167 protein-coding genes, 1 pseudogene and 1 riboswitch are annotated in these 190227 nt (G+C 70.8%); of the genes and pseudogenes, 92 read left to right on the top strand and 76 right to left on the bottom strand.

Translation table 11 applies throughout. From position 1 onward, the window contains the following. The first annotated feature begins 87 nt into the window (after positions 1-87). Positions 88-1247 (top strand): IS3 family transposase gene (locus tag MNZ39_RS00820; protein WP_242333172.1). Its coding sequence is split into 2 segments (ribosomal slippage): positions 88-346 and positions 346-1247, totalling 1161 coding nucleotides; the frame shifts between segments, so codons are not numbered across the junction. A 158-nt stretch (positions 1248-1405) separates the two neighbouring features. Further along, the gene (locus tag MNZ39_RS00815; protein WP_242333164.1) at positions 1406-2020 is read left to right on the top strand and encodes a RadC family protein; all 615 of its coding nucleotides are present in this window, start codon (positions 1406-1408) and stop codon (positions 2018-2020) included. 57 nt (positions 2021-2077) lie between these two features. On the opposite strand, the gene MNZ39_RS00810 is transcribed toward MNZ39_RS00815, so the two are convergent. Next, entirely contained in the window at positions 2078-2989 is a 912-nt protein-coding gene (locus MNZ39_RS00810) for a hypothetical protein (RefSeq protein WP_242333161.1), read from the bottom strand. Further along, positions 2986-3495, bottom strand: coding sequence for a hypothetical protein (locus MNZ39_RS00805; RefSeq protein ID WP_242333159.1), 510 nt, complete (start codon positions 3493-3495; stop codon positions 2986-2988). The genes MNZ39_RS00810 and MNZ39_RS00805 overlap by 4 nt, the downstream gene beginning before the upstream one ends. A 243-nt stretch (positions 3496-3738) precedes the next feature. Between MNZ39_RS00805 and MNZ39_RS00800 the strand changes: the two genes are divergently transcribed. Continuing rightward, positions 3739-4077 carry a hypothetical protein gene (locus MNZ39_RS00800; RefSeq protein ID WP_242333157.1) on the top strand — a complete coding sequence of 113 codons (339 nt, stop codon included), beginning with the start codon at positions 3739-3741 and terminating at the stop codon, positions 4075-4077. Positions 4078-4236: 159 nt separating this feature from the next. Here MNZ39_RS00800 and MNZ39_RS00795 read toward each other — a convergent pair whose 3' ends face one another. After that, positions 4237-4440 (bottom strand): hypothetical protein, encoded by a 204-nt coding sequence (locus MNZ39_RS00795; protein ID WP_242333155.1) that lies wholly within the window; start codon positions 4438-4440, stop codon positions 4237-4239. Between the two features lie 221 nt (positions 4441-4661). On the opposite strand from MNZ39_RS00795, the gene MNZ39_RS00790 reads away from it, so the two are divergent. The 28 genes from MNZ39_RS00790 to MNZ39_RS00655 all read left to right on the top strand — a co-directional run bounded on the left by MNZ39_RS00790 (position 4662) and on the right by MNZ39_RS00655 (position 46088). Then, positions 4662-5042 carry a hypothetical protein gene (locus tag MNZ39_RS00790; protein ID WP_242333153.1) on the top strand — a complete coding sequence of 127 codons (381 nt, stop codon included), beginning with the start codon at positions 4662-4664 and terminating at the stop codon, positions 5040-5042. Beyond that, positions 5014-5334 carry a hypothetical protein gene (locus tag MNZ39_RS00785; protein WP_242333151.1) on the top strand — a complete coding sequence of 107 codons (321 nt, stop codon included), beginning with the start codon at positions 5014-5016 and terminating at the stop codon, positions 5332-5334. The genes MNZ39_RS00790 and MNZ39_RS00785 overlap by 29 nt, the downstream gene beginning before the upstream one ends. Before the next feature lie 31 nt (positions 5335-5365). Then, the gene (locus tag MNZ39_RS00780; RefSeq protein WP_242333149.1) at positions 5366-5701 is read left to right on the top strand and encodes a hypothetical protein; all 336 of its coding nucleotides are present in this window, start codon (positions 5366-5368) and stop codon (positions 5699-5701) included. After that, positions 5698-8283 carry a VirB4 family type IV secretion system protein gene (locus MNZ39_RS24765; protein ID WP_242333147.1) on the top strand — a complete coding sequence of 862 codons (2586 nt, stop codon included), beginning with the start codon at positions 5698-5700 and terminating at the stop codon, positions 8281-8283. Before MNZ39_RS00780 ends, MNZ39_RS24765 begins: the two co-directional genes overlap by 4 nt. Positions 8284-8293: 10 nt before the next feature. Beyond that, positions 8294-9217 carry a hypothetical protein gene (locus tag MNZ39_RS00770; RefSeq protein ID WP_242333145.1) on the top strand — a complete coding sequence of 308 codons (924 nt, stop codon included), beginning with the start codon at positions 8294-8296 and terminating at the stop codon, positions 9215-9217. Beyond that, complete coding sequence (locus MNZ39_RS00765) at positions 9214-10539, top strand: hypothetical protein (protein WP_242333143.1); 1326 nt, start codon at positions 9214-9216, stop codon at positions 10537-10539. Before MNZ39_RS00770 ends, MNZ39_RS00765 begins: the two co-directional genes overlap by 4 nt. 32 nt (positions 10540-10571) lie before the next feature. After that, on the top strand, positions 10572-11300 hold the full coding sequence (locus MNZ39_RS00760; protein WP_242333141.1) for a hypothetical protein: 729 nt from the start codon (positions 10572-10574) through the stop codon (positions 11298-11300). Next, entirely contained in the window at positions 11287-12198 is a 912-nt protein-coding gene (locus MNZ39_RS00755) for a DUF2381 family protein (protein ID WP_242333139.1), read from the top strand. The genes MNZ39_RS00760 and MNZ39_RS00755 overlap by 14 nt, the downstream gene beginning before the upstream one ends. After that, positions 12195-14468 carry a protein kinase gene (locus MNZ39_RS00750; RefSeq protein WP_242333137.1) on the top strand — a complete coding sequence of 758 codons (2274 nt, stop codon included), beginning with the start codon at positions 12195-12197 and terminating at the stop codon, positions 14466-14468. The genes MNZ39_RS00755 and MNZ39_RS00750 overlap by 4 nt, the downstream gene beginning before the upstream one ends. Positions 14469-14481: 13 nt before the next feature. Beyond that, positions 14482-15126, top strand: a complete 645-nt coding sequence (locus MNZ39_RS00745; RefSeq protein ID WP_242333136.1) for an outer membrane beta-barrel protein — start codon at positions 14482-14484, stop codon at positions 15124-15126. 229 nt (positions 15127-15355) lie between these two features. Then, on the top strand, positions 15356-16480 hold the full coding sequence (locus MNZ39_RS00740; protein ID WP_242333134.1) for a nucleotidyltransferase: 1125 nt from the start codon (positions 15356-15358) through the stop codon (positions 16478-16480). Positions 16481-16933: 453 nt separating this feature from the next. Continuing rightward, a complete protein-coding gene (locus MNZ39_RS00735; protein ID WP_242333132.1) occupies positions 16934-17680 on the top strand; it encodes a hypothetical protein in 747 nt (248 codons plus the stop codon). Positions 17681-17962: 282 nt separating this feature from the next. Beyond that, positions 17963-19801 (top strand): type IV secretory system conjugative DNA transfer family protein, encoded by a 1839-nt coding sequence (locus MNZ39_RS00730; protein ID WP_242333130.1) that lies wholly within the window; start codon positions 17963-17965, stop codon positions 19799-19801. Beyond that, entirely contained in the window at positions 19798-20052 is a 255-nt protein-coding gene (locus tag MNZ39_RS00725) for a hypothetical protein (RefSeq protein WP_242333127.1), read from the top strand. Before MNZ39_RS00730 ends, MNZ39_RS00725 begins: the two co-directional genes overlap by 4 nt. Next, entirely contained in the window at positions 20049-21407 is a 1359-nt protein-coding gene (gene dnaG / locus MNZ39_RS00720; RefSeq protein ID WP_242333126.1) for a DNA primase, read from the top strand. Before MNZ39_RS00725 ends, dnaG begins: the two co-directional genes overlap by 4 nt. Further along, complete coding sequence (locus MNZ39_RS00715) at positions 21395-22528, top strand: replication-relaxation family protein (protein WP_242333124.1); 1134 nt, start codon at positions 21395-21397, stop codon at positions 22526-22528. The genes dnaG and MNZ39_RS00715 overlap by 13 nt, the downstream gene beginning before the upstream one ends. A gap of 59 nt (positions 22529-22587) precedes the next feature. Then, on the top strand, positions 22588-25527 hold the full coding sequence (locus MNZ39_RS00710; RefSeq protein WP_242333123.1) for a hypothetical protein: 2940 nt from the start codon (positions 22588-22590) through the stop codon (positions 25525-25527). Between the two features lie 14 nt (positions 25528-25541). Further along, entirely contained in the window at positions 25542-26159 is a 618-nt protein-coding gene (locus MNZ39_RS24650) for a hypothetical protein (RefSeq protein ID WP_305037309.1), read from the top strand. A 336-nt stretch (positions 26160-26495) separates the two neighbouring features. Then, complete coding sequence (locus MNZ39_RS00700) at positions 26496-27656, top strand: DNA cytosine methyltransferase (RefSeq protein ID WP_242333121.1); 1161 nt, start codon at positions 26496-26498, stop codon at positions 27654-27656. Then, positions 27619-28059, top strand: coding sequence for a very short patch repair endonuclease (locus MNZ39_RS00695; RefSeq protein ID WP_255840658.1), 441 nt, complete (start codon positions 27619-27621; stop codon positions 28057-28059). Before MNZ39_RS00700 ends, MNZ39_RS00695 begins: the two co-directional genes overlap by 38 nt. Continuing rightward, positions 28056-31166 (top strand): DISARM system SNF2-like helicase DrmD, encoded by a 3111-nt coding sequence (drmD, locus tag MNZ39_RS00690; protein WP_242333117.1) that lies wholly within the window; start codon positions 28056-28058, stop codon positions 31164-31166. The genes MNZ39_RS00695 and drmD overlap by 4 nt, the downstream gene beginning before the upstream one ends. Further along, positions 31163-35323, top strand: a complete 4161-nt coding sequence (locus MNZ39_RS00685; RefSeq protein ID WP_242333115.1) for a BREX-1 system adenine-specific DNA-methyltransferase PglX — start codon at positions 31163-31165, stop codon at positions 35321-35323. Before drmD ends, MNZ39_RS00685 begins: the two co-directional genes overlap by 4 nt. Beyond that, a complete protein-coding gene (locus MNZ39_RS00680; protein WP_242333113.1) occupies positions 35320-36546 on the top strand; it encodes a PIN-like domain-containing protein in 1227 nt (408 codons plus the stop codon). The genes MNZ39_RS00685 and MNZ39_RS00680 overlap by 4 nt, the downstream gene beginning before the upstream one ends. 50 nt (positions 36547-36596) lie before the next feature. After that, a complete protein-coding gene (locus MNZ39_RS00675; RefSeq protein WP_242333111.1) occupies positions 36597-38537 on the top strand; it encodes an ATP-binding protein in 1941 nt (646 codons plus the stop codon). Between the two features lie 20 nt (positions 38538-38557). Next, positions 38558-42553, top strand: a complete 3996-nt coding sequence (gene drmA / locus MNZ39_RS00670; RefSeq protein WP_242333109.1) for a DISARM system helicase DrmA — start codon at positions 38558-38560, stop codon at positions 42551-42553. Then, positions 42550-44391, top strand: a complete 1842-nt coding sequence (gene drmB, locus MNZ39_RS00665) for a DUF1998 domain-containing protein (RefSeq protein ID WP_242333107.1) — start codon at positions 42550-42552, stop codon at positions 44389-44391. The genes drmA and drmB overlap by 4 nt, the downstream gene beginning before the upstream one ends. Beyond that, positions 44391-45152: a DISARM system phospholipase D-like protein DrmC gene (gene drmC, locus MNZ39_RS00660; protein ID WP_242333105.1), complete on the top strand. Its 762-nt coding sequence runs from the start codon at positions 44391-44393 to the stop codon at positions 45150-45152. The genes drmB and drmC overlap by 1 nt, the downstream gene beginning before the upstream one ends. A 138-nt stretch (positions 45153-45290) precedes the next feature. Continuing rightward, on the top strand, positions 45291-46088 hold the full coding sequence (locus tag MNZ39_RS00655) for a DUF5677 domain-containing protein (protein WP_242333103.1): 798 nt from the start codon (positions 45291-45293) through the stop codon (positions 46086-46088). A 103-nt stretch (positions 46089-46191) separates the two neighbouring features. Here MNZ39_RS00655 and MNZ39_RS25080 read toward each other — a convergent pair whose 3' ends face one another. From MNZ39_RS25080 to MNZ39_RS00630, 5 genes are all read right to left on the bottom strand, one after another. Further along, positions 46192-46470, bottom strand: coding sequence for a helix-turn-helix domain-containing protein (locus tag MNZ39_RS25080; protein ID WP_242333174.1), 279 nt, complete (start codon positions 46468-46470; stop codon positions 46192-46194). A 127-nt stretch (positions 46471-46597) separates the two neighbouring features. Further along, on the bottom strand, positions 46598-47164 hold the full coding sequence (locus MNZ39_RS00645; protein WP_242333101.1) for a site-specific integrase: 567 nt from the start codon (positions 47162-47164) through the stop codon (positions 46598-46600). A gap of 102 nt (positions 47165-47266) precedes the next feature. Beyond that, positions 47267-47554, bottom strand: a complete 288-nt coding sequence (locus MNZ39_RS24760) for an N-terminal phage integrase SAM-like domain-containing protein (protein ID WP_242333099.1) — start codon at positions 47552-47554, stop codon at positions 47267-47269. 194 nt (positions 47555-47748) lie between these two features. Further along, complete coding sequence (locus tag MNZ39_RS25075) at positions 47749-47994, bottom strand: helix-turn-helix domain-containing protein (RefSeq protein WP_242333097.1); 246 nt, start codon at positions 47992-47994, stop codon at positions 47749-47751. A 181-nt stretch (positions 47995-48175) separates the two neighbouring features. Further along, the gene (locus tag MNZ39_RS00630) at positions 48176-48442 is read right to left on the bottom strand and encodes a phage Gp37/Gp68 family protein (protein ID WP_242333095.1); all 267 of its coding nucleotides are present in this window, start codon (positions 48440-48442) and stop codon (positions 48176-48178) included. Positions 48443-48470: 28 nt separating this feature from the next. On the opposite strand from MNZ39_RS00630, the gene MNZ39_RS00625 reads away from it, so the two are divergent. Then, a protein-coding gene (locus tag MNZ39_RS00625) for an IS3 family transposase (protein ID WP_242333172.1) occupies positions 48471-49630 on the top strand; the annotation gives its coding sequence in 2 pieces (ribosomal slippage) (positions 48471-48729 and positions 48729-49630; 1161 coding nt in all). 264 nt (positions 49631-49894) lie between these two features. On the opposite strand, the gene MNZ39_RS00620 is transcribed toward MNZ39_RS00625, so the two are convergent. The 5 genes from MNZ39_RS00620 to MNZ39_RS00605 form a co-directional block, all read right to left on the bottom strand. Further along, positions 49895-50632 carry a site-specific DNA-methyltransferase gene (locus tag MNZ39_RS00620; RefSeq protein WP_242333093.1) on the bottom strand — a complete coding sequence of 246 codons (738 nt, stop codon included), beginning with the start codon at positions 50630-50632 and terminating at the stop codon, positions 49895-49897. Positions 50633-51396: 764 nt separating this feature from the next. Further along, on the bottom strand, positions 51397-51678 hold the full coding sequence (locus tag MNZ39_RS25070) for a tyrosine-type recombinase/integrase (RefSeq protein ID WP_374202545.1): 282 nt from the start codon (positions 51676-51678) through the stop codon (positions 51397-51399). Positions 51679-52249: 571 nt separating this feature from the next. Beyond that, positions 52250-52918 (bottom strand): hypothetical protein, encoded by a 669-nt coding sequence (locus MNZ39_RS00615; RefSeq protein ID WP_242333091.1) that lies wholly within the window; start codon positions 52916-52918, stop codon positions 52250-52252. Positions 52919-52925: 7 nt separating this feature from the next. After that, positions 52926-53498: a hypothetical protein gene (locus MNZ39_RS00610; RefSeq protein ID WP_242333089.1), complete on the bottom strand. Its 573-nt coding sequence runs from the start codon at positions 53496-53498 to the stop codon at positions 52926-52928. Beyond that, the gene (locus MNZ39_RS00605; RefSeq protein ID WP_242333087.1) at positions 53495-54364 is read right to left on the bottom strand and encodes an exonuclease domain-containing protein; all 870 of its coding nucleotides are present in this window, start codon (positions 54362-54364) and stop codon (positions 53495-53497) included. The genes MNZ39_RS00610 and MNZ39_RS00605 overlap by 4 nt, the downstream gene beginning before the upstream one ends. Positions 54365-54513: 149 nt before the next feature. On the opposite strand from MNZ39_RS00605, the gene MNZ39_RS00600 reads away from it, so the two are divergent. From MNZ39_RS00600 to MNZ39_RS00590, 3 genes are all read left to right on the top strand, one after another. Continuing rightward, a complete protein-coding gene (locus MNZ39_RS00600) occupies positions 54514-55047 on the top strand; it encodes an HNH endonuclease (protein ID WP_242333085.1) in 534 nt (177 codons plus the stop codon). A gap of 135 nt (positions 55048-55182) precedes the next feature. After that, positions 55183-55404, top strand: coding sequence for a hypothetical protein (locus MNZ39_RS00595; protein ID WP_242333083.1), 222 nt, complete (start codon positions 55183-55185; stop codon positions 55402-55404). Beyond that, on the top strand, positions 55397-57904 hold the full coding sequence (locus MNZ39_RS00590; protein WP_242333081.1) for an ATP-binding protein: 2508 nt from the start codon (positions 55397-55399) through the stop codon (positions 57902-57904). The genes MNZ39_RS00595 and MNZ39_RS00590 overlap by 8 nt, the downstream gene beginning before the upstream one ends. Before the next feature lie 240 nt (positions 57905-58144). Here MNZ39_RS00590 and MNZ39_RS24155 read toward each other — a convergent pair whose 3' ends face one another. From MNZ39_RS24155 to MNZ39_RS00575, 5 genes are all read right to left on the bottom strand, one after another. After that, entirely contained in the window at positions 58145-58276 is a 132-nt protein-coding gene (locus MNZ39_RS24155) for a hypothetical protein (RefSeq protein WP_255840654.1), read from the bottom strand. A gap of 291 nt (positions 58277-58567) precedes the next feature. Then, positions 58568-58693, bottom strand: coding sequence for a hypothetical protein (locus tag MNZ39_RS24150; protein ID WP_255840653.1), 126 nt, complete (start codon positions 58691-58693; stop codon positions 58568-58570). 80 nt (positions 58694-58773) lie between these two features. Continuing rightward, positions 58774-59094, bottom strand: a complete 321-nt coding sequence (locus MNZ39_RS00585; protein WP_308197183.1) for a cupin domain-containing protein — start codon at positions 59092-59094, stop codon at positions 58774-58776. A 3-nt stretch (positions 59095-59097) separates the two neighbouring features. Next, a complete protein-coding gene (locus MNZ39_RS00580; protein WP_242333077.1) occupies positions 59098-59664 on the bottom strand; it encodes a dihydrofolate reductase family protein in 567 nt (188 codons plus the stop codon). 77 nt (positions 59665-59741) lie between these two features. After that, positions 59742-60647 carry a LysR family transcriptional regulator gene (locus MNZ39_RS00575; RefSeq protein ID WP_242333075.1) on the bottom strand — a complete coding sequence of 302 codons (906 nt, stop codon included), beginning with the start codon at positions 60645-60647 and terminating at the stop codon, positions 59742-59744. A 210-nt stretch (positions 60648-60857) separates the two neighbouring features. On the opposite strand from MNZ39_RS00575, the gene MNZ39_RS00570 reads away from it, so the two are divergent. The 3 genes from MNZ39_RS00570 to MNZ39_RS00560 are packed head-to-tail and all read left to right on the top strand — an operon-like array spanning position 60858 to position 63700. Beyond that, positions 60858-61745, top strand: coding sequence for an aldo/keto reductase (locus tag MNZ39_RS00570; RefSeq protein ID WP_242333073.1), 888 nt, complete (start codon positions 60858-60860; stop codon positions 61743-61745). Between the two features lie 33 nt (positions 61746-61778). Next, positions 61779-62540: an SDR family oxidoreductase gene (locus MNZ39_RS00565; protein WP_242333071.1), complete on the top strand. Its 762-nt coding sequence runs from the start codon at positions 61779-61781 to the stop codon at positions 62538-62540. A gap of 44 nt (positions 62541-62584) precedes the next feature. Beyond that, positions 62585-63700 (top strand): aldo/keto reductase, encoded by a 1116-nt coding sequence (locus tag MNZ39_RS00560; protein ID WP_374202544.1) that lies wholly within the window; start codon positions 62585-62587, stop codon positions 63698-63700. Between the two features lie 19 nt (positions 63701-63719). Here the strand turns inward: MNZ39_RS00560 and MNZ39_RS00555 are convergent, their stop codons facing one another. Together MNZ39_RS00555 and MNZ39_RS00550 are read right to left on the bottom strand one after the other, a co-directional pair. Further along, positions 63720-64235, bottom strand: a complete 516-nt coding sequence (locus MNZ39_RS00555) for an SRPBCC domain-containing protein (RefSeq protein ID WP_242333067.1) — start codon at positions 64233-64235, stop codon at positions 63720-63722. Next, positions 64232-64576: a helix-turn-helix transcriptional regulator gene (locus tag MNZ39_RS00550; RefSeq protein ID WP_242333065.1), complete on the bottom strand. Its 345-nt coding sequence runs from the start codon at positions 64574-64576 to the stop codon at positions 64232-64234. The genes MNZ39_RS00555 and MNZ39_RS00550 overlap by 4 nt, the downstream gene beginning before the upstream one ends. Before the next feature lie 298 nt (positions 64577-64874). Between MNZ39_RS00550 and MNZ39_RS00545 the strand changes: the two genes are divergently transcribed. Both MNZ39_RS00545 and MNZ39_RS00540 read left to right on the top strand, forming a co-directional pair. After that, a complete protein-coding gene (locus MNZ39_RS00545; protein ID WP_242333063.1) occupies positions 64875-65903 on the top strand; it encodes a hypothetical protein in 1029 nt (342 codons plus the stop codon). Positions 65904-66333: 430 nt separating this feature from the next. Then, positions 66334-67308, top strand: a complete 975-nt coding sequence (locus MNZ39_RS00540; RefSeq protein ID WP_242333061.1) for a hypothetical protein — start codon at positions 66334-66336, stop codon at positions 67306-67308. An 8-nt stretch (positions 67309-67316) separates the two neighbouring features. Here MNZ39_RS00540 and MNZ39_RS00535 read toward each other — a convergent pair whose 3' ends face one another. Further along, a complete protein-coding gene (locus MNZ39_RS00535) occupies positions 67317-68156 on the bottom strand; it encodes an SUMF1/EgtB/PvdO family nonheme iron enzyme (protein ID WP_242333059.1) in 840 nt (279 codons plus the stop codon). 770 nt (positions 68157-68926) lie between these two features. On the opposite strand from MNZ39_RS00535, the gene MNZ39_RS00530 reads away from it, so the two are divergent. The 3 genes from MNZ39_RS00530 to MNZ39_RS00520 are packed head-to-tail and all read left to right on the top strand — an operon-like array spanning position 68927 to position 71943. After that, on the top strand, positions 68927-69541 hold the full coding sequence (locus tag MNZ39_RS00530; protein ID WP_242333057.1) for a dihydrofolate reductase family protein: 615 nt from the start codon (positions 68927-68929) through the stop codon (positions 69539-69541). Positions 69542-69590: 49 nt separating this feature from the next. Further along, complete coding sequence (gene ligD, locus MNZ39_RS00525) at positions 69591-70589, top strand: non-homologous end-joining DNA ligase (RefSeq protein WP_242333055.1); 999 nt, start codon at positions 69591-69593, stop codon at positions 70587-70589. Between the two features lie 43 nt (positions 70590-70632). Then, positions 70633-71943 carry a DNA polymerase IV gene (locus tag MNZ39_RS00520; RefSeq protein WP_242333053.1) on the top strand — a complete coding sequence of 437 codons (1311 nt, stop codon included), beginning with the start codon at positions 70633-70635 and terminating at the stop codon, positions 71941-71943. 71 nt (positions 71944-72014) lie between these two features. On the opposite strand, the gene MNZ39_RS00515 is transcribed toward MNZ39_RS00520, so the two are convergent. Next, complete coding sequence (locus MNZ39_RS00515; protein WP_242333051.1) at positions 72015-72488, bottom strand: VOC family protein; 474 nt, start codon at positions 72486-72488, stop codon at positions 72015-72017. A gap of 273 nt (positions 72489-72761) precedes the next feature. Here MNZ39_RS00515 and MNZ39_RS00510 point away from each other — a divergent pair. Then, positions 72762-73076: pseudogene (locus MNZ39_RS00510) on the top strand (cupin domain-containing protein); the annotation flags it as partial. 100 nt (positions 73077-73176) lie between these two features. After that, entirely contained in the window at positions 73177-73332 is a 156-nt protein-coding gene (locus tag MNZ39_RS00505; RefSeq protein ID WP_242333175.1) for a hypothetical protein, read from the top strand. A 518-nt stretch (positions 73333-73850) separates the two neighbouring features. On the opposite strand, the gene MNZ39_RS00500 is transcribed toward MNZ39_RS00505, so the two are convergent. The 7 genes from MNZ39_RS00500 to MNZ39_RS00470 form a co-directional block, all read right to left on the bottom strand. After that, positions 73851-74375: a membrane dipeptidase gene (locus MNZ39_RS00500; protein WP_242333049.1), complete on the bottom strand. Its 525-nt coding sequence runs from the start codon at positions 74373-74375 to the stop codon at positions 73851-73853. A gap of 90 nt (positions 74376-74465) precedes the next feature. Continuing rightward, entirely contained in the window at positions 74466-75200 is a 735-nt protein-coding gene (locus MNZ39_RS00495; RefSeq protein WP_242333047.1) for an ABC transporter ATP-binding protein, read from the bottom strand. Beyond that, entirely contained in the window at positions 75197-76783 is a 1587-nt protein-coding gene (locus tag MNZ39_RS00490; RefSeq protein ID WP_242333045.1) for an iron ABC transporter permease, read from the bottom strand. Before MNZ39_RS00490 ends, MNZ39_RS00495 begins: the two co-directional genes overlap by 4 nt. After that, a complete protein-coding gene (locus tag MNZ39_RS00485; RefSeq protein ID WP_242333043.1) occupies positions 76756-77760 on the bottom strand; it encodes an extracellular solute-binding protein in 1005 nt (334 codons plus the stop codon). Before MNZ39_RS00485 ends, MNZ39_RS00490 begins: the two co-directional genes overlap by 28 nt. Beyond that, positions 77757-78389, bottom strand: coding sequence for a hypothetical protein (locus MNZ39_RS00480; RefSeq protein ID WP_242333041.1), 633 nt, complete (start codon positions 78387-78389; stop codon positions 77757-77759). Before MNZ39_RS00480 ends, MNZ39_RS00485 begins: the two co-directional genes overlap by 4 nt. A gap of 144 nt (positions 78390-78533) precedes the next feature. Continuing rightward, positions 78534-79826, bottom strand: a complete 1293-nt coding sequence (locus MNZ39_RS00475; RefSeq protein WP_242333039.1) for a NapC/NirT family cytochrome c — start codon at positions 79824-79826, stop codon at positions 78534-78536. A 56-nt stretch (positions 79827-79882) separates the two neighbouring features. Beyond that, the gene (locus tag MNZ39_RS00470) at positions 79883-80536 is read right to left on the bottom strand and encodes a hypothetical protein (protein WP_242333037.1); all 654 of its coding nucleotides are present in this window, start codon (positions 80534-80536) and stop codon (positions 79883-79885) included. A gap of 139 nt (positions 80537-80675) precedes the next feature. Between MNZ39_RS00470 and MNZ39_RS00465 the strand changes: the two genes are divergently transcribed. Beyond that, positions 80676-81377: a response regulator gene (locus tag MNZ39_RS00465; protein WP_242333035.1), complete on the top strand. Its 702-nt coding sequence runs from the start codon at positions 80676-80678 to the stop codon at positions 81375-81377. Beyond that, positions 81374-82717 carry a cell wall metabolism sensor histidine kinase WalK gene (locus MNZ39_RS00460; protein WP_242333033.1) on the top strand — a complete coding sequence of 448 codons (1344 nt, stop codon included), beginning with the start codon at positions 81374-81376 and terminating at the stop codon, positions 82715-82717. Before MNZ39_RS00465 ends, MNZ39_RS00460 begins: the two co-directional genes overlap by 4 nt. 154 nt (positions 82718-82871) lie before the next feature. Here MNZ39_RS00460 and MNZ39_RS00455 read toward each other — a convergent pair whose 3' ends face one another. From MNZ39_RS00455 to MNZ39_RS00445, 3 genes are all read right to left on the bottom strand, one after another. Continuing rightward, complete coding sequence (locus tag MNZ39_RS00455) at positions 82872-83822, bottom strand: chromate resistance protein ChrB domain-containing protein (protein WP_242333031.1); 951 nt, start codon at positions 83820-83822, stop codon at positions 82872-82874. A gap of 201 nt (positions 83823-84023) precedes the next feature. Beyond that, the gene (locus tag MNZ39_RS00450; RefSeq protein WP_242333029.1) at positions 84024-84722 is read right to left on the bottom strand and encodes a RibD family protein; all 699 of its coding nucleotides are present in this window, start codon (positions 84720-84722) and stop codon (positions 84024-84026) included. Between the two features lie 94 nt (positions 84723-84816). Then, a complete protein-coding gene (locus tag MNZ39_RS00445; protein ID WP_242333027.1) occupies positions 84817-85875 on the bottom strand; it encodes an NAD(P)-dependent alcohol dehydrogenase in 1059 nt (352 codons plus the stop codon). A 300-nt stretch (positions 85876-86175) separates the two neighbouring features. Between MNZ39_RS00445 and MNZ39_RS00440 the strand changes: the two genes are divergently transcribed. Further along, positions 86176-87795 carry a sodium:proton antiporter gene (locus tag MNZ39_RS00440; RefSeq protein WP_242333025.1) on the top strand — a complete coding sequence of 540 codons (1620 nt, stop codon included), beginning with the start codon at positions 86176-86178 and terminating at the stop codon, positions 87793-87795. A gap of 250 nt (positions 87796-88045) precedes the next feature. On the opposite strand, the gene MNZ39_RS00435 is transcribed toward MNZ39_RS00440, so the two are convergent. The 7 genes from MNZ39_RS00435 to MNZ39_RS00405 form a co-directional block, all read right to left on the bottom strand. Next, a complete protein-coding gene (locus tag MNZ39_RS00435; RefSeq protein WP_242333023.1) occupies positions 88046-88717 on the bottom strand; it encodes a TetR/AcrR family transcriptional regulator in 672 nt (223 codons plus the stop codon). After that, positions 88717-90135, bottom strand: a complete 1419-nt coding sequence (locus MNZ39_RS00430; RefSeq protein WP_242333022.1) for an amidase family protein — start codon at positions 90133-90135, stop codon at positions 88717-88719. Before MNZ39_RS00430 ends, MNZ39_RS00435 begins: the two co-directional genes overlap by 1 nt. A gap of 213 nt (positions 90136-90348) precedes the next feature. Continuing rightward, complete coding sequence (locus tag MNZ39_RS00425) at positions 90349-91533, bottom strand: FAD-dependent oxidoreductase (RefSeq protein ID WP_242333020.1); 1185 nt, start codon at positions 91531-91533, stop codon at positions 90349-90351. Positions 91534-91635: 102 nt separating this feature from the next. Next, on the bottom strand, positions 91636-92553 hold the full coding sequence (locus MNZ39_RS00420) for a LysR family transcriptional regulator (protein WP_242333018.1): 918 nt from the start codon (positions 92551-92553) through the stop codon (positions 91636-91638). 7 nt (positions 92554-92560) lie between these two features. Then, the gene (locus MNZ39_RS00415) at positions 92561-93424 is read right to left on the bottom strand and encodes a carboxymuconolactone decarboxylase family protein (RefSeq protein WP_242333017.1); all 864 of its coding nucleotides are present in this window, start codon (positions 93422-93424) and stop codon (positions 92561-92563) included. 19 nt (positions 93425-93443) lie between these two features. Next, on the bottom strand, positions 93444-94679 hold the full coding sequence (locus tag MNZ39_RS00410; RefSeq protein ID WP_242333015.1) for an NAD(P)-dependent alcohol dehydrogenase: 1236 nt from the start codon (positions 94677-94679) through the stop codon (positions 93444-93446). A gap of 26 nt (positions 94680-94705) precedes the next feature. Next, entirely contained in the window at positions 94706-95683 is a 978-nt protein-coding gene (locus MNZ39_RS00405) for an aldo/keto reductase (protein ID WP_242333013.1), read from the bottom strand. A 323-nt stretch (positions 95684-96006) separates the two neighbouring features. Here MNZ39_RS00405 and MNZ39_RS00400 point away from each other — a divergent pair, with 323 nt between their 5' ends. Continuing rightward, complete coding sequence (locus MNZ39_RS00400; RefSeq protein ID WP_242333011.1) at positions 96007-97176, top strand: NAD(P)/FAD-dependent oxidoreductase; 1170 nt, start codon at positions 96007-96009, stop codon at positions 97174-97176. Here the strand turns inward: MNZ39_RS00400 and MNZ39_RS00395 are convergent. Beyond that, complete coding sequence (locus MNZ39_RS00395) at positions 97153-98169, bottom strand: DMT family transporter (RefSeq protein ID WP_242333009.1); 1017 nt, start codon at positions 98167-98169, stop codon at positions 97153-97155. The two genes, MNZ39_RS00400 and MNZ39_RS00395, sit on opposite strands and share 24 nt — an antisense overlap. 105 nt (positions 98170-98274) lie before the next feature. Between MNZ39_RS00395 and MNZ39_RS00390 the strand changes: the two genes are divergently transcribed. Further along, positions 98275-99135, top strand: a complete 861-nt coding sequence (locus MNZ39_RS00390; protein ID WP_242333007.1) for a helix-turn-helix transcriptional regulator — start codon at positions 98275-98277, stop codon at positions 99133-99135. On the opposite strand, the gene MNZ39_RS00385 is transcribed toward MNZ39_RS00390, so the two are convergent. After that, positions 99074-100159 (bottom strand): aldo/keto reductase, encoded by a 1086-nt coding sequence (locus MNZ39_RS00385; protein WP_242333005.1) that lies wholly within the window; start codon positions 100157-100159, stop codon positions 99074-99076. The genes MNZ39_RS00390 and MNZ39_RS00385 overlap by 62 nt on opposite strands. Positions 100160-100262: 103 nt before the next feature. Between MNZ39_RS00385 and MNZ39_RS00380 the strand changes: the two genes are divergently transcribed. Further along, complete coding sequence (locus MNZ39_RS00380; RefSeq protein ID WP_242333003.1) at positions 100263-100670, top strand: MarR family winged helix-turn-helix transcriptional regulator; 408 nt, start codon at positions 100263-100265, stop codon at positions 100668-100670. 22 nt (positions 100671-100692) lie between these two features. Here the strand turns inward: MNZ39_RS00380 and MNZ39_RS00375 are convergent, their stop codons facing one another. The 5 genes from MNZ39_RS00375 to MNZ39_RS00355 all read right to left on the bottom strand — a co-directional run bounded on the left by MNZ39_RS00375 (position 100693) and on the right by MNZ39_RS00355 (position 108082). Next, entirely contained in the window at positions 100693-101265 is a 573-nt protein-coding gene (locus tag MNZ39_RS00375; RefSeq protein ID WP_242333001.1) for a flavodoxin family protein, read from the bottom strand. A gap of 141 nt (positions 101266-101406) precedes the next feature. Continuing rightward, positions 101407-104781, bottom strand: coding sequence for an efflux RND transporter permease subunit (locus MNZ39_RS00370; RefSeq protein WP_242332999.1), 3375 nt, complete (start codon positions 104779-104781; stop codon positions 101407-101409). Next, positions 104778-105785: an efflux RND transporter periplasmic adaptor subunit gene (locus tag MNZ39_RS00365; protein ID WP_242332997.1), complete on the bottom strand. Its 1008-nt coding sequence runs from the start codon at positions 105783-105785 to the stop codon at positions 104778-104780. The genes MNZ39_RS00370 and MNZ39_RS00365 overlap by 4 nt, the downstream gene beginning before the upstream one ends. A gap of 390 nt (positions 105786-106175) precedes the next feature. Then, complete coding sequence (locus MNZ39_RS00360) at positions 106176-106841, bottom strand: glutamine cyclotransferase (protein ID WP_242332996.1); 666 nt, start codon at positions 106839-106841, stop codon at positions 106176-106178. Beyond that, positions 106838-108082, bottom strand: coding sequence for a helix-turn-helix domain-containing protein (locus MNZ39_RS00355; RefSeq protein WP_242332994.1), 1245 nt, complete (start codon positions 108080-108082; stop codon positions 106838-106840). The genes MNZ39_RS00360 and MNZ39_RS00355 overlap by 4 nt, the downstream gene beginning before the upstream one ends. A 138-nt stretch (positions 108083-108220) precedes the next feature. On the opposite strand from MNZ39_RS00355, the gene MNZ39_RS00350 reads away from it, so the two are divergent. Continuing rightward, positions 108221-109000, top strand: a complete 780-nt coding sequence (locus tag MNZ39_RS00350; RefSeq protein WP_242332991.1) for a thioredoxin family protein — start codon at positions 108221-108223, stop codon at positions 108998-109000. 48 nt (positions 109001-109048) lie between these two features. Next, on the top strand, positions 109049-109849 hold the full coding sequence (locus tag MNZ39_RS00345) for a DUF2182 domain-containing protein (protein WP_242332989.1): 801 nt from the start codon (positions 109049-109051) through the stop codon (positions 109847-109849). Positions 109850-109880: 31 nt separating this feature from the next. Here MNZ39_RS00345 and MNZ39_RS00340 read toward each other — a convergent pair whose 3' ends face one another. Beyond that, entirely contained in the window at positions 109881-110312 is a 432-nt protein-coding gene (locus tag MNZ39_RS00340; protein WP_242332987.1) for a hypothetical protein, read from the bottom strand. Between the two features lie 16 nt (positions 110313-110328). Beyond that, positions 110329-110817, bottom strand: a complete 489-nt coding sequence (locus tag MNZ39_RS00335) for a hypothetical protein (protein ID WP_242332985.1) — start codon at positions 110815-110817, stop codon at positions 110329-110331. A 448-nt stretch (positions 110818-111265) separates the two neighbouring features. Between MNZ39_RS00335 and MNZ39_RS00330 the strand changes: the two genes are divergently transcribed. Both MNZ39_RS00330 and MNZ39_RS00325 read left to right on the top strand, forming a co-directional pair. Further along, on the top strand, positions 111266-113242 hold the full coding sequence (locus MNZ39_RS00330; protein ID WP_242332983.1) for an alkyl/aryl-sulfatase: 1977 nt from the start codon (positions 111266-111268) through the stop codon (positions 113240-113242). A 168-nt stretch (positions 113243-113410) separates the two neighbouring features. After that, on the top strand, positions 113411-113575 hold the full coding sequence (locus tag MNZ39_RS00325; RefSeq protein WP_242332981.1) for a hypothetical protein: 165 nt from the start codon (positions 113411-113413) through the stop codon (positions 113573-113575). A 102-nt stretch (positions 113576-113677) separates the two neighbouring features. Here the strand turns inward: MNZ39_RS00325 and MNZ39_RS00320 are convergent, their stop codons facing one another. From MNZ39_RS00320 to MNZ39_RS24750, 6 genes are all read right to left on the bottom strand, one after another. After that, complete coding sequence (locus tag MNZ39_RS00320; RefSeq protein WP_242332979.1) at positions 113678-114808, bottom strand: BMP family ABC transporter substrate-binding protein; 1131 nt, start codon at positions 114806-114808, stop codon at positions 113678-113680. Positions 114809-114866: 58 nt separating this feature from the next. After that, a complete protein-coding gene (locus MNZ39_RS00315; RefSeq protein ID WP_242332977.1) occupies positions 114867-115787 on the bottom strand; it encodes an ABC transporter permease in 921 nt (306 codons plus the stop codon). After that, complete coding sequence (locus tag MNZ39_RS00310) at positions 115784-116872, bottom strand: ABC transporter permease (protein WP_242332975.1); 1089 nt, start codon at positions 116870-116872, stop codon at positions 115784-115786. The genes MNZ39_RS00315 and MNZ39_RS00310 overlap by 4 nt, the downstream gene beginning before the upstream one ends. Further along, positions 116869-118407, bottom strand: coding sequence for an ABC transporter ATP-binding protein (locus MNZ39_RS24755; RefSeq protein WP_242332973.1), 1539 nt, complete (start codon positions 118405-118407; stop codon positions 116869-116871). The genes MNZ39_RS00310 and MNZ39_RS24755 overlap by 4 nt, the downstream gene beginning before the upstream one ends. 7 nt (positions 118408-118414) lie before the next feature. Further along, positions 118415-118975 carry a xanthine phosphoribosyltransferase gene (gene gpt / locus MNZ39_RS00300; RefSeq protein ID WP_242332971.1) on the bottom strand — a complete coding sequence of 187 codons (561 nt, stop codon included), beginning with the start codon at positions 118973-118975 and terminating at the stop codon, positions 118415-118417. 162 nt (positions 118976-119137) lie between these two features. Then, positions 119138-120667 (bottom strand): OmpA family protein, encoded by a 1530-nt coding sequence (locus tag MNZ39_RS24750; RefSeq protein WP_242332969.1) that lies wholly within the window; start codon positions 120665-120667, stop codon positions 119138-119140. Between the two features lie 297 nt (positions 120668-120964). Here MNZ39_RS24750 and MNZ39_RS00290 point away from each other — a divergent pair, with 297 nt between their 5' ends. The 4 genes from MNZ39_RS00290 to MNZ39_RS00275 all read left to right on the top strand — a co-directional run bounded on the left by MNZ39_RS00290 (position 120965) and on the right by MNZ39_RS00275 (position 125448). Then, positions 120965-121918: a DUF481 domain-containing protein gene (locus MNZ39_RS00290; RefSeq protein ID WP_242332968.1), complete on the top strand. Its 954-nt coding sequence runs from the start codon at positions 120965-120967 to the stop codon at positions 121916-121918. Between the two features lie 55 nt (positions 121919-121973). Beyond that, positions 121974-122474 carry a rubrerythrin family protein gene (locus MNZ39_RS00285; protein ID WP_242332966.1) on the top strand — a complete coding sequence of 167 codons (501 nt, stop codon included), beginning with the start codon at positions 121974-121976 and terminating at the stop codon, positions 122472-122474. Between the two features lie 145 nt (positions 122475-122619). Continuing rightward, complete coding sequence (locus MNZ39_RS00280) at positions 122620-123603, top strand: MDR family oxidoreductase (protein WP_242332964.1); 984 nt, start codon at positions 122620-122622, stop codon at positions 123601-123603. Positions 123604-123837: 234 nt separating this feature from the next. Further along, positions 123838-125448 (top strand): CARDB domain-containing protein, encoded by a 1611-nt coding sequence (locus tag MNZ39_RS00275; RefSeq protein ID WP_242332962.1) that lies wholly within the window; start codon positions 123838-123840, stop codon positions 125446-125448. A gap of 139 nt (positions 125449-125587) precedes the next feature. Here the strand turns inward: MNZ39_RS00275 and MNZ39_RS00270 are convergent, their stop codons facing one another. From MNZ39_RS00270 to MNZ39_RS00235, 8 genes are all read right to left on the bottom strand, one after another. Next, complete coding sequence (locus MNZ39_RS00270) at positions 125588-127405, bottom strand: Ig-like domain-containing protein (protein WP_242332960.1); 1818 nt, start codon at positions 127403-127405, stop codon at positions 125588-125590. Positions 127406-127589: 184 nt separating this feature from the next. Beyond that, positions 127590-129257: an L-lactate permease gene (locus MNZ39_RS00265; RefSeq protein ID WP_242332958.1), complete on the bottom strand. Its 1668-nt coding sequence runs from the start codon at positions 129255-129257 to the stop codon at positions 127590-127592. A 147-nt stretch (positions 129258-129404) separates the two neighbouring features. Next, complete coding sequence (gene btsR, locus MNZ39_RS00260; protein ID WP_242333170.1) at positions 129405-130109, bottom strand: two-component system response regulator BtsR; 705 nt, start codon at positions 130107-130109, stop codon at positions 129405-129407. Next, the gene (locus tag MNZ39_RS00255) at positions 130109-131794 is read right to left on the bottom strand and encodes a sensor histidine kinase (protein WP_242332957.1); all 1686 of its coding nucleotides are present in this window, start codon (positions 131792-131794) and stop codon (positions 130109-130111) included. Before MNZ39_RS00255 ends, btsR begins: the two co-directional genes overlap by 1 nt. A 156-nt stretch (positions 131795-131950) precedes the next feature. Next, positions 131951-132655: an NAD(P)-dependent oxidoreductase gene (locus MNZ39_RS00250; protein WP_242332956.1), complete on the bottom strand. Its 705-nt coding sequence runs from the start codon at positions 132653-132655 to the stop codon at positions 131951-131953. A gap of 249 nt (positions 132656-132904) precedes the next feature. After that, a complete protein-coding gene (locus MNZ39_RS00245) occupies positions 132905-133663 on the bottom strand; it encodes an amino acid ABC transporter ATP-binding protein (RefSeq protein ID WP_242332955.1) in 759 nt (252 codons plus the stop codon). Between the two features lie 8 nt (positions 133664-133671). Continuing rightward, positions 133672-134307: an amino acid ABC transporter permease gene (locus MNZ39_RS00240; RefSeq protein ID WP_242332954.1), complete on the bottom strand. Its 636-nt coding sequence runs from the start codon at positions 134305-134307 to the stop codon at positions 133672-133674. A gap of 10 nt (positions 134308-134317) precedes the next feature. After that, positions 134318-135106 carry an amino acid ABC transporter substrate-binding protein gene (locus MNZ39_RS00235; protein WP_242332953.1) on the bottom strand — a complete coding sequence of 263 codons (789 nt, stop codon included), beginning with the start codon at positions 135104-135106 and terminating at the stop codon, positions 134318-134320. A 182-nt stretch (positions 135107-135288) separates the two neighbouring features. Further along, a riboswitch (cobalamin riboswitch) is annotated at positions 135289-135494 on the top strand. A gap of 126 nt (positions 135495-135620) precedes the next feature. On the opposite strand from MNZ39_RS00235, the gene MNZ39_RS00230 reads away from it, so the two are divergent. The 5 genes from MNZ39_RS00230 to MNZ39_RS00210 all read left to right on the top strand — a co-directional run bounded on the left by MNZ39_RS00230 (position 135621) and on the right by MNZ39_RS00210 (position 139981). Further along, the gene (locus tag MNZ39_RS00230; RefSeq protein ID WP_242332952.1) at positions 135621-137729 is read left to right on the top strand and encodes a ribonucleoside triphosphate reductase; all 2109 of its coding nucleotides are present in this window, start codon (positions 135621-135623) and stop codon (positions 137727-137729) included. Next, on the top strand, positions 137726-138409 hold the full coding sequence (locus MNZ39_RS00225; protein ID WP_242332951.1) for an anaerobic ribonucleoside-triphosphate reductase activating protein: 684 nt from the start codon (positions 137726-137728) through the stop codon (positions 138407-138409). Before MNZ39_RS00230 ends, MNZ39_RS00225 begins: the two co-directional genes overlap by 4 nt. A gap of 8 nt (positions 138410-138417) precedes the next feature. Next, positions 138418-138561: a hypothetical protein gene (locus MNZ39_RS00220; protein WP_242332950.1), complete on the top strand. Its 144-nt coding sequence runs from the start codon at positions 138418-138420 to the stop codon at positions 138559-138561. 64 nt (positions 138562-138625) lie between these two features. Beyond that, positions 138626-139054, top strand: a complete 429-nt coding sequence (locus MNZ39_RS00215; RefSeq protein WP_242332949.1) for an Rrf2 family transcriptional regulator — start codon at positions 138626-138628, stop codon at positions 139052-139054. Positions 139055-139129: 75 nt separating this feature from the next. Then, positions 139130-139981 carry an SDR family oxidoreductase gene (locus MNZ39_RS00210; RefSeq protein ID WP_242332947.1) on the top strand — a complete coding sequence of 284 codons (852 nt, stop codon included), beginning with the start codon at positions 139130-139132 and terminating at the stop codon, positions 139979-139981. Positions 139982-140026: 45 nt separating this feature from the next. On the opposite strand, the gene MNZ39_RS00205 is transcribed toward MNZ39_RS00210, so the two are convergent. After that, positions 140027-140833 carry a hypothetical protein gene (locus MNZ39_RS00205; RefSeq protein ID WP_242332946.1) on the bottom strand — a complete coding sequence of 269 codons (807 nt, stop codon included), beginning with the start codon at positions 140831-140833 and terminating at the stop codon, positions 140027-140029. 201 nt (positions 140834-141034) lie between these two features. On the opposite strand from MNZ39_RS00205, the gene MNZ39_RS00200 reads away from it, so the two are divergent. Together MNZ39_RS00200 and MNZ39_RS00195 are read left to right on the top strand one after the other, a co-directional pair. After that, complete coding sequence (locus tag MNZ39_RS00200; RefSeq protein WP_242332944.1) at positions 141035-143746, top strand: serine/threonine-protein kinase; 2712 nt, start codon at positions 141035-141037, stop codon at positions 143744-143746. A gap of 18 nt (positions 143747-143764) precedes the next feature. Then, the gene (locus tag MNZ39_RS00195; RefSeq protein ID WP_242332943.1) at positions 143765-144184 is read left to right on the top strand and encodes a hypothetical protein; all 420 of its coding nucleotides are present in this window, start codon (positions 143765-143767) and stop codon (positions 144182-144184) included. Between the two features lie 46 nt (positions 144185-144230). Here the strand turns inward: MNZ39_RS00195 and MNZ39_RS00190 are convergent, their stop codons facing one another. Together MNZ39_RS00190 and MNZ39_RS00185 are read right to left on the bottom strand one after the other, a co-directional pair. Beyond that, entirely contained in the window at positions 144231-144875 is a 645-nt protein-coding gene (locus tag MNZ39_RS00190; protein WP_242332942.1) for a dihydrofolate reductase family protein, read from the bottom strand. Between the two features lie 78 nt (positions 144876-144953). Continuing rightward, positions 144954-145154: a hypothetical protein gene (locus tag MNZ39_RS00185; RefSeq protein WP_242332941.1), complete on the bottom strand. Its 201-nt coding sequence runs from the start codon at positions 145152-145154 to the stop codon at positions 144954-144956. Positions 145155-145418: 264 nt separating this feature from the next. Here MNZ39_RS00185 and MNZ39_RS00180 point away from each other — a divergent pair, with 264 nt between their 5' ends. The 14 genes from MNZ39_RS00180 (at position 145419) to MNZ39_RS00115 (ending at position 163487) form a co-directional block, all read left to right on the top strand. Further along, positions 145419-146681, top strand: a complete 1263-nt coding sequence (locus MNZ39_RS00180; RefSeq protein ID WP_242332940.1) for a hypothetical protein — start codon at positions 145419-145421, stop codon at positions 146679-146681. A gap of 17 nt (positions 146682-146698) precedes the next feature. Continuing rightward, positions 146699-147400: an ABC transporter ATP-binding protein gene (locus tag MNZ39_RS00175; protein ID WP_242332939.1), complete on the top strand. Its 702-nt coding sequence runs from the start codon at positions 146699-146701 to the stop codon at positions 147398-147400. After that, positions 147397-148752, top strand: a complete 1356-nt coding sequence (locus MNZ39_RS24745; protein ID WP_242332938.1) for an ABC transporter permease — start codon at positions 147397-147399, stop codon at positions 148750-148752. The genes MNZ39_RS00175 and MNZ39_RS24745 overlap by 4 nt, the downstream gene beginning before the upstream one ends. After that, on the top strand, positions 148749-149480 hold the full coding sequence (locus MNZ39_RS00165; protein ID WP_242332937.1) for an outer membrane lipoprotein-sorting protein: 732 nt from the start codon (positions 148749-148751) through the stop codon (positions 149478-149480). Before MNZ39_RS24745 ends, MNZ39_RS00165 begins: the two co-directional genes overlap by 4 nt. Beyond that, positions 149477-150805 (top strand): ABC transporter permease, encoded by a 1329-nt coding sequence (locus tag MNZ39_RS24740; RefSeq protein WP_242332935.1) that lies wholly within the window; start codon positions 149477-149479, stop codon positions 150803-150805. Before MNZ39_RS00165 ends, MNZ39_RS24740 begins: the two co-directional genes overlap by 4 nt. Positions 150806-151172: 367 nt before the next feature. Beyond that, positions 151173-152189, top strand: coding sequence for an ABC transporter permease (locus MNZ39_RS24735; RefSeq protein ID WP_242332934.1), 1017 nt, complete (start codon positions 151173-151175; stop codon positions 152187-152189). Between the two features lie 2 nt (positions 152190-152191). Beyond that, positions 152192-152944 (top strand): ABC transporter ATP-binding protein, encoded by a 753-nt coding sequence (locus MNZ39_RS00150; RefSeq protein WP_242332932.1) that lies wholly within the window; start codon positions 152192-152194, stop codon positions 152942-152944. Positions 152945-152954: 10 nt separating this feature from the next. Further along, a complete protein-coding gene (locus MNZ39_RS00145) occupies positions 152955-153911 on the top strand; it encodes an MlaD family protein (RefSeq protein WP_242332930.1) in 957 nt (318 codons plus the stop codon). After that, positions 153908-154507 carry a membrane integrity-associated transporter subunit PqiC gene (locus MNZ39_RS00140; protein WP_242332928.1) on the top strand — a complete coding sequence of 200 codons (600 nt, stop codon included), beginning with the start codon at positions 153908-153910 and terminating at the stop codon, positions 154505-154507. The genes MNZ39_RS00145 and MNZ39_RS00140 overlap by 4 nt, the downstream gene beginning before the upstream one ends. 112 nt (positions 154508-154619) lie before the next feature. After that, positions 154620-155951, top strand: a complete 1332-nt coding sequence (locus tag MNZ39_RS00135) for a hypothetical protein (RefSeq protein ID WP_242332926.1) — start codon at positions 154620-154622, stop codon at positions 155949-155951. A gap of 150 nt (positions 155952-156101) precedes the next feature. Continuing rightward, positions 156102-156437, top strand: a complete 336-nt coding sequence (locus MNZ39_RS00130) for a hypothetical protein (protein ID WP_242332925.1) — start codon at positions 156102-156104, stop codon at positions 156435-156437. Between the two features lie 243 nt (positions 156438-156680). Further along, positions 156681-158384 (top strand): AMP-binding protein, encoded by a 1704-nt coding sequence (locus tag MNZ39_RS00125; protein WP_242332924.1) that lies wholly within the window; start codon positions 156681-156683, stop codon positions 158382-158384. Positions 158385-158386: 2 nt separating this feature from the next. Next, positions 158387-161674 carry a fused isobutyryl-CoA mutase/GTPase IcmF gene (icmF, locus tag MNZ39_RS00120; protein ID WP_242333168.1) on the top strand — a complete coding sequence of 1096 codons (3288 nt, stop codon included), beginning with the start codon at positions 158387-158389 and terminating at the stop codon, positions 161672-161674. A gap of 13 nt (positions 161675-161687) precedes the next feature. After that, a complete protein-coding gene (locus MNZ39_RS00115) occupies positions 161688-163487 on the top strand; it encodes an acyl-CoA dehydrogenase (RefSeq protein ID WP_242332923.1) in 1800 nt (599 codons plus the stop codon). A gap of 120 nt (positions 163488-163607) precedes the next feature. On the opposite strand, the gene MNZ39_RS00110 is transcribed toward MNZ39_RS00115, so the two are convergent. Then, positions 163608-164663, bottom strand: coding sequence for an AraC family transcriptional regulator (locus MNZ39_RS00110; protein ID WP_242332922.1), 1056 nt, complete (start codon positions 164661-164663; stop codon positions 163608-163610). A 147-nt stretch (positions 164664-164810) separates the two neighbouring features. Between MNZ39_RS00110 and MNZ39_RS00105 the strand changes: the two genes are divergently transcribed. Beyond that, the gene (locus tag MNZ39_RS00105) at positions 164811-165608 is read left to right on the top strand and encodes an electron transfer flavoprotein subunit beta/FixA family protein (RefSeq protein ID WP_242333166.1); all 798 of its coding nucleotides are present in this window, start codon (positions 164811-164813) and stop codon (positions 165606-165608) included. 9 nt (positions 165609-165617) lie between these two features. Beyond that, entirely contained in the window at positions 165618-166571 is a 954-nt protein-coding gene (locus tag MNZ39_RS00100) for an electron transfer flavoprotein subunit alpha/FixB family protein (protein WP_242332921.1), read from the top strand. Between the two features lie 3 nt (positions 166572-166574). Here MNZ39_RS00100 and MNZ39_RS00095 read toward each other — a convergent pair whose 3' ends face one another. Then, positions 166575-169010 carry a GNAT family N-acetyltransferase gene (locus tag MNZ39_RS00095; protein WP_242332920.1) on the bottom strand — a complete coding sequence of 812 codons (2436 nt, stop codon included), beginning with the start codon at positions 169008-169010 and terminating at the stop codon, positions 166575-166577. 326 nt (positions 169011-169336) lie between these two features. Between MNZ39_RS00095 and MNZ39_RS00090 the strand changes: the two genes are divergently transcribed. Next, a complete protein-coding gene (locus MNZ39_RS00090; protein ID WP_242332919.1) occupies positions 169337-171742 on the top strand; it encodes a catalase in 2406 nt (801 codons plus the stop codon). 94 nt (positions 171743-171836) lie between these two features. Here MNZ39_RS00090 and MNZ39_RS00085 read toward each other — a convergent pair whose 3' ends face one another. After that, on the bottom strand, positions 171837-172187 hold the full coding sequence (locus MNZ39_RS00085) for a DsrE/DsrF/TusD sulfur relay family protein (protein ID WP_242332918.1): 351 nt from the start codon (positions 172185-172187) through the stop codon (positions 171837-171839). A gap of 32 nt (positions 172188-172219) precedes the next feature. Continuing rightward, positions 172220-172744, bottom strand: a complete 525-nt coding sequence (locus MNZ39_RS00080; protein ID WP_242332916.1) for an OsmC family protein — start codon at positions 172742-172744, stop codon at positions 172220-172222. A 412-nt stretch (positions 172745-173156) separates the two neighbouring features. On the opposite strand from MNZ39_RS00080, the gene MNZ39_RS24110 reads away from it, so the two are divergent. From MNZ39_RS24110 to MNZ39_RS00070, 3 genes are all read left to right on the top strand, one after another. Next, the gene (locus MNZ39_RS24110; RefSeq protein WP_255821288.1) at positions 173157-173291 is read left to right on the top strand and encodes a hypothetical protein; all 135 of its coding nucleotides are present in this window, start codon (positions 173157-173159) and stop codon (positions 173289-173291) included. Between the two features lie 168 nt (positions 173292-173459). After that, the gene (locus MNZ39_RS00075) at positions 173460-175544 is read left to right on the top strand and encodes a M13 family metallopeptidase (RefSeq protein ID WP_242332914.1); all 2085 of its coding nucleotides are present in this window, start codon (positions 173460-173462) and stop codon (positions 175542-175544) included. A 155-nt stretch (positions 175545-175699) separates the two neighbouring features. Beyond that, positions 175700-176611, top strand: a complete 912-nt coding sequence (locus tag MNZ39_RS00070; RefSeq protein ID WP_242332912.1) for a hypothetical protein — start codon at positions 175700-175702, stop codon at positions 176609-176611. A gap of 50 nt (positions 176612-176661) precedes the next feature. On the opposite strand, the gene MNZ39_RS00065 is transcribed toward MNZ39_RS00070, so the two are convergent. The 4 genes from MNZ39_RS00065 to MNZ39_RS00050 all read right to left on the bottom strand — a co-directional run bounded on the left by MNZ39_RS00065 (position 176662) and on the right by MNZ39_RS00050 (position 179969). Continuing rightward, positions 176662-178029: a glycosyltransferase family 39 protein gene (locus tag MNZ39_RS00065; protein WP_242332910.1), complete on the bottom strand. Its 1368-nt coding sequence runs from the start codon at positions 178027-178029 to the stop codon at positions 176662-176664. Positions 178030-178116: 87 nt separating this feature from the next. After that, positions 178117-178488, bottom strand: a complete 372-nt coding sequence (locus MNZ39_RS00060; protein ID WP_242332908.1) for a helix-turn-helix transcriptional regulator — start codon at positions 178486-178488, stop codon at positions 178117-178119. Further along, the gene (locus MNZ39_RS00055; protein ID WP_242332906.1) at positions 178472-178933 is read right to left on the bottom strand and encodes an SRPBCC family protein; all 462 of its coding nucleotides are present in this window, start codon (positions 178931-178933) and stop codon (positions 178472-178474) included. The genes MNZ39_RS00060 and MNZ39_RS00055 overlap by 17 nt, the downstream gene beginning before the upstream one ends. Positions 178934-179018: 85 nt before the next feature. Then, the gene (locus MNZ39_RS00050; RefSeq protein WP_242332904.1) at positions 179019-179969 is read right to left on the bottom strand and encodes a PAS domain-containing protein; all 951 of its coding nucleotides are present in this window, start codon (positions 179967-179969) and stop codon (positions 179019-179021) included. A gap of 534 nt (positions 179970-180503) precedes the next feature. On the opposite strand from MNZ39_RS00050, the gene MNZ39_RS00045 reads away from it, so the two are divergent. The 4 genes from MNZ39_RS00045 to MNZ39_RS00030 all read left to right on the top strand — a co-directional run bounded on the left by MNZ39_RS00045 (position 180504) and on the right by MNZ39_RS00030 (position 182774). After that, entirely contained in the window at positions 180504-180884 is a 381-nt protein-coding gene (locus MNZ39_RS00045; protein WP_242332902.1) for a co-chaperone YbbN, read from the top strand. A 227-nt stretch (positions 180885-181111) separates the two neighbouring features. Beyond that, positions 181112-181339 (top strand): hypothetical protein, encoded by a 228-nt coding sequence (locus tag MNZ39_RS00040; protein ID WP_242332900.1) that lies wholly within the window; start codon positions 181112-181114, stop codon positions 181337-181339. Positions 181340-181385: 46 nt separating this feature from the next. Continuing rightward, positions 181386-182063: an HAD family hydrolase gene (locus MNZ39_RS00035; RefSeq protein WP_242332898.1), complete on the top strand. Its 678-nt coding sequence runs from the start codon at positions 181386-181388 to the stop codon at positions 182061-182063. A 21-nt stretch (positions 182064-182084) separates the two neighbouring features. Continuing rightward, positions 182085-182774 carry an SDR family oxidoreductase gene (locus MNZ39_RS00030; protein WP_242332896.1) on the top strand — a complete coding sequence of 230 codons (690 nt, stop codon included), beginning with the start codon at positions 182085-182087 and terminating at the stop codon, positions 182772-182774. Between the two features lie 106 nt (positions 182775-182880). Here MNZ39_RS00030 and MNZ39_RS00025 read toward each other — a convergent pair whose 3' ends face one another. Further along, a complete protein-coding gene (locus MNZ39_RS00025) occupies positions 182881-184002 on the bottom strand; it encodes a hypothetical protein (RefSeq protein ID WP_242332895.1) in 1122 nt (373 codons plus the stop codon). A 59-nt stretch (positions 184003-184061) separates the two neighbouring features. Here MNZ39_RS00025 and MNZ39_RS00020 point away from each other — a divergent pair, with 59 nt between their 5' ends. Then, entirely contained in the window at positions 184062-185576 is a 1515-nt protein-coding gene (locus tag MNZ39_RS00020; protein WP_242332894.1) for a DUF3943 domain-containing protein, read from the top strand. Positions 185577-186089: 513 nt separating this feature from the next. After that, entirely contained in the window at positions 186090-187298 is a 1209-nt protein-coding gene (locus MNZ39_RS00015) for an HNH endonuclease (protein ID WP_242332893.1), read from the top strand. An 81-nt stretch (positions 187299-187379) separates the two neighbouring features. On the opposite strand, the gene MNZ39_RS00010 is transcribed toward MNZ39_RS00015, so the two are convergent. Further along, positions 187380-189458, bottom strand: coding sequence for an ATP-binding protein (locus MNZ39_RS00010; RefSeq protein ID WP_242332892.1), 2079 nt, complete (start codon positions 189456-189458; stop codon positions 187380-187382). A gap of 160 nt (positions 189459-189618) precedes the next feature. Beyond that, positions 189619-190227, bottom strand: a 609-nt coding sequence (locus MNZ39_RS00005) for a DsbA family protein (protein WP_242332891.1), incomplete at its 5' end; no start/stop codon positions are given.

The following is a 190227-nucleotide window of genomic DNA, read 5'->3' as shown; positions in this document are numbered from 1 at the left end:
GCCTGGGCTTGATCCGGTTTTTCGGACACCGAGCGAAAGGCGGATACGGTGTCCCGCATGAACCAACAGTCGAAGCCGGCGAAGGCGATATCACGTCGCCCGCGTAGGTCGTTCACGGACGAGTTCAAGGCAGGGGCGGTGCGCCTCGTCCTCGACGAGGGGAAGACGATCTCGGCGGTGGCGCGCGACCTCGACATCCACTCCTCGGTCGTCGGGAGCTGGGTCGAGCGGGCGCGAGCCGACCGGTCGAAGGGGAAGACCGGCCTCACCACCGCAGAGCGGGAGGAGCTCGCGAAGCTGCGCAAGCAGGTCCGCGAGCTCACGATGGAGCGCGACATCCTAAAAGAAGCCGCGGCCTACTTCGCGAAGCACCAGCGGTGAAGTTCGCCTTCATCGCCGCCAAGATGGCCGAGTTCCCGATTACGGTGCTGTGCAAGATCCTGGAAGTCTCGAGGGCGGGGTTCTACGCCTCCGTCGGTCGTGCGCCGCCGCCGCGCGCGGTAGAGGACGCGAAGCTCGCGGTTCTCGTCCGTGAAGCACATGAGAGGAGCCGGAGGACCTACGGCAGCCCGCGCGTGCAGGCCGAGCTCGCCGACACGCACGACGTTCATGTGAGCCGCAAGCGCATCATCCGGCTCATGCAGCAGCAGGGCTTGAAAGGGCGCGTCCGGAAGCGCTTCAAGTGCACGACGAACAGCGACCACGACCAGCCGGTCGCGGCGAACCTCCTCGACCGCAACTTCGAGGCGGACCGGCCGAACCAGAAGTGGGTCGGCGACACTACCGAGCTCGTCACGGGAAACGGGAAGCTCTTCCTCGCTGTCATCCTCGACCTGTTCTCGAAGTGCGTGGTCGGCTGGTCGCTGTCGCCCGTGAACGACCGCCACCTCACGCTCGCGGCGCTGAAACGCGCCATCGTTCAGCGGTGCCCCGGCACGGACCTCCTGCACCACTCCGACCAGGGCAGCACGTACGCGAGCGAGGACTACCAGGACGTGCTCGAGGCGCACGGCATCACCTGCAGCATGAGCAGGAGAGGCGAGGTCCTCGACAACGCGGCGATGGAGAGCTGGAACTCCACGTTCAAGGTGGAATGCGGGGAGCGGTTCGACACGAACGAGATCGCGGAGGCGAAGACGTTCGACTACATCGAGGTGTTCTACAATCGGCAGCGGCGTCACTCGGCCATCGGCATGGTGAGTCCGGCCGAGTTCGAGAGGCGGTATCGGGAGAAGCAGGCAGCTTAGTCAAACTGTCCGCGGAACCGGATCAAGCCCAGGCCGAAGGGCGCGCCGGTTCCCGTGCCGGGCTCGCTGAACCTCCCTCCCGCGCCGACGAAGGTCGTCGCGCGGCCGCCCACGATCCGCCGCGCAGCGGCGCAGGCGCAGGCGTAGGGGAGGACGCCATGGCCAAGAACCTGGTCCGCGAGCGGCTCCTGATGGACGGCCCCCGGGCGCTTTCCGACGCCGAGCTCCTCACAATGCTCGGCGCCGGCGGTGCGGCGAGCCGGGCCGTGCCCGAGCTGGCGTGGCTCACAGTGGCCGAGCTCCGGCGGCTCGGCGTCGGCGAGGCGCGGGCGGCCGCGCTCGCCGCGGCATTCGAGCTCGGCCGGCGAGGCGCGTGGGCGCCGCCGAAGCGCGGCGAGCGCTGCCTCGACCCTGGTCGCGTGTATGAGCTCATGCGGCCGCTCGCGCACGCGCCGGTCGAGGAGTTTCACGTCGTGCTGCTCGATGTGCGCGGGCGGCTCATCCGGACCGAGCGCGTGGCACAGGGCTCGGTCTCGCAGTGCCCGGTGAGCCCGCGCGACACGCTCCGCGTCGCCGTGCGCGAGGGCGCCCACGGGATCGTGTTCGTGCACAATCATCCATCCGGTGATGCGTCTCCGTCGCCGGACGACGCCGACCTCACGGAGCGGCTCAGGGCGGCGTCCGACCTCGTCGGCATTCTCGCGCGCGACCACGTGATCGTCGCGTCCGGCGGGTACTTTTCATTTGTCGAGGCGGGCCGCTGGCGACGGTAGGTCGCGATCGCAGGCGCCCAGACCCCGGAGCGCGCTGAGCGCGGGAACCCCAATCTGCTAAGTGGTGGTCGCCTTCAGCGCCTTCTTCGAGTTGACGCGGAACCGGTCCGTCGTGAGGGAGGATTTCAGGAAGTCTTGGTCTAGAAGTCGCAAGAAGTCCTTGAACTCGGACTTCGTGGGAGGAACGTCAAGGCACTTAGCGCCGGCGACCGTTCTCTGCGACACGCGAATCCCGAACTCTCGTCCTGCGCGTACTACGTGTTCCGGCTTGATAATGCGAAGAATGCCCCGCGCCTCAATCGCCCCGATCTTGCGCCGCGTCCACTTGTCCGATATCCGGATCAAGGCCTCAGCGTCGTCGACCGCGAAGAGCTTATGACGCAGAAACGTGCGGACCTGCGGGTCGGTTGCCTCGCTGAACACAGACGAAAGGTCTAGAAACCGCCTGACGGGCGGCTCGGATGGGAAGAATAGATCGCCGTCTTTGAACACCGCCGTGAGGGCGTCTCGGATTACGAGACCGCTACGTTCCTCGCGCCTGAACTGCTCGCCGCTCATGAACAAGGCGACACGCTGGCGTTTCAGGAGCTGGCGGTTGTCTATCGCTTGAAAGCAGAGCAGTGCGTTGTTCGTCGCGCCTTGCGGAACTGCGACAAGAGCTCGCACGTTGCCTGTGTCAATATGATCGTCGGTCAGACGCGGAAGGTCGATCGCCGTAGTCAGGTCCGGGAAGGACTCCGGCAAAGCGAAATCATGGATGACGAGGAGCTCGTCGTCGTCCGGCTTATAGCTCGGATCGTAGTCGACGTGCGTAGCGCGATCGATCCCAAACGCTTCGAACTGCTCTGCGAACGAACCGGAAAGCTCGCGCTGCAGTTCGGCAGTGACGGGTAGGCCGCACACGTCCGGCGCGTCCGGCCTTCCAGTGATCGCGAAGAAGTTCCACAGTCGTCGAAGGTTGAGCGTCACGGAACTTCCAGCCAAAGGGTGTCGGAAAGCCTGATCACGGTTGACGCGCGGTTCGCACGGACACCGGACTTCGCGATCAGGAGCGCTGCGTCCCCTCGTTCACGCGGCACTTCGTAGAAGCGGTAACCGAGCATACCCAGTAGCGGGTTAACATGCACCATTTCGGACTGATACAGCACGATAGCAACGAGCGCGATGAATCCCCAAAACGCGAATGTTGCTGCACCGCCCTGTGACGGTGCGACGAGCGGAAGGGCATACGAAACGAGAAACGCGAGCACGTCCTTGTCGACGTTGCGGCGTTCTGTCGGGGGAAGCTGAATGCGCTCACCTCGCGCCGTGGCGACCTTCAAGACCAAGATGCACGCGGCCGTCAACCCAGCGGCACCGACGAGCCACGGCACTGCGGCTCGAGGCGAAGCTGGAAGAAACGAAAGGCCGTACACGAGGGCCACCGGAGCCAGCGAGGTCGAGACGAGCAGTGCGTGAGCAAATCGGTTCAGCATGGCGGACTCCGACAAGCTCGAGCTTCGCGCTCAAGCCTGCGACGAGCATACTGCTCTAATCGGACACATGCCCCTACTGGGGCGTGACGCCGTGCTCGCGCACAGAACAGAGCGCCCCAAAGCCGATGCGGGTCGGGGTTCGCGAGCCATGACATGGGATGTGTGGCGTCGCGCAGAACGGTCTGGCATAGTCAGCCGAACGCCACCGGAATGTCTGCCGGATGTAACGCGTTGCGAGGGCGAATGGCCAGAGAGAAGGCAGCTCGCGAGGAGTCCCCGTTCCAGAGCACCGAGAAGGTCATGCAGACGTTCCGCATGACGCGGGAGCTCGTGACGTTCCTGAAGGGCGAGGCCGCGGCGAAGGGACTCGACCTCACCGCGTACGTCAATCGGATGCTCGAGGGCCTGCGGACCTGGTTCGGCCTTCCGGACGCGGCGTCGCACCTGCTGGAGGCGGACCGCGAGGCGCTGAGGATGGGCCGGTACGAGTACATCCTGCACGTGCTCTTCCAGCGGAGCCTCGAACTTCGCGAGAAGGGCGCCGGTTTCGACGCGCCCGGCGCGGAGCGGAAGAAGCGGTAGGAAGCGTCGACGCCCGATCCGCGGACGCCTCCGGGGGTGCAGCGTGCGCGGCGAGGGCGGGAACGAGGCGGGGGGGAACCATCGTCCCCGCCCCGGCCGGCACGGGCGCAGACTACGCGAACAGCCGTTCTCCGTCAGTAACTCGGGAGCGCGCGGCGATCACGCGTTGTCGTTCGACCCATCACCCCGCTCGACGGCGCGCGCGGCGCGCCGCGCCTGCTGGCGCGCCTGCTTGTGCTGGTAGCGTCGCAGCCACCGGTTCGAGCGGACTGCATACCCGCGACGCCTCCGCAGTGCCGGCCCGGCTTTTTCGCGGGCCATGATCTCGTCGGCGTGGCGCTTACCTCGCGTGTACGGCTTCACGGTCGCTCCGATCCCGCGCCTCCAGGGCGCGTGATCGGGCGACTGCGCAGGCGTGCTTCGTCGCGAGCGGAACCGGCACGTCCCGCTGTGTAGCGCGCGCCTCGGGCGTCGTCCGCGGTCTCCGAACGCATCCCGCTTGGAGCCCGGCGGCCGCCGGAGCTTGCGCCGTCTTGTGCGCGGGCGTATGACTGACAAACGACGTTCAACGAGGATGCGACCGCATGGCGAACCCCGGCACCTTGCATCGCGACACGTGGCGCAAACTCATGCGCCTGCCGGGTCCCGCGCGCTCCGCGGGGCTTGCGCTACTCGGCTCCGCCGCGGTCCCTGCGGCCGCCGTCATCGTCGCAGCCACCGGCGAGTCGCGGGTCGCGCGATTCCTCGAGGCGCATCCCGCCTTCGTGAACCTCGTGGCCGTGTGCGTGGCCGTCGCCGCGGTGCTCGCCCTCGAGCGGCCGCACTCGGCGTCGCCGCTCGCGTATGCGCGCCAGCTGCGCGCGCGGTTCCTGGAACTTCAGTCCACGCTCGACGCCGATACCCGGCGCCGCCCCGGAGAGGGGAAGGAGAAGCAAGATGAACTCGACGTCTCGTCTGAACCGTGACCGCGCGGCTCGCGCCGTGCTCGCCGCCCAAGTCGCTCTCGTGCTCGTCGTCGCCGTTACGCCGGAGCTCGCCTTCGCGCAGTCGACCATGCCCGGACAGCAGCTCCTCACCTTCGCGAAGAACTTCATCATCGCGCCCATCGCGCTCTTCGCGATCGTGATCTCGGGGGTGGCCGCGTTCATCCGGCCCGACCTCATCAAGACCACGGGCTACATCGCGATCATCGCGGTGATCCTCTACTTCCTGCTCGCGAACGCCGACCGCCTCATGCAGGCGATCCGCGCCGGCTGACCGCGCTTTCGAGAGCGCAACCGGAGCCGCCATGCGCGCGCCCGTGTACCGGAACCTCGACTCGAGGAGCACCTTCCTCGGGCTCGTCTTCCCTACGGAGTGGATGGCCGTCCTCGGGTCCGGCTGGCTCGGGACGGCGCTCGGAGCGCCGAACGTCGGCGCGGCGGCAGGGCTCGCCATCTACCTGGTCATCCGGATCGCGGGGTACGGCCGGCCGGAGGGCCACCTGCAGCACTGGGTCGCGTGGCGCCTGCGGCAGCGCGTGGCGGCAGGCCGGCTCACGGCCGCGGCGCGAGCGCCGCTCCAGCGGTTCCCGTTCGGTCCGTACGACTGGCGGGACGTGCCGTCCCGCGGAGGCCGGCCGTGATCCGCGAGAGCCCGCTCGCGGGCCTCATCCCGCTCTGGCGAACCCTGCGCGAGGGCGGCGTGACCGCGCTCGTCACGCCTGCGCTCGACTACGTCGGCGGGCTCGAACTTGGGACGCTCGACGTCCGGTTCGCGGGCGAGGACCAGATCGCCGGGATCGGCGAGGCGCTCCGGAGCCTCGTCGCCTCGCTGGACGACGAGACCACCCTCCACTTCATCCACCGGATCGAGGAGGGCGCCGAGGAGGACATCCGCGAGTACGAGGGCGTCGCGGCCGCGGCCGACGCGCCGGCGCTGCGCGAGTACGTCGCCGCGCGCGCGCGGTGGCTCCGGTTGCAGCGGCTCCGGCGCGCGCGTGTGTACCTCTTCTTCTCCGGGCCGGGCGGCCTGAAGCAAGGCATCGGGCGCGGGCTCCTCGGGGGGAAGCTCCTCTTCGGGAAGGCAGCCCAGCTCGCGGAGGCGGAGCACGCGCGTCGCCTCGGCCGCCTCGCCCAGCTCCGGGACCGGGTCGCCGCGCGCCTATCGGCGGCGGGCATCCCGTCGCGCGAGCTCGACCTCGAGGACGTGTGGCGCCTCCACTACGAGCTCCTGAACCCGGTGCGCGCGCGGGCCGGAGCCGTGCCACCGCGCGTCCGGCTGAAGGACACGCTCTGGTCCGAACGCGCCGTGAAGGACGGCGGCGTCCACCTCGCCGAGTACACCGAGGCCGAGCAGCTCGCGCACGAGGACCTGGAGGACGGTCGCGGGCACTTCCGCCAGGGCGCGAGCTGGCGCCGCGTCGCTACGCTCAAGGTCTTGCCCGAGAGCGGGACCGACTACTTCGCCTGCGAGCCGCTCCTCGGGCTCGCGACCGCGCGCGGGCCGCTGCCGTACACGCTCGCGGTCGACGTTCACGTGCGCACGCAGAAGACGGCGCGGTGGCTCCTCAACAACCAGCATGCGCTGGTCGAGAGCCTTCGCGCGGTGATGCCCTTCCTCGATCGCCGCACCGTCGAGTCGGAGGAGGCGGACCGGGCCAAGCAGGAGGCGATCCGGGGTCTCTTCGAGGAGCTCGCGGCCATGAGCACCAAGGTGGTCGCGCTCTCCGTCTCGATCCTCCTCGATGCGGCGTCGCTCGACGAGCTCGACGCTGCGACGGAGGCGGCCCGGAGCGCCTTCGCCGCCGCCGGCAACTCCGAGCTCCTCGTCGAGGAGGTGACGCAGGTGCCCGCATTTCTCTCGATGCTTCCGGGCGCGGGCCGCTACCAGCTCCGAAAGAAGGGGTGCACGAGCCGGAACGCCGCCGACTTCCTGCCCGTCTTCGCGCCGTGGCGCGGGAGCGCACGGGCGTCGAGCGTGCTCCTCACGCCCACCGGCGAGGCGTTCCGGTTCGACCTCTTCGACAAGTCGAGCGGCGTGAACGCGCACCACGGCATCGTGGTGGCGGACACCGGGTCCGGGAAGAGCGTCACCCTCGGCGCGCTCACGCTCGACGCGCGCGCCGCCGGCGTCGAGGCGATCCTCGTCGACAACGGCAAGTCGTGGAAGCCGCTCACCGAGCTCCTCGGCGGCGTGCACATCCCGGTGGACCTCTCGACGTCCATCTCGCCGTTCCTGTCGTACGCGCAGCTCGCCGGCACCGGCACCGAGATCTCGAACGAGGAGATCGAGCACGTCGTGCAGTTCCTGGAGGTCTGCGTCGCCGACCGCACCCGGCCGCCGTTCGACAAGGTGGAGCGCGACGTCGTGTCGCGGGCGATCCGATGGGCGTACGACACGCGGTTCCGCCCGCATCCCGAGGAGCCGCCGCTCGTCGGCCACTTCTCCGAGGCGCTCGCGGCGCACCCGTGGACGCACCCGCAGGACAAGGCCATCGCGGACGACCTCGTCCGCCGGCTGGCCATCTACTGCACTGGCATCTACTCCGAGTTCCTGAACCGGCCCTCGCAGCTCCGCTTCGACGCACCGCTCCTCACCTTCGACCTCGCCAAGATTTCCGAGAACGCCGGGACGAAGGCGGTCGCCATGGCGACCATCATCCAGGCGATCACGAACCGCGCGATGTCCCGCAGGACGCGGACGCTCGTCGAGGTCGACGAGGGCCACGAGTACCTCGGCGCGGACGACGCCACGGAGCGGTTCCTCGGTGGCTGCTACCGGAAGATGCGGAAGTACGACACCGCGATGTGGATGATCTCGCAGAACCTGAACGACTTCCTGGGTTCGCGGGTCGGGCGAGAGGCGATCGTCGGGAACAGCACGATCCGCATCTTCCTGCGCCACCTCGCCGGGAAGCACCGGGCCGTCGTCGAGCACTTCGGGCTCTCGCCGCGGGCGGCCGCGGCGTTCGCCGGGCTCGAGATGAAGCCGGGCTGGTTCAGCGACTTCCTGCTCATGTACGGGCCGCGCACCGCGGTCGTCCGGCTCGCGCTGCACCCGCTCGCCTACTGGATCCTCACCACCGACAAGGAAGACCAGGACTTCCTCGCGCGCGCCGCGGCGAGGAACCCGTCGTACGACCGGCTCGCGCTCCTCCAGGAGCTCGCTGCCCGGTACCCCCACGGCGTCGTCGGCCGGGAACGGTCGACGAGACCCGCGGCCTGAAGGAGGAGCCATGCGCGTCCGGATGTCCCGAAAGGTTGGCCTCGCGGTCCTGCTCTCGGTCGCGACCGTGTTCTACGCCGCGCGCGCCGCCGCGTTCTTCGACGTCGGCGGCGACGTGATGCTCGCGGAGATCCTCGCGAACACGACGAAGCAGCTCACCGTCATGACGCAGAGCCTCGCCGAGCTGCGGAAGAGCTACGGCGAGGTGAAGCGCGTCGCGGCGTACGCGGACGACGCCGCGGCGGCAGCGCGCTCGTTCCGGAGCTTCTCGGCACGCCGCTTCGGCGAGCGGTTCCAGGCGGACCTCGAGGCCGCGTATCCGGACCTTGAGCGGTTCCGCTCCGAGGCGCTCGCGGCGAGCGGCATGGGAGCGAGCCCGTGGGCGCAGGGCACCGGTACGCTCCGGCAGCTCTCGAGCTACTGCCTCGCCGATGCGGCGGCCGGCCGCCCCGTGTGCGTCCAGCTCCGGGGCGAGCTCGAGAACGCGAACCTGCTCCGAGCGCTCGCAGCGACGTTCGCCCCGGCGAACGCGGGAGCGCAGGCGAAGGCGATCGACGCGGAGGTCGCGGCGACGCTCCGCGCCACCGCGGCCGAGGCGCGCGCGGGCGACCTCCAGAAGGCGCGCCTCCGCGAGCTCCTGCGCCAGTGCAACGGGGCGAGCGAGTTCGGCGATTCACACGAGGCGGCGCGCTTCGCCGAGGAGTGCCAGCTCGCCGCCCAGCAGGCGCAGGTGCTCCACCTCGAGGAGGGGCAGGAGACGAACGTGCGGCTCGCCGAGATCGCGCGGCTGCAGGCGCTCGCGGTCGAGCAGAAGAACGCCGACCTGAAGCGCGAGCTGGCCGAGCGCGCCGGGCAGCGGGCCGCGCTCACCGCCGGGCTCGAGACGCTCGTCGGCGAGCGCGTGACGATCCGGACGGGAGGCGTGCAGCCGTGACCCGGAACCGCGCGATGCTGGGGCGGGTGGCCCTCGGCGTGGCCCTCACGCTCGCCCCGGCGCTCGCCCTCGCGGGCACCGCCGGGTCGACGCGGGACCTCGTCCTCGACTTCGAGCGCTCGGGCGTCCTGAAGGACCTCCTCGGGAAGACGCTCGCAGTCGCGAAGAGCTTCCTCTTCCTCTCGACGTTCCTCGCCTACGCGATCGAGGCGTTCGGGAGGTCTCCGGTCGCCGGCCGCGACTACGCGGCGGTCACCTGGCGCATCGTGGTCGTGCTGCTCCTCCTCTGGAACTACCAGGCGGTGTTCGGGGGCGTCGTCGGGCTCCTCGACGGGCTCGAGCGCCAGGTGGCGCCGCCCTCGACGTGGAAGGCGTTCATCGAGGAAGCGACCGAGATGCGCGAGGCGCTCGAGGACGTCGCCTCGAACGGCGAGAGAGCCGGCGCTCAGGCCGGTTCGGCGGGGGCCATCGTGTCCGAGCCCTCGGGGATCACCGCGTGGGCGTACGACGCGCTCATCGCGTGCATCCAGCTCGTGGCGGAGGCGGCGGTGTTCCTCGTGAACTGGCTCTCGAGGATCCTCACGGCGACGCTCTTCGTCATCGGCCCCCTCGCGCTCGTCGCGGGGATCCCGCGGGTGAGCAGCACCGGCACGCGCTGGTTCGTGCGGTTCGTCACGATCGCGAGCTGGCCCGTGTTCTCCGGTGTCCTGCTGTCGGTGCTCGTGACGCTCGGCGCGCAGGGGGCGGTCCGCCGGACGTACCTCGAGTGCCTCGTGGCGGCGCTCGTGATGCTGGTGACGGCGCTCGCGACGCCGCTCCTCGCAAGCCATGTCATCGGCGGCGCGCTCGACAACGCGGCCTCGCACGGGTGGAGCTCCGCCAAGGCGACACAGCATGACGCCGTTCGGCCGGCGCTGAGGCTCGCCGGCGGCGCCGCGGGGCGGGTGGTCGCGCTCGGCTCCGCCGCAGCGCATGCGCTCACGGGTGGCGGGAGCAGCGCGAGCGCCGCGAGCGGCGCAGCAGCTGGCGGCGGCTCGGGTGGAGGAGGCGGCTCGCTACCTCCCGGCGCGCGCGGGAGCAGCGGAGCCGTCTCGAACGCGCCGGGTGGCGGAACCGGCGCGCGCGGCCGGTCGCGAGGCACTCGCCGCGGCGGGGCGGCAGCGCAGCCTGCATCCGAGCCGGCGGGCGCCGCGCCCGGCACGGCGGAGCAGGGCGGGGTCGTCGCCAACACGCCGGCGCCGCCGCAGGTGGATCGGCCCGCGCCCGTGGCCCGCCCTGATGGGGCGAACGGCCCCGCTGGGGGCGGTGGCGGCAAGACGTGAGCCCGGGTGATCGGATGGAGGCGCCTGCCGTGGTGAGGACGACAAGACCGGACCCGAGGCCGCCGGGCTCGCCGCCCGCCGTGTGGGCCGCGTTCGTCGCGCAGAACGCGTGGAAGAGCTGGACCATCGTCGGGCTGCTCACGGTCCTGGTGCTGCTCTGCATCGCGCTCGTTCGCCTCGCGAGCCGCCCGCCCGAGTTCGTGATGGTCGACGCGAACGGCCGGACCACTCCGGTGCGCCGGTCGGTCGCGACGGACGCGCTGCTCAAGTTTCTCGCCGACCGGACGCGGCCGCCGGAGGTCACGATCGTGCGGTTCACGCGGGATTTCCTGCACCTCGCGCTCGGCCTCAACTCGAGCACGGTCGAGGCGAACTGGCCCGCCGCGCTCGCGATGATGGCGCCCGAGCTGCGTGAGCGGATCGCTCGCGAATCGGCCGCGAAGCGGCTCGTCGAGACGTACCGCCTCGCGCAGAGGCGGACCGAGCTCTCGTTCGACGAGATCGTGGTCGAGGACCAGGCGCCGGCGCACGTCGTCGTCCGCGCCACGATCACGCGCCGCTCGCTCCCGCTCGTCGATGGTGGTGGTTCGCCGGAGACCGATCGGGTGCAGGTGGAGCTCGTGGAGCGCGTCGTGCCTGCCACGGTGGACAGCCCTGATGGGCTGGAAGTGGCCGAGTGGCGGCTCGTTCCCTTCGCTCTAAGCGAAAATGAGGCCGCACGGACCAGCGGAGGACTGGAGGCGTCCCGTGACGAGAGGTAGCCCAGCGCTGCTCGTGGCGTGCGCGGCCGTCGCGTGGGCCGTCGCCGGCGCCGCAGACGCGGCCGAGAAGCGCGAGCTGCGCCGCCGCGCGCTCACGATCGACGACGCCAGCCTCACGTCGGTCCCGGAGATCCGGGTCGCCGGCGGAACGCCGACCATCCTGACCTTCGAGGTTCCCGTCAAAGACGGCGGCGCCGTCCTCGCCGACGTGCGCGGCGTGTTCTTCCCGCCCACGCAGACCGACCGGACCGTGATGCTCGTCCCGAAGTCGGACCTGTCGCGCCCCGAGCCGCTCAACGTCTCGCTCGCCGACGGGACGGTCCTGACGTTCAAGCTCGTCACCGTTCCGGGCGAGGCGGACGTGCAGGTGGACGTCGCGGTGGCGCTACGCGAGCGCGCGTCGCCGGACTCGGCCCAGGCGCTCCGGATGATGAACGAGCAGCTCCGGAGCGAGCTCGACGAGTGCCGCGACGGCGCGGCGAACGCCGGCGCGACGAAGCTCGCGGCGCTGCTCCTGTCGCAGAGCCTCGATCAGCCGCAGACGTTCGAGCGCCGCCCGCTCCACGCGGGCGACAAGCAGAGCCGTCTCCTCGTCCAAGGGCGCTGGGCGTACCGGATGCTCGGGCTCACCTACATGATCTTCACGGTCGAGAACCGTGACCCCCAGCGCTCGTGGGTGCTCGATCGCGTGGACGTCCGGCTCACCGGCGGTCGCGACGCGGTGGACGTGAAGGTCGTCGCCGCGCAGCCGGAGCTCCCCATCCTGCCGCCCGGGACCGCGGAGCGGGTCGTCGTCGCGTTCGAGACGCCCTCCGTCTCCGTGTCGCAGCGCTTCAAGGTGACCTTCCACGAGAAGGACGGGCCGCGCCTCGTCGCGCTGGAGGGACTCTCGCCGTGACCGCGCCCGCCGGGATCGACCCCTCGTATCTCGAGAAGGGCACCCGGATCGGCGCCTACGAGGTCGTCGACAAGCTCGGCAGCGGCGGCTTCGGCTGCCTGTGGAAGGTCCGGCGCGAGGGAAAGCTCTACGCCCTCAAGATCGGGCGGCAGCGGCTGTCGGAGCTCGACGCGGAGGACCGCGAGCACTACCACGAGCGGCTCGACCGCGAGATCGCGGCGCTCAAGACGCTCCACCACCCGAACATCGTGCGTGTCCACTCGTTCGACTGGTGGCCCGAGCTCGAGAGCGGCTTCCCGTACCTCGTGATGGACTTCATCGACGGGCTACCCCTCTACGCCTGGCGCGAGCACGCCACGCCGTCGCTGGCGCGCGTGTGCAGCGCCTTCGAAAAGCTCGCCGCGGCCATCGAGCACATGCACGCGCTCGGCATCTACCACCGCGACTTCAAGAGCGACAACGTGCTCGTCCGCGCGGACGGCGAGCCGGTGGTCATCGACTTCGGGATCGCGAGGCCGCATCTCGCGCTCAACCTCACGCGCGCCGCGAGCGTCGGGACGGTCACCTACTACGCGCCGGAGTACGCCCGGTACTGCGACTCGGCCGCCTTCTCGCGCGGCGAGCCGTTCGACTGGAAGCCGACGACCGACCTGCACGCGGTTGGCTACATGCTGTACCGGGTCCTCACCGGGATCCGGCCGTTCCCCCTCGACAGCGCCGCGCTCGAGAGCGAGGCCGCGGTCCTCATCGCCATCAAGAACGAGATCCCGCCGCACCCGAGCGACGTCGATCCGCGCGTCCCGCGCACGCTCGGGGACGTCGCGATGGCGCTCCTCGAGAAGGACGCGGGGAAGCGGCCGCAGTCCGCGCGCGAGGTCGCGGAGCAGCTCCGCCGCGCCCGCGACGCGGGAGCGGGCGACCGCGCCTGGACCGACCCGTTCGACGTCGACGGCGCGGGTGTGGCCCCGGCTGCCGTCGAGCCAGACGCGGCGGGCCAGGTCGTCGAGGCCGCCGAGAAGCTGTCCGAGCACCGCGCGCCGCCAGCCGACGAGGCCGAGCTCGGGGGTGGGGGAAAAGCGCAGCCGAGGGACGAAACTCCGCCGCGACCGGGTTTCGACGTGCCGACGCGAGCATGGCAGCGTCCCTTCGACGCGGGCGAGGGTGCGGCGGCCCTGGAGCCACCTTCGCGTGAGGCGGATCCTGTCCCGAGCGCGGTGCGGGAGGCGAAGGCGCGGCTCGCCGCGAGCGCACCGCGGCGCGGCCCTGGGCGGCTCGCGATCGCGGCGGGCGCGGTCGTCGTAGGCGTGGTCGGTCTCATCGCCATCGCTGCCAGCATGGACGGACCCGAGACGCCGACGCGGACCGCGCTCACGGACGTACCTGCCCGCGAGCCGTCCGTTCCTGCGCCTGAACCCGTCGCGGACCGATCCGGAGGAACTCGCCAGGCGGCGGTCCCCACCGTGCGTGAGCCCGAGCCGCCCAGCGACGCGGCGCAGATCGACGAGGCGCTCGCGCGCGAGTTCGGGCGGCCCCGGGTGCTGCCGGATGGTCGCCTCGAGATGAAGCCCGCGGAGCCTCGCGCCGCGCCCGCACGGCGGCCGCAGGCACGCACCGTCGCGGCCGATCCGACGGCGGGCGGCGACGAGAAGGCCGAGACGGCAGCGCCGGAGCCGCCGCGGGATCCGCCGTGGCTCATGCGCTCGACGCGCCTCGTGTCGTCGTCTTCGGCGGCGCCCGCGGCTGCGGCGGCGAGGCCGCGCGGCGTGCCGCTCGGCGCGCACATCAAGGCGAAGCTGCTCACGAACCTCGACAGCCGGACGATCGGGAACGGCCCGGTCGAGGCCGTGCTCGTCGTGCCGCTGCTCGTGCGCGGGGAAGTGGTCCTCCCGGCGCGGACGCTCGTGTTCGGGACCGCGACCGAATCGAGTGGCCGCTTCAACGTGCGTTTCACGAGGCTCCGGCTCCCGGACGACACCGAGGTCGAGTTCGAGGGCCTTGCCATCGCGCGGGACGACGGGAAGCCGGGCCTCGCCGCGGCGCGGCGGATCGAGGGGGAGGCTCCGCGGGCTCCCAGGCTCGGCGCGCAGCTCGCCAAGGGCACCGGGAACATCCTCCTGGACACGGTGACCGGCGGGCTCGGCCAGAACGTCGCCCGGAACGCAGGGCAGGCCGCGCTGAACCACGAGCGCCCGGTCGAGGGGGGCAGCACCTACGCGCTCTTGCTCGACTCGGGGGTCGTGTTCGACGTGTGGGTGGAACGAGCCTTCTGAACGGGGTCCAACGGTGGGCATTCGGGCCGTCATCGTCGCCGCTGCACTCGGTCTCGCGCCCACGCTGGCCGCGGCCGACCGTGGCGCGCTCACGCTCGAGCTCGGCCCCGCGGTCTCAGCCCTCGCGGCCTCGCCATCGCAGGGAACCGGCTCGAGCACGCTCGGAACCGGAGCCGGCGGTACAGCGGGGATCCGGTACGCGATCTCGAACAGCTTGGAGCTCGCCGCGATCGGGTTCTGGGAGGCCCCGGTGGATTACTTCCACTCGGGCGTGGAGATGGGAACTGCCACGGGGACGGTGCGAGGGACGCTGTCGGAGCGGACGCAGCGATACGGCGGGCTCGCCGGCGTCCGCTTCATCCACGGCTATGTCTGGCGACTGCACTTGGGCGCCGACGTCGGCTGGGCGCACGAGAGCTACACCCGGCGCGACCTGATCGACGTTTCGACTCCCGGGAACGAGCACAGCTTCGGCCTCGGCCTCCGGGACCGCGCGACGGACGCGCTCGTGCTCGCCCCGGTCGCAGGGGTCGAGTGGCAGTTCACGGACCACTGGACCGTCTCGGTCACGCCGCGCGTGGAATTCCTGCTGGGCGGAACGAGCCGAATCGGACTGCTCGTGCCCGTCAGCGTCGGGTACAGCTGGTACCTCTTCTAGAGAACCGAATAGGTCGCATCACGGCACCTTGCTGGATGGATTTCGGGTTTGGCTGGCCGGGGTTGTGCCGCAGGTCACAAGGCTCCTTCGTAGCCTGCGGTAACGCATGGCCTTGGCGACCGGCGACGTAGTCAGTCTCGTGCTCGAAGCGTCTTGGTCCCAGCCGAAGACGCGTCCGGGCGGTCCGGCGGTCCGGGTCGTGTCGGACCCCGATGCTATACCCGTGCCCATGCTCGGGCACTCGTTCACCGCTCCGTGGGCCGGCTCGCAGGACCACGACTACCTACTGTTGCAGGTAGCCGAGTCGCTGCAGTTGACGAAGTCGCAGTTCGAGGCGGCCGAGGCGGCGTACAGGTCCGTCTCCTCTTGGCTCAACGCGGACGACACCGCACTTGCGAGGCTCAGGCCGTTCATCTTCCCGCACGGATCCGTAGCGCTTGGCACGACGGTGAAGCCACGGCGTGGGCAGAAGGACGATGAGTACGACGTCGACTGCGTCTGCCGGCTCGCTTCGACGTCGCTGAGCTCCATGGAGGTCTATGCGCTTGTCCAGGCGCGCCTCATGGCGCACGAGACCTACCGGAGCATGCTGGAGCGGAAGAACCGCTGCCTGCGCCTCAACTACAGCGGCCAGTTCCACATCGACATCCTGCCCGGTGTCCCCACCGGGGTCCGCACCGAGCTTCTGGTCCCCGACCGCGAGATCAAGGAGTGGACACGGAGCGATCCCGAAGGGTTCGCGAAGTGGTTCAAGGCGCGGGCGGAACGGCCCCAGCTGATCCGGGCCGACGCGCAGCCGCTTCCCGAACCGGCCCCGGCTCGCGACAAGCCTGCTCTGGCCATCGCGGTGCAACTCGTGAAGCGCCGTCGCGACATGGTGTTCGACGGCAGCGAAGATGCGCCCCGATCCATCTTGCTAACCACGCTCGCGGCGCGCGTCTACAACGGCAGTTACGGCGTGGGCGCAACGCTGGCGCAGGTCGTCGCCGGGATGGCTTCCGAGCTGCGGCGCTCCGTCGGCAGGATCGCCGTCCCGAACCCCGTGAACGAGGCCGAGGACTTCGCGGAGTCGTTGGATGACGCGAGGTACGAGAAGCTTCGGGCGTTCATGTTCGCCTTCGAGCGCGAGATCGCGGGGCTTGCCACAGCTCACGGCGAAGATCTTCGCGAGGCCATGAAGGAGATGTTCGGCGCGGAGCCGACGGTCACGGCATTCGAGCGATGGGGCGAACTGCTTAACAAGCGCCGTGTCTCGCGGACGCTGACGGTTACGGGCGCCGGCAAGGGGGCCCTCGGCGTGGTCTCCGACGTGAGCGCGACGAAGGTGCCGAGGCACGACTACTTCGGTGCCTAGGTACATCCGCGAGACACCGCTGAGCATCGCGCGTCAGGCTGCGGCCCTGCGCGCGGACTGGCCGTCACTGTCGGTGACTGCGTGGCGCGACGAGCTGAAGGCGATGGGGGAGTTGCAGCCAACTCCGATATCCACCGTCTTCAAGGTGAGCATCACGTACCGCGTTGGTGATGCACCCGAGGCGTTTGTTCACTCGCCCGCACTGGCGCGTCGACCCGAGCGCCCCGACGAGCCGGTCCCGCACGTATATCCGTGGGAAGGCGGGGCAGAGGGGCATCCGTGCCTGTTCAGGCCCTGGGGCAACGAATGGCACGCCGGGAAGGCGATCTCCCGCACCATTGTCCCTTGGCTGCTCACGTGGCTTGCGAACTACGAAGTGTGGCGTGCGACAGGGAAGTGGCTCGGAGGAGGAGTCTCGCACGGTCTCCCCAAGACGAAGGGCGCGAGGTCGACGTGACGAAGGACCAGTTCATCCAGATGGCGGTCGAGAGGGGCGCCGACGCCCTCTGGTTCGTTGCTGGGGCGCTCACGACGGCGGCGTGGCAGAACCGCACGCGGCTCTGGAACGCGGCGGTGTGCGCTGGGCCGTTCAGGACGAAGTCCGTGCGGATCTCCGCCGCGTACCTCATCAGGATTGAGATCGACGGGAAGCACCTGCTCGTTCGTGGCCACCGTATCCGGGACCAGTTCCAGCCCGTCGGCGGCGTGTACAAGTACCTGCCCCACGCAAAGAGCAAGCTGGAGGATCTCGGCGTCACGACCGATCAGTGCTTCCCCGTCGACGAAGATAGCCGGAGCGATCTACGGATCAGGGTTCCCGGGAAGAACGTCGCAAAGTTTCTGAGGTGGTTCGACGAGAGCCGCGATCGCGAGTGCAACCCGTGGCGCGAGTTCTTCGAGGAGCTTGTTGAGCCCGGGCTCCTCTCTCGTGAGGTATTCCCTCACGCGCAGTTCCGATATGTGAAGCGAGACGAGCGCCCCGTTCGCTGGAGCGCGGAGCTGGAGACGCGCGAGATCCTCGTGTTCGACGTCTTCGAATTGGTCCCGACGCCCGAGCAGGAAGCTGAGCTTCGCCGTCTCGCTGCTGCCCCGGGGCCCGATCACGTGTTCGCCGCCGAGGCACGGCTTCGCCGGCGCGGATTCCAGGCGGGTGCGGAGCCTGCCGAGAGGATCGCGCCTACTGCCGAGTGGATGCTGTAGTCCTCGGGCGCGATATCGCGATCGGCTTTGCGCGCCCATTCAGGTCGCCACAGCGTTCGCCATCAAAGGGCCGGCGCGCTCGCGCCCATCGCGCCGGCAGCAGGTGCGGCCGGCGGTTCGGACCCCTGAGCCCCTCAGCCCTGCCCTCGAGGTCGCTGCTGGAGACTCCGGCCACTCACGGCATGGGCGGCGCCTCGTTGGGTGCGATCGTGGAAAGCCGGTTGACTGTCAAACGTAAGCGAAATAGAACGCTAGACGACAGCACCCCGCTCCGGAGTCTCGATGCAGCAGCCGAATGCCCCCTCCGTCTCGGTTCCCGCACGCGTGGCGGTCGCGGTCATCACGCTCACGGTGGGCGCGGAACTGGCGCTTCGCTGGCAGCGCGACGGCGTCGAGGTCCCGGTGCCATTCGTGCGCGAGCTGTTGGCCGAGGCGGAGGGTCGATGGCTGCCGCTCCGCTCCTGGGTGCTCGCGCACGAGACCACCGCGCTGCTCCTGGGCGTTGCGGGGGTGGCCGGGGTCCTGCTCGCGTACCGGACCGGCCTCCTCGTGTGGCGAAACCACGTGATCGCACGAATCGCCGGCACGCACTTCCGCGCCGACGACCAACGGTTCCCCGCGCGCGCCGTGGACGTCCTCGCGGAGATCCGACGCCGGCCGGCTGGCCACACCTTCGTCGGCCTATCCCCGCGGCGGACAGCGCTCGGCTGGCGCTGGAAGCCCGTCTACCTCTCCGAGCGCCAGCGCACGACCCACCGCCACGTCCTCGGCAAGACGGGCTCGGGCAAGACCGAGAGCGTCCTCTGGCCGCAGGTCCTGCAGGACGTCCTCGACGGCAAGGGCTGCGTCGTGATCTCGGGGAAGGGGAGCGACGAGGAGGTCGCCACGATCAAGGGCATCGCGCAGGTCGCCGGGCGCGAGGCCGACCTCCGCGTCTTCGCGCTCCCGGCGTGGAACCAGCCGGCTCTCCCGAGCCACACGTACAACATGGTCTGGGTCGAGCCGTGCACGCCGGAGAGCGGCGGAGGCGATCCGGTTGCGGTCGCGGAGCGCGTGTTCTCGGTCCTGCCGCTCGGCGACAACCGCTACTACAACACGCAGGCGCAGATCATGTTCACCAATCTGTGCCGCCTGCTGCACGGGATGGTGGACGCACGCGGGTTCGGCCAGCCCTTCACGATGCGCGACCTCGCGGTCTGCCTGAAGGGCGTCGGGAACAAGAACCCCGCCTGGCGCGGCGCCCTGGACCACTGCCTCGCGCGCTCCCGCGACCAGGAGGCCGCACGCGAGGTCGTCTCGCAGATCGACCGGCTCGGGCACGAGATCCACAAGGCGCTCTCGGGCCTCGTCGGCGCGGTCGACAAGTTCCAGGCGCCGCTCGTGAACGCCTACGCACCGGACATCGTGATGCGCGACGTCCTCGAGCAGAACCTCATCGTCTACGTCCAGCTCCCGTCGAACCTCTTCAAGATCCAGGCGCCGTCGCTCGGGAAGGTCTTCCTGATGGACGTTCAGCAGGAGGGGAGCTTGCGGCAGGTCTTCCGGGCGACCCGGAACCAGCGACCGTTCAGCGTCGTGGTGGACGAGTTCGGCCGGTTCGCGGACCTCTCTTTCGTCGACTCGCTGAACCAGCTCCGCGACGCGAACCTCCAGTTCACCGTCGCACACCAGTCGCTCGCGGACCTCGAGCTCGTGAGCCGCGAGTTCGCGAACTCGGTCTGGGACAACACGCGCATCAAGGACGTGCTGAATCAGGACAACCCGGCGCTCTGTGAGATGGTCGCGAAGAGCATCGGGACGCACCAGGAGGTCGTGAAGACGGTCCGTGTCGAGGCTGGCCCGCTCTTCACCTCGCTCGCGACGCGTGAGGCGTCCACTCGGCTCGTCGAGTCCTACAAGCTCCACCCGAACCGCATCAAGAACCTCGCCAGCTGCGGGCAGGGCTTCCTCTACACGGACTCGACGCTCCACCCGGTCTGCTACGGGCAGCTCCCGCCGCTTCGGGCGGCCTACCCGCTGGTGTCCCGCCCGGAGGCGACGGTCGCCGGGCTCCACCTGTACGAGCGGTTCATCGGGCGCGCCGCGCATGGCGCGCGCGAGGAGGATCGGAGGTCGGCATGAGCGCAGCGCGAAAGCAGACGGAGTCGAAGCAGAGGATCCTGAAGGTCGGAGGCACGTACCTCGATCGCTCGCGCGGGGTCCTCGTGACGCTGGAGGATCACGAGATCCACGGTGGTCGCCGGACCGGACGCGTGGTCGTGGCAGCGGCGGACGGCGTGCTCCGGTTCCCGAGGCGGTGGTACTGCCGCGAGCCCGACCTCGTTCCGCCTCCGCGGAGCGCCGCGATCGGCACGGCGGGAGCGCAGTCGTGATCCCCGGGGCCGTCATCGAGGAGCTGCGCTCGCGAATCGACCCTGTCGAGGTGATCGGGCGCAGGCTCGAGCTGCGGAAGACGGGGAACTCGTTCTCGGCGAGCTGTCCCTTCCACGCGGACAAGACGCCGAGCTTTCGCGTGTACCCGGACTCGAGGCGCTTCAAGTGCTTCGGGTGCGGCGCACGGGGTGACGCGTTCGAGTTCCTGCAGCGGTTCGAGGGGAAGGACTTCAAGACCGTCGTCCGCGAGCTCGCGGCCGAGGCGGGAGTCGCCGTCGAGGGCGACGCGCCGCGCGGCGTGGCCGCACCGGCCACGGGCGCGATCGTGCGGGCCTGCGAGGCTGCACTGGCGCACTGGACGCGCCGACTGTGGGGTCCCGAGGGTGAGCCGGCGCGGAAGTATCTCGCGTCGCGAGGCGTGGACGAGCCCACCGCGAAGCGGTTCCGCCTCGGCTACGCGGCGCGGGAGTGGCACGACCTCCACTCCGCGCTCGTCGCGCAGGGTATCCCCGAGGACGATCTGCTGCGGGCGGGGCTCCTCCGGGAGAGCACGTCGAAGGGGCCGCTCGCGCACGATCGGTTCCGGGGCCGGGTCATGTTCCCGTTTCTCGACGGCCGGCGGCGCGCCGTCGGGTTCGCGGGCCGCATCATTCCCGCGACGGGCGACGGGGCGCAGGCCCCGAAGTACCTGAACGGCCCGGAGACGCCGCTCTTTAGGAAGGGCCACCTGCTCTTCGGCCTCACGGAGGCGGCAGCCGCCATCCGGAGCAGCCGGCGCGCCATCCTGGTCGAAGGGTACCTGGACGCGATCGCGCTCGCCCAGGCCGGGCGGCACGAGACGATCGCCGCTGGCGGTACCGCGGTGACGGAACACCAGCTCTCGCTCCTCCAGCGGTCGGGCGCCGAGGAGCTGGTGCTCCTCTTCGACACCGACGCCCCCGGGCTGGACGCCCCGGCGCAGGTCGCCCCTGCGCTCCTCAAGGCGGGCCTCTCGACGCGGATCGCGCGCCTGCCCGGGGCGGCCGCCGCCGACCCGGACTCGTTCCTGCGGGCGCACGGGCTCAGGGCGCTGGAGGTCGCGATCGACGCCGCGGCCCCGCTCACGGAGTGGCTCCTCGAGCGCGCCATTGCGTCCCGGACCGCGAAGGCGCCGACGAAGGCGATCTCGGTCGAGCAGAAGCTCCTCATCGTGCGGGATCTTCGGCCGTTCGTCGCCGCCGCGCCTGCGGGCCTCCCGCGAGCGCTCTTCGAGCAGCGCATCGCCCGCCGCCTGGAGCTCTACATCGTGGCGCTCCGCGCCGACCTGGCGCGCGGCCGAGGGCGATCGGCCGGAGGCGAGTCGTGGCCCAGGTGAGAGGGACCATCCTCACCGAGCGCGATCGCGCGTTGCTCGCGTACGTGGGCGTGGCCCGCTACGTGTCCGCCGAGCACGTCCACCGGCTCGTCGTCGAGAGCCCGAACCGGAAGCTCGTCTACCGGCGCCTCGCGAAGCTCTGCGCCGCCGGGAGCCGGCCCGGCGATGGCGCGTACCTTCGTCGCCTCGAGTTCAGGCGCGCCGAGGGGACGGCGGTGCCGGTCTGGGCGCTCGCGTCGGCGGGGCGAGCCATCGCCGAGGAGAGCGTCGCGTACCTGCGGCCGCCGGCGCAGAAGGACGTGGGCCACCAGTTCCTCGAGCACACGCTCCTCCTGAACGACGTCCTCGTCGAGCTCGCCGTCGCGCTCCGCCGGTCTCCGGTGGCGCCGGTCTCAGAGCTGCCGTTCCGATGGCTGTGCGAGGACGACGGCGTGCTCGAGTTCGAGATGTTCCACCGGCACACCGGCGCGACAGCGCCGGCCGTGCTGAAGCCGGACGCCATCCTCGAGGTGCCCGGCCACCAGCGCCGGCTCTTCCTCGAGGCGGAGACCGGAGCGCACAGCATCGCGACCGCGAACCCGGGGTCCCACGGCGCCGTGCTCAACAAGCTGCAGCGCTACGCGCACTTCTTCACGGCGATGGCGGGCGCCGGCGCGACGACGTACTACGCGCGCGCGTTTCCCGACGGGCTCTTCCCGGTCCTCGTGTTCCTGGTCCACTCGTCGGAGCGGAAGCGGCGCGTCGAGAAGGCGACGAAGGACTGGCTCGGCGCGCAGGGGACGAGCTCGTTCCGCGTCCGGGTCCTCTCGTTCGACGAGGCCGCCGGCGTACTCGCCGGGTTCATTCGCGACGGGCGCGCCGTCGCAGCGGCAGAACAGCGCAGAAGCGCCTCCGCCCGCCTCGATGGCGCCAAGGCTCGTCAGCTCCGCGAGGGGTACAACGCGCTCGCCGAGGCGCTGAACGCGACCCGCCGCGCCATCGCGGAGCACAACGCGCGCGGCGGGTGCCAGGTGTCTCTGCCACCCGCCCCGGTCGAGGCGCTCCGCGCGCTCAAAGACCTCATCCGACACGACCTGCTCGGGGAGCCGCACTCCGCGCGAAAGGGTGCGAGCATTCGATGAGCAGGAAGGGCGCAGACCGGGCGAGCGGGCTTCCGCGGGCAACCGCGAAGGAGGGGGCCATGAGTCCGAGGTCTCGGAGCTTCTTCGTGGCGTTCAACGCCGTCGTAGCGATCGGCGGCTTCACTGCCTGTGGTGGCGGAACGCAGGTCACCACGAGCCCGCTTCCTGAACGGATCGAGGTACGCGTCAGCGCGGGCGCCCCCGTCGCGGGGGCGGTCGTGACGGTGTACGCGATCTCGGACGTGACGGGTCTGAAGGACGAGACCGTCGGCGGGGGCGGCGTGCTCGGTTCGGCCGGTCCGACCGATTCGACGGGGGCGGCCACGATCACGCTCGCGTCGCGCAGCTACTCCGGGCCGGTCCAGATCGTGGCCAGCGGGCCGGCGCTGTTCTACGCGGACCCGACGGTCGCGGCGGAGAGCGGTTCCTCTGCGGCGGTCATCCAGATCCCGGCCACGTTCTCCCTCTCGTCATACGTGCCGCGCTTCTCGACGGTCGCGCCGGTCGTTCCGGTGACGCTCCTCACGACGCTCGCCGATCGCGCAGCGCTCGCGTGGGCTCGAGGCCGGCACCCGGCGCAGCGGACGCCCAGCACGATCACCGCCGCGCTGGGCGCGCGAGACCCGCTGTTCGTGGCGCACGTGACGAAGGACGCGGCCGCGTGGAGCCCGTCCGCGCTCCGCAGCACGGTGCCCGCGCCGCTCGCGGCCGGGCCGCAGACGCTCGTGGACTCCACCTACGCCGCGCTGCTCGACATCGCCCTGAACCAGCTCGCTCACGACGTCGCGGCGAGGGCCGGCTATGGCGCGAGCTCGAACGCGATCACCGCCGTCACGCTCGCGCAGCTCCTGCAGGACGACCTCGACGCGGACGGGCGCTTCGATGGGCGCGGGGTCGGAGGCTTGCTGCTCGCGACGCCGGGCAACCCGCCCGTCGCGCTCGACGAGCAGACCCTCCGCGTGCCGCTCGCGCTGGCGCTCGACACCTGGATCCGGAACAGCGCGGCGAACAGGAGCGGGATCGGCCAGGCGGATCTCGTGAGCGCGAAGGTCTACGAGGCGCTCACGACGGATGCCTCGGACCTCTTCGGCGGCCCACCGTCGCCAGGGACGTTCGACCCGGTGGACCGCTCCCCGCCCGTGCTCTCGTTCATCGCGAGCGCGCCGGCGTTCACGAACCAGCAGACGCTCATTCTGGCTCTTTCGGCGACGGACGCGACCGGCGTGAAGGGCGTCTTCGCCCAGGCGGGCGGCACGCGGTTCACGGGAACAACCGTCGACGGCGGCTGGAACGTCCCCGTCGAGCTCGTACCCGGGCACAACATCGTGACGATCTGGGCGGAGGACCTTGCCCAGGCCGCGAACACCGGCCTGGGCGCGACCGAGCCGCACCAGTTCACGCTCGACATCCTGCTCGACACGGCGCCGCCGGCCGTCCTCCATGACGCGGCGTTCCTCTCCTACATTCCCGAGAAGCTCGTCACCGTGGCCACGAACTCGGATGGTACGGCGGAGGTACCGGCCAGGCCCAACTTCGAGGCGAAGTTCAAGGAGGCGATCTCGACGAACGGCGAGATCTTCAAGATGGCCACGAGGCTGTCGGCGGGTGGTTCGCTCGACGTGGCGGAGCTCGAGGGCGCGAACACGCCGAACATCCCCGTCCTGCGGTTCGCCGTGCACCACGACCCGACGATCGAATCACCGATGGTCGAGGCCACCTACTCCGTACGGCTCGAGTGCGCGGGCTGCTCGTATCCCGCCCGGTCCGGTGCACTCCTCCCGAGCCCGACGTCGACGCCGAGCTTCCTGTACTTCGTCCTGCCGCTCGCGACGGAGACGGTGCCCGACCTGGCGGACGTGACGGGGACCGCGTCGGTCGCCGTCACGCTGTCCTTCCGCGATGCGGCGGGCAATGCGGCGCCCGAGGTGGATGGGGGGACGTACACCTTCCACGTGGTCGGCCCGGCGCTCGCCGTGGCCGAGGACCTGGCGTACCCGCAGGCAGGCGATCCGAAGAGCACGTTCATGTATCCCGCGAGCGCGGCGCGCTACGCCGCCCTCTTCGATCCCGCGGCCACGGGCTTCCTGCCGGACCGCCGCGTGCGCCTCGTGAAGTACGTCATCACGAACCCGTGGCCCGTGCCGGTGCTCGCCGAAGTCCGGCTCGACGGCGGTGCGTGGAACGCCACCGAGACGTGGAGGGGCGAGATGCTCCGCATGCCAGGGCTCGCCTACAACGCGGACGGCATGTCGTTCGCCGGGATCACCGACTGGGCGGCGACCTGCAACGGGATCCCGACCTTCCCGTGTGGCGGGACCGCCGCGGATCAGGACGCGAAGTATCCGGTCCACTTCCCGGGCTCGACCACGCAGTACAGCTGCGACACGAAGCCAGGAGTTTCCGGCTCGACGAGCCCGTGGGCGTCGGCGCCGGCCGACATCGTCGGCACACAGCAGGCCGCGGCGGCGCCGGAGCTGCGGGCGTTCGCGCCAGGCGGCCCGTGGGACGCGACGCCGGCGACGAGCCTCGGTGGACAGCTCGTCGTGCCGGCCGCGACCGCGACAGCGCCGGGCCGCGTGCACGTGTACGTGACGCGCCCAGCGGGCCTGGGTGGGCGAACTATCCCGCTGGCGTTCGGTACGCTGAACCCGAGCTCGCCCGCTGCGCGGTTCGAGACGTGGGAGTGGGACCACTGGATGGACACCGACCCCTCGCGGCTCTCGTGCACGTACCAGACGTTCACGCTGGTCCGCGACTGCGGCCGGTGCGGCTACTACTCGCTGGGCTGCCTCATCTGCGCGGTGCCGATCACGATCACCAACAGCTATCGGCACTGGTGGGCGTACCGGCACATCCGCTACCTCGCGGGCGGCGCCGACAACCTGGCCGGAGCGCTCTCCGTGTCGTCGCAGGGGCTAGTGGCCGATGGGACGAGGCCCTTTGGCGAGCCGTCCGTCCAGGCGAGTAGAATCGAGGTCGGACGAAGCATCGCCCACTGAGGACCATGGCCAACATGCGCGCCCCTCTCACGGCCCTCCTCGCCGTCGTCGTCCTCTCCGCATGCACGGAGGGGCCCAAGGGAGATCCCGGCCCCGCAGGACCCACCGGCTCCACGGGTCCGACAGGGCCGCAGGGAGCAACGGGCGCCACCGGACCCTCGGGCGCCGCGGGGCCGGCGCTCGTCGTGACGGACTCGCCCCCCGGCGGCGCGCCGCCCAACGTGATGGGGCCACTCGTCGGTTTCGACCAGGTCGCGGGGACGGTCGCCTTCTTCAGGGAAGGTATCGTGTGGACGATCGACAGCGGGAACGGGGCGATCAGCTTCGCGTTCCCGCAGGGCTCGACGTTCTTCTTCGAGACCTCGAACTGCACGGGCACGGCGTGGGTGAACACGGGCCCGGAGCCGGTGCCGTTCCAGGCGCCGCTCTGCCAACGCGGAGCTGGGCCCCTCGGGACCTGCGCGGGCTCGTTCGTGCTCGACACCGCGAGGAGCCCAGTCACCGTCAACTCGCATGTCGATGCCACGGGGGCGTGCGTGCAGGAGACGATGACGGGGACGCTGACGTCGGTGAGGGCAGTGGCGTCGCCGGTGAACGCGGCGAACTTGCCGCTGGTCGTGCGCGAGCGGTAAGAGCCCCGACGCGCTCGTACCGGTAGCGCAATCTAGTGGTCGGCGCCTCTCGCAGGCGCCTCGCCCGGCGGGCCACTCTGTTCGCCCAGCTGCGGGCAAAAGGGTTAGACTCGGCGCTCGACGAGGTGCTCAGGCGTGATCACGTAACCGTGCGATATGACAAACGATAAACCGAACGCTCCTGCCGCGTAGTCCATGCCCGGCTGTCGGATCGGTGCGGTACCGTGAGGGCCCAACGGGGCACCGCGGGACCGGTGGAGCGCTCGAGAAGCGGTCTGCCATGTCGGCCCGCTTGCCTCTAGAGGCGGCGGGGCGCCGAGCGAGGTGCAGGGGGAGATGGCCACCAGAATCCGGACACCTGACGTGAGTGGACCCGGCGAGCCCGCGCAGGATGTCGCGTGCGTGGACCTATTCTGTGGTGCCGGTGGTCTGACCCACGGGCTCATGAACGCCGGCGTGCGCGTCGTGGCGGGCGTCGATTCCGACGAGGCATGCAGGTATCCGTACACGTCGAACCACGAGGGAGTCGCGTTCCACGCGTCCGACGTAGCGAAGCTCGAGGCGTCGGACATCGAGGAGTGGTTCGGCGATGCGCGCGTCCGGGTGCTCGCGGGTTGCGCTCCGTGCCAACCCTTCTCCAGCTACTCACAGCGTTACGAGACCGTCGGGACCGAGAGGTGGAGCCTCCTCAACCACTTCGCGCGGCTCGTCAAAGAGGTCGAGCCCGACATCGTCACGATGGAGAACGTTCCCACGGTGAAGAAGCACACCGTGTTCCACGAGTTTGTCGCGACGCTGGAGAGCCAGGGGTATGTCGTCTGGCACCGCGTCATCGATTGCGCCAAGTACGGTCTACCGCAGCGCCGACGTCGCACCGTGCTCCTCGCGTCGCGCCATGGCGAAATCAAGCTCCGCGAGCCCGATGCATCGGAAGCCAGAACGGTCGAGGACGTGTTGAAGGGGCTACCCGTTCTTCGGCACGGTGCCAGCGATGACGACGACCCACTACATACGGCGTCGCGTCTCTCGCCTCTGAACTACGAGCGTATCCAGGCCTCGAAGCCCGGCGGAACGTGGCGCGACTGGCCAGACGATCTCGTCGCCAAGTGCCACCGCAAGAGGACGGGGAAGTCGTATCCGGGCGTCTATGGTCGCATGAAGTGGAACGAGCCGGCGCCCACGCTGACGACGCAGTTCTTCGGCTTCGGGAGCGGTCGGTTCGGCCATCCCTCGCAAGCGCGTGGGCTTTCGCTCCGAGAGGGCGCCATCCTTCAGGGCTTCCCGCGGGACTACGCTTTCGTCCCTGGCGGCGAGCGGATCCAGTTCAAGGTGCTTGGTCGCCTCATCGGCAACGCGGTACCGGTCGAACTCGGGCGCGTGATCGGCGAAAGCATCATCGAGCATGTGAAGAAGCACGTCGGCCACTCCCCCCCGTCAGCGAACGACCACGGAGGGCGGAATGGCCGCAAGCAGGCGAGCAGCGCCGTCCTCTCCTGAAGTGAGTCGCCGCATGCAGCGGGTCCGGCAGAAGGACACTTCTGCCGAGTCCGCGCTTCGGCATGAGCTCCGCGCGTTGGGGCTCCGCTACCGCGTCCACGTCCCCCTCCTGACGAAGCCGCGCAGGGTCGCGGACGTGGCATTCATCGGTTCCCGCGTCGCCGTGTTCGTGGACGGCTGCTTCTGGCACGGCTGTCCTTCGCACGCGACGTGGCCCAAGCAGAACGCAGAATTCTGGCGTACGAAGATCGTCGCGAACCAGGACCGTGACCGGGATACCGACGCGCGGCTTGGCGCCGCGGGCTGGCGGGTCGTGCGGGTCTGGGCTCACGAGACGCCGAGCGAGGCAGCATCGCGTATCGCGGGGCTCGTCCGCGCGCGCAACGCGAAGAGAGGCACATGACCAACGGACGTGCATCCGAGGCGACGGTTCTGACGGCGACCGCCCCCGAACCCGGCCAGCTCGTGGAAGTCCGGCGGCGGCAGTGGATCGTCTCCGATGTCGACGCTTCGTCGGTGTCGCCCGAGCTGCCGAAGCGGAACCTCGTGAAGCTCGCATCGATCGACGAGGATGCGCTCGGCGAGGAAATCGAGGTCCTCTGGGAGCTCGAGCCCGGCGCACACGTGATCGAACGAGCCGGGCTGCCGTCGGTGGACGGGCTCGACGAGCCATCGAAGCTCGAGGCGTTCTTGGACGCCGTCCGCTGGGGCGCCGCGACGAACGCCGACCGAGGGTACCTCCAGGCTCCGTTCCGCAGCGGCGTGAGCATCGAGGACTATCAACTCGACCCGCTCGTGCGCGCGATCGACATGGCGCGCACGAACCTGCTGATCGCCGACGACGTCGGCCTTGGCAAGACCATCGAGGCCGGCCTCGTCATCCAGGAGATGCTCCTGCGCCACCGTGCGCGGACGATCCTCGTGCTGTGCCCGTCATCGCTTCAGGAGAAGTGGCGTAGCGAGATGGCCGAGAAGTTCGGCCTGGAGTTTCGCATCGTCGACACCGAGTCGGTGAAGCGCTCGCGCCGAGAGCTCGGGCTTCACGCCAATCCGTGGACCTCGTTCCCGAGGCTCATCGCCTCCATCGACTGGGCGAAGCAAGGCGAGGGCATTCGACTCCTGCGCGACGTGCTCCCGCCGCAGCCGACGTTCCCGCGCCGCTTCGACATGCTCGTCGTCGACGAGGCCCACAACGTCGCGCCCACGGTTGGCAAGTACGCCGTCGAGAGCCTGCGCACCCGGCTCGTGCGACTCCTCGCGCCGCACTTCCAGCACAAGCTCTTCCTCACGGCGACGCCGCACGACGGCTACACCGAGTCGTTCACTGCGCTCCTCGAGTTGCTCGACGACCAGCGCTTCTCGCGCAACATCCTTCCGCCCGAGGATCAGCTCGCGCGCGTGATGGTGCGTCGCCTCAAGAGCGACCTCGTCGACGCAGAGGGCAAGAAGCTCTACCCGGAGCGGCGCCTCGAAGCGCTGAACGTCGTATACACCGCCGAGGAGAGCGAGGCTCGGCAGCTCCTCGAACGGTACATCGCGAGCCGCGAGATGCAGGACGAGCGCGACGGCGCTGCATCGCACTTCGTCCACCAGCTCCTGCGCAAGCGCCTGTCGTCGTCGCCCGCCGCATTTGCGTCGACGCTCGCCCGCCACATGGCCACTCTCGAGGGCAAAAGCGAGGCGCGCCGCAGCTCCGGGCTCGACGACCGGATCCTCCGGCGCGCGATCGCCAAGACCGAAGAGGACTACGCCGACGATGAGACGCGCGAGTCCGCAGAGGCCGAGGCCATCGAACAGGCGAGCCGTCGCCTTCGCCCGTTGTCGGCCGACGAAAAGAAGTACCTCGGCCGCTTGCACTCGTGGGCCGAACAGGCGAGCCACAGGCCCGACTCGAAGGCGGAGGCGCTCATCCGCTGGCTCGAGGAGACCGTCCGCCCGAAGGGCACATGGTCGAATGCGCGTGTCATCCTGTTCACCGAGTACCGCGCGACACAGAAGTGGTTGCACGAGATCCTGGCCAGTCACGACTTCGGCGGAGAACGCCTCGCGCTACTCTTCGGCGGCATGGACCCGAAGGAACGCGAGGGCATCAAGGCGGCGTTCCAGGCCGACCTGCGCGAGTCGCCGGTTCGCATCCTTCTCGCCACCGACGCGGCGTCGGAAGGCATCGACTTGCAGAACCACTGCAACCTGCTCGTTCACGTCGAGATCCCCTACAACCCGAACGTGATGGAGCAGCGGAACGGCCGCGTCGACCGCCACGGGCAGAAGCAGAGCGAGGTTGTGATCTGGCACCCCGTCGACGCGAGCGGCGGCCACGGCGACGACATCCTGCGCGCCCTCCGCAAGCTCGACGCGATGCGCGCCGACATGGGCAGCGTGAACCCGGTCATCGCCCCGCAGTTGCCGGCGCTGCTCGAAGGCCGCCGCCGCGAGCTCGACACCGCCCTCGCCGAGAAGCGCATCGAGCGTGCCCGCCGCTATGTGAAGGCCGAACGCGAGCTGCGCGAACGCATCGCCAAACTGCACGAGAGGCTCAAGACGACGCGCAGCGAGCAGCACCTCACGCCCGACCATGTCGAGCGCGTGGTGCGCGTCGCCCTCGCGCTCACCGACAAGCCCGACCTCGCGCCCGCGAGGCTGTCCGACCTGCCCGACGCCCGCGTCTTCCAGATGCCCGCTTTCGCGGGCTCGTGGTCACGGTGCCTCGACGGGCTCGAGCACCCGTACACCAAGCGCATCCGCCCCATCACCTTCGACCACGAGGTCGCCAAGGGGCGCGACGATGTGGTGCTCATCCATCTGAACCATCCGCTCGTGCAGATGAGTCTTCGGCTGTTGCGTGCCGAGGTGTGGGCACGCGACGACGTGAAGAAGCTGAACCGCGTCGCGGTGCGCACGCTGCCCGACGCGAAGGTCGATGGTCCCGCCGTCGTGGTCGTGTCGCGGCTCGTCATCACCGGCGGCAACCACCATCGTCTCCACGAGGAGCTGACGGAGGCGGGTGGCTACCTGCGCGAAGGGGGCTTCAAGCGCGAGGACGGCATCACGAAGCTGCGCGACTGGCTCGACTCCTCTGTGCCCGGGACGATCGCCGATTCGCTGTTCGACGCCCTGCGCACGCGATTCCGGAAGCACACCGACGCTGTCCTGAGCGCGGTTTCGTCGCGGTCGAAGGACCGCCTGAAGGTCCTGGGCAACACTCTCGAGTCGCGCAAGCAGCGCGAAATCGAGGACGTGACCCAAATCCTCGACGACCTCGCGAAGAGCGTCGAGGCCGAGTTGAACAAGGATGACCCGGAGCAGCTCTCGCTCTTCTCCGAGGACGAGCGCACCCAGCTCCGGCGCGATCGGCTCGCCCTCGAGACGCGTCTGCGGCGCATCCCGGAGGAGCGCGACCGCGAGCGCCTCGCCATCGAAGAGCGCCACGCCGGCCTCGTCGATCACACGTTCCCCGTTTCGGTGATCCTCTTTGTGCCTGAGTCGCTCGTTGGCCGGAGGAAGTCGTGAGCGCCAAGCACGAGTGGCTGAACCTGCTCGAGGTTTTGGGCCCGTTCCTCGCAGTGCCCGTGCTCAGCGAGGTGTTCCCGCAAGGGCTCGAAGAACTCGACACCTCGCGCGCGAAGCGTCTGCGCGGCGCCTACGAGGAGTGGCGCGACGCGGTCGACGCCGACGACCCCGACCTCGACAAGCTGCATGAGGCGTGGATCGACGAGGTGCTGCGCACCGCGCTCGACGCCGACGACCAGTTGCTGAAGGCGGGCAAGGACGTGCCGGCGTCGGTCGTCCAGCTGCCGGAACACGACACAATCATCACGCCCGAGCTCGTCTTCGTCGACCCGACCCACGGCGGCGCACCCATCGCGCCCATCCATGTTTTCCCGCCCGACACCGACCTCTCGGCGTCGATGAAGTTTGGCGGGCTCTCGTGCTCGCCGGGCGACCGCATGGCGCTGTACCTGCGCTCATTGAACAAGCCCTTCGGCGTCGTGACGAACGGCGAGCGCTGGATGCTGGTCCACGCGCCGACGGGCCAGGTGGCGACCTTCGCGAGCTGGTACGCGCGCCTTTGGGGGCAGGAGCCGGCCACGCTGCGCGCGTTCGCGTCGGTGCTCGGCGTGCGGCGCTTCTTCGCGCCCGAGCAGGACCGGCTTCCGGCGCTCTTCGAACGCTCGACGAAGCACCAGGACGAGGTCACGGACGCGCTCGGCGATCAGGTCCGGCGCGCCATCGAGGTGCTGGTGCAGGCGCTCGACCGCGCCGACCAAGATCGCAACCGCGAACTACTCCGCGACGTGAAGCCCCAGGAGTTGTACGAGGCCGGGCTCACCGTGATGATGCGCCTCGTGTTCCTCCTCGCCGCCGAGGAGCGCGGGCTGTTGCTCCTGGGCGAGCCCCGCTACGACTCCTTCTACGCGGTCTCGACGCTGCGCATGCAGCTCCGCGCCGAGAGTGACGAGATCCTCGAGCGTCGGCGCTCGGCTTGGTCACGGCTCCTGGCCGTCTTCCGCGCCGTCTTCGGCGGCATCGAGCACCCGACGCTGCGCCTGCCTGCGATGGGCGGCTCGCTCTTCGATCCCGACCGATTCCCGTTCCTCGAGGGACGCCTGAAGGGCACGTCATGGCGGCAGCATCGCGCCGAGCCCCTGCCCATCGACGACCGCACGGTGCTGCTGCTCCTGGAAGCCATCCAGACCTTCGAGGGGCGCACGCTCTCGTATCGCGCGCTCGATGTCGAACAGATCGGGCACGTCTACGAAGGCCTGCTCGAACGCACCGTCTCGCGCGTCGAAGACGTGACGCTCGAACTCGAAGCCGGCGCACAGGCCAAGGACGCCCGGGTCACCTTGGGCGAGCTGGAGTCGGCGCGCCGCGAGGGACCAGCAACCGTCACGCGCCTGCTCGTCGAGCGCTCGAAGCGCTCCGAGTCGGCCATCAGGAACGCTCTGGCCGCCGATGTCGAGCCCCAGCTGAGCGCACACTTGCTCTCCGCGTGTCGCGGCGACGTGAAGCTCCGGGACCGGCTCGAGCCCTACGTCCGGCTGCTGCGCACCGACCCGTGGGGCTACCCGCTGGTCCATCCGAAGGGAGCGTTCGTCGTCGTGCTCGGCGCTGACCGGCGCGAAACCGGCACACACTACACGCCAAAGAGTCTCACCGAGCGCATCGTCGAGGAGACGCTCACACCGCTGGTCTACATCGGTCCCGCCCAAGGCGCCCCGCGTGCCGAGTGGAAGCTGAAGACGCCAGAGCAGCTCCTCGACCTGAAGGTTTGCGATCCCGCGATGGGTTCCGGCGCGTTCCTCGTCCAGGCGTGCCGATTCCTGAGCGCGCGCCTCGTCGAGGCGTGGGCGATCGAAGAGGCAGCGGGCCGCGTCGTCGACCTCACGGGGCGGATCCACGAGGCGCGCACCACCATTGAGAAGATGGCGCCCGGCGTCGAGGAGCGCGCCGAATACGCGCGCCGCATCGTGGCCGAGCGGTGTCTCTACGGTGTCGACCTGAACGCGCTCGCCGTCGAGCTGGCGAAGCTTTCGCTGTGGCTCGTGACGCTATCGAAAGGTCGCCCCTTCGGCTTTCTCGACCACAACCTCCGGCGCGGCGACAGCCTGCTCGGTATCAGCCGCCTCGAGCAGCTCACGCAGCTGTCGCTCGATCCGTCGGCCACACGGCAAGGGCGGCTGTTCGGCAAGGCCATCGAGCGAGCCGTGGCCGAGGCGGTCGAGCTACGGCGCAAGCTGCGCGAGATCCCCATCCGCGACATCCGCGACGTCGAGGCGATGGCCACGCTCGACGCCGATGCGCGCAAGAGGCTAGAAGCCGCCGAGCTGCTCGCCGACGCCTTCGTCGGCGCGATCTTCGCGGCTGACGGCGGGGACATCGAGACGCGGATTACTGCGCTGGCAGCTGATGCTGACCGCGTCGTGAAGGGCGAGGAACGCCCGACCGATACGTTGGCGAAGCGCACGGCCAAGGACCTCGCGAAAGACTCGCCGAGCGGTGGAGCGCGCCGCCCCTTCCATTGGCCGCTGGAGTTCCCCGATGTCTTCCAAGGTCCCTCGCCGGGCTTCCATGCCTTCCTCGGCAACCCGCCGTTCCTGGGCGGCAAGCGTATCACTGGGGTGACGGGCGACGCCTATCGCAACTGGCTCGTGGCTCACATCGCCGAAGGGCGGCGCGGCTCAGCCGACCTCGTAGCGTACTTCTTTCTCCGGGCGTGGAGCCTGCTGTGCGACGGCGGTGGACTCGGGCTGCTTGCGGTGAACACGATCGCCGAGGGCGACACACGCCAAGTAGGGCTCGAAGCGATGGTTGGTGCCGGCGCCACGATCTATTCCGCCTACCCCAATGAGCCGTGGCCCGGCCGTGCCGCTGTCGTCACGAGTCGCGTCCATGCTCACAAGGGAACGTGGCACGGCCCGCGCTCTCTTCACGGTCGCCCTGTCGCGTTCGTCTCGGCGTACCTCTCGGATCGCGAAGACTGGAGTCCCCAGCGACTCAAGGCCAACGAGCGCAGCGCCTTTCAAGGGTCGGTGGTCGTCGGCATGGGCTTCGTCCTCACGGCGAATGATGCGAAGCAAATGCTCGACGCGGACGCGAAGAACGCCGAAGTCGTTCTTCCGTACATGAACGGCGAAGACCTCAACTCGAGCCCGGAGCAGCGTCCCAGTCGGTGGGTGATTAGCTTCTGGGACTGGTCCGAAGAGAGATCCCGCGCTTACAGGAGGCCTTGGGCGTGGATTGACGAGCGGGTCCGCCCCGAACGTCAGCGTCGCGACGAGAATGGAGCATTCGTTCTCAGGAAGCCGCTACCAGAACGATGGTGGCAATACGGTGATAAGCGGCCAGGCCTGTACCACGCGACCAATCGCGGACATCACTTCGAACAGCACCCCGATGACTGGAACGCAAAAGCGAGGCCCCTGTCGCGGGTGCTCGTCTCTTCGAGGGTGGGTAAGCACTTCGCTCCCTCTATGGTCCTCAATGATGCGATCTTCAGCGAAGCCTGCGTTGTCTTTGCCCATCCTCAGCCTCAGGCTCTCGCGGCGCTCCTCAACTCATCGATCGGCCAGGCATGGGTGTGGCAGCAATCCTCGCGGCTGAAGACGGACCTGCGATTTGCGCCGTCTGACGCGATTGAAACCTTTCCATTTCCAAATCGGCTCGAGACGCTCAACGGACTCGGTGAGGCTTATCTGATCGCGCGCCGTGACATCATGCGCGACGAGAAGCTTGGCCTCACGAAGCTGTACAACCGCTTCCACGATCCCGCCGACCTCGATCCTCGCATGCAGCGCCTGCGGGAGCAGCTCCGCGAGATCGATGCAGCCGTAGCGCGACTCTACGACTGGGAGGGCCTTGACCTGGAACACGGCTTCCACGGGGTCGCGTACCTCGCCGAAAACGATCGCGTACGCTTCACGATCAGCGAGCCCGCGCGTCTCGAAGTGCTCCGTCGCCTCGGCGAGCTGAATCGACAGCGGTACGAGGAAGAACAGGGGGTGGCACCGGCCGCGAAGCCGCGTGCGGCGAAGGGCCGGGCAAAGACCGCCTCGGCCGGTCAGGGCGCGCTCGCCCTCGTCGATGGGCCCGAAGCCGAGCCGAAGACTTCCAAGACCAAGGCCGGCGCTCCTGCGAAAAGAGCCATCTCGCGGAGGCCCCGATGAAGACGCTGTTCGGGCATCTGCTGCCGTTGGCCGAGGATGAGATCGAGGCCATCTGGAAGGAGGCCACGCTCACCGTCGACGCGAACGTCCTTCTCGACTTGTACCGGTACCACCCGGAAACACGGGGCGCGCTCATCCAAGCGTTGCGCGGCTTCGAAGGCCGTCTCTGGCTCTCCCACCAAGCGGCTTTGGAGTTCGTTCGGAACCGCGCGCGTGCCGCTGCCGCGGTCGCCAAGGAGTTGGCCGAAGCCGTTGGAGACGTGAACACCTTGGAGTCGGCGCTCAAGAAGGCCACCGACGATCTGCGTGGTCGACGTCCGCTGCCTCGCGAGGTTGGACAGAAGTTGAAGGCCGATGTCGACGCGGCGATTCGTTCGGCAAGAGCCTCGATTGAAGAGCTACGGACGCGCGATGCCAACGGGGCGTCGACCGATGCGGTCCTCGATGACGTTCTCGCGCTCTTCGACGGATGCGTCGGCGGTCCTCCCGCCGGTGACGAACTCGCCGACCTCCACAAGGACGCCGAGCGCCGCATCAAGGAGAAGGTACCGCCGGGCTACGAGGACGCGAAGAAGGACGGCGGCAACGTGCATGGCGACTACCTCGTCTGGCATCAGGTTCTCCAGCAGGCCAAGAGCAGCGCCAAGCCCGTGATCCTCGTGACCTCCGAGCGGAAGGAGGACTGGTGGGAGCGCGCTCAGGGGAAGGCGGTCGGGCCACGACTCGAGCTGCTGGAAGAAGCGCACCGGGTCGCCGGTCAGCGCGTGCTCATCTACCAGACTGCTTCGTTCATCGAACGAGCGGTGGGGCCATTGCACGGCTGGATGGCGGCATTGGTTCTCGATGACATTCGACCAGAGGATCTCGAGGACGTCACCGCTGCTGCGCAGATCGAGCTCGATGAGATCATGAACGACTCGGTCGGAAGACTTGGTGACGAGCTCATCGCTTCCGACGCCTCACTTCGCCGTCTCGTGGCGGAGACGAAGGTGAGCGGATGGCGCGTGCATGACGTTGAAGTGCCGTCTATCGAGCGTGTCGACAACGCATTTGCTCAGCTCAAGTTCACCGCGGTGGCACACTACACGAGCGGGCCGGTTGAAGACCCGCGAGTCGGGCCGGAGATCCGAGTACAGCTTCGGGGAACCATCGCATTCAAGAACGGCGCGTGGGCGATCACCGAGCACGAGGTCGAGAACGCAGAGATCGTGCGGACACCATGACCCAACAACTCGCTCTGGCAGGTATCCCGACTACCACGTTCGAGATGACTGTGGACCTCAACGTCCTCGAGCATCTCGGCATCAACCTGTACAGCAACATCGCCGCCGTGCTTACGGAAACCGTGGCGAACGCGTGGGACGCCGACGCCGAGAACGTCACCATCCGCGTCGATCCGACGAAGCAGGAGTGGATCGAGATCGTGGACGATGGCATCGGCATGTCCATCGACGACCTCAACGGCAAGTACCTTCGCGTCGGCTACCGTCGTCGCGACGACCCCGACGACGAGCACGGGAAGCTCACGGCGAAGAAGCGCCCGGTGATGGGACGCAAGGGGCTCGGAAAGCTCTCGCTGTTCTCGATCGCCGAGGTCATCGAAGTACAGTCGGCACAGGACGGCGAGAACGCTGCGGGGTTCACGATGCGCGTCGACGGCATCAAGCAGGCCGTTGCCGAGAAGAAGCCCTACCACCCGGTCCCGCTCCCCGACGCCGAGCTGAAGGTCACGAAGGGCACGCGCATCGTGCTGCGCGACATCAAACGCCAGCGCCTCGGGACAGGAGTCGAGGCCCTCCGCAAGCGGCTCGCACGCCGCTTCTCCGTCATCGGAGAGTCGCGCGGCTTCAAGATCACGATCGACGACGCGCCCATCACGGCGGCAGACCGTGGAGACCTCGACAAGGCCCAGTTCTTGTGGACGTTCAAGAACGACGGCTCGGTGCCGGCGGAGATCGCCAACGTGCTCGAGCGGGAAGAACTCGACGAGCGAATCGCCGAATGGAAGCCAACGTGGGCGATCCGCGGGTGGATTGGCACCGCCGCCAAGCCGAAGGATCTCGACGGTGGCAAAGACCTGGGGAACCTGAACGGCATCGTCCTCTTCGCGCGCGGACGACTCATTCACGAGAACGTGCTCGACCGCATCAACGACGGTCGGCATTACACGAAGTACCTCACCGGGCAGATCGAGGCCGACTTCCTCGACGTCGATGACGAGCCAGATATCGCGACGAGCGACCGGCAGCGTGTCCAGGAGGACGACCATCGCTACCTCGCCCTCATCGCCTTCTTGAAGGACACGCTCAGCGACGTAGAAAAGCGCTGGAACGAGTGGCGAAAGAAGCACGAGCTGCAGAGGGCCAAGGAGCAGTCCCCGGCGCTCACGGAGTGGCTCGATCAACTCGAAGAGGGCCATCGCAAGAGCGCCGAGACGCTGATCGCGAAGCTGAGTTCGTTGCCGGTCGAGGAGGAGGAAGACCGTAAGCTGCTCTACAAACACGGCATCTTCGCGTTCGAGCGCATGAAGCTGCGCGGCTCGACGGAGGAGTTCGCGCAGCAGGCGGTCGACAACATCGAACTACTCTTCCGTCTTCTGGCTGACCGTGATGCGCTCGAAGCCTCGCTCTATCGCGACATCGTGAAGTCGCGCCTCGAAGCCATCCGCGCATTTCAGAAGATCGTCGACGAGGACGCGAAGGAGCGTGTCCTTCAGCAGTACCTGTTCAAACACCTGTGGCTGCTCGACCCGGCGTGGGATCGGGCCACCGGGACGGAGGTCATGGAGAGCCAGCTCCTCGACGACGCAGGCGTCGTGAATGATCTCACGGAGAAGGAGAAGCTCGGGCGCGTCGACATCAAGTACCAGACGACGGCTGGCAAGCACGTCGTCGTCGAGCTGAAGAAGGTCGGCCGCAAGATGAAGCTCCTCGAGTTGCAGGAGCAGGGCTCGACCTACGTCGACAAAATCAAGAAGATCCTGAAGGCGAAGGGCGAAGACTCACCGAACATCGAGGTCGTCTTCGTAATCGGACAACCGATCGACGAGGTCAACAACCCAGACCGGGTCAAGGCGTCGATGGAGGCTGTGTCCAAGGGGAGTCGCATCGTCCTGTATGACACGCTCATCGAGGGCGCGCGCAGGGCCTACGCCGAGTACCTCCAGAAGAGCTACGAGCTCGACAAGCTCGAGAAGCTCGTGGGGAGCCTGTGAGAGATGAACGGGAGCCGCGCATGACGACGACCTCCGCATCGAGCACACAGGCATGGCTCGCCAAGGAGGCGACGCCGCTCGGTCCGTTCGTCCTTCGGCTCGCCGGTGATCGGGCCGGCGTCGGAGCGTTCACTCCTGGCCACTGGGTCGTCGTCGTCGACGCGACCGGAGGCCTGAGGCGCGTGGGGCGCATCCTGCGCATCCGCGCCGACCTCGAAGCGACCACGATCTACTTCGACAAGCTTCAGCCGGTGCAGAAGGCGGGCTCGCTCGCGGACATTGGGCTCACGCTGCCGACAGGGCTCGTTACGCGCCTGCGTTCCGAGGACCTGACCGCCGTGCTGGCGCGCGACAGCGTCTCGTCGCCCGGCGACGTACCGCTCATCCAAGACGCCGCTTACGTTCGCGAGCTGCTCGAGCTGGCGACACGCGACGATCTGCTCGGCCCAGCCAACGGACCAGGGGAGCTGGTCGTCGACATGAGCGTCCGCGACCGCTACCTCGTCGGTAAGCTCGCGCCGCGAAAGCCCGGAGACGCTACGACGGGCACCGAGGTCGAGCCGTCGGCGGCAGCCGACGAACAGAACGACTCGGCGCAGGAGAACGATGCCCCGCTCCACGAGCCAGGCGCCGAGTTCAACCGCGCGAGCGGGCGCGTCGAGCCCGAAGACGACGCGCTCGACGAGATCGACACGACCAACAATCAGTCTCTCGTGCCCTCGAGCATGGGCCTCACCTTCTGCGTCGGCCCCGACGTGAAGACGCTGGAAGTCACCGCGCGCTGGGGCAGCTATGCCCGTGTTCCGAAGGAGGAACACGAGTACACGAGGCCGAGGAAGAACCGCGAGACCGGTGAGGTCGATGAAACGAAGGTGAAGGTCTGGCGCCGCTTCCCGCGCGGCGGGCGCGTGACCCTCACGCTCGAGGACGGCCCCATCGAGCCGCTGGTGCCCGATGCGGAGCTGGAGGCGGTCCGCATCCAGGGCGCCGTGCGCACCAACGCCAAGGGTGAGCGGCTCGTCACGCTGTTCCTGGTGAACGGCCAGTTCGAACCCGAGACCAACCGCGACAGTGCCTGGCTCTTCCAGCCCGAGCTCGGCGTGACGGGGTCGGGCGAGGCGGCCGGGGCTCCCGTATTCCTCCGGCGTCCGAGCAACGACGTCGTCGTGAACGATGCCGAGCGCGACCACCTCGGGCTCATCTACCGACGCCGCGTGGAGTTCGCCGTGGGCCACGGTGTGGCGGTACACGCCGAGTCGCCCGCGAACGACCCGACGCGCGCCACGCTCGTCCGCACCGAGGTGATCCCGCGCTACGAGGTGCCAGTCACCGAGACGCCGGGTCTTGGTTTCGACGACCGTCCTGCGATGAGGAAGATGGTCGAGCGAGGCTGGCTCGACATGCTCTCGCTCGCCGACCGCGAGAAGCCCGAACTCGAAGAGGCGCTGAAGACGCTCGTCGACGACTACGCCGCGTGGATCGACGATCAACGCACGCGCGTCGGCACGGAGATCACGGGATACGACGCTACGGCCAACGAAGCGCTGAGCCGCTGCAAGACCACGCTCGAACGCCTGCAGGCAGGCCTAAAGGTGCTGCTAGCCGACCCGAAGGCACTGGAGGCCTTCCGCTTCGCCAACCGAGCGATGGCCCGCCAACGCGTGCGAGGCATCTACGCGCTGAAGCGCCGTCGTGGCGAAGAGCTGACTCTCGCTGACGTCGACGTGCGGAAGAACCGATCGTGGCGCCCGTTCCAGCTCGCGTTCCTGCTGCTGTCGATTCCATCGCTCGCCGACCCCAAGCACACCGATCGCACGAGTCCCGCCGAGGCATTCGCCGACCTCCTCTGGTTTCCCACGGGCGGTGGCAAGACCGAGGCGTACCTCGGTGTCGCGGCGTTTGCGATGGGCATTCGCCGACTGCAAGGGGTGGTCGAGGACCTCGACGGCGTCCGCGGGCTAACCGTCATCATGCGGTACACGCTGCGCCTCTTGACGCTGCAGCAGTTCCAACGTGCCGCGACGCTGCTCTGCGCGATGGAAGTCATCCGTGCCGCTGACGTTTCGAAGTGGGGCGCGGAGCCGTTCACGCTCGGCCTCTGGGTGGGCAACAAGGTTACGCCGGGAACCACTGAGGCTTCGCACCAAGCCATCGAGGCCATCCGCGACAAGGACCGCAACCGCGCCGGCATCGCGTCGCCCGCGCAGCTCACGAGCTGCCCCTGGTGTGGCTCAGAGATTCAGCCCGGTCGCGATATCGAGGTCGACAAGACCGCCGGTCGTACCGCCATCTACTGCGGCGACAAGCTCTCGCAATGCGAGTTCAGCAAGGCGAAGTCGAACACCAACGCGCATCCCGGTCTGCCGGTGAAGCTCGTGGATGAGGAGATCTACCACCGGCCTCCGACGATGATGATCGCCACCGTCGACAAGTTCGCGATGATGGCCTGGCGGCCGGAGGTGCGGACGCTGTTCGGCAACGTGAAGGAGGAGTGCGAGCGCCACGGGCTGCTCTGGCCGGGCCACGACTGCGGCACTGGCCACAAGGCGAAGAGGCCTCATCCAGCTGCGAAGGTGAAGCCGACGCGCGGTGTGCGCCCCCCCGACCTCATCATACAGGACGAGTTCCACCTCATCAGCGGTCCACTCGGCACGATGGTCGGACTCTACGAGACCGCCGTCGACGACCTCTGCTCGTGGCGAATCGGGAAGTCCAAGGTACGCCCGAAGGTCGTCGCGTCGACCGCGACGGTTCGGCGGGCCGGCGATCAAGTGCGAAACGTATTCATGCGGCGCCTCGCGATCTTCCCGCCGAAGGCGCTCGACGTCGAAGACGACTTCTTCTCGGTACAGCGCTCCGTCGAGAGGAAGCCAGGGCGGCGCTACCTTGGGATCTGCTCGCCCGGCAGCTCGAGGCCGGCCGTGCTCATCCGCACGTACACCGCGTTCCTCACGGCAGCGCAGGGGCTCTTCGACGCGTTCGGCCCGGTCGCCGATCCCTATATGACGATGGTCGGCTACTTCAACTCGCTGCGCGAGCTCGGCGGCATGAAGCGGCTCGCGGAAGACGACGTCCAGACCCGTTCGTACCGCGTGAAGATGAGCCTCGTACAGCGCCCCGGGCTCGAGCAACGGAGCGTCTCGACCATCGCCGAGCTGACCTCGCGCGTGAGCAACGCCGACATCCCGAAGTACCTCGACCAGCTCGAGATCCCCTTCGACGGCGTGTTCGACCCGACCAAGGACAAGTTCGTCAGCCAGCGCGCGCCCGACGGTCCTCGGCCCATCGACGTCGTGCTTGCGACGAACATGCTATCGGTCGGCGTCGACGTGAACCGCCTCGGGGTCATGGTCGTGAACGGCCAGCCGAAGGGGACCGCGGAGTACATCCAGGCGACGAGCCGCGTCGGCCGGGCGTTCCCCGGCCTCGTGGCGGCGGTGCTCACGTGGGCGAGACCTCGCGACCTGTCGCACTACGAGACCTTCGAGCACTATCACGCGACCTTCTACCAGCACGTCGAGGCGCAGTCGGTCACGCCGTTCTCACCACGCGCGATGGACCGTGGGCTCACCGGCGCGATGCTCGCCGTGATGCGGAACCGCTTCGAGCCGTTTGCTCCGAACGCGGGTGCGGGTGCGCTCGATAGCCCGAGCCGCCCGGAAATGGTCGCCACGATCGAATCGGTCACCGAGCGCACGTGGGAGGTTACCGAGGACTCGGCGAAGAGGAGCCGGGCCAGCGCAGAGATGAAGAGCCGCGCCGACGAGTGGGCGAAGGAAGCGGCCGTTCCGGGACGCGTCCTCGTCTATCAGAAGTACGGCGCCGGTCCCACCGCGTACCCAATGCTGGAAGCCCCTGGCATTCGCCCTTGGTCGACGTGGACGGTTCCCATGTCGATGCGCGAAGTCGAGCCCGGTGTGAATCTCGTGATGGAGGACGATCGCTCCAACCAAGATCCGGCATGGCGCCCGCGCCCCACCGATGATGACGCGCTGGACGTGGAGGCGTCGCGATGAGCAAGACGCCGGTGGGCGAAGTCCGCCCGAGCCAGCTCCTGTGGACCTACGGGCCCGGTTCGCTAATCGATCTCCCGAACCTTTCCGTCGTCACGATGGGGATCGACCGCTGGGAGGTGGGGCGATGCCAGCCGATCCAAGAGGCGCGTCTGCTAGCCAACGTGCGGCGCGTGCTCGGGGAGCAGGTCGAGTCGCTCCGCATGCCCCCGCTGACGGACAGCGACGTGGTCGATCCGTTCTCGCCCGAGGCGCTGGTCGGCGTGCCCGTGAAGCCGTTCCCGCGCTGGATGCGGTGCGTGAAGTGCGGCTTGCTCTCGCCGTTCGACGCGGGCTTGTTCGATCTCAAGGCGAACCGTTATAGGCCCGAGCGCACGTGCTTCGTCCATAAAGGCTGCACCGGCTCACGTGGAGATCAGAAGCCTCGCGATGCGGACGCGGTTCCCGCGCGCTTCCTGCTCGCGTGCCGCAAAGGTCATCTCGACGACTTCCCGTGGCACTGGTTCGTGCACGGTGGGCCGAGCGCCTGCAAGGGAACGCTACGCTTCTTCGAGAGCGGCGCCTCACTGCAGACCGAGAACCTGTGGGTACGCTGCGACTCGTGCAACGCCGCCAAGAGCATGGCCCAGGCCTTCGGGCAGGTCGGCAAGGACAACCTTCCGGGCTGTCGCGGGCGTCATCCCCACCTCAACCGCTTCGATGACGGCTGCGCCGAAGTCCCGCGCGCCATCCTCCTCGGCGCGACGAACGGCTGGTTTCCCGTAACGCTCTCGGTGCTCGCTATCCCGCAGACGGGGAGTCCGCTCGCCCAACTCGTTGCCGACGGCTGGACGTTCTTCGAGGATGTCGAGAATGCCGCCGAGGCGGCGGCGGTGGTGAAGACCCTGAAGAAGACGGCGCAGTTGCCCGGCATCGAAGCGTTCACCGGCGATCAGGTCTGGGAGGCCGTCGAAGCCCAGCGGGCAGGTGCGGCGGGGGACGAGGAGCTCGATCTGAAGGGGCCCGAGTGGGATGTCCTCACGTCGTCGACGCCGCCGACCGACTACCCGTACTTCATGAGTAAGAAGGCCGACATCCCCGCGGGTTTCGAGCCCTATCTCTCGCGCGTGCTACTCCTCGAGCGGCTACGCGAAGTGAACGCGCTGCTCGGCTTTACGCGTGTCGAGTCGCCCAACGAGGGCGGTGGCGAGGAGCGTGCGCCACGCGCGCCAATCGGTCGTACGGCTCCCAACTGGGTTCCGGCCACGCAGGTACACGGCGAGGGCATCTTCCTGCAGTTCTCGGAGGAGGCGCTCGTGAAGTGGGCGGCGGGGACAGGCCCTCGAGCTCAGGAGGCCGAGCTTCGGCGAGGACATCGTGGGTGGCGTGCGCGACGCGGGCTCGAACCCGATCCGGGGTTTCCCGGCATGCGCTTCGCGCTGCTCCACACCATCGCCCATCTGCTCATCCGCGAGCTTGCGCTCGACTGCGGATACAACGCGGCGAGCATCCGAGAGCGCGTGTATGCCGACACCGAGGACGGGAAGTCGCAAGCGGGCATCCTGATCTACACGGCAGCGGCCGACTCCGACGGCACGCTCGGGGGCCTCGTCGATCTCGGCAAGCCAGAAAACCTCGGCCGTCTGCTGCGACAGGCCCTCGACCGCGCGAAGGTCTGTGCGTCCGACCCGCTGTGCGCCGAGCACAACCCGAGGACCGACTCGACGCTCCACGCCGCCTCGTGCCACGCGTGTTCTTTCGTTTCCGAGACATCATGCGAGTGCGGCAACCGCTACCTCGATCGCGCGCTCGTCATCCCGACTCTCCAAGTCACCGACTCGGCCTTGTTCGCGGGGATCTGATGGACGAGCTCCTCGATGCGGTGACAGACCTGGTCGCCCTCGCATCTCCGGGACGAATTCGAGCTGTCGCGGGTAAGTTGCGCGGGCTTTCGGCACCCCAGGATGCTCCGCCGGTGTACACGCTGGCGGATACGCCTCCCGGGCGCGAGGCGGTAGCGCGCATCTTGGCCGCTTGGGCGACGGCCCAAGTGACCGGCGACGAGGTCGCGGGCATGCTCCTCGGCGCTTCGCAGGCGCGTCTCCGCGTCGAAGGAGAGCTGAGCATCGAGCTGGTCTGGACGGGCCCGACGACCCCCTTCGTCCCGACACGAAGGACGGAGCAGGTGCTTCTCGACCTCATCCGCGGGGCACAGTCCGACCTCATCCTCGTGAGCTTCGTCGCCTACAGCGTGGGAAGCGTCGTCAAGGCGTTGAACGAGGCGGCAAGCCGCGGCGTGCGGGTGCGGGTGTTGTTGGAGGCTTCGACGACGCACGGCGGCAGCCTGGACATCGATCCCGCGGCGACGATGCGAACGAGTGTTCCTGCGGCTGAGCTCTTCACGTGGAAGCAGAAGCCGGAACCGTTCGTCGAAGGCAAGGTCCACGCGAAGGTCGCCGTCGTCGATGGCGCACGCGCGTTCATCACGAGCGCCAACCTGACGGCGTATGCCCTCGAGAAGAACATGGAGGCGGGGGTCCTGGTCAATGGTGGGCCCGTGCCGAAGACGCTCGCGGATCACCTTCAGGCGCTGATCGACGTCGGGACGATCGAGCATGCGTAAGCTCTCGGGCCGCCTTCGAGTGCGGGGCAGCCGGTTCGCCGCCGTGAACTCGCTTCCGAGCGGAGGCTCGCAGTGAATCCCGAGTTCTGGGAGACGCACCGTGCTTGGTCGGACCGTGCCTTGATGACGGTGCGAGAGATGCTTCCCCTCTTCGCGAGCGTGGCTCGCCACGAGAGATGGACCGAGCGCGAACGCCAGACGCTGGCCCTGTTGCTTACCGCCGCCGCAAGGAGTTCAGAAAGCGTCCTGTGCCTGACTGCCTACGGGCAGGTGTGGGATGCGGAAATCGTGCTCAGGTCGGTGTTCGAGGCGTCGCTCAAGTTCGTCTACCTGCTCGAGAGGCCGGAGGCGTTCAAGGAGCGGCATGCCGAGTACTCGGAGTACCTATTCGACCTCGCGATGGTGAAGGACCATCGCAAAGCCGAAGAGTTCTTGGCCGCGATTCCGAATGCTGGTGCGGGGGAGTGGCGTGCGATCCGCGATCGACTCCTCGCTAAAGACGAGTTGGAGTCGATCTTGTCGCGGTTTCCCAAGAAGCGTCGAACTGAGCTGGAGCATGCTTGGAGTTTCGGAGGTTTGATCAGCGCTCTGACGCGCGCCGATGACTCGCCGTACGTCGGGTTTGCCGGTCTGGCGTGGGGGTACTGTTCCATGAGCCACCTGCAGCATGCCGACTACGCCGGGGTCGTTCTCCCGCGCGAACGCGAGGAGCGAGCCCCTCAGCGGCGCGACGCGCTCCAACTCGCGCACCTCGCCCGGATCATCATCGACGTGGTCGCGTGTCTGCAGATTAGGCTCCTCTCGTCTTACCGATTCTTGGGGCTTGATCTAGCTCCGGTGAAAGAGACGGTGCACAAGAGCGATGCGCTGTGCGCGAGTTTCGGTGGTGCGTTCGAAAGATGGAGTGAGCTCGAGTACGGCGCGGCCGAAGGGTAGGGCGCCGCGAAGCCGCGAAGGCCCGCTCCGCGATGGCGGGCACGGAATGCGACTCCTCGCGGTCAACAACGCAGCGGGCGCGGTGCGACGCCCCGCGTGCGTGCTACTTCCCGCCTCCACGTAGACCGCCCACGTCCACGCGAATGGCCCCCGACGAGACCCTCACGGCCGGGATCCGGCCCTCGGCCACCAGTCGGTACACGGTTGCTCTGCTGACGCGGAGTCGGTCAGCGACTTCGCGAATGGTCAAGAACCGGGACGTACCGAGAGTACGCCGTGCCTGAAACGTGACTGAGGCGCCCGGTCCAGGTCGGCGGGGCCGGTCTGTATCGGATCGCTCGCTGGAGCCGTCCCCAATGATTTCGGGCACATCGGTCGCCATCGGACCGGAGCCGACCGTATCGGATCCCGGCGTTGAGCCTTCGGGACCAAGGGGTCGCAGGTTCGAATCCTGTCTCCCCGACTCATGGAACCCTGTGGATCCTTCGGGAACCACAGGGTTTCTTCTTTCAGGCCCCTCCCTTCGACCCCTCCTGCTCCACGTCTGCTCCACGGCGGGACGTCACCTCCGGCTCTGAGCCCTCCGCCTTCAGGTCCTCGCGCCGATCCAGCAGCGAGATGGCCTCGGACTTCGCCGCCGGCGACAGGTGCATGTAGCGCTGCGTCGTCGAGATCTGCTCGTGGCCGGCGAGCTCCTGGATGGCCTTCGTGGAAGCGCCAGCCATCGCCAGTCGAGAGCAGAACGTGTGGCGCAGGATGTGGATCCCGCCGGTGACCTTGAGCCCGGCGAGCCGCTGCGCGCGGCACATCCACTTCGCGAGCAGCACCTGGCTCACCTTCGGGAAGCCGTCGTCGCGCCAGAGCACCCGGTCGCCACGCATGTGACGGTTCCTGGTGAGCGCTGCCTTGAGGCGCTCCGTGAGCATCACCTTCCGCTCGCGTCCGCTCTTCGGGACGGTCAGGTGACCCTCCCACTCGGAGCGGCGCACGACGAGGTACCCGCGCTTCACGTCCACGTCCGACTGCTCCAGCGCGATGATCTCGCCGCAACGGAGACCGGCGTCTCCTCCGAGCAAGCACGAACAGCTCGATGCGGGGGTCGAGCTTCCGCGCCGCCTCAACGAGCCGCTCGTACTCGTGCGGCTCGTAGAACTTCGGTTCGAGGATGCGGGGGACCTTCAGCAGCTTGATGTGCACGGCATCCGCTCGATGACGTCCCACTCCAGGGCGCTCTTCAGCATCGTGTTGAGGCAGACGAGCGCGTTGTTCGTCGTCTTCGGGCTGAGGTGCAGCAGGTCCGACTTCAGCTTCTGCACGTCGGAGTCGTTCACCTGGTCGAGCTTCTTCTTGCCGATGCGCGGCGAGAGGTAGTGCTCGATGATCCGCTTCTTCTGGATAATGGTGCTCGGCTTCTGCCGGTTCGCCTCGGCGTACTCCACGATGTACCGAGGTCCGAACTCGTCCACTGACGGGACCTCTCGCTTCTTCGGACGGCCATGAAGTGCGAGCTGGTGTTCCCGCTGCTCGCCCCAACGCCGGGCGGCGCTCTTCGAGCTCACGGGAGCGTCGACACGCTCCCGGAGTCTTCTTCCATCTGGTGTGCGGACGAGGACGTCCACTTCCCAGCCCCTTCCACTTCTGCTCTTCCGTACTCTGACGCTCATCGCCGAGATCCTTCCGGCGAAGGCGTTCCACTCTTCTCCGAAAGCCACTGTACCAACGCTTCCTGACGGAAGAGCAGGCGACGACCCACGCGGTGGATGCCTGGGATCTGACCGCGTTCGACGAGGCCGTAGACGGCCTTCGGCGTGGTCCTCAGGACCTCGGCGACCTCAGCGACGGTGAGGAGCTTCGGGAGAGAGCACGACTCGACGCTACGCAACTTCGGTAACGGAACTGTGGCCACAGGGACGCACTCGGGTTGTGTGAACGGCCCCACGCCGCCGACGGGCAGCGCCGTGCTCGTGTTGGAGCATCGACCTCGCGGGTGGCGCCAGCGCGCCAAGGGTCGAGCGCCGTTCTGTCAGCGGGAGCCGCTCAGGCGGCTTGGCCTGCCCTGCAGACCTGGAGTTCGTCGCGTCGTTCCCTCAGCTACCTGCGATGTAGATCTTCTTCGCGAGCGCCATCAGGTCCTTCCTCTCGCGTGCGGACGGGAGCGCGCCGAGCTCGCGGCGCGGGAGTTGGCGGTAGAAGGCGCCGTCCAAGTCCTTCGGGAGTGCGTGCGGCCGCTTGCCCGCGCGCTGCTTGAACCAAAACGCCACGCTTCCGGCAGCGCACTGGTCTCGGGTGCTGCGCGCCTGGGCTTGATCCGGTTTTTCGGACACCGAGCGAAAGGCGGATACGGTGTCCCGCATGAACCAACAGTCGAAGCCGGCGAAGGCGATATCACGTCGCCCGCGTAGGTCGTTCACGGACGAGTTCAAGGCAGGGGCGGTGCGCCTCGTCCTCGACGAGGGGAAGACGATCTCGGCGGTGGCGCGCGACCTCGACATCCACTCCTCGGTCGTCGGGAGCTGGGTCGAGCGGGCGCGAGCCGACCGGTCGAAGGGGAAGACCGGCCTCACCACCGCAGAGCGGGAGGAGCTCGCGAAGCTGCGCAAGCAGGTCCGCGAGCTCACGATGGAGCGCGACATCCTAAAAGAAGCCGCGGCCTACTTCGCGAAGCACCAGCGGTGAAGTTCGCCTTCATCGCCGCCAAGATGGCCGAGTTCCCGATTACGGTGCTGTGCAAGATCCTGGAAGTCTCGAGGGCGGGGTTCTACGCCTCCGTCGGTCGTGCGCCGCCGCCGCGCGCGGTAGAGGACGCGAAGCTCGCGGTTCTCGTCCGTGAAGCACATGAGAGGAGCCGGAGGACCTACGGCAGCCCGCGCGTGCAGGCCGAGCTCGCCGACACGCACGACGTTCATGTGAGCCGCAAGCGCATCATCCGGCTCATGCAGCAGCAGGGCTTGAAAGGGCGCGTCCGGAAGCGCTTCAAGTGCACGACGAACAGCGACCACGACCAGCCGGTCGCGGCGAACCTCCTCGACCGCAACTTCGAGGCGGACCGGCCGAACCAGAAGTGGGTCGGCGACACTACCGAGCTCGTCACGGGAAACGGGAAGCTCTTCCTCGCTGTCATCCTCGACCTGTTCTCGAAGTGCGTGGTCGGCTGGTCGCTGTCGCCCGTGAACGACCGCCACCTCACGCTCGCGGCGCTGAAACGCGCCATCGTTCAGCGGTGCCCCGGCACGGACCTCCTGCACCACTCCGACCAGGGCAGCACGTACGCGAGCGAGGACTACCAGGACGTGCTCGAGGCGCACGGCATCACCTGCAGCATGAGCAGGAGAGGCGAGGTCCTCGACAACGCGGCGATGGAGAGCTGGAACTCCACGTTCAAGGTGGAATGCGGGGAGCGGTTCGACACGAACGAGATCGCGGAGGCGAAGACGTTCGACTACATCGAGGTGTTCTACAATCGGCAGCGGCGTCACTCGGCCATCGGCATGGTGAGTCCGGCCGAGTTCGAGAGGCGGTATCGGGAGAAGCAGGCAGCTTAGTCAAACTGTCCGCGGAACCGGATCAAGCCCAGCCTCAACGTGCGCCGATTGGGCTCGGCCGTCGCTGACAGCGAGGTTGTGCTTCCCCGCGATACGGCGGAGCGTCGGGAGCGACAACGCCCTCAACGCCGTTCGGCGACGGCTTGTGGAGACCTCCGGCATGGCCACGCGATCCTACCCTAGGAGGGGCACGGACGGAGTCGAACTGACCTCGCCCAAGCGCTTGATCTGACTCACGAAGGGCGAGCGACTCTGACGTGAGGCTCAGGTCGTACGAGTAGGCGCTGCTGAACGTCGGCCCGGAGCGGTCTGCCACTCCTCGACGTTCACGCCTACCTCGCTGAAGCGCTTCGATGCGACGTTCGCCGCCTCTACGCAGATGTCGCTTCCGGCGAAGTTCCGTCCGGCGCGGACTGCTGCGATGCCCACCGAACCGGACCCCATGAACGGGTCGACAACGAGTTCACCAGGTGCCGTGCTCTGGCGCACCAGGACGTCGCTGACCTCGACCGGCTTCTCGGTCGGGTAGCCGTTGTAGATACGTGCGCACTCGATGATGTCCGACACGCCGAGGTCATTCAGCTTCCGCTTGCCCTTCTCGAAGAACAGGATGAACTCGTAGCGCGAGCGGTAGTGGTAGCCCATCCCGATCCGCTTCTTGTCCCATACCAGCGGCTTCCAGAATTTGAATCCCACATCCTCTCCCACGGTGCTCGCGATGCGCATCGTCTCGGGATCGCAGAACAGGTAGAGGTGCGAGTGCTTCCGCAGTACGCGGTACATCTCGCGGAAGAGCTCCGGGAATCTGGCGTTGGGGAAGATCTTGAACCAGTCGTTGCTGGACGCCTTGCTGTGCTTCAGTCGCGTCGTCGTGCCGATGGCACGGTGCTTCTCCAGCGACTCGTACGCCGGGTCGGTGATGATCAGGTCGACGGAGTCGGCCTTCATCGTGCGGAGCCACTCCACGGCGTCGAGGCGGGCAACGGTAGCTGCGAGTTTCATTCGTTCGCCCGAGCGGCTACTGATCTACGGCGTCACAGAGTGTCCGGCCAGTGACGCTCCCACGCTCTCGGCATTCCAGGCAGTAGCTCTGCACACCGTCCGGTGTGCTGTCGTTGCTCCGCGCGTCGGTCGTACCGAACGCGCGAGGATGGTCGTAGAAGATGTGCTGCTCACTCCCGGGCTCAGCTGAGCAGTTCGGGCACGACTTCAGACGCCCATCCGCAGAGTAGTAGCTTCGGTTCAGCGGCTTGCCGCAGTGCGAGCAGGGTCGTGACCGTCCAGTGCCGACGCTTGCGCCCACCCGGCGGGTTTTGCCGGGTGCCGCCCTCGGCGTCGGTGCGACCAGCGGGCTAGCGGGGTCGACATCACCCGTGGGCACTTCTACGCAGGACTTCTGCACGTACGACGACAGCAAGGTCTTCTTCTCGCTGGCCTCCGTGACGACATAGACCTTTCCCTGCTCGATTCCGGTGACCTTGCACAGACCGAATGACGGATGTCTCAGGAAACTCCCGTTCGTGATCGCCATCGTCACCCCTGAAGAACTCGTCTTCGCTACTGGGACCCCCGAGAGTACCAGACCCCTGCAACCGTTCTGGGGAGCACGTTCGTGCTCCACGACTGCTCCACGACGGAGGGGGATTCGCGAGGATCGTCGGGACAGAGAGGGATGGCAGCGGAATGGCTGAAGCGGGCGTGCTCACAAGCGAATCCGGAGAAAGTGGAACGCCTTCGCCTGGTTAGCCCAACCCACTTCTAGCCGTTCAAATCCTGTCTCCCCGACTCAGAAGGCCGCGACTTCGTACGGGAAACCGGCGGGTCGCGGCCTTCGTCGTTTGCGGCGCGGAGCGCGGGTAGAAGCCGGGTAGAACGCGGCCCCCGGGGCACGCCGCGCACCGGCACGATCTGCTCGACGGCGCTCCGGAGGTCGTCGGCCACGAGGTGCCCGTACCCCGGTGCCGCATGATGCGCTGGACGTGGGGGAGCGGGACGCCGGAGCGGAGCAGCAGCGTCGCGGTCGTGTGCCGGAGATCGTGGAAGCGCATCGGACGGGGGAGAGCCTTTGGCCAAAAGCGCATCCCGCACGCGGGGCAGCGCCGCTCCTCGGCGTCCAGGTGCCGTTCCGCATGAGCGCTCCCGCGCCCTTTGCATCGACGGCAGACGTGCTCGTACCCGATGACGATCCCGGCCCGCGCGAGCGCGTGGCGCAGGACCTTCTGCGGGTTGGCCTCGGGCGAACGCATGGAGCTGTCCGGGGCGGGGAACACGAGCTCGCAGCGTGAGGCTTCCAGCGCGGCGAGCAGGTGCGGCCGGAGCGGGGTCGCGATCGGGATCACGTCCGCGTGGCCGCCCTTGGTGGTCGTCCGGTCGTCGGAGCGAGCGACCGTGATCACGTTCGCGGCGAGGTCCACGTCCGAGCGGCGCAGGCCGCGCTCCATGGACGACGCCGCGGCAGCGAAGGTGAAGAAGATGCGCACGGCAGGCGCGAGCTGGGCGAGGGTCGCGAGTGCGCTCGGGTGTACGGTCGCGTCCGCCCGTCGGGCCGCTGCCCGTTAGACGTGCGCGTCGCGTCGGCTGCATAGGCCCCCCTCGATTCTGGCCGAACGTCTCGCGGGCTTAACGCCCGAGGAGTAGTCGGCGATACTGCTCGTACAACTGGTCGAGCGCCACAACCCACGGGCGCGGCTGAGACGTGCTGCGCGCGAACACGGGTGCGTTGGACCGGTATCGCCGGAAGAACCGCTGGACCGCGGCGTCGGAGTTCATCCTTAACTCCCAGTAGCCCCTCGGCGTGAGGACCGACACCCCGCGCGCAGCCGCACGCTCGCCCATTCGCGCATCGAGAGTGACCAACGGAAGTCCATTCTCAAACGCGAAGTCCGTCAGGTGGCGGTCCGCCGCGTTTGCGCGGACGTTCACATCGTTGGGATGCACGACGTGCCACCGCGACAAGACATGCGGATAGACGAAGTACGAGAACGCCTTCAGATGCTGCTCTTCGAACCCGCCGCTCTCGGGCGGGACCAGTTCAGCCAGGACGTCAGCTCCCTCGCGCAGCCCATAGGTAGTCGACGAGTTCTCGTGGAAGCAGATCGCGAGGAGCGCCGCATCCCGAAGTCGCTCGACGCGCATCTCGCGCCTCTCCTCGGGGGCCCGGAGGAGGTCGTGGATGGAGACGATGTCGATGTAGACGTTCGTATCCAGGACCGCGGCGAATTCGATGCTCGTCGGCGGGGGCTTCAGGACGGTCGAGGGTGACTGGCCCCGCGTGTTCTCGGGTGCCATGTGGCGTCTATGCCGACCGCGGGCGCGGTTCTGCGACCCGAGATTCCGCTGTGTCTTCGCGCGTCTTCCAGTGCCAGTCCTCCCACCCAGCCCATCCCGAGGTCGCGTAGGCCTCGTCCGGGTGGAGCGGTAGGCCGAGCGCGAGCGGCGCAGCGTCCGCGCGCCGTCCCTCAACGTATTCCCGCCAGATTGCGGGCAACTTGGGACCGAGCCTCGAGCGCGGGGTCTTGTCATCGATGTGCTGCGCGTACAACTGAAGCCAGCGCGCAAGCGCCCGGGCGTCCGAGAACGTCCACTCTTCGGAGCGTTGCCTGAACCACGCGGCTCGCTGCTCTTCGTCGTGGTCGCGGTCCGGTTGGTCGAACACGATCTTTGTTTCGGGGTCGACGAAGGACATCATGTAGAGGTCGCGGCCGCGCCAGGTGTGAAGGCTCAGCGCGGCCCGGAACCACGAGCGGCGCACCACTACGCTCGCGACATCCGTGAGGTACGGGCGGGGTGGCTGGTTGATGACGTCGTTGCTCGCGTCCTGCCACCCGACGAATAGTGCAACACCGGGCTCCGGGCTCACCTTCTTCATGCGGGCACCTCCTCGCCGACGTACTGTTCGACGAGCCGGACGAAGTCGCTCTCCGTCAGCAGCTCGATGGGCTGGCCATCGGCGATGAGCTGTTCCGCCCTGACCATCTTGCTCGTCTTCTCGCCACCGCGGGCATCCCGGTCACCGACCACGATCATCGTGGTCTTCTTCGTCACCCCGGGCGCGACCTCGCAGCCGATGCGTGCGGCCATCTCGGCGGCCTCGCGACGCGCGATGCTGAGCGCGCCGGTGAAGACGACCACCTCACCGAACAGGGGCCCGTCCACAGCACCGGCTAGCGTCACTTGCGAGCTGGTGCTTCCGCAGTGCTGCAATCGCTCGACCCACCCAGCCGCGTCGAGGCGCGAGTCTGCCACCGCCGCCAGGAACACCATCGCGGCAGCCTTCGCATCCTCCAGCGCGTCGTGGGCGCGGTAGACGTAGCCGATGCGCTCGGCAAGCGAGCTAAGCCCGAACCCGCTGCGCGCAACATCACTCCAGGTTCGGCGAGCCACGCGAGCGGAGTCGAGCCAAGTGCAGGGGGGCGACTCGATCGCGGCCTTCTCGTACGCTCGCGTGACCGCGACTCGGTCGAAGGTCGTGTGGCTGACAACGATGCGCCCAGAGAGGAGATTAGTGAGCTCTGGCCCAATCTGTTGGAACGTTGGCGCATCTCGGACGGCGTCCTCGTCGATGCCGTGGATGTCGACGTTGAACGAGTCGAAGTCGTCGAGAGGGTTCACGAGCGAAACCCACTCGTGCGCGAGGCGGCTGCCCTCGAACACCACAGCCCCGACCTGGCAGATCGATGCTCTATCAGCGTTCGCGGTCTCGACATCCAGCGCGACAAACACGTCAGCGGACACGGCCACTCCCGGGGAAGGCGGATGACGCCCCCCAACTACGCGGAACTACGCCCACGCCGGACAGGTACGACTTGACTACGCTACCCGGGCGGGCTGACACGCCGAGCGATTGCTGGAGGCAGTAGACTTCCGTTCTCGGAGGACGCGCCTTGTCCCGTTCGAAGGAGTGCTACCGCTGTCGCCGCGAACGTCCGGTCTCCGACTTCATCGAGAAGAAGAACGGGATGACGTACGGGATGTGCTCCCCGTGCCTGTCCGATATCCTGACGGCTCCGCGGGAGGGGAAGAAGATCCGGCTGCCCCACACCGCGACGGAGCGCATCTGCTACCTGTGTAAGCGAACCCTGCCGAACGGCGCGTTCACGCGCCGAAGCAACGGGACGTACTTCTCTGCGTGCAAGGACTGCAACAAGAATGTCTTTGCGCACCGCAGGCGCGCTCGCATGGCAGAAGCAGAGGGGAGTTTCACGACGGCCGAGTGGGAGGCGCTTCGAAAACAGTACGACCGGTGCCCCGACTGCGGGCGCCGATGGAAGGACATCCCGGTACTTCCCCGCAAGACGAGCCCGATTACGCGGGACCACGTCATTCCGATCTCCAAGGGCGGGCGGAACGACATCACGAATCTTCGGCCCGTCTGCTACTCGTGCAACTCGAAGAAGGGCGACAGGCCAGCGGCGTAGCGGCGCTGCTGTGCGGTCCTCCCGTGTATTGGTCCCGCACCGCGGTCAACGCTGTGTCGTACCTGTGTGCGAACCTGTAGGGTGGTGGAGCGGCAGGGACTCGGCCCGCCGCGCGGGAACTCGGGGGCGGCAACCATGAGCAAGCAGGGCGACAAGTCAGGCGGCGCCGAACAAGGCCACGAACGCGCACGGGACGTATCTGCGGAAGTGTTCACGGCGTTCCTTCACGCGCTGGACTGCGAAAAGGTGGAGGCGGCCGTCGTCCAGCGGCTTCGGCAGGCGCTCATAGAGAAGAAGACCTTCTCCGAGCGGGCGTTGAAAGCCGCAGTGTTCGGGGAGGGCCCCGCGCATGATTAGGCTGGAGTCCGTTCGGATCGAAGAGTTACGGGGCATCCGCGACCTGCAGCTCAAGTTCAACGGCAACACATTCGCGGTCTGCGGCAATAACGGAACCGGGAAGAGTGGCGTCGTTGACGCCCTCGAGTTCGCACTGACGGGCAGAATCTCGCGACTGGAGGGGGAGGGTAGTGGAAGCGTCTCGTTGCGAGAGCACGGGCCGCATGTCGATGCTCGCGAGGCGCCCGAGACCGCAAAAGTGACCCTCGTGGTTACTTACGTCGGCGATGACCCGCCTGCCAAGAAGGCCCTCACGATCACGCGCCATCTGAAGGCGCCGAACAAGCCAGTCATAACTCCGAAGGACGCTGCCGGTATCGCGGCACTGAAGGAGATCGAGGCGCATCCCGAGCTTGTTCTCTCGCGGCGTCAGTTGATTCGGTACGTGCTCACCACCCCGGCAGACAGGAGCAAGCAGGTTCAGGCGTTGCTGCGCCTCGATCACTTGGAACAAGTGCGGGCGCACCTCCAAAAGATCGCCAACTCCGCGGGAAAGACGGTGGTTCCACTGGAGGAGCACGTCAACGGGACGGTGGCGAATCTGCTACGCGCGCTCGACATCCCGACGTACAGCAACGAGGCGTTCCTTGAACGGGTGAATGCCCGGCGTGCCCTGCTCGGTCTGAATGTGTTCGCCGAAGTATCGCCAACTCTATTGGTGACGGAGGGCATGGAGTCGGGCGAGGCAGCGCCGCGTCCGGTGATCGAGAAACAGCAGGCACTTCGGGATGCGGCCGCGTTGAAGGAATTCCTTGCCGAGGTCTCGGCGCCCGAATTTCTCGCCGACGTCGGAGCGATAAAGACGGAGATCGATGACCTGGCGCGGGACCCGACAACTGTACAGACCCTGAACAGAGAGGCGTTCTACTCGAATGGTCTCTTGTTTCTTGAACAAGACGTCGCAAAGGAAATCGCGGCTTGTCCGCTCTGCGATACAGGGTGGGACCCCGTGGCGCTTAGGGGGCACTTGAACGAGAAGCTCGAACGTCTTCGTCTGTTCGCGGACCGGCGAAGGAGGATCGAGGCCCGTCTCGGTGCGGTGGCGGCCCGCCTTCGTAGGGGCCGACAGGTTCTCGCCACGGTCGTTGCGCATGCGCGTGCTGCGGGGGCACCAGGCGCCGCGATGAACGAGTACGACCAGTGGCTCGATCGCCAGGGGAGAAGCCTTTCCCAACTCTTCCCCCTGGCCGACTGCTCCGCATCCCTCGCGACCGTCGCTGCGCCGCCCTGCGGTGTGGGCGAGGCGCTTGCGGAAGCCGAAAAGTGTCTCGCCGCGGTTCCGGAGGCGAGTGAACAGGAAAAGGCTCGCGCCCTCCTCATTATCGTTCAGGAGCGCATCGCCGCCGTCACGGACGCTAAGAAGAAGCTGAAGCAGGCGAAGGACCAGGCAGATGTCGCCCGTCGCGTCGTCGATACGTACGCGACAACGTGCGACTCGGTTCTCACCGGTATCTATGGCGAAGTCCGCGAGGAGTTCGAGAGCCTCTACCGTTCGATCCACCACCACGACGAGAACGAGTTCACCGCGGAGCTCACACCCTCGACGGGCGCACTCGACCTGAAGGTGGACTTCTATGGGCGAGGGCATTTCCCGCCAGGCGCGTACCACAGCGAAGGGCATCAGGACGGTATGGGGTTGTGCCTGTACCTTGCCTTAATGCGGCACCTACAAGGGCCGGCGTTCACCTTCGCCGTGTTGGATGACGTACTGATGTCGATCGATGCAGGCCATCGACGAGAGGTCGCGACCGTTCTGAAGAAACGGTTCGCCGGGACGCAGTTCATCCTCACGACCCACGACAAGCACTGGCTTGAGCACATGAAGACGGAGAAGCTGATCGCGAATCGCTCGGCCGTGCATTTCCGGCGGTGGACGGTAGGATCGGGGCCGTCCGTTTGGGTTGATCGGGGGGTCTGGACTGAAGCCGAAGCGTGCCTGAAGAAGGATGACGTGAGGGGTGCGGCGGGAGAGCTGAGGCACTACCTCGAGTATGTCTCGGCGGAGTTGTGCGCTCGCCTGAGGGCCTCCGTCGAATTCAGGCCAGACGGGCAGTACCAGCTCGGCGAACTCCTCCCCGAGGCCATCGTCGAATTCAGAGAGCTTCTGAAGAAGGCGAAGGCCGCCGCGAACTCTCATGGGAAGCGAGAGGATGTGGACAGAATCGGCGCGCAGGAGCAGGCGTTCCAGGCCGTTGCGGATGCCTCACAGGCCGAGATGTGGCCGGTGAACACGGCCATCCACTACAACTCCTGGGAAAGCCTTTCGCCAGGCGAGTTCGGCCGAGTGCTGGATGCATTCAAGGCACTAGTCGCGGCGTTCGCCTGTGCCGGCTGCGGCGAACTGTATCGCGTCATTCCTTCGCATGAGGCGCGGCAGGCACTGACGTGCGACTGTTCCTCCTTGACGCTCGTTCCGAGGCGGAAGGAACAGGTGGGGCCGGCGATACAGTCAGTCCACTGACATGTTCGCAGGGAGTCAGAGTGCGACGGCTCGGCAGATGGTCCGTTGGTAAACTCCGCGTTCATCGACAAGGATAGGGGACGTCCGAAGGCGCCCCGCCCGAGAGTACCCGCTCCGCGAAACCTGAAGGCGGGCCGTGCCCAGCCTCTGCGGGGGCGTCGGCGCGTCGCCGCGCACATGGCGGCGCCGGAAGCGAGCGCTACCGAGTTCCTCTACGGCGTGATCGAGCGCGGAACGGCCTTACGAAGCGCCGGCGCACTGCACGCCGTGCATGATGCGGAGGAGGTAGGTGCCCGCCGGGAATGTCACGTCGGACGCGCCCGACTGCCGCGCGGTCCAAGCCTGCCGGTACTCCTGCAGGAACGTCTTCAAGCGGAGGATCCCCTCGATCCGCCTCCACTTGTCACGGGCGGCGAGCCGCGGACTGAGCGCGAAGCGCGGCTCGCCGGGGGGCGGACGCGAGAAGGGGTTCTGGGTAGGACGCGCGCAGCTCCGAGAAACCGGCGTTTCTCTAACGCGAGCTCCCGCTGGTGCTTCTCCTCGAGGGCGCTGAGGGCCTCCGACACGAGCGCCCGGAAGTGCTCCGCCGATTCGAAACCGGGAGGGACGGTCAGCTCGAGCTCCGCGACGTCGGGCATGTAGCTCTTCGGGTCGAAGAAGACTTTACGGCCTTCGCGCGGAGAGCGTCGTGCCCGCGAGCTGCTCGGGCGCGGTCCAGAGGCCGGGCCACTCAGCGCCGCGGCGGACGAGGCCGGCGGCGACCGGGTTCGCGAGCACGTACGCGATCATGATTCTCGGCGCTGCAGGCCCCCGCAACCATCCGGAGCTCCGGTCACCTTGGCGGCGACCGGAGCTTCGCGTTTCGTGAGTCAGTACGGCGTCCCGTCCTTGTGCGTGAACCGCCGCTTCCCGTCGGGTCCGGTGACGAGCGCGAGGTCGTCGTTCGGCCAGACCACCTGGTCGCCCGTGGCGCGGTCCCCGACCTCGAGGAACACGGCCTCGCGGCCGGTGCGGTTCTCGACGTGGTGGGCCGTTCCGCCTGCCGGGAAGCCCGCGCACATGCCCGGGGAGAGCGTCACCTCGCCCGCGTCGGTGACGAGGGTCGGGTGCCCGTCGAGCACGTAGACGAACTCGTCCTGCACGGAGTGCCGGTGGTGGAGGGCGGAGCGGTCTGCACCGGAGTCCGGGATCCGCTACTGCGCGTAGTGGAGGTGCACGACGCCGCCCATCCGGCGCTCGCCCACGAGCGTGAGGGTTCGTCGGAGGTCTGGCGGGAGCCAGGGGTTCCCGCCTCCGAGAATGATCGGACTGACGAAGGCGTGAAGCTCGTCGACGAGATCGGCGTTCAGCATCGAGGCGGCGAGGTGCGGTCCGCCCACCGTGAGCGTCTGGTCGCGCTTCAGGTGGCGGATCGCGTCGGCGTCGAAGGAGGGCAGGATGCGCGTTCGTTGCGTTGTCGCGGTGGCTAGCGTCGTCGAGATCACGAGCTTGTCGGCCCCGCGCCACACGTTCGCGAAGTCGCGCTCGAGATCGCCCAGGCCGGGCACGAACGACGGTGCATCGGGCGTCAGGTGCGCCGTCTCCCACGCCGCCATGACTTCGTACATCTTGCGGCCGTACACGTACGTGCCGGCGCCTCGCACGAGCTCGAGGATCGTCGAGAACACCTCGGGTGTCGGGACGGTGAAGCCGATGTTTCCGGCGCGGTCGGCGACGTAGCCATCGAGCGAGATGTTCGCAATGTAGATCAGCTTGCCCATGGTGTCCTCCGTTCGAGATACGCGACGAGACGCTTGAAGCGATCACGGCACCGGCGCCGCGCCGGTGCCCCGCCGCTTCAAGGCGCCTTCGTCGCGAACTCCTTGGCGACCTCGATGAAGAGGCGCAAGGGACCCGAGCGCTGCGCCCGGCTCGGAAAGTAGAGAAAGAACCCGGGGACGATCGGCGCGTACTCCTCGAGCACGCGCACGAGCCGCCCCGTGCGCAGCTCCTCCTTCACGGCGGGCTCGAAGGCGTACGCGAGCCCCAGCCCCTGCTCCACCAGCGCCAGCGTCAACCGGCGGTCGTTCGTCACGACGCTGCCTCGCACCGGCACCCGCCAGTTCCTCCGGCCACGCTCCAGCTCCCACGCGTACAGGGCGCCGCTCGACGGGACGCGGAACGTGAAGCACTCGTGCCGCAGCAGATCCTCGGGGCGCCGCGGTGCGTCCTGACGCTCGAGGTACGAGGGCGCCCCCACCACCACGAAGCGGAAGGCGTCGGTGAGGCGCACCTGCACCATGTCCCGCTCGATGGCCTCGTGCAGGCGCACGCCGGCGTCATAACCCTCCGCGACGATGTCCACAAAGCGGTTCTCGACGACGACCTCGACCTCGACGCGCGGGTGGCGGGCGCGGAAAGCGGCCAGCACGGGCGTGACCACGTACGGAACCGCGACCTCCGGCACGGTCAGCTTCAGACGACCCACTGCCTCCCCCGGCTGCGCCGACACCTCTTGCAGCGAGGCGAGCGCCTGGCCGAGACCCGGCCCCGCGCCTTCCAAGAGGCGCCGTCCCGCATCCGTGAGCGCCACGGTACGCGTGGTTCGGGTGAAGAGCACGACGCGAAGCTGCTCCTCGAGCTGACGAACCGACTGGCTCACGGCCGCCGGTGAGACGCCGAGCTCGCGCGCCGCCGCGCTGAAGCTCTTCCGCCGGGCCGCCACGAGGAAGGTCTGGAGCTGCGGGAGAAGTGTCGTCTTCATCGAGAGGCTCGGAGGTGGGGGAGGGGAGCCCGCCCCGCCGCCCCGTAGAGCGTAGCGCGTCAGCGGGGGAGATCTTCAAGCACAGCTTAAAGGCCCATTGCGGACCCGGCGCCTACTGCGCGGCTCGCGAGGCCGCTAGTTTCCTTCCGACCGGTGCGGAGGGGTGCCGAACCGGCCACAGACGGAATCCCACCCGAAGGAAGTTCGACCATGACCGCGAAGAGCCCCTCCATCACCCTCAACAACGGCGTCGCGATGCCGGCGCTCGGGCTCGGCGTGTTCCAGAGCCCGCCGGCCGAGACCGCGGGAGCCGTGAAGGCCGCCCTCGCGACCGGGTTCCGGCTCATCGACACCGCCGCCGCGTACGCCAACGAGCGCGAGGTCGGCGAGGGCCTCCGTCGCTCCGGGCTTCCCCGCGACCAGGTGTTCATGGAGACGAAGGTCTGGATCAGCGACTACGGCTACGACGCCACGCTGCACGCGTTCGACAAGAGCGCCCGCAAGCTCGGCGTGGAGCAGATCGACCTGCTGCTCCTCCATCAGCCGCTGCCGTCGGCGTTCGACCGCACCCTCGAAGCGTACCGGGCGCTCGAGAAGCTCCTCGCGGACGGCAGGGTCCGCGCGATCGGCGTGAGCAACTTCATGCCCGACCACCTCGAGCGGCTGTTGAGCTCCGCGTCCGTCGTGCCCGCCGTGAACCAGATCGAGGTGCATCCGTACTTTCAGCAGACGGCGCTCCAGCGCGTACACGCGGAGCACGGCATCGCGACGCAGGCCTGGTCGCCGATCGGCGGCATCACCGCCTACCGAGGCCTCGAGAAGACGTCGTTCGCGGACCCGACGCTGCTCGAGATCGCGCGCCAGCATGGCAAGTCGGCCGCCCAGGTGATGCTGCGATGGCATCTGCAGCAGGGCCGTTCGGCGATCCCGAAGTCGGTGAAACCCGCCCGCATCGCCGAGAACTTCGCCGTCTTCGACTTCGAGCTCACCCGGGAGCAGCTCGCCGCCATCGACGCGCTCGACACCGGCGTCCGCGGCGGACCGGAGCCCGACACCATCACGCTCGAGAGCTACGGCAGGCCGATCCCCGAGGCGTGAGCCCACCGCGACCTCAGCGACAGGAGCGTGAACATGAATGAACAAGTGAACGGCACCAACATCTCGGGCAAGGTCGTCGTCATCACCGGCGCCAGCAGCGGCATGGGCGAGGCGACCGCCCGTCATCTCGCCGAGCGGGGCGCGATCGTCGTGCTCGGCGCTCGTCGCGTGGACCGCCTGAATGCGCTGGTGGGGGAGATCACCAAGGGCGGCAGCAAGGCGCTCGCCCTCGCCACCGACGTCACCGACGCCGCGCAGGTGCAGCGCCTGATCGACGCGGCCGTGGAGCGGTTCGGCCGCATCGACGTGATGCTCAACAACGCGGGGCTGATGCCGCATTCGCCTCTCGAGCGCCGCAAGATCGCCGACTGGGACCGGACCATCGACGTCAACGTGAAGGGCGTCCTCTACGGCATCGCCGCCGCGCTGCCGCACATGCAGCGGCAGAAGAGCGGCCACTTCATCAACGTCTCGTCCGTCGCCGGCCACAAGGTCCGTCCGGCGGGAGTGGTCTACTCCGCGACCAAGGCCGCCGTGCGCGTGATCTCGGAGGGGCTGCGGCAGGAGGTGAAGCCCTGGAACATCCGCACGACGATCATCTCGCCGGGCGCAGTCGCGACGGAGCTGCCGCAGAGCATCACGGAGCCGGACATCGCGAAGGGCATAGCGCAGTTCTACGAGGAGTACGCGATCCCGCCGTCCTCGTTCGCCCGCGCCGTCGCGTTCGCGATCGAGCAGCCCGAGGACGTCGACATCAACGAGATCCTCTTCCGCCCGACGCGGCAGGAGCTGTGATGACCGCCTCGGATCGCAAGAACGGCCTCGGACGTCGCTCCTTCCTGCTTTCGGCGGGAGCGCTCGCCGCGACGCCTCTCCTCGGTGGTGCCGCCACACAAGCTCCTGCGAAGCAGGCGGCGCAGAGCAGGACTCCCGCACCGAACGCGACTGGACGGCGAAGGCTGGGCGCGCTGGAGGTCTCGAGCGTCGGACTCGGCGTCCAGAATATGAGCCGCACCTACCAGACGACGATCCCGACCCGACGCGAAATGTTGAACATCATCCGGACCGCGTTCGACCGGGGCGTCACGTTCTTCGATGCGGCCGAGGCGTACGGCCCTCACGAGGTCGAGCGCATCCTCGGCGAGGGCGTCGCGCCGTTCCGAGACAAGGTCGTGATCACCTCCAAGTTCGGCTGGAACATCGACCTCCAGACGGGAGAGCGGCGGCCCGGGCTCAACAGCAAGCCCGAGCACATCAAGCTCGCTGTCGAAGGGATGCTGAAGCGCCTCCGGACCGACCGGATCGACCTCCTGTACCAGCACCGGGTCGATCCCGAGGTGCCGATCGAGGACGTCGCCGGGGCGGTGAAGGACCTGAGGCAGCAGGGCAAGGTCCTGCACTGGGGCCTCTCGGAGATGGGGCTCGAGACGCTACGCCGAGCGCACGCGACGCTGCCGGTCACCGCCGTCCAGAACGAGTACTCGATGCTCTGGCGCGGACCCGAGAAGGAAGTCATTCCCACGTGCGAGGAGCTTGGAATCGGCTTCGTGCCGTGGAGCCCCCTCGGCGTCGGGTTCCTCACGGGAGCGATCGACGCGAACACGCGTTTCGCTCAGGGTGATATTCGCGGCGTCGAGTCGCGCTTTTCTCCAGAGAACCTCCTGCAGAATCTGGCGCTGGTCGAGCTGCTCGAGCGCTGGGCTGAGCGGAAGCGTGCCACGCCCGCACAGATCGCGCTCGCCTGGGTGATGGCGCAGAAGCCCTGGATCGTGCCGATCCCCGGGACGACGCAGATGCCGCACATGCTCGAGAACATCGGCGCCGCTGACGTGCGGCTCACGTCGAGCGAGCTCGCCGAGCTGAATGGAGCGGTGTCGGCGGTCCAGATCCGCGGCGCACGGCTCCCGGATCAGGTGCTGGTCTTCTCGGGGGTGGAGGCGCCTCTTAAGAAGTGAGTAGGAAGGCCAGGCGCCGTCAGCTGAGCGACGAGCTCCGGCGCGCCGCCAGCGCCGCGGGGACCTTCGTGAGCTGGCTCTCGAAGCCCTGAGCGGACATGCGAGTCCACTGCTCGTCCCGGTGCGGCTCGATCTCGACCACCATGCGAACGCGTGCGCCTTCCGGAACGAGCTCCACCACCATGTCGTTGTCGTACGGCTCGACGCCGGGGATGAAGTCGATCCGATGGCGGAGCTTGAGCCGGCGCTTCGGCTCGAGCTCGACGAAGGTGCCGTGCGTCCCGTGGCGGACCGCCCAGCCTTCCTTCTGCATGTACGCGATCTCCTCGGCGCGGGTCGCGATCATGTCGTAGTCGAGCCTGCCGCCGACGCGTGGCTCGATCCTCGACACCTCGACCCGGAACCCCTCGGGACCCCACCACGACTCGAAGCCGTCCTTCGTGGTCCAGAGGTCCCAGAGGTCGTCTACCGGGCCGTCGTAGGTGCGTTCGAACCGGACCGGCTGAGGGTTCGGTGCTGCGCTCTCGTTCTTCATCTCGCCTTCTCCTTGGAGTGGGTGGCGCGAGCCGCGCGCCGTTTCCGCAGCGCCTCGCCGAAGCGGTCCAGCCGCCTGTCCCAGAGGCTCCGGTAGCCCTCCAGCCAGGCATCCAGCTCCTGAAACGGCTCCGGACGTAGCGAGTAGAGCCGGCGAGGCCCATCCGCACGGACCTGGACGAACCGCGCCTCCAGGAGGATCCGGAGGTGCCGCGACACGCCGGATTGATGGATGTCCAGCTTCCCGACCACGTCGTTGACCTGCTGCTCCCCGACGCTCAGCGCCTCGACGATGCGTCGCCGGGTGGGATCCGCGAGGGCCTGAAACGCGTCGAGGTGCATGTCCGTGCATATGCATGAACACGCATATGGCATGGGCCAAGGCCCCTTCCCCGTGCGGGTGCAGGAACACCATGGAGCGCGCGGCTGGAGCCAAGAACGGCCGCGGAAATGGTCGGCGGTTCGCGCGGCGGTACTGTCGGTCCGGGACTCCCACAACGCGAAGAACCCCTGAGATTTTTCTTGCGTGGTCCCATGATCATGGTACGGCAGGAGAATGACGCTCCAACCGCATCGTTCCTCGTTCTGGACGGCCCTCGCGCTCGCCATTTCCGTCGCCGGGTGCGGCGGGGGCGCTTCCATGGGGCCACCGCCGCGGCGGCCGAGCGTGGAGGTGCGGGGCGCGCCGGTCGCGATCTTCGAGCCCACCACCGGGAAGACGACCGTCGTCCTCGACTTCGTCCTGCGCGACTCCTCGGGGAACTCCATCGACCCTACGACGGCGCAGATTCGGCGGCTCGTCGACGGCCAGGAGGTCGACCTCGAGTCGGTCCCCGACTTCCGCGACACGAAGATGATGGCGAACCTGCGCGTCGGGATGGTGCTCGACGCCAGCTATTCGATGACGCAATGGCAGCCGCCGGCGTTCGAGCCCATGAAGCAGGCGGCGCTCGACACGCAGGCGTCGATCCGCCAGCAGTTCACGACCTGGAACACCGGGACGTTCTCGTCGCTGCTCGACTGGTTCCAGGACGGTTACGTCTGCGAGCCGTCGCCCGCGATGCCGGACGCGGCGGTCCTCGACATCCCCGCGCCGGTTCCGGGGGACGCGACGAAGCTCTTCGCGGCGACGGCGCGGATGGTCGATCGGATGAAGCAGCAGTATGACGCGCTCGTGGCGCCGGGGTCGTCCGATCACTTCGCGATGGTGGTCTTCACCGACGGCTGGGACAATTACAGCTGGTACGACAACTCCACCGCGCCCGCGATCAGCTACCCCGCGGCGGGCGGCTCCTTCTCCTGCGCGGGGACGGCGCCCATGACGCTCGACGGCCTGCTCGAGAAGCTCAGCGCGTTCCCGCAGCTCGAGGTCCACGTCATCGGTCTCGGGAACACCATCAAGGCCTCCGAGCTGTCGGCGATCGCCACGGCGGGGCACGGCCGGTTCGTGTCAAACCCCGACAGCAGCCAGGTGGCGACCCTGTTCCAGCAGATCGCGCGCGAGTTCACGACCATCCGCCGCGACGGAATCACGATGCCGCTCCCGCCCGGCGAGTACCAGTACGAGGAGCTGATCGAGGTGAACGGCGGCGTCGCGCGCGTGAAGTTCCGCTTCCGCGCGGGCGACGTGAACGCCGGGGTCGTGCCGGGGACCGTCTCCATCGGTTGAGGCTGCTCGCACCGAAGGCCTCGGGGTCAGCCCGGGCGCCCGCCCCGATCCGACGCCTCTGCGACGCCGGTCGCCGAAGAGCGATCCTGTCGGCCTGAGATGACCGCCTCGACGTCGCGGCATGCGGAGCAGTAGGCCTGGGTCCGGTCGTCGGCCTGCTTCACCACCCACATCACGCCGAGGCACTGCGGCGAGTGCCGGCCCCTGCGCTCGGCGTGCGGGCGGCGGGCGGAGCGGCGCGGACCCGGCTCCTCTTCGCCCACGGACCCGGGGAGCGCGTCGAGCGCTGAGCGGCAGCGCGCGGCCGGTCCAGAGGAACGCGGCAGGCGGTCACACCGGTGAGACGTACACCGCAGTGGCCTACCCAGGAGCCGTTCTGATGGTCATGCAGCCCGGAGCATGATCGGCTTGCTCGACGAGAGGAGACTCTATGCAGCGAACAGCGATGGCTATTGCCAGTTGCTTGTTGCTGGCTTGCGGGGCGCCGGGCGATGCCGATCCCGTGAGCGGGTCGCATGCGACATCAGCGTTGACCCCGGACGCCGTCGAGCCTGGCACCGGCTCGACGGCATGGGACCGGGATTCCGTGCGCGCGAGCTCGGCGGCGAAGGTCTCCGTGTGCCACCGCGCCGGCGGGCGATGGGTTCCCCTCACGCTTCCCGAGGCCGCCGTCAAGAGCCACGTCGGGAACCACGGAGACTTCGTCTATGACGTCTCCGCAGGACAATGCTGCTCGGATGCAGACTGCGGAGGCCTGTCATGTCGGCTTTCCGTCGGCCTCGATGGCGAGAGCCTCATTGGCATGTGTCCCAGGGCGGGCGTTGGCTTGATCGACCCCAAAGCCGCCCTGCTCGCCATGGGCATTTTCGGATCCGCCTCCGGCTTTGCCGTTCCCTTCACCGGCGTCTTGAGCCGAGACGCCTCCGGCCTCTACTCCTTGTCTTTCACGCTCAACGGCATCGGTGCACAGGTTCGGCTGGCGAATTTCGTGCCCAGCAGCGGGACGACAATGGCGGAGAACTTCTCAACGCAAGTCACGGTCACCTTGCCCCCGCGAGACGTCGGCCTCATTACGTTCGACCCAGGTTCTTGGCGGAGTTACCTCAACCTCAACTTTTCCGTGACTCCGCCTACGTTGTTGGGTGTCGGCACCGTCGACCTGATCAACGCCGACGTGGCGGGATTCACCCTTGAGATTACAGCGCCCGACTACCCGGTCGTCTTCGTTGAATCGGCCGGTTCGTATGGCATCTTGGACAACCTGGGACCCTATGTGCACCCGACTTCCTATATCGGGGACGGGTCAGGGCCGGCCGGGTTCTATATTGATCTGCCCGACGGTATGCCGACCATTCACTCGAACGTCCTGGTGTTCAGGGAAGCCGCGTACTCGGTGAGTTTGTAGACACGCCCTCAGCGTAGCGGTCCAACCAGCGGCACGGCGGCCACGCGGAATCCGAGATCGTCGCTGCTCATGTCCGGCTGGAACTCCTCCCGGTACGCGAGGTTGAGCCGCACGTTGGCCGCGCTGTACCAGGAGCCGCCACGCGTCACGCGCATGCCGGGCAGCGCCCGGTCGTTGCGATCGTCCTCGCGGTAGGGTTGCTCGACGTTGTAGTGACGATAGAGCGACGCCGTCCACTCCGCCGCGTTGCCGGACATGTGGTAGAGGCCGTAGCGATTGGCGCGGTACCGCTCGAGGCTCTCACCCGCGCCGACGACGGTAGGATCGGCATCCGGGTTCTTCCTCCAGTTGTAGAGCGCCGCCTGCGGTTCGCTCAGCGCCATGCCGAGGCCGTAGTCGAAGCCGTCCGGACCGCGCGCTGCCTTCTCCCATTCCCCCTCCGTCGGCAGCCGGTACCAGAACCGGCCACCTCCGAAGCGCCGGGTCAGCCAGCGGCAGTAGGCGTCCGCCTCGTACCAGGTGACGAGCACGACGGGGAGCGGGTCGCGACCGAAGCGCGGGAACCGGGGGTCGCTCGGTGTGAGCCGGGCCGTCGTCTGCGAAGCGGCCCGCGCGCGCCAGGCCCACCCGGCGTCGGTCCAGTTGGCCCGATCGTCGTAACCGCCAGGGTCCGCGAGGAAGCGCCGGAACTCGCCGTTCGTCGTCTCGAACGTCGCGATGAAGAAGCCCGCCACCCACGGGTGGTGCGCCAGGCGCGGAGTGCTCCGATCCCCGATCTCGAATGGTCCGCTCGGCACGTAGACGAAGCCCGGACCGTCGTCGGTCGGCGGCGTCGGATAGGGCGGCATCGGTCTCACCACGAGGTCGAGCGAACCGTCGCCGTTGGGGCCCGGTCGCTCGGGATCGAACGTGACGGGATAGAGCAGGCGTCCCTGCGGACCGTTCGCCTCGAGGAAGTACCGCGCCGCGGAAGCCAGGCGGAGGTGAACGACTCGACAGCGACGGGAACCGCTTCGCCCTGGTTCTGCCCCGCGCGGTACAGAGCGAGGCGGGCCGCGCCCGGGTTCGAGACGCGCAACTCGACCTCACCCCGAGCCCGGCGATCCGCGCGGTCCTGGGCGCGGCGCTCGATCCGCGCGAACACTGCGAGACTGATCGCGAGCGGCAGGGCGACGACGATCAGGAGCGCCGCCGTCGCGAGGGCGAGCGAAGGGTGACGCATGAGAGCTCCACCACAGGACCACGCGCGGACGAGGTTGCCAAGATCACGCTGCACACCAGCGCCCGTCCCCAAACCGTCAGCTCGCTGTCGGCCGCGCCGACGGCACGTATGAACGCCTGCTCGCAGGGTTCGCCCGTCGCCGAGCGGTACGAGCTGAGGTTACCGGTCAGCCCGTCGAGCGCGAACACCTCGCCTCCGCGTCTCGCCGCTGCACGGTCGTCGACGCTGGCGTCGATCTCGGCGCCGTCTCGCTTGGGTCGCGACCGATGGAGTTTCCCGGCCGCCGGGTCGAATGCGTGTGTTTCGCTTCCAACGGCTCGGCGGCAGACCATTCTTCTGTGCCGAATCTGTCGACTCGGGCCGGCGTGATTCGTAGCCCTGGTGGAGGACTTGAGTATGCCCAAGATCGTCGTGAATGCATTTCTGACCCTGGACGGCGTCATGCAGGCTCCCGGCGGCCCCGACGAGGACCGCGACGGTGGGTTCGCGCACGGAGGCTGGCAGGCCCCCTACGTCGAGGACGTCATGGGACGGCTGGTCACCGAGGGGATCACGGACGCCGACGGTTTCCTGCTCGGGCGAAAGACCTACGACATCTTCGCCAACTACTGGCCCAAGGTCACCGACCCCAACGACCCCATCGCGACCGCGCTCAACTCGCGGCCGAAGTACGTGGTGTCGCGCAGCCTCGATCGCGTCACCTGGAACAATTCCAGCCTGATCAAGGGCGACGTGGTCGCCGAGCTCCGGAAGCTCCGGCAGCAGCCCGGCCGGACCGTGCACACCTGGGGCAGCACCGAGCTGCTCCAGACGCTGCTGAAGAACGACCTGATCGACGAGTACCGGCTGTTCATCTTCCCGGTGGTGCTCGGCTCCGGCAAGCGGCTCTTCGGTAGCGGCACGGTGCCGGTGGCGCTCAAGCAGGTGGAGTCGGTCACGAGCAGCAAGGGCGCGACGTACCACCGGTTCGAGCGCGGCGGAAAACCGGAGTACGGGCGGATGGGCGCTTAATCGCTACGACGGCCCGCCCAAATGGGCGCCAACGGCAAGTTTAGCGAGCGTGATCACTCACCCCGAGAAGGTGCTCTTTCCCGACTCCGCCATCACCAAGGGTGAGCTGTGCGCGTACTACGACGCGGTGGCGCCGTTGATGATCCCGCACATTCGCGGGCGTCCCATCACGATGGAGCGATTCCCCGCCGGCATCGAGAAGAAGGGCTTCATCCAGAAGGATGTGTCGAAGGGGTTTCCGAGCTGGCTCGAGCGCGTCGAGGTCGAGAAGCGCAACGGCAAGGCGGGCGAGTCCGTGCACTACCCGCTGGTCGGCGACGCGCGATCGCTGGTGTGGCTCGCCAACCAGAACTCGGTCACGCCCCACGTCTGGATCTCGCGAGTACCGAAGCTCCATCAGCCGGACCTGTGCGTGTTCGATCTCGATCCCTCCGCGGAGGATCCGCAGTCGCTGCGCACGGCCGCGCTGGCGGTGCGCGAGCTACTCGACGAGCTCGGGCTGCCGTCGTACGTGAAGACCTCGGGCTCGAAGGGATTCCATATCCTGATCCCGCTCGACGGCGAGGCCGACGCGGAGAGCGTCTGGCGGTTTGCGCACGACGCTGGCGCGGTGCTGGTCAAGCGCCACCCGCACATCCTGACCCAGGAGTTCATCAAGGCCGACCGTGGCGACCGCATCTTCGTCGACACCGGGCGCAACCTGCCGGGCGCGACGTTCGCCGCGGTCTACGCGGTTCGTGCCAGGCCGGGCGCGCCGATCTCGGCGCCGTGCACGTGGGCCGAGCTCGAGGAAGGCACCGTCGGCCCGCGCACGTTCACGCTGCGCACGATGGCGGCGCGCATCGGTGAAGTGGGCGAGCTCTGGTCCGACATGGACGATCGGCGGTGCTCGCTGCGCGACGCGACGGCGAGGCTGCAAACGATGTTGACCGACGCGGAACGGAGCGAGGCGCTGGCCGCGTCGACGCGGCGGCCGGTGTCCCGCAAGGCACCGCGCAAGCAGGCCCTGAAGCCAACCAGGAGCACCCCCTCGAAGCCCAGGCGGTGACTTGTACCTGAACGGATGATCAGGTAACGTCCGGCACATGGGGATGGCATCGGAGCTCGCGCGCGCGCAGCCGCTCACGGCGCCGCGCATCTGCTGCCTGGATCTCGATACGTTCTTCGTGTCCGTCGAGCGGCTGCTCGATCCGACGCTTGAAGGCAAACCGGTCATCGTCGGGGGAAAGCCGGGAAGCCGCGGCGTGGTCACCGCCGCCAGTTACGAGGTGCGCCGCCTCGGCGTGAAGTCGGGCATGTCGCTCGTCGAGGCTGGCAAGCGCGCGCCGAACGCGATCTACCTGTCCACCCGCCACGAGATCTACGGCACCTACGCCGAGCGCGTGCGCGAGATCGCGCGTCGCTTCGCGCCCACGGTGCGGGTCGCCAGCATCGACGAGATGTATCTCGACTTCTCCGGCTGCGAGCGGCTCTATGCCTCCGGCGACGCCGCCTGCGGGAACCGCAGCGAGGACCGCGCCGGCGACGACGTCATCGAGGGCGCGGTGCTGCAGTTGACGACGGCCGTCTTCGACGAGATCGGCCTGCCTTCCAGCGCCGGGGTCGCGACGAGCAAGGTCGTGGCCAAGGTGGCGTCGGCGCTGGCCAAGCCACGCGGTGTGATGCTGGTGCCTGCGGGCGTCGAGCGCGCCGTGCTCGCACCGCTGCCGGTGCGATCGTTCCCCGGCATCGGTCCGGTCGCCGAGGCCAAGCTGCACGCCGCCGGCTACCAGACGCTGGGCGCGGTAGCCGAGGCGCCGGTGGCGGATCTGCAGAAGATCTTCGGCGCGTGGGCGGCGTCGATCTCGCGCGGCGTGCAGGGCCTGGGCTCGGGCGACCTCGGCCGCGAGCGCCCGGCGTTCTCCGAGCACGATCCCGAGGGCGAGACCGTCGGCAGCATCTCCAACGAGCGGACCTTCCGCGAGGACGTGAGCGACCCGGCGTCGATCGAGGCGGTCCTGTGCGGGCTGTGCGAGCGGGTCTGCTGGCGCGCGCGCAAGCGCCACGTCAAGGCGCGAACGGTGACCCTCAAGCTGCGTTACGCCGACTTCCACACGCTCACGCGTTCGCACACCACGATGGCAACCAACTCGGAGCTCGAGCTCTATCCCATCGTCAAGGAGATGTTCGCGGCGGCGCGTACGCGGTCGCTGGCGATCCGCCTGCTCGGCCTCCAGCTCTCGAACCTCGGCACGTTCGAGCAGCTCCCGCTCTTCGATCGCAACGATCGCGTCGGCGCGGTCGTCGACAGCATCCGCGAGCGCTTCGGCTTCTCGACGGTCTCGCTGGCGACCGCGCGCGGCAGCCCGACGAGGCACGCGCCTTCCGGGCCGCGAGCATGCGTACGGCCGCGCGGGGGGTGAGCCCGCGTGCGCGCGCGCCGTCCACCCTCGGCGTTCAGCAGGTCCGACGCGTGATGAGGAGAGTCGAAGCGTCAGCCACGCCTCGCGGCCTCGATCGTGGCGACGTCGATCTTCTTCATGGGCATCATCGCTTGGAAAGCGCGCCTCGCTTCCTCACCCCCTGCCGCGAGCGCTTCGGTCAAGACCCGCGGCGTGATCTGCCAGGACACGCCCCACCTGTCCTTGCACCACCCGCACGCGCTCTCCTGGCCACCATTGCCGACGATCGCGTTCCAGTAGCGATCGGTCTCTGCTTGGTCGTCGGTCGCGATCTGGAACGAGAACGCTTCGTTGTGCTTGAACTCGGGCCCACCATTCAAGCCCATGCAATGCACCCCGGCTACGGTGAACTCGACCGTCAGCACGTCGCCCTTCTTGCCGCTGGGGTAGTCGCTGGGCGCGCGAAAGACGCGACCCATCGCGCTGTCTGGGAAGGTCTGGGTGTAGAAGCGGGCCGCGGCTTCGGCGTCCTTGTCGTACCACAGAACGATCGTGTTCTTGGCCATGTGCTCCTCCTCCGTCTCGCAACGGTCGCTATTGGGTTGGGGCCATGTCGGCCAGATGACGAGGGGCAGTCGCTCCGTGTGAGGTGCTAGTCGTAGCTGCCGCCCCCTGCACCAGGAATCGTCCAGCGCCCCTCGATGCGACGACCGTCGGGAAGCGATGCCACTTCCACGTTGAAGCCGCGCTCCGTGTCGCCGAGGACCGCGAAGCATCAGCGTGGGGCACGCAGCGCCCTCGTAGCGCGCAACGTGGCACCGCGCTAACACCACTGGGTCATGCCACGCGAGAAGAAGCGCGCTCCCATCCGTCTCCCTCCGGGCGCAGGCCGCGCGTACGCGATGGGCCCGGTGCACGCCGTCTTCAAGGCGGACGGCGAAGAGACGCGCAGGCGGTACTCGATCTCGGAGTGGTGGCTCGAGCCATACACGCGCGGTCCGGGCGCGCACGAGCATGAGGAGGACGACGTCTTCTTCGTGATCGAGGGGACGATGAGCTTCTTCGTGGGCGGCGCGTGGATCGACGCGCCGAAGGGTTCGCTCGTGATCGCGCCCGGAGGCACGGCGCACGACTTCGAGAACCGCACCGCGAAGCCGGCGGGGGCGCTCAACTTTCGGCGAGAGCTCCGACACCCCGTACTTCAGGACCGCGGAGGACGGCGGGCCGTCCGACTTCACGCTCGGCGACGACGACATGGTCGTCGTGTACGGCGTGAACCATGCCGCGATCGGAGTCGCGACGTACTCGAGCTTCGCCGTGTACGGCGACTGGGTGCGCTACCCGTGTCCGGACCCGGGAGCCGCACCGCGCTACCTCAACGGCGCGATCTGGTTCCGGCTCGCCGAGTAGCCCGACGACGGTATGCGCACGCTAAGTGAGCCCGCCATGATGCGCCGATCCCAGGCATGGGGGTTCATGCTTCGGATGACCGAGGCGAACTCTCGAATCGACGAGGCACCTGGCGGCGCCGGAAGGCGAGCGCGACCGAGCTCCTCTTCGGCTTCGAGCGAGCGCGCGCGGTTTCGCGATCCGAGCCGCAAACGGCTCGAGCCGGCCGCTCGCATCCGCCCCATCGGGCCACCATCTCGCGACGCGGCTATCGTTGCGCGTGAAAAGAGCACATCGTGGCCACACGGCCGCGGTACTGCGCCGATGAGAAGGAGTCAGATGTCAGCCAACAACTCTTGGAGCACCTGGTCGCTCGGGACGAAGCTCACGGTCGGAATCGGAGGGGTCCTCGCGGTCGTCCTCGTCCTCGTCCTGAACTTCGCCTGAGTCGCTGCGGGACGCGCCCGTCATGGGCGCGTTCCCCCAGCTCGGCTTTCGCAGCGAGCGCGTCGTGCGTGCCGCCTCCGCTGTTCGAGAGCCTACCGCGCGCTCCCGCCCAGCTCGCGGGAGACGCGCTCGACGTCGCGGAGCACACGCAGGAGTTGCCGCCCAGGATCTTGCGGATGTCGTCGGGCGAGTGACCGCGCGCGAGCAGTGCGGCGGTGGAGGAACGGCGACCACATCCTCGTCACGAGGTCGGCGTTCTCGAGCGAGCGGGTGAGCGCCTCGAGCACGGGCGCGTGCGCCTTCTCGGCGGCGGCGACGCGCGCGGCGTGTGCGGCGTCCAGGAAGGCCGAGTGGAAGTTGACGCCGACGACGCCGCCGTTCGCGGCGACGGCGCGGACGAGGTCGTCGGGGAGGTTCCGGCGGTGGTCGGCGAGCGCGCGGGCGTGTGCGCCGGACTCCGGTAGCTCCGGCGCGTGCCAGAGCACGAAGAAGACGGCGCCGACGTTCCCGCGGCGGGGCGTCTCGAGATTCACCTGGCCGAAATCGCGGAGCGGCTCGCCGAGGTCGAAGCGCCGGTCGAGGAGCCGCTGCGGGGTGTCGAGGTGCAGGTCGACCACGATGGCGTCGCGGTGGACCGGCGAGCATGATCCTTTCGGGGATCTCCGGCTCTGCCGCAGCTCGAGGTGCTCGGGCGTGCCGAGCTGTGTCTACGCGAGCGCCTGCAGGATCTGCCTGGCGAATGGCAGGTCCGTCCGCGAGCGCAGTCCGTCCAGGCTGCCCAGGTGGACGATCCGCCCCTCGTCGAGAACCGCCGTGTGATCCCCGAGCGCCTGCGCCTCCCGCGGATCGTGAGTGACATAAAGAGCGGTGGCCTTGCGTTCGCCGAGGAGCTCGCGAAAGAACGAGAGCAGCTCTTGCTTGAGACCGACGTCCAGGTTCGAGAGCGGCTCGTCGAGCAGGACCGCGCGCGGGTCGAGCACGAGCGCCCGGGCGATGGCGACGCGCTGGCGCTCGCCACCTGAAAGCTCGCCGGGATGGCGACGCTCCTTTGCGGAGAGGCCGACGCGGGCGAGGATCGCGGCGATTCGGTCCTCCCGCTCGGCTCGCGTCACGTTTCTTCCAGCGAGCCCGAAGGCGAGATTCCCGTGGACCGTGAGGTGGGGCCAGAGGGCGAGGTCCTGGAAGACCATCGCGATCTCCCTCTCCTCGGGCGCGATCACGATCCGCCCTGGCTCGCTCACCAGCGCGTCCCCGATGCGCACGACGCCCGACTGCGGACGGACGAAGCCCGCCACGACTCTCAGGAGAGTCGTCTTCCCCGACCCCGAGCTGCCGAGGACCGAGAGGATCGCGCCGGCCGGCACCCGCAACGAGACCTCGTCGAGAACCTTTCGACCCTGGCGAAGCACGGCGACGCCGTCGAGCTCGATGGACGTGCTCACGCCTTCCTCCGAAAGAGAAGAACGGATCCTGCGACGAGCACCGCGGCCGTCATCGCCACGTGGACGCACGACAACGCCGCCACGACCGACTCCGGCCCGTTGGCCTCGAGCGTGAAGATCCGGACCGTCAGCGGCTCCTGGCCCGCCGGATAGAGCAGGACCGCCGTCTCGAGGTCTCGCAGGCAGAAGACGACGGCGAGGAGCCACGCCGCTGCGAGCCCGCGCCCGTGGAGCGGTACGAGGATCCGGCCCAGGCGGCGAAAGAAGCGCGCGCCGGCGATCGCCGCCGCCTCCTCGTAGTGCTCCGACCCCTGCGAAAAGGACACCGCCGCGGTCCGGAGGCCCACGGCGCCATACCGCGCCGCGAACGCCAGGGCGACGATGGCGCTCGTACCGTAGACGGCCTGGAGGGAGGGGCGATTCCAGGTGGCGATGAGGCCCACGCCCAGCACCGAAGCCGGCGTCACGAACGCCAGCACGGCGAGCGCGTCGAGCCCCACGCCGAAGCGGCGGCGTCGCGCCGCGGCGTGACCGATCACGACGGCGAGCGCGAGGACCAACGTCCCTGCGATCAGCGCATCGAGAAGGCTGTTCCACGCGCTCGTCCCGATCCACCGCGGCAGCTCCGCGAAGCCGCCGCCGCGGGCGGCCCGGGCGGCGAGCGCCGCGATGGGCGCGAGGGGCAGCAGCGCCGCGGCGGCCACGAAGACGGTCGCGGCGGGGCGCCAGCGGCCGAGATGCAGCTCGGGGACCTCGCGGCTCCGCGCACCCAGCACCGCGAAGGATCGCCGTCCGGCGACGCGTCGCTCGAAGACGAGCAGCCCGACGGCGACCGCGAAGAGCGGCAGCGCCAGCGCGAAGGCCTCTCCGGGCGCGTAGTCGGCGCCTCCGAGCCGCGAGAAGACCATTCCCGGGTAGACGGCCACCCGCAGGAACATCGGGACGCCGAGCTCGGAGAACGCGAGCGAGAAGACGATCAGCGCCGCGAGCGCGACGGCCGGCCGGATGAGCGGGAGGAGGATCCACGTCGCGGCGCGTCGGGGTCCCGCGACGAGGAGCGCCGCTTCCTCCAGCGTCGGATCGACGCCCTGCAGGGCGACGGCGGCGAGCGAGGTGGCGATTGGCGCGAGCGCGAGCGCCAGGACGAGGACGGCCCCCGGCGCAGAAAAGAGGATGCGAGCGCCGAGGTCGGAGCCGACGAGGCCGCCGCGGCCGAACAGATGGAACCACCCCAGCGCGAGCAGGAAGGGCGGCACGAACAGCGGGAACGCATGCAGCCAGAGCGCGACGCGCCGGAGCGGGACGTCCGCGCGGCCGAGCAGCAACCCCAGCGGCAGCCCCACCGCGAGCGAGAGGACGGTCACGCCGGATGCGAGCCCGAAGGATGACAGGAAGAGGCCCCAGGTCCGGGGCGCGGAGAGCGCTTGCGCCGCGTGGCGGAGAGCGTCGCCCTTCGCGAGCTCGCAGCCCAGGAACACGATTGGCGCGAGCGCCAGCGCGGCGAGGGTGATCCCGGCCGCGATGAGGAGGAGGGGCTCCTCCCGGCGCCGTAGCGCTATAGCCCAGCCCATTCCCGGAGCCATGGCTGGAGCCGCTCCATCGTGTCGGCGACCTTCGAGTAGTCGATCTGCATGGTCTTGATCTCGCTCGCACGCTTTCCACCCGGCGCAGGGTCGACACCGGCCCGCAGCGGGATGTGCGCGGCGGCGTCGACGAGCTTCTGCTCGGCGGGAGCGGAGAGGAGGTAATCGACGAGCCTCCGCGCCTCCTCGGCGTGTGGCCCCGCGAGCGACACCACCGCGGTAGGCATCAGCAGGGTGCCCATCCCATCCTGATCGGGGTAGACGATCTCGATCGGCGCGCCGTCGTGGAGCGCCTCGGCCGCATCGTCGGTGTCGGCGAGGCCGAAGGCCACCTCGCCCGAGGCGACGAGGCGCTTCACCTCGCCGTTCGAGCTCGCGATCCGGCACCCGTTCGCCTTGAGCCGCGTGAGGAAGGCCTTCAGCGCGTCATCGCCCCACGCGTCCGCGAGCGCGGCGACGTGCATGGTGGTCGTGCCGAAGAGCGGGTTCGCGATCGCCGTCTGGCCCTTCCACCTCGGGTCCGCGAGGTCACGAACGGATCGAGGCATCTCGTCCGGCTTCATGCGGGTCTTGTTCACGAGGAGGAGGCGCGCCCTCGCGGCGCCACCGGTCCAGGTCCCGTCGGCTGCCTTGAAGGCCGGCGGTACCGCTGCGGCCTGCGGCGAGACGTACGCCTGAGCGAGCCCCCGCTTCACGAGCAGCTGCGGTCGGACGGGGTCCCCCGACCAGAACACGTCGGCCTGTGGGCTCCTCGCCTCGGCGATGATCCGGTTGAGGACCCCGGTGCTCTTCGTCTCCTCGGTGTCGAAGACGGCCCGGACCTTCACGCCGCTCTGGCGCTCGAAGTCGCGCAGGATGGGCTCCGTGAAGACCTGGTCGATCGACAGATACACGACGACCTCGCGCGAGCGGCTCCGGCAGCCGGCGGCGGCCGCCAAGGCGAGGGCGAGGCAGAAGAGCGATCGGCGTTGAATCATCTCGGGACTCCCACGCTGAAACCCCAGGTCAGCCCGGCGCGGATCTCGGTGATGTCGATCCCGCCGGCGCGCGAGAGTCGCACGCCGGCATCGAGCGAGAGGCCGTCCGAAACGCGCCAGATCGATCCGACGAGGCCGGAGACCGTCGTCGGTTCGTCACGTTCCCACTCCACGAATGCTTCCGCGACGGGGCGAACGGGCCAGGCGGCGTGACCTTCGAGGATGACGCCGCCGAACACGCCGGGGGTGTGCGCGCGGGTCCAGACGCCGGCGCCGTTCACGTGGACGGTGAGATCACGCCAGCGCTGTGACACGACGAGCGCGCCCTCTGCCCCGACGCCGGGGTCGCCGTTGACGGTGGGGAGCAGGGCGGAGATCTCCGTCGCGACGCTCAGCCCATTTTTCTGCTGGAGGCTGCCTTCGCGCAGGACCCCCTTCAGCGAGAAGGCGGTGTCTTCGACGCGCAAGCGCGGCTCCTGGAGGTCGCTTCCGAGGTGCACGAGATGGCGCCCTTCGAGCACCGCCTCCCAGCGATCCGCGAAGCCCCAGTTGAGGATGAGGCTCGGCGCGACCAGCGTCTTGTCGGGCCCCCGCACCAGGTACCCGAGAGGCCCGAACTCGATCTCCATCTCACCCTTCGCTGCCACCGCGGCGTCCGTCGAGTTGAACGGTCGGTACGCGCTCGCCGTGAGTGGCCATGCCGCTGCGAGCGCGAACCAGGAGAGAAAGAGAGCGCGCCGAATCCACGATGTCGTTCTCACGACCGTCGTTCCTCAGTGGCCCGCCTTCACCTGAAGCGGCAAGGTGAACCGCGAGATCTCCCGCTGGTCTCCCTTGAACGTCCGGTCGTTGTAACGGTTGAGGTCGTACACGAGGTTCGCCTCGAGGACGTAGCTGCCGTCGCGGAGCTCGGGCTGCCAGGTCAGGACCCGCTCCTCGCCGGCCCGGACAGGCGCCTCGTGCGGGCCCTGCTCGTCCGCCTGGGTCGCGGCGATGTGGTCGGGACGCTTCTTGTCCTCCTCCAGGAAGGACCGGTCGTCGGGGCGTGGGCCGTACCAGGTCGCGAACATCCACTCGCGCGTGGCGAGGACCTTCCCCTTGCGATCGAGGACCCGCGTCTGGAGGTAGATGGCACGCCGGTTCGAGCCGGTGGGGACGGAGTGCCCAGCGCCGACGTTGATCACGTGGAGCTCCACGTTCGCGCGGTCCTGCTGCGGCTGCAGCATGACGAGCGAAAGGGCACTGCCGAGCCGCTGGCCGGAGTGACCGCCGGTCCAGAGGTGGCGCGCGACCGCGCGCACCGGGACGTCCGCGCCCTCGGCGGTCTTTCGCTGCGTCCGCGGCATGTGGCAGTCCTGGCACTGCTGGCGACCGAGACCCGGCGCGGCGAAGTCGTCACGCCACTCGAGATAGGTCTGGGTCTGCTTGCCCGGGACGCGCTTGCCCATGGAATGGCAGAACGCGCACATCTCCGAGCTCGACATGCGCTCGTCGGCGAGGGTCGCGTGCGGCGCGTCGACCTTGTGCGGCCCCCGGATCTTCCCTTCGGGGGTCAGGTGGCAGGAGGCGCAGGTGATGCCCTCGCCCTGCGCCTCAGCGCGGGGTGCCGGCTTCACGATCTCGAGCGCGGTGCGCTCCGGAATCGCGAACGGCTGCGGGAAGTGGCAGACGTTGCACTTCTTGCCTTCCTCCTCGGCCTCTCGCGCGTGGATGGGCCACGGATCGGTCCCCGAGACGGCGTGCGCACTCGCCGCGACCGACGTGCCGGCGGGCATCTCGAGGACCTTGTCACCCTGCGCGCGCAGCCTGACGCCGGGGTATCGCATGTCGCTCCCGAACCCCTCGGCGTACTCACGATAGATGGCCTGATGGCAGGCGCCGCAGTCGGCGGACGGCGTCGCGGTCCCCTTGGGGAAGTCCCTGGACGGCGTGATGGCCGGGGCCGCGGGTGCGGTCGGAGGGGCAGCGGGCGCGGGGGATGCGGGACCGGTGGGTGCGGGTGCCTGCGCTCGGGCAGCGGACCCCGTGAGGACGAGCGAGGCGAGGACGGCGGTGAGGGTCTTCACGATAAGGCTCCTGTCGTTTGAGCTGCGGGACGGAGAATCAGCGGCAGCGAGAGGCGCTATGGAAGCCCGGTCACCGACAGCGCATCGAAGGACGTGACCGAGTCGGCCTTCGTCCACACACCGACCTTCCCGGCGTCCTTGAACGTGTCGTCCGTCGCGTCGATGATCGGCTTCCCTTCCCAGGAGACCTGGAGCCGGTTGCCGCGCGCCTCGACCGCCAGCGTGTGCCAGGCCCCGGACACGACCCGTCCGCTCCAGCCCTTGATCTGCCGGCGCCGCCCGTCGACCACGCGGTACAGGTTCACGTTGTCCTCGAGCGCGTTGGCCCGGGCCAGGTAGTAATTGTCCGCGTCGCGGTAGCGGATGACGAGTCCGCAGGCCTGGTCGACCTTCCCCGCGACCGGCTTGCACCGGACCTCGGCGCGAAGATCCCTGAGCAAGGGTGCGTCGGCGGCCGCCACCGGGAAGCGGGAGTCGGTCCCGTCCTCATCGACCTGGGCCAGCACGTGATCGCCGGCGGGGGCGGAGGCGTCGAGCTGAATGACCCACTTTCCGGAACGGCCCTCGCCCGTCCGGCCGAAGGAGAAGCCGGCGGGCGGTGAGCCCACGGCATCTCCCTGGAAGTCCCAGGTCTTCCCAGCGGCCTGCGCCAGCGCCGGTCCTGCGAGCGCGACGGACGCCAGCGCAACAACACCGATCGTTCGAAGCATTGGACATCTCCCTTTCCTCGGTCGGAGCGAGCCGCTCCGCGAGAGCCAAGGATGGGGCAATCGCGCTCGCGGAGCTCCTGAAGACTCCCTGACAGCGCTGTCAGGATTCGTCTGCCATGGCGCCGCTATACTTCCCATCGTGCATGCCGAAGCTCCCCCGAGAGTCCTGATCGTCGAGGACGAGACGAAGGTGGCGCGGGCGCTCGCCGACGGGCTCGGCGCCGAGCGCTTCGAGACGCGCGTCGCGGCGAGCGGGGAGGACGGGTTCTTCCTCGTCTCGAACGAGTCGTTCGATCTCATCCTGCTCGATCTCATGCTCCCGCAGCGCGGCGGCCTCGAGATCCTCGCAGCGCTCCGGGCTCGCGGTCTTCAGACCCCGGTGCTGATCCTCACGGCCAAGGACACCGTCGAGGACCGGGTCCTGGGCCTCGACGTCGGCGCGGACGACTACCTCGTGAAGCCCTTCGCCTTCCCCGAGCTGCTGGCTCGCATCCGGGCCCTGCTCCGCCGCGGCAGGCTCGATCCGGCGTCGAAGCTCCGGCACGAAGACCTCGAGCTCGACCCCGTGAGTCGAGCCGTCGAGCGCGGTTCGCGGGCGCTGGAGCTCACGGCCAAGGAGTTCGAGATCCTCGAGTACCTGCTCCGCCACCAGGGGCGCGTGGTCTCCCGCGAGATGCTCGCGCGGGACGTCTGGAAGGTGACCGCGCGCGCGACGCCGCTCGACAACGTGATCGACGTGACCATCGCGCGGCTGCGCCGGAAGGTCGACGATCCGTTCCCGAGGAAGCTCGTCCACACCATCCGTGGCGTCGGCTTCGTGCTGGGCATGGAGCCGCGATGACGCTCCGGCCGCAGAGCGTCCGCGCACGTCTCGCGCTGTGGCACGCGGGCGTGCTGACCCTCATCGTCTGCGCCTTCTCCGGAGCGGTCTACGCGCTCGTCCGAGCCCAGCTCTTCCGCGATCTCGATGCCCGGCTGGCGCGCGACGTCGCGACGATCGAGCGAACCTATCGGGAGGCCGACTACGATCTCGCGGAGGTCGAGACCCGCGCCGGTGTCGAGCTCTTCGAGGTCACCAACGCCGGAAGCGTCCTTTATCGAACGGCTGCCTGGACGAGGATCGGGCTCGACCGGGCGGCGCTGACCGAGGCCGTGCCGGCCACCTGGTCCTCGCCGCAAGGGCACTCCTATCGGATCGAGACGAGGTCGTGGCACGAGCTCCGGATCGCGGTCGCGACCGACGAGGCGCTCACTCTCCGCGCTCTGGGCCGGCTCGCGCTCATTCTCGCGCTCGGCATCCCCTGCGCCGCGATCGGCGCGCTGGCAGGCGGGTACCTCCTCGCCGGCCGCGTCCTGGCGCCAGTCGGCGCCATGGCCAGGCACGCTCGGCGCATCACCGCCGAGTCGCTCGAGGCACGGCTGCCGGTCGAAGACCCTCGCGACGAGTTCGGCCAGCTGGCGGGCGTGTTCAACGACACGCTGGCCCGGCTGCATGACGCGTTCGAGCGCCTCCGCCGCTTCACCTCCGACGCCTCGCACGAGCTGCGGACGCCGCTCACCGCGATGCGGAGCGTGGGGGAGGTGGCGCTGCAGGGCGCGCGCGATCCGGCAGCCTACCGCGAGGTCATCGGCAGCATGCTGGAGGAAGTCGAACGGCTGACGAGGCTCGTCGAGGGCCTGCTCCTCCTGACCCGCGCCGACGCGGGACGCATCCAGGCTGCGCAGGCGGTGGTGGATCTGGGCGCGCTCGCGACGAGCGCTGCGGAGCACCTCCGAGTTCTCGCCGAGGAGAAGGGGCAGGAGCTGACGGTCGACGCCCCTCCCGCGGTTCAGGCGCGGTGCGATCCGGCGTTGGTCCGGCAGGGAGTCGTGAACCTCCTGGACAACGCGATCAAGTACACGCCGCAGAGCGGCTCGATTCGTGTGGTGGTCGAGGTCCTGCCTTCTGGTGAGCCAGCCGTCGAGGTGAGAGACACCGGTCCCGGGATCGCACCGGCGCACCTTGAGCGGATCTTCGAGCGCTTCTACCGGGTGGACGCCGACCGGGCGAGGCAAGCTGGCGGAATGGGGCTCGGCCTCGCCATCGCGCGGTCGGTCATCGCGGCGAACGGCGGCCGGATCGAGGTCGAGAGCACCGAGGGAGACGGGAGCGTCTTTCGAATGGTGCTGCCCGCCGTGTGACGACCGGCTGGATCCGTCCCGCATGAGAGCGCTCCTCCGAAGAGGCCTGGAGCGAAGGCGCGGAGAAGGCCGAGCGCTCCCCCCGCCGCCACGACGACGACGACGTTCAGCCGCCACCTCCAGAAGGTGAGTTCTCCTTCTGCGCGTCGAGCGATCAGTGCCTGGCGGCGCCGCTGTGCACGGCGTACAGGTCGTCGAACAGCGCCGTGCCGCGGGCGAGGCGCTGCTCGTCGTCGGCATGCGCGGCAGCGATGCCCGCGACGAGCTGCCCGATGCCAGGCGCCTCCTCGCGGCCGTACTTCGCGTCCTTCACGTCGATGTCGTGGACGATCTCGGCGATCGCGCGGAGGGCGGGATCTGTGAGGCCGAATCGCCGCACGAGCACCTCGAACGTGCACAGCTCGCCCTCGTGAGTGAACTCCGATTCGAACATGTCGAAGCGAAGCTCGCCCTCTTCCGGGCGATACCCCTTCGCCGGGACGAACTTGAAGCGCGCCTCCGGATCGATGAACTTCCGGATGAGCCATGCGCTCGCCATCCGGTCCACCTTGATCCCGGTGCGTGTCACCCAGGTGCGGCCTTGGTGCTGCTCACGAGCCAGCGACGCCTTCGCCGGCTCCGTTCCTTCGACGAACCTCATGCGTGCCTCCATTCCGGACAGGAGGCCATCGACGACCTCGCGCCCGGGTGCTCCGAAGAAGTCGATCGCGGCGAGCTCGGTCGCGCGCTGGCGGAGGCGTGCAACCTGCCTTGCGAGCTCGGCGCGGCGGTCCTCGGGAACGACGCCTCGCTTCGGAAAAGCTGCCGCGATGGCGCGCGCCTGCTCCGCGAGGTGGCGGAAGTCGGCCTCGCGCTCCGACTGGAACCGCTCGATCACCCGCTCGTCGGAGAGGCCTTCGATGAACCGGGCCTCGACGATCGACGCGTCGCCGCCGCCCTTGACGACCTCGCGAAGGACCCACTGGAAGTCCTCCTGCGACTCGTCGTCGTAGGGCAGGGCGTAGACCGAGTTCTTGATCGCGACCGCCCCGATGCGAGCCAGGTGCCGGCCGATCTTGACCCGCAGATAGGCTGGTGTCGGCGGGATCTGGTGGATCAGCAGCATCCAGCGCGCCTCCGGCCGGGCGGGGGGACTCTCACGTTTCTTCAAGGCGCTCAACTGTGTCGTTGATGTAGCAAGTGAATCATTGGTGCGCGAGACCCGGACGGGACGGACTCCGAGCGTGCAGGCCTCCGCGCAACCGCGCGGTGCCGAGACGGGCCGGTGAGCGTGGGCGGTCGTCAGCGGAGGTGGTCTCGGGCGCATTCACCTGTGGCCCGAGCTCCGGATCCGGTACCGGACCCAGAGCAGGTCGCCGCGACGACGCTCGACGGACACGAGCTTCAGGTGTCGCGCCGGCCCGGGCCCTTCACGCGCGTCGAAGAGCGTCGGCGTGCCGACCCCGCCGTCGGCGACGGGAGCGACGAGGACGCTGAGCTCGTCGATGACGCCGGCTGCCAGGAACGAGCCGTTGATCTTTCCGCCGCCCTCGAGGAGCAGCCGTCGAATTCCGAACCGGGATCGCAGCTTGCGGAGCACGGTGGGAACGTCGATCCGGCTCTTTCCGCCGAACAGGTAGGAGACGCCGCGCGCGCGCAGGAACGCGAGGTAGCGATCCGGGACCTGCTCCGTGAGCACCGTCACGGCGTGCTCCCCGTCGATCGCGCCCGATTCCCAGCGCAGCTTCCCGCCGGGATCGATCGCGACGGCGTACGAGGGGGCGTCGGAGCGCGCGACGAAGTCCGTCCGCGGGAGGCGGGCACCGCGCGTGGCCGCCGGTAGCCTCGCCTTCCCGGCGTAAGGCTCCATCGAGACGCGGCCGATGATCCAGGCGTCCGCCTCGAACGACGCGGCGGTGCGCTCGTACTCCGCGAGGAGCCCCTGCGGCAGGCGCCAGCCGTCGGTGACGATCCGTCCATCGACGGACGGGACCATGTGACAGATCACGTAAGGACGCTTCGCCATGACGGGCTCACCGACCGTACTGCGCGGGCGGTGGAGCGAGGACGGAGAGGGAGACGATCGCTGCGAGCAGGTTCATGTCGCCGGCCTCGGCGGCCTACTCCGCCTTCAGCGAAGCCATGTCGATCGAGAAGCGGTACTTCACGTCCGACCGCAGCATCCGCTCGTAGGCCTCGTTCACCTTCTGCGCCGGGATCACCTCGACGTCGGCGGTGATGCCGTGCTTGCCGCAGAAGTCGAGCATCTCCTGCGTCTCCGGGATGCCGCCGATGGGCGAGCCGGAGATGCTGCGGCGGCCCAGGATCAGCCCGAAGGCGGCGAGGGCGGACGGCCTCTCCGGCGCGCCGACGAGCGTGAGGGTGCCGTCGCGCCGGAGGAGCTGGACGTACGCGTTGAGGTCGTGCTCGGCGGAGACCGTGTCGAGGATGAAGTCGAAGCTGGCCGCATGCTTCCGCATCTCGTCGGCGTTGCGCGACACGACGGCCTCGTGCGCGCCGAGGCGCAGCGCGTCCTCCTTCTTGCTGGGGGAGGTGGTGAAGGCGACGACGTGAGCGCCGAGCGCGCGGGCGAACTTCACGCCCATGTGGCCGAGCCCGCCGATGCCGACGACGCCGACCTTCTTCCCCTTCGTGACACCCCAGTGGCGCAGCGGCGACCAGGTCGTGATGCCGGCGCAGAGCAGCGGCGCGACGCCGGCGAGGTCGAGGTTCGAGGGGACACGCAGGACGAAGCGCTCGTCGACGACGATCCCGTCCGAGTAGCCACCGTAGGTGACGCCGCCGAGGTGCTTGTCCGGCGCGTTGTAGGTGAGGACCTGGCCGGGGCAGAACTGCTCGAGCCCGGCCTGGCACTCGGGGCAGGTGCGGTCCGAGTCGACGAGGCAGCCGACGGCGGCGAGGTCGCCGGGCGCGAACTTCGTCACGGCGGAACCGACCCTCGTCACGCGACCGACGATCTCGTGGCCGGGAACGCACGGGTACACCGTGGACATCAGGCTGCTCCACTCGTTCCGGACAGTGTGGAGATCGGAGTGGCAGATCCCGCAGAACAGGATCTCGAGCTGCACGTCATGCGGGGTGGGATCGCGACGGGCGATGGTGGTAGGGGCGAGCGGCGCGGTCGCGCTCGCCGCGGAGTAGGCCTTGGCGTGGAACATGGACTGTTTCTCCCTTCGGGGTGCGCTGCGGCCCTGCACGGAGCCGGGCGACGCCGTGAAACCTACGCGCGCGCCGAGCCCCGCGAAACGGGCGAGAAGTGGATGGGCCGTTCAGGAAAGCTTCATGAACGCGATGCCACGCGGCTGCCCGCGAGGAGGGGTTGGGATGCAGCGTCCAGCAAATCCTGAACGATCCAGCAGCCCGTCGGTCAGCCGGGCGAGCACGAGAGCGGCGGCTCACGCCGCGGTCGGGCCCGAGCCGGAATTGCGAACGCGTGTGCTGCCGCGCAAGCCTACGGCATGGTCGTCTTCGAGATCGTCATCGCCTTGCTGCTCGCGGGCGCCGGCCTGACCGCTTTGTCGCGGCGCCTGGGGACGCCGTACCCCGCGATGCTGGCGCTCGCCGGCGCTGCCCTGGCGCTCGTCCCCGGCACTCCGACGCTGGTGCTCGAGCCCGACCTGGCGCTGACGCTCTTCGTCGCGCCGGTGCTCCTCGACGCCGCGTTCGATTCGTCCGCGCGCGATCTTCGCGCCAACTGGCGGTCCGTTGCCGGGCTCGCCGTGGGGGCCGTCGCGTTGACCGTCGCCCTCGTGGCGGTGGTGGCCCGGGCGGTCGTGCCGGGCATGCCGTGGGCTGCCGCGGTGGCGCTCGGCGCGATCGTCGCTCCGCCCGACGCGGCCGCCGCGATGGCGGTGCTGGGGCAGCTCCGGCCGCCGCACCGCCTCCTCGTGATCCTCGAGGGCGAGAGCCTCTTCAACGACGCGACCGCGCTCCTCGTCTTCCGGCTCGCGCTCGGCGCCGCGCTCGCGGGCTCGGTGTCCCCGGTGAAGGCCATCCCGCTGCTGGTCGTGGTGACCGCCGGCAGCGTGGTGCTCGGGTACGTGCTGTCGCGCGTGATCATCCCGCTCACCGTCCGGATCCTGGACGCCCCCATCGCGGTCGTCGTCCAGTTCTGCAGCACGTTCGCCGTGTGGATGATCGCGGAGCGCCTCCGCCTCTCGGGCATCCTCACCGTCGTCGTCTTCGCGATGGCGAGCACGCGGCCCGCGTCGCGCTCCGTCCCCGCGCGCGTCCGGGTCCCGTCGTACGCGGTGTGGGAGTTCGCGGTCTTCGTCCTGAACGTGCTCGCGTTCATCCTCGTCGGGTTCCAGCTCAAGGCGATCCTGGGCCGGCTCGACGCGGTCACGCTGGCTCGCTACGCCCTGGTCGCGGCGGCGGTCTGCGCCGCGACCATCCTCGCGCGCATCGCCTGGGTCTCCGGCGCGGCCGCGGTCAGCCGGTGGCGGTGCCGCCCCGCTGCCGAGGGCGAGGAGCCGCGCCGCGACGCCGTCGGGCTGTCGCCCCGCGCGGCGGCCGTCGTCGGGTGGTGCGGGATGCGCGGGATCGTCACGCTCGCCGCGGCGCTCGCGCTTCCCGCGGGAGGAGGCGGCGGGGCCGCGTTCCCGTACCGCGACCTGATCCTGTTCACGGCGTTCTCGGTCGTGCTCGGCACGCTCGTCGTTCAGGGGCTGACGCTCCGGCCTCTGATGAGCGCGCTGCGGCTGCGGGACGACGGCGAGATCGAGCGAGAGCTGCGCCTCGCTCGCGTGGAGGCGCTGCGGGCGTCGCTCGCGGCGGCTGGAGAGGCGCCCGGCGACGACCTGTCGAGCATGCTGCTCCGCCGCTACGAGGTGCTGCTCCGCCGCGCCGAAGCCGACCACGCCGGCGGGGCGATCGGGGCGAATGGGCAAGGGGAGGGGCCCGACGTCGGGACGGAGCTGGTTCGCAAGGCGACGGCCGCCGCGCGCAGCCGGATTCTCGCGCTGCGGGCGGACGGCACGATCGGCGACGCGGCGTTCCAGCGCGTCGAGCAGGAGCTCGACCGGGAGGAGCTGAACTTCCAGCCCCTCGGTCCGGACGAGGCGGCTGCCGCGCGCTGACGTGGCGGCGCTAACGGGCCCGCGCGAGCCGCGCCTCGAGCGACCGCGCGTCCGCAAGGAGCGGCGCGTTCGCGTCCGCGCGCCGCCACGCCCGCAGGAGCTCGTCCAGGCGTTGAGGTCGCGCTCGCGCTCGAAGTACGCGATCGACTCGCCGGTCTCGCTGAGGTGCCAGCTGACGTCGCCCGCCTGGAACAGCGCCTCCTTGTCGAGCGGGTACGCCTCGACGTCCCGCCTGCGATCTGCACGGCGCTCAGGGACGAGGCACGGTGACGGGCGGCACGCGCCGCTCGCTCGGGGACAGCCGGCGTCGGGGGCGACGATTGGACCAGCGCGCGAACCCCAGCAGCCCGGGGATCTGGTAGCTCCAGAATGCCTCGATCGCCTCGCGGAGCGCGCGCTCGTCGGCGTGCGCCTCCAGGATCGCCGCGAGCATCCGCCGGGTGTTGTCGAAGATCCGGGCGAGCACGAAGCGCGCGGCCGCGCTTGCGCCGCGACGCGGATGCAGATCGGCGAGCGTCGAGGCGACGAGACGCTCCACGAAGCGCGCGCCGAACGCGGCGTAGTCGGTCCCCGCGGCGCGGTCGAGCAGGATCACGACCGCGAGCCGGTGCTCCGCCCAGAAGCGCAGCATCTCGTCGCCGATGTCGTCGGCGCCCCGGGTCGCCTCCGCCCGGAACGCGCGGGAGAGGGCGCGCACACGTCGGTCGAGCAGCGACTCGAACTCCTCGGCGAGCGCAGGCGTGACGAGCGCATGGAAGAGCTCGTACTTCCCGGCGTAGTAGCGGTACGTGCTCGCCGTTCCGACCCCGGCGCGCTCGGCGATGGCGGTCATCTTCGCGCCGGCGTACCCGCGCTCCGCGAAGATCTGGAGGGCGGCCGTCTCGATGCGCGCGCGCACCTCGTCCTTGAGGACCTGGGGCATCAGGCCTCGAACAGCCGCGGGTAGGAGAAGGGTGCCCAGCGATCCGCCCAGGGGCGCGCCTCCTCGAGCTGATGGGCGAGACCGAGCAGGAGCGCGTCCGCGCCCGGTGCGGCGGCGAAGTGGACGCCGATGGGGACGCCCTCGTCGGTCCAGTGCAGCGGCACTGACATCGCCGGGCAGCCCGCGATGTTGTGGATGGGCGTGTAGCCGACGGTGCGCCCGGTCCGCCGGAGCAGCTCCTCGCGCGGCAGGACCGGGGAGAGGTGGCCAAGGCGCCAGGGCGTCGTCGCGAGCGTCGGCGTGAGGACCGCATCGAAGCCGCGGATCGTCTCGAGGTACCGCTCGGTGCCAGCGGCGAACGCCGCGCGCGCCGCGGGCAGCGCGCCCGGGCCCCGGCGTTCGAGCTCGTCGACGAGCGCCCAGCTGAACGGTTCGAGCTCGTCCCGCTGCACCGGGTGTCCTCGCAGCCGGTCCACCAGCTCCACGAGGCCGGCCACCGCCGCCCCGGCGACGATGAAGAAAGCGTCGCCGAGAGCCGCGCCGTCGAGATCGGGCGAAGCGACGGGCTCGACCCGGTGTCCGAGAGCCGCGCAGAGCCCAGCCGCGTCGTCCACGGCGCGGCGCACCGCCGGCTCCGGCTCCTCGCCGAGGAGGGTGCGCGTCCAGGTCGCGATCCGCAGCGAACGCGCGAGCGGCTCCCGCACGTACCCTACGGCGGGGAGCGGACCGGCCCGGTCCTCCGTCACGGAGAGGAACAGGGCGCTGTCGCGAACGGTGCGGCTCACGCAGTGGTCGGAGACGAGGGCGCCGAACTCGGAAGGGAGGCTCGCCGGCACGCAGCGCGTCCGGCTCGGCTTGAACCCGAAGAGGCCGCACACCGAGGCGGGGATCCGGATCGACCCGACGCCGTCGTTCGCGTGGGCGAGAGGAACGATCCCGGCGGCGACCGCTGCAGCGGCCCCGCCGGATGAGCCCGCGGCCGACAGCGACAGGTCCCACGGGTTGTGCGTCACGCCCTCGAGGAGTGTCTCCGTGCTGCCCAGCAGCCCGAATTCAGAGGCAGCGGACTTTCCGACGGTGACGAGCCCGCTCTCATCGATACGGCCGATGTACGGGGTGCGAGTCTCGGGCCCCGCGACGTTGCCGGCGAACACCCGCGAGCCACATGACCAGCGCAGGCCCGGGTACGGGGTCACCTCCTTCACCATGAACGGCACGCCGGCGAACGGTCCGGGCGGCACCTTCGCCGCGCGCGCGCGCTCGAGGTCCACGGCGGGGACCACCCGCAGCAGCGCGTTCAGAGCCTCGAGCCGCTCGGCGAACGCATCGAGCAGGTCGGACGCGGTGAGCTCGCCGCGCGCGACCAGCGCCGCCTGCCCGACCCCGTCGAGCCGGGAAAGACCGCGGAACTTCGCCATGAGACGCCTCCTCGCGAGGTCGAAACGCGAACATGGTATTCCCGTTTCCGCCTCGCGTCAAAGGAGCCCGGCGCCCGCGACGGAAGCGCCACGGATGCCGATCGAATCGCCCCGATGAGCGATCGCGGAGGCACGCCCGCGAGACCCCAGAGCATCACCGGCCCGCCTCGGGCACGATCTGGTCGGCTCGCGGCGCCCGGAGCGCGAGCCCCGTCACCGCCGCTCGAGGACGCGCGCGCGGCGGACCGCGCGCTCGCGCCGGTCGATCGCTTGAACGGCGCGGACCGCGTACTCCTGCGCCGTGTAGATCTGCTTCAGGGATGGGGTGCCGCTTCGGTGCCGGCTCATGTCCCCCACCGCGAAGAGCCCGCGTACGCTCGTCTCGCTCGTCGCGTCGTCGACGAGCACGTGGCGGGCGTCCTCCGGACCGTCGCCGGCGTCGAGCTCCGCGCCGAGCTGGAGGGCGAGGTCGTTGTAGACGCGGTGCAGCCCCATGGCGACCATCCCGAACCTCGCCGGTACCTGCGTGCCATCCTCGAGGCGGAACCCGCGGAGGCTTTCGCCCTTCCGGCCGCTCTCGCCGTCCAGGATCTCGACGAGCCGCGCTCCATGGAACGCCACCCCGTAGGCGTCCATGAGTCGCAGCGTCTCCGGCCTGGCCTCGAGCGCCTCGCCGTTTCCGAGGAGGACGACGGCCACACCGTAGCGCTCGTGCAGGAGGAGCGCGACCTGAGCGGCGGCGTCGCTCGCCCCGAGCACCGCCACCGGCGTGCCGCGCACGAGGTGCCCCTCGCAGAGGATGCAGTAGAGGAGAGACTCCGCGTTGGCCCAGGGATAGATCCAGCGGATGTCGTCCACCACCTTGCCGCCCTTCGTGGTGAGCTTCACGCGCGGCTGGCGGTCCATCACGCCGGTAGAGAGGATGACCGCGCCGGCGCGGAGGCCCTGGCCGCGGTCCGTCTCGACGACGAACCCGGTGTCTCCTGCACGCGCCGCGATGGCCTTCTCGTCGATCAGCGTGGCCACGTCGGCGAAGTCGGCGGTCAGCCGAAGCGTCACGTCCTCGACGATCTCCGGGACGCCGATGTGGAAGTGAGCCCGGGCGATCGCCTCGCGCGCGGCCGCGTGCTCGGGGCCCGAGAGCAGCTCGAGCACCTTTCGCTGCACGATGCCCCCCGAGACGCCGATCATGTTGTCCACGTTGTAGACGTAACGGGCCCGGCTCGCGCGAGCGGTCCCCGCGTCGCCGCGAATCCAGGCGACCGTGAGCCCGTGCTGCGCTGCGCGCAGCGCCGCCGCGCTCCCCCCGATGCCGCCCCCCACGACGATGACCTGGCACTGATTCACGAGCGCCTCCCGCGTAGCCTCGAAGGCCTCCATGTAGCGTCCGGCGGGCACGCGCAAGATTACGCTGCGCTCCCCACCGTCCCTGCAGGGGTAGGACGCTCTGCTCCGAGCGTTTGCCCCGGCCGCGCCCGCGTCCTCTGGACCTCTTTCCGGTCAGCGCACGCGCTGCTTCGAGCCGACGGAGAGCTCGCGCGCGACGTCCACGAACGCCCTGAACGCCGGCGACACCTGCGATCTGCTCGGGAAGTACAGGAAGAACCCGGGCACCGCGGCGGCGTAGTCCTCGAGGACGATGCGCAGGGCGCCGCGGCGCAGCTCGTCTGCCACCAGGGGCTCGAACGAGTAGAGGAGGCCCACTCCCGCCTCGGCGAGGAGCCGCATGAGCTCGGGGTCGTTCGTCGTGACCGATCCGTGGACGGGCACGCGCCACTCCTTCTTTCCGCGCTCGAGCTCCCACGCGTACCGCGCGCCGCCGACGTCCGTGCGGATGCAGAGGCAGTCGTGCTGGAGGAGGTCCTCTGGCCTCTGCGGCGCCCCGCGGCGCTCGAGGTACGACGGAGCCGCGACCACGACGAAGCGCCCGGGCGGCGTGAGACGGACCTGGACCATGTCGCGCTCGATGGCCTCCGACAGGCGGATGCCCGCGTCGAAGCCCTCGGCGACGATGTTCACGAAGCGGTTCTCGGCCTGGACCTCGACCTCCACCTTCGGATGCCGCTCCAGGAACCTCGGCAGCAGGCGAGCGACGACGAGCGACACCGCCACCGTCGGGACCGACAGCCGGACGCGGCCCGTGATCTCTCCCGGGCGAGCGGACACCGTCTTCAGCGACTCCAGCGCCTGATCCACCGCCGGGCCCGCGTTCTCGACGAGGCGTTGCCCAGCGTCCGTGAGCGCCACCGTCCGCGAGGTCCGCGTGAGCAGCGTCACGCCGAGCCGCGCCTCGAGCTGCCGGACCGACTGGCTGAGCGCGGAGGTGGACACCCCGAGATCCCTCGCCGCGGCCGCGAAGCTCCTGCGGCGCGCCACCGCGATGAAGGAGCTCAGGGCGTTGAGCGGAGTGAAGGCCATGGGGACGCTATCGCTGCGCTTCGGGGATGACCTCGTTCACGCAAGTCAGCGCGCTGAGCGCCCGAGGATAGCCGATGTACGGAAGAAGCTGCGTCACGACCGCGATGAGCTTCTCCTTGTCGTTTCCGACGTTGACGTTGCCCTGGATGTGCCCCTTGAGCTGAGGCTCGGCGCCCCCGAGCGCCGCCAGCATCGAAAACGTCAGGAGCTCCCGCGTCCTGGCATCGAGGCCACCCCGGGTCCAGTAATCGCCGAAGCAGTTCGCGGAAAGGAGCTCCTGGACGTGGCGCTGATTGGCGGGCGCGGCCGCGTACAGCTCGTCGATGCGACCCCCGAAGATCTCCTTCTGGAGGGCCAGCCCCCTCGCGCGCCGGTTCTCCGGCGCCGTCGTGGACTGAGCCTCCAGCGGCAACTCCACGCCCCTGGCCCGCAGCACCTCGTTGGTCGTGTGGATGAAGTCGACGACCTTGGCGATGCCGACGTAGGGGACGGCATGGTACAGGATCTCCTTGGCCTCGACCGGGGTGACGCCCACGTTCAGCGCTCCGCCGAGCATCATCCTGTACTCGCTCGAGGCTTGGCTCGCGATCGTCGACGCCAGGATGACCATGACCCTCGTCTTCGGGTCCAGGTTCCCGTGACGGAGAACCTCGTCGAACGCGAAGTTGTCGAAGATCTCGATCAACTCCGGGTCCGTCTCCTTCAGCTTGGACTCGTACCCGGGAAACAGCTGCTCGTGGTTTCGGACGGCCGCTTCCGTCAGATGAGCGACCGGACGGTTTCGGGTGGAGTTCATCTCGATCCTCGAGTGGGCGCTGCACGCGGCCAGGGACGTCAACGTCAACGCCGCGACGGCGATGACCTGCTTCATGGTGCGCTCGCGATCGTCGTCAGGCGTTCGTCATGTCGATGACGAAGCGGTAGCGCGCCGCCTTGTCGACCACCTTGGTCCAGGCGTCGTCGATCCTGGACATCGGGACCTTGGTGATCTCCGGCCTGATGCCGTGAAGCTCGCAGAACTGCACGAGCTCCTGCGTCTCCCGGATCCCGCCGATCTGCGAGCTCGCGAACGAGGTGCGATCTCTCAGGAGCGAGAACGGGCCGATCTGGTGAGGCTCGGTGGTCTTGCCGACGCCGACCATGCACAGCGTGGAGTCCATCTTCAGCAGCGGAATGAGCCGCTCGAGGTCGTGCTGGTACGGGACCGTGTCGAGGATGAAGTCGAGCGACCGCCGGTACTTCGCCAGATCCGCTCCCTGATCGTTCACGATGACGGTCTTCGCGCCGAACCGCCTCGCGTCGTCGACCTTGCCTCTCGACGTCGTCAGCACCGTCACCTGGGCGCCCATCGCGGCGGCGATCTTCGTCGCCATGTGACCAAGGCCGCCGAGCCCGACGACGCCGACCTTCTTCCCGGGACCGACGCTCCACCTCCGGAAAGGAGAGTAGACGGTGATCCCGGCGCACAGCATCGGTCCAGCGTGCGCGAGGTCGATCGCGTCGGGGATCGCGATGACGAAGTCCTCGTCCACGACGTCGAAGGTCGAGTAGCCGCCCTGCGTGAGCGAGCCGTCGCGGTCCTTCGACCCGTAGGTGAGGACGCTGCCGTTCTCGCAGTACTGCTCCATGCCGGCCTCGCACGGACCACAGTGGCGGCAGGAGTTCACCATGCAGCCCACCCCCACGCGAGAGCCCACCTTGAACTTGCTGACGCTCGAGCCGACCGCCACCACCACCCCGGCCAGCTCGTGCCCGGTGACGAGCGGGAACGTCTCCTTCCGCCAGTGCTCGCGCCCATGGTGGATGTCGGAGTGGCAGATGCCGCAGTACTGGAGCTTGATCGCGACGTCCTTCGGCCCGAGCGCGCGCCGCTGGAACTTCATCGGCTTGTGCGGGCCCTGGGACGAGTAGAGGGCCATTCCTTCGACCGGGAACGGGCCCTGTCCGTAGCTCGTCCTCTCGACGCCTGGAGCGGCTCCCGCCGTGGACGGCTTGAACAACCCGGCGGCACCTGCGCCCGCCGCGGCGAGGGCGCCCGTCCACATGAAGCCGCGCCGGCTCAGGGTCGTCGTGTCGTGGGAATCCGGCTCGCGCTCGGGCGGCCGCTTCGCAATCTGATTCTTCATGGTTGGCTATCTCCGAACACGAGCCGCTAGAGCCCGGTCCTCTTCTCGAGCTCCTCCGGGTACCGCGCGCCCTCCACGCGAATCTTCGACGCGGCCTCGTCGATGGCGCGGAGGTCGTCCGCGGTCAGCTCGACGTTCGCGGCGCCGAGGTCCTCCTCGAGCCGGTGCAGCTTCGTCGTCCCGGGGATCGGCACGATCCAGGGCTTCTGCGCGAGGAGCCACGCGAGCGCGATCTGCGCGGGGGTCGCCTGCTTGCCCGCCGCGATGACGCCGAGGAGGTCTACGAGCGCCTGGTTCGCCTTGCGCGCCTCCGGGGAGAAGCGGGGCACGATGTTGCGGAAGTCGTTCTTCTCGAACGTGGTCTTCTCGTCGATCTTCCCCGTCAGGAATCCCTTGCCGAGCGGGCTGAACGGGACGAACCCGATGCCGAGCTCCTCGAGCGTCGGGAGCAGCTCCTCCTCGGGCCTCCGCCACCACAGCGAGTACTCGCTCTGGACCGCGGTGACAGGCTGCACGGCGTGCGCGCGGCGGATCGTGTTCACGCCGGCCTCGGACATGCCGAAGTGCTTCACCTTGCCAGCGCGGATGAGGTCCTTCACCGTGCCCGCGACATCCTCGATGGGAACGTCCGGATCCACGCGGTGCTGGTAAAGGAGGTCGATCGTCTCGACCTTCAGCCGCCGGAGCGACGCCTCGGCGACCTCGCGGATGTGCTCGGGCCGGCTGTCCACTCCGATCGTCCCGAGCTTCATCCCGAACTTCGTCGCGATGACGACCCGGTCGCGGACGGGCGCGAGCGCCTCGCCGACCAGCTCCTCGTTCGTGAAGGGGCCGTAGGCCTCGGCGGTGTCGAAGAACGTGACGCCGCGATCGACCGCGGCGCGGAGGAGCGCGATCATCTCCTTCCTGTCCGGTGGGGTCCCGTAGGCGAAGCTCATCCCCATGCAGCCGAGGCCGATGGCCGAGACCTCGAGTCCGCTCCTTCCCAGCTTGCGCTTCTGCATCTCGTGCTCCTTCCGGTGCTTCGCTCAACCTCGGCTCACGCCGATGCTGTGGCGGCTCTCCATCCCCGTCGTCATCGAACGGGAACCTACGCGCGGCACGGCAGTCTCGAAAGAGGTCGATCGCGGATGGCCCGTGCAGGAAAGCTTCACGATGTGCCACTCCGCGGCCGAGCGCCTGATGCTTCGCGCGGGGGACGATCTCGAGCACGCCGTGCCTGCCCGAAAGCGGGATCCCTCCGGAGGTGTGCAGGACTGGCCTCGAGGGACGTGACGGGTGACGAACGGCTCCTACAGTACGGTTCAGCGCGCCAGGCGGAGGACGGATGCCTGATTTCAAGTACGTGGTGGTGGGCGGCGGGATGACGGGGCACGCCGCCGCGATGGGGATCCGCTCGGTGGATGCGAGCGCGCCCGTCCTGCTGGTCGGCGAGGAGCCCGTGGGACCCTACGTGCGCCCGCCGCTCACGAAGGGGCTCTGGACGGGGCAGGAGGAGGGATCGATCTGGCTGCCCTCGGTCGAGGGGATCCAGCTTCGGACTGGCACGCGCGTCGTCGCCATCGACCGTGCCGAGCGGCGCATCGGGCTCGAGGGAGGGGAGACCATCGGGTACGAGCGGCTCCTCCTCGCGACCGGTGGCACTCCGCGTCGGCTGCCCTTCGACGGCGACGGGGTCGTCTACTACCGGACGGTCGCGGACTTCAGGCGCGTCCGGGCGCTCCCGGCGGGAACGCACGTGGCGATCGTCGGTGGCGGCTTCATCGGGTCGGAGATCGCGGCCTCTCTCGCGACCGCTGGCTATCGGGTGACGCTCGTCTTCCCGGAGGAAGGGATCGGCGCACGGCTCTTCCCGCGAGACCTCGCGGTTCACCTGAACGGCTACTACGCCGAGCGCGAGGTGGAGGTCCGGGCGGGGGAGCGCGTCACGGGGCTCGTGGCGCGCGGCTCGGGATTCACCCTCCGGACCGACCGGGACGAGATCCAGGCCGACCTCGTGGTGGCGGGGCTCGGCATCGTCCCGAACGATCGCCTCGCCGGGGAGGCGGGACTCGAGGTGGACGACGGCATCCTCGTGGACGAGACGCTACGCACGTCCGACCCCGCAATCTTCGCTGCAGGTGACGTCGCGAGATTCCTCAATCCGGCACTCGGAGCGAGAATCCGGGTCGAGCACGAGGACAACGCCAACCGCATGGGACGGGAGGCCGGCCGCGCGATGGCCGGGGCCGACGTCGCCTACCGTCACCTGCCATTCTTCTACTCGGACCTGTTCGACCTCGGGTACGAGGCAGTCGGCGTTCTCGACCCGCGCCTCGAGGTCGTCGCCGAATGGAAGGAGCCGTACCGCAGGGGAATCGTCTACTACGTCGCGAATGGCAGGGTGCGCGGCGTGCTGACGTGGGGCGTCTTCGGCAAGATGGACTCCGCGCGGGCGCTCATCGCGGAGCCCGGTCCGCACGATCCGGAGTCGCTACGCGGGCGGATCCCGGACTAGCGGAGCGCCACTCGCGAGGGCTTCGACGCGGCCGTGCGAGTGAAGCGAGCCCGCCGACGTACTGACGGCGGGCTCCATGGGCGCCGCCGGCCGACGAAGCCCCCGCGCGCTCACGGTGGCGATGCCCGCGAGCACCAGCGCCGCCCCGATCCCGAAGGCGGGGTCGACGTGCTCCCCCAGGACGAGCACGCCGAAGGTCACGCCGAAGAGCGGCGTCAGGAACGAGAACACCGAGACCTGCGACGCGGCGTACTGGCGGAGGAGCCAGAACCAGGCGAGGTAGCTCGCGAAGGACACGACGACGCCCTGGAACAGGAGGCTCGTCCAGGCGAGCCGCGTGAGCGACACCTGCGTCGCCTGCCCGGAGGCCGCGGCGGCAGCGCCGAGGAGAACGCTCGCGACCGCGAGCTGGTAGAGCAGCGTCTTGGCGGGCGCCGCATCGGACAACGCCGAGCGGCGCACCACGACCGTGGTCGCGCCCCATGCCGCGCCGGCGAGGACGCCGAGCGCATCGCCGGCGAGCATCCGGAGCGACACGGCGCCGCGCGCCCAGCCGCCCGCGAACGCCACGGCGATCCCGGTGAAGGCGAGGAGGATGCCGAGCCACTGTCGGGGGCGGAGCCGCTCGCCGGGCACCGTCCAGTGGAGCCCGACCGCGGTGAAGATCGGCGAGGTGTAGAGGAGGACCGCCATGTGCGACGCCGAGGTCCGGCGCAGCCCCTCGGCGACGAACATGAACTCGGCGGCGAAGAGCGCACCCGCCACGAGCCCTGGCCGCAGCGTGCCGTCGCGCAGCGAGAGCGGCTCGCGGCGGATGGACATGAGCAGCAGGACGAGCGCGGCGCTCATCCCGGAGCGCAGGCAGACCTGCATGATCGGGACGACGTAGTGCGCGGCCAGCTTGATCGCCACCTGCTGTGCGCCCCAGATCGCGCACAGGAGCACCATCGTCGCCATCACGAAGCCGTCGAGACCCTTGCGCGCCGCGCTCATGCGTTCCGTTCCCGCGGGCCGTCGCGGCCTGCGCGAGCGTGATGATGCCGCTGGCGCCGGGGCTGGATATAGTGCGATCCGGACATTCATTGCAGCGAAGGCGCCATGCCCAGGCATCTCCGCACACCTCTCGACGAGACGCTGCCGCATCCGGTGTACTTCCGGACGGACAGCTTGCAGCCGGACTCGTCGTACCCGCGCCACCGGCACCACTGGGGCGAGTTCGTCTACGCGTTCAGCGGGGTCATGGAGCTGAAGCTGGCCGACCGCCATTACCTCGCTCCGCCGCAGTACGGGATCTGGCTCCCGCCCGAGGTCGAGCACGTCGGGCTCAACCGCCACGAGGCGACGTTCTGCTCGCTCTACCTCGCGCGCGAGCGCTGTCGCCGTCTTCCGCGGGACGCCTGCGCGCTCGCGGTGGGCCCACTCCTGAAGGCGCTGCTCGATCAGCTTCGCGCGCGCGGCATCGACACGCCGCGGACGGCGCCGGACGCCCGGCTCGTGGAGGTGCTCGTCGACGAGCTCGCTGCGGCGCCGCGCCAGGGCACTTACCTGCCCAGCTCCGAGGACCCGCTGCTCGGCCCCATCCTCGCCGCGCTCCAGGCGCAGCCGGACGACCAGCGGTCCCTCGCGCACTGGGCGAGGCAGGTGCACACCACGGAGCGGACGCTCGTCCGGCGGTGCCAGCGCGACCTCGGGATGTCCTTCGGCGAGTGGCGGCAACGGCTGCGGGTCGTGCGGGCGCTCGCGCTCCTCGAGGCGGGGCGCTCGGTGGAGTCCATCGCCTTCGACCTCGGCTACGGCAGCTCGTCGGCCTTCATCGCCATGTTCCACCGGATGACGGGGACGTCGCCGAGCAAGCTCCGGAAGGACGCCGCCTCGAGGGACCGCGCGCGGGCCTCCGTCAGTACGGCTGGTCTCCCTTCACGAGCCCGAAGGGCGACGCCGGCGCGAACACCCCGTTGACCGTGGTGCCGCCGTTGTGGATGGCCGGGAAGATGGGCTGCATGCTCTGCGGGAAGCCGAACGTCGGCTGGGTGAGCGCGTCGAGCCGCCCGCGCTCGTCCGCCGTGAGCTCGACCTCGAGCGACGCGAGGTTGTCCTCGAGCTGTTCCCACCGGCGCGCGCCGATGATGGTGGAGGTCACGCCGGGCCGCTGGCGGAGCCACGCGAGCGCCACGCGCGCCACCGTCGACTGGTGCGCCCGGGCAATGGCCTCGAGCGCGTCCACGGTCGCGTAGGTCCGCTCGTTCAGGAACGGCTCGAGGAACTGAGCCCGATCCGTCTTCACCTGACCGGCGTTGCGGCGGGTGTACTTGCCGCTCAGCGCACCGCTCTTGAGCGGCGACCAGGGCGTGATCCCCAGGCCGAGCTCCAGCGCCATGGGCACGAGCTCCTGCTCGACGCTGCGCTCGAGCAGCGAGTACTCGATCTGCAGCCCGATGAACGCCGACCACCCGCGGAAGCGGGCGAGGACGTTCGCCTCGGCGATCTTCCAGGCCGGCGTGTCGGAGACGCCGAGGTAGCGCACCTTCCCCGCGCGCACCAGGTCGTCGAGCGCGGCCATCGTCTCCTCGATGGGCGTGTGGACGTCCCAGTTGTGCAGCCAGTAGAGGTCGATGTAGTCGGTCTGGAGCCGCCGCAGCGAGTTCTCGCAGGCGGCGAGGATCGACTTCCGGCCGGAGCCGCCGCCGTTGGGGTCACCTGGGTAGAGGTTCCCGCTGAACTTGGTCGCGAGCACCAGGCGATCGCGGCGAGCGGCGTGGCGTCCGAGATGGTCGCCGATGATCTTCTCGGAGTGGCTCTTCGTGTAGAAGTTCGCCGTGTCGATGAAGTTGCCGCCGCGCTCGATGTAGCGGTCCATGATGCGCTGCGACTCCTCGACGCTCGAGCCCCACCCGAGATCTTCGCCGAAGGTCATCGCGCCGAGGCAGAGCGGGCTCACGCGCAGGCCGGACCGGCCCAGCGTCACGTAGTGGTCGAGAGGCATGGGATCTCCCATCGTGCTAACTTGTTCAAAGATGCAGCTGGTTCAAGAACACAAGTCGTTTAAAGCGGAACTACTTTAATCCTGAACCACAGAGCCGCAACCCATGTCGAAGATCGAACCCGCCAGGGTCTGGTCGCTCAACTACCGGCTGCTCATGTCGGTGATAACCGCCGCCGCGCCCGCCATCGCGGCGCTCGGGCTCGAGACGAAGGAGCTGTTCGTCCTCGGCGAGGTCGAGGAGCACCCGTATCCGGCGGCGCTCGCGGCCACCCTCTGCATGCCGAAGCCCAGCGTGACCGTGTACGTGAAGCGGCTCGAGGCCGCCGGCTTCCTGCGCCGCGAGATCGATCCCGCCGACCTGCGGCGTCACCGGCTGGTGCTGACTGCGGCCGGGCGCAAGGCAGCAGCGCAGGGGAAGGCCCTGCTGTCGAAGGCGTTCAGCGATCGGCTGGGGCGCCTCGGCGTCGCCGAGCAGGCGGTCCTCCTCTCCCTGCTCGAGAAGATGACCTGACCGTCGTCCGTGGGAGCGGGAGTCACGCGAGCTTCTTCAACAGCCAGGCCATGTTCTGGCCGAGGACCTGCATCGTGCGCAGCCCCTCCTCGTCCCGCTCCACGTCGCCCTTCTCGAGCCCGACCCCCACGTTCCAGTAGTTGGAGCCGGGCACGATCATCTGGTTGATCGTGAAGAAGTGATTCATCGTGTCGAAGGCGTGCGTCGAGCCTGCTCGTCGTACGGCGACGACCGCGGCGCCCACCTTCCGGCGGAACAGGTCGCCGTTCTGCTTGGCGACGAACCCGCAGCGGTCGATGAGCGCCTTCATCTCGGTGGACACGTCGCTGAAGTAGGTCGGCGAGCCGAGCAGGATGCCGTCGGAGGCGGTCATCTTCTCGATGCACGCGTTGACCATGTCGTCGTTCCGGGCGCAGCGTCGGTCGCGACGCTCGCCGCAGCGGCGACAGCCGGTGCAGCCGTGGATGTCGTGGCCGGCGAGGTGCACGACCTCGGTCTCGATCCCCTCGCGCTCGAGCACGTCGAGCACCCGGCCGATGAGGAGCGCCGTGTTGCCGTCCTTCCGTGCGCTGCCGTTGAATGCGACGACCTTCATGCCTGGCTCCCTCGCGGCGCGCCTCCCGGAGGCGGGTGGTGGCGTCGCGCGGCGGCAAACCTAGACGAAGGCGGCCCCGCTTGCCATCGGGGCTCGCGATGACGCGGGTGCCGAAGGCGATCGGCCAGCGCGCGGGAGAGCTCAGGTGGCTGCTGAACGGGACGCCGTGACCAGGGGAGCTACGACCGCGATCGCCGGGCCTGCCGCGGAGGCGCCGCGCCGCCCCGGGGCGAGCGCGCCCTCGCGCTGGAGCTCGGCGGCGCGGCCGCGGCGGGCGACGAGGAAGTAGAGGACCGGCACGGCGAGCCGCGAGAGCAGCGTCGCCGCCACCTCGCCGGCCATGAGGCTCACCGCCAGGCCCTGGAAGATGGGGTCGGCCAGCATCACGGCGCTCCCGACGAGCACGGCCGCGGCGGTGAGCAGCATGGGGCGGAACCGGACCACGCCCGCCTCCTCGACCGCGGCCGCGAGCGGCATCCCCTCCCGCAGCTTCAGCTCGATGAAGTCGACGAGGATGATGCTGTTGCGCACGATGATGCCGGCGCCGGCGATGAAGCCGATCATGCTGGTCGCCGTGAAGAAGGCGCCGAGCGCGAAGTGTGCGGGCAGGATGCCGATGAGGGAGAGCGGGATCGGCACGAGGATCACCCACGGCACCGTGAAGCTCTGGAACCAGCCCACCACCAGGATGTAGATGAGGACGAGCACGACGGCGAAGGCGAGGCCGAGGTCGCGGAAGACCTCCAGCGTGATGTGCCACTCGCCGTCCCACTTGAGCGCCGGCTGCTCGGTGGACGCGGGGTGGGCGAGGCCGAGGCGTGGCACCTGCTCCCCGCCGGCGCCGCGAAGCGCGTCGAGCTTCCTGTCGAGCGCCGAGAGCGCGTAGACCGGGCTCTCGATCTCGCCCGCGAGGTCGCCGAGGACGTAGGCGACCGGCATGAGGTTCTTGTGGAAGACGGGCGGGTCGACTCTTCCGTCCTCCGGGCTGACGAGCTCGGAGAGCGGGACCGGGCCGCGCCGTCCCGGGACGGTGAGCTCCAGCAGATCCTCGAGGCGCGCCCGCCGCGCCGGCGCGAGCTGGAGCACGACGGGGACCTGCTCCGCGCCCCGCTCGACGTGAAAGCTCCCGAGCGGCGCTCCGGCGCCGCCCGCCGCGAGCGTCTGGATCACCGCGGCCGGCGCGACGCCGTGCAGCGCGGCCTTCTCCGCGTCGAGGCGGAGCGCCAGCTTCGGCGACGTCGCTGCCAGCGACGAGTCGACGTCCACCACGCCCTTCGTCGAGCGGAAGGCCGCCAGGACCTCGCCGGCGAGCCGGTCGCGCTCCGCCGCCGAGGGGCCGTACACCTCGGCCACGAGGGTGTCGAGCACGGGCGGGCCGGGCGGGAGCTCGACCAGCTTGAGCCGGCCGCCGCGCGGCCAGGCGATGGCCTCCAGCGCCGGGCGGACGCGCGTCGCGATGGCGTGGCTCTGCGCCTTGCGATCGCCCTTGGGGACGAGGTTCACCTGGAGGTCCACCTGCTCGGCGCCTTCGCGCAGGAAGCTGTGGCGGACCATGCCGACGAAGGTGAACGGCGCGGCGACGCCCGAGTGGACCTGGACGTCCTTCACCTCGGGTTCCTGGAGGAGCCGCCGCGCCAGCTCCTGCCCGACGGCGAGCGCCCCCTCGCGTGCCGTGCCGGCCGGCAGGTCGAGCTGCACCTGGAACTCGCGCTTGTTGTCGAAGGGCAGCATCTTCACCTTGAGTGCCCCGAGCGCGACGAGCGACGCCGCCCCGGCGAAGAGCCCGAGCACGAGGGCGAGGAAGGCCCAGCGACTCCAGGCGCGGGTGAGGAGCGTGCCCATGACGCGGCGGTAGAGCCGGGTGAGGCGCGTCTCCTGCGCCCGCGCCGGGATCGCCGCGGGCTCGGCCGCGAGCGGCTCAACACGGTCGCGGTGGGCGTCGGCCGGGTGCAGCCCCGACGCGTCGACCTCCGCCAGGTGCCCCTCCTTGCGGAAGACCTTCATCGCGGCCCATGGGCTGATGACGAAGGCGATCGCGAGCGAGAAGAGCATGGCCGCGCTGGCGCCCACCGGGATGGGGCGCATGTACGGGCCCGAGAGGCCGCGCACGAACGCGTTCGGCAGGATGGCGGCGATGACGGCGAAGGTGGCGAGGATGGTGGGGTTCCCGACCTCGTCGACCGCCTCGACGACCGTGCGGGCGAAGCTCCGCTTCGGCCCGGGCAGGTGGAGGTGCCGGTGGATGTTCTCGACCACCACGATCGCGTCGTCGACGAGGATGCCGATCGAGAAGATGAGCGCGAAGAGCGTGACGCGGTTGAGCGTGTAGCCGAGGAGGTAGGTGGGGACGAGCGTCAGGGCGAGCGTCACCGGCACCGCCACCCCCACCACCACCGCCGAGCGCCAGCCCATGGCGAGCGTGATGAGGGCGATCACGGACAGCGTGGCGAGGAGGAGGTGCTCGATGAGCTCGTTCGACTTCTCCCCCGCGGTCTCGCCATAGTTGCGGGTGACGCTCACCTTCACGGAGGAGGGGATGAGCCGGCCGCGCAGCGTCTCCACCTTGTGCTCGACCGTCCTCGCCAGCTCGGGCGCGTTCGCGCCGGCGCGCTTCGCCACCGCGATGGAGACCGCCTGCTCGAATCCGGGCTTCCCTCTCTCGGCCATCAGGACGACGGCCGGCTCGGGCTCGGGACCGTCCGTCACGCGCGCCACGTCCTCGAGGTAGATGGGCCGGTCGCCTCGGACCGCGACCACCAGGCGGCGCAGGTCCGCCGCGGAGCGCACGAATCCGTTCGCCTCCAGCTCGATGCGCCTGCCCGCATCCACGAGCGCGCCGGCGGGGAGCTGCCCCTGACCGGCCGCGATGGCCGGCTGCAGCTCCGCGATCGACACGCCCAGCGTCCGCATCCGGTCCGGCTCGGGCTCGACCCGGACCACCCGGCGCGCGCCCCCCAGCACCCGCACCTGCGCGGACTGCGGGACGGCCGCCAGCTCGCGCGCGACCTCCTCGCCGAGGGCGCGCAGCTGGCCAGCGGGCAGCGGATCGCCGTGGAGCGTGAGCGTCAGGAAGGGGACGTCGTCGATGGTGAGGAGCCGCACCACCGGCGGTAGCGCCCCGGAGGGCAGGAGCTCGGGATGCGCGCCCAGCTCCTGGTGGACCTTCACCAGGCTCGCCTCGAGCGGCTCGTTCACCTTGAAGCGCACGGTGAGGAACGCCGCCGACGGGGTGGAGGTCGAGTAGAGGTACTCGACGCCCGGGATGCCCCACAGCCGCCGCTCGAGCGGCGTGGTGAGCTGGCTCTCCACCTCCCGCGCGGTCGCGCCCGGGTACGGCACCAGCACGTCGACCATGGGGACGATGATCTGCGGCTCCTCCTCGCGCGGCGTCAGGAGGACCGCGGTGACGCCGAGGGCGATCGAGGCGACGACGAGGAGCGGGGTCAGCTTGCTGCGCAGGAAGCCGCGCGCGAGCCGGCCGGCCAGACCGACCCGGTGTTCCGAGGGAGAAGTCATGGCGTCACCTCCACCCGCTGCCCATCCCGCAGCGCGCTGCCCGGAGCGTCGATGACCGCCTCACGCGCCTCCAGGCCCGCGCGCACCGGGACGCGGTCGCCGACGCCCTCGCCGAGCGCGAGCCAGCGGAGCTGCGCCTGCCCTCCGGTCACGACGAAGACGCCGGTGAGGTCGCCCCGTTCCACGAGGGCGCTGCGCGGGACCCACACCCCGCGCGGCGGCGCGGCGATGTCGACCGGGAGCACGAGCCGGGCGAAGGCGCCGCTGCGGAGCGTCGCGCCGCCCTGCTGCACGCGAGCGCGCAGCGTCCGGCGATGGGACAGCGGATCGCCGCCGACTGCGAGCGCCGAGACCTGCGCTGCGCCGGCCTCACCGCCCGCCTCGAACCGGATCGTCCGGCCGATCGCGATCCCGCGCGCCTCCGCTTCGGAGAGGCTCGCCACGACCTCCAGCTCGCTCCCCTCCAGCTCGAGCAGCGGCTGGCCCGGGCCGACGAGGTCGCCGGCGTTGACGCGGCGGGCCTGCACCGTGCCGGCGAACGGGGCGCGGATCTCGGTGTAGGCGAGGGTCGCGCGCGCGGCCGCCACGGCCGCACGGGCCTGCGCCCGCTCCGCCCGCGCTCGGTCCAGCTCGACCGCGGTGGCCGCCCCCTGCGCCGCGAGCACCTCCATCCGGCGCTCCTGGGCGGCGGCGGTCGAGAGCGCGGTCCGTGCCGCAGCGAGCTGCCCCCGGACGTCATCGTCCGAAAGCCGCACGAGCAGCTCGCCCTGGCGGACGCGCGCGCCCTCCTCCACGTTCACGGAGCGGACCGAGGCCGGCGTCCGCGTCGAGACGACGGCCCGGCGCACCGCCGCCAGGCTCCCTGCCGCCCATCGGGTGCCGCGGGCGGGAGCGGTGGTGACGACGCGCACGCGCGCGGGCGCCGCCGGCGAGGCAGGAGCCGGCTCGGCCAGCGCCGCCGCCGGCACCGCCACTGCCAGGACCACTGCGAGGGTGCGCGTCATGGCTCCGCTCCTTCGACCACGGCGAGCTGCAGCTCTGCTCGAGTCGCTCGGTCTCGCGTGGGACACCCGACGCCATCGCATGGCCTGTACCAGGCGCGCCGCGGCGAGGATCCGTGTGCCCTGCAGCGGTTTCCGTGCGGCGGCGCCCCGAAACGGGATCCGGCGAGCTCCCGTCTCGGCGAGAGCTCGTGGCCGGCCGCGGCGAGATCCCGTCGCGTGGATCCGAACGACGCCGTGCGAGATGGCTCGCCTCGCAGGAGAGCGCGTTGGCTGCCCCGCGGCGCCTCGGCTGCCGGCCTGGCGAAGCGCCTCTCGCCTTGGGCGAGGGGGCGAGGTGCTCCGAGCGCCGGCGCGAATCGGCCAGCGCGAGCGCCTTCCAGCGCGCGCGGTCTAGCGTCCCGACCGGCGGCGCGGCTTGCGCACCGCGCGGATCCGGCCGCTCGCGCCGCCCCCTGCGTAGAAGAAGTCGCCCTGATCCGACTCGAGCCCGCTCACCTCCGTGCCCTCGGGCATCGTCAGGCGGGTCAGCACCTCGCCCGTCTCGGGATCGACCTGGCGGAGCTCGGCCTCGCCGCCTTCCCATGTCCCGTGCCAGAGCTCGTCGTCCACCCAGGTGACTCCGGTGACGAAGCGGTTCGACTCGATCGTGCGCAGGATCGCGCCCGTGTCGGGATCGATCTGGTGGATCTTCCGGTTGCGGTACTGGCCGACCCAGAGCGTACCCTCGGCCCAGGCGAGCCCCGAGTCTCCGGCGCCGCCACCCGGAGCCGGGATCCTCGACAGGACCTCGCCGGTCACCGGGTCGATCTTGTGGATGCGATCGCCCGCGATCTGGAAGAGGTGCCTGCCGTCGAAGGCCGTCCCGGCATCGCAGGGGACGTCGAGCGCGCGCACGATCCTGCCGCTCGCCGGTTCGAAGGCCTGCAGCTTCTCGCCGCTGGCGAACCAGACCAGGCTGCCGTCGAAGCTGACGCCGTTCACGCGCCGTGCGTCGGGGAAGGGCCCGTACTCGCGCACCACCTCGGCCGGCCGCTCCGAGTCGCTCTCTCTGCTCATCGCCTGCCCCTTTCCCTATCCTGACCGTGTCCGTCGGAGACCGGGAGCAACAAGGATGTCGCGAATCCGGCCACTGGCGCGGAGAGCCAGCGCCGGGAGCGGCCGCGGCCCAGGGCGCGCACCTGGCCGGCCTCCTCGAGGGCTGCCAGGGCCCGCTGCACCGTCCGCTGGCTGGACCCCAGTGCCAGCGCCAGCGCCGAGGTCGACCAGGCCTCGCCGTCGGCGAGCAGCGCCAGGACGGCGGCGTCGGGGCTCTCGATGGGCGGTGCCAGCAGCCGCACCGTGCCCGCCTCTGGCGCGACCAGGCAGAAGCCACCGGCGGTGGCCCGGATCCCGGCGAGCGGCCGCAGCGTGTGACGCAGGCGCCCCATCGCGACCCGCAGGCGCGCGCGGTGGGAGGCGTTGGTCCGACGCGCGCCGAACGCGCGCTGGATGAGGCCGTCGCGCGCTGCCTCGCCGGGCCACGCCTCCGCGAGACCGCACAGCAGCGCGAACAGCGCCGGCCGGCGCGCGAGCCGCACCACCCGCTCCCCGCGGCGCACCGCCCGCCGGCAGCCGTCGACGACCAGGTCCGACGAGGTGAGCACGGCCTCCACCTCCGCCAGGGTCAGGGATCGCGCCTCGCCCGCGGCGACGAGACGCGCCGCCGGCAGGACGAGGGCCCGTCCTGCCTGCTCGATCTCGGCGCGCAGCGCCCCGATGCCCGATCGCGCCGCCGCCTCCCGCGCGCGCGCGAGGGCCGCGCGCGCCCGTTCGGCTCGCCCCCGGCGGAGCGCGATCTCGAAGGTCACCAGGGCGGCCACGGCCGCGAGCCGGGCGGGCCCGGCGTCGAGCTCGAGCCGAGCGCACGCGACGTCCGCCTCGTCGACCCGGCCGAGCAGCAAGAGGCGGCGGATCTGCAGCAGCCGGGCGTGGGCCGCGTTGTCCCGCTCGCCGCGAGCGGCGAACGTGCGCAGGGCCTCGCTCAGCGCCCGCGGCGCCCAGGCGAGATCCCGCGCGGCCAGCGCCACCTCCGCCTCCGCCGTGAGACAGCGCGCCCGCGCGAGCGTCTCCCGCGGCCCGAAGCCACGCGCGGCCCGTCGCAAGAGCTCCCGCGCCCGCCCCAGGTCCCCGAGCTGGGCCATCGCGATCCCGCGCAGCGCGAGGGCCGCCGGGTCGTCCCGCAGGGCCACGCGCCCGAGCGCGCCGAGCGGATCCCCCGCGCGCAGCGCGCGCCCTGCCGCCGTGATCGAGGCGTCCATCTTCGGAACCTAATCCCGTCGCCGTTGTTACTCCCGACTCCCTTCGGTGGACGTTACCTCTGGCCACGCAGGGAACGATCCCTGCCGACAGCGGGCGGACCGACGCCGCCCCGAAGCGTGACAGGAAGGGAGAGCGCGATGACGACGCACCACACCGGTACACGTGGAGAGTGGCTCGCAGCTCGGCTGGAGCTGCTCGAGGCGGAGAAGGAGCTGACGCGGCGCAGCGACGAGCTGGCGCGGCGGCGGCAGGAGCTGCCGTGGGTCCGGGTCGAGAAGGAGTATCGCTTCGAGACCGACGAGGGGAGCGCCTCGCTGAAGGAGCTCTTCCGCGGGCGCTCGCAGCTCCTCGTCTACCACTTCATGTTCGGGCCCGACTACGCGGCGGGGTGTCCGTCCTGCTCGGCGATCGCCGATGGGTTCAGCGGCTCCGTCGTCCACCTGGCCCACCACGACGTCACGCTCTCGGCCGTGTCGCGGGCGCCGCTCGCGAAGCTGCAGGCCTACAAGCGGCGGATGGGGTGGACGTTCCCCTGGGCGTCCTCGTTCGGCGGCGACTTCAACCTCGACTTCGCCGTCCATTTCACCGAGAGGCAACAGCGCGAGGGGGGCATCGAGTACAACTACCGGCGCGAGGGGGCGGCCTGGCAGCAGAGCGCGCTGGTCGGGGAAGACGGCGAGGGCCCCGTCGCCGAGATCGCGGCCATGACCGGCACCGACGTGGCCACGTACACGCGCGAGCGGCCGGGCGTGAGCGCGTTCGTGCTCGAGGACGGCGTCGTCTACCACACCTACTCCGCCTATTCGCGCGGGGTCGACGGGCTCTGGGGCATGTACCAGTGGCTCGATCGCGCACCCAGGGGGCGCAACGAGACGGGCGTCTGGTGGCGCCGCCACGACGAGTACTACAGGGGCTGAAGCGAGACCGGCGCTGCTGGCGCGGCTGCGGGACGGGAGATCTCACGCATGCTCTCCGAGCTTTCCGAGCGAGCTTCCCGGCAGAGGTTCCTGGGCGTCTCGGCGCTGCTCTTCGCTGGCAGCGCGGCGGTGACGATCGGCTGGTGCGCGTCGATGTCGGCCATGGGCGGGATGCCGATGCCCGGCGGCTGGACGATGTCGATGGCCTGGATGCGGATGCCCGGACAGACGTGGCTCGGCGCCGCGGCGTCCTTCCTTTGCATGTGGGTCGTGATGATGGTGGCGATGATGCTGCCGTCCCTCGTCCCCATGCTGAGGCGCTACCGCGAGGCCGTCGGCAGCACCGGCGAGGCGCGCCTCGGTCTCCTGACGGCGCTCGTGGGCGCTGGCTACTTCTTCGTCTGGACCGTGCTCGGAGTGGCCATCTTTCCGCTGGGGGTCGCGCTGGCGTCCGCCGAGATGCAGCAGCCGGCGCTCGCGCGCGCCGTGCCGATCGCGGTCGGCGGGGTCGTCCTCGTGGCCGGCGCCTGCCAGCTCACCGCGTGGAAGGCGCGGCACCTCGCCTGTTGCCGGGAGGCGCCGGGGCGCGGCCGCGCGCTGCCAGCCGGAGCCGGCACGGCCTGGCGCCACGGCCTGCGCCTCGGCCTTCACTGCACCTTCTGCTGTGCGGGTCCGACCGCGGTCCTCCTGGTCGTCGGAGTCATGGACCTTCGCGCGATGGCCGTCGTGACGGCGGCCATCACCGTCGAGCGTCTCGCGCCGGCCGGTGAGCGCGTGGCGCGAGCCACCGGGGCGCTCGCCGTCGGGGCAGGGTTGCTCCTCATCGCTCGAGCGGCCGGGGTGGGGTGACGCTCCGTGAGGGGTCGCGCTGCCCGACACTTCACGTCGCGCGGGCGACCTGGCGCAGCAGGCGCCGCGTCATGATCCGGTGTCCGCCGGTCCCGATCACGGCCGCACGGTAGAGCCGTCCGAGGACGCCGGGAAAGGCCGCGTGCGTCTGCGCGCGCAGGCGGCCGCCGTCGAGCACGAACGTCAACGCGTAGCTGGAGAAGCGGTGGCGACCGCGCAGGGCGAGCCGCCGCCCCGGCTCGGCCTCGACCACCCTGAAGCCCGGCACCGTCTCCCCCGGCCGTCCGGCGAACGCGGCCGTGCCCTGCGCCGGATCGCAGCCCAGGAGCCGCGCGAACGTCGCGCTGCCGCCCATCTCACGGCGCAGGACCTTCAGCAGCGCCGTCCAGACCGCGTCGGCGGGAGCGTCGATCGGCCGGCTGTGCTCGTCGATGTACGGCAGCGGCTCCATGGACAGGGTCACGCTCGGGCGAGGAGGTTCACGCGTGCCGATGCGACGCCGGGAGGCCGAAGCGCTCGACCGTCGCCCCCTCGAAGTCGAGCTCGATGAGCACGGCCGGCGCGTCGCCGATCACGGCGCCGTCGTGCCCCGGCTCGATCGCCACGACCTGCGGTGCCACGAGCTCGAGGGCGCAGCCATCCGGGTACTCGATCCGGATCGCGCCGCTCGCGAGGAAGCCGACGTGTCCGTGCATGCAGAGATCGGTGCCGACCTCCGGCTTCATGTCGACGGACCAGCGGAAACCCGGCGGATACACCACGCGCTTCACCCGCGCCGCTCCCGCGGGCCCGACCTCGAGCCGGACGTGGCCGACGTCCCTGCGGGTCGCGCCCCGGACCGGCTCGAGCGGCGTGGCGGCCACCGTCGAGCGGCGAGGGCGGCTCCCACGGGCAGTCGTCCGCTTCGCCGGCTTCGCGGCCTTGCTCGTTCGCCCCGCTCTCCTCCTCGGAACCTTCTTGCTCGCCATTGGGCCCCTCCGGATCGCGAGGGTCCATGCTACCAGACGCGACGTCACCCTCCGTCGAGCGGAGGTTCGCTCCGGGAGCGCCAGGGCCGGCGCTCTTCCGGTGAGAGAGCGTCCGCCTTGCTCGGGCGCGCCGCCGGCGGATGAGCGGGCGCTCGTCTCGCCTGCCATCACCGCGGTTCGCGGAGCCGCCGACCGATCGCGGTTCGCTGGCGCACGCGACCGTGTCACCCCTGCATCCCTCGCGGTGGTCGCGCCCCGCGAGCCTAGGGTGGGCCTGGGCGCGAGGCGCTCGAGGTGCGTGCCCGCGCCTGGGGGTGTCATGAACATCGCCAGCGTGAGGGGCTTCGCGGAAATCGCGCCGGAGCCGGTCGAAGTCGTTTCATCATCTCGGCGAGGGCCGTCGAACGGGGGCGCGACCGCAGGGGAGAGGACGACGCTCCGCCGCCTGATGATCGCCGTCGCGCTGCTGGCGGCGATCCTGCAGGCCACTCCGGCCGCGGCCGGATCGAGAGCGGGCCCTCGCAAGGCGACGGCCCCGGGGCCGGCCGAGCCGGCCACGATCGCGCACAACGCACAGGTGCTGCAGGAGCTGCCGTTCTCGGACCGCCAGGACTACGACGACGCGCAGCGAGGATTCATCGCCACCTTGCCGGACCTGACGATCGTGAGGGACGACGGGACGATCGTGTTCTCGCTTCAGGAGTTCGAGTTCCTGCAGCAGCCCGAGGCACCGGCGACGGTGAACCCCAGCCTCTGGCGGCACGCCCAGGTGAACCTCACCCACGGGCTCTTCCAGGTCACCGAGCGCGTGTACCAGGTCCGGAACTTCGACCTCGCGAACATGACGATCGTCGAGGGCCAGAGCGGCGTGATCGTGATCGACCCGCTGACCGCGACCGAGACGTCCAAGGCAGCCCTGGAGCTCTACTACCAGCATCGCGGCGTGCGGCCGGTGAAGGCCGTCGTCTACACGCACTCCCACCACGACCACTACGCCGGGGTGAAGGGGGTCGTCTCCGAGGCGGACGTCCTGAGCGGTGACGTGACCGTGCTCGCTCCCGAGGGGTTCCTGGACGCGGCCGTCAGCGAGAACGTCTACGCCGGCACGGCCATGTCGCGGCGGGCCTCGTACATGTTCGGATACCTCCTGCCCAAGACCGCCACCGGGACGGTGGACGACGGGCTGGGGAAGTCGCAGTCGGTCGGCACCGTCTCGCTCATCGCTCCCACGGACACGATCACGCGCTCCGGGGAGACGCGAAACCTGGACGGCGTGCAGATCGAGTTCGTGATGGCTCCGCAGACGGAAGCGCCGGCCGAGATGACCCTCTACTTCCCCGAGCTCCGGGTGCTGGACGCGGCGGAGATCGCCTGTCCGTTGATGCACAACACGCTGACCCCGCGCGGCGCCCAGGTGCGCGATCCCAGGAAATGGGCGGCGAGCCTGGACGAGCTGATCGCCCGGTACGGGAGCCAGGCCGACGTGCTCATCGCCTCGCACAACTGGCCGCGGTGGGGGAGGGGCCCGGCGGTGCAGCTCATGGCCGATCAGCGCGACCTGTACAAGTTCATGAACGACCAGACCCTGCACCTGCTCAACCAGGGTTACGTCCCCGTCGAGATCGCCGAGGTGATCAAGCTCCCCGCGAGCCTGGCGAAGCTGTGGTACGTGCGCGATCACTACGGCACCCTCAAGCACAACGTGAAGGCCATCTACCAGCGCTACCTCGGCTGGTTCGACGGGAATCCGGCCAACCTGGATCCGCTGCCGCCGGTCGAGGCCGCCAGGAAGTACGTGGAGTACATGGGCGGCGCGAGCGTGGTGACGGCGAGGGCACAGCAGGACTTCAAGCACGGAGAGTACCGCTGGGTCGCGCAGCTGATGAACCAGGTGGTCTTCGCAGAGCCCGACAACGTCGAGGCCCGCAAGCTGCAGGCGGCCGCCCTGGAGCAGCTCGGCTATCAGGCGGAGTCGCCCATCTGGCGCAACTTCTACCTGTCCGGCGCCCAGGAGCTGCGGGACGGGCTCGCGCCGGCGCCGGGAGGCGCGGCGACCGGCAGCGCGGACACGATCCGGTCGATGACGATCCCCCTCCTGTTCGACTACTGGGGCGTGCTCCTCGACGCGGCCAAGGCGAACGGCCAGCGCATGCTCCTCAACTGGACCTTCACCGAGCGCAACGAGAGCTACGCCCTCAACCTGTCCAACTCCGCCCTGACTCATCACCCGGGGCTCGACCCGGCGGCGGACGCGAGCTTCACGCTCGCCCGCGCGACCCTGAACGCCATCCTCCTCGGCCAGACCGACTTCCAGACGGAGGTGAAGGCGGGCAGGATCCAGGCGGTGGGCAACGTCCAGAAGCTCGCGGAGCTGATGGGCATGCTCGACAAGTTCGAGCCGCAGTGGCCGATCGTGACGCCTTGAGGCGTGCTTCGAGAGGGACCTCCCGCCTGCGCGCTCCGCGGAAGCCCGGGCGCTCTCTCGCGCGGCGCGGGACGGGGCGGCGAGCGCCCGCCCGCGCTGGCGGCCAGCGGTGGTGATGCCGGGCCTGGGCGGCCGCCCGGCGCTACCGTTGGGTGAGGGGGAAACGACATGAAGGGAAAGGATCAGAAAGAGCGCCGGACCGAGCCTCGCCCGGCCGAGCGTGAGACGCATGAGCGGGAGCGCACCGTCGCTCCGCCCATCGAGCGGGAGCACGAGACGGCGGAAGGCGTGTTCGAGGAGGACGAGGAGCGGCGCCACCACGAGCGCCAGTGACCGGTGACGCCGCCGCTCAGGCCTCGAGAGATGGAACGGCCCCCGGCCGGCGAAAGCCGGTCGGGGCCGCTGTGCTGCCGTGCCGTGAGACGGCCAGGTCGGCTACATGCTCGAGGGAACCTTCCCCTCGACGCCCTTCACGTAGAAGTTGATCGCGCCCTTCCACGTGTCGTCGGCGACGGCGTCCTTCGCGAGGACCTCCTTGCCCGTGTTGTCGACGACCGGTCCCTTGAACACCGCGACGGTGCCGGTCTTGAGCCCCTCGCGCGCGGCCTCGACGGCCTTCTTCGTCTCCTCGGGGAGGAACGCGGCGGGCTTCACGAAATCGAGCATTCCTTCCTTCACGCCCCACTTCGTGACCTCGGGCTTCCACCGCTTCTCGAGGATCTCGCCGAACGACTTCTCGTAGTAGACCGTCCAGTTCAGCGCGACCGAGCCGAGGTGCGCCTTCGGCGCGAACGCGCTCATGTCGCTGTCCCAGCCGAACCCGAACTTGCCGTTGCGCTCCGCGGCCTGGAGGACGGCCGTCGAGTCGGTGTTCTGGAGCAGCACGTCGGCGCCCTGGTTCATGAGCGACTGCGCCGCCTCCGTCTCCTTGGGCGGATCGAACCAGGAGTTGATCCAGACCACCCGCGTCTTCACCTTGGGGTTCACGCTCTGCGCGCCCAGCGTGTACGCGTTGATGTTCCGGAGCACCTCGGGGATGGGGAACGACGCGACGAAGCCGAGGGTGTTCGTCTTCGTCATCTTGCCCGCGACGACGCCCGCGAGGTAGGCGCCCTCGTAGAAGCGGGCCTCGTAGACCCGGAGGTTGTCCGCGGTCTTGTAGCCCGTGGCGTGCTCGAAGTAGACGTCCGGGTGGTCCTTCGCGACCTTCACCATCGCGTCCATGAAGCCGAACGAGGTGGCGAAGACGACCTTGTTGCCCTGGGCGACGAGGTCGCGGATGACGCGCTCGGCGTCCGGGCCCTCGGGGACCTTCTCGACGAAGGTGGTGGTGACCTTGTCGCCGAACTTCGCGAGCGCGTTCTTGCGGCCGAGGTCGTGCGAGAAGCTCCAGCCGGAGTCCCCGACCGGGCCCACGTAGACGAAGGCGGCCTTCAGCGGCTCGGCCTTCGCGGTGGGGGCGGCGGCGGGCGCGGGCGGCGCCTCTTCCTTCTTGGCGCAGGCTGCGAGCGTCGCCCCGAGGACGACGGCGCCGAGCGCGAGCTTGCGGACGAACGAACGAGTCATGTGGCTCCCCTCTCTCTAGGTGCGGTGGTGACTGCGGTGAGGCGCTGCGTCCCGCCGTTCAGGCGCCCGGGAAGAACGGCTTCCCGAGCGAGGCGGGCATGTTGAGGCGGATCCAGAGCGGATTCCGGGAGATGAGGACGAGGACGACGACGGTCGCGACGTAGGGGAGCATCGCCATGAACTGGCTCGGCAGCTCCACGCCCTGCGCCTGCAGGTGGAGCTGCAGCATGGTGACGCCGCCGAACAGATACGCGCCGAGGAGGATCCGGGCTGGCCGCCACGTCGCGAAGACCGTCAGCGCGAGGGCGATCCAGCCGCGTCCCGCGACCATGCCCTCGACCCAGAGCGGCGTGTAGACGACCGAGAGGAACGCCCCCGCGACGCCGCAGAGCGCGCCGCCCGTCACCACGGCGGCGAGGCGGATCCGGCGCACGCCGTAGCCGAGCGCGTGCGCGGACTGCGGCGACTCGCCGACCGCCCGCAGCACGAGCCCCGCGCGCGTCCGGTAGAGGAAGAAGGACGCGGCCCCGACGAGCGCGACCGCCACGTAGACCATCGGGTGCTGGCGGAAGAGGGCCGGGCCGAGGAACGGCAGCTCGCCGAGGATCGGCACCGCGTGGGCGCGCTGCTCGCCGAGCTGCCGCCCGACGTAGTCGATCCCCACGAACGCGGAGAACCCCGAGCCGAAGAGGCTCACCGCGAGCCCGGTCGCGTACTGGTTCGTGTTCAGCCACACCACGAGCCAGCCGAACACGGCCGCCACCGCCGCACCCGCCGCGGCACCCGCGGCGAAGCCCAGCCACTCGCTCCCCCCGTGGAACGCCGCCGCGAAGCCCGCGACGGCCGAGATGAGCAGCATGCCCTCGGCCCCGAGGTTCAGGATGCCGGCGCGCTCGTTGAGGAGCAGCCCGAGGCCGGCGATGGCGAGGGGCGTGCCCGCGGCGAGCGTCGCGGCGACGAGCAGGGCGACCTCGCTCAAGGCGCGGTCCTCCAGGTCCACCGGACGAGCCGGAGGCGGTGGTGGATGAGGGTGTCGCAGCCGAGCAGGGCGAGGAGCAGGATGCCCTGGAACACGCCGCTCACCGAGGCGGGCAGGCCGACGCGCGACTGCGCGAGCTGCCCGCCGATCACGAACGCGGAGAGCACGACGCTGGCGAGCACCGCGCCGAGCGGATGGAGCCGGCCCACGAAGGCGACGATGATCGCGGTGAACCCGTAGCCGCTCGCCACGTGCGGCGTGAGCTGTCCCATCGGGCCGGCCACCTCGAAGGCGCCGGCCACGCCGGCGAGCCCGCCCGAGAGGAGCAGCGTCGTCCAGACCGCGGATCGCGACGAGAACCCCGCGTAGCGCGCCGCCGCCGGCGCGGGGCCGCCGATCTGGAGCTGGATGCCGCGGTGGGTCCGGAACATGAACAGCCACATGAGGACGGCCGCGACGAGCGCGAACGCGAACCCCCAGTGCAGCCGCATGCCGCGCACGAACCGCGGGATCTCGGTCGCCGCCGCGAACTGCACGGTCTGCGGGAAGTTGAAGCCCCGCGGGTCCTTCCACGGCCCGAACACGAGCCAGGACAGGAAGAGGTCCGCCACGTAGACGAGCATCAGGCTGACCAGGATCTCGTTCGCGTTGAAGCGGTCCCGCAGGAGCGCCACGATCGCCGCCCACGCCGCGCCGCCCGCGGCCCCCGCCGTCACCACGAGCGGGAAGAACGCCCACGGCGAGAGCGCGACCGACGCGGTCGTGACCCACAGCGCGAGCCCGCCCCCCGCGATGGCGCCCATGAGGAACTGCCCCTCGGCGCCGATGTTCCACACGTTCGAGCGGAAGCAGAGCCCGAGGCCGAGCGCGCACAGGATGAGCGGCGTGCACTTGAGGCCCAGCTCGGTGAGCGCGCGCACGCCGTGGAACGGCTCGACGAGGAACATCGAGAGCACGCGCACCGGGTCCTTGCCGAGCGCGAGGAAGAGCACGCCCCCGGCGGCCACCGTCACCGCGAGCGCGATGAGCGGGGAGAGGACGCTCATCCTGAGCGAGGGCACCGGGCGGACGTCGAGGCGGATCATGGGCTCCCTCCGGCGAGCGCGGCCGCCTGACCGGGGCCGCCCGCCCACAGCCCGCTCATCCACTCGCCGATCTGCTCGACGGTCGCCTCGGCCGTCGGGATCGACGGTGAGAGGCGCCCCTTCGCGATCACGTGGAGCCGGTCGGCGAGCGCGAAGAGCTCCTCGAGCTCCTCGGAGACGACGAGCACGGCGCACCCCGCGTCGCGGAGCGCGACGAGCTCCGCCCGGATCTGCGACGCCGCCCCGACGTCCACGCCCCAGGTCGGCTGCGCCACGACGAGCACCTTGGGGACGGCGTCGAGCTCCCTGCCGACGATGTACTTCTGGAGGTTGCCGCCCGAGAGGCTCCGCGCCGCGGCGGACGGGCCCGCGGCCTTCACCCAGTACCGCCGGAGCACGCCGGAGGCCTGGTCGCGGAGCGCGGCGCGGTCGATCCAGCCGAACGCGCGCAGCGCCTCCTTGCGCGTCAGCAGCATGTTGTTCGCGAGCGAGAGCGCCGGCACCGCGCCGCGGCCGAGCCGCTCCTCGGGGACGAAGTGCAGGCCGCGCTTGCGGCGCGCGGCCGCGCCCATCCGGCCGATCGGCTGCCCGAAGAGCTGGATCGCGCCGGCGTCGGCGCGCGGGTCCTCGCCCGAGAGGGCCGCGAGCAGCTCCTGCTGGCCGTTTCCGGACACCCCGGCGATGCCGACGATCTCTCCTGCGCGGACGTCGAGCGAGACGTCCTCGAGCGCGACGCCGAACCGGTCGTGGCTCTCGAGGGTGAGCTCCCGCGTCGAGAGGGCGATCGCGCCGGCGCTCGCGGGGCGCCGCTCGAGCCGGGGCGGCTCGGCGCCGATCATCAGGCGCGAGAGGCTCGCGGTGCTCTCCCGGGTCGGATCGCAGCTCGCCACGACGCGGCCGCCGCGCAGCACGGTGCACTGGTGGCACAGCGCCACGATCTCGTGGAGCTTGTGGCTGATGTAGAGGATCGAGCAGCCGGTGGCGGCGAGCTTCCGCAGCGTCTCGAACAGCTTGTCGGCGGCCTGCGGCGTGAGCACGGCGGTCGGCTCGTCGAGGATCAGGAGCCGCGGGTTCGCGAGGAGCGCCCGGACGATCTCGACGCGCTGGCGCTCGCCCACGGACAGCACGTGCACCGGCCGGTGCGGATCGAGGTCGAGGCCGTACTCGGCCGCCTTCCCGCGAATCCCCTCGACCACCTCCCGCAGGCTCACCGTGCGGGACAGGCCGAGCCAGACGTTCTCCGCGACCGTGAGCGAGTCGAACAGCGAGAAGTGCTGGAACACCATGGCGATGCCGAGCGCGCGCGCGTCGTGCGGGCTGCGGATGTCGGCCGGCGCGCCGTCCCAGAGGAGCTCGCCGGCGTCGGGCGCGACCGCGCCGTAGGCGATCTTCATCAGCGTCGACTTGCCCGCGCCGTTCTCGCCGAGGATCGCGTGGATCTCTCCGGGCGCGACGGCGAGCGCGACGTCGTCGTTCGCGACGACGTCCCCGTAGCGCTTCGTGACGTGCCGAAGCTCGAGGCGCGGTGCGGTCACGGAGCCGTCACTCCGTCTCGCGCCGCTGCCGGATCGGAGAGACGAACCGGTAGTCGATGTCCCAGGGGAAGTAGATCCACTTCTCCTGCCGGAACTCCTTCACGAACGTGTCGACGATGGGGCGCCCGAGCGGCTTGGCGTAGAGCGTCGCGAAGTGCGCCTTCGGGAGCCGCTCCCGGACCGCCTGGGCGGTCCGGCCGGTGTCGACGAGGTCGTCGATGAGGAGCCAGCCGTCGCCGTCGCCCTGGACCGTCTTCAGCCAGCGGAGCTCGCCCTGCTTCTGCTCCGCGCCGCCGGACTCGCCCCCGCCGTAGCTGACGATGCAGACCGTGTCGATGAGCCGGATGTCGAGCTCGCGGGCGACGAGCGCCGCGGGAACGAGGCCGCCGCGCGTGATCGCGATGATGCCCTTCCAGTCACCGAGCTCGTGCAGGACGCGCGAGAGGTAGCGCGTGTCGCGGTGCAGCTCCGGCCAGGAGATGACGATCTCGTCCTTGTACGGACCCTCGTCGGACGGGACCGCACCCCGACCCTTGCCGGGCGAGGAGTTCGTCGGGTCTGTCGCCATGGCGTGTTCTACCGGATGGGGCTGACAGCGCCGACAGGCGGGCGGATGGCCGCCTGAGTCAGGCGACGCCGGGCGGCAGGCGCTCGAGGGCATCTGCGCCAATGAAGAAAAGAGGCCCCCGGCGAACCGGGGGCCTCGAGGTTTCGGCGAAGCGGAGGCTCGCTACTCGGACTGCACGATCGAGATCTCGACCCGGCGGTTGGCCTCGCGACCCTCCGGCGTGTCGTTGGACGCGATCGGGCGGCTCGGGCCGTAGCCCTTCGCGGACAGCCGCGCCTTGTCGACGCCGCGGGCGGCGATGGCCTTCGCGACGGCGTCGGCGCGGGCCTGCGAGAGCCGCTTGTTCAGGGCCGCGCTGCCGCTCGAGTCCGCGTGACCTTCGACCTGGACGCGCTTGATCTCGGGGTGCTCCTTCAGCACGTTCGCGATGTCCTCGATGAGCTTGTCCGACTCGGGGCGAATGGTGGCCTTCCCCGCCTCGAACTGCACCTTCTCGCGGAGCTCGATCTTCTTCGCCTCCGGCTGCACCACGACGCGCGGGCAGCCCTGGTTGTCGGCAGGGCCGGCCTGGTCCGGGCACTTGTCCTGGTGATCCGGGACGCCGTCGCCGTCCGTGTCCTTCGCCGGGCAGCCCTTCAGCTCAGGGAGGCCCTTCTCGGTCGGGCACGCGTCGTCCTTGTTCGCGACGCCATCGCCATCGTCGTCGAGGTTGGGGCACTGATCGGGCGTGTGCGACTGCCCCGGAGCGCAGGGATCCACCGGCGCGGCCGCGGCCGGGGGCGGCGGAGGCGGCGGCGCCGCCTGCTCGGGGGCGGCCTCCTTCTTCGCGCGCGCGCCCTCCATGCCGAAGGCGAGGCCGACGACGCCGCGCCACTCGGGCGTGCCGATCGCGTTGAAGAACCCCGGGCCGCCGAGCGCGAACAGCTCCGCGGGGCCGAGGACGGCGCGCAGGCCCGCGAGGACCTCGGCGGTGCTCGGGCCGGCCTCGAAGGGCGTCGCGCCGCGGAACGACAGCTCGGGCCGGATGGTCCCCTTCATCGCGATGGTCGCCCCGTAGATCACCTCGGAGCCCACGTTCGTGTTCTGGATCTGCTCTCCCTCGCGCGCGACGAGGCCGCCTTCCGCGCCGATGATCACGTTGCCGAGGTCGCGGCCGAGCTCCAGCTTCAGCAGCGCCGCGGGCTTCGAGAACTTGGCGAACGCGCCCGCCGTGCCCCAGGGAGGCAGGAACTCGCCGGCGAAGGCGACGTTCACCGGCGAGGCGCCGTCGCGCTGCGAGAGCGCCGAGATGCGGATGCCGAACGAGGGCATCCCGAAGCCGTCGCTCTTCGCGGCCGAGAGGCCACGCTCACCGTCCTGGTTCAGGACGTAGCTCGCGCGGGCGTAGAGCTCGACGCGCTCCACCGGGACGTAGTCGAGCGTGAGGTGGAGCGTCTGGCGGTCCTTCACGATCGCGTCGCCGGTGCGGCGGCCGAACAGCTCGGTGCCGTGCCGCACGAGCGGCCGATGCTCCCAGTCGCCCGCAGCGGAAAGGCGGAAGCTCCTCGCGGGATTCACCTCACCCGTCCCGACGACGAGGGAGCCGATCGCGGAAGGGTCGAGCTGCAGCCGCTCGAGCTCGAACGATTGGGCCGACGCGGCGTTTGCGAGTGCCGCAAGCACCGCGAACGTCAGGATTCTGACTTTGGTCACTTTTCAAGCCTCATGTTGAAGGGGGGAGTAAGCGAACGGGCGCAAATTACCTCCAATGCCTGACAGCCGGGCATTGAATCGTCCGCTCCTCTCCATCTGTGGCCCACCTTTCGGGCCGAGGATGGAAAGGTACCCCGGAGAGCTACCCTTATGGCCGCATTCGCCTAAAATGGCGAGCGTGCTTCACGCGCCCGTCCCGCTGGTCGCCGAGAAGCGCGCTCTTTTGCCGCACGATTCCGAGCCCGGAGCCCGTGCGCTCGCCCCCTCGATTCCGACTCCGAACCCCCCGAGACCGACATGACCACCGCCGCAATGCTCCTCGCCACGTTCCTCGTGGCGCAGACCGAGGCGCCCGCCGCGACCACCGCGGCGGCCCCCGAAGTCGCCGCCGATCGCGCGGCCGCCGCAGCCGAGAAGGCGGCTGCCGCGGCGCTCCTCGCGGCAGAGGCTGCCGCCCGTGCGGCCGACGCCGCCGCCCGGGTCGCGGCCGTCGTCCCCGCCCGCTTCGAGGTCCCGGCTGCGCCCCCGGCGCCGGCGCACGCGGTCCCGACGAGCTGGTCCAGCACCGTCGGGCTCGGCCTCATCTCGCTCACCGGCAACTCGAACACGGTGACGTTCAACGCGAACGCGGCCGCCGAGCGGAAGAGCGCGTCGTGGATCTGGGGCGCGAAGGTCTCCGCGAGCTACGGGCAGAACCGCGTGGCGGGCGTCACCGGCTCGCAGACGGTGGCGGAGGCGGCCGGTGCCCAGCTCCGGCTCGATCGGCGCTTCGGCGAGCGCTACAGCGCGTACGTGCTCGGCGCGGCGGAGACCGACCACGTGAAGAGCGTCGAGCTCCGCGGCACGGGGGAGGTCGGCGCGACGGTCGTGTGGGTGGACGCCGGCGGGCCCTCCGGCTGGAAGACGAGCCTGCGCACCGACCTCGGCTTCCGGCTCGCGAACGAGGCCCGCTACCAGTACTACCCCACCGCCGCGCAGCTCCCCGACGACACCCTCTACGCCCCGCGCGCCGGGCTCGGCTTCAGGTACGCCATCTCCAAGGACGTCCTCTTCGCCGAGGACGCCGAGGTCCTGCCGAACGTCGTCGGCGAGAGCAGGGTCGTCTTGAACAGCCTCTCCAAGATCTCGACGCGCCTCTCGCGCTCGCTGGCGTTCGGGGTGTCGTTCACGGTGAATCACGACAGCCGGCCCGCGCCGACGAAGGTCTCGACGGACACGGCGCTCGGGCTCACGCTGGACGTGCTGCTGTAAGAGCGCCGGCGCTCGCCCGTGGTATCCATCTCGCCTCGCAAACAGGAGACCCACCATGCCCGCCACCGTCGATAACCTGAAGGTCGCCTTCGCCGGCGAGAGCCAGGCGAACCGCAAGTACCTCGCGTTCGCGCGCCAGGCCGAGAAGGAGGGCTACGCGCAGATCGCGAAGCTCTTCCGTGCCGCGGCGGAGGCCGAGACGATCCACGCGCTCGGACACCTCGCCAACATGGGCGGCGTCGGCTCGACGCTCGAGAACCTGAAGAGCGCGGTGGCCGGCGAGACCTACGAGTACACCGAGATGTACCCGCCCATGGTGGAGCAGGCCCAGCGCGAGAACCACAAGGCGCGCTACCTGCTCGGGTTCGCGAACGCCGCCGAGAAGGTCCACGCAGGGCTCTTCGGTCAGGCCCTGAAGGCGCTGGAGTCCGGCGCCGACCTCTCGACGATGGAGGTGTACCTCTGCCCCGTCTGTGGGGACGTCGAGTTCGGCACGCCGCCGGACAAGTGCCCGGTCTGCGGCGCGCCCCAGTCGAAGTTCCAGCTCGTCGCCTAGCTCTGGACGTGGCGAGGTCGCTCTGCGGCGCCGGCTCTTCCCGGGTCGCGAACGCAGCACCTCGGATGCGGCTCGAGCGCGCCGAGCGAACCATGAGATCGTGACGCTCTCCCGTCGAGTGGGGACGGGCACGGAGGAGGCGCGAATGTTCAAGGCGATCGTCGTGGAGAAGTCCGCCGCGGGGCACGAGGCCCGCCTCGCCGAGCTCGACGAGGCGCAGCTCCCGGAAGGCGACGTCACCGTGCGCGTCGAGTACTCCACCCTCAACTACAAGGACGCCCTCGCCATCACCGGCGCGTCGCCGGTCGTGCGCAAGTACCCGATGGTGCCGGGCATCGACCTCGCCGGCGTCGTGGAGGCGAGCGGCGATCCCGCGTGGTCACCGGGCGACAGGGTGTTGCTCGACGGGTGGGGCGTGGGTGAGAGCCACTTTGGCGGGCTCGCGCAGAAGGCGCGGGTGAGGAGCGCGTGGCTCTTGCCGGTGCCTGCGGCCTTCACGTCGCGGCAGGCGATGTCCATCGGCACCGCGGGCTACACGGCCATGCTCTGCGTCCTCGCGCTGGAGAAGCACGGCCTGAAGCCCGGCGACGGCGAGGTGCTGGTCACCGGCGCCGCGGGCGGCGTGGGCAGCGTCGCGATCGCGATCCTGTCCAGGCTCGGCTACAGGGTCGTGGCCTCCACGGGGCGCGCCGCCGAGGCGAGCTACCTCCAGTCGCTCGGCGCCGCGGAGGTCATCGACCGCGCCCAGCTCTCCGCGCCGGGCAAGCCGCTCGGCAAGGAGCGCTGGGCCGGCGCCGTGGACTCGGTCGGCAGCCACACGCTCGCGAACGTCTGCGCGACGACCCGCTACCGGGGCGCCGTCGCGGCCTGCGGGCTCGCGCAGGGCATGGACTTCCCGGCCACGGTGGCGCCCTTCATCCTCCGCGGCGTCACGCTCTACGGCGTCGACAGCGTGATGGCGCCCAGGGCGCTCCGCCTCGAGGCGTGGTCGAGGCTGGCGCGCGACCTCGACGCGACCAAGCTCGACGCCATCACGCACGAGATCGGGCTCGGCGAGGCGATCGGGGCGGCCCGCGACGTCCTCGCGGGCAAGGTCCGCGGGCGGCTCGTGGTGAACGTGAATCGCTGAGCGGTGAGGGGCCGACGGGCGCGCGAGCGCGCGATTCCGGGACCTCGCTCGTGACTCGCTGGAGCGGCTGGCGCAACCGCGCCGCCCGCCGCGCGCGTGGCGTCCCTGCGACAATCCGCCCGCGCCGCCCGTGCGCTGAGCGTGCTAGCGATGTGTGCTTCACAACCAGTCATGAGGCGGTCGCGCATGGGGCGAGCTCCCGCTCCAGGCGCGGGCGCCTCGCGGAGGAGTTGGATGCGCTCGAAGCTCTTGGGTGTCGTGGTGGCCCTCGCGGTCGGCTCGTCGGCGGCCGCGCTCGACGGGCCCAACCTCGTGGTGACGCGGCTGGACGTGCCCGCGGTCGTGAACAAGGCGGAGCCGGCCACGTACGTGGCGACGGTGAAGAACATCGGCAATGTCGCCACGAACTCGCCCGGCGGCGTGTACGTGGTGGTCTACTTCTCGTCCGACGCGACCATCACGCCCGACGACCCGGCGTGGGCTTCGGGCTGGTTCTCGGACTTCGCGCCCGGGCAGGAGAAGACGGTCGCGATGAACGTGCCGGCCGGCGGAGGCTCGGGGCCGGGGGTGTTCTGGGCCGGCGCGATCGTGGACGGCCCCGACGGCTACGGCGGCGCGCGCGTCCCCGAGACGAACGAGGACGACAACACGCTGCTCGGGACGCAGATCACGGTCACGCAGTCCGACCTGGCGGTCACGGGGATGGCAGGGCCGACGAGCATCCAGGCAGGCGAGACCGTCACGGTCACCGCGCACCTCAAGAACCTCGGGGACGGGCGCACGAGCGGACCCATCGGCGCGAGCGGGTTCTATCTCGCGGCGTACGTCACCGGCGACGCGAACATCACCGAGTGTGACGACGCCGGCTTCGACTGCGACCTCCAGCGCGCGCTCGTCTGGGTGGACACGATGGCTCCTGGTGAGGAGCGGGACGTCGTGCTCACGTTCAGCTCGACCATTCCCGGGTACATCGGCCTGCTCGCGGACACGGGCGAGAACCCGGCGAAGGGGACGTTCGTCTACGAGCGCGACGAGTCGAACAACGCCCTCGTTCCGGCGTTCACGGCGGTCGGGCCGGATCTCGTGGTGACGCGGCTGGACGTCCCCGCGGTCGTGAACAAGGCGGAGCCGGCCACGTACGTGGCGACGGTGAAGAACATCGGCAACGTCGCGACGAACTCTCCCGGCGGCGTGTACGTGGTCGTCTACTTCTCGTCCGACGCGACGATCACGGCAGACGACCCGGCGTGGGCTTCGGGCTGGTTCTCGGACTTCGCGCCCGGGCAGGAGAAGACGGTCACGATGAACGTGCCGGCGGGTGGCGGCTCCGGGCCGGGGACGTTCTGGGCCGGCGCGATCGTGGATGGTCCCGACGGCTACGGCGGCGAGCGCATCCCTGAGACGAACGAGCGCAACAACACGCTCCTGGGGAGTCGGGTCACGGTCACGCAGTCCGACGTGGCGGTCACGGGGATGGCCGGGCCGACGACCATCCAGGCAGGCGAGACCGTCACGGTCACCGCTCACCTCAAGAACCTCGGGGACGGGCGCACGAGCGGCCCCACCGGCGCGAGCGGGTTCTACCTCGCGGCGTACGTCACCGGAGACGCGCAGATCACGGAGTGTGACGACGCCGGGTTCGACTGCGATCTGCAGGTCGCGCTCGCGTGGGTGGACGTGATGGCTCCGGGTGAGGAGCGGGACGTCGCGCTGACCTTCAGCTCCACCGTCCCCGGGTACGTCGGCCTGCTCGCGGACACGGCGGAGAACCCGCAGAAGGGGACGTTCGTGTACGAGCGGGACGAGTCGAACAACGCCCTCGTCCCGGCGCTCGTCGCGCCGTGACCGACCGCGGTCAGGAACCGCCGGTTCGATTCGCAGCCCCCCGGCCTCCCTCTCCACGCGGCGAGGGAGGCCGGGGAACGGCGCCGGCGCGACGCTCGAGAACCTGAGCGCCGCGCCATCCGTCGGTCGGGCGCGGCGATCAGAGCGGCTCGCCGCCGAACCCCACCGTCGTGATGAACACGTCCGTGTTGCCCGCGTTCGTGGCGCCCGGGAAGGCGCCCGCCGTCGAGCCCACCACCACGACGCCGTTGGCGCCGATGGCGATCGCCGAGCCGTGATCCGACGCGGCGGTCCCGATGCTACGCATCCACAGCTCGGTACCCGCGGGATCGAGCTTCATCACGAACGCGTCCCTGCCGCCGAAGCCACCGCCGTCGGTGAAACCGACGACGTAGACGTCTCCCGCCGCGTCGAGGGCGACCTGGCTGGGCATCTCGAAGGCGGACCAGTCGAGCACCCGGGTCCACAGCACGGCTCCGGTCGCCCCGTCCAGCTTGACGAGGACGACGTCGGTGTTGCCGGAGCCGACGACGGTGCGGTGGCCGGCGGCGTAGACGTCGCCCGCGGCGTCGAGGGCGATCGTGGTCAGGACCTGCGAGACGGTGAGGTCGCTGAGCCGCGTATCCCACCGGACGCTCCCGGCCGCGTCGAAGGCGGTGACGAACGCGCCCCCGGCCGGCGAGGTCGGGCCGCAGAAGCTCGTCCCCGTCGTGTTCGCGAAGCAGCCCGACACGACCGGCCCGGCCGCGCTCGACGCCACGTCGAACGCAAAGCCGGGCACCACGGACGTCACCGCCTGCTGGAGCCCGGCGCCGTCCACGGTGGCGACGAGGCTCCCTCCGCTGCCCATCGCCGCGACCAGCACCCCGTCGCCCCCGGGCGCCGCCGCCACCGACGCGATCTGGGTGAGCGTCCAGCCGCTCGCGACGATGCTGGGCTGCGACCACTCGTGGAGCCCCGCGGCGCTCACCTTCTCGAGAGACGAGCCCAGGTACGAACCCCCGTCGGTCACGAACGAGGTCGTCCACCGCTGCGCCACGAGGTACACGTCGCCCGCCGCGTCGATCGCGGCGGAGGACACCCGCTCCGCGTCCGCGCTCCCGAACTGGCTCGTCCACACGGGCGCGGCGAGCGGGTCGAGGTTCGCGACGAAGGCGTCGCTCAGCCCCGCGCTCGTGAAGCCCGGGAACGCGTCGCCCACGACGCCGGCGAGGAGGAGGTCTCCGGCCGAGCCGAGGAACACCGCCGTGGCGCGGTCGCCGCCGGCGGTGCCGAGCTGCCGCACGGTCCCCGGGTACGACGGCAGCGCCGTGGTCGCGACGTGGAGCGAGGCGACGCCCGCCGTGCCCCCGTAGGTCGCCACGATCTGCGCGTCACCGTCGCGCCGCGCCGTCACGAGCCCGAGATCGTCGACGGTCGCGACGCTGGGATCCGTGCTCGCCCACTGGGGCGCCGCGATCACCAGCTCGCCGCTGGGAGCCCGGATGATCGCCGTCGCCTGGGCCGTTCCCCCGGGCACCAGCTCCATCACGAGGGGCTGCACCACGATCGACACCGGCCCGATCACCACGCTGACCGGGAGCTGCCCGGACCTCGGCACCATGGGGATCGAGACGGCGGCGTTCGTCCCGCGCGCCACGTCCACCGTGACGGATCCCTCGTGCGTGATCTCGCCGGTGGTGTCGTAGCCCCGCGCGCGGATCGTGCGGGCGGTGCCAGGCGAGACCCTGATCGTCCCCGCGGCGACCCCGTCGACGGCGGTGAGGTTGAACACCAGCGGCGTCGCGAGATCCGGCGCCGTCACGTCGATGACGATGACGTCGATGGGCGTCCCCACGACGACGGCGGTGACGCTCAGCGCCGTACCGTCACCTTCTCCTCCGGAGCGCTGCGTACCGCACGCGGTGAAGACCAGCGACGCGAGCGCCAGCGCCAGGACCGTCCCTCTCGATTGCATGTGTGCCCCCCGTAGGCATGTCGCCGCCAGGAAGGCGACCTGGCGGCCAGGGGCCATGCAACCGGGTTGGCGAGCGGGGGTGCAACCGTCCTTCCCGGGCTCACGTCATGGCTTAAGGCTGACGAGGGGCGCCGCGACGCCCTCCCCGGCGAATCTGGGCGCAGCCCCGTGACGCCGGCCCCCTCTAGTGGGGGACCATCCACTGCAGCCAGTACGCCTGGACGAGCACGACCACGCCGACGAGGCACGCCAGCGCGAGCGAGTGCCAGAACACGTAGCGCAGGATGGCGCCCTCGTGGCCGTCCTGCTTCGTCGCCACCGACGCCACGACGATGCTCTGGGCGTCGATCATCTTGCCCATGACGCCGCCCGAGCTGTTGGACGCGGCCGCGAGGATCGGGTTCATCCCGATCTGCTGGGCCGAGACCACCTGGAGGTTGCCGAACAGCACGTTCGACGAGGTGTCGGAGCCGGTCAGCGCCACGCCGAGCCAGCCGAGCAGCGGCGAGAAGAACGGGAACAGGAAGCCCGTCGAGGCGAACGCGAGGCCCATCGTCGAGTCGGAGCCCGAGTAGCGCGTCGTGAACCCGAGGGCGAGCATGGCGGCGATCGTGAGGAGCGAGTAGCGCACCCGCTTCAGCGTGCCGAGGTAGGTCCTGGCGAGCGTGACGGGCGACAGCCTCAGCCACAGGCCCGCGACCACGCCCGCGAGGAGGAGGGCCGTGCCCGTGGCGGAGAGGAGGTTCAGGCTGAACCGCGCCGCCTCGGGGTGGACCTTGGCGGCGACGGGCGGCGCCTTGAGGACCAGGTTGTGGAGGAACGGCACGTCGAACGTCGGGTTGAACAGCCCGTTCAGCCAGCTCTTCACGGCGGGCTGGCCCCACACGAACACCGAGACGGAGAGGACGATCCAGGGCATCCAGCCCATGAACGCCTCGCCGAAGGTGTGGCGGCGGAACGCGGCGGCGGCGCCGACGGACCGGCGCTGCGGCGCTGCGGCGGCCTCCGTCGCGCGCTCCTCGGGGAACCGCCACTCCTCCTTCGGCTGCCACACCTTGAGGAAGGCGTAGGTCACGACGATGCAGGACGCCGCGGCGACGATGTCGACGAGGTTCGGCCCGATGAAGTTCGAGACGAGGAACTGGGGGATCGCGAAGGAGAGCCCCGCGACGAGGCACGCCGGCCACACCCCGAGCATCCCGCGGAACCCGGCCATGGCCCACACGAGCCAGAACGGGACCATCAGCGAGAACAGCGGGAGCTGGCGCCCCGCCATCGAGGAGAGGGCCAGCTCGTTCAGGCCGGTGACCTTGGCGAGCGTGATGATCGGGGTGCCGAGCGCGCCGTAGGCCACGGGCGCGGTGTTGCCGATGAGCGCCAGGCCGGCGGCGGCGAGGGGCTTGAAGCCGAGGCCGATGAGCATCGCGGCGCTGATCGCGACCGGCGTGCCGAACCCCGCGGCCCCCTCGATGAACGCGCCGAACGCGAACGCGATGAGGAGCACCTGGATGCGCCGGTCGCCCGCGAGGCCTCCGATGGTGTCCTTCACCACCTCGAACTTCCCGGTCTTCACGGTGATGTCGTAGATGAAGATGGCGTTCAGGATGATCCAGCCGATGGGCAGGAGGCCGAAGGCCGCGCCGTACGCGGCGGTCGCCCCCGCCATGCCGAGGGGCATGCCGTAGACGCCGACGGCGATGCCCTGGGCGAGCACGAGCCCGAGCAGCGCCGCGACGTGCGCCTTCACGTGGAAGAACGCGAGCGCCGCGAGGAGGACGACCACGGGGATCGCCGCCACGAGCGCGGAGAGGTGGAGGTTGCCGAGGGGCACGTAGGTCTGCGTCCACGTCATGTCGCTCTCCTGCGGTTCGAGACGCCGGCGTTCGCGGAGCTTCCGTCACGCTGGTCTCGCACGCGGCGCGGGCGCACCCCGCCCGTTCCGGGCGACCGGTCGCGGAGCGGAGGGGAGCGGGGTCTTTCGCGGGGTGACCGGCGGGCCTCAGAGATCGAGGCGGGCCTTCACGGCGGGCAGGTGCCGGCGGCTCACCGGCACGTCCTTCCCGGACCGGGTCCGGATGACCGCGAGGCCCTCGTCGATGCTGATCTCGTCGACCTGGTCGGCGTTGACGAGGAACTGCTTGTGGCAGCGGACGAGCCCGGCGCGCTCCTCGAGCACCTTCAGCGTGAGCTCGGTGAAGAGCTCCGCCTTCGCGGTGACGACGTACACGCCGGCCTCGCTCGACCGCACGAACTCGACCTCCGGGACGTCCACCAGCTTGATCGCGCGGGCGGCGAGGCAGGGGATGCGCCGGATCTCGGCGCGCGGGTACCCGGGCCGGGCCTCGGCGCCGGGGAGCTTCCGCAGCCGCTCCACGGTCTTCGCGAGCCGCTCGCGCGAGACGGGCTTCAGGAGGTAGTCGAGGGCGCGCTCCTCGAAGGCGCGCAGCGCGAACGCGTCGTGGGCGGTGACGAAGACGATCGCCGGCAGCTCGTCGTCGTCCAGCATCGAGAGGAGCTCGAACCCGGAGATGGCCGGCATCTGGATGTCGAGGAACACCACGTCCGGCCGCTGCTTGCGGATGGCCTGGATGGCCTCGACGGCGTTGCCGCAGCGGCCCGCGATCGAGAACGCGCCGGTCTCGAGGAGGAGCGACTCGAGCTCCTCGCGCGCGTGCAGCTCGTCGTCCACGATGAGGGCCCGCATCACGCGGCGGCTCCCTTCCCGGGCAGGCACACCGTCACGCGCGTGAGCTCCTGCGGCACGCAGGTGACGGTCAGGCCGAACGCCTCGCCGAAGAGGTTCTTCACGCGCTTGTCGACGATCTGCATGCCGAGGCCGGCCTTCTCGCGCGGCTGCTCCTTCCACGCGCCGCCGTTGTCCTCGACCTCGATGAGCGCCGCGCCGTCCTTCCGGAAGGCGCGGATGGTGGCGCGCCCCTCGCCGAGCATGTCCGAGAGCCCGTGCTTGAAGGCGTTCTCGACGAGCGGCTGGAGGGTGAACGCGGGCATCTCGAGCGAGAGGAGCTCCGGGTCCACGTCGGTCTCGACGGCGATGCGCCCCTCGAACCGCGCCTTCTCGATCTCGAGGTACGCGCCGACGTGCTCGAGCTCCTCGCGGAGCGTCGACACGTCGCTCGAGCGCTTCAGGTTCTTGCGGAAGAAGTTCGAGAGGTGGATGAGCAGGTCCCGCGCGCGGTCGCCGTCGCGGCGCAGGATGGCGATGATGGTGTTGAGCGCGTTGAACAGGAAGTGCGGGTTCACCTGCGCCTGCGCGAGCTTCAGCTCCGACATGACGAGCAGGCTCTTCTGCTCCTGGTAGCGCGCGATGAGGAGCTGGCTCGAGAGCACGGCGCCGAGCCCCTCGCCGAGCGACTTGTTCATGTTGAGGAAGCGGCGCCCGCGCGGCTCGAAGAGCTGGACCGTCCCGACCACGCTCCCGTCCACCTGCAGCGGCGCGATCACCATCGAGCTGAGCTGGCAGCTCGGCGACACCGTGCAGTCGTAGGCCTGCCGGACGCCGTCGGCGAACACGACCGCGTTCTCCGCGATCGACTGGCGCGTGTAGGGCGAGGCGATCGGGTTCCCCGGCAGGTGGTGGTCGGAGCCCATGCCGGCCCAGCCGAGGACGCGCTCGGTGTCGGTGACCCCCACCGCGCCGACGCCCGTCTCCTCCTTGATGATCGCGGCGAGCTCGCCGGCGGTGTCGCGGCCGATCCCGCGCACGAGGAGGCGCAGCGTGCGGTCCGCGACCTTGAGGGCGCGGGCCGAGGACGTCGCCGCGACGCGGTCCTGCTCGCGCTGGCGCTCGAGGAGCACCGCCATGAAGAGCGCGGCGCCGATGGGGTTCGCGATCACCATGGGCCCGGCGATCGCCTTCACGATCGCGATGGCCTGCTCGGGCGGCGCCTGCGTCAGGTACCGCACGATCACCATGTGGAGGATCTCGCCGACGAGGGTCGTCGCGAAGGCGACCCGCGGCGTCATCAGGCGCTCGGGCCGGCGCTTCAGGGCGACGTGCACGAGGCCGCCGAGGAGGCCCTCCAGCGTGGTGGAGACGGCGCCCGGGAACGCGGCCGCGCCGCTCATCGCGGTCACGCGGTGGAGGCCGGCGGTGGCCCCCACGAGCATCCCGAGGGCGGGGCCGCCCAGCAGGCCGGCGAGCGTCGAGCCGACCGCCCGCGCGTTCACGATGGCCTGCCCGCCGACGACCGGAACGCCGAGGTAGTTCCCGAGGATCGCGATGCCGCTGAAGACGAGGTACAGGCGGATCTTGCCGCGGGGGCGGGGCCAGTCGGGCTTGAGCGGCCGGAACGCGGGGGACCGGCAGTACAGGTAGAAGATGACGAGGAAGACCGAGAGCGCCTCGATGAGCTGCAGCGCGAGCTTCATTCCGGTCTCCCGTCGGCGCGCGTTCCTCCTCGAGGTCGGGAGGGGCGCGGCGAGCGGGCATTATGGCCCCCGCGCCGTCCTGCGCGAAAGCCCGCCGGCCGAGCTCCGAGTCGGCGGGTTCGCGGCGCCTGCGACCGGGCGCGGCGAGCGCGGGGGCTAGAACAGCTCGCCGGCGCCCTCCCTCTCGGCTGCCTTCACCGACGCCAGCCCCACCATCCGGCGTACGTGCGCGGGGTGCTCGAGCTCGTCGAGCAGGAAGTTCGCCAGGTCGGCGCGGCTCAACGTGAGGCGGGCGCCGGGAGGCATCCGGCCGTCCCCCACGCCGTAGGCCCGCGTGAGCCCGCCGTTCGTCAGCCGCGGCGGTCGAGCGATGGTCCAGTCCAGGCCGCTCTCGCTCACGATGTGCTCCATCTCGGCGGAGTCCCTCGCCACGTTGCGCAGGAACGTCCGGCGCGCGATCGCGCTCAGGAGTCCGTCCGCCTCGAAGAGCACGGCCACGCCGACGATGAGGAGCCTTCGCACGCCGGTCGCCTCCATCGCGGCGACCGTGCTCCGCGCGCAGTCGCTCACGAGGGTGGTCGGCCCCAGCCCCGCAGGCCCGAGCGCCGACAGCACGGCGTCGTGACCGGACATCACCGCGCGTAGCGCGTCGCGGTCGCGCGGGTCGCCCTGGACCACGCTCAGGCCGTCGCGGAGGAGGGGCTCGAGCTTCTCCGGCGAACGCACGAAGGCGGTCACGAGGTGGCCGCGCCAGCGAGCCTGCTCGACGATCGCGCGACCGGTGCCACCCGTCGCGCCGAGGACGAACAGCCTCTTCTTCTTCCCCCCCAGGTCCTCTCGCTCCAAGGCTGAAGCGCTCAAGCTCGCGTCCTTCCGCTCGGCGATGCGGTCGTCCCGTGGGTCGGGCGGCGCTCCCGAGACCGGGGCGGAACTGCACGGCGCAGGCCACGTCGCGGCGCTCTCGGGGCTCCGAAAAGCCCCCCCGAACGCTCGCGATTGCCCTCGCGGCGAATCCTCGCGGAGGCGCGGCGCGGCCGCGGCCTGAGCAGATCGCTCAGGACGTGAGCGCCGACCTCGCGGCTCGGCGTGGAGCCGTGACGAGCCGCCGACCTACGTGGGGCCGTTCTGGGAGAAGCGCCTCAGGAAGGCCCGGGTCCGCTCGTTCCTGGGGTTGTCGATGAGCTCCCGGGCCGGGCCTTCCTCCACGATGACCCCGCCGTCCATCAGCATGGCGCGATCGGCCACCTCGCGGGCGAAGCCCATCTCGTGAGTGACGACCACCATCGTCATCTTCTCGGCGGCCAGGGCACGCATGACCTTGAGGATCTCGCCCGTCAGCTCGGGGTCGAGGGCGCTCGTCGGCTCGTCGAAAAAGAGCACCTGCGGATCGAGGGCGAGGGCGCGCGCGATGGAGACGCGCTGCTTCTGACCGCCCGAGAGCTCGCAGGGATAGGCACCGGCCTTGCCGGTGAGGCCCATCTTCTCGAGCAGCGCGAGCGCCACCTCCCGCGCCTCGGCCTTCCCGCGCCCCAGCACGCGCACCTGCGCCTCGGTGATGTTGCGAAGCACGGAGAAGTGGGGGAACAGGTTGAAGTCCTGGAACACGAGGCCGAGCTTGAGGAGCGCGCTGCGCAGCGTGGCCTTGTCGGCGTAGACGCCGCGGTCGAGGATCCGGGTGCCGCAGATGGAGATGCTGCCGCTGCTGGCGGTCTCGAGGTGGGTGACGGCGCGGAGCAGCGTGGACTTGCCCGAGCCCGACGGCCCGATGATGGCGAGCACCTCGCCCTGGTGCACCGAGAAGGAGATGTCGGTGAGGACCCGGAGGTCGCCGAAGGACTTGGAGAGGTGGTCGACGGTGACGACGTCCATGGCCCGGCTCAGCTGTAGTACTCGAGCTTCCGCTCGGCGCGGAGGAAGAGCTCGGAGACCGCCCAGTTCATGACGAAGTAGAACACCCCCGCCACGAAGATGGGCGTGGTGGAGAACTGACGCGCGGAGGCGTTCTGCGCCACCCGGAAGAGCTCGGCCACGCCGATGGTCTGGGCGAGGGCGGTGTCCTTCACGAGCGTGATGACCTCGTTGGCGGAGGCCGGCAGGATTCGCTTCACCACCTGGGGCAGGACGATCCGGAAGAAGGTGTCGGCGCGCGTGAAGCCGAGCACCTTGGCGGCCTCGTACTGGCCCTTCGCGATCGACTGGATGCCACCGCGGTAGATCTCGGCGAAGTAGGCGGCGTAGTTGATGGTGAAGGCCACGATCACGGCGGTGAACCGATCGTACGAGGCCTCGAACAGATAGTAGGGGGCGAAGTAGACGAAGAGGATCTGCAGGATGAGCGGCGTGCCGCGCATCACGAGGATGTAGAGGTTGACCGGGACGCGCAGGAGCCGGCTCGCCGACATGCGGCCGAGCGCGACCGGCAGGGCGAGGGGGAGCGCGAAGACCAGCGTCAGGAAGAAGATCTCCAGGGAGACGAGCGATCCCTGGAGCATCGCCCCCAGCAGCTTCACCATGCGCGGGTGCTCACTTCCCGACGACCGAGATGTCCGAGCCGAACCACTTCGTGGTCACCTTGGCGAGCGTGCCGTCCTTGGCCATGCTCTCCAGCGCGCCCTGCACCGCGTCCCGGAGGGCGAGATCGTTCTTGCGGAAGCCCACCCCGAACACCTCGGGGGCGAGCGTCTCCTTCAGGACGGCGTAGGCCTTGCCCGAGCGCTTGATGTTGTCGTCGGCGACGATGAGGTCCATCACCACCGCGTCCACGCCGCGGGCCTCGAGGTCCATCAGGGCGGTGAGGTTGTCCTTGAACTCCACCACCTCCTCGAGCGACGCGCGGAAGGCCTTGGCGCCCTCGAGGGCGTCGGCGGCCGAGGAGCCGGCCTGGAGGCCGACCTTCTTCCCCTTGAGGCTCGCGAGGGTGGAGTAGCCGGAGGCCTTCTTCACCACCACCACCTGGGCGTTGCGCAGGTACGGCTTCGTGAAGCTCATCGCCTTCTTGCGCTCGTCGGTGATCGTGAAGCCGTTCCAGATGCAGTCGATCTTGCCGGTGTTGAGCTCCTGCTCCTTGGCGTTCCAGTCGATGGCCTGCGGGACGAGCTTCACGCCGAGCCGCCGCGCGACCTCCTTCGCCAGGTCGATGTCGTAGCCGACGATCTGGTTGTCGTCGTTCCGGAAGCCCATCGGCGGGAACGAGTCGTCGAGGCCGAGGACGAGCGTGCCCTTCTTCTTCACCGTCTCGAGCGAGGTGTCGGCGGCGAGGGCGGTGGCGTGGAGCGCCACGAGGGCGAGCGCGGCGAGCAGGGTCTTCTTCATCGGCGGTTCCTTCGCGTGGGCCTGGGGCGTCGGCGGGCGCCCTGTTCGGGGGCAGCGGAACTTCGCACGCGAGGCGGGCGTCGGCAAGGGGCCTCGATCTCCTGGATCGACGCCTCGCGAGGGGCCCGGCGCATGAACGGCCGTGCACAACATATCCCGTTGACCGTGACCGTGAACCACCATAGGTTGGGTCTCGCGCTGGTGCTCGGGGTTCGCTCCGAGCGAATAGGGAACCCGGTGAGATTCCGGGGCTGCCCCGCAGCGGTAAGCGAGAACGACCTCCGCCACACGCACTGGCCGGTTCGGCTGGGAAGCGGCGGACAGTAGGGTCCGGGAAGCCCCGGAGCGCTCGCGAGCCCGAAGACCTGCCAGCGACCGTCGCCCGGATGCTCGGGCGGCGGCACGACCGACACGCCTCGTGGGAGGGCGGAGGGTCCTCGGCGCACTGCCCTCGTACGGGCCGTCGTGTGCTCGGGTCCTCCTCCGTGCCCCGAGGCCGCCACGAGGAGGGCCCGTGTTCGAGACCATCGAGAAGCGCGACGGACGGGTGGTCCCGTTCGACGCCGAGCGCATCCAGCGAGCCATCGCCAAGGCGGGGGCCGTCACCGGCGAGGTCGACGCGCCCGAGGCGAGGCGGCTCTGCCAGCGCGTCCTCGCCATCGCGATCGCTACGATCGAGGGCCGGCCGTCGGTGGAGCGGATCCAGGACGTCGTCGAGGAGGTGCTTCTCGCGAGCCCGTACCGGCGCACGGCGCGGGCGTACGCCGTCTACCGCGAGCAGCACCGCGCGCTGCGCGAGATCTCCGACACGGCCAGCGTGGCGCTCGTCGACGCCTACCTGGAGCGCTCCGACTGGCAGGTGGCCGAGAACGCCAACATGGCGTTCAGCCTGCAAGGCCTCAACAACTACGTCGCGAGCCACGTGAGCTCCACCTACTGGCTCGAGCGGCTCTATCCGCCCGAGGTGCGGGACGCCCATCGCTCGGGCGACCTCCACCTCCACGACCTGAACCTCCTCGCCGTCTACTGCGTCGGCTGGGATCTCGCCGACCTCCTCACCGAGGGGTTCCGAGGGGCGCCCGGGAAGGCCGAGAGCGCGCCGGCGCGCCACTTCCGCACCGCCCTCGGCCAGATCGCGAACTTCTTCTACACGCTCCAGGGCGAGGCGGCGGGCGCGCAGGCGTTCTCGAGCCTCGACACGTACCTCGCGCCGTTCATCCGGCACGACGGGCTCGGCTACGAGGAGGTGCGCCAGGCGCTCCAGGAGTTCGTCTTCAACCTCAACGTGCCGACGCGCGTCGGGTTCCAGACGCCGTTCACGAACGTCACCCTCGACCTCGAGTGCCCCGCGCTGCTCCGCGACGAGGCGATCGTCCTCGGGGGCGAGCGGCAGGCGGCCACGTACGGCGAGTTCCAGGCGGAGATGGACCTGTTCAACCGCGCCTTCCTCGACGTCATGGCCGGCGGCGACGCGAAGGGGCGCGTCTTCACGTTCCCGATCCCCACCTACAACGTCACGCCCGGCTTCGACTACGAGGACCCCCGGCTCGATCGCCTCTGGGAGGTCACCGCCCGGTACGGCCTCCCGTACTTCGCGAACTTCGTGAACTCGGAGCTCTCGCCGGAGGACGCCCGCAGCATGTGCTGCCGCCTCCGCCTCGACACGCGCGAGCTCGAGCGGCGCGGCGGCGGCCTCTTCGGCGCGAGCCCGCTCACGGGGTCCATCGGCGTCGTCACCGTGAACCTGCCGCGCCTCGGCCACCTCGCGCGCGACGAGGCCGACTTCATGGCTCGCCTGGACCGGGTCATGGACCTCGCCCGCGACAGCCTGGTCCTCAAGCGGAAGATCCTGGAGCGCTACACCGAGCAGGGCCTCTATCCGTACGTCCGCCACTACCTGCGCCACATCCGCGCCCGGAGCGGCTCGTACTGGCGCAACCACTTCTCCACCATCGGCCTCGTCGGGCTCGCGGAGGCCGCCGACAACCTGCTCGACACGACGCTCGCGAGCGGGCCCGGTCGCGCCTTCGGGCTCCGGGTGCTCGACCACATGCGCGCTCGGCTCGAGCAGTACCAGGCGGAGACGGGCAGCCGGTTCAACCTGGAGGCGACGCCGGCCGAGGCGACGAGCTACCGGCTCGCCAGGCTCGACAAGGCGCGCCACCCGGGCATCCGCTGCGCGAACGAGGACGCGGCCGTCCGGGGCGCCGCACCGTACTACACGAACTCCTCCCAGCTCCCGGTGGACGCGAGCGACGACGTCTTCGCGGTGCTCGATCACCAGGACGAGTTCCAGGCGCGGTACACCGGCGGGACCGTCCAGCACGTCTTCGTCGGCGAGGCCATCGACGACCCCTCGACCGTGAAGAGGTTCGTGCGAACCGTGTGCGAGCGCTACCGGCTCCCGTACTTCACCGTCACGCCGACGTTCTCCGTGTGCGGCGAGCACGGGTACCTCGCCGGTGAGCACCCGACCTGCCCGCGGTGCGGCGCCGCCGCCGAGGTCTACTCGCGGATCGTCGGGTACCTCCGCCCCCTGCAGCAGTGGAACGCGGGCAAGCAGGCCGAGTTCGAGCGGCGCCTGTCGCTCCGCCCGGGCGACGCCGCCGAGGTGCCCGCTTGATCATCGCGGCCCTGCGGCCCTGCTCCTTCGTCGATTGGCCCGGGAGGCTCGCCGCCGTCGTCTTCACGCAGGGCTGCAACCTCGCCTGCCGCTACTGCCACAACCCGTCGCTGCTCGCGGCCACGGCGGCGCGACCCGTGCCGGAGGGCGAGGTGCTCGCGCTCCTCGAGGCGCGGCGCGGGCGGCTCGACGGGCTCGTCGTGACCGGTGGCGAGCCCACGCTGCACGCGGGCCTGGCGCCGTTCCTGGCGCGGGTGAAGGCGCGCGGGTTCGCGGTGAAGCTCGACACGAACGGCACGCGGCCGGAGGTGGTCGCGGCGCTGCTCGCGGCGGGGCTCGTCGACTTCCTGGCCGTCGATCTGAAGGCGCTGCCCCAGGCCGCGGAGTGGCTGACCGGCTCGGCCGAGCAGCCCTTCGGGGCTCGCCGCTGCCTCGAGCTCGCGCTGGCGGCGGGGATCGAGCACGAGGTGCGGACGACGCTCGCCTCCCCCGTCCACGACGCCGGCGAGCTCGACGCCCTGGCGGCGTTCGCGGCCGGCGCGCAGCGCTGGGCGGTCCAGCGCTTCCGCCCGGGCGGCCACCTCGACGACGGATGCGGGCTCGCGCCCCCGGACGAGCGACTGCTCGCGGCGGCGGGGCACGCGGCCGCGGCGCACGGGCTGACGCTCTCCGTGAGATGAGGGGCGCCGTGGAGGCCGAGAGGAGCCACCGTCGCCGGGAGCTCGGCGAGGAGCCCATCCCGGTCGCCGCTGGAGAGGTGGTCGAGCGCGACGGCTTCACGTTCGCAGACTTGCTGCCACGGCCCGCCGGGGATCCGGCAGCGCAGCGGTAGGAGACCCCGCGCGCGAACGCCTTGACATCGAGGCTAACCGCAACTTATTCTGTTACGAGTTGCGATGAGCCCGAGCAGCCGCCTCACGGTAGCGATCCACATCCTCACGCTGCTCGCCCACGAGGCGAGCGGTGAGCCCGTCACGTCCGAGTACATCGCCGGCAGCGTGGGCACGAACCCGGTCGTCATTCGACGGCTGCTCGCGATGCTGAGGAAGTCGAAGCTCGTCCGCTCCCAGGGCGGGCCCGGCGGCGGGTGGCAACTCGTCGTTCCCGCCAGAGGGATCACCCTCCGCGACGTCTACCGTGCCGTCGAGAGCGAGGCGCTCTTCCCGCTGCACGCGAGCACGCCGAACCCCCGGTGCCCCGTGGGCAGGACCATCCAGGCGGCGCTGGCCGGCCGCTACGGCGAGGCCCGGCTCGCCCTCGAGCGGGATCTCGAGCGGACGACGATCGCCGATCTGCTGCAGGAGGTGACGAGGCTCGCGCGCTGACGCCGGAAGGTCGAACCCCTTTTTTTGGCCGCATCTGTAGCTCAACCAGTTACGAATACGAGAGAGAGAAGAGACATGATCGTCGTCACCGGAGCCACGGGCCACCTCGGCCGCCTCGTCGTCGAGAGGCTCCTCACGAAGGTACCGGCCCGCGACATCGCGGTCGCGGCGCGGAACCCCGATCGGGCGAAGGACCTCGCCGCGCTCGGCGTCGAGGTGCGGCGCGCCGACTACGCGAAGCCCGACACGCTGGGCCCCGCCCTGGCCGGCGCGGAGAAGGTCCTGCTCATCTCGTCGAGCGAGGTCGGGCAGCGCGTGCCGCAGCATTCCGCCGTCGTGGAGGCCGCGAAGGCCGCCCGCGTGCGACTCCTCGCCTACACGAGCGTGCTGCACGCAGGGACCTCGAACCTCGCGCTCGCCGCCGAGCACCAGGCCACCGAGGCGGTGATCCGCGGGTCCGGCGTGCCGTACGTGTTCCTGCGGAACGGCTGGTACCTCGAGAACTACACGGAGCACCTGGCGCCGGCGCTCCAGCACGGCGCCCTCGTGGGCAGCGCGGGGGATGGCCGGATCGCCGCGGCGGCGCGTGCCGACTACGCCGACGCCGCGGTCGCGGTGCTCACCCGCGACGTCGAGAAGCCCGTGTACGAGCTCGCCGGCGATCATCCGTTCACGATGGCCGAGCTCGCCGACGAGCTGTCGCGGCAGACCGGCAAGCAGATCGCGTACCGGGACCTGCCGCCCGACCAGTACCGGGCGGTGCTGATCGGCGCCGGGATGCCGGGCGCTGCGGCGGACCTGTACGTGGACGCGGACGTCCACGTCGCGAAGGGCGAGCTCGACGATTCGAGCGGCGAGCTGAGGCGTCTCATCGGCCGGCCCACGACGCCGCTCGCGGCGGCCGTGCGTGCCGCGCTGGGGCGCTGAGGGCGCGTCGCGCGGCCGCGCTACCGGCCCGCGGCGGCCTCGTCGTCACGGCAGCAGGCCCTCGCCGAGGGCCTGCCGCATCACCTCGGCGAGCGTGTCGAGCGAGCCGCTCGTGTCCGTGCGGGTGGTGGTCCTCGTGGGCGTCACCGAGCCCGACTCCCCCGCCGCGACGAAGGGCAGCGGCCGGCGACCGAGGCGCATGAGCCGCTCGTCGTAGAACGCGCTCCTCGCCTTCTCGCGCAGCCTCCGCGAGAGCTCGAGCATGTTGCCGGTGCTCGAGGGCTGCATCCCGGCCCCGAGGCAGGAGAAGTCGAGCTGGGTCTCCGAGAGCGTCGCCGCGCGTCCACTGCGGGCGTAGACGAGGATCACCTGCTCGAGCTCCTCCTTCGACGAGCGCACCGCCTGCGTGGAGGTGCGAGTCATGCCGAGGCCGCCCGTCAGCACGGCCCTGCCGACCGAGAAGCGCTTCGACTTCTCGAGGCGCTCGACCTCGGACCGCGAGGCGCGGAGGCCGCGGAACAGGGCCGTCACGTCGGCCCACGCGAACGTCGTCGGCTCCCCGAACCGCGGCGTGAGCGTGAGCCCCAGGTCGTCGAGTGCAAAGGAGTGAGCCACGATGCGTTCCCGGTCGGACGGGCAACGGGCCTCGACCGCCACGGCCGCGAGCCCGGCCTCGCGCAGCGCGAGGACGAGCCGGTCGGCCTCGTCCGGCGCGAGTCTGGCGAGGAGCGCGGGTGGCTCGGGGGCGAGGCGCATGCGAGCCTCGGCCAGCGTCAGCCCCGCGGCGTCGGCCACCGCGTGCGCCGCCTCGTCGGGGCGCATCGCGGGGCGGACGAGGGCCACGAGCTTCATCCGGTCACCGTAACAGACCGGCGACAGGGACGGACCCCGCGCACCGACCGTGCCGCGCCGCCGGCTCCGCGGCCGCGCCCGCAGGCCGGGCGGTCGGCCGGCTCGCCGTAGAGGGTCGGCCCGAGCCCCTCCGTGACGTGCGCCTCGACCGCACGCGGCGAATTCGACACGAGAGCATCACTTCCGCTCGCGGGGTCCGAGGTGGCAAGGCAGGAGCAGCGCGACGAGATTCGCGGCGCGGCGGCCGCGGCGCCGCCCGTGGCCCGCTCGCTCTCCGCGCTCCTGAAGGAGCTGGCGCGCGCGCCCGCGGTGCGTCCGGGTTCGTGGGAGGGCGCGCTGCGGCCCGGCGCGGCGATCGGCCGCTTCGAGCTCGTGCGCGAGATCGGCCGGGGCGGGTTCGGGATCGTGTGGGAGGCCCGCGACACCGAGCTCGGGCGATCGGTCGCGTTCAAGGCGGTGCGGCTCGAGACGCGAGTGGCCGCCCGCGAGGAGCGGCTCCTTCGCGAGGCGGAGCTCGCCGCGCGGCTGTCGCACCCGAACATCGTGACGCTCCACGACGCCGGCCGGAGCGAGCACGGGCCGTACCTCATCCTCGAGCTCCTGCGCGGGGAGACGCTCGCCGAGCGGCTGCAGGCCGGGGAGCTGCCGCTGCGTGAAGCGGTCCGGATCGCGGCGGAGGTCGCGAAGGGGGTCGCGCACGCGCACGGCCAGGGGGTCATCCACCGCGACCTCAAGCCGGCGAACGTGTTCCTCTGCGAGGACGGGCAGGTGAAGGTCCTCGACCTCGGCCTCGCGCACGCGTTCGGCCAGCGCAAGGTGGACGGAGGGACGGTCGAGTACATGGCGCCCGAGCAGCGCCGGGGCGCCCCGGAGGACGAGCGGACCGACGTGTTCGCGCTGGGTGCGATCCTCCACCGCCTGCTGGCCGGCTCGCCGGCCCGCGGGGAGGGGAGGGCGCGCGTCGCGGCGCTCGAGGTGCCGGACGCGCCCGCGCTCGGCGAGCTCGTGGGGCGGATGCTCGAGGTGGATCCCGTGAAGCGCCCGCGCGACCTGGGCGAGGTGCTCGGGGCGCTCACCGTTCTCCAGCGCGACCTCGAGCGACCGGAGCGAGCCGACGCCCCCGCGCCCCGCCCCCGGCCTCGGCGCCGGCTCGCCCGGGTTCGCCGGCGGCTCGCCGGGCGCGCCGGCGCGCTCGTCCTCGCCTCGGCGATCGCCGCGGTCGCCGTCGTCGCGGCCGTCGCGGCGTCGCCCGCCGTCCGCGAGCACCTCCTGGGCTTCGCGCGCCGCCCGGCGCTCCCCGACGAGAAGCTGGTCGCGGTGCTGCCGTTCCGTCAGGTGGGGGGGAGCCGCTCGGACGAGGCGTTCTCGGCCGGCCTCGTCGAGCTCGTCACGAACAAGCTGCGCCAGCTCGAGCAGCTCCGCAGCTCGCTGCGCGTCGTCTCCCCGAGCGACGTGCTGAAGGAGAAGGTGGCGAGCGCGAAGGAGGCGCGGTCCGCCTTCGGCGCGACCCTCGCCGTCACGGGGAGCGTCCACTGGGATCGCGATCGGGTCGTCGTGGCCGCGGACCTCGTGGACGCGAGGACGCTGCTCGTGGTCGCCGCGCGCGACGTGGAGGCGCCGAGGGCGGACGCTGCCGCGCTGCAGCGGGCGCTCGTCGAGCGCGTGGCCGAGATGCTCGAGATCGAGCTCGGGCCCGAGGCGGGGCGGAGCGCGTTCGCGGATCCGCCGCCCGCGCCGGGCGCCTACGAGTTCTACCTGGAGGGGAGGGGCTATTTGCAGCGGTACGACCGCGCCGAGAACCTCGACAGCGCGGTGGCCGTGTTCGACCAGGCCCTGGCGCGCGATCCCGCGTACGCCCTCGCCCACGCCGGCAAGGCGGAGGCCTTCCTCCGCCGGTACGATCTCACGAAGGACGCACGCTTCCTCGAGCAGGCGCGGGCCAGCGGCCGGCGCGCGATCGAGCTCGACGAGCGGCTCGCCCCCGTGCAGCTGACGATGGGGCTCGTCCACGCGGCCTCCGGCGACCACGCGAGCGCGATCCGGAGCTTCGAGCGCGCGCTCGAGCTCGAGCCCGCGAGCGCCGACGCGTACCGCGAGCTGGCGCGGGCCTACGACGCCGCGGGGCGGACACAGGAGGCGGAGGCGACCTACCGGCGCGCCATCCAGCTCCGGCCCAGCTCCTGGGCGGCGTACAAGGACCTCGGCGTCTTCTACAACCGGCACGAGCGGCTCACCGAGGCGCTGCCGCTGTTCCAGCGCGTCGTCCAGCTCACGCCCGACAACTACGCGGGCTACGCGAACCTCGGCGGCCTCTACCTGCGCCTCGGGCTGCACGACGAGGCCGCGGCCGCGCTCGAGAGGTCCCTCTCGCTCCGCCCCACCGCGCAGGCGCACGCGAACCTCGGCGCGGTCTACTTCTACGAAGGACGGTTCCGGGACGCCGTGCCAGCGTACCGCGAGGCGGTCCGGCTCGGCCGGAGCGACGCGCGCGTGTGGGGCGCCCTGGCCGACTCGGAGCGCTGGTCGGGGCTGGCCGAGGACGCCGCGCGCGACTACCGGCAGGCGATCGCGCTCCTGGAGAAGGAGCTCGCCGTCGATCCGCGCAGCGCCGAGCCCTGGTCGAGGCTCGCCATCCACGAGGCCGCGCTCGGCGAGCGGGACAAGGCGGCGGCGAGCATCGGGAAGGCGCTGCGGCTCGCTCCCGGCGATGGGCTCGTGCTCTTCCGGTCCGCCCTCGTGAAGGCCGACGCGGGCGACACCGAGCGCGCGCTCGACGCCGTGCGCGCCGCGCTCGAGGCCGGCTACCCGCGGGAGTTCATCCGGAACGCGCCGCCGCTCGCGCTGCTCGGACGGGATCCGCGCTTCCGGGCGCTCGTCGATCGCAAGGAGCCGGCGGTATCGAACCCGAAGTGACCGTCAAGGAGAGAGCAGATGCCCGACGCCAAGAAGAAGCAGGTGGAACCGAGCGCCTTCGTGAACATCATCGTGCACGACGACACCCTCACCGTCAGCCCCACGATCGTCAGGGCCGCGGCGGGCGAGGTCGTCCAGTGGCAGGCGCCGGGAGCGGACTCGTTCGTGCTCGTCTTCAGGGACGGCGCAGCGCTCGCCGGGCGGAACGAGCGTGACGAGGAATACGGCAGCGGCGTGGAGGTGAGCTCCCTCCCCGGGGACTTCGTCGTCGACGACAAGGCGAAGGCGCTGTTCGCGGTCGCCCGCTGGGGAGCGTCCGGCCCCATCGCGCGCGCCACCCTCCGCGACCTGAAGGGCGTCCACACGTACCAGCTCGCGATCCGCAAGGGCGACAAGCTCTACCTGGACGTGGGCTGCCCGGAGGTCATCATCCAGTAGGGCGTCGCGCTCGCTCGCCTCGCCCGGCGCCGACTGCTGCCTGAGATCACCTCCGCGCGAACTTCAGGTGGACCACGCCCGGCGCGGCCACCGTGCGCACGAGCTCGAGGCCGCGCAGGTCGTCGCCGACGCCGTCGAACAGCCGCTCGCCCGAGCCCAGCAGCGCGGGCACGAGGTGGAGCTCCATCTCGTCGACGAGGCCCGCGGCGAGATACTGCCGGGCCACGCTCGCGCCCCCCGCGAGCGACACGTCCCTTCCCCCCGCGGCGCGCCGGGCCTGCTCGAGCGCGGAGTCGGGGCCGTCGGTGACGAACGTGAAGGTCGTCCCGCCCTCGAGGACGAGCGGCTCTCTCGCGTGATGGGTGAGCACGAAGACGGGGTGGTGGAAGGGTGGATTGGCCCCCCACCAGCCGTTCCAGGGGCTCTCGGGATTCCACGGTCCGGGGTGGCCCCCGAACATGTTCCGCCCCATCACCGTGGCGCCGATGTTCACGAGAGACTCCTCGACGACGGGGGTGCTCTCGTTCACCTCTCCACCCTGGAGGCCATGCGGCGCGCGCCAGACGGCGAGCGGGAGCGCCCACTGGTGCAGGCGCATGCCACCCTCGCCGAGCGGGTTCTCCACGCTCTGACGCGGACCGGCCACGAAGCCGTCCAGGGACATCGAGATCCTGAAGCGCAGCTTGGACATCGAGGACTCCAGCGCCGCGCGTGACGCGCGACGGCGCCCGGCGGCGGATCGGAACCGGGTTCCTGCGTGCGCCGCGGGCTAGTCGCCCCCGAGCTCGCAGCCGGTGCAGAGAAAGACAGGCTCGGTGTCGTCGGCGCCAGGCTGGACGCGCTCGAGCGCCGCCTCGCGGCTCAAGGCCTTGCCACACCGGTCGCACTCGGGAAAGTCGTCCGCGCTCGAGCCGGGGCGGGAGAGGTACCTCGAAGCGGTGTCGGCATGGGGTTCCGTCGCGGAGTTCATGAGACATGGATGTCCGCTGCGGCACGCCGCCGCAACGCTCGGCTGGGCCGTGCCTCCGAGCGGCGGAACGCCTCCCGCGGGGTGCTTGCCGGCGCAGCGCCGCAGCGCCGGTCTCGCCTCTGACGTGGACGCGTGTGCTCCACGAGACCGTCGGGAGCGCGAGATCGTCCGGCCCGGACCGTTTGACATGCTCGTACGCACCGTGTAGTCCGAAACGCACCGATGGGGGCGCTCTATCGCACGCATGCGTGCAGGATCGTCGCCGTGGCGACGCTCCTCCTGTGCGCGACCGCCGCGGCAGACGAGGGCGCCGTCGCGGAGCTGCCAGCGTTCACGTTCCGTGGAAGGCTCGAGTGGGTGACCGCGGTCGGCGGATCGTCTCCCCGCGACACGGATCAGAATCCGCGGAACGTCCTCGGCGCGCCGCAGGCGGCGGGCGGGTCGGAGCTGCGTCCGGACCTGCGGGTCGAGCACGGGTCGATCCTCCAGCTCTTCGCCCGGCCGCGCCTGCGCGTGCAGGTGACGAAGTCCCGCGCCGCGAGCGAGTGGCAGGCCGAAGAGCGCGAGGCCTCCGCGGAGTGGCTCGAGCTGTACGGTGCCTGGCGCGTCTCCGATCGGCTCGCGCTCGCCTACGGGCTCCAGAACTTCCAGTGGGGCCCCGCGGAGCTCGTTAGCCCGTCGAACCGGATCTTCCACGAGACGGGGTTCCTGCGCGATCCGCTCTACACGGTGCGTGGGAAGCACCTCGCGCGCGTGAACGTCTCGCTCGGGTCCGCGTGGAGCGCCGTCGTCCTCGCCGAGATCGAGCCGAACGGCGCCGAGCCGTTCGTCGCGCGGGAGCCGTTCGAGCCGAAGGCGCAGGCCAAGGCCGAGTGGTCGGCGCCCGATGGCGGCGGCTACCTCGGGGTCACCGGAGGCGCCGGCGAGAGCTCGCGCGGCTGGTTCGGCGAGTACGGAGCCGTCTCGCTGACCGACGGGCTCTCGATCTACGCCGACGCGGTCCACCAGTCCGGCTCGCGCGCCTGGTATCCCGTGGACGGCGCCGGGACCGTCTCGTTCCGGCAGACCGGGACGGGCCGCGGCCTCCGCACGCTCGCGCTCGGGGGCGTCCGCTACACGTTCGCGGGTGGGGCCGACCTCCGGCTCGAGTACGTGTTCGACGAGGCGGGCTGGACCGAGGCGCAGCTGGCCCTCGGGGCACGCGCGGTGTCCTTCGCGAGCGACGCGCCCGCGCCCGAGAGCCTCGCGGCCTGGCTCGAGCCCGGCTTCGAGATCGTCGGCCGGCAGCACGCGTACGCCTCGCTCCGCCTGCCGGACCTGCCGCCCGCGAAGAGGACGTCGCTCCAGCTTCGCTATCTCGCCGCGCTCGAGGACGGCTCCGGCGCGGCGTTCGCGACCGCGAGCTTCGACGCGACGGACTCGCTCGTCCTCTTCGCCTCGGCCATGGGGACGCACGGCACGTACCGCGGCGCGCTGTCGAGGCTCCTGCGTGCGACCGCGGTCGTCGGCGCGGTCGTGAGCTGGTGACGGAGGGAGGAATGGCAATGTCGCAGGCGCTCATCCGGCTCGAGGACGTGCATCGCATCTACCGCCTCGGCGAGACGGAGGTGCCCGCGCTGCGCGGCATCACGCTCGAGCTGCACGCGGGCGAGTTCACCGCGCTCGTGGGGCCGTCCGGCTCCGGCAAGTCCACGCTGCTGAACCTCGCCGGCTGCATCGACGAGCCGGACAGGGGCCGCGTGCTCGTCGAGGGCGTGGACGCCGCGACGCTCGCCGACGACGCGCGGAGCAGGCTCCGCAACCGGAAGATCGGGTTCATCTTCCAGTCGTTCAACCTCGTCCCGGTGCTCGACGTGTACGAGAACGTGGAGCTGCCGCTCCTCGTCCACTCGCACCTCTCGAAGGTCGAGCGACGCGAGCGCGTCCACCGCGCCATCGACGACGTCGGGCTCCACGACTACGCGCGGCATCCGCCCGACAAGCTCTCCGGCGGGCAGCGCCAGCGCGTCGCCATCGCGCGCGCGCTCGTGACGCAGCCGATCCTCGTCCTCGCGGACGAGCCCACCGCGAACCTGGACTCGGAGACCGCCCGGCGAATCGTGGACCTCATGGTGGAGCTGAACCAGAAGCGGAACGTCACGTTTCTCTTCTCCACGCACGACGAGAAGCTCATGGCACGCGTCGGCCGGCACGTGCGCATCCGCGACGGGCGCCTCGACGGCGCCGCCTCGGGAGCGGCGGCGTGACCGGCGGGTGGAAGCTGGCGCTCCGGAACCTCTCCCGGAACCGCCGGCGGAACCTCGTCACCGGCGCGGCCATCGCCCTCGGGTACGCGGGCCTCGTCCTCCTCGGCGGGTACGCGAACGGGAACGAGGGGCTCATCCGCCTCTCCTCCGTGTACCTCCAGCACTCCGGCCACCTGGCCGTCTATGCGCGCGGCGGGCTCGGCAAGGCGCAGACGAAGCCGGCGGCCTACACCCTCGACGCCGCGGCGCAGGAGGAGATCCTCGCGGCGCTGCGCGCCGATCCGCGCGTCGAGTTCTGTGGGCGCTACCTCCTGGGCACCGGCATCGCCGGCAACGGGTGCAAGACGTTCCCGTTTCGCGGCCTCGGGATCGAGCTCGACGTGGAGCGCCGGATCCTCTCGCACCCGCAGCTCGAGCCGCTCCGGGACGTCGCGCGCCCGCGCGCCGGCCGCCCGCTGCCCGACGCCGCCGGCGAGGAGAGCCCCGTCGCGCTCTCGGTCGGCCTCGGGGGCGCGCGACTCGGGAAAGCGGCCGTGACCGGAAGGGAGGCGGCGGTCGCGCCTGGCGCCCTGGAGTGCGAGGCGCCCGACGTGAAGGCGAGGATCGCGGCGGATCCGTGGGTCCAGCTCGCGGTCCAGACGCACGAGGGGAGCTTCGGGGCGATGGACGCGCGGCTCGTGTCCCTCTTCCAGGCGGGGACGGTGGACGGCGACCAGGCAGGGCTCGTCGCCGGGCTCGATCTCTTCCAGCGCCTGTACGACACCGACCGCGTGACCTACGTGGCCGCCTATCTCCATGATCACCGGGACACGGCTGCGGTGGCGAGGGACCTGTCGCAGAAGCTCGCGGCCGCGGGGCTCGAGGTCTCCATCTACCCGTACGACGACCCGAAGGCGAACCCGTACTACGTGGGCACGATGGAGACGATCGGCGCCGTCGTCACCTTCATCGGGCTCCTCCTCGCGAACGTCGTGGCGCTCTCCGTCCTCAATGCGATGACGCTCGCCGTGCTCGAGCGGACGCGCGAGATCGGGACGCTCCGCTCGCTCGGGTTCACGCGGCGTCAGCTCCTGGGCGTGTTCCTCCGTGAGGCGGCGACGCTCGCGGGGCTGTCCATCGCCGCCGGGCTCGTGCTCGCGCTCGCGGTCTCCGCGGGGGTGCGCGCCGCGAAGGTGCGGTTCCAGCCGCCCGGAGTGGGCGGAACGATCCCGCTCGTGATCGCGCCGAGCGCCGGCATGTGGGTGGGGGCGGCGGCGCTCCTCCTCGTCCTCGCGCTCGGGGCGACGTGGGTCGCGGTGCGTCGTCGCGTCCGCGAGCGGGTGGCGAAGCTCATCGTGGAGGTGGCGGCATGAACGCGGTGCTCCTCGTCGGTTCGCTCCTCCTCGCGGGCGCCGCGGCGGCGCCGGACGCCGGGACGCTGCTCAGGGACTCCGACCGCGCCCGCGGGGGCCTCGAGCGCGGCGTCACGTGGACGGTCGCGGTGGTGGCCACCGACGAGGGCTCGGTCTCGAAGAGCAGCTGGCTCATCCGCGCGCGAGGGAACGACGGCCTCGCCGAGGCGCTCGGGCCCCCCCGCCGCAAGGGCGAGGTGATCCTCTTCAACAACCGGTCGATCTGGTGGGTGAAGCCGGGGCTCCGCCGCCCCATCTCGATCTCCGCCCGGCAGCGGCTCCAGGGCGAGGCCGCGAACGGCGACATCTCGAGCACGAACTACGCGCGCGACTACGAGGGGACGATCGCCGGCGAGGAGGACGTGAACGGCGAGCCCTCCTGGCGGCTCGACCTGAAGGCCCGCTCCAAGGACGTCACCTACGACCGGATCCGCTACTGGATCTCGAAGAAGCGCCGCCTCGGGGTGAAGGCGGAGTTCCTCACGGTGGGGGGCGACGTGTTCAAGGCGGCGACGTTCGAGTACGGGAACCGGGTGCGGCTCGCCGGCGGCGAGGAGATCGACTTCGTCTCGCGCATGATCATCCGCGACGCCATGGGCGCGGGGAACGTGACGGTGCTCGAGTTCCAGGCGCCGCGCGCCGAGACGCACGCCGCGAGCGTGTTCAACGTGAACAACGTCGTGAGGTGATCGTGCGCTCCTCGCCCCCGCTCCTCCGGATCGCCTGGCGCAACGTCCGGCGCAACGCGCGGCACAGCCTCGGCTCGATGCTCGCCATCGCGGTGGGGTTCGTCGCGATCTCGCTGTTCGACGGGTACATGACCTTCCTCGGCGAGAACAGCGCGAACATGTTCGCCGAGATGTTCATGCTGGGCGACCTCATGATCGAGCCCGCCGGCGCGAGCGACGTCGACCAGGGCACGGCGGGGATGGTCCTGCTCGGCGAGCGCGAGCGGGCGTTCCTCGACGGGTTCCTCGCGGACCGGTCGGGCGAGGTCGAGGCGCGGATGCGCTTGCTCTATGCCTGGGGGGTCGCGAGCGCCGGGAAGGCGAGCGCGCCGTTCGTCGCCTTCGCCTTCGATCCCGTGGAAGGCGCGAGGCTCCGGCGGCGCTTCGCCTGGAACGCCGTCGCCGGGAGGCCTCTCCAGCTCGCGCCCGAGAGCTCCGTCCACCTGGGGATGGGGCTCGGGAGCCTCCTCGACTGCGAGCCGGCGGGCCACGCGCCGGCGCGGCGGCGCGACGGCACGCTCATCCCCGAGGAGCGCCCCCTCGCCTGCCGGCGGCCGCGCGTCCAGCTCGTCGCGAGCACCGCGTCGGGTCAGCTCAACGTCGTCGAGCCGGAGGTCGTCGGCCTCATCGACGGCGGCACCACGGACCTCGACGCGAAGCTCGCGAACATGCCGCTCTCGCTCGCGCAGAGGCTCCTCGATACGAAGGGCCTCTCGATGTACCTGCTCCTCCTGCGCGATCCGAGCCGCGCCTCCGCGTTCGGGCGCGAGCTCGAGCGGGCGGCGGCGGCGAAGGGGCTGGCGCTCCACGCGGTGCCCTGGCGCGAGCACACGGCGGGCGTGGAGCACATGCGCGGGATGAAGGTGCTCGGCGTCTTCCGCTCCCTGATGGCGTTCGTCGTCGTGCTCATCGCGGGCATGACGGTCCTCACCACGATGGCGAAGGCGGTGAGCGAGCGGACGCGCGAGATCGGGACGCTCCGCAGCCTCGGGTTCCTGCGGCGGCAGATCGTGGCCCTCTTCGCCCTGGAGGCGGCCCTCCTCGCCGTCGTGGCCTCGGCCATCGGGCTCGTCGCGACGCTGGCGCTCGCCGCCGCGACGAACGCCGCGGGGATCACCTACGACGCTGGCCTGCTCGCCCAGCCCATCGCGCTGGGGGTCCGGTACCTCCCGCGCACCTGGTCCGCCGCGGCCGTCTTCCTCTCGACCGTGGCCGCTGCCGCCGCGGTCCTGCCCGCGCGCCGGGCCGCGCGGGCCCGGATCCCGGACGTGCTCTCGCACACGTGAGGAGCGGCGCTCGCTCGGGGGCGTCGACCGAGAACCGGCGCGCTCGTGGCCCCGGCACGTCGCCGCACGGTGCGCGCCGTCGCGCATCGATGCTCGGGGCGTCACGCGGTCGCGGCCGTTCGGAGCCGCCCGCCCGGGTCCGGACGGTGCGTGAGGAGCGGCGCTACGATGCGGGCGGAGGTTCGCGATTCGCGAACACGACCCAGCCCGGCCAGCCGGCCTTGCGCTCCTCCGCCGGATCGCGGGGCGCGGCCCGGCGGCGAAGGCGCGTGCGACGGTCGAGCTGCGCCGGGCCGTCGACGGATCGCTGCGCGTTCGCCTCGCCGGGCCCTGGCATATCGCGGAGGGCCTGCCGCGCGCGGAGGAGGTGGGGCGCGAGCTGGACCGCGCGCCCGCACCGAGCGTCACGATCGACGGGCAGGGGCTCGCCGCGTGGGACAGCGCCCTCGTGGTGTTCGTCGGCGCCGTGCTCGAGGGCTGCCGCGCCCGCGGCACGCCGGTGGACACCAGCGGGCTCCCGCCCGAGGTCGGCCGGCTCCTCGGGATCGCGCAGGAGTCCGCCGCCCCCGCCGAGCGGGCGGCGCCGAGGCCCGGCGGGATCGAGGGCGTGGGGGTGCGGGCCCTGAAGCGGCACGTGAAGCTGCTCGACGCGGTCGCCTTCGTCGGCGACACCGCGCTCGCGCTCGGGAGGTTCGCGGGCGGGCGCGCCCGCTACCGCTCCCAGGACCTGTGGCTCGTCGTCCAGCAATCCGGCGCCGAGGCGCTCCCCATCGTCGCGCTCGTGAACTTCCTCGTGGGGATCATCCTCGCCTTCGTCGGGATCACGCAGCTCCGGTTCTTCGGCGCGGAGACCTACGTCGCCGACATCGTCGGGATCGCCGTCGTCCGCGACATGGCCGCCCTCATCACCGGCGTGACGCTGTCGGGGCGGAGCGGCGGCGCGTTCGCCGCGCAGATCGCCACGATGAAGGTGACGCAGGAGGTGGACGCGCTGCGGACGTTCGGCATCTCGCCGACCGAGTTCCTGGTCGTCCCCCGCGTCCTCGCCCTCACGGCGATGACGCCGCTCCTGACGCTCTTCGCGGACGCGACCGGCATCCTCGGAGGCGCCGTGGTGGCCACGACGATGCTGCACCAGCCCTTCGCCGGCTACGTGCGGCAGACGGCGCTCGCCGTCACGGCGGGGGATCTCCTGGGCGGGCTCGTGAAGGGCGCGACGTACGGGCTCCTCATCGCGCTCACGGCCACGCTGCGGGGCATGCAAGCGGAGCGCAGCGCGGCCCGCGTCGGCGACGCGGCGACGGAGGCGGTCGTGACGGGCATCGTCTCGATCATCGCCGCCTGCGGCGTCTACCAGTACGTGTTCTTCCTGCTCGGGTGGTGACCGTGGGCGACGAGGTCATCAGCGTACGCGAGCTCACGATGAGGTTCGGGGACCGCGTGGTCATCCGCGATCTCGGCTTCACGGTGCGGCGCGGCGAGATCTTCGTGGTGATGGGCGCGAGCGGCTGCGGGAAGACCACGCTGCTCCGCCACCTCCTCGGCCTCCAGGAGCCCACCGGCGGTGAGGTCCGCTACGGCGGCGAGAGCTTCACGAGCGCGCCCCCGGAGGTGCGGGAGCGCATGCTCCGGCGCGTCGGCGTCCTGTTCCAGGGGAGCGCGCTCTGGACGTCCATGACGCTCGCCGAGAACGTCGCGCTGCCGCTCGAGCAGTTCACCTCGCTCCGCGCCGCGGCCATCCGCGCCGTCGTGCGGCTCAAGCTCTCGCTCGTCGGCCTGCGCGGCTTCGAGGACTACTACCCGTGGGAGCTGTCGGGAGGGATGCAGAAGCGCGCCGGGCTGGCCCGCGCCATCTCGCTCGACCCCGAGATCCTGCTCATCGACGAGCCCTCGGCGAGCCTCGACCCGCCCACCGCGCGCCGGCTCGACGCGCTCATCCTGCAGCTTCGCGACGCGCTCGGCACGACCGCGGTCATCGTCACCCATGACGTCGCGACGATCCTGGGGGTCGGGACGCGGGCGCTGTTCCTCGACGGCGAGGCCCGGCGCGCGATCGCGGAAGGACCTCCGTCCGAGCTGCGCGCGCAGGGGCCGGCGCCGGTTCGCGCGTTCTTCGCCGGGAGCGTGGCCAGTCCGTGAAGGAGGTCTCATGCCGCGGAGGTTGGATCCGAAGTTGGTCGGCGCGTTCGTCATCGCCGCCGTCGCGCTCGGGGTCGTCGCCGCGGTCTACCTCGGCGCCGGCCGCATCCTGCAGGCCCGGGTCCGGTTCGTGGTGGTCTTCTCCGAGGACCTCGCCGGGCTGGAGGTGGACGCGCCGGTGAAGTTCCGGGGCGTCCCGGTGGGGCGCGTCACGAGCATCCACCTCTCGATGGGCTCCGCCACCGAGCCGCTGCGGGAGCTGCGCATGCCGGTCGTGATCGAGCTCAACCAGACGCGGATCCGCGAGATGGGCGGGGAGATCGACCTCTCGGACCCGCGGGCGGTGCGCACCCTCGTCGACCACGGCCTCCGCGCGCGGCTCGCGCTCGAGAGCTACCTCTCGAACCGTCGCTACGTCACCCTCGACATCCTGCCCGACGCGCCGCCCGCGAAGCCGTCACCGCTCCGGCTCCCGTACCCGGAGATCCCGGTCTACTCGGAGCCTGGCCTGGCCGCGCTCCAGGCGGACGCCTCGAAGCTCCTCACCAAGCTCCAGTCCCTCGATCTCGACGGCCTCGTGGCCGATCTTCGCGCCGCCGCGCGCTCGTTCGAGCGGACCGCCGGCGGCGTGGACGCCGCCGTCGCGCGGCTGCCGGGCACGCTGCGTGCGGCGGACGCCGCGATCGCCTCGGTGGGGAGCGCGGCCCGCGCCGTCGACGCGTCCGTGACGCCGCTCGCCGCGGACACGCGCGCCGCGGTCGTCCAGCTCCGCGCGACGCTCGAGCACGCGGAGTCCGCGGTCCGGCACGTGGACGAGCTCCTCGACCCCGCCTCGCCGCTCGCGTGGCAGCTCACGCGCACGCTCGCCGAGCTCCAGAGCACGAGCCGGTCGCTGCGCAACCTCGCGGAGCGGCTCGATCGCGATCCGAGCGCGCTCCTCCGCGGCAGGGCGGAGGACGGGCGATGAGCCGCGCGAACGCGCTCGTGGCGCCGCTCGCGCTGCTCGCGGCGTGCCTCTCGCTCGGCCCGCGACCCGAGCGGACCCGCTACTACCTCCTCGAGGCCGAGGCGACCTCACCTTCCGCGACCCGCCCCGCGCTGCCCGTGCTCGGCGTCGGGCCGGTGCGCCTCCCCGCCTACCTCGACCGGCCGGAGCTCGTGACGCGCGCCGGTCCCGCGCGCGTGGAGGTGGCGAGCGTCGATCGCTGGGCCGCGCCGCTCGACGTCCTCTTCACGCGCGTGCTCGCCGAGGACCTGCGGGTGGCCGTCCCGGCCAGCGAGGTGCTCGGGTGGCCGTGGGCCGTGAGCGCCGCGCCGGAGTGGTCGGTCTCCGTGGACGTGCTGCGGTTCGACGGCGAGCCTGACGGCACCGCCGTCCTCGAGGCGCGGTGGGTCGTGCGCCGGGGTGGCGCGGTCGCGAGCCAAGGGGTGACGACCGCGCGCGAGCGCGGCGCCGGAGCGGAGGTCGCGGCGACGGTCGCGGCGCTGAGCCGGACGATCGGAACGCTCTCCCGGGACGTCGCCGCGGCGCTCGAGGCGAGGTCGGGGACGACGTCGAGGTGATCCCAACGGGAGGCGCTCGTGCGGCCTCCATGGCGGCGACGAGGTCCTCCTCGAGGGACGTCTCCCCGGCGAGCGCCGGTGCTATGGTCCGCCGCTCACGAGGAGACCGCTCATGCCGGACGAGGCCACGCTGGCGAGGACCGTCGCCACCGCCATCCTGGGGATCGACACGCTGTGGGGAGGCGACGTGATGAGCCCCTCCGGCACTGGCCGCTACATCGCGGACTCCTGGTTCTCCGACGAGCCGCTCCCGCAGGCGTACACGCACGCGGCCGCGGCGCGGCTGCGGGAGACGGGTGGCGTCGCCGCGCCGGCGCCGGACGCGGCCGCCCTCGACGCCTACCTCGCGGCGGTGGACGTGCCGGGCGCGATCGACGCGCTGGCCGCCGACGCCCGCGCCCTGGGCGGCCTGCGCGGCGCCTTCCTCGCGGGGCAGGCCGAGTCGCTCCGCGTGATGTGGGAGCTCGTGGAGGAGCTGCGCGGGCGCGGGCCGAAGGTGCCCTACGAGCGGTGCGTGGTCGCCTCCACCGGGAAGCCTCCCGAGCCGTCTCGGCCGGAGACGAAGCGGCAGCTCCTCGCGGAGCTGCTCGGCGTGGACGGCCGGCCGGAGCCGCTCCTCGCGGCCGTCGACGCCTGGCGTGCCGAGCGGCTCGTCCCCCGCAAGGCAATCAAGCTCCTCGCCGACGGCTTCATCGCAGAGCTCGAGGAGGGCACCCGCCGGCACGTGGTGCCGTACCTCCCGCCCTCGCTCCACGCCGTGCCGCGCGCGAACATCGAGTTCCTGCCCATCGAGAACGCCTGGTTCTCGGGCTCGATGAACTACGTCGGAAGGGCGCGCGACGCGCGAGGCGCGCCGCTCTACGAGGCGACCTACGAGATCAACGCCGCGCTCGAGATCTCGGTCCCGGAGTTCCTGGACCTCGTCTCGCACGAGGTGGTCCCCGGCCACGTGACGAACTTCGCGCTCGCCCAGGCCCTCTACGTCCAGGGGAAGCTCGGCTTCGAGGGCACCGTGCTGACGATGAACACGCGGGGCGCCGCGCTGTCCGAGGGGCTCGCCAACAACGCCGTCCTGATGGCGTTCGGCGTCAAGGAGGTCGCGGAGCTGCCCGACCGCGATCTGCGGATCGGCACGCTCCTCGCGCTCCTCCAGGACGACGCCAAGAACCAGTCGTCCTGGCTCACCTGGGAGGAGGGCCGTCCGCAGGACGAGGTCGCCCGGGTGCTCCGGGGCGAGTACCTGTGCTCCGAGGAGCGCGCCGGAAAGCTCTCCGGCGCCTGGGGTCGCCACCCGCTCAACGGGCGCATGTACCTGCCGGCGTACCGGGCCGGCACGGAGAAGGTGGCCGAGCTCCGGCGCCGCCACCCTCCGGAGCGGATCATCCCCGCGCTCTACCAGGTGCTCGGCCTCGTGGACGTCGTCACGATCGATCGCGTGCTGTGAGGCCGTCGCCGGCGGGGTGAGCTCGGGCAAAGGGCGCCCCGCGCCGGCGAGGCGCCCTGTCCTCCAGGCCGCGCGGCCCGGCACGCGCAAGCGAGGCGCCGACCGGTCCCTTTCGGGGCCCGGAGGGTCCTGGGGTATCCTCGCCGGCGAATGAGCTCGAGCTTGTCGCCCGTGTGGCGGGACTACCGGGCGCGCCGCCGGGTGCTCGCCGCCGCGATCGTGGGTTTCGCGCCGGTGCTGGGATGGGCGACGAGGCTGTTGCCGGAGCTCTCCGGCAGCGCCACGCCGGGGCACGTCCTCCTCGCCGCCTGGATCACGGCCTCCGCCGGCGCGGCGATAAGGTTCGCCTCGTTCCGCTGCCCTTTCTGCGGATGCCACTTCCACTGGACGATCTGGGTGGCGAACCCGTTCTCGGACGCGTGCCTCCATTGCGGGTTTCGCAAGTGGCGCGACCCGCACGCCGCGCGCGCGTTCGCGCGACGCTGAACCCCGGACGTTCCCGGCCCGAGCCGCCTGAGCGCTCGGGCGGACGGGGCCGTCCCCCTGACGCGCTCGCTCGCTCTCGGTCGGGCCTGGGGGGGCGGCGGCTCCGCCCCGCGATGGACCGGCGCCGCAGGCGGGGTGTGGCAAAAACTGCCAGGTGACACGGCCGGCTCGGGCATCGTCGCCCGGCGTGGCCCGCGCGTACAGTCACGGGCGCGTCCACACCCGATCTACCGAGGTGCGTCCATGATGAGCCCGTCACGGCCCTTCCTCGAAGCGCGAGACTTCCTCCTCGCCCACCGGACCGACTACGAGCAGGCCTACCGGGAGTTCCGGTGGCCGAAGCTCGTTCAGTTCAACTGGGCGCTCGACTATTTCGACGAGCTGGCGAAGGGGAACGACCGCCCGGCGCTGTGGATCGTCGACGAGGGCGGCAAGGAGGTGAAGCTCTCCTTCGCCGAGCTCTCCCGGCGCTCGGGTCAGGTCGCGAACTTCCTCCGCGCGATGGGCGTCCGCCGGGGCGACGCGGTCCTCATGATGCTCGGGAACGTCGTGCCGCTCTGGGAGGTCATGCTCGCCTGCATGAAGCTCGGCGCGGTGATCATCCCCGCCACGACGCTCCTCACCACCGACGACCTGAAGGACCGCTTCGAGCGCGGCAAGGTGCGCCACGTGATCGTCGGCGAGGCGGACACGTCGAAGTTCGACGCGCTGCCCGGCGACTACTCGCGCATCGTCGTGGGGCGCGAGCGCTCCGGCTGGACGAGCTACGAGAGGGCGGGCGGCGCCCTGGCGCAGTTCACGCCGGACGGCCCCACGGCGGCGGACGAGCCGCTGCTCCTCTACTTCACCTCCGGCACGACCGCGAAGCCGAAGCTCGTGCTCCACACGCACACGAGCTATCCGGTCGGTCACCTCTCGACCATGTACTGGATCGGCCTGATGCCGGGCGACGTGCACTACAACGTCAGCTCGCCGGGCTGGGCGAAGCACGCCTGGAGCAACCTCTTCGCGCCGTGGAACGCGGGCGCCACGGTGTTCATCTACAACTACGCGCGGTTCAACGCGAAGGCGATGCTCGACGTCGTCACGCGCTGCGGGGTCACCTCCCTGTGCGCCCCGCCGACCGTGTGGCGGATGCTGATCCAGGAGGACCTCGCGAGCCACCCGGTGAAGCTCCGCGAGCTCGTCGGCGCGGGCGAGCCGCTCAACCCCGAGGTGATCGAGCAGGTCAAGAAGGCCTGGGGGATCGTCATCCGCGACGGCTACGGCCAGACCGAGACCACCTGCCAGATCGGCAACTCACCCGGACAGAAGGTGAAGCCCGGGTCGATGGGCCGGCCGCTGCCGGGCTACCGGGTCGCGCTGCTCGGCGACGGGGAGCAGCCCGCGCGCGAGGGCGAGATCTGCCTCTCGCTGGAGGAGCGCCCGGTCGGGCTCATGACGGGCTACAAGGACGACCCCGCGAAGACCGCGCACCTGCTGCGCAACGGCCACTACCACTGCGGCGACGTCGCCTCGGTGGACGACGAGGGCTACTACACCTACGTCGGCCGGATGGACGACGTGTTCAAGTCGTCCGACTACCGCATCAGCCCCTTCGAGCTCGAGAGCGCGCTCATCGAGCACGAGGCCGTGGCCGAGGCGGCGGTCGTGCCGAGCCCCGACCCGCGCCGCCTCTCCGTCCCGAAGGCGTTCGTCGTGCTGAGGGACGGCTACGAGCCGAGCCGGGAGCTGGCGCTCTCGATCTTCCAGCACATCCGCAAGGTGCTCGCCCCCTACAAGCGCGTCCGCCGGCTCGAGATCGCGGACCTCCCGAAGACCATCTCCGGCAAGATCCGCCGCACCGAGCTCTCCCGCCTCGAGAAGCAGCGGCACGAGTCGCCCGACGCTCGCGGCGAGCGCGAGTTCTTCGAGGAAGACTTCCCCGAGCTGAAGGCGAACCCGTGACCATCGCGACCGGCGAGCTCACGCCCGTCACCGAGGATCGGCCGAAGCACAAGGTCCGCATCGTCACCGCCGCGGCGCTGTTCGACGGCCACGACGCCGCCATCAACATCGTGCGGCGGATCCTCATGGACCGGGGGGCCGAGGTCATCCACCTCGGCCACAACCGCTCGGTCGACGAGATCGTCACGGCGGCGCTGCAGGAGGACGCCCAGGGGATCGCCATCAGCTCGTACCAGGGCGGCCACCTCGAGTTCTTCAAGTACGTGGTGGACTCGCTGCGGCAGCGCGGCGGGGAGGACATCCAGGTGTTCGGCGGCGGCGGCGGCGTCATCGTGCCCGCCGAGATCCGGGAGCTGCACGCGTACGGCGTCGGGCGCATCTACAGCCCCGAGGACGGCCAGCGCATGGGGCTGCCCGGGATGATCGGCGAGATCGTGAAGCGCTGCGACACGGGCCCGTCGCCGCTCGCCCCGAGGACGCTCGACGCCGTCACCGGCCACTCCGACGCCGCCTGGCGGGCCCTCGCGCGGCTCGTCACCGCCCTCGAGAACGGCGACGCGGACCCGAAGCTCGTCATGGCGCTCCACGCCCAGTCGCGCACCCGCCGCGTGCCGGTGGTCGGTGTCACCGGGACGGGCGGCGCGGGGAAGTCGAGCCTCACGGACGAGCTCATCCGGCGGCTGCGCCTCGACCAGGACGACGCGCTGCGCATCGCCGTCGTCAGCATCGACCCGTCGCGGCGGAAGAGCGGCGGCGCGCTGCTCGGCGACCGCATCCGCATGAACGCCATCGGCCCGTGGACGCACGGCCCGCGCGTCTACTTCCGGAGCCTCGCCACCCGGGACACGGGCAGCGAGGTGAGCCGGGGGCTGCCGGACGTGGTCGCCGCCGCGAAGGTCGCCGGGTTCGACCTCGTGATCGTCGAGACCCCCGGCATCGGCCAGGGCGACGCCGCGATCGCGCCGCTCGTCGACGTGCCGCTCTACGTCATGACCCCGGAGTTCGGCGCGGCGAGCCAGCTCGAGAAGATCGACATGCTCGACTTCGCCGAGCTCGTCGCCATCAACAAGTTCGACCGCCGGGGCGCGGCGGACGCCCTGCGCGACGTCTCGAAGCAGGTGCAGCGGAACCGCGGCGCGTTCGATCGCCCGCTCGACGAGATGCCGGTCTTCGGCACCATCGCGAGCCGCTTCAACGACGACGGCGTCACGGCGCTGTACCAGGCGCTCCGCCCGCGCCTGCGCGAGCTGGGCCTTCCGCTCCGCGAGGGCCGGCTGCCCGAGGTCCAGACGCGCCACAGCACGCACCAGATCCCGCTCGTGCCCAGCGGGCGGGTGCGCTACCTCGCCGAGATCGCGGACGGCGTCCGCGGCTACAAGCGCCGCGCGCGCGAGCAGGCGGCGCTCGCGCGGGAGGCGCAGCAACTCCGCGCGGCGCAGCGCATGGTGCGCGCGGCCGATCCGGACCACCCGGCGCCCGCCGAGGCGCTCGAGCCGCTCGCGCAGGCGCGCGAGGCCCGCCTCGATCCCGGGGCGAAGAAGCTGCTCGCGTGCTGGCCCGAGCTCGTGAAGGCGTACGCGGGCGACGAGTACGTCGTGAAGGTCCGCGACCGCGAGGTGCGGACCCGGATCGTCCACACCTCCCTGTCCGGGACGAAGATCCGCAAGGTCGTCCTGCCCCGGTTCGAGGACGACGGCGACCGGCTCGCCTGGCTGATGCTGGAGAACGTGCCGGGCGCCTTCCCCTACACGGCGGGCACGTTCCCGTTCAAGCGCGAGAACGAGGATCCGACCCGCATGTTCGCGGGGGAGGGGGACGCGTTCCGGACCAACCGGCGCTTCAAGCTCGTCTCCCAGGACATGCCCGCGAAGCGGCTGTCCACCGCCTTCGACTCGGTGACGCTGTACGGCTGCGACCCGGACCCGCGCCCCGACATCTACGGGAAGATCGGGAACTCCGGCGTCTCGATCGCGACGCTCGACGACCTGAAGGTGCTGTACTCCGGGTTCGACCTCTGCGACCCCGCGACGTCCGTCAGCATGACGATCAACGGCCCGGCGCCGGCGATCCTGGCGATGTTCATGAACGCCGCCATCGACCAGCAGGTCGAGCGGTTCGCCGCCGAGCACGGGCGGGAGCCGACGGTGGCCGAGGCGGCGGCGCTCCGCGCCCGCGCGCTCTCGAGCGTGCGCGGCACGGTCCAGGCCGACATCCTCAAGGAGGATCAGGGCCAGAACACCTGCATCTTCTCCACCGAGTTCAGCCTGAAGGTGATGGGCGACATCGCCGAGTACTTCGTGCGCCACAAGGTGCGCAACTTCTACTCGGTGAGCATCAGCGGCTACCACATCGCGGAGGCGGGGGCGAACCCGATAAGCCAGCTCGCGTTCACGCTCGCGAACGGCTTCACGTTCGTCGAGGCCTACCTCGCGCGCGGCATGCACATCGACGAGTTCGCGCCGAACCTGAGCTTCTTCTTCAGCAACGGCATGGACCCGGAGTACACGGTGCTCGGCCGCGTGGCGCGCCGCATCTGGGCGGTGGCGATGCGCGACCGGTACGGCGCGAACGAGCGCAGCCAGAAGCTGAAGTACCACATCCAGACCTCGGGCCGGTCGTTGCACGCGCAGGAGATCGCCTTCAACGACATCCGCACGACGCTCCAGGCGCTCGTGGCGATCTACGACAACTGCAACTCGCTCCACACGAACGCCTACGACGAGGCGATCACCACGCCGACGGAGGAGAGCGTCCGCCGGGCGATGGCGATCCAGCTCATCATCAACCGGGAGTGGGGGCTCGCGAAGAACGAGAACCCGAACCAGGGTGCGTTCGTGATCGACGAGCTGACGGAGCTCGTGGAGGAGGCCGTGCTCGCCGAGTTCGAGCGCCTCGCGGACCGCGGGGGCGTGCTCGGCGCGATGGAGACCGGCTACCAGCGCAGCCGGATCCAGGAGGAGAGCATGCACTACGAGATGCTCAAGCACACCGGCGAGTACCCCATCGTCGGCGTGAACACCTTCCGCAACCCGCACGGCGACCCGGTCTCCGACCACATCGAGCTGGCGCGCTCGACGGAGGAGGAGAAGCGCTCCCAGCTCGACCGGCTCCGGGACTTCCACGCGCGCCACGCGGACGAGGCGCCGCTCGCGCTGCGTCGCCTCAGGCAGGCGGTCCTCGAGGGCCGCAACGTCTTCGAGGTCCTGATGGACGCGGTCCGCGTGTGCTCGCTCGGTCAGATCACGGCCGCGCTCTTCGAGGTCGGCGGGCAGTACCGGCGCAACATGTGATTGGAGGTCAGCCATGAAGGAATACACCGCACCCCTCCGCGACATGCAGTTCGTCCTGCGTGAGCTCGCCCCGATCGATGAGGTCGCCCGCCTGCCGGGCTGCGGCGAGGTGAACCTCGAGCTCGCGGAGGCGATCCTCGCCGAGGCCGGGAAGTTCGCCGCCGGGGTCCTCTCGCCCCTCAACGTCGTGGGCGACCGCGAGGGGGCGCGGGTCGTCGCCGACGGCGAGGTCGTCACGGCCACCGGCTGGCGAGGCGCGTACCGCAGCTTCGTGGAGGGGGGCTGGAACGCCCTCTCCTGCAGCCCCGAGTACGGAGGCCAGGGGGTCCCGCGCCTCGTCTCCGCGCTCGTCGAGGAGATGTGGAACGCGGCGAACCTCTCGTTCGCGCTCTGCCCGATGCTCACGCGCGGCGCGATCGAGGCGCTCGAGCTGAAGGGCTCCGAGGAGCTGAAGGGTCGGTACCTGCCGAAGCTCACCTCGGGCGAGTGGGCCGGCACGATGGTGCTCACCGAGCCGCAGGCGGGCTCCGATCTCTCGGCGGTGCGCACCCGCGCCGTGCGGCAGCCGGACGGCAGCTACCGCCTCGAGGGGCAGAAGATCTTCATCACCTACGGCGAGCACGATCTCGCCGAGAACATCGTCCACCTGGTCCTCGCCCGGACGCCCGACGCCCCCGAGGGCGTCAAGGGCATCTCGCTGTTCGTGGTGCCGAAGTTCCTCGTGAACGCCGACGGCAGCCTCGGCGCGAGGAACGACGTCCGCTGCGTGTCGCTCGAGCACAAGCTCGGCATCCACGCGAGCCCCACCGCCGTCCTCGCCTTCGGCGACAAGGACGGCGCGGTCGGGTGGCTCGTCGGCGAGGAGAACCGCGGCCTCGAGTACATGTTCATCACCATGAACGCGGCCCGGTTCTCGGTGGGCCTGGAGGGCGTCGGCATCGCGGAGCGCGCCTACCAGCTCGCGCTCGCCTGCGCGCGGGAGCGCCTCCAGGGGACGGAGCTCGGCACGCGGAGCAAGGAGAAGGTGGCGATCCTCCGCCACCCGGACGTCCGCCGGATGCTCCTGCTCATGAAGTCGCGGACCGAGGCCATGCGCGCCGTCGCTTGCGTCACGGCGGCGGCGATGGACACGGCGCGCTGCCACCCCGAGGCGGAGCAGCGCGCGCGCAGCCAGGCGTTCGTCGAGCTCATGATCCCGATCGTGAAGGCCTGGAGCACCGACAACGCGATCGACATCGCGTCGCTCGGGATCCAGGTCCACGGCGGCATGGGCTTCATCGAGGAGACCGGGGCGGCGCAGCTCTTCCGCGACTCCCGGATCACCTCGATCTACGAGGGCACGAACGGCATCCAGGCCATCGACCTCGTCGGCCGGAAGGTCGCGCGCGACGGCGGAGAGACGATCCGCCGGGTGATGGCCGAGATGCGCGAGGTCGTGACGCGGCTCGAGCAGGAGAAGAGCGAGACGCTCTCCGCGATCGCGGCGCGGCTGCGCGACGGCGTCACCGCCCTGGAGCAGGCGGTGCAGTTCGTGGTCGCCACGTTCGGACCCGACGTGCGCCGCGCCGCCGCCGGCGCCGTGCCGTTCCTCGAGCTCTTCGGCACCGTCGCGGGCGGCTGGCAGATGGCCCGCGCCGCCCTCGCGGCGCACCGGCACCTCGAGGCGGGCACCGGCGAGGCCGGCTTCCTCCGTGCCAAGATCTCGACGGCCCGCTTCTACGCCGACCACGTGCTCGTGCGCGGCGGTGGGCTCGCGCGGACCGTCGTCGCCGACGCCGACGCGGTGCTCGCCCTCCCGGACGACCAGTTCTGACGGCCGTCGCTCGCTCGGGCCGAGCCCGCCGCAGGCAGCGTGCGCCGCGGCAGGGCTCGGCCCGAGCGGATGTTGCACCGGGGGGGGCGGCGGCGCGCCTGAGCGCGGGCGGGCCCGGACTCAGCCGCGGGCAGAGGCGGGCGCGGACGGCGCGTCGTCGGAGCGCGGCGCGAGCTCGGCCTGGCGCCGGCGGTACTCGCCCGGCTGCACCCCGCTCCAGCGCTTGAACGCGCGGTGGAACGCGCTCGTCTCCTGGAAGCCGAGCGTGGCGGCGATCTCGGCGACGCTCAGGCGGGTGCCGCACAGGTGATGGACGGCCGCGTCCCGCCGCAGCTCGTCCTTGATGCCCTGGTAGCTCGTCCCCTCCGCGTCGAGCCGGCGGCGGAGGGTCGTCGGCGCGACGTGGAACTCGCGCGCGACGTCCTCGAGCCGGGGCCACTCCAGCTGGCCGATGCTCCGGCGGAGCCGGCGGCGCAGGCGCGCCGTCCAGCTCTCCTCGTTCGTGTACTTGAGGAACACCGACTGCGGCGCCGTGCGCAGGAAGGTCTTCAGGCTGCTCGCGGTCTGACGGATCGGCAGCGCGAGGAGCTGCGCATCGAACCGGATGGCCGTGCGCTCCGCGTCGAACCGCAGCCGCTGCGAGTACATGACCGTGTACTCCTGGGCGTAGGGGGGACGCGGGTGCGCGAACTCCGCCGTCGTGAGCGGGATGCGCCGTCCCGCGAGCCAGCACATCAGCCCGTGGACCATGATGAGGAACGTCTCGTCCGCGAAGCGGCGGGCGGAGGCGTCCGCGATGCCGTTCGTCACGACGACGACCGCGTCCCGCCCCTCGACGCGCAGCTCGGCGCGGACGTCGTCCAGGAACACCGCGAACCCTCTCAGCATCCGCCGCAGCGCCCGCTCGAGCGTCCCGGCGTGCAGGACCGCGTGGCACAGCAGGGCGAAGCTGCCGCACTTCATCCGCCGGCGATCGAGGCCGAAGAACTCGTCGTCGAGCTCGCGGTTCACGGCGAGCCAGAGGGCGGAGAAGGACTCGGCCGGCACCCGCGCATGGGGCGTCGCGAGGAGGTCGGCGGGGATGCCGGCGGACGCGAGGACCCGCGCGCGCGCGTCGCCGGAGAGCCCGGCGACGGCGGCGCCGACGAAGTGCATCGAGACGGTGTGCTTTTGCATCGCTCTCGGGCCGGTTCGGGGGCCCCGATGGTACAGCGCCCCTGCGCCGACTGGCAAAAACCGCCAGCCGGCGCGGCGCGCCGGGCATCGCGCCCGCCGTCCGCGGCTGCGTAGAGTCGAAAGGAGCGAGGGAGGGACGGCATGCCGCTGAAGCTGCTGGTCACCGCGAAGCGCGTCGAGGATCCGGAGTCACGGATCCAGGTCAAGCCGGACGGCACGGGGATCGTGACCGAGGGCGTGAACTACAAGCTGAACCCCTTCGACGAGATCGCCGTCGAGGAGGCGCTGCGGCTCGAGGAGCAGCACGGGGGCGAGGTCGTCGTCGTCTCCATCGGCGGGGCGCGGGCGGTGACCGAGCTCCGCGCCGCGCTCGCGATGGGGGCGGACCGCGGGATCCACGTCCGGCACGACGGCCCCCTCGACCCGGTCGTCGTGTCCGCCCTCCTCGCGAAGGTGTTCGAGCAGGAGAAGCCCGACCTCGCCATCCTGGGGAAGCAGTCCATCGACGACGACCAGAACCAGGCCGGCCAGTACCTCGCGGAGCGGCTCGGGCTGGGGCAGGCGACCTTCGCCTCCAAGCACGACAGCCTGGAGAGCGAGGCGGAGCAGAAGCGGCTGCCCGGCCTCGCCGTGTCCGCCGACGGGACGCGCGTGACCGTCGTGCGCGAGGTCGACGGGGGCGTCGAGACGCTGGAGGTCCGGCTCCCGGCGGTCGTCACGACGGACCTCAGGCTCAACAAGCCGCGGTTCGCGTCGCTCCCGGGGATCATGAAGGCGAAGAAGAAGGAGATCCGCGAGATCCCGGCCGCCTCGCTCGGCGTGGACCTCACGCCGAAGGTGGCCGTGAGGAAGCTCGCGGCGCCGCCCGCCCGCAAGGGCGGCGTGAAGGTCGCGGACGTGGACGAGCTCGTCCGGAAGCTCCGCGACGAGGCGAAGGCGGTCTAGGGGGACCACATGGCGAACGTGCTCATCGTGGCGGAGCAGCACGCGGGACACCTCCGGAAGGCGTCCCTCCACGCGCTCTCGGCCGGGCGCGAGCTGGCGAGGCGGACCGGGGGCAGGCTCGCCGCCGCGCTCCTCGGGAGCGGCATCGACGCGGCCGCGGCGGAGCTCGCCGCGCACGGCGTCGAGGTGCACGTCGCGGACGCGGCCGTGCTCGAGCACCCCCTCGCGGAGGCGTGGGCGCCGGTCGTGGCCGACCTCGCGCGGGCGACCGGGTCGACCCTCGTCGGCGCCGCCGCCACCGCCGTCGCGAAGGACGTGCTGCCGCGCGTCGCGGCGAGGCTCGAGGCCGGCATGGCGACGGAGGTCGTCGGGTTCGGCGGAGAGGGGAGCGACCTCACGTTCCGGCGGCCGATGTGGGCGGGGAACGTGCTCGCCGAGGTGGAGATCACGACGCCCGTGAAGGTGTTCACGGTGCGCCCCACGGAGTTCGCGGCGGCGCCGAGGGAAGGGCAGGGCGAGCTCCGGCGGGCGCCGGTCGCGGTCGACGCCGCGAGCCTCCGGACCCGGCACCTCGGCTTCGTGGAGGTGAAGAGCGCGCGGCCCGAGCTGACGGAGGCGCGCACGATCGTCGCGGGCGGCCGCGGCACGAAGGGCGACTTCAGGCCGGTCGAGGCGCTCGCGGACGCGCTCGGCGCCGCGGTCGGCGCGACCCGCGCCGCGGTCGACGCCGGGTGGGTGCCCAACGACTGGCAGGTCGGGCAGACCGGGAAGGTGGTCGCGCCGGAGCTCTACGTGGCGGCCGGCATCTCCGGCGCGATCCAGCACCTCGCGGGCATGAAGGGGTCGCGGGTGATCGTGGCGGTGAACAAGGACCCCGACGCGCCCATCTTCCAGATCGCGGACTACGGCCTCGTCGCCGACCTCTTCCCCGCGCTGCCGGAGCTGCAGGCGAAGCTGAGGTGATCGCTACGCGCCCGTCAGGCTCATCTCGATGAGGCAGAGGTCGGGGCTCTCGGGGTCCCGGCGGATCGAGAACCCCACCCGCGCCATCAGCTCGAGCGCGGTGGTGTTCTCGTGCAGCACCTCGCCCTCGAGGCGGAGGATCCCCCGCGCGCGCGCCGCCGCGATGAGCATCCGGAGCAGCCGCGCGCCGATCCCCTTCCCCTGCCACGCGTCGGCGACCACGATCGCGACGTGGGCGGTCTCGGGGTCCGCCTTGATGAAGCGCGCCACCGCGATCTGCGTCTCCTTCCCCTCGCGCTCGACCAGGGCGACGAGCGCGAGCTCGCGGTCGTAGTCGATCTGCGTGAACCGGATGAGCATCTCCCGGGTGAGCTCCTTCAGCGCGATCATGAAGCGGAAGTGGCGCGCGTTGTCGGAGAGGTTGCGCACGAAGCTCGCCTCCATCTCCGCGTCCTCCGGCCGGATGGGCCGCACCGAGACCGTGACGCCTCCGGGGAGCTGCCAGCGCGCGCCGACGTCCGTCGGGTACGGGTGGATCGCCATGTGCCCGTACCGCCCCGCCTCCGGGAGGGCGGGCGCGATGGAGGTCCGCGCGCCGGACGCGTAGACGTCGTCGTCCGCCACGACGAGGGGCGAGATCTCGAGCTCACGCAGCTCGGGCAGCTCGCTCACGATCGCGGACACCGCCCAGAGCGTGCGCTCGAACGCGGCGACCTCCCGCGCGGTCATCCCGCCGGCGGCGGTGAACACGGAGGCGATGCGGCTCGTCCGCACGAGGGTCTGGATGATGGCCGTGTCGAGGGGCGGGAGCGCGACGACCGCCTCGCCGGCGAGCCCGGAGGGTCCCCCCCGGCCGAAGCGGATCACCGGCCCGAAGACCGCGTCGCGGGCGACGCCGACGTACAGCTCGGTCCCGCTCACCCGCTGCCCGGCGGAGTCGCGATCGCGGATGCCGATGGCCGCGAGGAGCCGGCGCAGCTCCGCGCCGGTGAGCCGGTCGCGCCCGCGCGCGAGCGCCGCCTGCACGATCTCCCGGGCGCGGTCGAGGTGCGGGATCGCGTCGGGGGCGAGCGGGCCGGGCACCTGCCGGAGCAGGCGCTGGTTGCGCGCGTGGCTCGCGAGGAGCGCGAACCCGTCCACCGCCGCCTCCGGCGAGGAGAAGTCCGGGACGCCCGCCTCGAGGAAGCGCGCGTGGGCGCTCCGCACGAGCTCCTCGCCCATCCAGCAGGCCACGATCGGCTTCGAGCGGCCCTGGCTCGCCGCGACGACCGCGTCGGCCGCGCCCGCCGGCTGCGCGCGCGCGAGCGGGGCGAGCATGGCGAGCACCGCGTCGACGTCGGGATCGGCGAGGCAGCGCTCCACCGCGATCCGGTAGCGCGCGGGATCGGCGTCGTCGAGGAGGTCGAGCGGGTTCGAGCGGGAGCACGCCGCCGGCAGGAGCGCGTCGAGCTCCCGCCAGGTCGCGTCGGCGAGCGGCGGGACGACCACGCCGAGCTCGGCGGCGCGATCGGCGGCGAGCAGGCCGGGCCCGCGGGCGTTCGTGACGACGGCGAGCCGGTTGCCGCTCACGGGGCGCGGGGTCCCGAGGAGCCGCGCGGCGGCGAACATCTGGTCCATCGAGCCGACCCGCACGGCGCCGGCGCGCGCGAGCGCGGCGTCGAAGGCGTCGTCCGACGACGCGCTGCCCGCCCCCGCGCCGTGGCGACCCGCCTTCACCACCACGACGGGCTTGAGGCGCGCGGCGAGGCGCAGGCCGCTCAGGAACGCGCGCGCGGAGCGGATCGTCTCGAGGTAGAGGAGGATGCTCTTCGTGGCGCGGTCGAGCGCGAGGTACTCGAGCACCTCGCCGAAGTCGACGTCGAGCGCGTCCCCGAGCGACACCACCGCCGAGAACCCGACCCGGTGCGCCGCCGCCCAGTCGAGCGCGGTGGCGCAGATCGCGCCGGACTGCGAGACGAGCCCGATGGACCCGGGAGACGCGCCCCCGTTCGTGAGGGTCGCGTTGAGCCGCGCGGCCGGCCGGATGAGGCCGACGCTGTTCGGCCCGAGGAGCCGCAGACCGCCTCGCGCGGCCTCCGCGAGGAGCGCGCGGACCGCGCCCGCGTCGAGCGCCGCGCGGCCGGTCGCGCCCGACGCCGGGGGAGCGATCACGGCCCCGCCGACGCGGCGCGCCGCGCACGCGCGCACCACCTCGGGAAGCGATGCGGCGGGCGAGGCCACGATGGCGAGGTCGATCTCGCCCTCCACCTCGGCGAGCGAGGCGCAGCGCCGCACGCCGGCCGGGCACTCCGCCGGCTCGCCGATGACGTGGACCGGCCCCGCGAACCCGCCCGCGACCACGTTCCGGAGGATGCGATGGCCGGCCGACTCCTGGCCGTCGGCCCCGAACACCGCGATGGCGCGGGGAGCGAAGACACGTTCGAACGGGTGGGGGCGCACGCTCCCGCGATGCTACCTCCGACGGCGCCGCCGCGGCGGGCCAGATCTCGGGGGCGTGGCCAACACCCCTTCGAAGGCGGGCTCGCGCCCTCGACGCAGCCTGTCTCCCCGAGGTGCAAAGCGAAGCTGCGCTCCGTGCCTCGCCGGGCGAGGTGGCGGCGGGGGCCGCTCCGCGGCACACCGCCGCGGCGACTGCGCGCCCGTGGTGGCGTCGGCGCTACCGCCGCGGGGGTGGCGGACCGAAGTTGAGGACACCGCACGCGCAGTCGCCGCCCCGGCCCCGGGCGCCAGCTGCCGAGCGGGACCCGCACCCGGGAGTACCGCGCATGGCCGCCAAGCCGAGGAAGCCGTCCCCGCCGCCGAAGAAGTCCACCGCCAAGGCGTCCGCCCGCTCCACGGTGAGCGGGTCACGGCGAGGAACCTCCGCTGCCAGAGCGGACGACGCGCTCGCCGCGAAGCTGGCCGCGACCGACGCGCTCGCCGCCGCCATGCCGTTCAACGCCAACAAGAAGGCCGAGCACGGCGCCCTCGCGCGCAATCCGCCGGAGGGCGCGCACGTGCCGCCGGGGGACGTGGCCGCGACCGGCAGCACGCTCAGCGAGGCGGTCTCGTCCGCCAAGGTGGGGCGGGGCAAGCCGCAGGAGAGACTCGGCGTCAATCCAGGCAACCTGCCGCTCGACCGCGTCCGGGTGGACTCCACCGACCGGGGACTCACCACCAACCAGGGCGTTCCGATCGCCGACGACCAGAGCTCGCTCAAGGCGGGGCTGCGCGGCCCCACGCTCATGGAGGACTTCATCCTCCGCGAGAAGATCACGCACTTCGACCACGAGCGGATCCCCGAGCGCATCGTGCACGCGCGAGGCTCGGCCGCGCACGGGTTCTTCGAGTGCACCGAGGCCCTCACCGAGGTCACCCGGGCGTCGTTCCTGGCGGAGGAGGGCAAGCGCACCCCGGTCTTCGTGCGCTTCTCGACGGTCGCGGGGGAGCGCGGCTCGGCGGACCTCGCCCGCGACGTGCGCGGGTTCGCCGTGAAGTTCTACACGGACGAGGGGAACTTCGATCTGGTCGGCAACAACATGCCGGTGTTCTTCATCCAGGACGCGATCAAGTTCCCGGACTTCGTCCACGCGGTGAAGCCCGAGCCTCACCACGGCATGCCGCAGGCGGCGAGCGCGCACGACACGTTCTGGGACTTCGTGTCGCTCATGCCCGAGTCGACGCACATGCTCCTCTGGGTCATGAGCGACCGCGCGCTGCCGCGGAGCTACTCCATGATGCAGGGCTTCGGCGTGCACACGTTCCGGTTCGTCAACGCCGCGGGCGAGTCACGGTTCGTGAAGTTCCACTGGAGCCCGGTGCGCGGGACCCACTCCCTCGACTGGGACGAGTGCGTGAAGATCAACGGGGCCGATCCCGACTACCACCGCCGGGACCTGTGGGAGTCCATCGAGGCGGGGCAGTTCCCCGAGTGGCAGCTGGGCGTCCAGCTCTTCACGGAGGAGGAGGCCGCCCGGTTCTCGTTCGACGTCCTCGACCCGACCAAGATCGTCCCGGAGGAGCTCGTGCCCGTGCGCCCGGTGGGGCGGCTCGTGCTGAACCGGAACCCGGACAACTTCTTCGCCGAGACGGAGCAGGTCGCCTTCTGCGCGGCGCACGTCGTGCCCGGGATCGACTTCTCGAACGATCCCCTCCTCGCCGGCCGCATCCACTCGTACGTCGACACGCAGATCTCGCGCCTGGGCGGGCCGAACTTCCACGAGATCCCCATCAACGCCCCGGTGGCGCAGGTGCACAACGGTCAGCGCGATGGGATGCACCGGCAGGCGATCCACCGGGGGCGCGTGGCGTACGAGCCCAACTCGCTCGCCGGCGGCTGCCCGTTCCAGGTCGGCGCCGCGGCGGGCTTCACCTCGTTCCCCGATCCGACCCCGGAGGACAAGGTGCGCGGCAAGCCCGAGAAGTTCGCCGACCACTACACGCAGGCCACGCTGTTCTGGGAGAGCCAGTCCGAGATGGAGCAGGCGCACATCGTGCGGGCCTTCCGGTTCGAGCTCACGAAGGTGCAGACGCCGGCGGTGCGGGAGCGCGTGGTCGCGCAGCTCGCGAACGTGAGCGACGCGCTCGCCCGGGCGGTGGCGGACGGCCTCGGGATCGAGGTGCCGGACCCGCTGCCGCCGTCGGGGAGGGCCGCCAAGCCCGAGGTGACGAGGTCGCCGGCGCTCTCCCTCCTCGCGCGCCCCGGCCGTGGCGACGTCGCAGGCCGGAAGGTCGCCATCCTGGTCGCGCCCGGGGTAGACGGCGAGGGCGCGCTCTCCGTGCACCGCGCGCTCACGCGGGCGGGCGCGGTGCCGCGGGTGGTGGCGGCCCGGCTCGGGCCGGTGGAGAGCGCCACGGGCGACGCGCTCGATCCCGACGCGACGCTCGAGACCATGCCCTCCTGCCTGTTCGACGCGGTGGTGGTGCCGGACGGCGAGGCCTCCGCGGCCGCGCTGGCGGCGCTGGGGCAGGCGGTCGAGTTCGTGAAGGATCAGTACCGCCACTGCAAGACCCTCCTCGTGCTCGGCGCCGGTCAGAAGCTCCTCGAGAAGGCGGGCCTGCCGCTCGACGCGGGCGATCCGGCGCTGATCGTCGTGCCGGCCGGCAAGGTCGAGGCGGGGACGAAGGCCTTCCTGCAGGCGGTCGCGAGGCACCGCAACTGGGATCGTGCCCAGGACCCGCCTCCCGTGTAGCCGCGCTCGAGCGCCCGGGTGAGCGGCGAGCGGCCCCGCGAGGCGGGGGCCGCTCCGCAAGGTCGCGGTGGCGTGGCGCGACGGCGCGGGACGCTCAGAACACGAGGACCTTGCCCGCCGCCACGGTGAGCTGGGTCAGCTCGTCGAGGGAGCTGCGCTTCGCCCCCTCGACCACCTCGGGCTCCTTCAAGCCGCGGGCGTCCATGCAGCTCCCGCACAGCAGCACGCGTCCGCGCCGCAGCACCGGCTTCAGCATCCGCTCCAGGTTGTAGTAGCCGTTCGGCGTCGTCTGCCCGGCCTTGGCGCAGGCGACCGCGTCGCCCATGAGGAAGACGTCCACCTCGACGTCTTCATGCTTCGTCAGGAGGTTTCCGGCGAGCCGCAAGCCGTTGTAGCTGCGCTCGGTGCCGTAGGGCGGGTCGTTCAGGATGATCAGGAATCTCATGGCTCTTCGATCCGGGAGGGTGGAGGCGACGGTCACGCGCGCTCGACGCGGGTCTCCAGCGGGACCGCGTGCGCGACGGTGAAGGCGAACGGGCAGCCCTCACGCGCGGCCTGCGCCCAGCGGGCGAGCCGCGCGTCGTCGACGTCGGCGGCCACCGAGACGCGCACGGACACGCGCTCGACCAGCGGAGCCTCGCCGAGGCCCAGGACCCGGGACGTGTCCACGGCGTTCTCCGCGACCGTCTTGACGTCCCGGAGCTCCACGCCCTCCAGGGAGGCGATCATCACGAGCGTGGCCGTGTAGCAGGCGGCGAGCCCGAAGAGCATGTACTGCAGGGGATCCGGGGCGAGGCCGGCGCCGCCGAACGGTACCGCCATGTCCGCCTGGAGGAACGAGGCGCGATCACCGTGCGCGACGGTCGCGGAGAACTGGGGGGAGCCGTCGCGGGAGCTCCACGTCCCCTCGACCCGCTTCGTCAGCTTCGCCGCGCCCCGATCGACCTTCGCGCGCTCCGCGAGCGCGCCCACGGCGGCGAGGTTCACGTTGTTCCGCTTCATGCATTCTCCTCGATGACGCCGCGCCGCAGGGAGGGCGCGGTGCGACGCTTCCGGGCGTCTATTCAAGAACTAACTTGAATAATGAAGCAAACCCGCTCTCCGCTGTCAACGGGCGCCTCCGCGATCGCCGGCGACCCGGGCTCGCCCGAGGCGGGGGCTGCGCGCCCGAACGGCCATGGGGACCCCCGCGGCGAGCCGATCACGCTCCTCGACGCGCCGGGGATGCGCGCTCGCATGCAGCCGCCGAGCCGTCCGTCGAGCGTTCGCTCCCCGAAATGCGGTGCGGCGCGATGCCTCCTCGCAGTTCGGGCCGGCGCAGCGCCATCGTCTCCACATGGTGGCGCGAACGAAAGCTGGTCTCTCGGCGCATCTGCAGTTTCGCCGCGCGACGCTCGCCGGCGCGGCCGAATGGATGTTCGCCGCCCTGCTGGTCCACGTGGACGGTTGCCCGCTCTGCAAGTGCCAGACGTGCAACGACGCGACCCACGAGTCGGTGAGGGCGGTCCGCGAGGCGCTGCGGCGGGACCGACTCGAGCAAGAGGGGTGAGCGGCGACCGCCGTTCGCGTCCGCTCGGGAGCTCGACCCGGTCTTCCGTCGTCACGGAAGGGACCGCCGAGGTCGCTCCTTCGCGCGGCCGCCCCGTCGGTGACAGAATGCGCCCCCGATCCGGCTGAAAACCTCGCCGGATCGGTCCTGCCAACCCCGAGGCCGCCCGTGATCCTGCGCACTGCCCTGGTCCTTTCCGTCGCCGCGCTCGCCGCCTGCGCGGGCAAGAAGCCCTCCGCCTCAGGCTCCCCGCCGCAAGCGCAGACGCCGGCCGCGGGGCCGCACGGCGTCGAGCTGGCCGCGATGAACCCTTCGGTGAAGCCAGGCGACGACTTCTACGAGTACGCGAACGGTGGGTTCATGCGCACCGCCGAGATCCCTCCCGATCGCGCGAGCACCGGCGCGTTCCTGCGCGTCTTCGAGACGGTCGAGGCGCGCAACCGCGGGATCGTCGAGGAGGCGGCGCGCGGCGACGCGCCCGCCGGCACGGACGCGCGCAAGATCGGTGATCTCTACGCGAGCTTCATGGACGAGGCCGGCCTCGAGGCGAAGGGCCTCGAGCCGCTCCGCCCCACGCTCGCCCGCATCGCGGCGCTCTCCGACGCGCGCGCGCTCGCCGCCGAGCTCGGCGCGACCGTGCGCGCCGACGTCGACATCTTCAACTGCACGAACCTCACGACCTCGCGCCCGCTGGGCGTCTTCGTCGAGCAGGACCTCGACGAGCCGGCGCGGAACGCCGTCTACCTGGTACAGGGGGGCCTGGGGCTCCCGGACCGCGACTACTACCTCGACGCGTCCCCGCGGTTCGCGGCGCTCCGGGCCCAGTACCGCGCGCACCTCGAGAAGACCTTCGCGCTCGCCGGCCTGTCCGAGCCGGGGAACCGCGCGGAGCGCGTGCTGGCCTTCGAGACCCGGCTCGCGAAGACGCACGGCTCGCGCGAGGAGGCGGGTGACGTGCAGAAGGGCAACCACCCGTGGACGCGGGCCGACCTCGAGCAGCGGGCCCCCGGGATGGACTGGGGCGCGTTCCTCCGCGCGGCCGCGCTCGACGGGCAGCAGCGGTTCATCGCCTGGCAGCCCACCGCGCTCACCGGGCTCGCCGCGCTCGTGAAGAGCGAGCCGCTCTCGACCTGGAAGGACTACCTCACCGTCCGCGCCCTCGATCGCGCCGCGCCGCTCCTCTCCAGGGCCCTGTCGGACGAGGCGTTCGCGTTCTACGGCACGGCGCTCAACGGGACGCCGCAGCAGCGCGCGCGCTGGAAGCGCGGGCTCGGGGTCGTGGACGCAGCCCTCGGCGAGGCGGTCGGGCGCATCTACGTGCAGCGCTACTTCCCCCCCGAGGCGAAGGCGGAGATCCAGGGGATGGTGCGGAACCTACGCGAGGCGTTCGCCCGCCGGATCGACGCGCTCGACTGGATGGCGCCCGCCACGAAGGCGCGCGCGAAGGAGAAGCTGGCGGTGCTCGAGGTCGGGGTGGGGTACCCGGACCGCTGGATCGACTACGGCGGCCTGGAGATCGTGAAGGGCGACCTCCTCGGCGACGTGGAGCGCGCGGAGCTGTTCGAGTACCGCCGCCAGCTCGCGAAGCTCGGCAAGGCGCCCGACCGCGGCGAGTGGTGCATGCTCCCGCACACCGTCAACGCGGTGAACCTCCCGGTGCGGAACGCGCTGAACTTCCCGGCGGGCTTCATGGAGCCGCCCTTCTACGACCGCGGCGCGACGGCCGCCGTGAAGTACGCCTCCATCGGCGCGACCATCGGCCACGAGATCAGCCACAGCTTCGACGACCAGGGCGCGCTCTTCGACGCGCGCGGCAAGCTCGAGAACTGGTGGACCCAGGCCGACCTCGCCCGCTTCCAGGCGGCGGCGCAGAAGCTCGTCACCCAGTACGACGCCTACCGGCCGTTCCCCGACGCCGCCGTCAACGGGAAGCTCACGCTCAGCGAGAACATCGCCGACCTGGCCGGCCTCGCCGCCGCGTACGACGCCTGGCGCGCCTCCCTCGGCGGCGCGGCGACGCCGCGGGTGGGCGGGCTCGACGGCGAGCAGCAGTTCTTCGTCGGTTACGCGCAGACCTGGCAGACGAAGGCGCGCGAGCCTGCGGTGCGCCGGCAGCTCCTCACCGACGGTCACGCGCCCGGCCGCTACCGCTCCCTCACCGTGCGCAACCTCGATCCGTGGTACGGCGCGTTCGGCGTGGAGCCCGGGCAGGCGCTCTACCTCGACCGCGCGGCGCGCGTGCAGGTGTGGTAGCGGCCACCCCTCGCCCGAGCGCCTGGACGGCGGCGGACACCCTCGCTCCCTGCGAGGAGATCGGTTGCTCGGGGCCCGCCGCGGGGGGGTGACGCGAAGTCGCGTTGCCGCGGCCGCGAGGTTCCGGGACGATCGACGGCGAGGATGGCCGTGGCTTGACGCTCGAAGCCGATGCCGTGGGTGCGGACGCCCTGCCGGGCCGGGTCATCGACCTGTCGCGGGTGCGCCACCCGCATGAGCGCCGCATCCTCCTCCTCTCCGCGGCCGCGAACCTCGCCCTCGTCGCCGGCGCGGTAGCCGCCATCCTGCTCGCGCCGGAGTGGCTCTCCGCGCACCCGCAGGCCGCCCGGCTCGTCCGGCGGGTGCAAGCGGCCGCCGTCCTGGCGGTGCTGCTCGTGCCGGCGCTGGGCCTCCTGCGGCTCGGGCGGTGGATGATGATCCACCTGAACTCGGTCAGGCTCGGGAGCGATCAGCTCCCCGAGCTCCACGCGATCCTCGAGCGGCAGTGCCGGATGCTCGGCATCTCCGCGCCGGCGCTCTACGTCTCGGCGCTGCCGAGCGTGGGGCTCTCCGACGCGCTCGCGCTGCGGCGCGGGACCCGGGCCATCGTCCTCGGGGAGAAGCTCTTCGACGGGGTCCAGGACCTCGCGACGCGCCGGGAGGTCTTCGCGTTCATGATCGGCCACGAGCTGGGGCGGATCACGCTCGGGCACGCGAGCTGGTGGGCCGAGCTCCTCCTCGGATACCTGAAGCGCATCCCCGTGCTGCGCCTGCCGCTCGTCACGGTCCAGACCTACTCGCGCGATCGCGTGGCCGCGCTCCTCGCGCCGGGTTCGCTCGACGCGCTCGCGCTGTCCGCGTCGGGGGGTGAGATCTTCGGGCTCGTGAACGTCCGCGCCTACGTCCGCGACGCGCTCACACCGACCCCGCGGCCCGCGCCCGCTCGCCTCGGGGCGATCCTGAGGAAGGAGCCGCACCTCGCGGACCGGGTGCACGAGCTCCACCGGTACGGCTTCTTCCGGCCGGACGCGGAGCTCGTCGGCGCCGTTCCCGACCCCCGCGCCTGAGCCCGGGAGACGCGGCGGCCGGCGAGGCGCCCTCGCGCTCGCCGCGCCCGTCAGCGCGGGATCGCGTCGAGCGCGCGGAGGATCTCGTAGGTCGTCGGGTCGCCGACCTGCCCCTGCACGAAGACCCGGTCGAAGATCCACAGGTTCGAGGCGGCGACGATCGCGACGACCGCGGCGACCCGCCGGAGCGGCGCCCGCGTGCGCTCCGCCAGCGAGACGACGAACCACGCGGCCAGGAGCGAGGCGAGCACGTCCGTGGCCGCGACGAAGCGAACGCTCTTCGACACGAGCGCGAACGCCGCGAGCGCCAGGGCGGCGAACGCCGCGAGGTGGCGAGCGTCGCGCTCCGCGGGGCCGCGCGACGACACGATCACCGCGCAGGCGCCGACGGCGAGCAGCACGGGCACCGGCGAGAGCACGAGGAGGTCGAGGAGGTACCGGTGGGGCGGCCCGGACTGGTACTGCCGCGCGTACTCGGAGCCGAGCGACGCGACGGCGACGCGGGCCATCTCGAAGAACTGGGTCGCGGAGTGCGTGAGCAGGCAGTAGCCCGCGTAGTACACGAGCGGCGGGACGAGCAGGAGCGCGGCGTCGAGCGGGCGGCCCCCGCCGCGCCGCTCGCGCGCGAACAGCCACAGCGCGACGAACGCGGGGGCGTAGAGGACGAAGGTCTCCTTCACGGCGAAGGCGAGGGAGGCGGCCGCGATGGCCGCCGCGTAGCGCCCCCACGCCCGCGCCTCGCGCGGAACGTCGAGCACGCGCAGGGCGGTCCAGAGGGACAAAAGGACCGTCGCGCACACGAGCTCGTCCTGCAGGGCGCGACGCCCGAGCCCGAGCTGCAGCGGCGACACGGCGACGAACGCGCCGCCGAGCAGGGCCGCGCGCTCGCCGAGGCGAGCCCGACCGACCGCGTAGGCGAGCAGGACGACGAGCACCCCCGACAGCGTGGAGAGCCAGGCCAGGCTGCGGTGGGAGCAGTCAGGCTGGGCCTTGCAGATCGTCGCCCCGATCCCGTACCAGCCCCAGCGGAGGAAGCTCGGGAACTTCCACGCCCCGGGCTGGGAGAGGTACTCCGACGCGAGCACGGGGTACCGCTCGAGCAAGGACGGGGCGAGCGCCCTCGCGGTCTCGAGGTAGTGCGTCTCGTCGGCGGGCGAGAACGTCGTGACGTCGTTCCACGCCACCCGCAGCGCCGCCGCCACCACGACGACGGCGAGCAGGGCGAAGCGATGCGCGCGCCGCCGTGTCGAAGGGGCGCCTGCGGGAGCGTCGGACGCGTCCTCCGCGACGCGGAGCATCGAGGCAGGGGCCGCCGCGGACCGCGAGCGGGCGCGCGCCTCCGCGCCGCGCGACGGCACGTGGGCGACGTCCGACGGGGCCTCGCCCAGCACGCTGCGCCGATCTCTCACGTCCGCCATGTCGCACGGCTTACGCCGGGTGTCCACGAAAGCCAGTCGGGCCCCGCTCGCGTTCGAAGGAGGGTGCCCGCTAGGGGCCGCAGGGCCTCAGGGCTCCTCCTCCACCGCCGCCCGCAGCCGCTCGAGCGCGTCGTCCCAGCGGCGCGAGATCTGCTCGAGCGCGCGGCGCGCCTCGTCGAGGCGGCGGGGCTCGATCTCCCAGCGCCGCTCGCGGCCCGGGCCCCCCTCACCGCGCCGCACGAGGCCCGCGCCGGCGAGGACCTCGAGGTGCTTCGCGATGGCCTGGCGCGAGATGGCGGCGCCCTCGGCGAGACGGGCGGTGGAGAGCGGTCCGGCGGCGCAGAGCCGCGCCACCAGGGCGAGGCGGGTCTCGTCGCCGAGCGCCGCGAACATCGGCGCGGCGTGGGCGGCGGCAGCGCGGACGGCGCCTCGCCCCGCGCCGCTAGGCCCCGGAGACATGGCACGCGATGTTCTTCATCTGCTCGGCCCAGCCGCCCTCGTTCATCCGGAACGCCTCGGCGCGGCGCGCGAGCGGGAGCTCGTCGAACCCCGACTCGACCACGGTGAGCCGGGTCCCCTCGGGCGCCTCCTCCAGCGTGAAGGTCACGAGCGTGGAGGGCTCCTTCGAGTAGTCCGCCCCCGCGTCGACGGGCGCCGGGTGCCAGCGCCAGGACAGGAGCCGCTCCGGCTCCATCCGCTCCACGGTCGCCTCGAAGACGAGGTGCTCGTAGCCGGGGTACGTGATCCGCCCGCGCGTCACCGACCCCGGCGCGAAGCCGGTCTCCAGCTTCACCCCGAACCAGCTGCCGAACTCCCGCGGGTCGACGAGCGCTCGCCAGACCCGCGCGCGGGGTGCCCGCAGGAGGACCTGCTTCTCGATGCGATCCGTGCTCGTCGTGGCCATGTGCAACCTCCAGGTTGCAGGTGTAGCCACGCGCGCCGCGGGATGCAACCTCTCGGTTGCGCCCGGCCGACGGGGACCGCGCGCGTCAGGCCGCCTCCTCGAGCAGGCGGCGCTGCCCGGTGAGCCGCTGGATCGGGGCCACGTCCTGGACCGTCTCGAGGCAGCCGAGGTAGCGGCCCGCCTCGTCGCGCACCGGCCAGTAGCGGATGTGGACCTTGCGCGGGCCCATGTCGATCCAGAACTCGGCCACCTCGCGCCGGCCGGCCTTGAAGTCGGCCAGGATCTTCTCCACGAGGTGCACGCTCTTCTGCGGATGGCAGTTGCGGACGTTCGTCCCGATGGCGCCGCGGCTGCGCGGGAAGATCTTCTCGCCCCGCTCGTGGCTGAAGTAGCGGACCCGGTCCTCCTCGTCGATGAACGACAGCTCGACCGGCAGCGTGTTGAGGATCGCGGCGAGGACGTCGCGGTCGAGGCCGTACGAGAGGTCCTCGAGCTCGACGGCGCGCACGATCTCGTCGGCCATGCGGTGATAGCGCCGGCGCGTGTCGGGGCCGAGCCCGGCCTCCACCGCCTCGATGGCCGCGACGATGCCGGCCTGCGTCTCCCCGTCCAGCATGCGCGCCGCGAGCGGGTAGAGGATGTCGTTCTCCTTCCAGAAGTGGTCCTTGCAGAGCGCGGCGTAGGCTCCGAAGACCTCGCGCAGCTCGCCGAGCCGCGCCCGGTCGCCCGCCACGAACGCGGCGGCGGCGGCGTCGAGCCGCTCCACCAGCGACTTCGCCTGCCGGTGCTCGGCCAGCATCACCGCGAGCGGGCCTCCCTCGACCGGCATGCCGGCCCGCTCGAGGAGCGGGAACACGGTCCGCTCCTCCTTCTGGTTGTGGCAACGATCGACGTAGCCGACGAGGTACTCGCGCAGGTTGGCGACGAGCCCCGGCGTCGGGCCCTCCGGCGCCCCGAGGGCCTTCTCGGCCGCCGAGAAGACGCGCTCGGTGGTCTCGTGGTCGGTCATCAGCAGCTCGCGCCAGGTCTGGCTCATGGGGGCTCCGGTGAGGGGGGAGGGTGGGGTGGGCGAGTCGCCGGCTCCGGCCGGCGTGCCCTCGTGGCGCCGTACGAGAGCAAGGACCCGGCCAGCGTCGAGCGCCGCGGACCTCCTCCGCATTTTCCCCTCGGCAGCCGCCGCGACACCCAGCAGCCGTTGAGCGCGCAACGCCATCTCGGTGCGCGGCGCCAGGGTTGCGGCGCGGAACCTCCAGGCCGAGGGTCCCCCCGTAGAACTCCCTGGCCTTCTGAAGGTCGTCCACCGAGAACCCCGAGAATGCCTTCGTGCTCCTGAACATGCGCGTTCCTCCCCGGCTCCCATGTCGAACGACGGGCGCCGGATCGACGCGGTGACGCCCGCGTCTCCCTCGAGGACACGGCGGACCTCGCGTGCGCCCGTTCGGACGGCCGAACCGCCGGTGCGCCGTGGGGCTCGAACCCAAGCGACGACGTCGTCGTGTCCCACCGCAGCGGGGAGGTAGGCCCGAGCGCGGGGGACGGGGCCGGCGGCTTTCACAGGCAGGGAGACCGAATGGGACTGCTCTCGCGGATCTTCGGACCGAGCGCGTCGAAGGTGCAGCCGGTCCACCTCACGGACGGAAACTTCGCCGCGGAGGTCCTCCGGTCCGACGTGCCCGTGGTGGTCGACTTCTGGTCGCCCGGCTGCGGCCCTTGCCAGCGGCTCGAGCCCGTCATCATGGAGCTGGCGAGCGCATACGAGGGGCGCGTGAAGGTCGCCGAGCTGAACGCAGCGGAGGCGGGGCGGACGACCGCGCGTCACGGTGTGATGGGCACGCCCACCGTGATCTTCTTCAAGCGAGGACGCGAGGTGGACCGCGTCGTCGGGTTCGTCGGCAGCCGGTACCTTCGCGAGGTCGTCGACCACGAGCTGCTCGCCCTTCCCGCGCCGTGAGGCGCGGCCGGGCGCCAGGCCGGGGTCTCTCCAGCCGTGCAACCGCGGAAGTGGAGACGCGGGGGTCCTCCGATCTTTTCCAGCGGCCCGACCGCCGCGCGGAGACGGGGCCCCGCTAAGAGGCGGCGGCGCGGGACGGTGCTCCTCTATCACCCCCTCGGAAAGGCGAAGGAGCTGCACGCCGCGGGGCTCGACCGCTGCGCCTCGACCGCGAGCGCGGACGCGACATGGACGTGAAGGTGGACAGCCATGCGGGGTATCGCGGCGAGGAGGCGCCGCGAAGGCTCGACCTCGGCGGTCGGCACGTCGAGGTGGTCGAGATCATCGACCGCTGGCTCGGCCCCGACCACCGCTACTTCAAGCTCCGGGGCGACGACGGAGCGGTCTACCTCCTGCGCCACGACGAGGCGGCGGACCGCTGGGAGCTGAGGATGTTCGAGCGCGCCGGCGCGTGACCGCGACGCCTTCGGCGCAGGCCGGTGCACGGGAACGGAGACGACGATGCTCCATCCGCAGACGTCCTTCCTCTTCGACCTCGACGGGACGCTCGTCGACAGCGTCTACCAGCACGTGCTCGCCTGGCGCGAGGCGCTCGAGTCGGAGGGGATCGAGCTCTCCGTGTGGAGGATCCACCGCCGGATCGGCATGAGCGGCGGGCTGTTCACGAACATGCTCCTGCGCGAGACGGGCGTGGAGCTGTCCGGCGAGCGCATCGAGCGGCTGCAGCGCCTGCACGGCGAGGCGTACCGGCGGCGGCTCGCCGACGTTCGCCCGCTGCCCGGGGCGCGCGCGCTGCTCGCGGCGCTCGACGCGGCGCGGATCCCGTGGGCGATCGCGACGAGCGGCCGGATGGAATCGGCCGGACCGGTGATCGCCTCCCTGGGGGTCGACGCGGAGCGCGTGCCGATCGTCACGCGGGACCAGGTCAGGCACGCGAAGCCCGATCCCGACCTCTTCCTGGCAGCGGCGCAGCGGCTCGGGGTTCCCATCGGCTCGGCGTCGGTGGTGGGTGATGCGGTCTGGGACATGCTCGCCGCCCAGCGGGCGCGCGCGCTGGGGATCGGCCTGCTGTCCGGCGGCTACGGCGAGGGAGAGCTCGAGCGCGCCGGCGCGTACCGGGTGTTCGAGGATCCGGCGGACCTCCTCGAGCACCTCGACGAGGTGGGCGGCCGCCGCTGACGAGGAGCAGGGGAGGTGCGAATGGCCGAAGCTCCCGTCGCGGTCGTCAGCGGGGCGAACCGCGGGCTGGGCCTGGAGGTGAGCCTGCAGCTCGCCGACCGCGGCTTCGACGTCGTGATGGGCGTGCGCGAGCTGCGGAAGGGCGAGGCGGCGGCGCGAGGTCGCAAGGCGCTCCACCCCGCGATCCTCGACGTCGCCGATCCGGAGTCCCCGGCCCGGCTCGCCGCGGAGGTCCGCGCCGCCTTCGGGCGCTGCGACGTGCTCGTCAACAACGCCGGAATCCACTACGACACCGGGGACCACGCCTGGAGCCCCGACTGGCGGGTGGTCCGCGAGGCCTTCGAGACGAACCTCTTCGGCGCCTGGCGCCTCGCCGAGGCGCTCCTGCCGCTCATGCTCGAGCGTGGACGCGGACGCATCGTGAACGTGTCGAGCGAGGCAGGCTCGCTCGCCTCGATGGGCTCGGACACCCCCGCCTACTCCACCTCCAAGGCCGCCCTCAACGCGCTGACGCGCGTCCTCGCCGCCGAGCTGGCCGGCACCGGCATCCTCGTGAACGCGGTCTGTCCGGGCTGGGTGGCGACCGACATGGGCGGGGCCGGCGGCAGGCCCATCCCCGAGGGCGCGCGCGGGATCGTCTGGGCGGCGACGCTCCCGGACGATGGCCCGACGGGCGGGTTCTTCAGGGACGGGCGGCCGCTGCCGTGGTGAGGCGGGTCGCCGGCGACAAGTGCTTCCGCCCTCGTGAGCACCGCCTGGGCGATGCGCAGTCTGCCGGAATCCTGAACAGCCCTGTCGGATTCGCGGACACGCGTCGTCATGGCGCCCCCGGCTCCGCCACGAACCCGACCATCCACGCGTCGAGGCGCTCCTCGAAGCGGATGTTGAGCGGGTCGCGGCCCTGCTGGCGCCGCAGGAACAGTCCGAGGCCCAGGCTCCGCGGCGCGCGAGCCAGCAAGGTCACCTCGGCCGCCAGATCGCCGAACGCAGGCCGCGCGACCGTGCCGAGGTGGCGCGAGCCGGCGAGGCCCAGGCGGAGGCCGAGCTCCGAGTGCGCGGCGACGAGCGGCAGCGCCCGCGTCACGTGCCACAGGGCGGGCAGCTCGAGCTCCGCCGACGCCCGCCCTACGACCGCGCCGTACCGGCGGCGCATCTGCGCGGGCATGCACGCCCCGAGCCCGCAGGGCACGTTCCACTCCGCCGAGGAGCGGGCGGAGAGGATCGCCCGGCCGCGTCCAGCGCCGAGCTGCCGGAGGCCGCCGACCGCTGCGCCGAGGTAGTTCGTCGTGAAGCTCCCCGCGGAGAGGTCGAGCCGCTCGCTCGGCGGATCCGTCAGCGGAACGCAGTCGAAGTCGCCCTTTCCGGTGCGGAGGTGATCCGTGAGGGCGCAGCCTTGCTGCCCGTTGGAGCGGTGCCCCACGGAGAGCTCGAGGGCGGCGAGCGTGCGCGGGCCCCGGGGTGCCGCCCCCGCGTCCTCGGGTCGGGCGGCCGCGAAGATCTGGAGCTTGGCGCGCGGCTCGTAAGTGGGCGTGCGGACGGGCGTGGAGTCCTCGCGCAGGAGCCGGAACATCCCCAGGAACGACATCGAGAGCGAGGTCGTGACCCCGCCCGACTCCTGCAGGCCCGGGTCCTCGAGCCCGTTCCAGAGCACGAGGTGCAGGGCGGGATCGGCCTCGAAGGCCTGGCGCCGGTCGGTCGTGAGCGACACGTACGACCGCTCCAGGAACGGGACCCGCTCGTCCGCGCGCGGCAGGTGAGCCGCGCAGCCGCTCGAGGCGACGAGCGCGGCGGCGGCGCAGGCGGCCGCGCCGGCCCGGCCGCCGGGCCTGGTTCGCGCCGCGGGTCGCTGCCTCGGGTTCGCTCGCGACGCGCCGAGGTCGACGCGGACGCCCCGGGGCGGCGTCCTGGCCGATGCACGGAGATCCGACACCTGGAGCACGCCACGCGCGTCTGCACGGGCCGTTCCGCTCGGCCGTCCGCTTGCAGGGAGCGCCCTCGATGGCGCCGCGCCGATCCTCGCCGAAGGCCTCCTTCCTCCTGCTCCTCCTCCTCGCCGCCGCCCCGGCCCGCGGTGCGGCGGACGCGCCGCCGCACGAGCGCCGGGTGGAGTACGCCGCGCCCGCCGCGACCCGCAGCGCTCCGGACGCGAAGAGATCCGAGCGACGGGCCGAGTACGCCGCTCGCGAGGCGGACCTGCAGCTCCTCCCGCCATCGTCGATCACGGCGGCCCCCGGGCTCGAGCGGCCGGAGCGCTCCGGCGACGGCGCTCGCCGCTTCGTGCTCCCCGCCGCCGAGGCGCTCGGCGTCCACGCCGTCATGGTGAGCTGGAACCGCTGGGTGGGCGCGGCTCCCTGGGGCGACGTCTCCGCCGACTCGATCGGCCGCAACCTGCGCAGCCGGTGGGTGCTCGACGACGATCAGTTCTGGGTGAACCAGTTCGGTCATCCGTACCAGGGCACGTGGGCGTTCACCGCGGCGCGCTCCACGGGGCTCGGCTTCTGGCAGTCCGCGTCCTACGCGTTCGCGGCGAGCGCGCTCTGGGAGATCGCGGGGGAGACGGAGCGGCCCGCGAGGAACGATCAGATCACGACCCCCGTGGCGGGCATGGTGCTCGGGGAGGTCCTGACGCGCTTCTCGGACGCGCTGCGGGCGGAGGGCGGAGCCTGGCGCGACGCCGCCGCGAGCGTGCTCTCGCCCATGTCGGCGGTGAACCGGCGGCTGCACGTCGCGACCACGCCCATGGAGGCGCCGTCCTCGCGGTGGGAGCTCTCCCTGTCGGCGGCGTCGGGGGCGGACCGCGAGGAAGCGTGGCACGGGCGGGCGGGCCTCGACTTCACGTGGGGGCTCCCCGGCGACCCGGACCTCGAGCTCGCGCGGCCGTTCGACCACTTCGTGCTCGAGGCGGCGTACGGCTTCTCCGCGGATCCGGACGCGACGGTGCGCGGCCGCGGGCTCCTCGCCGGTGCCGTGCTGGAGCCCACGCGCGCGGTGCGCGGGCTGTGGGGGCTCTTCCTGTCCTTCGATCTCGACACGCCCGGACCGTACCGCGTCTCGACGAGCGCGATCGGGGTGGGCGCGAGCGGTCGCGCCGACCTCGGCGGAGACTGGGCGCTCGAGGCGGACCTCCACGGCGGGGCGGTGCTGCTCGGCGCCGCCGGATCCGCGCGCGCGCCGGACGGCACGGGGCGGGACTACCTGATGGGCCCCGGCGCGCAGTCGCTGCTCGACGTCGCCCTGCTCGCCGGCACGCGCGCGCGCGCAGGCCTGACCCTCCGCCAGTACCTCGTGCTGGGCGAGGGCGAGCCGGGCGGGACGGCGCTCCTGCTCGAGGCGCGCGCGGGGGCGACGCTGCGCATCGTGGGCGCCAGCGCGATCGCCGTGGAGGTGACCCGTCGCGCCCGGCGGGTGCAGGACGCGACGTTCCACGCGGACTCTGCCGTGCAGCTCTCGTACGTGCTGCTCGGCGGCCCGTCGCCCCGCTTCTCGGCCGAGGCGATCCCCGAGGAACCTTGATGATGACAGGGGTTGCTCGCTTGGGGTTGAGCCGCTCCCCCGATGAACGCGCCAGAGGCGGCGAAGCAGCCGGACGTCACGTCGGGGCGTGACCGGCTGGGCGCGGCGCGGGCGTGAATTTGCGCGGGTGCATGCGAGCGACGCGCATCCACAGCTCGTGCGGGCGCACGGACCGGAGCGTCTCGGGAGCTCGCTAGCGTTCACCTACAGCGACCGCTATCGCCAGCGATAGTTCCTCAGGACGTCGCAGCGTCGCTCGCGCCCAGGGAGAGCGTCCCGGTTGCGGTGGGTGAAACTTTCCCATTGACGCCATCTCGCCACGATCGCGCTCGGGCGTACGGGTCGGCGCGGAAGGGCCGCTCTCGCGCACGCGCCTGGCGCGTGTCACGTGCGCCGACCGCCGAAAGGCATCGACGAGGGTGAAGCGAAGAACGCCGCGCAGGCGCGAGCCTGGAGCGTCTCCGGAGCTCCGGAAATCGCGTGTTACGAAGGGTGTACTGGAGGTGCAACCCCATGTCCGCGCTCGCCCCCGCTTCTCTCGAGTCCAATGTCCTCGCCCTGCGCCTGCGCGAGCTCGCCGGAGAGGAACGAAACGTCCAGGTCGACTTCCTCCTGCACCTCGACGAATTCGATCGGCGCCGCGCGTTCGTGGAGGCCGGCTATTCGTCGCTGTGGAGCTACTGCCTCGAGGCGCTCCACCTGCGCGAGGGCGCCGCCGGAAGGCGCATCCAGGCGATGCGAGTGCTGCGCCGGTTCCCGACGCTGGAAGCTCCGCTGCGCGATGGGCGCCTCTGCTTGTCCACCGTGGCGCTCCTCGGCCAGGTGCTCACCGAGGAGAACCTGAACGACCTTCTCGCCCGCGCCGCCTATCGGACCCGGGCCGAGGTCGAGCACCTCGTCGTGTCCGTGCAGGCGCGCACCGCTCCGCGCACGGGCCTCCGGACGCTGCCCGAGCGCGCGCCCGCCGCGGCGAGCACAGCGCTGGCCCTCCCGGCGTCCAATGGTGGGGCCGAGCGGGCGGAGGCGTCGAGCTCGCCCGGAACTGCGGAGACCCTCGATCCGAGCCCGAATGCCGGCCGGCTCCCACCGCCTGACGCCACCCTCGAGAAGCCAAAGCGACGGGCCGAGACCCTCCCCGTCTCGGACGACCACTGGTCGCTCCGCGTCACCCTCGGCCGCGCCTGTAAGGAGGACCTCGAGACGCTCCGGTCACTCCTGTCGCACAAGGTCCCGGACGGCGACCTCGCGGCGGTGCTCCACGAAGCGATCCGCTGCGCCATCGACAAGCACGGCAAGCGCAAGGGCGCGGTCACGCCGCAGCGCAAGACGAAGGACGCGAAAGAGGACGCGAAGCAGGGCACGAAGCAGACTGCGGCGAAGCCGGCGGTGGCGAGGTCCACGATCCCGGCGATAGTGCGCCGCGCGGTGTGGAGCCGCGACGGCGGGCGCTGCGCCTGGGTCGGTCCGGACGGCTGCCGCTGCAATAGCCGCTGGAAGCTCGAGCTCGATCACATCCAACCCGCGGCCCTCGCCGGACCGTCGACGATCGACAACCTTCGGCTCGCCTGCCGAGCCCACAATCTGCTTCACGCAGAGAGGAGCTTCGGGCGCGAGCACATGGATCGCTTCCGCCGCGACGCGGGCGAAGGGCCGACGCCGCTCTCGCGCGCTGACGTGGCGCCCCTCCGTCCCGGGATGCAGCTGGGCATGTGGGCCCCGTGATTCTGCGGCGGCTCACGGAGCGGGCCGAGCCTTCTGTGGACGGAGGACGGGTTCGCGGCCTTCGCGGAGGGAGGGTCGGTCTCACGCCCCGCGCCGGTCCCCTTCCATCGCCCACCGCGACGCTCCGACCTCCGGGGCTGCGCCGGCGCCCGGCGCCCTGGGAGCGCGCTCCGGCTCCGCGACCTCGGCTTCGGGCGCCAGCGGGATCGTGAACCGCAGCGTCGCTCCGGCGCCGGGCCTGCTGACGACCCACAGCCGTCCGCCGTGCGCCTCGATGATCCCGCGGGCGATCGAGAGGCCGAGGCCCGTGCCCGTGTAGCGAACCGAGGGATCGCGCCAGTACCGGTCGAAGATGCGCGCCTGGTGCTCGAGGGGGATCCCCGGTCCGCGGTCGCTCACGGAGAACACCACCGTGCCGGGCAGCGCGCGGGACCGCAGCCGGACCGACGCGCCGCGCGCGCTCACCTTCACCGCGTTCGAGAGCAGGTTCACGAGGACCTGCTGGAGGCGGTCGCGGTCGCCCCACACGCGCGGCGGGTCGACGGCGAGGTCGAGCTCGAGGCGCACGCCGAGCTGCTCCGCGAGCGGCCGGATCGCGTCCACGGCGTCGTCCACGGGCCCCGCCGGGCAGATCGCGGTGCGCAGGATCGAGAGCCGCCCCGCGTCGATCGACGCGAGGTCGACGAGATCGCCGATGAGGCGGTTCATGCGGTTGCACACGCGCTCGATGGACTGGGAAGCCTTCCGGGCGGGGGTGCCGGGCGCGGTGCTCCCGGCGGCGACGCTCGCGGCCATCCGGATGGCCGAGAGCGGGTTCCTGAGATCGTGCGACACGATGGCGAGGGTGTCGTCGCGGGCGCGGATGGCGTCCTGCGCCTGCTGGTAGAGCCGGGCGTTGTCGATCGCGAGCGCGCACCGGCGCGCCAGCTCCGTGGCGACGCCGAGATCCTCCGCGTCGAACCGCCTGCTCGAGCCCGCGATGCCGAAGTCCATGGTCCCGAGCACCCGGTCGCGCGCGCGGAGCGGGACGGACATGAAGGACCGGACGCCCACCCTCCGGAGCAGCTCCTCGCGTGCGCGAGCCGTCGAGCCGTCGTGGTCGGAGAGGTTGTCCACCTCGCGGATGAGCTCGGGTGCGCTCGTCCGGACCTCGATCCCGAACCCGTCCTCCGCCAGCGGAGCGACGGGAGTGCGGCGCAGGATCTCGTACCCCTCGTGCGCGCGCGCCGGATCGAGCGCCTCCACCGCGACCCGACCGGCGGCGCCGCATTCGCCGGCGAGGACCACCGCGCACCAGTCGCCGAGGTGCGGGAGGGCGACGCGCGCCGACCGGGCGAGCGTCTCGTCGAAGCCGAGCGAGCTCGCGAGCTGCTCGGTCGCGATCGCGAGGAACCGCTCCCGCTTGGCGGCGCGCCGCTCCTCCGTGATGTCCTGGAACGCGATGGCGGCGCCGACGATCCTGCCGCCGCGGGTGATGGGCGCGGAGCTGTAGCGCACCGGGAAGCAGGAGCCGTCCTTGCGCGTGAGCGTGTCGTCGGCGCCGCGGTGCGGCTGGCCGGTGGCCATCACGTTCAGCAGCCGGCACGTCTTCCCCGAGCAGGTCCCCTCGATGCGGTTGCAGCGGAGCGCCGCCTTCATCTCGAGGCCGACGAGCTCCTTGCTCCGGTACCCGAGCATGCGCTCCGCGGCCGCGTTCAGGTACGTGATGCGGCCGTCCCGCCCGATGGCGTACACGCCCTCGTCCACGGCGCGCGTCACCGCGCGCAGCGACTCGAGCCGCGCGCGCACCCGCCGCGCCCCCTCGCGACGCAGGCCGACGGCGGCGCGGAGCGAGGCGCGCGCCGAGCCGCTCGTGCGGACGATGAGGGCGCCCACCAGCGCGAAGAGCACGAAGTGCAGCGCCTCGCCGCGATCGAGCGTGGGCGCCACCAGGGCGGTGAACCAGCCCACGACGAGGACGATGACGAGCACCCCGGGGCCCGCGCCGCAGGTCGCGGTGCTCACCGCGACTGCCCCCAGCGCGAGCACCGTCAGCGTGTGCGGGAACACCGGCGAGAGCACGAGCGTGAGCCCGATCGCGGCGGTGGCCAGCGTGACGGCGAGCCCGTAGCGGGCGACGACCGTGTCGCTGCGCAACCGCTCACCGATGCGTCGAAGCACGTCCAAGGGAGTCCAGGGGGACACCGTCGTCCCCTGTTCCAATCCGCCGCGGAGCGCCGTTGTTCCCACACCGCCGCCGATCGCGCACGCGCGCCCACCGAGGCGGGCGCTCGGCGCGGCGGTCGTCCACGAAGCTCCGGTCCCGCGCTCCCTCGGCGCCTCAGCGCTCGGCGGCGCGGGCGCGAGGCTGGGCGGCCGAGGGCGCGCTCCAGAGCTCCCGCGGGAGCTCGCCCGCGTAGACCTTGCCGCCCACGACGTACGACGGCGTCGCGCGCACGCCGGCGCGCATCGCGTCCGCGACGTCGCGGGAGAGCCGGGCCTCCGTCGCGGGCGACACGAGGCACGCCTCGAACGCGGGGAGGTCGAGCCCGAGGCGAGCCGCGAGGGTCGCCACCGGCGCCTTGTCCTGCTGGTTCTTGAACAGCGCGTCGTCCATCTGCTCGAAGCGGCCCTGCGCCTCGGCGCAGATCGCGGCGCGCGCGAGGGAGCACGCCGACGGATGGATGGAGCGCTTCAGGGCGGGGTTGCACGCGGCGTCGAGGGGGAAGTGCCGGCGGACGATCTCCAGGTCCGGCCTCGCCGCGCGGAGGAGCGCGAGCTGCTCGTGGGCGCGCGCGCAGAACGGGCACTCGTAGTCGCTGAACTCGACGATGACGCGGTCGCCGGGGGCCGGAGCCGCCGCCGGGCTCGGGGTCGGGGTCCCCGGCGCGCCGGCGCGCGCGGCGGGAGGCGCGGGCGCCACGGACGCGTAGCGCGGGTATGCGGCCCG

The organism is Anaeromyxobacter sp. SG66 (assembly GCF_022690805.1).
GTDB lineage: Bacteria > Myxococcota > Myxococcia > Myxococcales > Anaeromyxobacteraceae > Anaeromyxobacter > Anaeromyxobacter soli.
The sequence above is the reverse complement of the archived record's forward strand: the minus strand, read 5'-3'. Positions and strand labels throughout refer to the sequence as shown.

Coding starts and splice junctions, on each gene's coding strand:
- MNZ39_RS00815 (WP_242333164.1), top strand. CDS start 1,406: ATGGCCAAGAACCTGGTCCGCGAGCGGCTCCTGATGGACGGCCCCCGG.
- MNZ39_RS00805 (WP_242333159.1), bottom strand. CDS start 3,495: ATGCTGAACCGATTTGCTCACGCACTGCTCGTCTCGACCTCGCTGGCT.
- MNZ39_RS00800 (WP_242333157.1), top strand. CDS start 3,739: ATGGCCAGAGAGAAGGCAGCTCGCGAGGAGTCCCCGTTCCAGAGCACC.
- MNZ39_RS00790 (WP_242333153.1), top strand. CDS start 4,662: ATGGCGAACCCCGGCACCTTGCATCGCGACACGTGGCGCAAACTCATG.
- MNZ39_RS00785 (WP_242333151.1), top strand. CDS start 5,014: ATGAACTCGACGTCTCGTCTGAACCGTGACCGCGCGGCTCGCGCCGTG.
- MNZ39_RS00780 (WP_242333149.1), top strand. CDS start 5,366: ATGCGCGCGCCCGTGTACCGGAACCTCGACTCGAGGAGCACCTTCCTC.
- MNZ39_RS00770 (WP_242333145.1), top strand. CDS start 8,294: ATGCGCGTCCGGATGTCCCGAAAGGTTGGCCTCGCGGTCCTGCTCTCG.
- MNZ39_RS00740 (WP_242333134.1), top strand. CDS start 15,356: ATGCTCGGGCACTCGTTCACCGCTCCGTGGGCCGGCTCGCAGGACCAC.
- MNZ39_RS00730 (WP_242333130.1), top strand. CDS start 17,963: ATGCAGCAGCCGAATGCCCCCTCCGTCTCGGTTCCCGCACGCGTGGCG.
- MNZ39_RS00725 (WP_242333127.1), top strand. CDS start 19,798: ATGAGCGCAGCGCGAAAGCAGACGGAGTCGAAGCAGAGGATCCTGAAG.
- MNZ39_RS00710 (WP_242333123.1), top strand. CDS start 22,588: ATGAGTCCGAGGTCTCGGAGCTTCTTCGTGGCGTTCAACGCCGTCGTA.
- MNZ39_RS24650 (WP_305037309.1), top strand. CDS start 25,542: ATGCGCGCCCCTCTCACGGCCCTCCTCGCCGTCGTCGTCCTCTCCGCA.
- MNZ39_RS00700 (WP_242333121.1), top strand. CDS start 26,496: ATGGCCACCAGAATCCGGACACCTGACGTGAGTGGACCCGGCGAGCCC.
- MNZ39_RS00695 (WP_255840658.1), top strand. CDS start 27,619: ATGGCCGCAAGCAGGCGAGCAGCGCCGTCCTCTCCTGAAGTGAGTCGC.
- drmD (WP_242333117.1), top strand. CDS start 28,056: ATGACCAACGGACGTGCATCCGAGGCGACGGTTCTGACGGCGACCGCC.
- MNZ39_RS00680 (WP_242333113.1), top strand. CDS start 35,320: ATGAAGACGCTGTTCGGGCATCTGCTGCCGTTGGCCGAGGATGAGATC.
- drmA (WP_242333109.1), top strand. CDS start 38,558: ATGACGACGACCTCCGCATCGAGCACACAGGCATGGCTCGCCAAGGAG.
- drmB (WP_242333107.1), top strand. CDS start 42,550: ATGAGCAAGACGCCGGTGGGCGAAGTCCGCCCGAGCCAGCTCCTGTGG.
- drmC (WP_242333105.1), top strand. CDS start 44,391: ATGGACGAGCTCCTCGATGCGGTGACAGACCTGGTCGCCCTCGCATCT.
- MNZ39_RS00655 (WP_242333103.1), top strand. CDS start 45,291: ATGCTTCCCCTCTTCGCGAGCGTGGCTCGCCACGAGAGATGGACCGAG.
- MNZ39_RS25080 (WP_242333174.1), bottom strand. CDS start 46,470: ATGGCGACCGATGTGCCCGAAATCATTGGGGACGGCTCCAGCGAGCGA.
- MNZ39_RS00630 (WP_242333095.1), bottom strand. CDS start 48,442: ATGCGGGACACCGTATCCGCCTTTCGCTCGGTGTCCGAAAAACCGGAT.
- MNZ39_RS00620 (WP_242333093.1), bottom strand. CDS start 50,632: ATGAAACTCGCAGCTACCGTTGCCCGCCTCGACGCCGTGGAGTGGCTC.
- MNZ39_RS25070 (WP_374202545.1), bottom strand. CDS start 51,678: ATGCGCTTCCACGATCTCCGGCACACGACCGCGACGCTGCTGCTCCGC.
- MNZ39_RS00615 (WP_242333091.1), bottom strand. CDS start 52,918: ATGGCACCCGAGAACACGCGGGGCCAGTCACCCTCGACCGTCCTGAAG.
- MNZ39_RS00610 (WP_242333089.1), bottom strand. CDS start 53,498: ATGAAGAAGGTGAGCCCGGAGCCCGGTGTTGCACTATTCGTCGGGTGG.
- MNZ39_RS00595 (WP_242333083.1), top strand. CDS start 55,183: ATGAGCAAGCAGGGCGACAAGTCAGGCGGCGCCGAACAAGGCCACGAA.
- MNZ39_RS00590 (WP_242333081.1), top strand. CDS start 55,397: ATGATTAGGCTGGAGTCCGTTCGGATCGAAGAGTTACGGGGCATCCGC.
- MNZ39_RS24150 (WP_255840653.1), bottom strand. CDS start 58,693: ATGATCGCGTACGTGCTCGCGAACCCGGTCGCCGCCGGCCTCGTCCGC.
- MNZ39_RS00580 (WP_242333077.1), bottom strand. CDS start 59,664: ATGGGCAAGCTGATCTACATTGCGAACATCTCGCTCGATGGCTACGTC.
- MNZ39_RS00575 (WP_242333075.1), bottom strand. CDS start 60,647: ATGAAGACGACACTTCTCCCGCAGCTCCAGACCTTCCTCGTGGCGGCC.
- MNZ39_RS00570 (WP_242333073.1), top strand. CDS start 60,858: ATGACCGCGAAGAGCCCCTCCATCACCCTCAACAACGGCGTCGCGATG.
- MNZ39_RS00565 (WP_242333071.1), top strand. CDS start 61,779: ATGAATGAACAAGTGAACGGCACCAACATCTCGGGCAAGGTCGTCGTC.
- MNZ39_RS00555 (WP_242333067.1), bottom strand. CDS start 64,235: ATGAAGAACGAGAGCGCAGCACCGAACCCTCAGCCGGTCCGGTTCGAA.
- MNZ39_RS00550 (WP_242333065.1), bottom strand. CDS start 64,576: ATGCACCTCGACGCGTTTCAGGCCCTCGCGGATCCCACCCGGCGACGC.
- MNZ39_RS00545 (WP_242333063.1), top strand. CDS start 64,875: ATGGGGCCACCGCCGCGGCGGCCGAGCGTGGAGGTGCGGGGCGCGCCG.
- MNZ39_RS00540 (WP_242333061.1), top strand. CDS start 66,334: ATGCAGCGAACAGCGATGGCTATTGCCAGTTGCTTGTTGCTGGCTTGC.
- MNZ39_RS00535 (WP_242333059.1), bottom strand. CDS start 68,156: ATGCCGCCCTATCCGACGCCGCCGACCGACGACGGTCCGGGCTTCGTC.
- MNZ39_RS00530 (WP_242333057.1), top strand. CDS start 68,927: ATGCCCAAGATCGTCGTGAATGCATTTCTGACCCTGGACGGCGTCATG.
- MNZ39_RS00520 (WP_242333053.1), top strand. CDS start 70,633: ATGGCATCGGAGCTCGCGCGCGCGCAGCCGCTCACGGCGCCGCGCATC.
- MNZ39_RS00515 (WP_242333051.1), bottom strand. CDS start 72,488: ATGGCCAAGAACACGATCGTTCTGTGGTACGACAAGGACGCCGAAGCC.
- MNZ39_RS00505 (WP_242333175.1), top strand. CDS start 73,177: ATGGTCGTCGTGTACGGCGTGAACCATGCCGCGATCGGAGTCGCGACG.
- MNZ39_RS00490 (WP_242333045.1), bottom strand. CDS start 76,783: ATGGCTCCGGGAATGGGCTGGGCTATAGCGCTACGGCGCCGGGAGGAG.
- MNZ39_RS00485 (WP_242333043.1), bottom strand. CDS start 77,760: ATGATTCAACGCCGATCGCTCTTCTGCCTCGCCCTCGCCTTGGCGGCC.
- MNZ39_RS00480 (WP_242333041.1), bottom strand. CDS start 78,389: ATGGAGATCGAGTTCGGGCCTCTCGGGTACCTGGTGCGGGGGCCCGAC.
- MNZ39_RS00470 (WP_242333037.1), bottom strand. CDS start 80,536: ATGCTTCGAACGATCGGTGTTGTTGCGCTGGCGTCCGTCGCGCTCGCA.
- MNZ39_RS00460 (WP_242333033.1), top strand. CDS start 81,374: ATGACGCTCCGGCCGCAGAGCGTCCGCGCACGTCTCGCGCTGTGGCAC.
- MNZ39_RS00455 (WP_242333031.1), bottom strand. CDS start 83,822: ATGCTGCTGATCCACCAGATCCCGCCGACACCAGCCTATCTGCGGGTC.
- MNZ39_RS00450 (WP_242333029.1), bottom strand. CDS start 84,722: ATGGCGAAGCGTCCTTACGTGATCTGTCACATGGTCCCGTCCGTCGAT.
- MNZ39_RS00445 (WP_242333027.1), bottom strand. CDS start 85,875: ATGTTCCACGCCAAGGCCTACTCCGCGGCGAGCGCGACCGCGCCGCTC.
- MNZ39_RS00440 (WP_242333025.1), top strand. CDS start 86,176: ATGGTCGTCTTCGAGATCGTCATCGCCTTGCTGCTCGCGGGCGCCGGC.
- MNZ39_RS00435 (WP_242333023.1), bottom strand. CDS start 88,717: ATGCCCCAGGTCCTCAAGGACGAGGTGCGCGCGCGCATCGAGACGGCC.
- MNZ39_RS00430 (WP_242333022.1), bottom strand. CDS start 90,135: ATGGCGAAGTTCCGCGGTCTTTCCCGGCTCGACGGGGTCGGGCAGGCG.
- MNZ39_RS00420 (WP_242333018.1), bottom strand. CDS start 92,553: ATGGCCTTCACTCCGCTCAACGCCCTGAGCTCCTTCATCGCGGTGGCG.
- MNZ39_RS00415 (WP_242333017.1), bottom strand. CDS start 93,424: ATGAAGCAGGTCATCGCCGTCGCGGCGTTGACGTTGACGTCCCTGGCC.
- MNZ39_RS00410 (WP_242333015.1), bottom strand. CDS start 94,679: ATGAAGAATCAGATTGCGAAGCGGCCGCCCGAGCGCGAGCCGGATTCC.
- MNZ39_RS00405 (WP_242333013.1), bottom strand. CDS start 95,683: ATGCAGAAGCGCAAGCTGGGAAGGAGCGGACTCGAGGTCTCGGCCATC.
- MNZ39_RS00400 (WP_242333011.1), top strand. CDS start 96,007: ATGCCTGATTTCAAGTACGTGGTGGTGGGCGGCGGGATGACGGGGCAC.
- MNZ39_RS00395 (WP_242333009.1), bottom strand. CDS start 98,169: ATGAGCGCGGCGCGCAAGGGTCTCGACGGCTTCGTGATGGCGACGATG.
- MNZ39_RS00390 (WP_242333007.1), top strand. CDS start 98,275: ATGCCCAGGCATCTCCGCACACCTCTCGACGAGACGCTGCCGCATCCG.
- MNZ39_RS00385 (WP_242333005.1), bottom strand. CDS start 100,159: ATGCCTCTCGACCACTACGTGACGCTGGGCCGGTCCGGCCTGCGCGTG.
- MNZ39_RS00380 (WP_242333003.1), top strand. CDS start 100,263: ATGTCGAAGATCGAACCCGCCAGGGTCTGGTCGCTCAACTACCGGCTG.
- MNZ39_RS00375 (WP_242333001.1), bottom strand. CDS start 101,265: ATGAAGGTCGTCGCATTCAACGGCAGCGCACGGAAGGACGGCAACACG.
- MNZ39_RS00370 (WP_242332999.1), bottom strand. CDS start 104,781: ATGACTTCTCCCTCGGAACACCGGGTCGGTCTGGCCGGCCGGCTCGCG.
- MNZ39_RS00365 (WP_242332997.1), bottom strand. CDS start 105,785: ATGACGCGCACCCTCGCAGTGGTCCTGGCAGTGGCGGTGCCGGCGGCG.
- MNZ39_RS00360 (WP_242332996.1), bottom strand. CDS start 106,841: ATGAGCAGAGAGAGCGACTCGGAGCGGCCGGCCGAGGTGGTGCGCGAG.
- MNZ39_RS00355 (WP_242332994.1), bottom strand. CDS start 108,082: ATGGACGCCTCGATCACGGCGGCAGGGCGCGCGCTGCGCGCGGGGGAT.
- MNZ39_RS00350 (WP_242332991.1), top strand. CDS start 108,221: ATGACGACGCACCACACCGGTACACGTGGAGAGTGGCTCGCAGCTCGG.
- MNZ39_RS00345 (WP_242332989.1), top strand. CDS start 109,049: ATGCTCTCCGAGCTTTCCGAGCGAGCTTCCCGGCAGAGGTTCCTGGGC.
- MNZ39_RS00335 (WP_242332985.1), bottom strand. CDS start 110,817: ATGGCGAGCAAGAAGGTTCCGAGGAGGAGAGCGGGGCGAACGAGCAAG.
- MNZ39_RS00330 (WP_242332983.1), top strand. CDS start 111,266: ATGATCGCCGTCGCGCTGCTGGCGGCGATCCTGCAGGCCACTCCGGCC.
- MNZ39_RS00325 (WP_242332981.1), top strand. CDS start 113,411: ATGAAGGGAAAGGATCAGAAAGAGCGCCGGACCGAGCCTCGCCCGGCC.
- MNZ39_RS00320 (WP_242332979.1), bottom strand. CDS start 114,808: ATGACTCGTTCGTTCGTCCGCAAGCTCGCGCTCGGCGCCGTCGTCCTC.
- MNZ39_RS00310 (WP_242332975.1), bottom strand. CDS start 116,872: ATGATCCGCCTCGACGTCCGCCCGGTGCCCTCGCTCAGGATGAGCGTC.
- gpt (WP_242332971.1), bottom strand. CDS start 118,975: ATGGCGACAGACCCGACGAACTCCTCGCCCGGCAAGGGTCGGGGTGCG.
- MNZ39_RS00290 (WP_242332968.1), top strand. CDS start 120,965: ATGACCACCGCCGCAATGCTCCTCGCCACGTTCCTCGTGGCGCAGACC.
- MNZ39_RS00285 (WP_242332966.1), top strand. CDS start 121,974: ATGCCCGCCACCGTCGATAACCTGAAGGTCGCCTTCGCCGGCGAGAGC.
- MNZ39_RS00280 (WP_242332964.1), top strand. CDS start 122,620: ATGTTCAAGGCGATCGTCGTGGAGAAGTCCGCCGCGGGGCACGAGGCC.
- MNZ39_RS00275 (WP_242332962.1), top strand. CDS start 123,838: ATGCGCTCGAAGCTCTTGGGTGTCGTGGTGGCCCTCGCGGTCGGCTCG.
- MNZ39_RS00270 (WP_242332960.1), bottom strand. CDS start 127,405: ATGCAATCGAGAGGGACGGTCCTGGCGCTGGCGCTCGCGTCGCTGGTC.
- MNZ39_RS00265 (WP_242332958.1), bottom strand. CDS start 129,257: ATGACGTGGACGCAGACCTACGTGCCCCTCGGCAACCTCCACCTCTCC.
- btsR (WP_242333170.1), bottom strand. CDS start 130,109: ATGCGGGCCCTCATCGTGGACGACGAGCTGCACGCGCGCGAGGAGCTC.
- MNZ39_RS00255 (WP_242332957.1), bottom strand. CDS start 131,794: ATGAAGCTCGCGCTGCAGCTCATCGAGGCGCTCTCGGTCTTCCTCGTC.
- MNZ39_RS00245 (WP_242332955.1), bottom strand. CDS start 133,663: ATGGACGTCGTCACCGTCGACCACCTCTCCAAGTCCTTCGGCGACCTC.
- MNZ39_RS00240 (WP_242332954.1), bottom strand. CDS start 134,307: ATGGTGAAGCTGCTGGGGGCGATGCTCCAGGGATCGCTCGTCTCCCTG.
- MNZ39_RS00235 (WP_242332953.1), bottom strand. CDS start 135,106: ATGAAGAAGACCCTGCTCGCCGCGCTCGCCCTCGTGGCGCTCCACGCC.
- MNZ39_RS00215 (WP_242332949.1), top strand. CDS start 138,626: ATGAGCCCGAGCAGCCGCCTCACGGTAGCGATCCACATCCTCACGCTG.
- MNZ39_RS00210 (WP_242332947.1), top strand. CDS start 139,130: ATGATCGTCGTCACCGGAGCCACGGGCCACCTCGGCCGCCTCGTCGTC.
- MNZ39_RS00205 (WP_242332946.1), bottom strand. CDS start 140,833: ATGAAGCTCGTGGCCCTCGTCCGCCCCGCGATGCGCCCCGACGAGGCG.
- MNZ39_RS00195 (WP_242332943.1), top strand. CDS start 143,765: ATGCCCGACGCCAAGAAGAAGCAGGTGGAACCGAGCGCCTTCGTGAAC.
- MNZ39_RS00190 (WP_242332942.1), bottom strand. CDS start 144,875: ATGTCCAAGCTGCGCTTCAGGATCTCGATGTCCCTGGACGGCTTCGTG.
- MNZ39_RS00185 (WP_242332941.1), bottom strand. CDS start 145,154: ATGAACTCCGCGACGGAACCCCATGCCGACACCGCTTCGAGGTACCTC.
- MNZ39_RS00175 (WP_242332939.1), top strand. CDS start 146,699: ATGTCGCAGGCGCTCATCCGGCTCGAGGACGTGCATCGCATCTACCGC.
- MNZ39_RS00165 (WP_242332937.1), top strand. CDS start 148,749: ATGAACGCGGTGCTCCTCGTCGGTTCGCTCCTCCTCGCGGGCGCCGCG.
- MNZ39_RS00145 (WP_242332930.1), top strand. CDS start 152,955: ATGCCGCGGAGGTTGGATCCGAAGTTGGTCGGCGCGTTCGTCATCGCC.
- MNZ39_RS00140 (WP_242332928.1), top strand. CDS start 153,908: ATGAGCCGCGCGAACGCGCTCGTGGCGCCGCTCGCGCTGCTCGCGGCG.
- MNZ39_RS00135 (WP_242332926.1), top strand. CDS start 154,620: ATGCCGGACGAGGCCACGCTGGCGAGGACCGTCGCCACCGCCATCCTG.
- MNZ39_RS00130 (WP_242332925.1), top strand. CDS start 156,102: ATGAGCTCGAGCTTGTCGCCCGTGTGGCGGGACTACCGGGCGCGCCGC.
- MNZ39_RS00125 (WP_242332924.1), top strand. CDS start 156,681: ATGATGAGCCCGTCACGGCCCTTCCTCGAAGCGCGAGACTTCCTCCTC.
- MNZ39_RS00115 (WP_242332923.1), top strand. CDS start 161,688: ATGAAGGAATACACCGCACCCCTCCGCGACATGCAGTTCGTCCTGCGT.
- MNZ39_RS00110 (WP_242332922.1), bottom strand. CDS start 164,663: ATGCAAAAGCACACCGTCTCGATGCACTTCGTCGGCGCCGCCGTCGCC.
- MNZ39_RS00100 (WP_242332921.1), top strand. CDS start 165,618: ATGGCGAACGTGCTCATCGTGGCGGAGCAGCACGCGGGACACCTCCGG.
- MNZ39_RS00090 (WP_242332919.1), top strand. CDS start 169,337: ATGGCCGCCAAGCCGAGGAAGCCGTCCCCGCCGCCGAAGAAGTCCACC.
- MNZ39_RS00085 (WP_242332918.1), bottom strand. CDS start 172,187: ATGAGATTCCTGATCATCCTGAACGACCCGCCCTACGGCACCGAGCGC.
- MNZ39_RS00080 (WP_242332916.1), bottom strand. CDS start 172,744: ATGAAGCGGAACAACGTGAACCTCGCCGCCGTGGGCGCGCTCGCGGAG.
- MNZ39_RS24110 (WP_255821288.1), top strand. CDS start 173,157: ATGTTCGCCGCCCTGCTGGTCCACGTGGACGGTTGCCCGCTCTGCAAG.
- MNZ39_RS00065 (WP_242332910.1), bottom strand. CDS start 178,029: ATGGCGGACGTGAGAGATCGGCGCAGCGTGCTGGGCGAGGCCCCGTCG.
- MNZ39_RS00060 (WP_242332908.1), bottom strand. CDS start 178,488: ATGTCTCCGGGGCCTAGCGGCGCGGGGCGAGGCGCCGTCCGCGCTGCC.
- MNZ39_RS00055 (WP_242332906.1), bottom strand. CDS start 178,933: ATGGCCACGACGAGCACGGATCGCATCGAGAAGCAGGTCCTCCTGCGG.
- MNZ39_RS00050 (WP_242332904.1), bottom strand. CDS start 179,969: ATGAGCCAGACCTGGCGCGAGCTGCTGATGACCGACCACGAGACCACC.
- MNZ39_RS00045 (WP_242332902.1), top strand. CDS start 180,504: ATGGGACTGCTCTCGCGGATCTTCGGACCGAGCGCGTCGAAGGTGCAG.
- MNZ39_RS00040 (WP_242332900.1), top strand. CDS start 181,112: ATGGACGTGAAGGTGGACAGCCATGCGGGGTATCGCGGCGAGGAGGCG.
- MNZ39_RS00035 (WP_242332898.1), top strand. CDS start 181,386: ATGCTCCATCCGCAGACGTCCTTCCTCTTCGACCTCGACGGGACGCTC.
- MNZ39_RS00030 (WP_242332896.1), top strand. CDS start 182,085: ATGGCCGAAGCTCCCGTCGCGGTCGTCAGCGGGGCGAACCGCGGGCTG.
- MNZ39_RS00020 (WP_242332894.1), top strand. CDS start 184,062: ATGGCGCCGCGCCGATCCTCGCCGAAGGCCTCCTTCCTCCTGCTCCTC.
- MNZ39_RS00015 (WP_242332893.1), top strand. CDS start 186,090: ATGTCCGCGCTCGCCCCCGCTTCTCTCGAGTCCAATGTCCTCGCCCTG.